The organism is Maribacter algicola (assembly GCF_003933245.1).
Classification (GTDB): Bacteria; Bacteroidota; Bacteroidia; order Flavobacteriales; family Flavobacteriaceae; genus Maribacter; species Maribacter algicola.
Window position 1 is genome coordinate 1,326,173 of sequence record NZ_QUSX01000001.1, and the last position, 230,686, is coordinate 1,556,858.

At 41.3% G+C, this 230,686-nt stretch carries 212 protein-coding genes, 2 tRNA genes and 1 pseudogene (2 of these 215 cut by a window edge); 88 read left to right on the forward strand and 127 right to left on the reverse strand.

All coding sequences use genetic code 11. The features are described from left to right. The 3 genes from mnmG to DZC72_RS05550 form a co-directional block, all read left to right on the forward strand. On the forward strand, nucleotides 1-364 hold the final stretch of the coding sequence (mnmG, locus tag DZC72_RS05540; protein ID WP_125221863.1) for a tRNA uridine-5-carboxymethylaminomethyl(34) synthesis enzyme MnmG. Its footprint begins 1,505 nt before the window's first position; 364 of the gene's 1,869 nt are visible here — the last part of the coding sequence; its start codon lies off the left edge, out of view; it ends in the stop codon at nucleotides 362-364. A 48-nt stretch (nucleotides 365-412) separates the two neighbouring features. After that, nucleotides 413-1,243 carry a class I SAM-dependent methyltransferase gene (locus DZC72_RS05545; protein WP_125221864.1) on the forward strand — a complete coding sequence of 277 codons (831 nt, stop codon included), beginning with the start codon at nucleotides 413-415 and terminating at the stop codon, nucleotides 1,241-1,243. A gap of 201 nt (nucleotides 1,244-1,444) precedes the next feature. Continuing rightward, on the forward strand, nucleotides 1,445-1,951 hold the full coding sequence (locus tag DZC72_RS05550) for an OmpH family outer membrane protein (RefSeq protein ID WP_125221865.1): 507 nt from the start codon (nucleotides 1,445-1,447) through the stop codon (nucleotides 1,949-1,951). Nucleotides 1,952-1,999: 48 nt separating this feature from the next. Here the strand turns inward: DZC72_RS05550 and DZC72_RS05555 are convergent, their stop codons facing one another. From DZC72_RS05555 to rnr, 3 genes are all read right to left on the reverse strand, one after another. Further along, a complete protein-coding gene (locus DZC72_RS05555) occupies nucleotides 2,000-2,668 on the reverse strand; it encodes a LysE family translocator (protein ID WP_125221866.1) in 669 nt (222 codons plus the stop codon). A 7-nt stretch (nucleotides 2,669-2,675) separates the two neighbouring features. Continuing rightward, on the reverse strand, nucleotides 2,676-3,353 hold the full coding sequence (locus tag DZC72_RS05560) for a head GIN domain-containing protein (protein WP_125221867.1): 678 nt from the start codon (nucleotides 3,351-3,353) through the stop codon (nucleotides 2,676-2,678). Between the two features lie 73 nt (nucleotides 3,354-3,426). Beyond that, the gene (gene rnr / locus DZC72_RS05565) at nucleotides 3,427-5,616 is read right to left on the reverse strand and encodes a ribonuclease R (RefSeq protein ID WP_125221868.1); all 2,190 of its coding nucleotides are present in this window, start codon (nucleotides 5,614-5,616) and stop codon (nucleotides 3,427-3,429) included. A 788-nt stretch (nucleotides 5,617-6,404) separates the two neighbouring features. Between rnr and DZC72_RS05570 the strand changes: the two genes are divergently transcribed. The 4 genes from DZC72_RS05570 (at nucleotide 6,405) to DZC72_RS05585 (ending at nucleotide 8,771) form a co-directional block, all read left to right on the forward strand. Further along, a complete protein-coding gene (locus DZC72_RS05570) occupies nucleotides 6,405-6,836 on the forward strand; it encodes an RpiB/LacA/LacB family sugar-phosphate isomerase (RefSeq protein WP_125221869.1) in 432 nt (143 codons plus the stop codon). 11 nt (nucleotides 6,837-6,847) lie between these two features. Then, nucleotides 6,848-7,768, forward strand: a complete 921-nt coding sequence (locus tag DZC72_RS05575; RefSeq protein WP_125221870.1) for a cation diffusion facilitator family transporter — start codon at nucleotides 6,848-6,850, stop codon at nucleotides 7,766-7,768. A gap of 140 nt (nucleotides 7,769-7,908) precedes the next feature. Continuing rightward, nucleotides 7,909-8,334 carry a PH domain-containing protein gene (locus DZC72_RS05580; RefSeq protein ID WP_125221871.1) on the forward strand — a complete coding sequence of 142 codons (426 nt, stop codon included), beginning with the start codon at nucleotides 7,909-7,911 and terminating at the stop codon, nucleotides 8,332-8,334. Further along, the gene (locus DZC72_RS05585; protein ID WP_125221872.1) at nucleotides 8,331-8,771 is read left to right on the forward strand and encodes a GNAT family N-acetyltransferase; all 441 of its coding nucleotides are present in this window, start codon (nucleotides 8,331-8,333) and stop codon (nucleotides 8,769-8,771) included. The genes DZC72_RS05580 and DZC72_RS05585 overlap by 4 nt, the downstream gene beginning before the upstream one ends. Nucleotides 8,772-8,806: 35 nt before the next feature. Here the strand turns inward: DZC72_RS05585 and DZC72_RS05590 are convergent, their stop codons facing one another. The 4 genes from DZC72_RS05590 to dcm all read right to left on the reverse strand — a co-directional run bounded on the left by DZC72_RS05590 (nucleotide 8,807) and on the right by dcm (nucleotide 11,902). After that, the gene (locus tag DZC72_RS05590; RefSeq protein WP_125221873.1) at nucleotides 8,807-9,445 is read right to left on the reverse strand and encodes an NAD(P)-dependent oxidoreductase; all 639 of its coding nucleotides are present in this window, start codon (nucleotides 9,443-9,445) and stop codon (nucleotides 8,807-8,809) included. A 168-nt stretch (nucleotides 9,446-9,613) separates the two neighbouring features. After that, the gene (locus tag DZC72_RS05595) at nucleotides 9,614-9,988 is read right to left on the reverse strand and encodes a hypothetical protein (RefSeq protein WP_125221874.1); all 375 of its coding nucleotides are present in this window, start codon (nucleotides 9,986-9,988) and stop codon (nucleotides 9,614-9,616) included. Between the two features lie 69 nt (nucleotides 9,989-10,057). Next, complete coding sequence (locus tag DZC72_RS05600) at nucleotides 10,058-10,666, reverse strand: hypothetical protein (RefSeq protein WP_125221875.1); 609 nt, start codon at nucleotides 10,664-10,666, stop codon at nucleotides 10,058-10,060. 9 nt (nucleotides 10,667-10,675) lie between these two features. After that, entirely contained in the window at nucleotides 10,676-11,902 is a 1,227-nt protein-coding gene (gene dcm / locus DZC72_RS05605) for a DNA (cytosine-5-)-methyltransferase (RefSeq protein ID WP_125221876.1), read from the reverse strand. 143 nt (nucleotides 11,903-12,045) lie between these two features. Here dcm and DZC72_RS05610 point away from each other — a divergent pair, with 143 nt between their 5' ends. Further along, entirely contained in the window at nucleotides 12,046-13,236 is a 1,191-nt protein-coding gene (locus DZC72_RS05610) for a C40 family peptidase (RefSeq protein ID WP_125221877.1), read from the forward strand. A 12-nt stretch (nucleotides 13,237-13,248) separates the two neighbouring features. On the opposite strand, the gene DZC72_RS05615 is transcribed toward DZC72_RS05610, so the two are convergent. Both DZC72_RS05615 and DZC72_RS05620 read right to left on the reverse strand, forming a co-directional pair. Continuing rightward, nucleotides 13,249-14,769, reverse strand: a complete 1,521-nt coding sequence (locus tag DZC72_RS05615) for a sodium:solute symporter family protein (RefSeq protein ID WP_125221878.1) — start codon at nucleotides 14,767-14,769, stop codon at nucleotides 13,249-13,251. 135 nt (nucleotides 14,770-14,904) lie between these two features. Further along, nucleotides 14,905-16,383: an acyl-CoA synthetase gene (locus tag DZC72_RS05620; RefSeq protein WP_125221879.1), complete on the reverse strand. Its 1,479-nt coding sequence runs from the start codon at nucleotides 16,381-16,383 to the stop codon at nucleotides 14,905-14,907. A gap of 754 nt (nucleotides 16,384-17,137) precedes the next feature. Between DZC72_RS05620 and DZC72_RS05625 the strand changes: the two genes are divergently transcribed. Further along, nucleotides 17,138-18,370: a PorT family protein gene (locus DZC72_RS05625; protein WP_243641653.1), complete on the forward strand. Its 1,233-nt coding sequence runs from the start codon at nucleotides 17,138-17,140 to the stop codon at nucleotides 18,368-18,370. A 160-nt stretch (nucleotides 18,371-18,530) separates the two neighbouring features. Here the strand turns inward: DZC72_RS05625 and DZC72_RS05630 are convergent, their stop codons facing one another. The 4 genes from DZC72_RS05630 to DZC72_RS05645 form a co-directional block, all read right to left on the reverse strand. Further along, entirely contained in the window at nucleotides 18,531-20,654 is a 2,124-nt protein-coding gene (locus DZC72_RS05630; RefSeq protein ID WP_125221880.1) for a c-type cytochrome, read from the reverse strand. Nucleotides 20,655-20,687: 33 nt separating this feature from the next. Continuing rightward, nucleotides 20,688-21,551 carry a fructosamine kinase family protein gene (locus tag DZC72_RS05635; RefSeq protein WP_125221881.1) on the reverse strand — a complete coding sequence of 288 codons (864 nt, stop codon included), beginning with the start codon at nucleotides 21,549-21,551 and terminating at the stop codon, nucleotides 20,688-20,690. A gap of 6 nt (nucleotides 21,552-21,557) precedes the next feature. Then, nucleotides 21,558-22,418, reverse strand: a complete 861-nt coding sequence (locus DZC72_RS05640; RefSeq protein ID WP_243641654.1) for an MBL fold metallo-hydrolase — start codon at nucleotides 22,416-22,418, stop codon at nucleotides 21,558-21,560. A 97-nt stretch (nucleotides 22,419-22,515) separates the two neighbouring features. Beyond that, on the reverse strand, nucleotides 22,516-24,018 hold the full coding sequence (locus DZC72_RS05645; protein ID WP_125221883.1) for a S10 family peptidase: 1,503 nt from the start codon (nucleotides 24,016-24,018) through the stop codon (nucleotides 22,516-22,518). A 91-nt stretch (nucleotides 24,019-24,109) separates the two neighbouring features. Here DZC72_RS05645 and DZC72_RS05650 point away from each other — a divergent pair, with 91 nt between their 5' ends. From DZC72_RS05650 to DZC72_RS05660, 3 genes are all read left to right on the forward strand, one after another. Continuing rightward, nucleotides 24,110-25,216 (forward strand): acyltransferase family protein, encoded by a 1,107-nt coding sequence (locus DZC72_RS05650; RefSeq protein WP_125221884.1) that lies wholly within the window; start codon nucleotides 24,110-24,112, stop codon nucleotides 25,214-25,216. Between the two features lie 29 nt (nucleotides 25,217-25,245). Next, nucleotides 25,246-26,073 carry a PIG-L deacetylase family protein gene (locus tag DZC72_RS05655; protein ID WP_125221885.1) on the forward strand — a complete coding sequence of 276 codons (828 nt, stop codon included), beginning with the start codon at nucleotides 25,246-25,248 and terminating at the stop codon, nucleotides 26,071-26,073. 84 nt (nucleotides 26,074-26,157) lie between these two features. Continuing rightward, nucleotides 26,158-26,997, forward strand: a complete 840-nt coding sequence (locus DZC72_RS05660) for a 3-keto-disaccharide hydrolase (protein WP_243641655.1) — start codon at nucleotides 26,158-26,160, stop codon at nucleotides 26,995-26,997. On the opposite strand, the gene DZC72_RS05665 is transcribed toward DZC72_RS05660, so the two are convergent. The 7 genes from DZC72_RS05665 to DZC72_RS05695 form a co-directional block, all read right to left on the reverse strand. Continuing rightward, a complete protein-coding gene (locus tag DZC72_RS05665; RefSeq protein WP_125221887.1) occupies nucleotides 26,998-28,632 on the reverse strand; it encodes a S41 family peptidase in 1,635 nt (544 codons plus the stop codon). After that, complete coding sequence (gene rnpA, locus DZC72_RS05670) at nucleotides 28,613-28,996, reverse strand: ribonuclease P protein component (protein WP_125221888.1); 384 nt, start codon at nucleotides 28,994-28,996, stop codon at nucleotides 28,613-28,615. Before rnpA ends, DZC72_RS05665 begins: the two co-directional genes overlap by 20 nt. Before the next feature lie 15 nt (nucleotides 28,997-29,011). Further along, nucleotides 29,012-30,868 (reverse strand): M1 family metallopeptidase, encoded by a 1,857-nt coding sequence (locus tag DZC72_RS05675; RefSeq protein ID WP_125221889.1) that lies wholly within the window; start codon nucleotides 30,866-30,868, stop codon nucleotides 29,012-29,014. 17 nt (nucleotides 30,869-30,885) lie between these two features. Beyond that, nucleotides 30,886-32,517 (reverse strand): S8 family peptidase, encoded by a 1,632-nt coding sequence (locus tag DZC72_RS05680; protein ID WP_125221890.1) that lies wholly within the window; start codon nucleotides 32,515-32,517, stop codon nucleotides 30,886-30,888. Between the two features lie 24 nt (nucleotides 32,518-32,541). Further along, nucleotides 32,542-33,405, reverse strand: coding sequence for an MBL fold metallo-hydrolase (locus DZC72_RS05685; protein ID WP_125221891.1), 864 nt, complete (start codon nucleotides 33,403-33,405; stop codon nucleotides 32,542-32,544). A gap of 153 nt (nucleotides 33,406-33,558) precedes the next feature. Then, a complete protein-coding gene (locus DZC72_RS05690; protein ID WP_125221892.1) occupies nucleotides 33,559-33,942 on the reverse strand; it encodes a response regulator in 384 nt (127 codons plus the stop codon). An 11-nt stretch (nucleotides 33,943-33,953) separates the two neighbouring features. Then, nucleotides 33,954-37,382, reverse strand: coding sequence for a PAS domain S-box protein (locus tag DZC72_RS05695; RefSeq protein ID WP_165869278.1), 3,429 nt, complete (start codon nucleotides 37,380-37,382; stop codon nucleotides 33,954-33,956). A gap of 363 nt (nucleotides 37,383-37,745) precedes the next feature. On the opposite strand from DZC72_RS05695, the gene DZC72_RS05700 reads away from it, so the two are divergent. Further along, nucleotides 37,746-39,614, forward strand: a complete 1,869-nt coding sequence (locus tag DZC72_RS05700) for a cation:proton antiporter (RefSeq protein WP_125221894.1) — start codon at nucleotides 37,746-37,748, stop codon at nucleotides 39,612-39,614. A gap of 8 nt (nucleotides 39,615-39,622) precedes the next feature. Here the strand turns inward: DZC72_RS05700 and lepA are convergent, their stop codons facing one another. Continuing rightward, nucleotides 39,623-41,419 (reverse strand): translation elongation factor 4, encoded by a 1,797-nt coding sequence (lepA, locus tag DZC72_RS05705; RefSeq protein WP_125221895.1) that lies wholly within the window; start codon nucleotides 41,417-41,419, stop codon nucleotides 39,623-39,625. A 293-nt stretch (nucleotides 41,420-41,712) separates the two neighbouring features. On the opposite strand from lepA, the gene DZC72_RS05710 reads away from it, so the two are divergent. Together DZC72_RS05710 and DZC72_RS05715 are read left to right on the forward strand one after the other, a co-directional pair. Further along, complete coding sequence (locus DZC72_RS05710) at nucleotides 41,713-44,118, forward strand: outer membrane beta-barrel family protein (protein ID WP_125221896.1); 2,406 nt, start codon at nucleotides 41,713-41,715, stop codon at nucleotides 44,116-44,118. A 101-nt stretch (nucleotides 44,119-44,219) separates the two neighbouring features. Continuing rightward, nucleotides 44,220-46,625, forward strand: coding sequence for a TonB-dependent receptor (locus DZC72_RS05715; RefSeq protein ID WP_125221897.1), 2,406 nt, complete (start codon nucleotides 44,220-44,222; stop codon nucleotides 46,623-46,625). A gap of 1 nt (nucleotide 46,626) precedes the next feature. Here the strand turns inward: DZC72_RS05715 and DZC72_RS05720 are convergent, their stop codons facing one another. The 4 genes from DZC72_RS05720 to DZC72_RS05735 are packed head-to-tail and all read right to left on the reverse strand — an operon-like array spanning nucleotide 46,627 to nucleotide 50,088. Next, complete coding sequence (locus tag DZC72_RS05720; protein WP_125221898.1) at nucleotides 46,627-46,839, reverse strand: hypothetical protein; 213 nt, start codon at nucleotides 46,837-46,839, stop codon at nucleotides 46,627-46,629. After that, entirely contained in the window at nucleotides 46,836-48,230 is a 1,395-nt protein-coding gene (locus DZC72_RS05725; protein WP_125221899.1) for a radical SAM protein, read from the reverse strand. Before DZC72_RS05725 ends, DZC72_RS05720 begins: the two co-directional genes overlap by 4 nt. Further along, nucleotides 48,202-48,963 (reverse strand): prolipoprotein diacylglyceryl transferase family protein, encoded by a 762-nt coding sequence (locus tag DZC72_RS05730; RefSeq protein WP_125221900.1) that lies wholly within the window; start codon nucleotides 48,961-48,963, stop codon nucleotides 48,202-48,204. Before DZC72_RS05730 ends, DZC72_RS05725 begins: the two co-directional genes overlap by 29 nt. Before the next feature lie 18 nt (nucleotides 48,964-48,981). After that, nucleotides 48,982-50,088, reverse strand: coding sequence for a TolB family protein (locus DZC72_RS05735; RefSeq protein WP_125221901.1), 1,107 nt, complete (start codon nucleotides 50,086-50,088; stop codon nucleotides 48,982-48,984). Between the two features lie 32 nt (nucleotides 50,089-50,120). Here DZC72_RS05735 and DZC72_RS05740 point away from each other — a divergent pair, with 32 nt between their 5' ends. After that, the gene (locus tag DZC72_RS05740) at nucleotides 50,121-51,347 is read left to right on the forward strand and encodes a M28 family peptidase (RefSeq protein ID WP_125221902.1); all 1,227 of its coding nucleotides are present in this window, start codon (nucleotides 50,121-50,123) and stop codon (nucleotides 51,345-51,347) included. Nucleotides 51,348-51,487: 140 nt separating this feature from the next. Further along, complete coding sequence (gene dusB / locus DZC72_RS05745) at nucleotides 51,488-52,486, forward strand: tRNA dihydrouridine synthase DusB (RefSeq protein WP_125221903.1); 999 nt, start codon at nucleotides 51,488-51,490, stop codon at nucleotides 52,484-52,486. On the opposite strand, the gene DZC72_RS05750 is transcribed toward dusB, so the two are convergent. Next, complete coding sequence (locus DZC72_RS05750) at nucleotides 52,483-53,688, reverse strand: ABC transporter permease (RefSeq protein ID WP_125221904.1); 1,206 nt, start codon at nucleotides 53,686-53,688, stop codon at nucleotides 52,483-52,485. The genes dusB and DZC72_RS05750 overlap by 4 nt on opposite strands. 3 nt (nucleotides 53,689-53,691) lie before the next feature. Continuing rightward, on the reverse strand, nucleotides 53,692-54,084 hold the full coding sequence (gene rbfA / locus DZC72_RS05755; RefSeq protein ID WP_099542923.1) for a 30S ribosome-binding factor RbfA: 393 nt from the start codon (nucleotides 54,082-54,084) through the stop codon (nucleotides 53,692-53,694). Between the two features lie 64 nt (nucleotides 54,085-54,148). Here rbfA and mce point away from each other — a divergent pair, with 64 nt between their 5' ends. Then, complete coding sequence (gene mce, locus DZC72_RS05760; RefSeq protein ID WP_125221905.1) at nucleotides 54,149-54,550, forward strand: methylmalonyl-CoA epimerase; 402 nt, start codon at nucleotides 54,149-54,151, stop codon at nucleotides 54,548-54,550. Nucleotides 54,551-54,639: 89 nt separating this feature from the next. Further along, nucleotides 54,640-54,713 (forward strand) — tRNA-Ile (locus DZC72_RS05765). Between the two features lie 204 nt (nucleotides 54,714-54,917). Here DZC72_RS05765 and DZC72_RS05770 read toward each other — a convergent pair. Next, nucleotides 54,918-56,165, reverse strand: a complete 1,248-nt coding sequence (locus tag DZC72_RS05770; RefSeq protein ID WP_125221906.1) for a mechanosensitive ion channel family protein — start codon at nucleotides 56,163-56,165, stop codon at nucleotides 54,918-54,920. A gap of 138 nt (nucleotides 56,166-56,303) precedes the next feature. Here DZC72_RS05770 and DZC72_RS05775 point away from each other — a divergent pair, with 138 nt between their 5' ends. From DZC72_RS05775 to DZC72_RS05785, 3 genes are read left to right on the forward strand one after another with little or no spacing between them, the layout of a single operon-like run. Continuing rightward, on the forward strand, nucleotides 56,304-58,643 hold the full coding sequence (locus DZC72_RS05775) for a PSD1 and planctomycete cytochrome C domain-containing protein (RefSeq protein ID WP_125221907.1): 2,340 nt from the start codon (nucleotides 56,304-56,306) through the stop codon (nucleotides 58,641-58,643). Between the two features lie 4 nt (nucleotides 58,644-58,647). Beyond that, nucleotides 58,648-60,102, forward strand: coding sequence for a DUF1501 domain-containing protein (locus DZC72_RS05780; protein ID WP_125221908.1), 1,455 nt, complete (start codon nucleotides 58,648-58,650; stop codon nucleotides 60,100-60,102). A 31-nt stretch (nucleotides 60,103-60,133) separates the two neighbouring features. After that, on the forward strand, nucleotides 60,134-61,546 hold the full coding sequence (locus DZC72_RS05785; protein ID WP_165869279.1) for a c-type cytochrome domain-containing protein: 1,413 nt from the start codon (nucleotides 60,134-60,136) through the stop codon (nucleotides 61,544-61,546). Nucleotides 61,547-61,893: 347 nt separating this feature from the next. Here the strand turns inward: DZC72_RS05785 and DZC72_RS05790 are convergent, their stop codons facing one another. Then, on the reverse strand, nucleotides 61,894-63,189 hold the full coding sequence (locus DZC72_RS05790; protein WP_125221910.1) for an alpha/beta hydrolase family protein: 1,296 nt from the start codon (nucleotides 63,187-63,189) through the stop codon (nucleotides 61,894-61,896). Between the two features lie 418 nt (nucleotides 63,190-63,607). On the opposite strand from DZC72_RS05790, the gene DZC72_RS05795 reads away from it, so the two are divergent. The 3 genes from DZC72_RS05795 to DZC72_RS05805 all read left to right on the forward strand — a co-directional run bounded on the left by DZC72_RS05795 (nucleotide 63,608) and on the right by DZC72_RS05805 (nucleotide 65,880). Then, complete coding sequence (locus DZC72_RS05795) at nucleotides 63,608-64,276, forward strand: DUF7103 family protein (protein ID WP_125221911.1); 669 nt, start codon at nucleotides 63,608-63,610, stop codon at nucleotides 64,274-64,276. A 243-nt stretch (nucleotides 64,277-64,519) separates the two neighbouring features. Continuing rightward, nucleotides 64,520-64,957 (forward strand): nucleoside deaminase, encoded by a 438-nt coding sequence (locus DZC72_RS05800; protein ID WP_243641656.1) that lies wholly within the window; start codon nucleotides 64,520-64,522, stop codon nucleotides 64,955-64,957. Nucleotides 64,958-65,580: 623 nt separating this feature from the next. Continuing rightward, complete coding sequence (locus tag DZC72_RS05805) at nucleotides 65,581-65,880, forward strand: GIY-YIG nuclease family protein (RefSeq protein ID WP_125221912.1); 300 nt, start codon at nucleotides 65,581-65,583, stop codon at nucleotides 65,878-65,880. A 236-nt stretch (nucleotides 65,881-66,116) separates the two neighbouring features. Here DZC72_RS05805 and DZC72_RS05810 read toward each other — a convergent pair whose 3' ends face one another. The 7 genes from DZC72_RS05810 to DZC72_RS05840 all read right to left on the reverse strand — a co-directional run bounded on the left by DZC72_RS05810 (nucleotide 66,117) and on the right by DZC72_RS05840 (nucleotide 73,095). After that, nucleotides 66,117-66,509 carry a hypothetical protein gene (locus tag DZC72_RS05810; RefSeq protein WP_125221913.1) on the reverse strand — a complete coding sequence of 131 codons (393 nt, stop codon included), beginning with the start codon at nucleotides 66,507-66,509 and terminating at the stop codon, nucleotides 66,117-66,119. Between the two features lie 17 nt (nucleotides 66,510-66,526). Further along, nucleotides 66,527-66,838 carry a TFIIB-type zinc ribbon-containing protein gene (locus tag DZC72_RS05815; protein ID WP_125221914.1) on the reverse strand — a complete coding sequence of 104 codons (312 nt, stop codon included), beginning with the start codon at nucleotides 66,836-66,838 and terminating at the stop codon, nucleotides 66,527-66,529. Between the two features lie 72 nt (nucleotides 66,839-66,910). After that, nucleotides 66,911-69,097, reverse strand: coding sequence for a xanthine dehydrogenase family protein molybdopterin-binding subunit (locus tag DZC72_RS05820; RefSeq protein WP_125221915.1), 2,187 nt, complete (start codon nucleotides 69,095-69,097; stop codon nucleotides 66,911-66,913). A gap of 4 nt (nucleotides 69,098-69,101) precedes the next feature. After that, nucleotides 69,102-69,575, reverse strand: coding sequence for a (2Fe-2S)-binding protein (locus DZC72_RS05825; protein WP_125221916.1), 474 nt, complete (start codon nucleotides 69,573-69,575; stop codon nucleotides 69,102-69,104). Between the two features lie 167 nt (nucleotides 69,576-69,742). Beyond that, complete coding sequence (locus tag DZC72_RS05830) at nucleotides 69,743-70,015, reverse strand: hypothetical protein (protein WP_125221917.1); 273 nt, start codon at nucleotides 70,013-70,015, stop codon at nucleotides 69,743-69,745. Nucleotides 70,016-70,485: 470 nt separating this feature from the next. Beyond that, nucleotides 70,486-71,289 (reverse strand): SH3 domain-containing protein, encoded by an 804-nt coding sequence (locus DZC72_RS05835; protein ID WP_125221918.1) that lies wholly within the window; start codon nucleotides 71,287-71,289, stop codon nucleotides 70,486-70,488. A 234-nt stretch (nucleotides 71,290-71,523) separates the two neighbouring features. After that, nucleotides 71,524-73,095 carry an arylsulfatase gene (locus DZC72_RS05840; RefSeq protein ID WP_125221919.1) on the reverse strand — a complete coding sequence of 524 codons (1,572 nt, stop codon included), beginning with the start codon at nucleotides 73,093-73,095 and terminating at the stop codon, nucleotides 71,524-71,526. A 131-nt stretch (nucleotides 73,096-73,226) separates the two neighbouring features. Between DZC72_RS05840 and DZC72_RS05845 the strand changes: the two genes are divergently transcribed. Further along, entirely contained in the window at nucleotides 73,227-73,952 is a 726-nt protein-coding gene (locus DZC72_RS05845) for a TVP38/TMEM64 family protein (RefSeq protein ID WP_125221920.1), read from the forward strand. Between the two features lie 31 nt (nucleotides 73,953-73,983). Here the strand turns inward: DZC72_RS05845 and DZC72_RS05850 are convergent, their stop codons facing one another. The 5 genes from DZC72_RS05850 to DZC72_RS05870 form a co-directional block, all read right to left on the reverse strand. Next, complete coding sequence (locus tag DZC72_RS05850) at nucleotides 73,984-74,190, reverse strand: YgaP family membrane protein (RefSeq protein ID WP_125221921.1); 207 nt, start codon at nucleotides 74,188-74,190, stop codon at nucleotides 73,984-73,986. 18 nt (nucleotides 74,191-74,208) lie between these two features. Beyond that, nucleotides 74,209-74,514 carry a hypothetical protein gene (locus tag DZC72_RS05855; protein WP_125221922.1) on the reverse strand — a complete coding sequence of 102 codons (306 nt, stop codon included), beginning with the start codon at nucleotides 74,512-74,514 and terminating at the stop codon, nucleotides 74,209-74,211. Between the two features lie 12 nt (nucleotides 74,515-74,526). Further along, nucleotides 74,527-77,748, reverse strand: a complete 3,222-nt coding sequence (locus tag DZC72_RS05860; protein ID WP_125221923.1) for an efflux RND transporter permease subunit — start codon at nucleotides 77,746-77,748, stop codon at nucleotides 74,527-74,529. A 123-nt stretch (nucleotides 77,749-77,871) separates the two neighbouring features. Next, nucleotides 77,872-78,954, reverse strand: coding sequence for an efflux RND transporter periplasmic adaptor subunit (locus DZC72_RS05865; RefSeq protein ID WP_125221924.1), 1,083 nt, complete (start codon nucleotides 78,952-78,954; stop codon nucleotides 77,872-77,874). A gap of 43 nt (nucleotides 78,955-78,997) precedes the next feature. Continuing rightward, entirely contained in the window at nucleotides 78,998-80,299 is a 1,302-nt protein-coding gene (locus DZC72_RS05870) for a TolC family protein (RefSeq protein ID WP_125221925.1), read from the reverse strand. Between the two features lie 189 nt (nucleotides 80,300-80,488). On the opposite strand from DZC72_RS05870, the gene DZC72_RS05875 reads away from it, so the two are divergent. The 3 genes from DZC72_RS05875 to DZC72_RS05885 all read left to right on the forward strand — a co-directional run bounded on the left by DZC72_RS05875 (nucleotide 80,489) and on the right by DZC72_RS05885 (nucleotide 85,559). Further along, entirely contained in the window at nucleotides 80,489-81,412 is a 924-nt protein-coding gene (locus DZC72_RS05875) for a formylglycine-generating enzyme family protein (protein WP_125221926.1), read from the forward strand. A gap of 20 nt (nucleotides 81,413-81,432) precedes the next feature. Then, nucleotides 81,433-82,746: a Gfo/Idh/MocA family protein gene (locus tag DZC72_RS05880; RefSeq protein ID WP_125221927.1), complete on the forward strand. Its 1,314-nt coding sequence runs from the start codon at nucleotides 81,433-81,435 to the stop codon at nucleotides 82,744-82,746. A 197-nt stretch (nucleotides 82,747-82,943) separates the two neighbouring features. After that, nucleotides 82,944-85,559 carry a M14 family metallopeptidase gene (locus DZC72_RS05885; protein WP_125221928.1) on the forward strand — a complete coding sequence of 872 codons (2,616 nt, stop codon included), beginning with the start codon at nucleotides 82,944-82,946 and terminating at the stop codon, nucleotides 85,557-85,559. Between the two features lie 129 nt (nucleotides 85,560-85,688). Here the strand turns inward: DZC72_RS05885 and DZC72_RS05890 are convergent, their stop codons facing one another. Further along, on the reverse strand, nucleotides 85,689-86,426 hold the full coding sequence (locus DZC72_RS05890) for a sulfite exporter TauE/SafE family protein (RefSeq protein ID WP_125221929.1): 738 nt from the start codon (nucleotides 86,424-86,426) through the stop codon (nucleotides 85,689-85,691). Between the two features lie 69 nt (nucleotides 86,427-86,495). Between DZC72_RS05890 and DZC72_RS05895 the strand changes: the two genes are divergently transcribed. From DZC72_RS05895 to DZC72_RS05910, 4 genes are read left to right on the forward strand one after another with little or no spacing between them, the layout of a single operon-like run. Beyond that, on the forward strand, nucleotides 86,496-88,307 hold the full coding sequence (locus tag DZC72_RS05895; RefSeq protein ID WP_125221930.1) for a sodium:solute symporter family protein: 1,812 nt from the start codon (nucleotides 86,496-86,498) through the stop codon (nucleotides 88,305-88,307). 9 nt (nucleotides 88,308-88,316) lie between these two features. Then, nucleotides 88,317-89,402 carry an acyltransferase family protein gene (locus DZC72_RS05900; RefSeq protein ID WP_125221931.1) on the forward strand — a complete coding sequence of 362 codons (1,086 nt, stop codon included), beginning with the start codon at nucleotides 88,317-88,319 and terminating at the stop codon, nucleotides 89,400-89,402. Continuing rightward, on the forward strand, nucleotides 89,399-89,968 hold the full coding sequence (locus tag DZC72_RS05905) for a hypothetical protein (RefSeq protein ID WP_125221932.1): 570 nt from the start codon (nucleotides 89,399-89,401) through the stop codon (nucleotides 89,966-89,968). Before DZC72_RS05900 ends, DZC72_RS05905 begins: the two co-directional genes overlap by 4 nt. Next, complete coding sequence (locus tag DZC72_RS05910; protein WP_125221933.1) at nucleotides 89,953-90,324, forward strand: DUF2237 family protein; 372 nt, start codon at nucleotides 89,953-89,955, stop codon at nucleotides 90,322-90,324. Before DZC72_RS05905 ends, DZC72_RS05910 begins: the two co-directional genes overlap by 16 nt. Nucleotides 90,325-90,365: 41 nt before the next feature. Here DZC72_RS05910 and DZC72_RS05915 read toward each other — a convergent pair whose 3' ends face one another. Beyond that, nucleotides 90,366-90,956, reverse strand: coding sequence for a riboflavin synthase (locus tag DZC72_RS05915; RefSeq protein WP_125221934.1), 591 nt, complete (start codon nucleotides 90,954-90,956; stop codon nucleotides 90,366-90,368). Between the two features lie 58 nt (nucleotides 90,957-91,014). Here DZC72_RS05915 and pdxA point away from each other — a divergent pair, with 58 nt between their 5' ends. The 15 genes from pdxA (at nucleotide 91,015) to DZC72_RS05990 (ending at nucleotide 105,030) form a co-directional block, all read left to right on the forward strand. Next, nucleotides 91,015-92,067 (forward strand): 4-hydroxythreonine-4-phosphate dehydrogenase PdxA, encoded by a 1,053-nt coding sequence (gene pdxA, locus DZC72_RS05920; protein ID WP_125222617.1) that lies wholly within the window; start codon nucleotides 91,015-91,017, stop codon nucleotides 92,065-92,067. A gap of 119 nt (nucleotides 92,068-92,186) precedes the next feature. Then, nucleotides 92,187-92,717 carry a YceD family protein gene (locus DZC72_RS05925; protein ID WP_125221935.1) on the forward strand — a complete coding sequence of 177 codons (531 nt, stop codon included), beginning with the start codon at nucleotides 92,187-92,189 and terminating at the stop codon, nucleotides 92,715-92,717. 8 nt (nucleotides 92,718-92,725) lie between these two features. Beyond that, nucleotides 92,726-92,923 (forward strand): 50S ribosomal protein L32, encoded by a 198-nt coding sequence (gene rpmF / locus DZC72_RS05930; RefSeq protein WP_125221936.1) that lies wholly within the window; start codon nucleotides 92,726-92,728, stop codon nucleotides 92,921-92,923. A gap of 239 nt (nucleotides 92,924-93,162) precedes the next feature. Next, complete coding sequence (locus DZC72_RS05935; RefSeq protein ID WP_125221937.1) at nucleotides 93,163-94,155, forward strand: beta-ketoacyl-ACP synthase III; 993 nt, start codon at nucleotides 93,163-93,165, stop codon at nucleotides 94,153-94,155. Nucleotides 94,156-94,187: 32 nt separating this feature from the next. Continuing rightward, nucleotides 94,188-94,682, forward strand: coding sequence for an acetyl-CoA carboxylase biotin carboxyl carrier protein (gene accB / locus DZC72_RS05940; RefSeq protein WP_125221938.1), 495 nt, complete (start codon nucleotides 94,188-94,190; stop codon nucleotides 94,680-94,682). A gap of 73 nt (nucleotides 94,683-94,755) precedes the next feature. Beyond that, nucleotides 94,756-96,108: an acetyl-CoA carboxylase biotin carboxylase subunit gene (accC, locus tag DZC72_RS05945; RefSeq protein WP_125221939.1), complete on the forward strand. Its 1,353-nt coding sequence runs from the start codon at nucleotides 94,756-94,758 to the stop codon at nucleotides 96,106-96,108. A gap of 328 nt (nucleotides 96,109-96,436) precedes the next feature. After that, the gene (locus DZC72_RS05950; RefSeq protein WP_125221940.1) at nucleotides 96,437-97,333 is read left to right on the forward strand and encodes a restriction endonuclease; all 897 of its coding nucleotides are present in this window, start codon (nucleotides 96,437-96,439) and stop codon (nucleotides 97,331-97,333) included. A gap of 2 nt (nucleotides 97,334-97,335) precedes the next feature. Beyond that, nucleotides 97,336-97,659, forward strand: a complete 324-nt coding sequence (locus DZC72_RS05955; RefSeq protein ID WP_125221941.1) for an HNH endonuclease — start codon at nucleotides 97,336-97,338, stop codon at nucleotides 97,657-97,659. Between the two features lie 87 nt (nucleotides 97,660-97,746). Then, the gene (locus tag DZC72_RS05960; protein ID WP_161595300.1) at nucleotides 97,747-98,151 is read left to right on the forward strand and encodes a DUF3592 domain-containing protein; all 405 of its coding nucleotides are present in this window, start codon (nucleotides 97,747-97,749) and stop codon (nucleotides 98,149-98,151) included. A gap of 63 nt (nucleotides 98,152-98,214) precedes the next feature. Continuing rightward, a complete protein-coding gene (locus tag DZC72_RS05965; RefSeq protein ID WP_125221943.1) occupies nucleotides 98,215-99,606 on the forward strand; it encodes an alpha/beta hydrolase family protein in 1,392 nt (463 codons plus the stop codon). Beyond that, nucleotides 99,603-100,715: an NAD(P)/FAD-dependent oxidoreductase gene (locus tag DZC72_RS05970; protein ID WP_125222618.1), complete on the forward strand. Its 1,113-nt coding sequence runs from the start codon at nucleotides 99,603-99,605 to the stop codon at nucleotides 100,713-100,715. The genes DZC72_RS05965 and DZC72_RS05970 overlap by 4 nt, the downstream gene beginning before the upstream one ends. Nucleotides 100,716-100,882: 167 nt before the next feature. Further along, nucleotides 100,883-101,479 (forward strand): hypothetical protein, encoded by a 597-nt coding sequence (locus tag DZC72_RS05975; protein ID WP_125221944.1) that lies wholly within the window; start codon nucleotides 100,883-100,885, stop codon nucleotides 101,477-101,479. Further along, complete coding sequence (locus tag DZC72_RS05980; RefSeq protein WP_243641657.1) at nucleotides 101,457-101,918, forward strand: GreA/GreB family elongation factor; 462 nt, start codon at nucleotides 101,457-101,459, stop codon at nucleotides 101,916-101,918. The genes DZC72_RS05975 and DZC72_RS05980 overlap by 23 nt, the downstream gene beginning before the upstream one ends. Nucleotides 101,919-101,978: 60 nt before the next feature. Next, entirely contained in the window at nucleotides 101,979-103,700 is a 1,722-nt protein-coding gene (locus DZC72_RS05985; protein WP_125221945.1) for an IlvD/Edd family dehydratase, read from the forward strand. A 1-nt stretch (nucleotide 103,701) separates the two neighbouring features. Further along, on the forward strand, nucleotides 103,702-105,030 hold the full coding sequence (locus DZC72_RS05990) for a GntP family permease (RefSeq protein WP_125221946.1): 1,329 nt from the start codon (nucleotides 103,702-103,704) through the stop codon (nucleotides 105,028-105,030). Nucleotides 105,031-105,073: 43 nt separating this feature from the next. On the opposite strand, the gene arfB is transcribed toward DZC72_RS05990, so the two are convergent. From arfB to DZC72_RS06025, 7 genes are all read right to left on the reverse strand, one after another. Further along, nucleotides 105,074-105,475 carry an alternative ribosome rescue aminoacyl-tRNA hydrolase ArfB gene (arfB, locus tag DZC72_RS05995; protein ID WP_125221947.1) on the reverse strand — a complete coding sequence of 134 codons (402 nt, stop codon included), beginning with the start codon at nucleotides 105,473-105,475 and terminating at the stop codon, nucleotides 105,074-105,076. 215 nt (nucleotides 105,476-105,690) lie between these two features. Continuing rightward, on the reverse strand, nucleotides 105,691-106,680 hold the full coding sequence (locus DZC72_RS06000; protein WP_125221948.1) for an ABC transporter ATP-binding protein: 990 nt from the start codon (nucleotides 106,678-106,680) through the stop codon (nucleotides 105,691-105,693). An 83-nt stretch (nucleotides 106,681-106,763) separates the two neighbouring features. Continuing rightward, nucleotides 106,764-108,920: a prolyl oligopeptidase family serine peptidase gene (locus DZC72_RS06005; protein WP_125221949.1), complete on the reverse strand. Its 2,157-nt coding sequence runs from the start codon at nucleotides 108,918-108,920 to the stop codon at nucleotides 106,764-106,766. 90 nt (nucleotides 108,921-109,010) lie between these two features. Continuing rightward, entirely contained in the window at nucleotides 109,011-110,000 is a 990-nt protein-coding gene (locus DZC72_RS06010) for an aspartate-semialdehyde dehydrogenase (protein ID WP_125221950.1), read from the reverse strand. Nucleotides 110,001-110,278: 278 nt separating this feature from the next. Then, on the reverse strand, nucleotides 110,279-110,686 hold the full coding sequence (mscL, locus tag DZC72_RS06015) for a large conductance mechanosensitive channel protein MscL (protein WP_125221951.1): 408 nt from the start codon (nucleotides 110,684-110,686) through the stop codon (nucleotides 110,279-110,281). 77 nt (nucleotides 110,687-110,763) lie between these two features. Beyond that, nucleotides 110,764-111,870, reverse strand: coding sequence for an alanine racemase (alr, locus tag DZC72_RS06020; RefSeq protein WP_125221952.1), 1,107 nt, complete (start codon nucleotides 111,868-111,870; stop codon nucleotides 110,764-110,766). Continuing rightward, nucleotides 111,863-112,507 (reverse strand): thymidine kinase, encoded by a 645-nt coding sequence (locus DZC72_RS06025; RefSeq protein ID WP_125221953.1) that lies wholly within the window; start codon nucleotides 112,505-112,507, stop codon nucleotides 111,863-111,865. The genes alr and DZC72_RS06025 overlap by 8 nt, the downstream gene beginning before the upstream one ends. 106 nt (nucleotides 112,508-112,613) lie before the next feature. Between DZC72_RS06025 and DZC72_RS06030 the strand changes: the two genes are divergently transcribed. From DZC72_RS06030 to DZC72_RS06040, 3 genes are all read left to right on the forward strand, one after another. Further along, the gene (locus tag DZC72_RS06030) at nucleotides 112,614-113,297 is read left to right on the forward strand and encodes a hypothetical protein (protein WP_125221954.1); all 684 of its coding nucleotides are present in this window, start codon (nucleotides 112,614-112,616) and stop codon (nucleotides 113,295-113,297) included. A gap of 61 nt (nucleotides 113,298-113,358) precedes the next feature. Continuing rightward, nucleotides 113,359-114,030 (forward strand): 16S rRNA (cytidine(1402)-2'-O)-methyltransferase, encoded by a 672-nt coding sequence (gene rsmI, locus DZC72_RS06035; RefSeq protein ID WP_125221955.1) that lies wholly within the window; start codon nucleotides 113,359-113,361, stop codon nucleotides 114,028-114,030. A 38-nt stretch (nucleotides 114,031-114,068) separates the two neighbouring features. Next, nucleotides 114,069-115,196, forward strand: a complete 1,128-nt coding sequence (locus DZC72_RS06040; protein WP_125221956.1) for a DUF819 family protein — start codon at nucleotides 114,069-114,071, stop codon at nucleotides 115,194-115,196. Nucleotides 115,197-115,341: 145 nt separating this feature from the next. Here DZC72_RS06040 and DZC72_RS06045 read toward each other — a convergent pair whose 3' ends face one another. Next, nucleotides 115,342-115,944 carry a carboxymuconolactone decarboxylase family protein gene (locus DZC72_RS06045; protein WP_125221957.1) on the reverse strand — a complete coding sequence of 201 codons (603 nt, stop codon included), beginning with the start codon at nucleotides 115,942-115,944 and terminating at the stop codon, nucleotides 115,342-115,344. A gap of 58 nt (nucleotides 115,945-116,002) precedes the next feature. Here DZC72_RS06045 and DZC72_RS06050 point away from each other — a divergent pair, with 58 nt between their 5' ends. The 4 genes from DZC72_RS06050 (at nucleotide 116,003) to DZC72_RS06065 (ending at nucleotide 119,853) form a co-directional block, all read left to right on the forward strand. Continuing rightward, nucleotides 116,003-116,434 (forward strand): OsmC family protein, encoded by a 432-nt coding sequence (locus DZC72_RS06050; RefSeq protein WP_125221958.1) that lies wholly within the window; start codon nucleotides 116,003-116,005, stop codon nucleotides 116,432-116,434. A gap of 36 nt (nucleotides 116,435-116,470) precedes the next feature. Next, entirely contained in the window at nucleotides 116,471-116,818 is a 348-nt protein-coding gene (locus DZC72_RS06055; protein ID WP_125221959.1) for a four helix bundle protein, read from the forward strand. A gap of 70 nt (nucleotides 116,819-116,888) precedes the next feature. Continuing rightward, nucleotides 116,889-118,577: a single-stranded-DNA-specific exonuclease RecJ gene (recJ, locus tag DZC72_RS06060; RefSeq protein WP_125221960.1), complete on the forward strand. Its 1,689-nt coding sequence runs from the start codon at nucleotides 116,889-116,891 to the stop codon at nucleotides 118,575-118,577. Between the two features lie 7 nt (nucleotides 118,578-118,584). Then, entirely contained in the window at nucleotides 118,585-119,853 is a 1,269-nt protein-coding gene (locus DZC72_RS06065) for an MFS transporter (RefSeq protein WP_125221961.1), read from the forward strand. Between the two features lie 19 nt (nucleotides 119,854-119,872). Here the strand turns inward: DZC72_RS06065 and DZC72_RS06070 are convergent, their stop codons facing one another. Further along, the gene (locus DZC72_RS06070; protein ID WP_125222620.1) at nucleotides 119,873-120,628 is read right to left on the reverse strand and encodes a UDP-2,3-diacylglucosamine diphosphatase; all 756 of its coding nucleotides are present in this window, start codon (nucleotides 120,626-120,628) and stop codon (nucleotides 119,873-119,875) included. Between the two features lie 38 nt (nucleotides 120,629-120,666). Continuing rightward, nucleotides 120,667-121,116 carry a 6-pyruvoyl trahydropterin synthase family protein gene (locus DZC72_RS06075; RefSeq protein ID WP_125221962.1) on the reverse strand — a complete coding sequence of 150 codons (450 nt, stop codon included), beginning with the start codon at nucleotides 121,114-121,116 and terminating at the stop codon, nucleotides 120,667-120,669. Between the two features lie 87 nt (nucleotides 121,117-121,203). Here DZC72_RS06075 and DZC72_RS06080 point away from each other — a divergent pair, with 87 nt between their 5' ends. Next, nucleotides 121,204-121,851: a 2OG-Fe(II) oxygenase gene (locus DZC72_RS06080; RefSeq protein ID WP_125221963.1), complete on the forward strand. Its 648-nt coding sequence runs from the start codon at nucleotides 121,204-121,206 to the stop codon at nucleotides 121,849-121,851. A gap of 355 nt (nucleotides 121,852-122,206) precedes the next feature. Here DZC72_RS06080 and DZC72_RS06085 read toward each other — a convergent pair whose 3' ends face one another. Genes DZC72_RS06085 through DZC72_RS06095 form a run of 3 tightly spaced genes read right to left on the reverse strand, consistent with a single transcriptional unit; the run spans nucleotide 122,207 to nucleotide 124,838 of the window. After that, on the reverse strand, nucleotides 122,207-122,974 hold the full coding sequence (locus DZC72_RS06085) for an enoyl-CoA hydratase/isomerase family protein (RefSeq protein ID WP_125221964.1): 768 nt from the start codon (nucleotides 122,972-122,974) through the stop codon (nucleotides 122,207-122,209). 22 nt (nucleotides 122,975-122,996) lie between these two features. Beyond that, complete coding sequence (locus DZC72_RS06090) at nucleotides 122,997-124,331, reverse strand: MATE family efflux transporter (RefSeq protein ID WP_125221965.1); 1,335 nt, start codon at nucleotides 124,329-124,331, stop codon at nucleotides 122,997-122,999. 6 nt (nucleotides 124,332-124,337) lie between these two features. Then, entirely contained in the window at nucleotides 124,338-124,838 is a 501-nt protein-coding gene (locus DZC72_RS06095; protein ID WP_125222621.1) for a GNAT family N-acetyltransferase, read from the reverse strand. A gap of 51 nt (nucleotides 124,839-124,889) precedes the next feature. On the opposite strand from DZC72_RS06095, the gene DZC72_RS06100 reads away from it, so the two are divergent. Then, nucleotides 124,890-125,687 carry a universal stress protein gene (locus DZC72_RS06100; protein WP_125221966.1) on the forward strand — a complete coding sequence of 266 codons (798 nt, stop codon included), beginning with the start codon at nucleotides 124,890-124,892 and terminating at the stop codon, nucleotides 125,685-125,687. Nucleotides 125,688-125,738: 51 nt separating this feature from the next. Then, a tRNA-Ala gene (locus tag DZC72_RS06105) sits at nucleotides 125,739-125,815 on the forward strand. A gap of 338 nt (nucleotides 125,816-126,153) precedes the next feature. Here the strand turns inward: DZC72_RS06105 and DZC72_RS06110 are convergent. From DZC72_RS06110 to DZC72_RS06135, 7 genes are all read right to left on the reverse strand, one after another. Further along, on the reverse strand, nucleotides 126,154-128,121 hold the full coding sequence (locus DZC72_RS06110; RefSeq protein ID WP_125221967.1) for a heavy metal translocating P-type ATPase: 1,968 nt from the start codon (nucleotides 128,119-128,121) through the stop codon (nucleotides 126,154-126,156). 43 nt (nucleotides 128,122-128,164) lie between these two features. Next, nucleotides 128,165-128,596: a Fur family transcriptional regulator gene (locus tag DZC72_RS06115; RefSeq protein ID WP_394340618.1), complete on the reverse strand. Its 432-nt coding sequence runs from the start codon at nucleotides 128,594-128,596 to the stop codon at nucleotides 128,165-128,167. Nucleotides 128,597-128,600: 4 nt separating this feature from the next. Beyond that, entirely contained in the window at nucleotides 128,601-130,778 is a 2,178-nt protein-coding gene (locus tag DZC72_RS06120) for a TonB-dependent receptor (protein ID WP_125221968.1), read from the reverse strand. Nucleotides 130,779-132,522: 1,744 nt separating this feature from the next. Next, nucleotides 132,523-132,972, reverse strand: coding sequence for a site-specific integrase (locus DZC72_RS17940; RefSeq protein ID WP_243641658.1), 450 nt, complete (start codon nucleotides 132,970-132,972; stop codon nucleotides 132,523-132,525). A 12-nt stretch (nucleotides 132,973-132,984) separates the two neighbouring features. Continuing rightward, nucleotides 132,985-133,665, reverse strand: a complete 681-nt coding sequence (locus DZC72_RS17945; RefSeq protein ID WP_243641659.1) for a phage integrase SAM-like domain and Arm DNA-binding domain-containing protein — start codon at nucleotides 133,663-133,665, stop codon at nucleotides 132,985-132,987. Between the two features lie 365 nt (nucleotides 133,666-134,030). Then, a complete protein-coding gene (locus DZC72_RS06130) occupies nucleotides 134,031-136,733 on the reverse strand; it encodes a DUF5695 domain-containing protein (RefSeq protein ID WP_243641660.1) in 2,703 nt (900 codons plus the stop codon). 93 nt (nucleotides 136,734-136,826) lie between these two features. Continuing rightward, nucleotides 136,827-139,907, reverse strand: coding sequence for a beta-L-arabinofuranosidase domain-containing protein (locus DZC72_RS06135; protein WP_125221969.1), 3,081 nt, complete (start codon nucleotides 139,905-139,907; stop codon nucleotides 136,827-136,829). Nucleotides 139,908-140,400: 493 nt separating this feature from the next. Between DZC72_RS06135 and DZC72_RS06140 the strand changes: the two genes are divergently transcribed. Further along, nucleotides 140,401-141,243, forward strand: a complete 843-nt coding sequence (locus tag DZC72_RS06140) for an AraC family transcriptional regulator (RefSeq protein ID WP_125221970.1) — start codon at nucleotides 140,401-140,403, stop codon at nucleotides 141,241-141,243. 142 nt (nucleotides 141,244-141,385) lie between these two features. Here the strand turns inward: DZC72_RS06140 and DZC72_RS06145 are convergent, their stop codons facing one another. Together DZC72_RS06145 and DZC72_RS06150 are read right to left on the reverse strand one after the other, a co-directional pair. Then, complete coding sequence (locus DZC72_RS06145; protein ID WP_125221971.1) at nucleotides 141,386-142,984, reverse strand: RagB/SusD family nutrient uptake outer membrane protein; 1,599 nt, start codon at nucleotides 142,982-142,984, stop codon at nucleotides 141,386-141,388. An 11-nt stretch (nucleotides 142,985-142,995) separates the two neighbouring features. Next, nucleotides 142,996-145,989, reverse strand: coding sequence for a SusC/RagA family TonB-linked outer membrane protein (locus DZC72_RS06150; RefSeq protein WP_125221972.1), 2,994 nt, complete (start codon nucleotides 145,987-145,989; stop codon nucleotides 142,996-142,998). A 317-nt stretch (nucleotides 145,990-146,306) separates the two neighbouring features. On the opposite strand from DZC72_RS06150, the pseudogene DZC72_RS18065 reads away from it, so the two are divergent. Together DZC72_RS18065 and DZC72_RS17955 are read left to right on the forward strand one after the other, a co-directional pair. Then, nucleotides 146,307-146,450: pseudogene (locus tag DZC72_RS18065) on the forward strand (thiolase family protein); the annotation flags it as partial. Beyond that, nucleotides 146,445-146,876 (forward strand): thiolase family protein, encoded by a 432-nt coding sequence (locus DZC72_RS17955; protein ID WP_243641699.1) that lies wholly within the window; start codon nucleotides 146,445-146,447, stop codon nucleotides 146,874-146,876. The pseudogene DZC72_RS18065 and the gene DZC72_RS17955, both read left to right, overlap by 6 nt. Before the next feature lie 46 nt (nucleotides 146,877-146,922). Here DZC72_RS17955 and DZC72_RS06160 read toward each other — a convergent pair whose 3' ends face one another. Further along, nucleotides 146,923-148,239, reverse strand: coding sequence for a sugar porter family MFS transporter (locus DZC72_RS06160; protein ID WP_125221974.1), 1,317 nt, complete (start codon nucleotides 148,237-148,239; stop codon nucleotides 146,923-146,925). A gap of 104 nt (nucleotides 148,240-148,343) precedes the next feature. Between DZC72_RS06160 and DZC72_RS06165 the strand changes: the two genes are divergently transcribed. After that, entirely contained in the window at nucleotides 148,344-149,054 is a 711-nt protein-coding gene (locus DZC72_RS06165; RefSeq protein ID WP_125221975.1) for an SDR family oxidoreductase, read from the forward strand. Nucleotide 149,055: 1 nt separating this feature from the next. Here DZC72_RS06165 and DZC72_RS06170 read toward each other — a convergent pair whose 3' ends face one another. The 4 genes from DZC72_RS06170 to DZC72_RS06185 form a co-directional block, all read right to left on the reverse strand. After that, the gene (locus DZC72_RS06170) at nucleotides 149,056-151,794 is read right to left on the reverse strand and encodes a PD-(D/E)XK nuclease family protein (protein ID WP_125221976.1); all 2,739 of its coding nucleotides are present in this window, start codon (nucleotides 151,792-151,794) and stop codon (nucleotides 149,056-149,058) included. 76 nt (nucleotides 151,795-151,870) lie between these two features. After that, complete coding sequence (locus DZC72_RS06175; RefSeq protein ID WP_125221977.1) at nucleotides 151,871-153,211, reverse strand: OmpA family protein; 1,341 nt, start codon at nucleotides 153,209-153,211, stop codon at nucleotides 151,871-151,873. 112 nt (nucleotides 153,212-153,323) lie between these two features. Next, a complete protein-coding gene (kbl, locus tag DZC72_RS06180) occupies nucleotides 153,324-154,517 on the reverse strand; it encodes a glycine C-acetyltransferase (RefSeq protein WP_125221978.1) in 1,194 nt (397 codons plus the stop codon). 1 nt (nucleotide 154,518) lies between these two features. Continuing rightward, the gene (locus DZC72_RS06185) at nucleotides 154,519-157,620 is read right to left on the reverse strand and encodes a UvrD-helicase domain-containing protein (RefSeq protein ID WP_125221979.1); all 3,102 of its coding nucleotides are present in this window, start codon (nucleotides 157,618-157,620) and stop codon (nucleotides 154,519-154,521) included. Between the two features lie 118 nt (nucleotides 157,621-157,738). Here DZC72_RS06185 and DZC72_RS06190 point away from each other — a divergent pair, with 118 nt between their 5' ends. Continuing rightward, entirely contained in the window at nucleotides 157,739-158,347 is a 609-nt protein-coding gene (locus tag DZC72_RS06190; protein WP_125221980.1) for a superoxide dismutase, read from the forward strand. 646 nt (nucleotides 158,348-158,993) lie between these two features. Here the strand turns inward: DZC72_RS06190 and DZC72_RS06195 are convergent. The 4 genes from DZC72_RS06195 to purN all read right to left on the reverse strand — a co-directional run bounded on the left by DZC72_RS06195 (nucleotide 158,994) and on the right by purN (nucleotide 163,155). After that, the gene (locus DZC72_RS06195) at nucleotides 158,994-160,892 is read right to left on the reverse strand and encodes an amidophosphoribosyltransferase (protein ID WP_125221981.1); all 1,899 of its coding nucleotides are present in this window, start codon (nucleotides 160,890-160,892) and stop codon (nucleotides 158,994-158,996) included. Nucleotides 160,893-160,933: 41 nt separating this feature from the next. After that, the gene (locus DZC72_RS06200; RefSeq protein ID WP_125221982.1) at nucleotides 160,934-161,860 is read right to left on the reverse strand and encodes a PfkB family carbohydrate kinase; all 927 of its coding nucleotides are present in this window, start codon (nucleotides 161,858-161,860) and stop codon (nucleotides 160,934-160,936) included. A 90-nt stretch (nucleotides 161,861-161,950) separates the two neighbouring features. Continuing rightward, on the reverse strand, nucleotides 161,951-162,586 hold the full coding sequence (locus DZC72_RS06205) for a ribonuclease H1 domain-containing protein (RefSeq protein WP_125221983.1): 636 nt from the start codon (nucleotides 162,584-162,586) through the stop codon (nucleotides 161,951-161,953). Further along, nucleotides 162,586-163,155 carry a phosphoribosylglycinamide formyltransferase gene (gene purN / locus DZC72_RS06210; RefSeq protein ID WP_125221984.1) on the reverse strand — a complete coding sequence of 190 codons (570 nt, stop codon included), beginning with the start codon at nucleotides 163,153-163,155 and terminating at the stop codon, nucleotides 162,586-162,588. The genes DZC72_RS06205 and purN overlap by 1 nt, the downstream gene beginning before the upstream one ends. Before the next feature lie 258 nt (nucleotides 163,156-163,413). On the opposite strand from purN, the gene DZC72_RS06215 reads away from it, so the two are divergent. The 6 genes from DZC72_RS06215 to DZC72_RS06240 all read left to right on the forward strand — a co-directional run bounded on the left by DZC72_RS06215 (nucleotide 163,414) and on the right by DZC72_RS06240 (nucleotide 168,452). Beyond that, nucleotides 163,414-163,647, forward strand: coding sequence for an acyl carrier protein (locus DZC72_RS06215; protein WP_047247024.1), 234 nt, complete (start codon nucleotides 163,414-163,416; stop codon nucleotides 163,645-163,647). Between the two features lie 107 nt (nucleotides 163,648-163,754). Beyond that, complete coding sequence (gene fabF, locus DZC72_RS06220) at nucleotides 163,755-165,005, forward strand: beta-ketoacyl-ACP synthase II (RefSeq protein WP_125221985.1); 1,251 nt, start codon at nucleotides 163,755-163,757, stop codon at nucleotides 165,003-165,005. A 7-nt stretch (nucleotides 165,006-165,012) separates the two neighbouring features. Further along, entirely contained in the window at nucleotides 165,013-165,744 is a 732-nt protein-coding gene (gene rnc / locus DZC72_RS06225) for a ribonuclease III (RefSeq protein WP_125221986.1), read from the forward strand. Nucleotides 165,745-165,861: 117 nt separating this feature from the next. Next, nucleotides 165,862-166,329: an IPExxxVDY family protein gene (locus tag DZC72_RS06230; protein WP_125221987.1), complete on the forward strand. Its 468-nt coding sequence runs from the start codon at nucleotides 165,862-165,864 to the stop codon at nucleotides 166,327-166,329. A gap of 2 nt (nucleotides 166,330-166,331) precedes the next feature. After that, nucleotides 166,332-167,774: a pyruvate kinase gene (gene pyk / locus DZC72_RS06235; RefSeq protein ID WP_125221988.1), complete on the forward strand. Its 1,443-nt coding sequence runs from the start codon at nucleotides 166,332-166,334 to the stop codon at nucleotides 167,772-167,774. A gap of 246 nt (nucleotides 167,775-168,020) precedes the next feature. Continuing rightward, entirely contained in the window at nucleotides 168,021-168,452 is a 432-nt protein-coding gene (locus DZC72_RS06240) for a COG2426 family protein (protein ID WP_207891733.1), read from the forward strand. A gap of 35 nt (nucleotides 168,453-168,487) precedes the next feature. Here DZC72_RS06240 and dinB read toward each other — a convergent pair whose 3' ends face one another. Beyond that, nucleotides 168,488-169,591, reverse strand: coding sequence for a DNA polymerase IV (dinB, locus tag DZC72_RS06245; protein ID WP_125221990.1), 1,104 nt, complete (start codon nucleotides 169,589-169,591; stop codon nucleotides 168,488-168,490). A gap of 28 nt (nucleotides 169,592-169,619) precedes the next feature. Here dinB and DZC72_RS06250 point away from each other — a divergent pair, with 28 nt between their 5' ends. From DZC72_RS06250 to DZC72_RS06260, 3 genes are read left to right on the forward strand one after another with little or no spacing between them, the layout of a single operon-like run. Then, nucleotides 169,620-170,291, forward strand: coding sequence for an NAD(P)H-binding protein (locus DZC72_RS06250; protein WP_125221991.1), 672 nt, complete (start codon nucleotides 169,620-169,622; stop codon nucleotides 170,289-170,291). Then, a complete protein-coding gene (locus DZC72_RS06255; protein ID WP_125221992.1) occupies nucleotides 170,284-170,751 on the forward strand; it encodes a CYTH domain-containing protein in 468 nt (155 codons plus the stop codon). The genes DZC72_RS06250 and DZC72_RS06255 overlap by 8 nt, the downstream gene beginning before the upstream one ends. A 1-nt stretch (nucleotide 170,752) precedes the next feature. Next, on the forward strand, nucleotides 170,753-171,238 hold the full coding sequence (locus DZC72_RS06260; RefSeq protein WP_125221993.1) for a YciI family protein: 486 nt from the start codon (nucleotides 170,753-170,755) through the stop codon (nucleotides 171,236-171,238). A gap of 40 nt (nucleotides 171,239-171,278) precedes the next feature. On the opposite strand, the gene DZC72_RS06265 is transcribed toward DZC72_RS06260, so the two are convergent. The 16 genes from DZC72_RS06265 to DZC72_RS06340 form a co-directional block, all read right to left on the reverse strand. After that, entirely contained in the window at nucleotides 171,279-172,421 is a 1,143-nt protein-coding gene (locus tag DZC72_RS06265; RefSeq protein ID WP_125221994.1) for an AEC family transporter, read from the reverse strand. 4 nt (nucleotides 172,422-172,425) lie between these two features. Then, nucleotides 172,426-173,619 carry a pyridoxal phosphate-dependent aminotransferase gene (locus DZC72_RS06270; RefSeq protein ID WP_125221995.1) on the reverse strand — a complete coding sequence of 398 codons (1,194 nt, stop codon included), beginning with the start codon at nucleotides 173,617-173,619 and terminating at the stop codon, nucleotides 172,426-172,428. 159 nt (nucleotides 173,620-173,778) lie between these two features. Further along, a complete protein-coding gene (locus DZC72_RS06275; RefSeq protein WP_125221996.1) occupies nucleotides 173,779-174,174 on the reverse strand; it encodes a hypothetical protein in 396 nt (131 codons plus the stop codon). 31 nt (nucleotides 174,175-174,205) lie between these two features. Continuing rightward, nucleotides 174,206-175,225 carry a phenylalanine--tRNA ligase subunit alpha gene (gene pheS, locus DZC72_RS06280; RefSeq protein ID WP_125221997.1) on the reverse strand — a complete coding sequence of 340 codons (1,020 nt, stop codon included), beginning with the start codon at nucleotides 175,223-175,225 and terminating at the stop codon, nucleotides 174,206-174,208. Between the two features lie 94 nt (nucleotides 175,226-175,319). Continuing rightward, a complete protein-coding gene (locus tag DZC72_RS06285) occupies nucleotides 175,320-175,955 on the reverse strand; it encodes a carbonic anhydrase (RefSeq protein WP_125221998.1) in 636 nt (211 codons plus the stop codon). A gap of 89 nt (nucleotides 175,956-176,044) precedes the next feature. Beyond that, complete coding sequence (locus tag DZC72_RS06290) at nucleotides 176,045-176,671, reverse strand: carbonic anhydrase family protein (protein ID WP_125221999.1); 627 nt, start codon at nucleotides 176,669-176,671, stop codon at nucleotides 176,045-176,047. Beyond that, nucleotides 176,668-178,251 (reverse strand): SulP family inorganic anion transporter, encoded by a 1,584-nt coding sequence (locus tag DZC72_RS06295; RefSeq protein WP_125222000.1) that lies wholly within the window; start codon nucleotides 178,249-178,251, stop codon nucleotides 176,668-176,670. The genes DZC72_RS06290 and DZC72_RS06295 overlap by 4 nt, the downstream gene beginning before the upstream one ends. A 72-nt stretch (nucleotides 178,252-178,323) precedes the next feature. Beyond that, nucleotides 178,324-178,629 carry a hypothetical protein gene (locus DZC72_RS06300; protein WP_165869280.1) on the reverse strand — a complete coding sequence of 102 codons (306 nt, stop codon included), beginning with the start codon at nucleotides 178,627-178,629 and terminating at the stop codon, nucleotides 178,324-178,326. A 70-nt stretch (nucleotides 178,630-178,699) separates the two neighbouring features. Next, nucleotides 178,700-179,461 carry a tetratricopeptide repeat protein gene (locus tag DZC72_RS06305; protein WP_125222002.1) on the reverse strand — a complete coding sequence of 254 codons (762 nt, stop codon included), beginning with the start codon at nucleotides 179,459-179,461 and terminating at the stop codon, nucleotides 178,700-178,702. A 2-nt stretch (nucleotides 179,462-179,463) separates the two neighbouring features. Beyond that, the gene (locus DZC72_RS06310) at nucleotides 179,464-181,242 is read right to left on the reverse strand and encodes a BatD family protein (protein WP_125222003.1); all 1,779 of its coding nucleotides are present in this window, start codon (nucleotides 181,240-181,242) and stop codon (nucleotides 179,464-179,466) included. Nucleotides 181,243-181,252: 10 nt separating this feature from the next. After that, complete coding sequence (locus tag DZC72_RS06315) at nucleotides 181,253-182,110, reverse strand: tetratricopeptide repeat protein (RefSeq protein ID WP_125222004.1); 858 nt, start codon at nucleotides 182,108-182,110, stop codon at nucleotides 181,253-181,255. A 1-nt stretch (nucleotide 182,111) separates the two neighbouring features. Beyond that, a complete protein-coding gene (locus DZC72_RS06320; RefSeq protein WP_125222005.1) occupies nucleotides 182,112-183,158 on the reverse strand; it encodes a VWA domain-containing protein in 1,047 nt (348 codons plus the stop codon). Between the two features lie 3 nt (nucleotides 183,159-183,161). Beyond that, entirely contained in the window at nucleotides 183,162-184,160 is a 999-nt protein-coding gene (locus tag DZC72_RS06325; RefSeq protein ID WP_125222006.1) for a vWA domain-containing protein, read from the reverse strand. Beyond that, nucleotides 184,161-185,816: a hypothetical protein gene (locus DZC72_RS06330; RefSeq protein ID WP_125222007.1), complete on the reverse strand. Its 1,656-nt coding sequence runs from the start codon at nucleotides 185,814-185,816 to the stop codon at nucleotides 184,161-184,163. It abuts the gene before it with no gap. 5 nt (nucleotides 185,817-185,821) lie between these two features. Continuing rightward, complete coding sequence (locus DZC72_RS06335; RefSeq protein ID WP_125222008.1) at nucleotides 185,822-186,688, reverse strand: DUF58 domain-containing protein; 867 nt, start codon at nucleotides 186,686-186,688, stop codon at nucleotides 185,822-185,824. Nucleotides 186,689-186,775: 87 nt separating this feature from the next. After that, nucleotides 186,776-187,777: an AAA family ATPase gene (locus DZC72_RS06340; protein ID WP_125222009.1), complete on the reverse strand. Its 1,002-nt coding sequence runs from the start codon at nucleotides 187,775-187,777 to the stop codon at nucleotides 186,776-186,778. Nucleotides 187,778-187,934: 157 nt separating this feature from the next. On the opposite strand from DZC72_RS06340, the gene DZC72_RS06345 reads away from it, so the two are divergent. From DZC72_RS06345 to DZC72_RS06355, 3 genes are read left to right on the forward strand one after another with little or no spacing between them, the layout of a single operon-like run. Next, nucleotides 187,935-188,810 (forward strand): aldo/keto reductase, encoded by an 876-nt coding sequence (locus DZC72_RS06345; RefSeq protein ID WP_125222010.1) that lies wholly within the window; start codon nucleotides 187,935-187,937, stop codon nucleotides 188,808-188,810. A gap of 14 nt (nucleotides 188,811-188,824) precedes the next feature. Continuing rightward, nucleotides 188,825-189,580 (forward strand): SDR family NAD(P)-dependent oxidoreductase, encoded by a 756-nt coding sequence (locus DZC72_RS06350; protein WP_125222011.1) that lies wholly within the window; start codon nucleotides 188,825-188,827, stop codon nucleotides 189,578-189,580. Next, nucleotides 189,577-190,713 carry an ATP-binding protein gene (locus tag DZC72_RS06355; RefSeq protein ID WP_125222012.1) on the forward strand — a complete coding sequence of 379 codons (1,137 nt, stop codon included), beginning with the start codon at nucleotides 189,577-189,579 and terminating at the stop codon, nucleotides 190,711-190,713. Before DZC72_RS06350 ends, DZC72_RS06355 begins: the two co-directional genes overlap by 4 nt. On the opposite strand, the gene DZC72_RS06360 is transcribed toward DZC72_RS06355, so the two are convergent. Next, entirely contained in the window at nucleotides 190,710-192,650 is a 1,941-nt protein-coding gene (locus tag DZC72_RS06360) for an alpha-amylase family protein (RefSeq protein WP_125222013.1), read from the reverse strand. The two genes, DZC72_RS06355 and DZC72_RS06360, sit on opposite strands and share 4 nt — an antisense overlap. 1 nt (nucleotide 192,651) lies before the next feature. Then, entirely contained in the window at nucleotides 192,652-193,596 is a 945-nt protein-coding gene (locus DZC72_RS06365; protein ID WP_125222014.1) for a carbohydrate kinase family protein, read from the reverse strand. Between the two features lie 318 nt (nucleotides 193,597-193,914). Here DZC72_RS06365 and DZC72_RS06370 point away from each other — a divergent pair, with 318 nt between their 5' ends. The 4 genes from DZC72_RS06370 (at nucleotide 193,915) to DZC72_RS06385 (ending at nucleotide 197,984) form a co-directional block, all read left to right on the forward strand. Then, on the forward strand, nucleotides 193,915-195,051 hold the full coding sequence (locus DZC72_RS06370) for an SPFH domain-containing protein (RefSeq protein ID WP_125222015.1): 1,137 nt from the start codon (nucleotides 193,915-193,917) through the stop codon (nucleotides 195,049-195,051). A gap of 56 nt (nucleotides 195,052-195,107) precedes the next feature. Next, on the forward strand, nucleotides 195,108-196,190 hold the full coding sequence (locus DZC72_RS06375; protein WP_125222016.1) for a DNA helicase PriA: 1,083 nt from the start codon (nucleotides 195,108-195,110) through the stop codon (nucleotides 196,188-196,190). After that, nucleotides 196,187-196,921, forward strand: a complete 735-nt coding sequence (locus tag DZC72_RS06380) for a metallophosphoesterase (protein WP_125222017.1) — start codon at nucleotides 196,187-196,189, stop codon at nucleotides 196,919-196,921. The genes DZC72_RS06375 and DZC72_RS06380 overlap by 4 nt, the downstream gene beginning before the upstream one ends. Nucleotides 196,922-196,985: 64 nt before the next feature. Beyond that, a complete protein-coding gene (locus DZC72_RS06385) occupies nucleotides 196,986-197,984 on the forward strand; it encodes an acyl-ACP desaturase (protein ID WP_125222018.1) in 999 nt (332 codons plus the stop codon). 75 nt (nucleotides 197,985-198,059) lie between these two features. On the opposite strand, the gene DZC72_RS06390 is transcribed toward DZC72_RS06385, so the two are convergent. Continuing rightward, nucleotides 198,060-198,614 carry a hypothetical protein gene (locus DZC72_RS06390; protein ID WP_125222019.1) on the reverse strand — a complete coding sequence of 185 codons (555 nt, stop codon included), beginning with the start codon at nucleotides 198,612-198,614 and terminating at the stop codon, nucleotides 198,060-198,062. A gap of 27 nt (nucleotides 198,615-198,641) precedes the next feature. Continuing rightward, on the reverse strand, nucleotides 198,642-199,550 hold the full coding sequence (locus tag DZC72_RS06395; protein ID WP_125222020.1) for an OmpA family protein: 909 nt from the start codon (nucleotides 199,548-199,550) through the stop codon (nucleotides 198,642-198,644). 431 nt (nucleotides 199,551-199,981) lie between these two features. On the opposite strand from DZC72_RS06395, the gene DZC72_RS18020 reads away from it, so the two are divergent. Then, on the forward strand, nucleotides 199,982-200,107 hold the full coding sequence (locus DZC72_RS18020) for a hypothetical protein (RefSeq protein WP_262707255.1): 126 nt from the start codon (nucleotides 199,982-199,984) through the stop codon (nucleotides 200,105-200,107). 40 nt (nucleotides 200,108-200,147) lie between these two features. Here DZC72_RS18020 and amaB read toward each other — a convergent pair whose 3' ends face one another. The 6 genes from amaB to DZC72_RS06425 all read right to left on the reverse strand — a co-directional run bounded on the left by amaB (nucleotide 200,148) and on the right by DZC72_RS06425 (nucleotide 204,678). Continuing rightward, nucleotides 200,148-201,701: an L-piperidine-6-carboxylate dehydrogenase gene (gene amaB, locus DZC72_RS06400; RefSeq protein ID WP_125222021.1), complete on the reverse strand. Its 1,554-nt coding sequence runs from the start codon at nucleotides 201,699-201,701 to the stop codon at nucleotides 200,148-200,150. Nucleotides 201,702-201,762: 61 nt separating this feature from the next. Next, a complete protein-coding gene (locus DZC72_RS06405) occupies nucleotides 201,763-202,137 on the reverse strand; it encodes a DUF1304 domain-containing protein (protein WP_125222022.1) in 375 nt (124 codons plus the stop codon). After that, the gene (locus DZC72_RS06410; protein ID WP_125222023.1) at nucleotides 202,137-202,679 is read right to left on the reverse strand and encodes a 3-hydroxyanthranilate 3,4-dioxygenase; all 543 of its coding nucleotides are present in this window, start codon (nucleotides 202,677-202,679) and stop codon (nucleotides 202,137-202,139) included. Before DZC72_RS06410 ends, DZC72_RS06405 begins: the two co-directional genes overlap by 1 nt. A 110-nt stretch (nucleotides 202,680-202,789) precedes the next feature. Beyond that, nucleotides 202,790-203,284: a CAP domain-containing protein gene (locus DZC72_RS06415; RefSeq protein ID WP_125222024.1), complete on the reverse strand. Its 495-nt coding sequence runs from the start codon at nucleotides 203,282-203,284 to the stop codon at nucleotides 202,790-202,792. A 204-nt stretch (nucleotides 203,285-203,488) separates the two neighbouring features. After that, nucleotides 203,489-203,968: a CAP domain-containing protein gene (locus DZC72_RS06420; RefSeq protein ID WP_125222025.1), complete on the reverse strand. Its 480-nt coding sequence runs from the start codon at nucleotides 203,966-203,968 to the stop codon at nucleotides 203,489-203,491. 203 nt (nucleotides 203,969-204,171) lie between these two features. After that, on the reverse strand, nucleotides 204,172-204,678 hold the full coding sequence (locus DZC72_RS06425; protein WP_125222026.1) for a CvpA family protein: 507 nt from the start codon (nucleotides 204,676-204,678) through the stop codon (nucleotides 204,172-204,174). Between the two features lie 83 nt (nucleotides 204,679-204,761). Here DZC72_RS06425 and DZC72_RS06430 point away from each other — a divergent pair, with 83 nt between their 5' ends. The 4 genes from DZC72_RS06430 (at nucleotide 204,762) to DZC72_RS06445 (ending at nucleotide 208,766) form a co-directional block, all read left to right on the forward strand. Further along, nucleotides 204,762-205,118: a hypothetical protein gene (locus DZC72_RS06430; protein ID WP_125222027.1), complete on the forward strand. Its 357-nt coding sequence runs from the start codon at nucleotides 204,762-204,764 to the stop codon at nucleotides 205,116-205,118. After that, on the forward strand, nucleotides 205,119-205,424 hold the full coding sequence (locus DZC72_RS06435) for an antibiotic biosynthesis monooxygenase family protein (protein ID WP_125222028.1): 306 nt from the start codon (nucleotides 205,119-205,121) through the stop codon (nucleotides 205,422-205,424). Between the two features lie 106 nt (nucleotides 205,425-205,530). After that, complete coding sequence (glpK, locus tag DZC72_RS06440) at nucleotides 205,531-207,015, forward strand: glycerol kinase GlpK (protein ID WP_125222029.1); 1,485 nt, start codon at nucleotides 205,531-205,533, stop codon at nucleotides 207,013-207,015. 83 nt (nucleotides 207,016-207,098) lie between these two features. After that, entirely contained in the window at nucleotides 207,099-208,766 is a 1,668-nt protein-coding gene (locus DZC72_RS06445; protein WP_125222030.1) for a glycerol-3-phosphate dehydrogenase/oxidase, read from the forward strand. A 173-nt stretch (nucleotides 208,767-208,939) separates the two neighbouring features. Here the strand turns inward: DZC72_RS06445 and DZC72_RS06450 are convergent, their stop codons facing one another. Beyond that, nucleotides 208,940-209,941 carry an NAD(P)H-dependent glycerol-3-phosphate dehydrogenase gene (locus tag DZC72_RS06450; protein WP_125222031.1) on the reverse strand — a complete coding sequence of 334 codons (1,002 nt, stop codon included), beginning with the start codon at nucleotides 209,939-209,941 and terminating at the stop codon, nucleotides 208,940-208,942. 123 nt (nucleotides 209,942-210,064) lie between these two features. On the opposite strand from DZC72_RS06450, the gene DZC72_RS06455 reads away from it, so the two are divergent. Then, complete coding sequence (locus DZC72_RS06455; RefSeq protein WP_125222032.1) at nucleotides 210,065-210,979, forward strand: nicotinic acid mononucleotide adenyltransferase; 915 nt, start codon at nucleotides 210,065-210,067, stop codon at nucleotides 210,977-210,979. A gap of 76 nt (nucleotides 210,980-211,055) precedes the next feature. On the opposite strand, the gene DZC72_RS06460 is transcribed toward DZC72_RS06455, so the two are convergent. From DZC72_RS06460 to DZC72_RS06490, 7 genes are all read right to left on the reverse strand, one after another. After that, nucleotides 211,056-211,523, reverse strand: coding sequence for a hemerythrin domain-containing protein (locus DZC72_RS06460; RefSeq protein ID WP_125222033.1), 468 nt, complete (start codon nucleotides 211,521-211,523; stop codon nucleotides 211,056-211,058). Between the two features lie 142 nt (nucleotides 211,524-211,665). Then, entirely contained in the window at nucleotides 211,666-212,268 is a 603-nt protein-coding gene (locus DZC72_RS06465) for a YkgJ family cysteine cluster protein (protein WP_125222034.1), read from the reverse strand. Nucleotides 212,269-212,358: 90 nt separating this feature from the next. Beyond that, nucleotides 212,359-212,715 (reverse strand): bleomycin resistance protein, encoded by a 357-nt coding sequence (locus DZC72_RS06470; RefSeq protein ID WP_125222035.1) that lies wholly within the window; start codon nucleotides 212,713-212,715, stop codon nucleotides 212,359-212,361. Nucleotides 212,716-212,760: 45 nt separating this feature from the next. Beyond that, entirely contained in the window at nucleotides 212,761-213,276 is a 516-nt protein-coding gene (locus DZC72_RS06475) for a GNAT family N-acetyltransferase (protein ID WP_243641661.1), read from the reverse strand. A gap of 7 nt (nucleotides 213,277-213,283) precedes the next feature. Then, complete coding sequence (locus DZC72_RS06480) at nucleotides 213,284-213,934, reverse strand: 3-keto-disaccharide hydrolase (protein WP_125222036.1); 651 nt, start codon at nucleotides 213,932-213,934, stop codon at nucleotides 213,284-213,286. Between the two features lie 111 nt (nucleotides 213,935-214,045). Continuing rightward, on the reverse strand, nucleotides 214,046-214,612 hold the full coding sequence (locus DZC72_RS06485) for a cupin domain-containing protein (RefSeq protein ID WP_125222037.1): 567 nt from the start codon (nucleotides 214,610-214,612) through the stop codon (nucleotides 214,046-214,048). A 502-nt stretch (nucleotides 214,613-215,114) separates the two neighbouring features. Continuing rightward, on the reverse strand, nucleotides 215,115-215,492 hold the full coding sequence (locus DZC72_RS06490; RefSeq protein WP_125222038.1) for a transposase: 378 nt from the start codon (nucleotides 215,490-215,492) through the stop codon (nucleotides 215,115-215,117). 53 nt (nucleotides 215,493-215,545) lie between these two features. Here DZC72_RS06490 and DZC72_RS06495 point away from each other — a divergent pair, with 53 nt between their 5' ends. Then, nucleotides 215,546-215,776 (forward strand): hypothetical protein, encoded by a 231-nt coding sequence (locus DZC72_RS06495; protein ID WP_165869235.1) that lies wholly within the window; start codon nucleotides 215,546-215,548, stop codon nucleotides 215,774-215,776. Between the two features lie 74 nt (nucleotides 215,777-215,850). Here DZC72_RS06495 and DZC72_RS06500 read toward each other — a convergent pair whose 3' ends face one another. From DZC72_RS06500 to DZC72_RS06520, 5 genes are all read right to left on the reverse strand, one after another. Further along, nucleotides 215,851-216,417: a class I SAM-dependent methyltransferase gene (locus DZC72_RS06500; protein ID WP_125222040.1), complete on the reverse strand. Its 567-nt coding sequence runs from the start codon at nucleotides 216,415-216,417 to the stop codon at nucleotides 215,851-215,853. Between the two features lie 178 nt (nucleotides 216,418-216,595). Then, nucleotides 216,596-217,459 carry a toxin-antitoxin system YwqK family antitoxin gene (locus tag DZC72_RS06505; protein ID WP_125222041.1) on the reverse strand — a complete coding sequence of 288 codons (864 nt, stop codon included), beginning with the start codon at nucleotides 217,457-217,459 and terminating at the stop codon, nucleotides 216,596-216,598. A 140-nt stretch (nucleotides 217,460-217,599) separates the two neighbouring features. Beyond that, nucleotides 217,600-219,090 carry an amidohydrolase family protein gene (locus DZC72_RS06510; RefSeq protein ID WP_125222042.1) on the reverse strand — a complete coding sequence of 497 codons (1,491 nt, stop codon included), beginning with the start codon at nucleotides 219,088-219,090 and terminating at the stop codon, nucleotides 217,600-217,602. 164 nt (nucleotides 219,091-219,254) lie between these two features. Beyond that, the gene (locus DZC72_RS06515) at nucleotides 219,255-219,617 is read right to left on the reverse strand and encodes a hypothetical protein (RefSeq protein ID WP_125222043.1); all 363 of its coding nucleotides are present in this window, start codon (nucleotides 219,615-219,617) and stop codon (nucleotides 219,255-219,257) included. Between the two features lie 190 nt (nucleotides 219,618-219,807). Further along, nucleotides 219,808-221,457, reverse strand: coding sequence for a CocE/NonD family hydrolase (locus DZC72_RS06520; RefSeq protein WP_243641662.1), 1,650 nt, complete (start codon nucleotides 221,455-221,457; stop codon nucleotides 219,808-219,810). 166 nt (nucleotides 221,458-221,623) lie between these two features. Here DZC72_RS06520 and DZC72_RS06525 point away from each other — a divergent pair, with 166 nt between their 5' ends. Then, on the forward strand, nucleotides 221,624-221,809 hold the full coding sequence (locus tag DZC72_RS06525; RefSeq protein WP_125222045.1) for a hypothetical protein: 186 nt from the start codon (nucleotides 221,624-221,626) through the stop codon (nucleotides 221,807-221,809). 209 nt (nucleotides 221,810-222,018) lie between these two features. Here the strand turns inward: DZC72_RS06525 and DZC72_RS06530 are convergent, their stop codons facing one another. Both DZC72_RS06530 and DZC72_RS06535 read right to left on the reverse strand, forming a co-directional pair. Continuing rightward, on the reverse strand, nucleotides 222,019-222,447 hold the full coding sequence (locus DZC72_RS06530; protein ID WP_243641663.1) for a nuclear transport factor 2 family protein: 429 nt from the start codon (nucleotides 222,445-222,447) through the stop codon (nucleotides 222,019-222,021). Nucleotides 222,448-222,582: 135 nt separating this feature from the next. Beyond that, nucleotides 222,583-223,479, reverse strand: a complete 897-nt coding sequence (locus tag DZC72_RS06535) for a CPBP family intramembrane glutamic endopeptidase (protein WP_125222046.1) — start codon at nucleotides 223,477-223,479, stop codon at nucleotides 222,583-222,585. Nucleotides 223,480-223,580: 101 nt separating this feature from the next. Between DZC72_RS06535 and DZC72_RS17715 the strand changes: the two genes are divergently transcribed. Beyond that, on the forward strand, nucleotides 223,581-223,745 hold the full coding sequence (locus DZC72_RS17715) for a hypothetical protein (protein ID WP_165869281.1): 165 nt from the start codon (nucleotides 223,581-223,583) through the stop codon (nucleotides 223,743-223,745). Nucleotides 223,746-223,945: 200 nt separating this feature from the next. On the opposite strand, the gene DZC72_RS06540 is transcribed toward DZC72_RS17715, so the two are convergent. From DZC72_RS06540 to DZC72_RS06585, 11 genes are all read right to left on the reverse strand, one after another. Further along, entirely contained in the window at nucleotides 223,946-224,659 is a 714-nt protein-coding gene (locus DZC72_RS06540; protein WP_165869236.1) for a DUF6090 family protein, read from the reverse strand. Nucleotides 224,660-224,712: 53 nt separating this feature from the next. Then, entirely contained in the window at nucleotides 224,713-224,877 is a 165-nt protein-coding gene (locus DZC72_RS17720) for a hypothetical protein (RefSeq protein WP_165869282.1), read from the reverse strand. A gap of 370 nt (nucleotides 224,878-225,247) precedes the next feature. Then, the gene (locus DZC72_RS06545; protein ID WP_125222048.1) at nucleotides 225,248-225,814 is read right to left on the reverse strand and encodes a pyridoxamine 5'-phosphate oxidase family protein; all 567 of its coding nucleotides are present in this window, start codon (nucleotides 225,812-225,814) and stop codon (nucleotides 225,248-225,250) included. Between the two features lie 13 nt (nucleotides 225,815-225,827). Further along, nucleotides 225,828-226,301, reverse strand: a complete 474-nt coding sequence (locus DZC72_RS06550) for a Dps family protein (RefSeq protein ID WP_125222049.1) — start codon at nucleotides 226,299-226,301, stop codon at nucleotides 225,828-225,830. A 198-nt stretch (nucleotides 226,302-226,499) separates the two neighbouring features. Next, nucleotides 226,500-226,781 carry a hypothetical protein gene (locus tag DZC72_RS06555; RefSeq protein ID WP_125222050.1) on the reverse strand — a complete coding sequence of 94 codons (282 nt, stop codon included), beginning with the start codon at nucleotides 226,779-226,781 and terminating at the stop codon, nucleotides 226,500-226,502. 104 nt (nucleotides 226,782-226,885) lie between these two features. Further along, a complete protein-coding gene (locus tag DZC72_RS06560) occupies nucleotides 226,886-227,305 on the reverse strand; it encodes an OsmC family protein (RefSeq protein ID WP_125222051.1) in 420 nt (139 codons plus the stop codon). A gap of 21 nt (nucleotides 227,306-227,326) precedes the next feature. Then, complete coding sequence (gap, locus tag DZC72_RS06565; RefSeq protein ID WP_125222052.1) at nucleotides 227,327-228,316, reverse strand: type I glyceraldehyde-3-phosphate dehydrogenase; 990 nt, start codon at nucleotides 228,314-228,316, stop codon at nucleotides 227,327-227,329. A gap of 12 nt (nucleotides 228,317-228,328) precedes the next feature. Next, a complete protein-coding gene (locus DZC72_RS06570) occupies nucleotides 228,329-229,309 on the reverse strand; it encodes an alpha/beta fold hydrolase (RefSeq protein ID WP_125222053.1) in 981 nt (326 codons plus the stop codon). A 16-nt stretch (nucleotides 229,310-229,325) separates the two neighbouring features. After that, the gene (locus DZC72_RS06575) at nucleotides 229,326-229,736 is read right to left on the reverse strand and encodes a nuclear transport factor 2 family protein (RefSeq protein WP_207891713.1); all 411 of its coding nucleotides are present in this window, start codon (nucleotides 229,734-229,736) and stop codon (nucleotides 229,326-229,328) included. Between the two features lie 55 nt (nucleotides 229,737-229,791). Continuing rightward, nucleotides 229,792-230,331, reverse strand: coding sequence for a carboxymuconolactone decarboxylase family protein (locus tag DZC72_RS06580; protein ID WP_125222055.1), 540 nt, complete (start codon nucleotides 230,329-230,331; stop codon nucleotides 229,792-229,794). 68 nt (nucleotides 230,332-230,399) lie between these two features. After that, nucleotides 230,400-230,686 carry the 3' portion of a TetR/AcrR family transcriptional regulator gene (locus DZC72_RS06585; RefSeq protein ID WP_125222056.1) on the reverse strand. It continues 277 nt past the right edge of the window, so the window shows 287 of its 564 coding nt (coding positions 278-564); its start codon lies off the right edge, out of view; the stop codon is at nucleotides 230,400-230,402.

The following is a 230,686-nucleotide window of genomic DNA, read 5'->3' on the forward strand; positions in this document are numbered from 1 at the left end:
ATCAGATAAAATGTTCAAATTGTTCTCAAGACCAAAAGTTACCATGGAACATATGCTTACACTGGCATCTGTATCAGAATTTGTTAGTTCCAATAGCTTGGATAATGAAGTACTCGAACAGGCAGAAATTCAAGTTAAGTACTCGGGTTATATTGAAAAGGAAAAAGTAAATGCAGATAAAATAAACCGACTTGAATCTGTAAAAATTCCTGATAATTTTGATTACAAGAAATTAAAATCCTTATCCTTTGAAGCCCGTGAAAAACTATCAGCAATAAAACCAGTCACTATATCCCAAGCATCCAGAATCAGTGGTGTTACACCGAGTGATATTAGTGTTCTACTAGTATACCTTGGTAGGTAAAGTAACATTGTTCCACGTGGAACGATCCATTAAATCCTTCAAAAATTTATGTCAAGATATCTCACTACAAAAGATTACTTTAACACCTATGAAGAATTTCATCTAGAATACGTAACCGAACTGGATATGCTACAAACATATCCAGTGCCAAAAAATCTAAATACCTATTACGACCATCCAGAATATATTTCACATACGGATTCAAAGAAAACACTTATAAATAAAATCTATCAAGTTATAAAATATTATAGTTTAAATAAGAAGGTTCGACTAATCAAAAAACTAAGAACTACAGAAAAAACAATCCTAGATATTGGAGCAGGTACAGGTGACTTTTTAAAATACGCCCAAAAAGATGGTTGGGAAATCCACGGGGTAGAACCAAACAAGCAAGCAAGACTAAAAGCACTCACAAAAGAAATAACCCTAAAAGAATCACCAGCGGATATACCAGAGGAAAAATTTGATGTTATCACATTATGGCATGTACTTGAACATCTTCCGGATTTAAAAACCGAAATAAGTAACATACAAAAAAAACTAAAACTGAACGGATACTTAGTTATAGCAGTTCCAAATTACAAATCATACGACGCTAAGCACTACAAACAATTCTGGGCAGCTTACGACACTCCAAGACATTTATGGCACTTCTCCAAGGAATCTATAAACAGACTTTTTAAACCATACAAACTACACCTAGTTCAAACGAAACCTATGCTATTTGATTCCTTTTATGTTTCCCTTCTATCTGAAAAATACAAGACCGGTAAAAACAATTATATAAAGGCATTTTTAATAGGACTAACATCAAACTTCAAAGGTTTATTCACCAAAGAATACTCATCCCACATATATATACTCCAAAAGTCGAAATAACTCCATAGAATCCTCTAAATAAACTTAAAGCAAAACAACGAGACTATTATAAACTAAAATGAAAAAGTCGCTTATAGAGCCTAAAAACAAGGTTATATTTATAAGAAAATACGATAGATATTTTTAAAATAATAAGAAACCTCTATAACGTGATTATTAGCAAAGCTTTCTTACTTTTGCGACGAATTAATAAAATCAAAAATGAAAAAAATAATCTTTGGAATAGTACTGCTAACAATAGCTTCCTGTACCCAGGAAAAAATCGGGTTTGTTGATAACGTAAAATTGATGAACGAATATCAAGAAAAAATCGACGTAGAAAATAGATTTAAGGAAAAAGCCGAAGCACTAGGAAGAAAAAGAGATAGTATATCCCAAAAGTTCCAAGCAGAAGCCACCGAGTTTCAAACAAGGGCACAGAGCATGTCCCAAACAGCCGCGCAACAAGAATACGCACAATTTCAACAAAGAGGGCAACAAATGGGGCAACAACTACAAATGGAAGACCAGCAACTACAACTCCAAGGGCAAACCGAAATGGACAGTATAGTATCCAAAGTAAAAAAAGAAATCCAAGAATATGGAAAATCAAAAGGATACAGCTATATACTTGGAGGGGGAGAAGGAGGCAGTGTTCTTTATGGAAAAGAAACCTATGACATAACATCAGAAATCATTGAACTCCTAAATAACAAATATAAAAAATAAATAATCCGTCACATACAATAGAAAAAAGGGCCAAAGTTGGGCCCTTTTTTAATAGTTAATATTTTCAATCCTTGATTCAATATTGAAACGATCATTTGGTAAAAATCCTTTCACAATTAAAACTATACCACAGACAATTAAAATAATACCAATACCTTTTTTAATAAGTCGAATCCTAGCACCCGTCAATTTTCTTTTTAATTGCTTCGCCAATAAAATTTTAAACAAATCCGTAACAAAATAAGAGAGTATCATCGTAGTAAAAAATACACGGATACGCGAAGGCTCATTATCCAGGCTTGGTCCCACAATGATTATTACACCCAACCAAAATACTAGTACACCAATATTTATAAAATTTAAAAGAAAGCCTTTCACAATGAGACCTAGATAGTCACTACGTTTTGATTTAATCGGAATTTTTGAACTATTTCTTGAACCGTGTTTAAAAAAAATAGTGATTCCATATACCAAAAGAATAACACCGCCAAAAACATAAAGACCTGGTTGATTACTTAGATTCTCAAGCAGCTGGTAACTACTAAAATAGGCTATGGTAATAAAAAGAATGTCCGCAATTATTACTCCCAAATCGAATACCAAAGCAGCACGAAAGCCCTTAAGAGCACTTGTCTCCAGCAGCACAAAGAATACAGGTCCTATCATAAAGCTTAAAATAAAGCCCAATGGAATAGCTGCCTGTATATCTTCCCACATATGAATACTACATCCTTTTTATACTTCCACCAAAAACAGTTTTCTCCTCCAATTTAGGTGGATTCCCATATACGAGTACTTCGCCGCCAGCCTTCACAGCAGCCTTCACATACTCGCTCGCATAAATTTCCGCACGGGAACCTGCATTCACATTGACCGTAGAGAATTTGGTCTTAAGTGATTTACCTTCGTAAACGCCTCCTGTATTAATTTGAACATCCTGTAAATTTGCAACACCTGTAGCTTTGACAATACCTCCTGAAACCGATTTTATCAAAAGTTGCTCCACCTCTGTTGAAACATTAACCTCTCCACCTTCTTGGGACTTCAATTCCAAAACATCCTGAACAATTATATTTTCAGAAGTAATCCTTGCATCCTCATTAACATCAATCACCATAATATCCTCTGTATAATACAAATCAACAAAGGTCTTATACCCACTAAAGAATTTGGTGATTTGCATTCTTATCTTCAAGATACCATCATTGTTCACAATAGCAACCTTATCTGTATTTTCACCTGAAATGACGGCCTTATTTTCAGAAGACCGAATGAGTTTAATAGAAATCCCGTCAAACCCCTTCACCTCGGCAAACTTACCAAGACCAACAGATACCTTGCTTTCCTGTGCGCCTAAAGCGTTACCCAGAACAATACTTAAAATTAAAATTAACTGCTTCATTTTTAAGGTTTCATACCCGATAAACGGAAATTGATTTTAAGCAATTCCATGAAACAAAATCCATTCCAAAAAGCTATTCTTTCTTCCCTAATAAAGAAAAGTCCAAGTGTCTCTTAATCAAATCGGTACTCTTTACCATAACCACGACTTCATCCCCCAATTGATACATTTTCTTGGTCCGTTCCCCAATTATGGCATACTGCTTCTCATCAAAGATATAATAATCTCCCTTTATGTCTCTGATGCGCACCATACCTTCACATTTGTTCTCGATAATCTCCACATAAATTCCCCACTCAGTAACACCACTGATGACACCCAAAAACTCTTGGTCCTTATGATCTTCCATAAACTTGATCTGCATGTACTTTATGGAATCCCTTTCTGCATTCGCGGCCAGTGCCTCCATATCGGAAGAATGTTTACACTTCTGTTCATATGTATCGGCCTTGACCGTATCCCCTCCATCCAAATAATGCTGCAATAAGCGGTGAACCATAACATCAGGATATCTTCTGATAGGTGACGTAAAATGGGTATAATAATCAAAGGCCAATCCGTAATGTCCAATATTATCGACCGTATAAACCGCCTTGCTCATGCTACGAATAGCAAGTGTATCTACTAAATTCTGCTCCTTTTGACCTTTTACATCTTCCAATAATTGGTTCAACGAAGCACTAATGGATTTCTTGTCCTTAAAATTAAGCTTATGACCAAACCTGGAGATAATTCCGTTCAACGCAATAAGCTTGTCCTCATCCGGGTCATCATGTACCCGATACACAAATGTTTTCTTGGGTTTTTGTTTTCCGATAAATTCCGCTACCTTTCTATTTGCCAATAACATAAATTCCTCAATAAGTTTATTGGCATCTTTGGCTTCCTTAAAATATACCCCAATAGGTTCATTATTTTCATTCAAATTGAAGCGAACCTCTACCTTATCAAAAGAAATGGCCCCTTGTTTCATTCGCTTCTTTCGCATAATCTTTGCCAATTTGTCCATGGTCAACGTAGCCTCGACCACATCTTCACCAATCTGATAGGCCTTACCACGAATGGACACATGTTCCGGAATGTGCCCTGTACCGCTTTCAATAATATGTTGGGCCTCCTCATAAGCAAAACGTTCGTTCGAATTGATTACGGTACGGCCAAACCACTGATTTTTGATTACAGCAGTAGTATCCAATTCAAAAATTGCAGAAAAGGTATATTTTTCCTCATTGGGACGCAACGAACAGGCATTATTGGAGAGCACCTCAGGCAACATAGGTACCACGCGATCCACCAAGTAAACCGAAGTCGCCCTATCATATGCCTCATCATCAAGAATGGTATCCACTTCCAAGTAATGGGAAACATCGGCTATATGAATACCAATTTCATAGTTTCCATTTTGCAAAACCGTAAAAGAAAGCGCGTCATCAAAATCCTTGGCATCCTTAGGATCTATCGTAAAGGTCAATACGTCTCGCATATCCCTTCGTTTGGCAATCTCCTCTTTTTTAATGGTAGTATCCAGTCCATCGGCAAAACGTTGTACCTCGACAGGAAATTCATAGGGTAGCCCATATTCGGCCAAAATGGAATGTATCTCCGTATTGTGTTCACCGGGGATCCCTAAAACTTCGGCAATCTTTCCATAGGGAGAATCTACACCATCCGGCCAATCCAAAAGTTCCACAATGACCTTCTCCCCATCCTTGGCTCCATTAAGATTTTCTTTGGTAATGAAGATATCGGTATACATTCTAAAATCGGAGGGACGCACAAAAGCAAAGGTTTTTTGCATGTCCACGACTCCTACAAAGGTGCTTTTATGACGCTCCAAAACACGAACGATCTCACCTTCCAGTTTTTTGCTTTTCTTCCTGGGATAGATATACACTTCCACCACATCTTTATGAAAAGCCTTGTTTAACTTATTAAAAGGGACAAAAACATCGTCGTCCATCCCTTCCACAACAATATAGGCGTTCCCTCGTCCGGTTACATCCACGGTACCTGTATGATAGGTTTTAACATCTTCCAATACTTGATAACTACCCCTAGAAACTTCCCGAATGCGTTTTTTTTCCTTTAATTGGGCTAATCTCTGAATCAATGTATTCCTATCATGGGCATCAGTAATTCCTATTTTTGCGGCAATTTGTTTGTAGTTGAAACTTTTGCTTGGTTCCTTCTCCAAAACAGTAAAAATCCCTTTGGTAATTTCGTTCTTCCTGTGATTTCTACTCTTCTTATTTTTTTTCGACATTAAAGTTTCTGTTTATTCGCCAAGCCTATGGCAGATAACCAAGGCTTATCCTGAAATTGTAAATTTCCTTCTAAGAATAATACGTTTAATTCCCTTAGATAGTTTACCGGAAAATTACGAATTATAATCCAGTAGCGCGTGTTCGTCTGAAATCATAGTTGTTATCAACATATATTATATATCTTTTTTTTCTTTTTGAAATTTTTAAAAAAAATGGTGATTATGATAGGGTGTTAATAACTGGTAAAACTATTTTCTATAATTCTTGATTTTGTTAAATACAAATAGTTATTGACATACTATGAGTATTTGACTATTCTAAAAATCAGTCTTTTAAAAAAGTTATTAAAATGGGTTCATAACCCATTTAAACATTCATTTTTTGATAAATTAATGTAAAGATAATGTTAACTACAAGTTCTGTTTATTTAAAAAGAGACTTACAGTTTATAATATTTTTTTTCGCTTTTTTCCTGGAAGGATTGTAATGGATATATCTAAGATGTAATGCAAATTTTAATTTGCATTTTTTTCAACAACTTATGAGTACATAAACTGTGAAATACACCTACTAATGAACGAAGATGAGCTGATATTTAAAAATCTTTGTTGTATACATATCATTTTTTGTGGTCACCATTTGTTAATTGTACCTTTATAGTCGTTCCCCAGACGCTTACAATAAAAGATTTATTAATAAACTGTATGATGGGATATACCATAATATTCTAGAGTACCTCCGGGATTAATATTGTTGAATTCCCAGTGAACTTATAAATAATTGAAAAATGAAAATAGCTATAGGAAACGACCATGCCGGTACGGATTACAAACTTGCCGTTATAGGTCTCTTACGATCTATGGACATTGAAGTGGTCAACTATGGAACTGATGGATCCGACAGTGTTGATTACCCTGATTTTGTACATCCCGTTGCCCAAGATGTGGAAGATGGCAAAGTGGATTATGGTATTATTATCTGTGGTAGCGGAAACGGGGCTTCCATGACGGCCAATAAACATCAAAAGGTTAGGGCGGCATTATGCTGGACCAAGGAAATAGTGGAATTGGCCCGTGAACACAACAATGCAAATATCTTAAGTCTTCCGGCACGGTACATAGCCTTACAGCAAGCACTTGAAATGGTAGAAGTTTTCTTAAAAACACCTTTTGCCGGTGGAAGGCACGAACGACGGATCGATAAGATTCCTTGTAGCTAGCAAATAGGTCCATGGGTCACGCGCACCATCATCATACGCACGGAAATTCCCATCCAAAGGTAACGGGCAAGAACCTTGTAATTTCAATTTTACTGAATATTCTTATTACCGCCACGCAGGTGGTTGGGGGAATCATATCTGGTAGTCTCTCTTTATTATCCGATGCATTGCACAACTTTAGCGATGTATTATCCCTGATTGTTAGTTATATAGCAATCGTTCTTTCAAAAAGAAAAGCATCGGCCACAAAAACATTTGGATATAAAAGGGCTGAAATTATTGCCGCTTTTGTAAACTCCGCTACGTTGATCGTAGTGGCCGTTTTGTTGATAAAGGAAGCCATCGAGCGATTTATACATCCGCAAGAAGTGGAATCCAACTTGGTCATTTGGCTCTCTATATTGGGTATAGCCGCCAATGGTTTCAGTGTGCTGCTCATAAAAAAAGATTCGGATAAAAACATGAACATGAAATCTGCTTATCTGCATTTACTGACGGATATGTTGGCTTCCGTGGTGGTGTTGATAGGTGGTTTGTTGATGAAGTTCTACGAAATCTATTGGGTAGACCCCGTATTGACACTCATAATTGCACTATACCTTGTGTATATGGGCTTTGACCTCTTAAAGGATTCCACGCGCGTGTTAATGTTGTTTGCGCCAAATACCATTCAGGTACAACATATCGTGGATACTATAATGCAAATAAAATCGGTTAAGAACGTACATCATGTGCATATTTGGCAATTGAATGAAAATCAAATTCATTTGGAGGCACATATTGATTTTTCAGAGGATATAAAACTTTCCGAATTCGATTCAATTCTTGAGGAAATTGAAGAACTGGTATATCACAAGCATAATATCAATCACATAAATATTCAACCGGAATATGGTAAGTGTGATATCAAACATGTGATCGTTCAGGATTAACTCTAAAATTGATTGTATTGGTGCCGCTAAAATGCTTTATAATCCTGGGCTTACTCAAATAGAATGTTTTTTAGAATTTAAAGAGTAATTTTCTGATTTTTATAGGTTTGTGCAATGCTTTACAGTAAATTTCTTATTCAATGAAAACGTATAAATCAAAAATCAGTTGGGGGCTTTTGGTCGTTCCTATGCTCCTCTTTCTAGGAATCATAGTATCTATGATATTGAAGGGTGAAGAACCGTCAGGCATACTAACTACTTCCGGTATCCTTCTAGCCGTATGCTTGTTTATTTTATATCTGCTGATGAATACGGAATATGGCATGGATGCCGATACCCTGTATGTAAAAAGCGGTTTTGTGTACAGAAAGCACCTGGATATTTCAAGAATTACTTCCGTAAAAAAGGCGAAGAATATTTTTTCAGCTCCAGCGGCATCCTTGGATAGAATACAACTTACCTATGACAAATTTGGGGTTTTGGTGTTATCTCCCAAGGATAAGGAAAATTTCGTAAAGGATTTGGTCGTAATAAACCCCAATATAAAAGACTATGTGAACCCATGAACATATCGATAAAAAGATTCAATGAATTGGAGACTTCTGAACTCTATGGAGTATTGCAACTGCGAAGTGAGGTATTTGTGGTTGAACAGGACTGCGTATATCAGGACTTGGACGGTAAGGATGAAAAGGCACTTCACGTCATTGGAAAAAAAGATGAAGAAATCGTTGCCTACACCCGTGTGTTCGCACCGGGCGATTACTTTGCCGAGGCCAGTATTGGTAGGGTAGTAGTCAAACAGAGTCAACGGAAATATGGGTATGGCAAGCTGATTATGGAAGCCTCCATAAAGGAGGTTGAGGAAAAATTGGGCACAAAAACCATTCGAATTTCCGCACAGACCTACTTGTTAAAATTTTACAGTTCCCTAGGTTTTACCCCGGAAGGAGCTGAGTATTTGGAAGATGGCATACCGCATGTTTCTATGGTGAGAAAGTAATATTATATGGGCGGATTCAATCCGCCCTTTGTTATTTACACATTGAATAAAAACGGACACTTTTGAATATAGCGCTCATCATCCAATTGGCCGATAAGGAAATCGGCCAAATCCGTAGCGCTAATCTTATGCCCATCACAGTTTTTCAAATTAACTCCAACACGAAATTTTTCATCGGTTTGAATAATCATTGGCAGCCGAACCAAGGTCCAATCTACACCCTCCTGAGAAGCCAAATATGCATATTCTTCCTGTCTATTTTTAGTTGTGTCGGGAAAGTTTTCGTACATCCATTGGGTCGCATAGCTCGTTTTTTCATCCTTTTTATCAAAGCGGGTATCCACATTTATTCCAGTGACCACTATGTATCTTTTCAGATTGTTTTTGAGCAAGGCCTTTACAATATTCTTACTGGCATCGTTAAAAATAGGAGGTTCCCCTTTAGGCTGTCCCAAGGTGCTGATTATTGTTTGGCATCCATCAATTAAATTCAAAATGGAATTATAATCCCTGGCATCGCCCTGTACCACTTCAACTAATGGGTTCGTGAAACAATGTTTTTCTGGATTTCTGACCAAGAGTTTTATAGGTATTTCCAGTTCTAAAAGCCTTTTTACCAAATAGGCACCCGATTTACCTGTACCGCCGATAACGGCAATTTTATGTTTAATCATGATTTTCTTTATAAAATGAAACAATAGAAGTTTTGACCCGGAAATGGGGTCTACTGTTTAAATCCGAAGAAGGATTTGTGCTATTTTATAAAGAGATTCTAATACCTAAATATATAAAAAAGGCACGCAAACGCGTGCCAATATTTTCTAAATACCGAATTTTTATAATTAAATCTTGATTGGTTCCTTATTACTAAGGTTGATATCCTCCAACATGGTGTCCGTAAACTTATAGTGACCCCTAGTGGTTATGATTCTAAATCGGTTGGAATTCATCCTGCTCAAGGTATCCAGGAACAGCCATTTGGTTTTTAACAAACGGGGTTTTTCGGATTTTAGGCTGATGTCGAAAAAGTACTTTCGCCCATTTTTAACAGCAACAATGTCCGGCGTTATTTTATCGTCGGCACCCTTTCTACTATAGGATTTTGGCTTTTCGTAGCCTTCCAAATCTGCCTTAATATTTTCAAAGCCCGTGGCCTCCAAATGATGTATCGATTTCTCTAAAAATTCCGTGTTTTCTGACTTGTCTAGTTGTATCATAACTAGTAATATAACAAAAAACAGGAGAAATCCAAGAATTAGACCTTGATTAACAGGTTTTTAACTGTATTATACAAGTGTTTTGGCAATTCCATGGGTTACTAGAAAATCTAATTTCAAGATCAGATTGAACGGTTGTTCCGCCTTGTTGTTTTTAGAGTGGTACAAATAACCCGCCTTTTTTGGGTTCAATTCCCTCACCTCCAACTTTCCATGAGGAAGCGAACCATGTTGATAATAATCCAATAATGAATTTCTTGTCACACCCATTGCCTCCAAAAAGGCCACCAATTTTTTTCGGTTTACAAAAGTGATTTTGCACGAAGTATACTTGGCAGGCTCATCTTCATAAATGGCGGTTACCAAAGCATAGAAATCGGTCTTTTTAGAGCTATCAAAAAGCCACCCCTCCTTTAGCGCACCTTTTTTTAGATAATGAAGCTCAAAAGCAAAGGTGGGCAGGTCCTCATTGATATAATCCAATTGGGCCTTTTCATCTACCAAAAAGGTTTCTTGGGTTGTTCTATGTTTAAAGATTACATCTACGCCCTGCAGTTGTTCCTGTATGTTATGAATCCGCTCAAAAAGGTAATGCTTCAAGTATTGTGAATAATAGGTATCCAACAATTCCGAGAGTCTTTTTTCCTTTCCAAGGTCAGATGTAAAAGCACTCTTCACAACAAGGATTTACAGATTGATTTTTTCGAAAAGGACCGCACCTATTTTTGAGACAATCCCAACCACCAGGGCATTCCCCATAAAAAAGGCCCTTTTGGTATCGCTTATGCCCTTCAATTGGGTATGATTGTCCGGGAACATGTTCAAGCGTTCCAATTCCATGGGCGTCAGACGGCGCAGGCCTTTGGAGGTTTGAACCACATGTTTAAATCGCGACGGACTTTTTCCTCCCTCCCCGGTAATGATGGTTCTGGAAGCATTGTCCAAGGCATCGGGGAACACCATGGCGCCTTCGCTATAATTGTAACTGAATCCGTTTTTAGCGGTTCGCACCTCCTTTTTGGCACCTTTTAAATACTCCCATTTTGCCACATCTTGTTCATCAATGAAATATTCCCTTGGAACAGTGTCTTTTTGAAGGATGTCACCAAGGACCATTTTTACATCATCGTAATCGGCCTTGGTCTTTAGGGTCGTGACTTTTCCTTCCACAAAGACCCCGGTATTATCAAAAGGCGACAATTTTTGGCCTTTGTTAAAGTTTTCGGACAACGAGACCAAATCCCCTTCTAAATGGAACTCCTGCGATTTGGCCGAATCTACTAGCACCGGAAAGGCATCAGCCAAAATACCCTCCTGTAGTAGCCATGTTTCGGCACCCGATTTTTTTAGTTTTTTATAGATTTCAGTGCTTTTGTGATAGCCCAGAAAAAAAATACGCCTTCTCCGCTGGGGCATCCCATAATCCGCCGCATTGATAACGCGCCATTCCACGGCATAGCCCAGTTCCTCCAAACTTTTGAGCATGATGGCAAAATCCCGCCCTCGTTGGTTGGAGGGAGATTTCAGCAAACGGTCTACGTTCTCCAAGAACAGGTATTTTGGTGGTTGTTTTTTTTCGGATAAAATCCGTTGGATGCTCCACCACAACACCCCTTTTTTTCCGATCAATCCTTTGGAGTTTTGCAAGGTGGTCGCTACGGAATAATCCTGACAAGGAAATCCTCCCACCAATATATCGGCATCTGGAATAGTATCCGTTGGTACTTCTGAAATATCGGAATTCACGTGGTTTTCAGTTCCAAATCTGGCCTCGTACACCAGGGATGCATGCTGGGTCTTGGTGCTGGGTTCCCACTGATTGCTCCAGACAACTTCAAAATTCCCGGTTTGCTCCAATCCCAGACGAAAGCCGCCCACACCAGCAAAAAGTTCAATTACTCGTAATTTGATCACACTGTTACTTTTAGCTCAACTTTTATATTTAAAAATCTTCTATCAAGGTTTCTTTGGGGCTAATGTAACCAAATTATATAATGAGATCCAAGTACTATTTGAAGTAAAAAAGACGGGATTCTTTACTTTTACAAAAAAACCACATGCATTATTTCTCCAAGATCTTAATAATTCTTTTGCTATTGGTCCTAGGGTGCAACAGCAAAGAGGGTGTAAACGAAAATTTAGAGGCTTACATTGAAGCAATAAAAAAGGAACATGCTCCCGATAAAAGGGTTGCTTTATTCAATATTGAAGGCAAGCATTCTGCGGATGGTTGGACCCTTATAGGTGAAAGCAACCTTCCCGATGCGGTTTTTGCCCTTAAAGGGAAATTGAACGAAGTCGGTCTGGCATATACCGATAGCATAAAAATCCTACCGGACGCTAGTTTGAAGGGCAAACACGTTGCCTTGGTGACAAATTCCGTCGCCAACTTACGAAGCGAGCCCAAACACTCGGCCGAGCTTTCCACACAGGCCACTTTGGGAACCCCGGTAAAAGTTTGGAAAAAGGAAGGAGGATGGTACTATATTCAAACCCCTGATAAATACCTTGCCTGGGTAAATTCTGGCGAAATCTCGTTAATGACCGATGCCGAACAGGAGGCTTGGACAAACCAGAAAAAGATTATTTACACGAATACCTATGGGCATGTTTTTTCGGGCATCGATGCACAAACACGGGTATCAGATTTGGTGGCCGGCAGCATTTTGGAAACAACCGGAGAAGGCATGGATTTTTATACGGTTCGTTTCCCCGATGGCCGGGAAGGCTTCGTAAAAAAGGAAGAGGCGTCACCTTATAATAGTTGGTTGGGCACTCTGGACCGGAGCCAGGAATCCCTTGTGGCGACTTCCAAAACGCTCATGGGCGTACCCTATCTTTGGGGCGGCACGTCTACCAAGGGCATGGATTGCAGCGGCTTTACCAAAACCATCTATTTCTTGAACGGGTTGATTATACCAAGGGATGCCTCACAGCAAGTACATGCGGGGGTTCCTATTGATTCTACCAAGAGCTTCGACCAACTTCAAAAAGGGGATTTGTTGTTTTTTGGACGGAAAGCCACGGATTCAACGGCCGAAAAAGTGGTGCATGTAGGCATGTGGATCGGCAATAATGAATTTATCCATGCATCGGACCGAGTACGCATCAGCAGTATGGACAAGGATGCCGAAAACTATGACGAATATAATTTGAACAGGTACCTAAGAAGTAAGCGGGTTTTGGGCCAAGAAGACGAGGCCTTGATCAACCTTGAACGAAACTACACATTCTATAATTCGAATTAATCACAACTTTTTCTATTTTCCAAAGACATGGTCCAAATGTGCTTTGTCTGGTTTTCGGGCCTTACTTAAACGACTTACTACCACATAGGTAAGCATCGACAACAGAAAAGCAGGTATTATTTCGTGTACGTCCTTTAAGGACTCATAATTGAACCTAAAGACAAAACGCCAAACAATATTCGTCAACATTCCCACGACCATAGAGGCCAAGGCACCCATATCCGTCCCCCATTTTAAATAGAGGCCTCCAAATATGGCCGGAAAAAAGCTTGCCGCGAATACGGCACCCGCAAAGGCGGTAAGCTCCACAATTCCTGCGATTGGGTAAAGTGTCAACAAGAAAACGAACAAACAGTAAATGGCCATGAACCATTTGGTCCTGGGAATTATCTTGGATTCTTGCATCGGCTTTGCCACATGCCAAATGTCCTTGACAAAAGCGGTTCCTATAATGATAATGACGGATGCCAAGGAGGACATTCCGGCAGCGAACAAGCCGGCTACACAAATGCCGCTTACCAGTTTATTATCAAACTTGTCCAGCATAAACCCTATGACTTCATCCGTATGGTTTATAAGATAATTGGCCTCTTCTGGAGTTGCCATACCATGTACCAAAGCGCCCAATCCCATCACGCACACTAAGGAAATCCCTAGGAAAACAGGCGTCCATATCATGGCGAACCGCATGCTTTTAGTGTTGTTGACCGAGTAAAAACGGATGAGGTTTTTGGGTTCCGAAATCTGTTTCATACCCACAGAGAGCCCAATCCCCAAGATATACAGAAACGATACCAACTCCCCAAAGGTCACCAATCCGGAATTTATTGGTACGCCCGCTTTGGACAAGTGGTCCGTGTTCGACACCACTTCGAAAAGATTATCCACGCCACCCACGTACATAAACGGAATGGCCAACATCAAAATGGCCACCCCGAACATGATGATACCCTGTATCGCATCCGTCCAAAGCACACTGTACATGCCACCCCAAATGGTATAGGCACAGGTAACCGCTATAATGGCGAACGAACCATATTCATAGGGAATATCCAACACGGACGTAAGCACGTGGGCGCATCCTTTGGCGATGCCTACCATATACCAAAGCGTTGCAAAAAGGATGATAACTGCGGAAAGCACCCTGATTGTTTGCGCCAAGGAACTCTTATATCGAAGATGAAAATAATCCGGGATGGTGAACGACTTTAACCGTGCAGTTTGGAACCGCATTTTGGGGCCCAGTAATTGCCAGGAAATAACACAAAAGAAGGTCCAAATGAAACCCATCCAAGCCCAGGAAAGGCCGAGCTCAAAGGATTTTCCAGCCTGGCCAATATACGTGTTCGTACTGGCCGATGTCGAAAAGAAGGCCAAGGAAATCACCCATCCCGGGATTTCCCTTTTGGCCACATAAAAACCTTCAACACCTTCCGATGCTTTCTTTTTAAAATACCAGCCAATGTATAGGCATCCGCCCACATAAATTGCCGTTAAGATAAGGGTTACGTAGTGCTCGTAAAAGTAATCCATCAGTGCTCTGGATTATGGTCGTTTTCCTCTACATGAATATCCCTTTTAAGGACCAACGCTGCGTTGATGATGACTAGAATTAAGATGCCGATATATGGAATCCAGGTTAAAAAATCCATGGTTTGGTTATTTGGTTTAAAACAGTTTTTTTACCTCATTTTTGGTGACCTTGCCCAGGACGTTTCTGGGCAGCTCCCGTTGCATTATGTATTTCCTCGGAATTTTATATCCGGGCATTTGGGTCTTTAGCCAAGTATTCAACACGTCCGTTTTTATGGCTTCGCCAGACGGAACCAGGCACGCTGCAATGACCTCGCCCCACTCTTCATCGGGCAGGCCAACTACGGCACAATCGGCAATTTCCTCATGCTTTCTTAGTACATCCTCAATTTCCAAGGCAGATATCTTATATCCGCCAGACTTGATAATATCCACACTGTCCCGGCCCAAGATCTTGTAAAGTCCGTCGTTGAGCATACCGATATCGCCCGTAATGAACCAACCGTCTTTAGTAAAGGCTTTTGCCGTTGCATCGGGTTTTTGCCAATATTCCTTGAACACACTTGGTCCCTTTATCTGGAACTCTCCCGGTTCGTTGGCCCCTACAGGATTGTTCTCCTGGTCAACCAAGCGCATTTCTACCGTTGGCAAGGGCAAACCAACATGGCCAGGCCTACGTTCCCCGCGATAGGAATTGGAAAGGCCCATGCCAATCTCCGTCATTCCATAACGCTCTAAAAGGGTTTGCCCCGAAATGGTACGCCATTTTTCAAGCACAGGTACAGGTAAGGCGGCAGACCCAGAGACCATCAATCGCAGTTTGGAGGCCGCTTCGGACATTTTTTTCCTTTCCCCGTCGCTCGCATGATCCCAAAAGGCAATCAGTTTGTAATAAATCGTCGGCACCGCCATAAAAAGGGTGAGTCTTCCAGAACAAATAATTTCCCAAACCTTTTCATCGTTGAACTTCGGTAAAAATTCGCAACAGGCGCCACTCCATAGCGCACAGCTCATCACATTGATAATCCCATGGACATGATGTAAGGGAAGAATATTAAGAATATAGTCGTCCTTTTCCCATTCCCAGGCCTGCACCAAGGCTGTAATCTGTGCCTCAATATTGGCATGTGTCGTTACGACTCCTTTGGGTTTGCTTGTAGTACCACTGGTATATAAAATCATGGCCCTTCTGTCTGGGGAAAGATCGGGCAGATTGGAATTGTTTTCAGCAAACATTGCTTCCATAGGAACCACGGAAATACCCAAGGCGGCTTCCAAAGGCCTTAAAAAGTTCACATAATCTTCATGGGCAATGACTATTTCCGCCTGTGTGTCCTCTAGCACATATTCAATGGAGGGCAAAGGATGTAATACGCATAGCGGAACCGCGATGCCGCCCGCTTTCCAAATTCCCCATTGAATTGCGGTATATTCAAAAGAAGGAGGCACTAAAAATGTGATTCGAGCCTCTTTAAGGTCTACGGTATCTGATAATAAATTGGCGGCTACGGCTTCTGCCGATGCTATAAGTTCGTTATAGGTATATTCCGTATTGTTTGAAACTAGGGCTTTTCTAGTGCCAAAATCCTTGGCGCGGTCAAATAGTTTTAACATTATGGGTCGGTTAGGTTACAATTGCTAAGGGTTCAAGGCAAAGGCAATTATTTTATTCCCTTTTTTTGTGCCCAGTTTTTCCCCGTCACAAGCGATGGCAATATACTGCTTTACATTAAATTCGAAAAAATGTTGAATTACCACCCACTTTAATTAGAATTTCTTCTCAGATGAATTAATTGGTTGCTAAATACAACCAATAAGCATTATATAGACCTGTCATTTTTGATCTTGATTGAAGCCATCAGTTTAGCTCAACACTTGTTTTGAAACAATATTTATAGACTTGAAAAAGGGTTTATATAAAATCAACATAACTATTTAGAAAGGATACAAAACAGAATTCTGGTTTTAGACAACATTACTGAAGTTGCACAAAAAAGGAAAACATTTAGATTTCTTATATGAAAAGACCAGACTTAACAAAAATTTAAAATCGTAGCAAAAAATTAAACAGGCCCATCTGGCTTTGAAATCTTAATCAAAAATTGTCAAATAAAAGAGCATTATTCACGTTACGTAATGGGTTGAAACAATTTACCCCAAGGAATGAAAACACTGAATGGCTTTTGATAGGATATATCGCCCCTAAAGAATGTCAATTATGAATAATTGAAAACCAAAAAATAGGTTGCTCTTAATCAAAAATCAGAAGACGCTTGTTACCCATCGAAATATTTCAAAAACACTTTGAAATCAAATTAATATAGTTTCCCTCTCAATTGTTTTGATAATTTTATTTCTAGACAAACTAATGACAAATATGAAAAAATGCCTATTACTATCCTCCTTTCTAATTATTAGTTTTAAAGGTTTTGCACAAATATCTTTTGAGAAGGGGTATTTCATAGATAATTCCGGACAAATTTTTGATTGCTTTATTAGGAATGTGGATTGGAAAGACAACCCAGTTGATTTTGAGTATAAACTTTCAAAAGAAGGCAAACCCAAAAGAACTTCTCTTATTTACATTAAAGAGTTTGGGATAGGAACTTCTGTTAAGTTTGTTCGAGCAACAGTAAATATTGACAAGTCTAGTGAGGACCTCAATAGAATGGGAAAGGATAGAAACCCTATTTTTGAAAAGGAAAATGTTTTCCTGGAAGTATTGACAAAAGGATATGCTAGTTTATACCAATATCGCAACGGAGGCTTAAAACGATTCTTTTATTCGATAGACGCAAACCAGATCGAGCCATTAGTTTTCAAGTATTACTTGATTGATAAAGACAAAAAGGGAACAAATAACCGATTTAAACAACAATTATGGAATGAATTAAGTTGTGCAGGAATAAAAAAGGAACAGTTAGAGAAATTGACCTATACAAAAAACAGCCTTACCAATTATTTTATAAAATTCAACGAGTGTAGTGGCCAACAATTTAAGGTTTTCGGCACGAAATCTAAATATGACTTCTTCAATTTTACAGTTAGGCCTCGCATAAATAGATCATCATTGGTTGTTTCGAATTTTTTTGGAGGGTCAAAATATGCAGATTTTGGGAGTAAAACTGGATTAGGTTTTGGTATTGAAACAGAGTTTGTTTTGCCTTTTCAAAAGAACAAATGGGGACTAATAATTGAGCCAACTTACCATATGGGCTTTAAAGAAACAAAAACAACCGATATAAATGATGGTTCGGGGGCTAATTCAATAGCTAGTTTATCATATAGTTCTATTGAACTACCAGTGGGGCTTCGGCATTATTTTTTTCTTAAAGAAAAATCCAAATTGTTTATAAATGCTTCCTATGTATACGACATTAATTCTGAAACTACTTTAATTATTCAAAGAACAGATAACCCTACGATAACTACATTGACAGGCAAAAGTTCAACCAATTGGGCATTTGGCATAGGCCTTAAAGTAGACAGATTCAGTTTAGAGGCTCGGTATTTTACCAATAGAGACATTATAAGTGACTTTTTTGCCTGGGACTCTCAGTATAATGCCTTTTCTATGATTTTAGGGTATACTGTCTTTTAATAGATGTTTATTAATTCCAGAGAATTTAAATCAAAACAATAGGATTCATTTTAGCTATCCGAAACAGCCAGCGCCAAACTATTCTTTTTTATTGAACCAAGACTTGTTATGGGAAAAACAAGGGATGAATGGCCAGTCTTATATTTATATAACAGACTAGCTACGGGTTCAAGGCAAAAGCAATGATTTTATTCCCTTTTTTGGCACCTAGTTTTTCCCCGCCACAGGCGATGGCAATATACTGTTTTCCATTAAACTCATACATGGCGGGAGTAGCGAAAGCGGGAGCAGGCAGCTCATGTTCCCAAATAAGGCTACCATTTTCCTTGTCAAACACCCTAAAATAACCATCCCGAGTGGCCGCAATGAACAGCAATCCGTTTTCGGTCACCACGGCACCGCCATAATTTTCCGTTCCGGTTCCTATACCCTCATCCCCCAACTCCGGAGTGTTGCCAAAGGGAATGGACCATTTAAAGTTTCCGGTATTCAAATCGATGGCATGCATCGTACCCCAAGGCGGTGAAATCCCAGGTAGCCCCTTGCTGTCCAAAAACTTGGTGTATCCGGCATGTTTGTATCGCTCCTGAACGGTATCTTGGGGCACATTTTCCGAAGCAACGGAATGTTTTATTTCCTCATCAAATAGAAAGGCGAGGAGGGCCTCCATTTCCTGTTTTGAAAGCTGGGGAAAACCCGTCATCATGCCCTTTCCGTTGGTAATGATCTGTGAAACTTCGTTTTTTTCCTTCCGTAGTTGCAGGTCAAGCAACGAGGGATAACCACTGCCCACATTTCCTTTTCTATCCGGTTGATGACAGGTTACGCAATATTTGTGATAGGTACTTTCGCCCAAGGGCCCGTCATAAGCCTCTTCATTATTTTCAATAACACCCAGCATCCAAGCCATTTCGTTGGAATTAACATAAAGAATTCCGTCTTCGGGATCCACAGAGGCCCCGCCCCATTCTGCCGCACCATCGTATCCGGGCAACAACAAAACAGGTTCCGTATTAGGAGGTGCATACTGACTTTTGTTTGCAGATTTAAATTTTGATGCCAACTCTTCCTTGTTTTTGGCAAAAGGACTGATGTCCGCTTCCGTTAGGTCTTGGGATTGACGTGCAAAGGGTTTTGGTCGTATGGGTATCGGTTGTGTGGGCCAGGCTTCTTCGCCCTCTAACAATGATTTGGGCACGGTCACTTCTTCAATGTCAAACAAGGGCTCTCCGGTCAATCGGTTAAAGACATACACATACCCTTGTTTGGTCACTTGGGCCACAGCGGGAATTTTTTTACCCTCCCGTTCCACCATCAACAGGTTGGGCGGAGCGGGCGGATCACGATCCCAAATATCGTGATGGGTGAACTGAAAGTGCCAAAGCCGCTCCCCGGTATTTGCGTTCAGTGCCAAAAGTGAATTTGAAAACAGGTTCTGTCCAAGACGGACACCTCCGTAAAAGTCGGGAGCGGCGGAGCCCGTAGGCACATAAATGATTTCAGCCTCCTCGTCTACCGCCATACCTGCCCAGTTATTGGCACCGCCCACAATGGAACCTTTATACGCCGTGGAATCTTCCCATGTTTCATAACCATACTCTCCAGGATGTGGAATGGTGTGAAAGGACCATTCAAGTTTGCCCGTAATTACATTAAAGGCCATAATATCCCCAGGAGCGGCCCCTGCCCCTTCGGAAACCCTTAGCGGCATGACGATCAAATCCTTAAAAACAGTGCCAGGGGTATTGGAAATGACGAACTTGTTTTCGGCGCTTTTTCGCATACCGGAACGTAAATCCACCTTTCCTCCCAACCCAAAAGTCGGGATGGGTTTACCGGTTAAGGCATCCAGAGCGAATAGGAAAGCTCCTCGAGTACATAGTATTCTTTTGTCCTCACCTTTGGACCAATAGGATACGCCTCTGCTTGTGGAATGCCAGACTTTAACGGAATCCCCAAACTGCCAGATTTCTTCTCCCGTTCCGGCATGGAGCGCCACTACGCGAAGTGCCGCTGTAACCCCATAGAGCATGGAATCCACAACGATAGGATTCATCTGCATTTGCCCCCAATCTTCAGATTCATAGGTCCAAGCCACTTTGAGGGATGTAACATTTTCTTTGGTAATCTGGGACAACGTAGAAAAATGAGTCCTTCCTGGATCGCCCAAATAGGAAGACCACGTAGCATACTCCTTCTGGATAGGCGCTTGCTTTTTATTTTCTTCACAGGAACCTATTCCCAATATAAGAAGCAATAGACCTATTATTTTCAGCGACTGCATAGCATGTGTATTTACTTTAAAGGTAGCCAAATCCTAAAAACAGGTAGACAAAATTCTTTTGACGGGAGCAGTATACGAAGCACCAAAAAGGTTGAGGTGGACTAACAAATAGTATAGCTGATAAATATCCTTTCTTTCTTCTTCCCCAGGTTCGGGAGGAATGATTTCGCGATACGAATTGTAAAAGGAATCCCCAAAACCGCCAAAAAGATGGGTCATGGCAATATCTACCTCATAATGGCCATAATAGATGGCCGGGTCTATCAAAAACGGAATACCATCCTTTGAAATCAAAAAATTACCGCTCCACAAATCCCCATGTAACAAAGAGGGTTTTATGTTGGGAAACAAGTTGCTGCACATCGTATCCATTTTTCCTTCCGAAGGGATATCGGTTTTCAGCAAGAGTCCCTTCTCAAATGCCAGTTTTAGTTGAGGAAGCAGTCGTTCCTGCACATAAAATGAAGTCCAATCCTGGTGCGATTTGTTCGATTGATACAAACTGCCGATGAAATTGTCCTCCTCCCACCCAAATGTACGGGTATTGGATGTTTGGTGCAACAGGGCCAGTTGGCGACCAAAAAGTGCCATTTCTTTTGAAGTTGCAGTCTTACTTTCAACATATTCCATCAGGAAAAAAGCACCTTCATTGTATGGTTCTACCTGAAAGGACCGTGGGGCGGCGATTGTATTGGTTTTCAAGAGCTCCTGGAGCCCTTTTTTCTCGGCCTGGAACATCACAAGGGCCTTGTTTCCCCCGTTGATTTTACAGAAGAATTTTTCGGTTTCGGATTCCAAAAGATAGGCCCTAGAGATGTCCCCTCCGGAAATAGGGGAAACCCGCTCTATTTTTGTGCATAGTAAGTAGTTTAGATATGCAATCAATTCTTTGTCCAAACCCGCTTATAATTTTAGGGACACGCCCTCTCTTGCTATTTGAAAACCTTCCAGCAGCACTTTTTTTGTTTGGTGAGAATCCGGATTCAACAATGGGTTTGTATGGTTGAAATGTATGAAATAGACCTTGTTTTTTTCGGATTCGGAAAAATCTTTAAACGTTTCCATACTTTCAATGACGAAGGGATGGGGAATTTCTAAGATATCCCTATAATCAATTTCTTCGGCATCAAAAAATGTGGCATCTATAAAAGCATAGTCCACAGTTTTGATTTCTTCCCGAATGTCCTTTTCCCACTTTTCCCATTTGTCTATATCCGGAATAAACAACAAGGTTTTGTTGGGACCGACAACCTTATATCCCACGGTCTCTGAATACTCGTCCCGATGCGGAACGACAAAAGGAACGATGGCCAATTGATCCGATATTTGAACCGATTTTTCATTTTCTGTTGGAACAAGTCTTATGTTGTTATTTGCGACCAACTGTCCCCAAGGCCCATTTTCTGTCAAAAACCGATGCATTTTAGGCATTGTATATACCGATATATTTTTGGTGTTTGCGGCCTCCTTCCCAAGATACATGAGACCACTATAGTGGCCAATATGGGCATGGGTCAGAAAGATACCGTCTGGGTAATCATTTTGCTTAAAATGCGCCATTTCGCGCAATGCCCTTATTTGGGTTGGTAGGTCTGGTGTGGCCTCGATAAGGATTGTTTGGTTATTTTTAAAATCGACGACGCCCAGGGAAACGACCTTTCTGGAATGGTCGCCTTTTTCAAAAAGTGGCGCACAACACTCTTTTTCGCAGCCAATGTGCGGGCTTCCCCCGTCCTGGGCCGTTCCCAAAACAAACACTCTCACTCCTTCATTTTCATTGGTGACAAGTGAAGCCTGCGCAAAGTTGAGGTGTGGCAGAAGGAAAAGAATAGCGATATTTAAGCAACCAAACCTCAACCTATTATTGGGTTAAAAATGCCCGAATATCCTCCGACAGTTTTTTTAGATCGGGCTCATGGGTGTACATCATATGGCCGGCCTCATAATACTTCATGGAGACCCTTTCGGTGACAATGCCATTTCGGGCAAATGTATATTCGGCATCAAAAAAAGGCGTTATAAGATCGTAATAGCCGTTGGCCACCAGTACCTTCATTTCTGGGTTGCGCCTCATGGTCTCACCTAGAAAAGGGGCCGTGTTCACGGGCATTGGCTCCCAATAGGCATCATCGGGCGCGGTGCGCCATCGCCATCCCTCGCCACCTCCGGAGGTAATATAAGGCCGGTCCATGTCAATTTTTAAATCGGTCGCAAAATAGTGGTTGATACCTGCTGTATAGGCCGCACCTATTTGATAGCTTGCCGGATCACCTAAATGGGGCCTTTCGGCTACATCATCGGATTCATCGCCCATAAACCTACCGTCCAAACGACCAATGGCCAACCCTTTGTCCTCCAAGAGTTTTTTCTGAAATCGTTCTACTAGAATGCGCAAGTTAGATTTAAGTATATAGTCCTTGTCCAGCCCTGTAAAATAACTGAGCTTTTGGGCGATTTCATCCTTTTCCGCATTGTCCAATAGATTTCCCTTGTACAGGGCCTTGGTGTAATCGCCATAGGTAAATTCCCTACACTCCTTTACAAAGGCTTCCAAAGTTTTGCCTTCTCCGGCTTTTTTATGGTACCAAGCGGTGGCGGCCATACTTGGCAAATAGGTAATATAGGATGTAATGTTATAATGGATAGAGGTAGAACCGGCATAATCCAAAGCCTGGGAAATGAGGATCATACCATTGAGCGCCATATTTTGACCCGAGCTTTCCAAGGCGTTACCCAAATAGGCGGCCCTTGTGGTACCGTAACTTTCACCGGCCAAATATTTGGGAGAGAACCAGCGTCCGTTATCCGTGACCCATTTCCGTATAAATTGCGCGAAGGAGGCAACATCCTCATTGAGCCCATAAAAGTCCTTTCCCTTTCCTTTTCCCACCAATTGACTATACCCTGTGCCTACTGGGTCGATAAAAACAAGATCGGTAAGGTCCAAAAGGCCGTGTTCATTGGTCACAAGATTATAAGGAGCGGCACCATCGTCCTTCTTGGCTTCTGAATCCACTTTTATGATTTTGGGCCCAAAAAGGCCCATGTGTAGCCATACAGAGGCAGAACCCGGACCACCATTAAAAATAAAGGTGACAGGTCTTGTTTTAACATCCCCTACAGGATTTTTGGTGTAGGCAACCGACCAAAAAGTAGCTATGGAGTCCCCTGCTTTGTTGGTCAAAAATGTTTCCTTGGCCTTCGCTTTATAATTGATGGTCTTTCCTCCGAACACACCCTGATGGAGGGTTTCAAACGTCCTTGCCTTGGGAATGGGTTTTTCGATTTCCTCTTTATCATCGGTCTGCGAAAGGACAAAAAGGCTTGAGGTAAACAAGAGGGCAAAAAGCGCTAATTTTTTCATAGGATATGGATATAAAAAGGGTTTTGGAAGATAATCATTTCATTTAAAATTTGTTGTACATTTCGAGCCTAAACCTAACCATCCAAATGGTATGTCGCAATTCGCCAAACCATTGACTCAACGCCTGTATTCTCTGGATGTTTTCAGAGGATTCATAATGTTCCTGCTTATAGCTGAGGCTGCAGGTTTCCATGAAAGCTTCGCGAGTTTAACGGAAGGCACTTCTTTTTATCCACTGGCACTACAATTGCATCACCATCCATGGAACGGCCTTCGTTTCTGGGACCTCATACAGCCCTTTTTTATGTTTATCGTTGGGGTGGCCATGCCTTTTTCCTTTAAAAAACGCCTGGAAATGGGGAACAGAAAGGAATTGAACAAACATATTGCCATGCGATGCTTAAAGTTGTTCCTATTTGGGGTGTTGTTACACTGTGTCTACAGCCATGGTCCGGTATGGGAACTATGGAATGTTTTGGTACAGTTGGCATTCACAATCCTGATTGCCTACGCCATTATGCGTAAAAAAGCCACCTTTCAAATAGGGTTTTCACTGTTCCTTTTATTGCTGACGGAAATATTATATAGAAGCTATAATCCAGAAGCTCCCTATGCTCAAGGACACGAAACATTTGGTTCATGGGTAGATTTTCTGGTCATGGGGAAGGTAAACAACGGATATTGGGTATTTATAAACTTTTTGCCAACTGCCGCCCATACTATCTGGGGAGTAGTCTGTGGCCAACTATTGCTGAACGCTTCTGCACAAACCAATAAGGTAAGGAACTTCCTTTTTTGGGGAGTTTTGGCAACCGTCCTAGGGTTTGCTCTGGATTTTTTTGATATTACACCGATTATAAAACGCATAGCGACCACTTCTTTTACGCTGGCCTCGGGTGGCATTTCCATCTTGGCACTTGCTTTTTTCTATTGGGTAATCGATGTGAAAGGATACAAGAAAAAATGGCTTCAATTTTTTGCGGTCGTAGGCACCAACTCCATTTTCATCTATTTGTTTGCTGAGACCTTTGGACATTTGATTTTCAGGGAATTCGAGATTCTCTGGAACACGGGTCTTTTTCATGCGCTGGATATACATAAGGATTGGATATTGGTTTTGGAATCCTTGTTAATTCTGCTATTTTTATGGTATATCACATATTATCTGGACAAACGAAAGATTTATTTTAAAGTCTAGAAGCGGACAGGGACCAAAAAACATGTATCATGCAAAAACATCAACTATACAGAAATCAAGTGCTAAGACAAGGGCTATTTACGTTGCTTGTCATTTTACTGGCGGGACCCATTTCATGTGCCCAAAAGCCCTATGAAGGAAAGGTGTTGCTGGCGGTTTTTGCACATCCAGATGATGAAAGTACGGTCTCTCCCATATTGGCCAAATATGCAAGGGAAGGAGCCAAGGTACATTTGGTCGTAGTTACGGATGGTAGGTATGGCACCAACGATTTCCATGACCACAAGGCCGGGGATGAATTGGTCGTTACCCGAAGGGAAGAAATGAAATGTGCCGCAGCATTGTTGGGGGTAGAGTTGATACATCTAAATTTTCACGATCAGCTTAGGGCGGGTGAAGGCTATGACGGACATGTTCCCCATGCCAGGGAAATGGTGAAGCAATTGAACGATATTGTTGAAAGGATAAAACCCAATGCCATCATTACTTGGGGCCCTGATGGCGGTTCCACGCACATGGACCACAGGCTTGTTGGCGCCTCTGTCACACAAGTGTACCTAAGCAAGGATTGGCAAAAGCCCATGTCCCTATACTTTTATGGCACACCAGTGGAAAACATCGATGATGCGGAAGGAAAAACCTTAAGGGGTCAAGCGAGTAAATTTTTAAGGACGAAAGTTTCCTATACCGATGAAGATTTGGAAATGGCCGCTAAATCCTACCGATGCCATTACAGCCAAATCGACCCTATGTTAACGGAAGCGGATTTTATTGAACGAAAGTCCAGGAAAGGAAAGTTTGTATACTTAAGAAAGTTTGAAGCACCAAAATCCGATTCCGATTCGGTTTTTGAATAGCATACCAAATACCAAAATGGGATGAAAATTTATAAATCACTTCTTTTTTTCAAATATTTTGGAACTAGACCAACATATTTGATTTTGCCACTTTTATTGGCTATATATTCCAGCGCCATATCCCAAAAAACAATTGATGAAGGATGGGCAACACTTTTTAACGGAAAGGATTTGAAAGGTTGGACCACCAAAATCCATCATTACGAGGTATTTGACAATTACGGGGACACTTTTAGGGCAGAGGATGGCATCATAAAGGTCAGATACGACCAGTATGAAGGTTTGTTCAACGATCGCTTTGGACATCTATATTATGACCAACCGTATTCCTATTTTCATTTATCTTTGGAATATCGATTTGTGGGTGAACTTTTCCCCGGGGCTCCTGACTATACTCTTTTAAATAGTGGAGTGATGTTTCATTCCCAAGACCCCAGAACCATTCTTAAAGAACAAGATTGGCCTATATCTGTAGAAATGCAATTCTTGGCCGGCGTTGAGAAAGGAAAAGAACGGCCTACAGGGAATATGTGCTCCCCCGGAACAGATATCTTTTATAAAGGAATTTTAGACCCCAACCATTGTGTCAATTCGATTTCAAAAACCTATTTTGGCGACCAATGGATAAAAGCGGAGCTTATCGTCTTTGGAGATTCCTTGGTTAAGCATATCATCAATGGCAAAACCGTTTTGGAATACTCAAAACCTCAAATGGGGGGAGGGGTCGTCAATGGTTATGATTCTAATATTTTTAACCCGGGGACTCCCTTGAAGGAAGGTTTTATAGCTTTACAAAGTGAAGGTCAGCCAATCGACTTTAGAAACATAAAAATAAAGAACCTAAAAGGTTGCATGGATCCAAAGGCTGTCAACTATAAGCCGTATTATATTGAGCCGGACCCAAATGGTTGTGAATTCCGTTAATTACCTATTTCCTAGGATACTGTCGTATTTTGAAGTGTTGTCCAAAAGCTCAGCTGCGGCCAGAATAGCATCGTCATGCGACAGGTAGTATTGATATAGCCCATCACGATAAAAATAGCGCTTGATAATTTCGTCCTCTAAATTTTTCTGGATTTCTTTTTGATACTTGTCTAGGGCATTAATCTTGCCCTTTTGAATATTTGCCAACAAGGTCTTGTAACTATCCTTTACTTCCTGACCTAGGAAATCGTTTTCCGGACCGGAAAGGGCTTCGGTAATTGCTTTTTCTGCCTTGGTCTCAAAGGAAAAATCACTTTCCCTTACAAAGGTCTTAAAGCTATTGAAGTCCGAATTCGTAAACTGAAAATCGCCTACATCGGCTACTTTGTTGCTAAAGTAATAATCCGTAGCATAGTCGAAAATGACATTGTTTTGCAGTAATGCCATGGTTAAATCGTTCGTTTTGACTGCGGCGATTTCAATATCGGGCAATACGCCCCCGCCGTCTTGAACCTTTCTTCCGTTCCGGGTCGTGAAATCATTGAATTGGGTATTTCTTATGGCATTGCCATTTTCGTCACGGTTCCAGTAATCCAAGGCTTGGATACAACGTCCGGATGCCGTATAATATCTGGAAATGGTCACTTTTAACTGCGTTCCGTAGGTCAGCTTTAAAGGCCTCTGAACCAACCCCTTTCCAAAACTCCGGGCGCCCATGATTACCGCGCGATCCAAATCCTGCAAGCTACCTGAAACAATTTCGCTGGCAGAAGCACTACTGCCGTTCACCAGTACTACCAGGGGAATTTCAGTATCTACAGGTTGGTTGCTTGTACGGTATTCCCTGTTGAATTTCTTTACTTTGGATTTTGTGGTAACCACTAATTCCCCTTTTGGAACGAACAAGTTGGTTATGTTGATTGCCTCGGACAGCAAACCTCCCGGATTGTCACGTAAGTCCAACACTATTTTTTCGGCTCCTTTTCCTTTGAGGTCGAGCAAGGCACTTTTTGTTTGGTCCGTGGCCTTGGCATTGAATTTTGACAAAACTATATAACCGGTTTTGTCGTCTATCATTTTGTAGAATGGTACGGCATCTACTTCAATTCCACCACGCTCTATGGTGGTGCTGTTTAATTTCCCTTGTCGTTTGTAAATGATATCTACTGTGGACCCTTCAGAACCTTTAAGAAGCTCGCTTGCGTTGTCCTCAAAATCGGCCACCTTGATATCCCCAATTTGAATAATCTGGTCCCCGGCCTTTAAACCGGCCTTATCCGCAGGATAACCTTGATGCGGCTCAACAATCAACAGTCTATCCTTGTAGGTACGTACCAGTGCACCAATACCGGAGTATTCCCCTGCATTGTTTATTCGGTACGATTCTACGTCCTGTTCGTTTAAAAATTTGGTGTAGGGATCTAGGTCCTCCAACATGTTTTTTATGGCCGTGTCCATTAGTTCCGCAGGATTGGTCTCGTCCACATAGTTCATATTGAGCTCCTTGAAAAGCGTAGTGAAAATTTCTATTTGCTTCGCTATTTCAAAAAAATCACTTTTAAAACTACTTCCAACCACTAGAAAAGCAAGGGCCAGAACGGGAAAAATAATTCTTTTACGCATTAGTTTTTTCATGGATCCGGGCATTAAATTTTTCCAAAAGCAGCTTCATTTTAGACGCTACGTCCTCAAAAGCCGGCATATCCTTTCCAAGGTATAAAAATAAAAACGCAAAGTTTCCTTGCGTATTGTTAAAAGCCAGGCCTTTGTTCAATCTATAGGACTCCCGTAACAGCCTTTTTATTTTATTTCGATGAACGGCCCTTTTAAAGTTTTTTTTGGGAACGGTCACTGCGGCCTTTATGCATACCTCTTGTTGTTCGGTTCGGAGATATATCAGCTTTAAAGGGAATATGGTGAGACTTTTTCCTTCGGTAAAAAGCTGGCCAATTGTTTTTTGGCTTTTTAATTTTTCTTTTTTACCGAAGGAAGTGTCCATTTTTTTAACCGAGTGTTATTCTTCGGGTTGCCAAACATTGTTTTCGACGTTTATATCGGCCATTAACTGGGATGGGTCTATCACGACCGCCTGAATGTCCGAAATAGGCCTGTTTATCGTAAAGTCATAGTTGGAATATGCCCAAGGCCAATCTGGCAACACGGTTCTTTCAATTTGCGGATACGGATTTTCCTTTTCACCGCGCATCATTCGCAAGGGAGCGTAGTATGTTTCACGGCTACCGTCGTTATAGACCAATAATATGTCGATAGGCATTGGCATCAAGCCAATTCTTTCCATGGTGATTTTAGTGCCTTCACCTTCTGGTTCTACGGACTTTATACCGTAATCTATCGTGTTGGTGGTCTGTGTCCAATCTGTTAAATACCAATCCAACTCCATTCCAGATATCTTCTCTGCGGTTCTTTTGATGTCATTGGGCACCGGATGCTTGAACTTGAAATCCTCATAATATTTCCGGAGTGTTTCCATTAACTTATCCTGACCCATTACGTACCCCAACTGGGCAAGAAAAACGGCCCCTTTGCTATAGGCCGATATCCCATAAGCGAAATTAAGATCATACCTATCGGCATGCGTGCTCATGGGCTGTTCCTTCCCTGAAAGGGCCAAATTATAATAGCTTTTATAGGAGTTTTCAAAGGGATTTTCCTTGTTTTGCTCCCTGATCTCATTACTACATAATGCCGATATAAAGGAAGTAAACCCTTCATCCATCCATTCATGTTTAGCCTCATTGGTGGCCAACACATGTTGAAACCAGGAATGGGCCAATTCATGGATCATGGTGCCAATGACACTTCCGGGTTTATCGCCACCAGTAATCAACGTAGCCATGGCATATTCCATACCTCCATCCCCACCTTGGATGACAGAATATTGCTCATAGGGGTATTCGCCGACATTCCTGTTAAAGAAGTTCATTGCCTTTTCGGTCATGGGCTGTACCGCTTTCCATGTTTCCATGAACTTCGGGTCGTTTTTATATAAAAAATGAAGTGTTGGGCCATTTTCCATTTGTAATGTGTCATGCACATACTCAGGATCTGCCGCCCACATAAAATCATGGACCATGGGCGCCTTAAAGTGCCATGTTAAAGTCTTTCCCTTTTGTTTCTTGACCGATGTTCCCGGAGCTTCGTAACCGTGACCAATTTCCTGCGGATTTTGCAGATAACCGGTTCCACCAACAATATAGTCCTTATCCAGGGTAAGTTTCACATCGAAATCGCCCCATACACCGTGGAACTCTCTGGCGATATAGGGATCCGCATGCCATCCTTCAAAATCATATTCGGCCATTTTTGGATACCACTGGCTCATGGAAAGGGCTACTCCATCGGCATTATTGCGTCCCGACCTTCTGATCTGAACGGGAACCTGACCTTTAAAGGTCATTTCAAAGGTTGTTTTACCTCCGGAGGGAATCGGCTTTGCCAAGTCCACGACCAGTACGGTACCTTCTTCCTGGAAGCTTACTTTTGCCCCATCTTGGGTCAGGGATTCTACGTGTAAATAGCCTATCTCACTTTCCGAGAGACCTGCAATCCTACTTTTTTTGTCCTCCGTTATCATTCTTCTATCCGGATCTTGGATGTTTTGGAGCCTTATGTCCATTTCGCTACCCGGCTGGAACGCATTGAAATACAAATGGTAATAGACACGGCTCAATGCATCTGGGGAATTGTTCGTATACACGAGTTTTTGGGTTCCCGTATATTCGAAACTTTCTACATCCATGTTTACATCCATGGTATAGTCCACATGTTGCTGCCAATAATTGGTCTGGTTCTGGGCAAACGATATACTCAAAAACCCAATCAATAAAACGGCTAAAAGTAATTTCTTCATTTTATTATTATTCAATATTATAGTTGTAGTTGACCATTACTTACCTTACTAGCCATGATCAGGGCATTATAGGCGTTGACCATTTTACCCGAGGTAGATATTTCACTTAAATTGGCATTTTTGGCATTGTCTCCTCCCAAGATGACTTTGGTCTTTACGGGTAAGCCCGAATTCAATATAATTTTCTTTACTTGTTTCGCACTCAAGTTGGGGTATTGCGACCAGATCAGGGCCGCCACACCCGAAACCGCTGGTGCAGCCATGGAGGTGCCGGGGGAAAACTCATATTCGTTGTTTGGATAGGTAGAATAAATATCCGTTCCGGGAGCGAAGACATCCACATTGATTTTTCCATAATTTGAGTAAGAGGCCAGAAGTTCTGAACCATATTTAGGGTCCAAGGCGCCTACCGTAATCACATTGTCCGCAAACTCCACCCCATTGTTTATTTGATCGTTGGGATAATTTGGATTGGCGGGATTATCAAGATCGGCACCATCGTTTCCTGCGGCATGTACGAACAATACATCGTTATCCGAGGCATATTTAATGGCGTCATAAACCCACTGCGCATTGGGGGAGAAGGATTTTCCAAAGCTTCCATTAATGATTTTGGCACCGTTATCCACTGCATAGCGAATACCGCGAGCTATGTCCTTGTCATATTCGTCCCCATTGGGAACGGCCCTGATGCTCATTATTTCCACATTATTGGCAACACCGTTCGCACCAAGCCCATTGTTTCTTTCAGCTGCAATGATTCCTGCAACATGGGTACCATGGCTTTCATCGTCTACACGATTGTTGGGATTTCCATTTCCATAATCCGTGTCATTGTAATCATAGGGGTCGTCACCCACAACTTCCCTGCCGTTAAAATCCTTGTTGAGATTATAGTTCAGTTGCTCCGTAAAATAGGTGATGCCATCTCCCAATTCTTCGATTACCTCTGGAATGGAGTCCTTAAAGCTGTACATTTGAAGAAGTATGGACTTGTTTCTTTGCATTGCCTCCGTACTTGCCTCCATACCGGATACATCCTCTTTTGTGTAGGCTTCCTTGCCCAAAAATGCCTTCACTTCCGCGTCCGCACTCTTTACTGCCTGTAGAATCTGTTCATACCGTTCCTTATTCTGTAGTGCAGAGGCATATTCCTCGTCCAGTTTTGCCTTTGCCTTTGCTAAGGTGGCTTGGTCACCAATGTTCAATCGCAACATTCGAACATACTCAAGCTGCTCATTATAGGACTCCCCTAAGAAGTTATATCCATGGATATCGTCCACATAACCATTGTTGTCGTCATCCTTGTTGTTGCCAGGTTTTTCATCGGTATTGGTCCATATGACCCCATCCAAATCTTCATGGCCCAAATCGATTCCGGAATCCAGAACTGCTACGATAATTTTTTTTCCTTTCTTGTTCTTTATGATTTCGTCATAAGCTTTGTCTACGCTCATGCCTGGAATTGTGTCCGAAGCAAGGTCCAAATGCCCCCAGTTTTTCTTTTCTGCTTCGGTAAGGTCCGAAACCTTCAAGGGAACGGCATCAATATTTTCGACAGGAGTCAATATCAGACCTCCTGTGCCACCACAACCAACTAGTGTGAAGAAAGAAAATACCAAGAACGATTTAGTGATTGTACGTATCATTTGTTATTAAATTAATTGTGAATTTTAGTTGAAAATTTCATCGAAAGTATAGGTCTGGTCCAACCGAACCCCCTTATCGGTTTTTTTGAGTGTACAGAGCTGATTGTGTGCATCGTGTTCAAAGAAAAGAAAATAGTTTTTTTCCGCAGCCTCATTTAGGAACTTTTCTTTTTCCGAAAGAGTCAACAAAGGCCTTGTATCGTAGCCCATAACATAAGGCAATGGAATATGGCCTACCGTTGGTATTAAGTCTGCAACAAAAACGAGCGTTTCTCCTTTAAAGGTAATCGTAGGCAACATTTGTTTTTCTGTATGTCCGTCTACAAAATAGATGCCAAACCCTAGTTCAGAAGTGTTCTTATATAGTGAATCATTTGAAAAATCTACAAAGTCCAATTGGCCACTTTCCTCCATAGGTAATAAATTTTCCGACAAAAAGGATGCCTTCTCCCTGGCATTGGGATTGGTAGCCCATTCCCAATGGTTTTTGTTGGTCCAAAAACTGGCATTTTTAAATGCAGGCTCATATCCTGTCCTATCCTTGTTCCATTGGATGCAACCCCCACAATGGTCAAAGTGAAGATGGGTAAGAAAGACATCTGTAATATCCTCTTTGGACATCCCTATTTTTTTTAGGGAAGTTTCCAACGAAAAATTGCCCCAACGTTGGTAATGGCCAAAAAATTTATCGGATTGTTTATTGCCAAGTCCCGCATCCACTAGAATAAGTCTGTCACCATCATGGACCAACAAACTTCTAGCTGCGATATCGATTAAATTGTTTTGGTCTGCCGGGTTTGTTCTATGCCAAAGCGTTTTTGGCACGACCCCAAACATGGCGCCACCGTCCAGCTTAAAATTTCCTGTCTCAATAGGATATAAATCCATTAATCTTTAGGGTAATGGTATAAATGCGGAAAATTAATTAAAAAGAATAGGAAAAACAGGTAGTTTATGAGAATTTAACGGCTAGACACAGCTTGGAAAAAGGATTCACACATGATTAGACGTTGCGGAACGCACTTAAGAAACACCCCATGGCTAGGGTCGTATTAATTCTTCTATCGAATGGTGCGCCAATGGTTTGGCCAAATGTTTTTCTATTTCTTCATAACTTTCTGAACGGGCAATGTCCGTTGGATTTGTGGAAGAGCTTAAAACAAAAACCCGGCATTTTCCCTTCAATGCATCTGGCAATTTTTTAAAGTGCTCTATAAATTCATATCCATCCATGCCTGGCATACGAATATCCAAAAAAATAATTCCCGGAACCAAATCAACGTTGTCCTGTAATTCTATGAGATACTCCAAGGCTTCTTTGCCTGAGGTTTTTGTGACGACTTCAGACACTAAATCGGATTTTGAAATGATAGCCTTATTGATATAATTATCAATTTCCGAATCATCTATTAAAAGTATTTTCATAATAATCGTATTTAGTCACCGGAATAAAGATTAGGAAGCCTTAAAGTAAAAACAGACCCTTTCTTCAGGGTTGAGTCCAAGGTTACAGTTCCGTTGAGTTTTTCCAATATTTCCTTTACAATGAACAGGCCAATTCCAGACCCTGTTACATTAGAAGAGGCCCTATAAAACATATTATATATTTTTTCCTGGCTTTCCATTGCTATTCCCATTCCATTGTCCTCTATCTTTATGACCGCTTCTTTTCTGTCTGTTTTTATATCAATCCAAATTGAGGGAGATGTCTTTTCCTTGTCCTGATACTTTATTGCATTGGAAATAAAATTGTTCAACAAGACCACAACCCTTCTTTTGTCCGAGTAAAAAACCGTTTTCTCCTCTATTTTTTTATGAACCTTAATGTCTTGGGCACTTTTTAAATACCATAAATCTGCAAAAGACTTCTCTATTAAGGTACTAAAATTTATTTCTTCTGGCACAACTGCTACATGATTATTTCTTGAGTATTCAATGATATCTGCAATGAATTCATCTAGACGCGTAATTGAGTTTTCCATCATCTTTAGATTGAGCAGGTCCACATCATGCCGCTCTTCCCTTTTCATGATATCCACCAAGCCAAGAAGGGATGCCAAAGGAGATCTTAGTTCATGTGATGCACTATAAACGAAGCTATCCAATACTGAATTGGTCTTTATAAGTTCGGCATTTTGTTTTTCAAGTTTTTTCTCGAATTCCTTGGCTTCGGTTATATCTACCGCAGTTCCTTGAGAAGCTATAACATTGCCACTATCATCTGTCGTCACTTCCATTTGGACCTTTACATGTTTTATGGATTTATCTCTATGGAGTATCCTGTAGGAAAAGGAGCTGTTGTCCCTTTCGGAAACTTTTTTTTCAATGATGGCATCGTGCATCTCAAGGTCATCTGGATGAACCAATGTTTTTGTAAATGCAACATCGATCTTTCTTCCGGGCGTAACATCATAAATTTCGTACATCCGATCGGACCAATCGATGATACCCGTTTCAAGGTTCCAGTTCCAATAACCAATTTTTCCTATACGTATGGCAGCGTCCATTTTGTATTGGAGATCAAGGACTTCCTTTTGGGTTTTCTTTTGTTCCGTGAGATCGAAGGCCACTGAACCAATTCCTATTGGCTTATTGTTGGTTTTGTCGTTTATTAGAAAGGCGGAAAGTGCCGCGGGAATATTTCTATTCTCTTTAAAGCTTCTTAGATAACCTTCGCCGCTCCAGGCTCCATTTTTAAAAATCATGGGCAGGTACTCCTCTTTGATGATCTGTCTTGAGTTCTCTGGAAAAAAATCTAAAATGTTATAGTCACCTATCCTGTCTTCCAAGGAGAGTCCTACAAGTTCCCTACCGGATTCATTGAGATAAATACACTGTCCATCAAGACCTGTCAATCCAATAAATCCAGGACTATTTTCAATTACAGCTAAGAGTTTTTGGTTTTCCTCCTCAGAAATTTTTCGTTCTGTAATGTCTCTAAAATAAACCGTTAGGCCTTCAGGTGATGGGTACACATGGCTTTCGGTCCAAATATTATTTCTGGAATGAAATTGTTCCAAATAGACATACTCTTGCTTTTTTAGGGCGCCTTCAAGTTTGCTCTGTATGTTAGACCCTATAAGATTGGAAAAGGTCTTCCAAAAATTTTTACCTATAAGCTCGTCTTTGTTCCTTTGTATTAATTGTTGTGCCTTTGCATTGATATAGGTTAGGTTCCAATGGTTGTCCATGGATATGAACGCATCTGATATCCGCTCCGTCAACTCGCGGTATTTTTTTTCACTATCAAAGATTTTTTTCTGGGCCTTTTTCTCTTCGGTCCTATCCAAATATGTGGCAAGTATATACTTTTTGTTTTCAATTTCGTATGTTTCCGCGGAAGCCGTAAAATAAATTTCTCCTTTCCCATTTGGTTGGGCTATAACCTCCATGGACAATATTTTTCCGCTAGCATTTAGGGACTCAAGAGCTTCCTCCCGCTTTGATTCCACATCGATTATTACATCTAATTCTTCAAACGTTTTTCCTTTTACATTGTTAAAATCAAACCCTAACAAATCCAAAAAGTACTGATTGGCATCGAAAAACCTTAGGTTTTCATCAAATATTGCCATGCCTATGGTCTGGCTATTAAAGGCTTTCTGAAATTTTCTAAGATTTTCACTTGCGTCATGTTCTAGTTTTTTTCTGACCGTCACGTCCCTAACGATGCCAAGAATGGTACCATCGTTCAATTTTTTTGCACTAACTTCTCCATAAAAGCAAGAGCCGTCCTTTTTTCTGAGTTTTCGTTCGGTAAGAACAGATTGCCCAGTATTTATTTCGGCAAACCGTAAGGGTACCTTTTTTAAATCGCCTTTTGTTGCTAAATCTTTGAGATTTTTTTGTAACAACTCATTTTTTGGATAACCAAACAATTCCACACCTTTTATGTTAGCCTCCAAAAGATTTCCCTGAAAGTCTGCCAAAAATATACCATCTGAGGCCTCTTCTATATAGGCCCTTAATTTTTGTTCATTTTCTTTTAATAAATAGGTTTTTTCATTGACCCTTTCACGTAGGATGTTTGGTCGTTTAAGTAAAAAAACGGTAAAGGAGCTAGCAACTATAGCCAGAATCAATCCTATTCCACCTAATACATAAAACCCGTACAGAGCTAGATTTTTATCTGAAATCACATACAATTTCCATTCACCATTGTAATCACTTATCGAGTGTTTCAAGACATTCTTAGGGAAGGCTTTTTCAGTAGAAAAGAACAATTTTTCAGACCCGTCCGTATTTGTTTTGTATAGTTGATATGAGAATGGATTATTTTCCTTAGAGTCCAAGGAAATTTCGGACAACAAAGATTCTAGTTTAATTACGGCCGCAGCAAAACCGGCAAATTGGTTTTTGTAATAAATGGGGGTGCGGCAAACAAAGCCAGACCCTCCTTGTTTTAACTTAATTGGTCCAGTGACATAGTACTCTCCTTTATTTTTAGTGATTAAGGCACCATCTCTTCCAATGGAATCTTTTAAAATATTAAACCCCAAAACCTCATTTCCATCTTTGGGGAATACATGTGTAATAACCCCTGTACTATCCACAAGCTCGAGGGCATCTACATTATTATGTGTGCTAAGTATCAACCTAGATATTTTTGAAAAATCTTCTGGAACGCCATAGTTCTCAACTAAGAAGCCTAAGTTTTTAGTACTTGAGAATCCTTGCTCCAATACTTTTTTCATCTGGCTTTCTACACGTGCAGCTTGCCTTCTCAACTCATTTTCTTCAGAACTTTTTAAGATTAAGTACCTTTGATACGTGATAAAAACCACAAGGCCAAAAACCAATAAAAATACCAAAACCCCAACGAACTGTGGAGTGCGAGATTTTAAGTTATAGAATGTTCTGCGCATCAACATTGTATACAACCAAGGTTTTTGGTTTATTATCCAGTTATTTCCACAAATTCAATTTATGAAGTTTAAGTAGTCAATTGTAAGATTTTGGAATGGTCTGAATGAATTGTATCAGCTTGGGAGCATCTGTGCAAAAATATAAAAGCTTTTTCAATTTTGGCATTTTCATTCAAAAAATGTAAGTAAAAAATTACATCTTTATTATATCCATTAAAAGGACACATGACTGTTATTTAAACAACTACACCAAAAAGAGGTGAATTAAGGGATTGTTTTAAAAAACAGCGCCTAAAGTGGTATTCGGCCATCATTGTGTTCACAACTCCCGTTTAATTCTTATTTTTAGCAAAAAAGTATTCCATGCTAGAGCTTGCCGGTATTATTATTCTTGGGATCATTGCGCAGTGGGTGGCATGGCGTTTTAAACTGCCCGCTATTCTTCCCTTAATTTTGATCGGTTTAATAGTTGGGCCTATATCCACATTGTATACGCAGGATGGCTCAAAGCTTATAGAACCTATTTGGAACGGAGAAAAGGGGTTGTTTCCTGGTGAGGGACTGTATTATTTTGTGTCCCTTGCCATTAGTATCATATTGTTCGAAGGAGGCTTGACGCTTAAGCGGTCTGAAATTCGAAATACAGGTCCCGTTATCACAAAGCTTATTACTTTGGGAAGTTTGGTTACCTTTTTTGTAGGGGCGCTGGCGGCGCATTTTATTTTTGACCTGAGTTGGCAAGTATCCTTTCTTTTTGCGGCTTTGATTATTGTGACAGGCCCTACCGTAATTACTCCTATTCTAAGAAATATTCCCCTAAAAAAAGATATTTCTGCCGTTCTGAAATGGGAAGGTATCTTGATAGACCCCATTGGTGCCTTGGCAGCCGTATTGGTCTTTGAATTTATAAGCGTAGGTGAGGGTCAGGCATATACATTGACCGCCTTGGTGGAGTTTGGGAAGATCTTGCTCTTTGGTTTTACTTTTGGTTTTACCTTTGCACATGGTTTGGCCTTTGCTATAAAAAAGAATTTTATTCCACATTACCTTCTGAATGTGGTTTCCCTTTCCGTGGTGCTGTTGGTTTTTGTGGAATCCGATCTATTCGCGCACGAATCCGGACTGTTGGCGGTTGTGGTCATGGGCATGGTTATGGGGAATATTGATTTGCCCAACATCAAGGAACTTCTTTACTTCAAGGAATCGCTTAGTGTCCTTTTGATTTCTATCCTTTTTATTCTTTTGGCCGCCAACATAAACATTTCGGATCTGGAACTTATCTATAATTGGAAGACCGTAATTTTGTTCGCTACCATTGTATTCCTGATTAGGCCTTTGGGAGTATTCCTGAGCGCTATGGGCTCCAATTTGAAGCTCAATGAAAAACTTTTTATCAGTTGGGTAGGCCCTAGGGGTATCGTAGCGGCCGGGATAGCATCGTTATTTGGTTCTAAACTGTTGGTCAAGGGGGAACCTGGAGCTGAATACATTACGCCATTGGTGTTCATGATTGTATTGGGAACAGTACTATTGAATGCAACTACGGCAAGGCTATTTGCCAAATTGGTTGGTGTTTTCCTAAAAAAGTCCGAAGGTATATTGATCATTGGCGCATCCAAGGTCTCTAGGCTTATCGCCGGATACCTGCAGGAGAACAACAGGCATGTTGTTTTAGTGGACAACAATGAAACCAACGTGTCAAAGGCACGTAAAGCAGGTTTAGAAGCGTTTGCGGCCAATATTTATTCTGATTCATTAGGGGATTACATTGAACTTAACGATGTGGGCTACCTTATGGCCTTGACAGGAAACTCGGACATTAACAAATATGCCATTGACAAGTTCAAGGGGGATTTTGGTGAAAATGGATCCTTCCGCTTAGTTGATTCGGAAGAAATGAATGACCCGGAAAACAACCCAAAGGAAGGATTGTTCTCCCATACGGACGATTTTATAAAGCTTACCGAAACGGCTAGAAGGAACCCAACGATCCGTGAGATTGAACTTAAGGACACCGAACATTATGAAGGCCTTATCGAAATAACCAAGGCCGATGCCGATATAATTCCTCTGTTCCTAAAAACACCGGATGGCGATATTAAAATAATTTCCTCGTTCAGTAAGGATTTTACAGATATTGAGGAAGGCTCTATGTTGGTTTACCTGGGGAAAGCGCTTCCTATAGAAGAGGAAAAACAAAACGCAGAGGCAACAATGGCACCCACTAAGTAATTTGAACCTTAATCGTTCAGTTTCAATACGGCCATGAACGCTTGTTGGGGTATCTCCACATTCCCTACTTGACGCATCCGTTTTTTACCTTTTTTCTGTTTTTCCAATAATTTTCTCTTTCTGGAAATGTCCCCGCCATAACATTTAGCGGTTACGTCCTTACGCAAGGCCTTGATTGTTTCCCTTGAAATAATCTTGGAACCAATTGCGGCTTGGATAGGAATGTCAAATTGCTGTCGTGGTATTAGTTCCTTGAGCTTTTCACACATTTTTTTTCCAATATTGGCCGCATTGTCAAAATGGATCAAAGCGGACAAGGCGTCCACAGGTTGTGCGTTCAACAAAATATCCACGCGAACCAATTTTGACGCCCGCATCCCTATAGGGGCATAATCAAAGGAGGCATATCCTTTGGAAACCGTCTTTAGCCTGTCATAGAAATCGAACACGATTTCCGCCAAGGGCATATCGAAGTTCAGCTCCACCCTCTCGGTCGTCAAATATGTCTGGTTGGTTATCTGCCCTCTTTTTTCAATACAGAGGGACATCACATTCCCCACAAAATCAGCTTTTGTGATGATGGTGGCCTTTATATAGGGCTCCTCAACCCTATCTACGGTGGAAGGGTCAGGGAGGTCACTGGGGTTGTTTACGATGATAGGGGTCTCAGGGTCCTTACGGGTATAGGCATGGTAACTAACGTTGGGCACCGTGGTGATGACAGTCATATCAAACTCGCGCTCAAGGCGTTCTTGAATGATTTCCATATGGAGCATTCCCAAGAAACCACATCTAAAACCAAAACCCAATGCAGCACTGCTTTCTGGGGTAAATACTAGGGAGGCATCGTTCAATTGTAGTTTTTCCATGGAAGACCGTAACTCCTCAAAGTCTTCCGTATCCACAGGATAAATTCCCGCAAATACCATGGGCTTTACGTCCTCAAACCCTGCAATGGCATTTTTGGTAGGTACGGCGGCATCGGTAATGGTGTCTCCCACCTTTACCTCCCGGGCATCCTTTATGCCTGTAATCAAATACCCCACATCACCCGCACTTATCATTTGTTTTGGATGTTGGGTAAGTTTTAAGGTTCCAATTTCATCGGCATCATAACTTTTGCCAGTGGCCACGAATTTTATCTTCTGATTTTTTCGTATGGTCCCATTAAGGACCCTAAAATAAGTTTCCACCCCACGAAACGGATTGTAGACCGAATCGAATACCAGGGCCTGAAGAGGCTCGTCTGGGTTTCCTTTTGGTGCGGGAATCCTTTCGATGATCGCCTTTAATATCTCGTTTATCCCAATGCCTGTTTTGGCACTGGCCGGAATCACATCTTCTGCATCGCACCCCAGTAGGTCTACGATATCGTCCGTCACCTCCTCTGGGTTGGCGCTGGGCAGGTCTACCTTGTTAAGGACCGGAATGATTTCAAGATCGTTTTCCAGGGCTAGGTATAGATTGGATATGGTTTGTGCCTGTATGCTTTGGGCGGCGTCCACAACCAAAAGCGCACCTTCACAGGCCGCTATGGAACGCGAAACTTCATAGGAAAAATCTACGTGACCAGGTGTGTCTATGAGGTTCAGGACGTACTTTTCACCGTTGTAGACATAGTCCATTTGAATGGCATGGCTCTTTATGGTAATACCCCGCTCCCGCTCCAGATCCATATTGTCCAACAACTGTTCCTTTTTCTCCCTTTCGGTAACGGAACCCGTAAAGTCCAAAAGGCGGTCTGCCAAGGTACTTTTACCGTGGTCAATATGGGCAATAATGCAGAAGTTTCGAATGTTTTTCATCTGTAGATCAATATTTTATAGGGTCAGATGCAATTCGCCAAAAGTCATCTAGGCAAGTGTCAAGATTGAACATGGCTCATTTCATAGCAAAGGTTGAAAAAATAAACCTATTTAAACTTTGGGAACCCCCCGTTTAAAAAGCAATTGCAAATATAATCTAATTTGTATGGACATTTTAAGAAGGTCCGCTTAAATAAATAGCCAATATTGGGCCAAAAACAAAGGGGAATATCCTGTTTGTAAAAAAAATACAGTAATATTTTGTTAGTTTTGGTGTTCAACCCAAACTAAACGTGAGACCACTACTGCTATTTTTCCTAGCTTTCCTAGGGTATTGCCAAATAGCGCATAGCCAATCCTATCAACTTACGGGAACGGTAAGGGACGAGCTAGGCGAAACCATCCCCTTTGCTTCGGTTTTTTTATTACAGGCTACAGATTCGGTTATGGTCAAAGGTACGTCGGCAGATGAACTGGGTATTTTTTTAATTGTGGATATCGACCCCGGGCTTTACATTGTTCAATGTTCCTATATTGGAAAAACCTCTCAAGGACTCCCCTTGGACATTCGGTCAGATATCAAAATTGGGGCTTTGATCATTCCAGAACAGGCGGAGCAACTGGACGAAGTAGTTGTATTGTCCACAAGGCCCAAGGTGGAGCGTAAAGTGGACAGACTGGTTTTTAATGTAGAAAACACGGTATTGTCACAAAGCACTTCCTGGGACATCCTAAAACAAACACCCGGTGTTATTCTAATGCAGGACGAGCTTCAAATCCGTAACCAGCCCGCTGTAGTATACATTAACGACAGAAAAGTCCAATTATCCCCGTCGGAGGTGAGAAACCTATTAGAAAATTATCAAGGCCAGAACATAAAATCCGTTGAGGTCATCAATAATCCTCCTGCCAAGTATGATGCGGAGGGCGGGGCCGTTTTGAACATCATTACAAACAAGAACATTTCCTTAGGTTACAAAGGCAACATCAGTACGAACTATACCCAGGGCATCTTTCCTAAATATAATTTTGGCACTTCCCATTTCTACAAGACAGATAAACTCAATATCAACGCTTCCTATGCCTACGCTCCTAGAAAGGACTTTAAGAACTCACGGAACAGGACCAACTTTATAGACGATACGGGTATTTTTTCACGATGGGATACAGATTTTGACAAGACCAACAGATTTGAAACGCATATTGGGGGAATAACGGTAGATTATACCATTAATGACCGAAACGAAATCAACCTAACTTCCAACATGCAGCTTTCCCCAAAAAGGGAGTACGACAACTTTCAAAACACCGTTATTACCAACGGTATTGGTATTTTGGATTCGACTTTTACGACGGCCAGTTTTTTGGACGAGAGGAAGAACAACATTTCCGGGGATATAACCTATAAGCACACGTTTGAAAACGGGAACTTAATGGTCAATGGCCATTACACTGCCTTTGACTTAAACCGAACGCAAAGTGCCAGCTCCAACTATTTCCTACCTACCGGTGATTTCATCCGAAATTACAGCTTCTTTACGGATGCCGTTCAGGATATCGAAATCATAACCGCCCAAGTAGACTACAGTAAGCTCTTTGGTAGCGTAAGTTTTGAAACAGGGGCAAAGGCTTCCTTGATAAATTCGGATAGTCGATTACAGTTTTTCACGGAGAACAACGGGCGTGTTTTCGTGCCAGGACTGTCTGACAATTATCTGTATGATGAAAATGTGTATGCTGCCTACATAAGTGCTTCCAAGGATTGGGAAAAATGGAGTATTAAAGCGGGTCTTAGGGCGGAACACACCCAAAGTTCTGGAAATTCCTTGGCACTTTCAACGGTTAATGATCTTGAGTATTTTGAGCTTTTTCCGTCTTTGTACGTATTATATACTATCAATGAAAACCATAGCTTGGCCTTTGATTATTCCAGAAAATTAAAAAGACCTAGGTACGAAGATTTAAATCCCTTTAGAACATTTATAAATGAAAATGTCTTTGCAGAGGGGAATCCAAACCTAGTTCCTCATTTCAGTAATAATTTCAACTTGAACTATACGTTGAACCAAGAGTTTTTCTTTGATTTTTATTACAGGGATAACGGTAATTTCATATCCCTATATACTTTTCAGGATAATGAAAACCAAATCCTAAGGGACGTAACGATGAATGCCTTAAAAAGCACCTCGTACGGTTTCGACTTTAATTACGGAAAATCCATCACCAACAACTGGTACCTCTACAGCTATATTTCCATTTTTCATGAGGAAGAGACCTTTTTGGCCCTGGAAAGCGACGCATTTTCCGCGACCAATTCAATTAACGGCTACTATATAGATATTACCAATTATTTGACCCTCTCAAAGGATGGTACTTTTAAGGGAGAGTTTGGTTTGGCGTATCTATCGGGGTTTTTGTTGGCATCATTTGATATGACAGAAACTACCAACCTGACCATGGGCCTCCAAAAGTCCTTATGGAATAAAAGGGCAGAGATAAGCCTCAACTTCAACGATATTTTGGGCAAAGCAAATCCCTCTTATACGTCAAGATACTTAAACCAGGACAATTCCTATAGTCCGTTTGAGGAACTACAAAACGTGAGACTTTCCTTCACCTATAATTTTGGTAATTTCAGATTGGAGGACAACAAACGTCAATTAGAAAAAGCGGAAAGGGACCGCATTGGCTCCGAATAAGTACCAATACCGACTGTTTATACAATATTCTTACAAAGAAATTTACGTTGTAAGATAATTCCGAATAACTTTTTATATTAGCGGGCGACTACCATTAGCCAATGAAGCCAGCCTTACCATTCCTTTTCTTTATTTTTTTGATTTCCATATCCATAAATGGCCAAGAATTTGAAGTATCGGGTAGCGTAAAGGACCAAAATGGGGACGCCTTGGTCTTTGCAAACGTCCTTTTAAAGAATCAGGATTCCGTATTGGTCAAAGGAACTACCACCGATGAAGAGGGACGGTACACACTTGTCAATGTAAAAGCTGGAACCTACCTAATATCCGCTAGTTATTTGGATACCTCGAGTGATATACGCCCTTTGGAAGTCGCTTCGGATATGTCCTTGACGGATTTAATCATTCTTCAAACGGAGACCCAATTGGATGAGGTGGAAGTGACCTATAAAAAGCCAACCATAGAGCAGTTGGCGGACCGACTCATTTTTAACGTAGAAAATACCTCCTTGTCCCAAGGAAACATTTGGGACATTCTAAAACAGACCCCAGGGGTCATTATCGTCAACGACAAAATCAATATTAAGGGAAGTTCCAATATTGGGGTAATGATCAACGGTAGATTGGTGAACATTCCCCAAGCCGACATCGTCAACCTGCTTTCGGGTAGTTCCGGTGACAATGTGGAATCTGTGGAGGTAATTTTAAATCCCCCGGCCAAATACAGTGCCGAGGGCGGACTTCTATTGGATATAAAAATGAAGAAGAACCTCATCGCTGGGTATAATGGGTCTATTTATAACAGATATACACAGGCGGTTTTCCCCAAGCATATGATCGGGACGGACCACTTTTTCAAGGGCAAGAAAACGGATTTTTCACTTTCCTATAGTTTTAGAAAAAGCAAGGATTTGAGAAGGTTTACGGACATCACCAATTTTTTTGATTCCGGAACGATCAATGAGGTGTGGACGACGGAACAAAGGACCATTACCAGGAGCAATCAGCATAATGTCAGCGGTTTTTTTGATTATCAGATCAATGACAAAAACAGCCTAAGTTTTTCTACAATCAATTCCTTTACAACTCCCGCCAACAGGTTTATTGATTCTGAAACCCTAATTGAAGACACATCGGGAGATGTACAGTCCAGTTTTCTAACGGCAAACGATTCCGAGTTCGATGCCCTAAATTCAGCATACTATCTGGACTGGTCCCATAAATTCGATAAGAAGGGCGAAAGTATTTCCGTGGCTACCAATTACACTTTTTATCAGTATAACAGGGGTCAAGATCTGGACACCGATTTCTTTGACAGTGATGGAATCACAACGGGAGATAATGATTTTACCACACAATCCAGCCAAAAAACGTCCATCTATAGTGCCCAGGTCGATTATACCAACCCGATAAAAAAATTATCCATATTGGAAGCAGGTCTGCGGTATTCCGGAATAAACTCCCAATCTGCCATCAGCCAAGAAGGGTTCGACAGGACCCAACCAGGAATTAGCCCTACGGAGGAAGGTATTTTTGATTATGACGAGCAAATTATGGCAGGGTACGCAAGTCTTAATAATTCTTGGGAAAATTGGCAATTGAACATGGGGCTTCGTTCCGAGTATACTGAAACCATAGGAGACCTTGATACGGCCAATGACCCGATCAAAAATTCCTATTTGGAACTTTTCCCCTCATTATCCGCCCGACATGAATTCAAGAACAAGCACAATCTGGCATTGCGTTACTACAGAAGGATTACGCGGCCTAGATATAGTGATTTAAACCCATTCCAATTTTTCCAGAGCAACAATACGGTCGTAGAGGGCAACCCAAACCTAAGACCCGCTATCAGGAATTATGTATCCCTGGAGTATGGTATTGGAAAGGATTATTCATTGGAAGTGTATTATTTTGAAGATAGCAATGACTTCTTTGAACAGGTGGTGCAGGATAATGAAAGCAATCTACTTCGTTTCTTAAGCGTCAATTTGGAGTCGAACATAACCTACGGCGCGGAATTCAGATTTAACAAAAGCTGGACTAGGTTTTGGGACACCTATCTTTTGCTTACTTGTTACAATAAACAAAATAGTTTTAGGGATATCGATAGCGGAGCAATTTTGAGTAATGGATTATGGACCGGCAACGTGCGCTTTAATAATTATTTTACCCTTTTAAAGGACCGTTCAATGTATGCGGACCTACTTTATAGATATTCCTCACCAATGGTATTGGGCAATTCCAGAAGGGCATCCACCAGTCAACTTATCATTTCCCTTAGCAAGACATTTTGGCAACGTAAGGCGGCACTGTCCTTTTCCTTTGATGATGTCTTCAACGATGGCAATTTCTTCTACACCCGTAATTACTTGAACCAGGACAACAGTACCTTTTCCAGAAGGGAGACGAGACTGTTTTACATAGGGTTTCGGTATAGGTTTGGGAACAATAGGATACGGGACAATAAAAAGCGAAAAAGTACGGACGAGGGAGACAGGATTTGAATTAGACTCCCATCATCATGGTTCCGCAAACCCCTAGGCTTATCAGCAAATAGACCCCTGCCAGAATCATAAAGATCTTACCTCCCTTCTTTTTGTTTTTCGCCATTAAAACAGCGCCAATGATGCCCAACAGTATCGCAGGACCGAACATGATGAGGAATATAAATACGAACAAGCCATCCAAATTGCCAACTTCTAGAGGAAATGAGCTCATAGTGTTTCTTTTTGTAGTTTTTGTAATCTATTTATTTTGTCATCCCTGTAAAAAAGATTCATCGTCTCAAAGGGAATGATTTTGTTGTCCTTGTTCACAATATGCACGCAGGATTTTTTTATGGCCCTTACATCAAAGTTATAGGCATCTATAAATTGCATGATAATGATACGGAAAAGGTTGTCATATCCAAGTTCAGGGGCGTCTATTTCAGGAAGACAGCACATGATACTTTTTAGGTTTTCCGATGCTTTTTCCACGGAATTTCCCGTACTAAAAAGCTCGATCATTTTGCCATGCAGTTGTTCATCCTGTTCATAGATGATGGTATTTTTTCCTTCGTTTAGCAAATCATCCGGGTTGATGTAGCGTGTTAACGGACTAACTTCATTTCCTAATTTTAAGGCATAGGCCATGACCAGGGCATCTGGGTTACAAGGGACAGGAATAAGGTCATCCGGTTCAAATATAGGGGATTGTTCCAAAATCTTTCTCCGTACCTCTGTAAGGGTGATCCTATTTTCCTCCACTTCAAAATTTTCCAAACGCCCCGCTATCTGAGTAGGTTGAAAGGTGACCCCGCGCACACATTTTTGTTGTAGGGCAAAATCTATGGTCTTTCCCATCTCGTGGTCGTTCAATCCCTTTTGTAGGGTCACGACCAAGGTAGTGGAAAGATTTAATTGGTTTAAATGTTGCAAGGCTTGTAGACGGATTTCGGCCAGGTCTGCCCCTCTTAAAGTTTGTAAAACGTGATTGTCCAAGGAATCGAACTGTAGGTAAATTTCAAAATCTGGCATATAGGTTGCCAAGCGCTCAGCAAATTCAAAATCCTTCGCGATTTTAATGCCGTTCGTGTTGATCATCAAATGACGGATAGGCAAAGTTTTGGCATAATCCAAAATTTCAAAAAACTGAGGATGTAAGGTAGGTTCGCCACCGCTAAGCTGCACCACATCCGGCTCTCCCTCGTTTTTTACGATAACATCCAGCATGGTTTTTACCTCTTCCAAGGTTCTATGCCTTCCATATGTTGGCGAAGAACCGGCATAACAGGTAGGGCAGGTAAGGTTGCAGCGGTCTGTTAATTCGACCACCGTAAGGCAGGAATGCTGTTCATGATCGGGACAAAGACCGCAATCATAGGGGCAACCATAATGGGTTTTGGTATTGAAGGTTTTTGGATATTCGGAGGCTTTATTATAGTTACGGATGTTTTTGTAGTATTCGATGTCGTCCGCAATCAAGACTTTTGAACGCCCGTGTTCCGGACAGTTCTTTAGCATATACACCTTTTCGTTTTCAAATATGATTTTGGCATCCACCCTTCTAAGACAATCCGGGCAAAGGCTTAGCGTAAAATCATAGTAGGTGTAGTTTTTTTCGGGCATAGGATATTCCTTGACGGATAAATTGGTGATAATAAAGCAAACAAAGTAAACATAAAATCTGAATGCTGCTGAGGCCTAGAATATAAAAACTATTAGGTTTAAGAAATTCGACTAAAAATCGGAATCCAAAATAACTTACCATGAACACCTTAAACAAAGATCCGTTCTCCAGGGAAACTGGACTGTGCTTTAGCTTTTTGATGCCTGCGAAAAGCAAGATCAAAAACAAGATTTCATAAAGTGCTATGGGGTGACGATCCAAACCATCGCCTAAATCCATCCCCAAGAAAAAGTGGGTAGTTTTTCCATAGGTAAACTCCTTCATACCCACTAGGAAACATCCCGTTCTACCTATAATAATGCCTAAAATAATGGGAAGGGTGAATAAATTCCCGGAAGATTGTTGCTCCCCAATAATCTTTTTTGCGAATTCTACGCCCAACAACCCACCGAACAAGCCACCCATGATAGTCTTATTGTTTAAAATGGCCAACCAACCCTGCTCCCAATGTAACATAGGGCTTTCTAAAAAGGCAATCAATCTTGAAAAAAACAGGGCGCCAAAAACAGCTCCAATAATAATGGATAGCCGGTTGTTTGAAGATATGGTGTCCGTGGAATTTTTCCGAAGAAAAAGGTAGTACCTAAACCCTACAAAGAAGGCTACATACTCCAGTATGAGGTGTATATTTAGCTTTATACCAAAAACAACGGGCTCAAATGGGATGGTCATTTTTAGGATTATCAGAAACTACTCCTGCCACTCCGCAATGAACAGGTTGGTATCCCGTGTACCTCCATTGTTGCGATTACTGGAAAAAGCCAAGTATTTGCCATCATTGGAAAAAACCGGGAAGGCGTCAAAGGTTTCACCATGCGTTACGCGTTCCAAATTTTTGCCGTCAATATCAATAAAGTACAGGTTAAAGGGAAATCCTTTTTCGGCCTCAAAGTTACTGGAGAACAATACCTTCTTTCCCGAGGGGTGAAAAAACGGACTCCAGTTGGCATTGCCCAAAAAGGTAAGTTGTTTCAAATCGCTTCCATCGGCATTACAGATAAAGAGTTCCATATCTGTGGGTTCTACCAAACCTTCTGCCAGTAGGTCCTTATATTTTTTAATGGCTTCAGGGGTTTTGGGTCTGGATGCCCTAAAAATGAGTTTTGTGCCGTCTGGGGAGAAAAAAGCGCCCCCATCGTACCCAAGTTCATTGGTAATCTGTTTTACATCGGAGCCGTCCAGGTTCATGGTATACAATTCCAAATCGCCACTTCGGGTGGAGGTAAAGACAATTTTATCTCCCTTGGGCGACACGGTGGCTTCGGCATCATAGCCAGGCTCGTCCGTTAATTGTGCGGTTATATTTCCCTCTAGGTCAGCAACGAAAATGTCGAACGAATCATACACCGGCCATACATAGGCACCGTTTCGCCGTAGGGGTACTTCCGGACACTCCTTATCCGCCAAATGCGTAGAACCGTATACAAAGTGTTCATTATCGGGCAGAAAATACGCGCATGTAGTTCGGCCATAGCCTGTACTCACCATAGGAGGAATAGAATCCTGAATGCCCTCTTGCACGTTCAACAAAAACATTTGGTCACAGTTTAATCCCCAATTGGCATTGTTGGACTGAAAGATCATTTGCTTATCGTCCCAGCTCCAATAGGCTTCGGCATTATCCCCACCAAACGTAATTTGCCGTATACTTTTAAAATACTTTTCCTCAGGATAGATGAGGGTATCAGTACCCGCCATTAGAGTGGTGGTTTCTTCTTGTGGCTTGGTGTTGTTTTTTGTTTCGTTTTTACAACTGGAAATGAGGTAGATAAGGCCCAAAACAAATAGAATTCTCATGGAGATGTGTATTTTTGTCAAAAATAAACGCTATGCTACGCAATCTAATATTTTTGTTCGGTTTTTTTATAGTGATGGGCTCATGTAAACAAGAGACCCAGAAGAATGTGACTATGCAAGAGGATGTTGCCTTTTTGGCAAACGACAGCCTACAAGGGCGTGAAACAGGTACTCCGTACGAAAAAGAGGCGGCCCGTTATTTGGAAGAACGTATGCGGAATATCGGATTGTTACCCAAAGGAAATGTGGGCACCTATTTTCAGACCTTTAGCTTCAAGCCGAAAAATGACCCACACGCCGAAGTACAATTTGTGGACGGCGATAGCACCATTACTGGTACTAATGTTATAGGCTATATTGATAACCAAGCAGAAAAGACCATAATCATTGGAGCACACTACGACCATTTGGGAATGGGGGGAGAAGGCTCATTGTACGCCGATGGAAAGGCCATTCATAACGGGGCCGACGACAATGCCAGTGGCGTGGCCATAATGTTACAACTAGCCGCTAAACTCAAGGATACGGTCACGCAAAACAATTATCTCATTATGGCTTTTTCCGGAGAGGAAATGGGACTTTTGGGGAGTAATTTCTTTTCAAAAAATCCCACGATTGATTTATCCAAAGCGAATTATATGCTTAATATGGATATGGTAGGGAGAATGCGGGAGGATAAGACCCTTTCAATTAGTGGCACAGGAACGGCTCCCATTTGGGGTCAGGTTTTGAACGCCAATAATCCCGGATTTAAATTGGTGTTGAGCGAATCCGGAGTAGGGCCTAGCGACCACACCTCCTTTTATTTACAGGATATTCCCGTGCTGCATTTCTTTACAGGGCAACACGAGGACTATCACAAACCCTCGGACGATTTTGATAAGCTGAATTATGAGGGGATGGAATGGATAGCCGATTACATTCTTTCCGTGATTTTTGATTTAGACGACGACCCTAAGCTGGTTTTTAGAAAAACAAAAAACGAGAGCGAGGAAACCCCAAGATTTAAAGTGGCACTAGGGGTAATGCCCGATTATCTTTTTGACGGCAAAGGCATGCGCATCGATGGTGTTACCGATGATAGGCCAGCGGCCGCAGCCGGACTCCAAAAGGGCGATGTTGTTATTCAGTTGGGAGACAGTACCGTAACGGATATGATGAGCTACATGCGCGCACTTTCCATTTTTGAGGAAGGAGATGATACGGAAGTCATTGTGGACCGGAATGGAGAGAAAATAAAAGCCACGATTTCGTTTTAGGCTGAAAGAATAGAGTGTATCCTTCAAATTTGCCTTCCCTTAGCAGGGAGGGGTGTTTCTCGAAAGCGGAACGGGGAGGGTCGTATTAGTATACTTTGTAAAGACCCTTTTTTACTATTTTTGTGCCTTAAAATTGAAGTATGCCCAAGATTGGCGATATAGAACTACCTGATTTTCCACTATTGCTGGCCCCCATGGAGGATGTGAGCGATCCACCCTTTCGTGCCTTATGCAAAGAACAAGGCGCCGATGTGGTTTTTACGGAATTCATTTCTTCGGAAGGTTTGATTCGGGATGCGGCAAAAAGTGTCATGAAATTAGACATCTATGAAAAGGAACGGCCTGTAGGGATACAGATTTTTGGAGCCAATTTGGATAGTATGTTGCAATCCGTGGAGATTGTAGAAAAATCCAATCCGGATATCATCGATATCAATTTTGGCTGCCCTGTCAAGAAAGTGGTCTCCAAGGGCGCCGGAGCGGGTATTCTAAAGGACATAGACTTAATGGTTTCCCTAACGGAAGCCATGGTGAAACATACTAAATTGCCCATTACAGTAAAGACCCGACTCGGTTGGGACGAGGATTCCATAAAAATAGTTGAGGTGGCCGAACGTCTCCAAGATGTAGGATGCAAGGCCATTTCCATACACGGACGAACCCGTGCCCAAATGTACAAGGGATACGCCAAATGGGAACCCATTGCCGAGGTAAAGAACAACCCTAGAATGCACATTCCTGTTTTCGGCAATGGTGATGTTGATAGTCCGGAAGCGGCGGTTAGAATGCGCGATGACTATGGTTTGGACGGCGCCATGATCGGTAGGGCCAGTATTGGTTACCCTTGGTTTTTTAGGGAAGTAAAACACTATTTTAAAACAGGAGAACACCTTGCGCCCCCAACCATTAAGGAACGTGTGGAAGCCGCAAGGAGACATTTACAAATGTCCATTGATTGGAAAGGGGAGAAATTAGGGGTTTTCGAAACTAGACGTCACTACACCAATTACTTTAAAGGCATCCCTAATTTTAAGGAATACCGAATGAAAATGGTGACGAGTGATGATGCCGTGGATGTTTTTGAAGCGTTTGATGAAGTTCTGGAAAAATTTGGGAATTATCAGTTCGAGAACGCTTAAGCAGCTATCAACTTTTTGTTGATTCTGCTACTGGCAATCTTGGAAGCGATGACGCCAAGCACCAAAATAGTGGCCAGCACAATTAGGACATTAATCAGTTGGAACTCCACCGGATAGGCCAAGGAGGGTGTAATTCTCAACCACCCGAAGAATATTTGCGACCAGACCAATAGCGACCCCAGCAACACACCAATGAGCCCCCCAAATCCGGTGACCAGAATTCCCTGTACAAAATAAATGTTGCGCAATTCCTTTATGGTAGTTCCCAAACTGTACAAGGTTTTGGAATTCTGTTGTTTGTCCAAGATCATCATGATGATGGCCCCCACTACGTTAAATAGGGCAATGATCAACACCAACGTAAAGATGAGGTAGGTCGCCATATTTTCGGTATTCAGCATTTTGTAGAGCGTGCTATTCAATTCCTGCCGATTTTTCAAAATGACTGAATCTCCCAAAACCGCCTCTATTTCGGAACGAACAGCTTGCTCATCCGCATCATTTTTCAGTTTAAAATTGATTCCTGAAATATCATTTTCTGTTTTTTCCAGCAAGGCCTGGGTTAAGGAAAGATCGGCGAATACATATTTGTTATCCAAATCGGCCTCCACCGCATAGACACCACCAATGATAACAGGTAGGCGGTTATAGAGCGAACTTACCCCTTGCTGCGAAAGAGACCCTTTCCCAGGTTTAAAGGCGTAAATCTGCATCGGGCTTCTAAATTGGTTAATGGTCACACTAAGTATATTTGCAATGCCTATGCCTGAAACCACCTGTTGATCGTTAATGGTCCAATCGCCCAAATATAAAATGGAATCGGTATTGACCACCTTGGTATAGTTAGAGTCGATGCCCTTGATATAGGCAATGTGATTTTTTCCTTTGTGTTCCAGATAAACTTTTTCCTCAATTTCCTTGGCATAGTGGGCAAGTCCATTGATTTTGGCCAAACGATTTTCTTGGTCTGGAGTAATAGAAAAGAATTTCCCAAAGGCCGGTTGTGCCTTAAGTTCTGGATCAAAGGAATTGGTAAAGGAAAGACTAAAAGTTTTAAGTCCCGCAAATCCTGAAAGAACGATAAATAGCGCTGCCGAACCGATGACAATGACTAAAAAAGTAATGAAATTGATAATGTTCACCGCATTCTGTGTGCTCTTGGAGCGCACATATCTTTTAGCGATATATAGCGGAAAGTTCAAAAATCAGGATTTTTTTCTTCTAGGCAATAAGTCCCTGTTTTCAATAGGGTTTTCTTCCCTTTTCAAGGACTTTTCTATTTTTTCTATGTAATCCAGTGAGTCGTCCAAATAGAATAATAGCTCGGGGACCCTGCGTAATTGGTTTCGGGTACGCTGGGCCAATTCATGTTTGATCAAGGGTTGATTGGATTTTATACCCTCCAACAATTCCTTGGCCTGTTCAGTAGGAAATATGCTCACATATACCTTGGCGATGGAAAGGTCTGTTGTAACGGAAACCTTGGAAACGGAAATCAAAGTGCCCCTTAGCCCACCTTCTATGGCCGCTTTTTGTAAAATGGCCACAATATCCTTTTGGATGACCCCAGCTATCTTTCGTTGTCTTTGTGTTTCCATACCGCAAAAATACGCAGAATAATGTATCTTGTTGATATCCTTCGTTCCTGTAAACCATTTTGACATGAAAAAAATTGAACATTTGGGGATTGCCGTAAAAAACCTGAAGGACTCCAATGTCTTGTTTGAAAAATTGTTGGGGGAGGGCCCCTATAAAGAGGAAGAAGTCGCTTCCGAAGGGGTAAGGACCTCCTTCTTTAAAACCGGACCTAATAAAATAGAGTTATTGGAATCGTTGAACGAAGAAGGCCCTATTGCCAAGTTCCTAACAAAAAAAGGTGAGGGCATCCACCATATCGCTTTTGAAGTCGAAGACATTATTGCTGAAATGGAGCGGTTAAAAAAGGAAGGGTTTCAGGTTTTGGGCGATGCGCCTAAAAAGGGCGCCGACAATAAATGGGTTGTCTTCGTACATCCGAAGTCTACCAACGGGGTATTGATAGAGTTGTGTCAAGAAATCAATTAGATTTTTAGGCTTTGTGAAATGGTTGAATTGACCACTTAAAATGTTGTGGCATATAAAAATAAATGGTAATATTGCATCCGCAATTTGCGGGTCCTATAGCTCAGCTGGTTAGAGCACCTGACTCATAATCAGGGGGTCCCTGGTTCGAGCCCAGGTGGGACCACGGAGTGGTCAAAAAGTCTTAGCGTAAGCTGGGACTTTTTTTGTGGAACGAACCATGGGCGAGAAGTTTATCCCGAGCGTAGTCGAGGGAAGCCAGGTAGGACCACGATAGAGGTAAAAAAGTCTTAGCGTAAGCTAGGGCTTTTTTTGTGTAACAAATCTTGTGTTACAAGTGAAGTGCCAGGACTTAAATTCGTTAAGATTCTTAAACGTCTTGTCCAAAATCTATTGGAAATTCAAAAACCTTTAGATCAAAAAAGGGAAGCGCCGCCAGCAAGTGATCGAAGATATCGGCCATGACGTATTCATAATTTTCCCAACGTTTGTCCGCACTAAAGGCATATATTTCTAATGGAATACCTTGTGGCGTAGGGGCCAATTGCCTAACCATGAGTGTCATGCCCTTGTTCACGGCGGAGTGGTTTTCCAGATAATCCGTAACGTACTTACGAAAGACACCAATGTTGGTGAGGTTTCTGCCGTTGATGGCAAGTTCCTTGTTTCGGCCATTTTCTATGTTGAACGCCTTTATTTTTTCGTTTCTGTCGGATAAATACGGTTGTATCAATTGGATTTTTTTGAGCGCCTCCACATCCTCATCGGAGAGAAAACGAATACTTTTTTGACTAATTATCAAGGCTCTTTTGATACGTCTCCCGCCCGATTCCTGCATCCCCCGCCAGTTTTTGAAAGAGTCGGATATCAAGGCATAGGTGGGTATCGTGGTAATCGTCTTGTCAAAATTCTGAACCTTGACGGTGGCTAGGTTGATTTCTATTACGTCCCCGTCTGCCCCATATTTATCAAAGGTGATCCAATCGCCTATGCGTACCATATCGTTGGCACTTACCTGGATACTTGCCACAAGACCCAAAATGGAGTCCTTGAATATCAAAAGGATTATGGCCGACCCTGCACCCAAGGCCGTAAAGAATTTCCAGACCTGTACGTTGGTCACAATGGCCAGAATGGCCAAAATACCTACGGACCAGCCAAAAATCATAAATACCTGTATGTAGCTATCCAACGGCTTGTCCCTAAAACGGGGTTTTGTTTTCAGGTAATCATTGATACTTCGAAAGACCCGTTTAATGACGGACAACGCTAGGAGCACTAACAGCACTTGTAAGGTTTTCATGGCGATTCCACGGGCGTAGTCAAAATCGATAAAAGCGACGGGCACCGTTTTGAACAGGAGAAACATAGGTGCTAGATGGGCAAAGTACCTAGGCACCCTGTTGGCAACCAAAAAATTATCGAAATTGGTCTTTGATTGCCTGGCAATTCTTATGGAAAAGGCCCTTAAAAACTTCCAAATGACCCAGTCCAGAATCCATGCCAAAACGAGTACCGCGGCCATCAGGATAATCAGGTTTAGATATGCGGCAAGCGTTTCACTGATACCGGTCTTTAACAAGTAGTTATAGAGTATTCTGGATGTTTCATTTTCCATGCAGCAAAATTATCAATTATTACTTTTGTTTTTTGGGTATCAACTCTATACGACCCTCTTTTAGACTGTCTTTATGTGATTGAAATTAAGGGTAAATTGATTACATTTAAGGGTGGACCTAATGCGAATCTATCCCAAATGAATTACAAAATTACGACTGTACTGGTTTTATTGGCTATTATAGTCGGATTATATACCTATAAAACGGGCGTTTTTGAATTTGATAATGACGAGTACGCTAGTTTGTCGTTTCCGGAAACGGTTGATTACAACTTTCATATAAAACCAATTCTTTCCGATAACTGTTACACCTGTCACGGACCCGATGCTAATAAGCGTAAGGCCGGCCTGCGTTTGGACGATCAGGAATCCGCGTTATCGGAATTACCGGAGTCCCCAGGTCACTTTGCGATTGTGCCGAAAAACCTTCGGGAGAGTAAGGCCTATCAGGCCATACTATCCGAGGACCCCACAACACAGATGCCTCCGGCCGATTCCAAATTGTCCCTATCGGCCTATGAAAAAAAACTCATCAAAAAATGGATTGAGCAAGGTGCACAATTTGAAAAGCACTGGGCGTATATCCCGCCTGAAAAATTGTCCCTTCCCCAAACCAAAAGCACTTGGGGCAATAATGAGATCGATGCCTTTATTCTCAAAAAATTGGAAGAGCACAACTTGGTTCCCTCTGACAAAGCATCCAATGAGACCTTGATACGAAGAATCAGTTTGGACCTCACGGGTCTTCCCCCAGATCCGGAATCCGTTACCCAACTTTTGGCCCCTGCTTCCCAAGATACCATAGCGCATATCATCGATACTTTTTTGGCCTCCCCGGCCTATGGCGAGCGCATGACCCAATCCTGGTTGGACGTGGCGCGTTATGCGGATTCCCACGGCTATCAGGACGATAGCTACCGTACCATGTGGCCGTGGCGCGATTGGGTCATCCATGCTTTCAACAAGAACCTTCCGTACGACACCTTTTTAACCTGGCAGTTGGCGGGCGACCTCCTGCCCAACCCAACCAAGGAACAGATCTTGGCGACGGGATTCAACAGAAATCATCCCATAACCCAGGAGGGAGGGGTCATTCAGGAGGAATACAGGGTCAATTACGTGCTGGACCGTACCAACACCTTGGGGAAAGGGATTTTAGGACTTACCCTGGAATGTGCACGTTGCCATGACCATAAATACGACGCCATTTCCCAGAAGGACTATTTTGAAATGTTCGCTTTTTTCAACCAAGTGGATGAGAAGGGACTTCAGATGGATGCCGTGCAGGCCAAGAACCAAGCTTTTTTTGCCGACCCCCCGTTTATCGAGATTTCGGCAGCGGAGACCAATGGCGTGCTTTCCTTTATCAACATGAAGGATACTCCCAAGATCAACGTAATGGTCATGAACGATTCCGCACCCAAGACCACCTATATTTTGAACCGTGGGGAATACGATCAACCTATAGATTCCGTCCTTCCAAATACACCAAAATCTATATTCGCTTTTCCCGATAATCTTCCCAAAAACCGCCTGGGACTCGCACAATGGCTCACGGACCAAAAGCATCCTTTAACCGCAAGGGTATTCGTGAACCGCATCTGGGCCATGCTTTTTGGAAAGGGTCTTGTGGAAACCGTAGAGGATTTTGGGGTTCAGGGAAGCCTACCTACGCATCCGGAATTGTTGGACTGGTTGGCAGTGGATTTCATGGAACACGGATGGGACATCAAGTATCTGCTCAAAAAAATAATGCTTTCGGCCACTTACCAACAAAAATCGGAGTTAAGGCCCGACTTGAAACAGGCGGACCCCGAAAATATATGGTGGGCGCGAGCCCCTCGGTTCAGGATGAGTGGGGAAATGATACGCGATTACATCCTTGCCACTAGCGGACTTCTTAACCAAGAAATTGGCGGCCCTAGTGTAAAGCCCTACCAACCTCCCGGTCTTTGGGAAGAAACGAACGCAGGCGGAAACAGGGGTGTCCTAACGAATTATATTCAGGACGAGGGTGCCGACCTCTATAGGCGCTCCCTGTATACCTTTTGGAAAAGGACCCTGCCACCGCCCAATATGACCATTTTTGATGCACCTACCCGTGATTTTTCGGAAGTTCGACGGCAAAAGACGAATACCCCTTTACAAGCCTTGGTGCTCCAGAACGATGTGCAGATCCTGGAAGCTGCCCGGGTACTGGCCCAAAACTTGGTCCATAAAGACCCAAAAGGAAAAGAATATGTAACCGATGTCTTCAGGCTCATCCTAGTCCGGTCGCCCAAAGCGCAGGAATTGGCGGCACTTACCAATTATTATCAGGATGCCTTAAAAGGATATAGGGAGCGACCGGCAGAGGCTGAAAAATTGATTGCGGCAGGGGAATATCGCAGGCTGGAAACTGATGCCGCAAAGACGGCCGCTCTCATGCTCACCGCACAGGTAATCTATAATTTGGACGAAACTATCACCAAAGAGTAAGCCTATGGAAGAACATAAAAACGAAAACCCTTTAAAGGTCAATAGGCGCCACTTTTTTTCACAGTTGAGCGTGGGCATAGGTTCCTTGGCCTTGGGATCTTTGTTGATTCCCGATCTGTTCAAGAACGGCTCCAAAGAGTTGGCCCAACAACCTTTGGGCATCCCCCATTTTGCTCCCAAGGCAAAACGGGTCATCTACCTGTTTCAGGCTGGGGCGCCCTCCCAATTGGAAACCTTTGATTATAAACCGATGTTGCGTAAGCGCATGGGTGAGGATTTGCCGGAATCCATCCGAAACGGACAACGTTTAACGGGCATGACGGCCAATCAGGAAAAGTTCCCGTTGATGCCGCCGGCCGTCAATTTCAAGCAACACGGGCAAAGCGGTACCTGGATCAGTGATTTTTTCCCTTACACGGCGAAAATTGCCGATGAGATAACGGTCATCCGAAGTATGCATACCGAAGCAATCAATCACGATCCCGCCATCACCTTTTTTCAGACCGGCAGTCAGATATCCGGTAGGCCCAGTATGGGTTCCTGGATGAGCTATGGCCTGGGCAGCGAAAACAAAAATTTACCATCTTTTGTCGTATTGACCTCTAGGGGAGATGGCAATAGCCAAGGACTCTATTCAAAACTTTGGTCCAGCGGGTTTTTGGATTCCAAGCACCAAGGGGTGCTGCTGCGTTCCGGAAAGGACCCTGTACTCTATCTCAATGACCCGGAGGGCATTTCCCGATCGGAAAAGCGAGACCTGTTGAACGAGGTATCTGCATTGAACAAGTTACATCATGTGGAGACGGGCGATGACGAGATAGAATCACGTATTGCCCAGTATGAGATGGCGTACCGCATGCAGATGTCGGTGCCCGATGTCATGGACATTTCCAAGGAACCCAAATCCATTATCGACCTCTATGGCGAGGATTGCCAGGTACCTGGAACGTATGCCGCCAATGCCCTACAGGCCAGAAGGCTTGCGGAAAATGGGGTGAGGTTCATACAATTGTACCATCAGGGCTGGGACCAACACGGCAATCTGCCCAATGAAATGGCAGGTCAGGCGAAGGATGTTGACCAGGCTTCGGCCGCTTTGGTTTTGGACCTGAAACAACGGGGCATGTTAGAGGATACCTTGGTGATCTGGGGAGGAGAATTCGGAAGGGGCAATTACTGTCAAGGAAAGTTCGACCCGGCCAATTACGGCAGGGACCACCACCCCAGGGCCTTTAGTATCTGGATGGCCGGTGGGGGTATAAAGCAAGGCTTGAATTACGGTCAGACCGATGAATTTGGGTACAACGTCATTGAAAATCCGGTCCATATAAACGATTTTCACGCGACCTTGATGTATGCCTTGGGACTGGACCATGAACAGCTTACGTACAAATATCAGGGACGTCGTTTTCGACTGACGGACGTGGCCGGGAACGTCATCAAAGACCTTATAGCATAACCCGATGACAAAACCTGCTAAAAATCGCTGGGTGGACTACCTTATTTTGGGGCTATCCGTCTTTTTGGTTTTCTGCCTGCTGTTTGAATCCTATATGGAATTGCCGGCGTGGGTATCATGGTTGGGACGATGGCATCCCCTGGTGCTGCATTTCCCCATTGTGCTGCTACTCATCGCCATTTTCTTGGGCCTAACAGGTAAAAATGTGCCGAAAAGGTTGCTAATAGTTGCGGTTGTATCGGCCTTGATTACGGCCATATCAGGGTTTTTTTTAGGGAAGGACACCTTGGTAAAAGGGGATCTCCTCGTTTGGCACCAATGGTTGGGTGGGGCCTTGGCCTTGCTATCGGCTTTATGGTATGCCTTCGTAAATATATTTCCATCCCAAATACGCTACCACAAAGGAATCCAGGTCGTACTCATAGGACTTATAGGTTTTACGGGCCATTATGGGGGAATGGTCACTCATGGCGCCGATTTTTTGGCCTTTCCACAAAGCAAAAAACAGGGTAAAATACCCGAAAACCCGAATATTTATTCGGATGTCGTGATGCGTATTTTGGACAATACCTGCGTATCCTGCCACAATCCCAACAAACAAAAAGGCGAACTCTTGTTGACAAGTCTTGACCAACTTTTTAAAGGGGGAGAACACGGCCCCGCCGTGGTACCCGGGGATTTGGAAAATAGTTTTTTGGTACGGCGCGTACGTCTGCCAAAAGAGGACGAGGACCATATGCCACCGGAGGGGAAGACCCCTTTGAGCGAACTTGAAATCAATATCTTGGAACGCTGGATTGCCCTGGGTGCTCCCGATTCGGTACGACTGGACCAGCTAGAACCTTCGGAACCGCTGGTTGGGCTCATACAGGAAATGAGGATGCCGGACCCTGAAGAAAAATGGCGGAGTTTTGCCACGATTGTGGATAGTACCTTGCAGAACCTGTCCTCGGACTATCTCACCATTGAAAGAATGGCGGCCAACTCCAACGCCCTTAGTGTGGACGTCTATGCGCCACCAACCTATGACCCCAAACCGATAACAGATTTAAAACGGGTAGCGAACAACCTCGTTGAATTGGATGTGAGCGGACTGCCACTGGGCAGTGCGGAGATGGCCACAATTGCCTCCTGTTCAAATCTGGAGTGGTTAGAAATTGATGGTACCCCATTGAAGGACGCAGAGTTACGCTCGCTCACGAATTTGCAGAACCTGACCCTGCTCAAGGTATACCAAACGGGAATAACGGACCGGAGCGTAGAAGTTTTCAAGCAATTGCCGAAGCTCTCCAAACTTTATGTTTGGGATACGAATATCTCCGAAGCGGCTCTGGAAGCCCTTCAAAAAGAGCGTTCCGCACTTCAGGTTTATAAGGGCATAGACCCCAAGATCAAGAGCTTTTTTGTAGCTGCCGATTCCACGGATACCAACAGTCTCCAATAAGTTTACCCTTTAATAAGAAACTGTTTATTAAAACGTTTTCCCGTTTTGTTGTTCCATCACAAAAGCCATCGGTCAATAGAAGGGTCTACCGAACAAAATGCCGACCAAGGGGAGGTTTTTTGTTGTTGCACCCAGTGAGGTGGTCTACATATCTTCAGATAGCTTCTTTTTGTTTATCAAGGTGAGTATCATTTGTCAAGGGACATCAACAACTTTAGAGATAAATACCCTCAAGAAATACTTCAGGATAACAAATGGATCCTTAAAAATACTATCTTGAATGGTCTTGGACCAAAAAGCTAAAACAAGACCTAACAATTTATATCAGATTAAATCATCGATTTTTTCTATTCCATTCCTTGGGCATGTAACAACTCCATTCCGGTGGATGAACGTGGTTTAAAACCCGGCCAATCTTTCTCATTGGAATTTTCTGGTATGTCCAAGAGTTGGGAATGGTCCTCTCCCTTTAGATGGGTACCCAAAAATGCAGTGACAAAGTGTTGATTAACATTATTTATTTTACGTTGGTCCCATGAGGAATCGGCATAGCGATAATATTCATCAATGTGGAGTGCGGGCGAAAAGGATTCGGCCGGAGGAGGATTTGGAGCCACATTATGCCTTGCATTCATATAGGTAAGAAGGTATCGGTCTGCGTTGATAGCTCCTTCATAGAGAGCCTTTATACCATTTTCGTAGCCGGATATATCATCTTGACTCCCTGCAATGAAAAAGGTAGGCTTTTTTAATCCTTTTAATCCTTCGGCATCCCAAACCCCTCGTGCCATACCCCATGGGGCAAAAGCTACTACCGCCTTTACACGCGGATCAATGGATTCTTGATAATCGGGATTGCTAGCTACAAGGGATTGGATAGCCGTGCTGCCCCCTGTCATTTGTCCGAAGAAACCAGCAGCACCATCACTATAACCCGCTCCACCCACATTTAAAACACCATAGCCACCCATGGAATAACCAATTATGCCCGTACGGTTTGCATCCGTAATTTTCCCAAGGGGGGTATTTGTCAAAGCTGCCATTTCATTTAAAACGAATTTAATGTCCTTGGCCCTATTTAACAAAGTACTGTAAAATGCATTTGCGTCCCTAAAAGTAGAATCGGTATGGTCAATGGCAACAACTACATACCCTTTGGATGCCAAATTTTCGGTGAGATAGGTCATCAAATAGCGCGAACCTACATACCCATGGGAGACTATGACCAAGGGAAACTTGCCTTCAGATGTTTTTGGTGCTGCGTCTCGAACGGCCCTGCCTTTAAAAGTAAAGGGAATCAATGGACGCAGGCTATCGCCACGCGTACCCATTACTTCTTCATAGGTAGTCAATGCGTTGGAGGCAGATTCTAATGCAGCAGGATACCAGACTTCAACGGTCAGCGGTCGGTCGTAAAATACCTCCTTCCCTGCTTTGGAATTTAGGATGTCGATTTGATTTTTATGTAAGAGCTTCATGGTTTGAACCCCTACGATGTGCTTGCCACGTGCGGCAAGTTCTGGCGCATCCGGTAAAGGATCACCATATAGAAATTCTTCCTGGGCATTAAGTGTTCTTGCCGAGCACAACGCTAGAAATAATACGACCAAAAATGGTAAGGAATATGTTTTTTTACCTTTCATGTTTGCGTTTTACGTTAGGTATTCAAGATACATAATTTTGATTATTTCCTAACGGGTAGGGCCAAATTTACAAGGCAGTTGGGACACTACGATATTCTATAAGGGTATTTCGTTAAATTGGCAGGTATGGCCAACTGCTTTTAGGATGTGCTTTTGAATGTTGGGTCTTTTACGTGCGATGCTTTCAGGAAAGCACTTTGGCACATTAAAGGACAATCGCGTATCTTGTATAGGCCCACCCTGTTCGCAATTTCAATGTTCCCCCGAAATATGTTATTGCAGCTATCCAGAAATGGGCCTGTTTTACGGGAACAAAGAAAGGGTACGGCACCAAACCAAAAAATACCTTTTAGCAGGGATATTGTTTATAAGCAAATATTGTTTTCTTAGACAAGAGCAATTTCTGAAATGTGTTTCTATGAATCTACAGGACATGAAAATCACGGCTCAAAAAGCCGGTAAAAAAGTGGTAAAGGAAGTGGACCACTTTGCTAAGTTGGAACGTTTTATTGCCGCTGTCCTCATTTTCACTCCCGCTATCTTATATTGGGCGGATTTGGGGTGCCGGGATACTTTTAGGGACAGTATTAGCAATTACCATTTTATGTGGGCAGGGCATTGGTTTGGGAGCCTATTGACCTTGGCTGCGGCCCTCTTCATCTATAACGGCGCCCAGCATATGTCCGCTCAAAAGGAAAAGCAGGCCTTGGTAAAAAAGGCCAAAAGCCGCTTTGGAAAGGGCTATAACATCATCTTTGGAGTGGCACTGTTTGGAGTGTTGTTCTTTGACCACATTACATTTAAATGGACCCACTACATTTTTGCCAGTATATTCTTTGTGGGCTGTGCCCTGGCCATGATCCTCACCCGTGAATCCAGAATAAACACTTTGGGCGATGTGTTGGGGGTATTGACCCTAGTATTCTTGGGATTCCATTTATTGCTGGAATATTTGGTTTGGAAGGACCACAACCCATTTACCCTCCTTTGGGCAGAATGGATCGGGCTCATCTTGATTGCCATTTATTTTATCGCGGAATCCCTACAACGTGACCGACAAGAAGTAGCAGCACACTTATACGATTAATATCCTTTTTTTATGTAGAACAGACTTCATTTCTTGGTTTACCTCCATTATTTTGGGATACTTAGCACAAAATATGTATAGGGGAGGTTGTTGTTCTGTTTGTTCTTCTAATATGTTTGGAGTTAAAGTTCTATAGAATATGATTTAATGCGCAACACCATTTTCCAGATTGCGCTCAATGTTCTAGTGAACAAGCACTTTACCCCGTAATCAACCAAGTATCTTTAGCGATAAAACACAAGGATGCACGAAAATTATATGCAAATGGCCATCACAAAGGCCAAGGAAGGAAAAAACGCCCCTACAGGCGGTGCTTTTGGCGCGGTCATCGTTTTAAACGATGAAATTGTATGCGCCGTTCACAACCAAGTAAAAAAGGAACAGGACATTACGCAGCATGCCGAGCTACACGCCATTCAAGTTGCCATCAAAAAACTGGGTAAGGACGGCTTAAAGGATTGTGTGTTATATACCAGTTGCGAACCCTGTATGATGTGTTTGGGAGCCTGTCATTGGGCACAGTTTAAAGCCATTTATTTTGGGGCCTCCGCCCAGGATGCCAAAGATTATGGATATGTGTATTCTAATTGTTACTACCAAATGGATAGTGACCAGCGGCACAAGGAATTTCGCATGACGCAGCTATTGGCCAAGGAGGCCATAGCGGTTTGGGAGGATTAGGGTGTTTCTCGTTAAGTGAGAAGGGAGGGGTCGGGTTTAGGTACAATAATTTTTCTCTTCATTTTCTTTGCTTCTTCAAAGAAAACGAAACAAAAGAAAGAAGACTTTCCAGTAGGAATTTTTACTTCGTAAAACCCATCTCGAAACTCGGCCGTTCCGTTGCACGGAACAGGTACCTTTCCGAGCTTTCTCGATGTATTCTTCTGGAAAGGAAAGCACAAATCCAACTTTTGGTTTTCAATTTGCTTATCCGAAGTTGTATAAGGGTTGGTTCGAAATGACATTAAGAGTGCTTCAGTCATTTCGAAGAAGCTCGCGACTTAGAAATCTTATTTCATAAGCCTAGATTTCTCATACTCGTTACACTCGACTTCGATTCCCTTCGGATACGCTCAGGGCGAGCCGCTCAGTCTGACAGATTCGAAATGACTGTTGTTTGTCCTGTAGTCATTCCGACAGAGTCTCGATAGTAATGGGGACGAGGAGAAATCCCATACTATAACTTAAGATTTCTCACGCTCCCCTACGCCAGGCTCCGGTTCGGTTCGAAATGATATTTGAGGCCCTTTTAGTCATTTCGAAGGAGCTTGCGACTGAGAAATCTAAAAAAGCTATTTTTAAAAATGCTTTTCAATTACTTTGTCTATATAGTGACCAATGAGAATAAGACGACTCTTTATATAGGGGTAACCAATGACATACAAAGAAGACTTTCCCAACATTATTTTGACAGTCAAAATACCAAAAAGTCCTTCGCCGGAAAATATAATTGTTATTATTTACTGTATTACGAAGGTTTTGAATCCATTGAAGAAGCGATTCAGAGAGAAAAAGAGTTGAAGAAGTGGCGTAGGGAGAAAAAGGACAAATTAATTACATCCTTTAATCCCGATTGGGAATTTTTGAACGACCAAGTGATTTAGATTTCTCACGCTTCCCTTCGCCAGGCTCCGGTTTGGTTCGAAATGACATTGAGAGTGCTTCAGTCATTTGAAGGAGCTTGCGACTGAGAAATCTCATTTCATAAGCCTGGATTTCTCATACTCGTTACACTCGATTCGAAATGACTGTTGTTTGTCCTGTAGTCATTTCGACAGAGTCCCGATAGTAATCGGGACGACGAGAAATCTAAATCAGTTAACCGTTCGTCAACTCCAAGCTATGGTCTACAAAAAGATGATCGTTCTGTACGTATTCTTCGCTCTAAATATAGAAACAAACACATTCCTGCGGCGTAGCAAAGTAAGTCCCAAGGGTCTTGCGTATAACGCACATTTACATGGGGCAAATATCCTTCGAAGTAGCCAGCGAACAGGGCCGTAACCACAACACATAAGATAGGAGACAATCGCAATTCATCATCCGATTTTATAAATCGCGCCCCTTCCAAACAAATTTTCAGCACAATGGGCATACATAAGAAATCGTTCAGATAATTATTTGCGAGCGATGGAAGGGACATCTCCAAACGTTGCGCCAAATAGACCAACACCGCAAGGAGTGAAAATACTGGAAAATAGTGTTTTTGAAATGTTAGAAAGGCCTGCTTCATCGGAATGCTTTTAAATCCTAAGCCGCAATATATCCGAAAACCAAGGCTAAAAATGAACCTATGGCAAGTACCACAATCCAAATGGAGTAAAAAAAGCGGGCGGTATACCGGATGACTATATTCTCATGTTGCTTTGCGTCTTCAAAAAAGAGCGTTATTTTATTTTTTTTCTTGACCTTTTGGGTTGCGCTCTTATCCTTGGCCTTTTGCTGGCGTTCGAGCTTTCTTTTTAAATTAATATTGATTATTTCCCCACAGTTTTTACAATAATCCCGATTTAAATTTTCGGTTCCACAATTTTGACAGGTTCTATAGGTGTCTACGGACATTTATTTAAAGTTGTTTTCGAGGTTATAGGTATTGGCTTAGGAATTCTTTTATTGATATTATAGAACATTGCTCTAACTATTCAACACCTCCAAAACCCGGTCTGGGGTAAAGGGCAGGTGCCGCAAGCGTTTGCCCGTCAATTTTAAAAAGGCATTGGCAATGGCCCCGGCCACCATAGGGGTAGCGGTCTCGCCAACGCCTTCCGGATGTTCTGCCGAGGGGATAATCACCGTTTCAATGCTATCGGGTACTTCCTGCATGCGCAAGAGGGGATAATTGTCGTAGTTGCTTTGTTGTACTTGGCCATCTACTATGGTAATCTGTTCCTTGAGTACGGAGCTGATGCCCATAATAATGCCCCCTTCCATCTGGGCCTTTACGTTGTCCGGTTGTACCACGACCCCGGCATCCAAGGCAATCCAAAAATGGTGCACGTTGATTTTCCCCGTATTCCGGTCCACGGATATTTCGCATACACCTGTTCCTAAGGAACCATGCTCCACAAAGGCAACACCCTTGGCACGTCCTTCGGGCGAAGGAGCATCCCAATTGGAGATTTCAGCTACTTTGTTCAGCGTGGCCAAGGCACGAGGGGAATCGGCCATGAGTTTTCTGCGTAAGGCCACCGGGTCCGTTCCTTGGTCATGGGCCACCTCGTCCAACATCGCCTCGATGGCAAATTTATTGGGCCCGTGCCCTACGGAACGCCAGTGTTTTAAGCGTACCCCATGGGAGGCTTCCCGCCATTCCACCCATTGGTTGGGGATGGCATAATGGTCGTTACGTGCCCCGCTGGCCACCAAATTGCCACCATCGCCAACCACGCAATGTGAGAATCCGGTGATATCGCCCTGTGCATTGGCACTTACTTTGAGTCGTTGTAAGGTCAGGGGCCGATAGCAACCGTAGGTCACATCGTCCTCCCGGGTCCACAGTAATTTTACGGGCTTGGGGGCCATTTCCTGGGCCAAGCGGCCGCATTCCAACACAAAATCGTTCATACTGCGCCGACCAAAGCCACCACCCAAATACTGTAGGTGTACATTGACGGCTTCGTGTGGAATGCCCAACAGGTCTGGGATACCCAATTTGGTATCCGCCCCTTGTTGACTGCCTACCCAAACTTCGGCACTTTGCCCGTCCGCCGCCACTTGGATGACCGCATTGAGGGGTTCCATTTGGGCGTGGTAGACATAGTCGTTCTTGAAGTCGGCCTCATAGGTTTTGGCCGCGGTCCGAAAAGCTTGGTCCACGTTGCCCACTTCATTCACCGTGGAACCTTTTTCAGGTGCACTCGCCATTTGGGCATATATAGGATACATATCCTGGGAATTAAATCCGGTGGCCTGGGCATCGCTCCATTGGATGTCCAAAGCCTTTTTTGCTTTCAAGGCAGCCTCCAAAGTCATGGCCACGACGCCTATGGCATGGTCAAAGGGCACTATTTTCAAAACGCCCTCCATGGCGAGGATATTTGCCTCATTGGTCAGGGTGGGTTTGGCGCCGTGCAGGGCACCGCGTTCCAACACCCCGTATACCATATCAGGCAAGCGCAGGTCGATGGCAAATTGGGCACTACCGTCCACTTTTTCCGGGATTTCGGTCCTGGGTATTTGGCTCCCGATCAGTTTAAAATCCTTAGGGTCTTTCAACGCTCCTTCTGTGAGATCGGGCAGGGTTTCAGGCATGGTCAAGTAGGGGACTAGTGCCCCGTACCTTATTTTTTTACCGCTCTTTTCATGCATAATTTCACTGGAACCCGTGGTCAATTCCTCCAAGGGCACCCCCCAGTGATTGGCTGCCGAATGTAACAATACATGGCGTGCCTGAGCTCCTGCGTTTCGCATGACGGTGTAGTAACTATTGGTAGTACGGCTTCCTACCGTAAACATCAGCTTGGTACCGGGTTGCCAACCGGGAGAACCATAGATGTCCGATTCTTGAGGTGAGAATTCTACATTCACTTTGGACCAATCGGCATCCATTTCCTCGGCAAAAATGACCGGCAAGGCCGTCATGGAACCCTGGCCCATTTCGGCAGCGGGATTATAGATGGTTATCTGTCCGTCTTCGGTAATCCGTACCCAAGAGGTAATATCGTGTTTCTTTGCATTGCCTTGCATACCCTTGGCATCCGTACAAGAAAGGAAATTGGGCAATAGGCCCGAAGCCCCAATAAAAAGCACGGCACCCCCAGAGGATTTTAGGAACTTTCTTCGGCCCAAGGTGTCTGTAATTTTTGTGTCATTCTTTTTCATGGCCTTAGGAAGTTGTAGTGGTTTGTTCCTTTGCCATTTCTATGGCCTCTAGGATTCGTAAATAGGTGCCACAGCGGCAAAGCACCCCGTTCATATGGCTTTTGATTTCTTCTCGTGACGGATTCGGATTTTTTTCCAAAAGTGCGGCGGCCTGCATGATCTGACCGGATTGGCAGTAACCACATTGTGGAACTTGGGCTTCTACCCATGCCTGTTGTAGGGGATGGTCACCACTATCGGAAAGACCCTCAATGGTCTTAATCTGTTGTTCTTCGGTAATGTTGTCTACCTGAAGCACGCAGGCCCTAACCGGATTCCCATCCAAATGGATGGTGCAGCTGCCGCATTGTGCAATGCCGCACCCGTATTTGGTACCCGTTAGTCCCAAATGTTCCCGTAATACCCAGAGCAAAGAGGTGCCGGGGGCTACATCCACCTCCTGTGCGATTCCGTTTATTAGTAATGTGTAGGAAGCCATAATCGTCTAGTTTCCGTTAAGTTACCAAAAAAAGGGGAGTGTTTTAGTTAGGGATGGAGTCTTTAACGTACTGTTAATGTAAAAGGACCTACTAATCCAGATTTAAAGCTGCTTGATTTACAACGCATCCCAAAATAGGCCGATTTACCTCCTAACATCAATTTGTTTTAGATGACACTCTTTAACAACCAAAAAAGCTCCCCTCCCGGAGTAGGGAGGGGTGTTTCGCAACAGCGGAACTTGAGGGTCGGGATCTTTGTTCCGATACTTTTTCCATCGCCGAAAAAGTATCCAAAAAGGCTAGGCTGATTTTGGGATACTTGAAATCCAAGCAGTCCTTGGTCCGCATCGCCCAGGCCGTTTCCGATTACATCGGAATACTCATTGGACGATTTCCTTTGCCCAATCCCAAGGACTTCCGGATTTACTACGCATCCCAAAAATAGGCCGTTTTAACCCTAAGCATATATTTATGTTACCTCACCTTTTTTAACATGAAAAAACAGCTCCACTCCCTGGTTAGGGAGGGGTGTTCCGCCATAGCGGAACGGGGAGGGTCGGGATCTTTGTTCCGATACTTTTTCCATCGCCGAAAAAGGTTTCAAAAAGGCTAGGCTGGAATTTTGGATTTCTCACATTCATTACATTCAGTTCGAAATGACATTGGAATTGCTTCAGTTATTTCGACAGAGTCCCGATAGTAATCGGGACGACGAGAAATCTCTTTCTATTATTAAAGATTTCTCATACTCGTTACCTCGACTTTTTTAACATGAAAAAAAAAGCTACCCTCCCTGAGTAGGGAGGGGTGTTTCGTGACAGCGGAATGGGGAGGGTCGAATGTATAACCAATTGATTCACAAAAAAACCTGCCACTTTTGATGACAGGTTTAGCCTAAATTCAATTATTTTATCGCTGTGCAAGCTCTAAGCTTCCATTGTTCCAAACCAGTATTTTGGTCTCTTTGCTCATCTTTTCCCAATCGGCGGCTTCATTATAGTTTTCCCCGATTTCTTTTTTATAGCGAATCTTTCCAGGGACCCCATGCATATCCTCAGGGAAAATGAATTCCTCCCAGAAATAATAGACCCCTGCATCGGATACCTGTGAAAGTCGGGCTACTTGGTACAGGGAACCTTCTTGTTGAAAAAGGTAAATACCACCACCTTCAACTCCACAGGCTTCTGCCAGATAATCCACAAACAGCATTCCCTCAATATTCGGGACACCTTTATTTCCCAGAGCACTCAAATAGAACTGGCTATTGGCCAATCGAGTAGATTTTTCAGTAAAACTGCCATCATCTTTTAAGGAACGGATCAAGAGATAGTCTTCATCGCCCGTTTTGCTCCGTCCGAAGAGATGTACCACATCTTGAATGGTTTTCTTTTCCAAGGCAATCAATCCGCCAAGTATATAGCCTTCTTTACCTTTGTAAGACACTTTATAGAAAGGATGATCAATCCCTTTGTAGCGCCAAGAGTTTTCGTGCTTTTCTTGTATCACCAAGGGTGAACCAATGGAAAGTGTTTTTAGTACTTTCGAATTCGTAGTTGGCGCTTCCCGTAGTTGTACCTGGTCGCCAAAAAGGTACACGGTTTGCCCGGGTTCAAAACCACAATCATCATAGATGCAGTGCGTTTTTTCTTGGGCATTGGTAAACAAACAGATGGTTAGTATGGTAAGGATGGACAATATCTGTTTTGCTTTCATCGTAAAGAAATTATGAATTAAATAAAGAACGTTGACCTAGCTAATGGTCTGTGCGAACCCGGTTCTTAATACCTACGTGCTGGTTGTACACTGTAGCTACTCCAATCGATGAAAAGTGAAGTTTTTAGGTTGAATTACTGGATTTATAAAATCATTAACAGTGATTTTAGGGTATGTTCTATCTATTTCAGAATAAAAGTGCCATCAAATCTAGAGTTCTACTCCAAGTTACGTTTAGGAACCCAACAATCCCGATTCTATTAGAGGAATCCGAAACCGTTCTGTTTCTGCATTGGTGTGTTCGGTCGCAAAAATGGCTGCGGCTTGTTCCAAAATATCTGGATGCTGGGCGGCAACATTTTGGGTTTCGGCAGGGTCTGTTTGTAGATTATACAGTTCTAAAGTAGGTGATTCATCATCCTTTAAATGTTGGCGAACGACCTTCCAATCGCCCATCCGAATGGCGACCTGCCCTCCATATTCCGGGAATTCCCAAAAAAGAAAATCGTGCTCTTGTTGTCCTCCTCCTTCTAACAAGGTGGGTAAAAAACTAATACCATCTGTATCAGCGGGTTTTTCAAAACCAATTAAGTCGGATAGTGTGGCCATCACATCATATTGAGCGGATACATGGTCGGTTCGCGTACCAGGTTGTATATGACCCGGCCAACTGGCAACCATAGGCACTCGGATACCTCCTTCATACACAAAGCCTTTTCCCTTTCCACGTTCCTCACCAAAAGGACCTGAGCTATTAAAGAAAGCACCATCGGTACCTCCGGTAAAGGTCACTCCATTGTCTGAGCTAAAAATAATAAGTGTATTCTCGTAGAGACCTTCTTTTTTAAGGTGGTCGATAAGTTTGCCCACATTTTCGTCCAAGTATGAAATCATGGCCGCGTAGCCTGCGTGCGGATTTTGATGTGGATAATATCCTTTATCGCCCAAATAGGGTTCTTCCGGTCCAAACTTTTCCTTGTAGTAGTCCACCCAGCGTTGCGGGGCCTGAATCGGGTTATGGGGAATGGGGGTGGCCCAATAAAAAAAGAAAGGGTCATTTTTCTTTTCAGAAATGAATTGTGTCATCTGTTCGAACATCAAATCCGGAGTATACTCGGTAAGATTATATGGCGCGTAACTTTCAGGATTGTTTGGGTCTGTTCCTTCAGGGAATTTGGTGGATGGGGGTACAGTATCGTTCTGAAGATGTACCCTATTTTCATTGTGATACAGATGAAGGGGATAATACGTATGTGCCTGTCGTTGGCAGTTGTAGCCAAAGAAAAAGTCGAATCCCATTTTTGTGGGAATGGACTCAGTATGTGGTGCTCCTAAGCCCCATTTGCCTACCATTCCGGTAGCATAGCCTTGTTCTTTCAGTTTTTTCGGTAGTAGCACCGTGTTGGAGGGTATGGGCCGCTGTCCCTCCAGGGTAGAATCTTTGGCCATAGCTCGATAGTCCCACACATCGCCCCGTACGCCCCATTCATCATTACCTCGAATGTAAGCATGCCCTGAATGCTTACCGGTCAACAGCATGTAACGGGCCGGGGCACAAACGGGTGCACTGGTATAATGTTGTGTGAAAAGCATACCGCTTTGAGCAAGGGCGTCGATGTTAGGTGTCTCTATCTTTTCCTGTCCATAAACCCCTAGTTCTCCGTACCCTAAATCATCGGCAAGAATGTAAATGATGTTTGGTTTGGTAACAGGTACCGACTTTTCCTGCGGTTCTTTACAGGAGATACTAAAAATAAGTAGCGCGGTTAAGGGATAAAATGCGACAAGTCTTCTGGAATAGTTCATTATTGACTATTAATGTTGGTTTCGAGTTTAATTTATTGATTTTAGAGTCTATATGAAAGATTTTAATCCCTTATATTTTTTGGATATAAAATAGCCTTTCATCATTTCAGTATGAAATAATAGGTAAAAAAATGTCTAAAAAAACCTCCACGAAAAATAATAAGAGTAGACTACCGCTATATCTTTCCATGGCGCTAGTAGCCGGGCTGATTATATCGTATTTGGTATTTCCAGAGGTGGCCTCTTTTTTTGATAATGCCTGGAATGTTTTGACAAGCGATGACAAAGCTCAGATAAAGGAATGGGTTTCCGGTTTTGGTTGGATGGGTCCCTTGGTGTTGGTCCTAGCCATGATTGCACAGATGTTCTTGCTCATTGTACCCTCAGTATTGTTGATGGTGGTGGCTATATTGGCCTATGGACCCATCTGGGGAAGTGTCATTGTTTTTGTAGCGGTATTTGCCGCATCTTCTGTGGGGTATGTTATTGGGGATTATTTTGGTGATTCCATCGTAAAGAAAATCATCGGGGGAAAGTCTGAAAAGAAAGTGGAGGACTTTTTGGACGATTATGGCTTTTGGGCGGTCATCGTAACCCGTCTCAACCCTTTTTTGTCCAATGATGCCATTAGTTTTGTGGGTGGATTGCTGCAAATGGGCTATTGGAAGTTCATTGGGGCCACCTTGGTAGGAATTGCCCCCTTGACCCTGTTTATAGCCTATTTTGGCAAAAGCACGGACGGACTCAAAACAGGCTTGTTGTGGGGTTCCTTAGCCAGTCTATTGGCATTTGGTATTTATGTGTGGTGGGACAAGAAAATCCGGAACAAGGGTGGCTCGCCAAACAATTCTGAATAGACATCCAAACCACCCCTATCATTTCACCACACTATGCTTCGCATCCTTTATCGGCATCCTTTACCCCTAGTTTTCGAAGGATATCCTCCATCAAACACCATTTGGTAAAAGAGGATTGCAATAAGTTGGCTCCAACGAATACGTTGAACCATAGCCAGTTGATGTTTACATAGAGGGCCAATAGTACGCTAATGATGATAAAAGTACCGGCAATGGCACGAATATATCTGTTAATCATATTTTTTGGATTTAGTTTTTAAATTGATTTTTCAATGGGTACCACAACCGCTTTGATAGGGTTATTGGTTTCCATTTTGCTGTTGAATTCCTCAATGAGGCCGAAAAGCTGGTCGATATTTTCATCCTCCGTAAAGGAGAAGAAAAGACTGGACTCCACCCCGCCTTTTTCACTGGGGAACCAACTAGCGGCGCGTACCATGGGCGCAACATTTTTATAGCCATCAATATCGGAGCCGCTATAGCTATCGATATTTGCTTTTTTAAACATTTGAAGGATTTCGGTATCGAACTCCTCCACAACGGTGACGATTAAAAGCTTCATCTTTCTAAAATTTTATTCTAGTTCAGTTTCCGAAGGTTGCTCCGGATGATTTTTTCTTTCGATCATATAATATACCAAGGGAACTACCAGTAATGTCAACACGGTAGAGACAATGGTTCCTCCCATGAGGGAGATGGCCAGACCTTGGAAAATAGGGTCAAAAAGGATGACAAATGCCCCGATAACCACGGTTCCTGCTGTCAATAGGATGGGCGTAGTACGAACGGCCCCAGCTTCAATGGCCGCCTGCTTCAGGGGCACTCCTTCGGCCAAACGTAGGTTGATAAAATCGATCAGCAAGACCGAGTTTCTAACCATGATACCTGCCAAGGCAATCATCCCAATAAAGGAGGTGGCCGTAAAGAAAGCGCCCATCAGCCAGTGTCCTAAAATAATTCCGATCAAGGACAATGGAATGGCCACCATCATGACCACGGGTGCTTTAAAGTTCTGGAACCATCCCACGATCAATATATAGATGAGGATAATGGCGCCAATAAAGGCTATGCCCAAATCACGGAAAACTTCCAAGGTAATCTGCCATTCGCCGTCCCACTTCACCGAATAATCGTCTTCATACTCTGGTTGGCCCAAGTACATTTCATTCATAGTATATCCCATTGGCAACGGTATTTCCTTCAACTTCTCTTCCATCCCCAAAATGGCGTAGGCCGGACTCTCCAACTCCCCTGCCATATCCGCCATGACGTATACCACGCGTTTTTGGTTCTTTCTGTAAATACTCTTGGCGCTGGTGACCGGTTGTATGTCCACTAAATCTGAAATGGACACCATATTTCCTTGATTTGATTTTACCTTTAATTGGGCAATGTCCGTCACGGTGGATTTCTCTTTTTCATCCAAGGCCAAAACCAATCCCACTTGCTGTATGGCATTTTCATCGTATAGATTGGCAATGGGCCTATTGCTCAACGCCATGTTCATGGTGTAAGCGATCTGCTGGGGAGCTACGCCGTATAACATGGCCTTTTCCCTATCAATGGTGAACTGATATTCCGTTTGATCCACTTCTACCATCCAATCGATATCCACCACATCCTGGGTGTTTTTAAGGATATCCTGAACATTGTCCGCAATTTCCATTTGCGTATCGTAATCAGGGCCATATACTTCGGCTACAATGGTTGAAAGTACCGGGGGTCCAGGCGGCACCTCTACCACTTTTACATTGGCCTTGTATTTTGAGGCGATGCGCTGAATTTCAGACCTAAGTAATTTTGCTATATCATGACTTTGTGCACTACGTTCGCCCTTGTCGATAAGGTTTACCTGTATATCCGCCATATTGCTACCGCCACGAAGATCGTAGTGCCGTACCAAACCGTTGAAAGTAATGGGAGCGGAAGTGCCCACATAATTTTGATAGTTGACCACTTCCGGCCTGGTGGCCAGGTATTGGGAAATTTCCTGGGCTACCACTCCGGTACGTTCCAAGGTAGTACCTTCTGGCATATCGATGACCACCTGAAATTCGTTCTTGTTGTCAAAAGGCAACATTTTTACCGCTACCGATTTTGTAAAGAACAGCAACATAGAACCAATGAGCAAGAAGAAGGTCAAACCAAGGAATATCCAACGTTTTCCCTTGTGCTCGATCAAGGGGCGCTCAAACTTGTCATAGAATTTATAGATTAAGGTATCCTCCAACGGTTTTTCCTCTTTCTTCACAGTTTCCTTTTTGTCCTTTTCCCGCAGGAAAATATATCCCAAATACGGGGTGATGGTCAGGGCCACAAAGAGCGACAAGATCATGGCGATGGATGCGCCAATGGGCATTGGGGCCATGTAGGGCCCCATCAAACCGGATACAAAGGCCATGGGCAATACGGATGCGATTACTGTGAAGGTTGCCAAAATGGTTGGGTTACCAACTTCATTAATGGCATATAGGGCGGCCTGTTTAAAGGGTAGCCGTTTCATCTTAAAATGTCGGTGCATATTCTCCGCTATGATGATGGAGTCGTCCACCACGATACCTGTTACGAACACCAAGGCGAAAAGGGTGATTCGGTTCAAGGTATAATCCAGCATGTAGTAGCTCAACAAGGTCAAGGCGAACGTAATGGGCACCGAAAGGAACACGACCAGGCCTCCGCGCCATCCCATGGCCAGCATCACCACAAAGGTAACAGCAATAATGGACCCTATGAGGTGCAACAGGAGTTCAGACACCTTATGGGAAGCCGTTTCCCCGTAGTTTCGGGTGATTTCCACATGTACATCATCGGGGATCAAGGTAGTTCTTAAATGGTCCACTTTATCTATGATTACCTCTGCTATTTTCATGGCATCCGCGCCCTTTCTCTTTGCTACGGAAACCGTAACGGCAGGATATTCGGAGGTATATTCCGAAGCTTTTTCACTGGCCTGGCCAAATCCAAGGCTCACGTAATTTTGGGGTATCTCGGGACCATCGATGATTTCTGCCACCTGTTTGAGGTAGACCGGTCTATTTTGTTGTACGCCCACGACCAAATTTTCCACATCGGTAGTGGATTCCAAGAACTTTCCGGTACTCACTAAAAATTCGGTATCGTTTCGGTCAAAACTACCCGAATTTAGTTGGGCGTTGTTGCCTTTTATCATTTCGGAAACACTTAGAAAATCCAGCCCACTGGCGGCCAATTTGTCCTTGTCCAGAACCACGCGTAATTGTCGGTTTTGCCCCCCAATTTTATGGGTAACCGCCACATCGTTGACTTTTTTGATTTCCGCTTCCAGCTCCTGGGCCATTTGCCCCAATTGATAGCCGCTATAGTTTTCGCTCCAGAGGGTCAATCCCAACATGGGGACATCGTCTATGGCACGGGTCTTTACCAAGGGAAAGGTCACCCCCTGTGGCATCTGGTCCATGTGCTTGTTGATCTCGTTGTATAATTTTACGAAAGAGCGCTCAATATCTTCGCCCACGTAGAATTGTACGATGACCATCCCCTGTTCCTTCATGGATGTGGAATACACATATTCCACCCCCTTAATGTTACTGATGAGTTGCTCCAAGGGTTTTATGACCCTGGACTCAACTTCGGTCGGGCTCGCACCCGGGTATCCCACAAAAATATCGGCCATGGGCACATCGATCTGTGGTTCTTCCTCCCGTGGGATCAAAAACGAGCTATAGACCCCAATGACCATGAATACGATCATCAGGAGCACCGTTAACTTACTACCTATGAACATTTTGGCAATCTTGCCAGCTAAACCTTCCTTCATTTTATTTTTTATTAGTGGGGCGTTTTCACCTGCCAATGGGGCAGGTGGGCGGGCTTTCCGTTCATACTCCTCCCTGCCAAGGCAGGTGCGGGGTAACCACTGCAATCCCTAACGCGTTTCCTTTTACTGTATATCCAATGTTGCTCCGTTGTACAGTTTTCCTTCCGCGGAAACTATGTATTTTTCATCCTGCGTAAGACCGGACAACACCTCTACCTGATCGCCAAAAGTGCGTCCCAATCGCAACCATCGCAAGAGGGCCGTATTACTTTCACTAACGGTATACACACCGGTGAGACTTCCGTTCGTCACCAAGACATCCGTAGGTATCATAATCGCGGCATTGTTTGTTTTTTTGGCAACAGGGAACTGTACGGTGGCATACATTCCGGATAGTATAGGAATGTCGGTTTTTCCCAAAACCACCTTTACCAAATATTGACCTCCAGTATTTTTAGAGGAGGAACTTACTTCGGTCACTTTACCCTTTACATTTTGCTCCAGGGATTTGATAAGGACGTTTACAGGGGTATCATTTTTTATTTCAGTGATTTCGGATTCCGGAACCATGGCTAACACTTGATAGGTGCCTGGGGCTTCTACTTCCAATAAGGGCATCCCAGGGTTTGTCATATCCCCGGCATTGATAAATTTATTGGTCACCACGCCGCTAAATGGGGCACGTATATTTGCATAGCCCATTTGTGCATTGACCTCGTTCTTCATTTGTATGACCGACTCCAACCGGGCCTTCGCCATAGTATAATGTGCAGTAACGTCATCCAGTTCCTTTTGGGAAGCACTGTTCTCTTTAAAAAGGGCGGTAAACCGGTTATAGTCTTTTTCGGCATTGTTGAAGGCGGCGTCTGCCTCTGCAATACCGGCATTCACTTGGGCCAATTTGGCCGATACATCCGCATTGTTCACGCTCAATAGGAGCTGTCCGTTTGATACTTTTTCACCTACCTGCACATATATTTTGTCCACATACCCCATCATTCGGGTACTGATGTTCGCACTCTTGGAAGCTTCTACCTTACCACTTACGGTAAGAAAAGGATCATTACTGTTTTGTGTTACGGTACTTGTGGTAACCGAAATGGCAGCACCTTTGGTTGCCGCAGTTGTTTTTTGGTCGTTTCCGCAACTGGCAAATATGGTGAGGGCCGCCAAAGCCATTACTGATATATAAAGTTTATTTTTCATGTTTCTTATTGTATTTGGTCTTACGTTGAACCTGTATTGATTATTAAATTTTTGTAAGGAACTGTATATATGCCAAGGCATAGTTGTGTTCAAAAATGGTCATATAGTACTCCAGTGTTTTTTGGGAATATTGGGTTTCGGCCATTAACAGGTCGGTCGTTTTTTCCAAGCCCTGTTCAAATCGGTTCGTACGGATTCGTAACGATTCTTGGGACTGTTCCAAGGCCAATTTGGTAAGCCTTAACTTATTCTGGGCATTCTCCAAATTTCGTTTTGCCCTGTTCAGTTCCAGCGCACTTTCAGATTTGTACTGTTCCAATTGTAGTTTGGCCTTGTCGTATTCGGCCTTGCTTTTCTGTGATTTTCCAAAGCGTTTGCTTCCTTCAAAAAGGTTCCATTTAAGTTCCGCCCCGAACAAATATCCATCGGCATCGCCCTGAAAGACTTCATCGTCATGCATTTCGTAGGTACCAAAGGCATTCAATCTGGGCAGAAAGGACATTTGATCCGCCTTGTGCATTTGTTTGTAGGCCTCCGTAGCGGAACCTAGGGCCAAAATATCCTTTCGGTTTTCGGAAAGCGATACCGCATCGATGTCCGAATAGGATACGGAGAGCGAGTCCGTCGGTTTCAGCACAGCAGTACCGGTCTCGTTCATAAGAACCGACAAATAGTTGCTGGCATTGAGAATATTGCTCTGGGCATAGTGCAATTGGTTGTCTATTTCCGTGACCCGTACTTGAACGGCCAATACGTCCGACTTTTGCAGGTATCCCTGGGCAAAGCTGTTTTCCGCAATACGCTGGTTTTCCATAGCGGTTTCCTTCGCTTTTTCCAACACGTCCACTGTTTTATAGGCAAGTTGCAGTTGCATATAGGCTTTTTCTACCTCTAGTAGGATATAGTCCTGGGTTCGTTCGGATTGTAATTCGGTAGCCGTCCACTTCGCCTTGGCAGCCTTTCGTTGAAACATACCGTCCAGGTTGATCAAGGGCTGTTGTACTTCTACCCTAGTGGCATAGTCCTCTATTTGCCTGGGGTCGTTCAATAAGGTTGGATCGAAGTCGGCCGCCGTAAGGATCTGCTGGTTCAATTTGGAACCAAAGGCCATCAGGGGATTTGTAGTGGCAATTCCTGTATGGGAAACGCTTATGTTCGGCAATAAAACTGCATTGGTCTGCAAGTAATCCCCTTTGGCGGCAAGGGCCTCCTGCATGGCTATTTTAAGGGTGTTATTGCCATCTTTTACTTTTGTCATCACTTCTTCCTTCGTAATGGGTGTGGTATTTTGACCCATCCCAAAATAGCAGGAGAAAAGAATAATATATCCTAGTAGGTATTTCATTGTTGTAATATATTTTGGACAAAATTAGATTGGGGAAACAAGCTGTGCAGTAACATTTGTTACCGAACCCCTATGGCAGGAAAATGGATGACGAATGTTGGTTTTATAAATGGGACATTTCTTTGGTGATTAAGAATTAGTATGATTTCATATATTTACTAGGTACCAACTTCGGAAGGAGCTTCAAATATGAAAATCACAACCCTTATGATGGTCATGATACTATGGGTGTCTTTGGACCAAGAGCCAAAAGCCTATACGCAGAGGCTGCCTGGAAGTGAATTGGAAATTGAAATGGTAGCGATACCTTCCGGTTCGTTCCAAATGGGAAGTAAGAATCCCGAAGACAAAGATGCGTATCCACAAAGGAAGGTTTCTGTCGATGGTTTTTGGATGTCTTCCAAGGAGGTTACCTGGGAGCTCTACCGCGAGTTCTTAAAACGGGAATTGGATATAAATGCCATAAAACATGAAAATATACAAATAGATGCCGTTACCGGAGCAACGATTCCCTATGTGGATATGGGATTGGGCATGGGTTCCGAAGGTTCCTTGCCAGTGGCAAATGTAACCGTGCTAGGCGCATCACAGTTCTGTAAATGGCTTACTGCTTTGACCGGGGTATATTACCGATTGCCTACAGAGGCCGAATGGGAATATGCCGCAAGGGCCGGAAGTGCTGGACCCTATTTTTTTGAGGATGACGGAAATCTAGAGGAGTACGCATGGTTCGATGAAAATAGTGGGGAGAGCTACCACGAAGTGGGACAAAAGAAACCCAACCCATGGGGCCTCTATGACATGTATGGCAATGTGGCCGAGTGGACCTTGGACCAATATGTTGAGGATGCCTATCAAAAGGAACAGGTATTTCACCCTATTACAAAACCCTATCCAACCGTGGTTCGTGGAGGATCTTATAAGGATACGGCCAAAGAATTAGGCTCAACGGTCCGTATGGGGTCCGATTTGGTCTGGAAGGTACGGGATCCCCAATTTCCCCAAAGTAAATGGTGGAATACGGATGCGGCCTTTGTAGGGTTTAGAATCGTCCGACCGGTGGAAACCCCTGAAATAAAGGAAGACAATACTTTTTGGATAGCAATTGATTAACAACACATAAAATTATACATATGAAAAATACACGCAGGGATTTTGTAAAAAGGAGTACCATGGCTTCGGCAGGATTGGTATTGACCCCTTCACTTGAATCAAAGGGAATGTTCAATATTTTCAATGAAAAGAAATTAAAAGTAGCCTTGGTAGGATGCGGCGGAAGAGGTTCCGGTGCAGCGAACCAAGCACTTCAGGCAGATGAAAATATTGAGCTAGTGGCCATGGCCGATGCTTTTGAGGACAGGCTCACCGAAAGTTACAACAACCTTTATGAGAAGTACAAGGATACCGGTAAGTTCAGTGTACAGGAGAAAAACAAATTTGTAGGATTCGATGGCTATAAAAAGGCCATTGACCTCGCTGATGTTGTCATTCTGGCAACCCCTCCAGGCTTTCGTCCCGCCCATTTTGCCTATGCTATAGAAAATGGGAAGCATGTATTTATGGAAAAACCGGTAGCTACTGATGTTCCCGGCATTCAAAAAGTACTAAAGTATGCTCGGGAAGCCAAGGACAAAAACCTAAAAGTGGTAGTAGGGCTGCAGCGCAGGTACCAGGAAAACTATTTGGCCGCATTGGAGGAAATTAAAAAAGGCGCGGTTGGTAAGTTAGTGGGAGGACAGGTGTATTGGAACAGTGCCGGGGTATGGGTACGGCCAAGAAAACCGGAATATACGGAGCTGGAGTACCAAATGCGCAACTGGTACTATTTTAATTGGCTCTGTGGGGATCATATTTTGGAGCAGCACATTCACAATATCGATGTGGCCAACTGGTTTTTGGATGAATTCCCTGTTTCGGCGCAGGGTATGGGCGGTAGGCAAGTCCGCACGGGGAAGGACCATGGGGAAATCTTTGACCATCACTTCGTAGAATTTACCTATCCCAGCGGTGCTGTCATTTCAAGTCAGTGCAGGCATCAGCCCGGCACCTACAATAGGGTAGCGGAACAATTTCAGGGCACCAAGGGCTTTGTAAGCACCAACGATGCTGCTGCTGCCTTTTTATATGATCTGGAAGGGAACGAAATAGGGAGGTTTGAAAACACATCTGGGCATAATCCCTATCAGGAAGAACATAATAGATTGTTCAAGGCGATTCGTGAAAATACCGAACTTAATAATGCCGAATATGGTGCAAAAAGTACCCTAACGGCCATTATGGGCCGTATGGCCACCTACAGTGGAGAGGTTATCAAGTGGGAGGATGCCATGCAATCCACGCTCCAACTGGTGCCCGATGACATGACCTGGGATACCCCACCACCGGTACTACCAAAAGCGGATGGATTCTACGAAATCCCGACACCAGGCAAGACAAAGGTTTTGTAATCATTTAAAAAGCTTTTTGCCAAACCCAGATTCTTATGAAACTTGGGTTTTTCTTTATATATAAATCGATAAAAACCGCAATGTTCAATTGCCAATTTGGAAAAAGTGGGGAGAACAAGGGCAAACCAAGCGTTTCGGTTTTAATACTTCCAAAGGAATGCTTAAATTCCTGACTCAAAATCAAACTAATTCAAAAAATGAGTTCAAAATCAACAGGGTACAAGGTCATGATTATGACCGCAGTAGTGATACTGTCATGTCTTTTTCAGACCATGGCACAAAATGTTCCTTCCCCCAAGGATGTTTATGGTTTTAGGGTCGGTGACGATTATAAATTGGCAGATTATGCCCAAATAGAGGATTATCTGGGGAAATTGGCGGCTGCCTCCAATAGGGTAAAAATGCAGGAAATAGGTACCACCGTCTTAGGTAGAAAAATGTACATCCTATTTATTTCGAGCGAAGAGAACCTGGCTTCCCTGGACAAGTGGAAGGATATCAGTGCAAAACTGGCCCGAGTAAGCGTTTCTGATGAAGAAGCCTTGCAGTTGTCGGAATCAGGCAAAGCGGTTGTTTGGGTCGATGGAGGTATGCATTCCACGGAACTGGCCCATGGTCAAATGACCTCAGAGCTGGCTTATACCTTGGCTACCTCAGAAACTACGGAAATGAAAAAAATCAGGGAGAACGTCGTCACCATTTTAATGCCCGTAATGAATCCTGATGGATTGGATATTGTCGTTGATTGGTATAGAAAGAATATGGGCACACCGTATGAAACCTCACGTCCTCCCATTCTATACCATTATTATATGGGTCATGACAACAATAGGGATTGGTTCATGAACACCATGCCGGAAACCTATAATGTGACCAAAATCCTTTACAATGAATGGTATCCACAGATTGTGTACAACCACCACCAATCTTCCCCTTCATGGACGAAGATTTCCATTCCGCCCTATGCGGACCCGGTAAACCCAAAGATCCATCCTGCCGTAACCGCAGGGGTAAGTGAAGTGGGTTCGGCCATGTCCAAACGTTTCTCCTTGGAAAACATGCCAGGTGCCATCGCAGATAATTTCTACACGATGTTCTGGAACGGAGGAGGTAGAACCGTTCCATATTATCACAATATGATCGGTATTTTAACCGAAACCGGCCATACCACCCCTACGCCTAGGTTTTACGACCCAGAAAAATTACCCAAAACCGTTGCGGGAACAACCCCTACCGATGGCACGGACATCATGTATCCAGACCCTTGGAAGGGTGGGGAGTCCCACTTTAGGGATGCCGTAGATTATATGTTGACGGCTACTTGGGCCACGCTGGACTTAGCTGCGGACAGAAAAAGCAATTATCTATACAACATCTATAAAATGGGTGCTTCGGCCATTGAAAAGGCCAAGACAGAAGGCCCTTATGCCTATGTCATTGGAACCGACCAATGGGATCATTTTGAAGCGGTCAACTTGGTGAACGTCCTACTTAAGGGTGGGATTGAAATCCAAAAGGCTACCAAAAATTTTACCATCGGCGATAAGAAATATGAAAAGGGCTCGTATATTATTTACGGGGGACAGGCCTTTAGGCCTTATTTGTTGGACTTGATGGAAAAACAAAACTACCCTACCCGCTTCCAATATCCAGGTGGACCACCGGACACCCCATACGATTTGGCAGGTTGGACTTTGCCCATGCAAATGGGTGTGACCGTGGACAAAATCAAGGATTCTTTTGAAGCTTCCACGGAAAAAGTAGCCGATAGGGCAACTTATAAGGAGGGCGATGTGGATGGTAAGGGTTCCTTTGGTTTTGCGTTCAGTGCAAACAGTAATGCCTCTGTTGTGGCCACCAACAAAATATTAAAAGCCGGGGGCACGGCCTATAAGACCAAGGAGGAATTAAAGATTGGTAAAGCGACCTTGCCGGCAGGATCGTATATTGTCTCGGGAGGAACTGCATCGGTTGAGGAAATGGCTGCAAAGTATGGTCTGGAAGTTATCGGGATTTCTGAAAAACCGGAAATCGGATTGACAAAAATCCACCTACCTAAAATCGGACTTTACAAATCATGGGTAGCCAACATGGATGAGGGTTGGACACGATTTGTTATGGATGAATATGAATTTGAAATGGATACCTTACACGATAGGGATATCCAAACAGCCGACCTATCCCAATATGACGCGCTGATCATTCCTTCTCAAAGACCTGGTTCTATTTTACACGGACATTCCAATTTGGAAATGCCGGAAAAGTTTACGGGCGGTATCGGTTTGGAAGGCACGGTCGCTCTTAGTAAATATGTAAAGAACGGGGGCACCTTGTTGGCCTTTGACGAAGCGAGCAATTATGTCATCGAACAGTTTGGATTACCGCTTAAGGACGCTACAGCAGGTGCGGACAGTAAGGATTTCTTTATTCCCGGATCTTTGATTAAAACAAGCATAGACACCAAACACCCCTTGGCATTCGGCATGCAGGATACGGTGTCCGTTTCCTTTAATAAAAGCAGGGCGTTTACCATAGACAAGCAAAGTAAAAAAGGAGAAGGTGGCGAGGAAAAAATTGCCGATGCCCCAGCCCCAAATGTTGAGGTAATAGCGACCTATGCATCCAAGAACCTGTTGATGAGCGGTTGGGCCATGGGCGAGGAAAAATACATCGCTAAAAAACCGGCCATGGTGAAAGTAGGCTATGGTGACGGCAATGTAATTTTGTTCGCATTCAGGCCCCAATTCCGTGCGCAACCCAGGGGCACCTATAAGCTTATTTTCAATGCCTTGTACGAGGGAGCATCAGAATAGGCAACACTATAAAAATTAACTTTAAAGGCCTGTCGATATTTCGACAGGCTTTTTTATAGCTGAATTCCGATTTGATTTATGTAATCTTGAATTTGGGGTTTGGAATTTTATAATTGGATTTTCTATATTCTATCCCACCATAATTAAGAGCGCCCCTAGTGCGGTAAGCACCAAAATCATTTTACGGAAAAACTCCTCATTGATCAATTTAATAATGCGAATCCCAACAAAGAAACCCAGGAATATGCCGGGCAAAAGTTTTACATTGAGTATCAGGGATTCCCACGTAATGGTTTTCCAGACAAAAAAGTGAAAGGGCAACTTTAAAACATTAACGATCAAAAACAACCAAGCTGCCGTCCCTATAAAATGATTTTTGGGCAGGCGCATCGCCAAAAAATAAATATTGGAAAAGGCTCCCGCCAAATTCCCTACCATGGTGGTGATACCGGCCAGGGTGCCAATAGTGCCTGAAAAGGTCCAATGGGTGGGAACCGTCTTCACTTTTTTCCGATCCCACCAATACATCATAATTACGGTGATGATGATAATGATCGCCATGCCAATCCTAAACAGGTTTTCGGGAAGGTCCTTACCTAATATAACCCCAATAAGCAGTCCAAATACCATCCATGGCAATACCTTGAAGACATAACTCCATTGGGTATGCCGGTTGTAGTAGATGACCGCGAAAATATCGGCCAAAATAAGGAGCGGTACTACCATACCCGTGGATTCCTTGGCCCCAAAAGCCAAGGCCATAAAGGTAACATTGATGACCGCGATTCCCTTAATCCCTGCCTTGGACATGCCTATTACAAAGGCGGCAAGCGTGGCCAAAATCCAAGACGTTAAAGAGATTTCCATGGTTTATCGGGCAAATCACAAAAGTATCTTAAATTATTTTATCTTTAGTAGCTAACTAACAACCAAACTATGGAATTAAGCACCCTCGACTACAGTTTTATAGTGGTCTTCTTCTCTATCGTTTTAGGAATAGGAATTTATGTTTCAAAGAAATCAGGAAAGGATTCCTCGGAGTTTTTTCTTTCTGGGCGGACCATGCCTTGGTGGTTACTTGGTTTGTCCATGGTAGCCACGACCTTTTCAACAGATACCCCAAACCTGGTTACGGACATCGTCCGTACCAACGGTGTTTCGGGAAACTGGGTCTGGTGGTGTTTCCTGATTACGGGAATGCTTACGGTTTTTGTGTATGCCAAATTATGGCGTAAATCCAATGTAAATACTGATTTGGAATTTTATGAAATGCGGTATGGAGGGAAACCTGCAAGCTTTTTACGAAAGTTCAGGGCCATCTATCTTGGCGCGCTGTTCAATATCATCACTATGGCCTCCGTGACCTTGGCGGCCATTAAGATCGGCGGTATCATGCTAGGACTGGAACCTTGGGAAACCGTTGTGGGCGCAGGCTTGATTACCGTAATATTCAGTGCCCTTGGAGGATTTAAGGGTGTGGTTTATACCGATTTTCTCCTATTTTTCGTTGCCATGTCCGGTGCTATTGGAGCAGCCTATTATTTGGTGAACATACCAGAAGTTGGAGGGGTGGCTGCTTTGATGCAGAACGAAAACGTAGTGGACAAGCTGAATATCCTACCGGATTTTGATAATACCCAAGTCCTGATTACCCTGTTCATAATACCCATTGCCGTGCAGTGGTGGAGTTCTTGGTATCCTGGTGCTGAACCCGGTGGTGGTGGGTACATTGCCCAAAGAATGTTGGCGGCCAAGGATGAAAACCATGCCATAGGAGCAACTTTCTTTTTTAATATCATGCATTATGCCTTACGCCCTTGGCCCTGGATTTTGGTGGCCCTGGCATCCTTGGTGGTATATCCCGATATTGCGAGTATTGCGGAGGCATTTCCCAACATGGACGAAAGCAAACTGGGCCATGACCTGGCCTATTCCGCTATGCTGACCAAACTACCAAGTGGTCTTTTGGGCGTGGTTTTGGCATCGTTGATCGCGGCCTATATGAGTACCATTTCCACACAGTTGAATTGGGGTTCCTCCTATATCGTTTTTGACTTTTACAAACGACAGATAAATCCCGATGCTACCGAAAAGCAAATGGTGGCCGTTGGAAGAATTTCTACGGTAGTCTTAATGGTAGTAAGTGCCCTTTTTGCATTGACCCTTCAAAACGCTTTTGAAGTGTTTGATCTTTTGATTCAGTTTGGTGCAGGAACGGGGCTCGTTTTTATCCTTCGATGGTTTTGGTGGCGTATCAATGCATGGAGTGAGATTACGGCCATGTTCGCCTCTGGAATTTTGGTCATTTTGTTGGCGAAAACCAGTTTGGGCGATATGTTTTTCGCACCCGAAACAGGTATATTCCCAGAATGGGCCAACTACCCTTTTATAGTAGTGGTCACCACAGCTATCTGGCTTTTGGTCACCTTTTTGACACCCCCTGAATCCGATGCTACCTTACGGTCTTTTTACAAGAAAATACAACCGGGTGGACCAGGTTGGAAGAAAGTGGTTTCCAAATCCAAAGCTGAAAACGTGGAAATAGTGAAAGCTGGTGAAAAATGGAGCGTTCCGCAAGGTATTACCGCTATGCTGTTGGGCATCGCCTTAATCTATTCTATTATGTTCGCCACCGGATATTGGATCTATGGTAGGACTCCTAGTGCCCTCATCTTAACGGGAGTTGCCTTGGTTACGGGTTTCCTTTTGATAAAGGCATGGAATAGGATGAAAGACAATATCCTTTAAACCGGGGAAATGAAAAATAGAATTCTTTCGGTCGATATTTTTAGGGGAGCGACTATCTTATTGATGGTCCTGGTGAATACCCCGGGAACGTGGTCCAATGTATATGCTCCATTTTTGCATGCTCAATGGCACGGCTATACCCCAACTGATTTGGTATTTCCTTTCTTTCTGTTTATCGTTGGGACCTCTATCGTTTTTTCCTATAAAAACAAGGAAGTGAATTCCAACACGTACAAGAAGATCATCGTCCGGACCTTAAAACTAATTGGACTGGGATTATTTCTTGGTGCCTTCTTGATTAAATTTCCATTTTTCAAGGCATGGGAGAACATCCGTTTTCCCGGCGTACTACAGCGAATTGGCGTAGTCTTCTTTTTTACTTCCATTCTGTTCATCAACTTTAAATGGAAAACTTTAATGGGCATTGCCATTGCACTATTGATCGGTTATTGGCTGATGATGACCTTGATACCCGTTGAAGGTCTTGCCTCTACTTTGGAGCGTGCGCCCAACAATTTTGCAAATTGGCTGGATGTACAGGTTTTTGGTTCACATAATTACAAACCGGATTATGACCCAGAAGGACTATTAAGTACAATCCCATCAATTGTAAGTTCCTTATTGGGAATTTTTACAGGGATGATCCTGATTTCGAAACAGGAAAGAAAAGCCACTATTTTAATGGGTATTGGCGGAAGTTTGTTGATTATTGGTCATTTATGGGATTTGGTTTTCCCAATAAACAAAGCCTTATGGACCAGTAGTTTTGTGCTGGTCACCGCAGGTTGGGCCAATTTGATTTTGGCATTGATCTATTATTTGACCGATGTTAAACAAATCAAGTTTGGCAGTATTTTTAGATATGCCGGGGCCAATGCCATTATCATCTATTTTCTTTCCAGTTTCATTGCGAAAGTGATGGGTCAAATTCAGGTAGACGAAACTTCCCTCCATGGATGGTTGTTTCAAAAGATTTACGTCCACGATGCCATTTCCCTTGAAATGTCCTCCTTATTATACGGACTTACCGTACTGGCGTTTTATGCTCTTTTAGGATATATCCTCTACCAAAGGAAGATTTTTATAAAGGTATGATCATAAAACTCCTTGGGCACTTTAAATACTCCGTGGTATTGCTATGCCTTGTTTTTGTTAATGTCCATCAGATAAAGGCACAGGAAAATTATCGCCCGGGCTATGTCATTATTAAGGTAGGAGATACCTTGTACGGTAAAATAAGTGATCGAAGAACAGGCCCCTTTGGTGGCATACATGATAAAATTAAATTCAGCGGTAAGGGGCGTAAGAAACGTTTTTCCCCAAATAAAATACTATCCTATCGAAAAGGCGATTCTGTTTACAGGTCTTTTCTTCTGGATGGGGAAGCCACATTTTTACGTGTGGTATCAGAAGGGCCGGTTTCACTTTACAAGTATGAATTGCAAGAGCAAGGGGAAGAAATGGTGTTGGATATTGCCTACCTTAAGAAAGAAAGCAATCATGAACTTGTACGTGCAGACCAAGGCATATTTGGCTTAAAACGGCAACGATTGATACAATTTTTTCAGGATTGCCCTCCCTTGGCCGAAAAAATCCGCCGTAAGGAGTTTAAATACCCTCACCAATTGGTGGATTATTATAACGAATGGATAAAAAAGTAAAGAATGTTTTGGGAACCGAGCTATGTTCCTGTTGCTTTGATCCTATGACCGGTTTTTATAGGGACGGATTTTGTAAAACAGGTGGCGAAGACGTTGGAACCCACGTGGTATGTGCTGTAATGAGTGAGGAATTCCTGGAATTTACCAAATCAAAAGGAAACGATCTGTCAACTCCAATACCCCAATGGAATTTCCCAGGACTTCAAGTTGGAGACAAGTGGTGTTTGTGCATTTCACGCTGGTTACAGGCGGAAAAGGCCGGGGTAGCACCTAAAGTTATATTGGAGGCGACCCATATGAATGCGCTCAAATTTACCACATTGGAGGTGCTGAGCAAGTATGAGGTAAAAATCTAATGTGTGAAACAGGGATTTCCAGGCTTCCTTAACAAATCCTACTACTTCGGTTGGTGCATCAATTTCGCCACGTACTTCCCAATTACGTCGAACTCAAGATTTACCACTGTACCCACTTTGTAAGTATTGAATCGGGTATGCTCGTAGGTGTAGGGAATAATCGCAACATCAAAGGTGTTTTTTCCTGAATTCACTACGGTGAGACTCGTACCATCAACGGTAATGGAACCCTTTTCAATAGTAGGATTTCCGGTAGCGGTATCGTATTCAAAGGAGAATATCCAACTCCCGTTTTCTTCTTGGATGTTTGTGCAAACGCCAGTTTGGTCCACATGTCCTTGGACGATATGGCCGTCCAACCGAGACCCCATGATCATGGCGCGTTCCAGGTTTACGGAATCCCCAACTTGCAAATCACCTAAATTGGTTTTTTTTAAGGTCTCTGCAATAGCGGTCACCGTATAGGTTTCCCCGGAGATTTTCACCACGGTCAAACATACCCCATTATGGGCTACACTTTGATCTATTTTTAATTCAGAGGTAATGCTGGAAGAGACCCTAATATCCAAGTTGCCGCCCTTGGATTCCAATTGGGCAACGGTACCCAATGTTTCGATGATTCCGGTAAACATGTGTCGTTTTATTTAAGTAATTTTGAATCCTAAAATAGCTTACAAAGATACAGATATAATGGAGGAAAACGGGAACATAAAGTTAGGGATATCCATCGGTGATTTAAACGGAATAGGGTGTGAAGTGGTCCTAAAGACTTTTGAGGACAGCCGCATGCTCGATTTTTGTACTCCCGTCATTTTTGCTTCCAACAAAACCATTTCTGGCCAGCAAAAGGCTTTGGGAATTTCCATTCCGTTCAATGGCGTGCAGGAGGCTTCCAAGGCGGTGGACGGAAAACTGAATATTGTCAACGTTTGGAAACAAGTACCTGAAATACAGTTTGGACAGGCCACTAAGGAAGCGGGCGATTTTGCCCTACAATCTTTAAAAGCTGCGGTTGCTGCGCTGAAAAATGGCGAGATAGATGTTTTGGTTACCGCCCCGATCAATAAAAATAACATTCAGGCCGAAGATTTTAAGTTTCCCGGGCATACGGATTATCTGGCCCAGGAACTGGAAGGTGAAAGTCTTATGTTCATGGTAACGGACGACCTTAAAATAGGATTGTTGACAGACCATGTAGCGGTCAAGGACGTATCATCTGCCATCATACCCAGATTGATTCGCGATAAGGTGAATACGATCGAGAAATCCCTAAAAATGGATTTTGGCATCCGGAAACCTAAAATCGCACTGTTGGGCATCAATCCGCATAGTGGTGATAATGGGGTCATTGGAAAGGAAGACGATGAGGTATTGAGACCCGTCATAAATGAAATGACAAATAACGGGCATTTGGTCTTTGGGCCCTATTCAGCCGATAGCTTTTTTGGGTCGGACAACTACAAAAACTTTGATGCTGTTTTGGCCGCTTATCACGACCAAGGCCTCATTCCTTTTAAGACGCTCTCCTTTGGAAGGGGGGTCAATTTTACGGCGGGACTTAGCAAGGTTCGCACTTCCCCCGATCATGGTACGGCCTATGAAATCGCCGGTCAGGGCAAAGCGGACCACAGCTCTTTTAAGGAAGCCGTGTTCATGGCCATCAAGATTTTTAGGAACAGAACGGAGTACTTGGAACTTACCGAAAATGTTTTGAAAAAGCAGCGCATTAAGCGCGAACGTTAGTTTTTGGCCTCCAAAAAGTTATAAAGATAAATAGTTGATAACTATTGCCCGTTATCAAAATAATAGTATCTTTGCACCCGCCTTTTAAGGTAAGGATTTAATATTAAGAGTTGTACGTGATGAAGCAAAAGGAGTTCAATATTCCTTTTTCAGGGTTGAAACAGGGAAAGCACGACTTTAAGTATGAAATCGACAAAAAGTTCTTTGAATCTTTTGGTTACGACGAATTTAATGAAGTGGCTGTTGACCTCACCGTTGTTTTGAACAAAACAAGTACCATGTTGGAACTTGATTTTGAAGCGGACGGAACGGTCAATGTAGACTGCGATATTACCAGCGAACCTTATGACCAGCCCATTGAGGGACATTTGGAGTTGGTGGTAAAGTTTGGTGAGGAATATGACGATAATGATGATGAAATCCTCATTTTGCCCCACGGGGAGCATCAGGTCAACGTGGCACAGTACATTTACGAGCTGATAATCTTGGCCGTGCCCCAGAAGAGGGTACACCCGGGTATCGCGGACGGTACATTAAAATCGGAAGCCTTGGAGCGACTTCAGGAACTTCAGCCAAAGGATAAGAATAACGACAACGAAAAAAACGATCCCCGTTGGGACGAATTAAAAAAACTATTAACGGATAAATAAGGTTACAAATGGCACATCCTAAAAGAAAAACATCCAAAACTAGGAGAGACAAGAGAAGAACACATTACAAAGCGGTTGCACCTACATTGGCTACAGATTCTACAACTGGAGAGATGCATTTGTACCACAGGGCCCACTGGCACGAAGGTAAACTGTACTACAGAGGCCAGGTTTTGATAGACAAAGCAGAGGAAGTAGAGGCATAATGCACCTTTTATAAACGGATTATCGACTCCCACTTCGTATGAAGCGGGAGTTTTTTTTAGCCATAATCCTACAGTTTACTAGGATAATCGGTTTACAGGTATTTAAGAATCGAACTGGGATTAAACCCATGATTTTTTTCAAAAACAGGTTGTTTTGCCACAAAAAGTCGGCGAAAATCACTAATTTTCACAACTTTTGACGTGTTTTTGAAAGTTTTTCACACGAAAGCAATTGAAATATGACCAAAATTACAGCAGCCATAACCGCTGTGGGAGGCTATGTTCCCCAATTTATCCTCACCAATAAAATGTTGGAAGAAATGGTAGAGACCAATGACGAGTGGATTACTACCAGAACCGGAATAAAGGAACGACGCATATTAAAGAAAGAGGAAGGGGAAGGCTCTTCGTATTTGGCCATTCAAGCGGCCAAACAAATCCTTGAAAAGAAAAACTTGGACCCGGCTGAAATAGATTTGGTCATTGTAGCAACGGCCACACCGGATAGTATGGTCGCCTCCACGGCTGCCTTTGTAGCTTCGGAAATTGGTGCCAAAAACGCTTTTGCCTACGATCTTTTGGCGGCATGTTCAAGCTTTTTGTTCGGGATGTCCACCGCGGCCCGTTATATTGAATCCGGCAGGTATAAAAAAGTATTGTTGATAGGGGCCGATAAGATGTCCTCCATTATCGATTACACGGATCGTACCACCTGTATCATCTTTGGGGACGGCGCCGGTGCCGTATTGTTCGAACCCAATACCGAGGGCTTGGGACTAAAGGACGAATATCTTAGGGCCGATGGCTCTGGCCGTCAGTTTTTGGGCATGGAAGGGGGTGGTTCCCTAATGCCGGCAACGGAACAGACCGTAAAGGATAGAAAACATTTTATATTTCAAGACGGGAAGACCGTATTTAAATTTGCGGTCTCCAACATGGCGGATGTAGCGGAACGTATCATGAAACGCAACGACCTTGCCGATACCGATGTATCTTGGTTGGTACCGCATCAGGCCAATAAACGCATCATCGATGCCACGGCCAACCGCATGGGATTGGACCAATCCAAGGTATTGATGAACATTCAGCGGTATGGCAACACCACATCGGCTACCTTGCCCTTGCTGTTAAGCGATTACGAGGACAAATTAAAAAAAGGAGATAATTTAGTTTTTGCCGCCTTTGGGGGCGGATTTACATGGGGATCCATTTATTTGAAGTGGGCCTATTAATTGGAAGACCAAACTAACATATATTTACAACTATGGATATTAAAGAAATTCAAAGCCTTATCAAGTTCGTAGCAAAATCTGGAGCTAGTGAAGTAAAATTGGAAACGGATGACATCAAAATCACCATCCGTACAGGTGGCCCCGGTAGTGGCGAGACCACATTTGTACAATCCATACCTATGGCCCAAGCGCCCGTAGCGCCTGCCGCCGCTCCGGTACAACAAGAGGTACCTGCTTCCCCGGCAACACCCGCCAAGGAAGCTGACACCAAAAAGGACGATTCCAAATACATTACGATCAAGTCGCCCATTATTGGAACCTTCTACAGAAAGCCATCACCGGACAAACCGGCCTTTGTAGAGGTAGGTGACAAGATTTCCGCCGGTGACGTACTTTGTGTGATCGAAGCCATGAAGTTGTTCAACGACATAGAGTCTGAAGTATCAGGTACCATTGTTAAGGTATTGGTAGATGACTCCTCACCAGTGGAGTTTGATCAACCATTGTTCTTGGTAGATCCAGCATAAATCGGTATTGGACCGGTACATTGGGCACTTGCCCAATGGATATGATGTAAGACGTTCACTAAAAGATCAAGACATGTTTAAAAAAATATTGATTGCAAATAGGGGAGAAATTGCGCTGCGCGTTATCCGTACCTGTAAGGAAATGGGTATAAAAACGGTAGCGGTGTACAGTAAGGCCGATGAAGAAAGCCTTCACGTACGTTTTGCGGACGAGGCCGTTTGTATTGGACCAGCACCCAGTAGCGAATCCTATTTGAAAATACCGAATATCATTGCGGCGGCCGAAATCACCAATGCGGACGCGATTCATCCCGGTTATGGTTTCCTTTCGGAAAACTCCAAGTTCTCCAAGATATGTGCAGAGCACGATATCAAGTTCATTGGGGCCTCCGCGGAGCAGATAGACCGTATGGGCGACAAGGCCACGGCCAAGGCGACCATGAAGGCCGCTGGGGTTCCCTGTGTACCCGGATCGGACGGATTATTGAAAGATTTGGCCGATGCCAAGAAGACCGCCAAGAAAATGGGCTATCCCGTCATGATCAAAGCCACTGCTGGAGGTGGTGGAAAAGGAATGCGTGCCGTTTGGAGCGAGGAAGAAATGGAGGCCCACTTTGAAAGTGCGGTAAAAGAGGCCACGGCAGCTTTTGGGAACGGAGGGATGTATATGGAAAAGCTGATCGAGGAGCCTAGACATATTGAAATCCAAGTGGTGGGCGACCAATATGGCAAGGCCTGTCACTTGTCCGAACGTGATTGTTCCGTACAGCGTCGCCATCAAAAATTGACGGAGGAAACCCCATCCCCTTTTATGACGGACAAACTCCGTGACGAAATGGGAAAAGCGGCCGTAAAGGCAGCGGAATATATCAAATACGAAGGGGCAGGTACGGTAGAGTTTTTGGTGGACAAACACCGTAAATTCTACTTTATGGAGATGAACACCCGTATACAGGTGGAGCACCCCATTACGGAGCAGGTAATCGATTACGATTTGATTCGTGAGCAGATTTTGGTAGCGGCCGGGGTACCTATTTCCGGAAAGAACTATTTCCCAAAATTGCACTCCATAGAATGCAGGATCAATGCAGAGGACCCGTACAACAATTTTAGGCCGTCACCGGGCAAGATTACCACTCTGCATATCCCTGGAGGCCATGGCGTACGGATGGATACTCACGTATACAGTGGCTATAGCATACCGCCCAATTACGATTCCATGATCGCCAAGTTGATTACCACGGCACAGACGCGGGAAGAAGCGATCAACAAGATGAAAAGGGCCTTGGACGAGTTTGTGATCGAGGGGATAAAGACCACGATACCCTTCCATAGGCAATTAATGGACCATCCGGATTATTTGGCGGGCAACTATACCACAGCCTTTATGAACGACTTTAAGATGGACCCCCCCAAGGAAAATTAAAGTGTAAAACTCCAACAGCGATGTTGGAGTTTTTTTTTGAACCTTTTGGACGTTGAGCGGAGTCGAAACGACAAAAAAGGTCTAATAGAAGCTTGTCCCGAGAAGCTTGCCCTGAGCGTAGCCGAAGGGAGTCGAGAGATAGCCGAAGGGAGGCGAAATGCCAACCTCTTAAAGAATCATCGATAATCGATTTGTGTCAAACCATCGTCAAAAACCGCTACCCATAAACCTGTAATCCTATTTCTAATAATGATTTGGTTATCTTAGGTGCAAGTATATAAAATCGATTATTACTTAGAGTTGTAATCCACTTTGATAAGTTTTGAATATGGAACTACCAAAATATCATGAAACCTTTATTCCTATACTAGAAATTCTAAACTCCGTCGATTCACTAAAAAGCCGTGAATTAGCATCAAGGGTACGTGATACTTATTATTCTTATTTACCAGTAGAACTACTTAATCAAAAGACTAGTTCTGGCGCTAATGTTCTACTTGATAGAATCCTATGGGGCAAATCATATTTGAAGATGGCCAAATTTGTTTCCTATCCTCAACGGGGATTTGTTCAAATAACCGAAAAAGGTAAGTCTAGACTAGCAAAAGGTAATTTACCATTGCATGACCTTCAAAATGATAAAGATTTTATAAATCACCGAGAGTCTGTAATAAGCGAAAAAGAAAACGAAATTGAACTGGACGCTGTCAACGTAGAAAATGCCTCACCTCAAGATTTAATTGATTCGGGATTTTCTTCAATTGAAACAGAAGTAAAAACCAATCTTCTGGAAAGACTTAAAGAAATTGATCCTTATTATTTTGAGAAGGTCATACTTATATTACTGAAGAAAATGGGTTATGGAGATTTCGTTGAAACTACTAAATCAAATGATGGGGGTATTGACGGAATAATAAATGAAGACAAATTAGGGCTTGAAAAAATTTACACCCAAGCAAAACGCTATAATGAAAATAAGGTAAGAGAAAAGGACATAAGAAATTTTATAGGTGCCATGAGTGGTGACACTAGTAAAGGAGTTTTTATTACAACTTCCACATTTGACGATTCGGCAATTAAAAAAGCAAGAGAAGCTCACCATTCTATAATTTTAATTGATGGAGCAAAGTTGGTTGACTTAATGCATCAATATAATGTTGGAGTTCAAGTCAAAACAGTTTATGAAGTTAAAGAAATTGATAACGATTTTTTTGAAGAGAATTAGTCATGGCAAATCGTTGGGGAATACCGAAAGACGTTGAGGATTTCGTTAAGCAAAGAGATAAAAATTGTGTTTATTGTGGCCAGGAATTTTTAGAGCAACCTGAATCAAGGAAACATAAACCATCTTGGGAACATATTGTAAATGATGTCAGAATTACTGGAACAGATAATATTTCCCTTTGTTGCTTGTCCTGTAATGCAAGTAAGGGAGCCAAGTCTTTGGAAGAATGGTTTCAAAGTGATTACTGCAATCGAAATAATATTAACGTGAATTCAGTAGCATTAGTGGTAAAGGAGGCTGTCAAGAAACGATCAGAATTAAAATAAACATATATAATTAATCTTATAGCCGATGAAAGTTATCGGAAAGGCACCTCTAACCATTGTTTTAACTTTTGTTAAACTAACATGAAAATGATAGAATATTTATATGCAAGTCTGTTATTGATTTCAGTTGTACTCATCTATTTTGCCTTTAAACAATACAGTGTTTCTAAAGAATTGATGGCCGATGGAATTAAAACCAATGCCACCGTTATTGATCTACTAAGGGTCAGCAGTGATGACGGTTATACCTATAAACCTGTTTTTGAATATATAGATAGAACTAATAAGAGAATTACCTTTGAAAGTGAAGTAAGTTCCAATCCAGCCCCGTACAAGGTTGGGGATAAGGTTAAAATAGTTTACTCCAAGACCAGTGATCACAGAAGAATCATATCATTTTGGGGATTGTATCGATGGACTATAATACTTCTATCTTTCGCTTCACCTCTATTAATTATTGGAGGTGGATATTTACTATATTCAAGAGGATAGATAACAGTGTTCACTTTTAAACTATTTCAATCATTTATCTTTAAATAAGAAGGCCATCAATTAATGAAAACCCTCCCTTTACTTTTACTTTCATTCCTTTCGGCACTCACGATAACCGCCCAAGACATCACTGGCGATTGGCATGGGGCGTTAAAAGTACAGGGCATACAATTGCGGTTGGTCTTTCATATTCAAGAGGAGGGCGAGGGCTATACCGCTACCATGGACAGCCCAGACCAGGGGGCGAAGGATATTCCGGTGACTTCCACGTCTTTTGAAAATCAAGTATTTAAAATAAACATGCCCAACTTGGGTATTGTCTACGAAGGCACTTTAAACGAGGAAGGCACTATTACGGGTGATTTTAACCAATTTGGGCAAGTGATGCCCTTGGAACTGAGTCGGGAGGCTGCTAAAAAAGAAACGGTGATGCGCCCCCAAGAACCTGTAAAGCCTTATCCCTACTATACTGAAGAAATCAGCTTTAGAAACGAAAAGGCAGATATAGAGCTGGCTGGGACCTTAAGCCTGCCAAAACAAGAGGGTTTTTTTCCCGTGGTGGTCCTGATCAGTGGGAGCGGGCCCCAAAATCGGGACGAGGAATTGTTTGGGCATCGGCCTTTTTTGGTCTTGGCAGATCACCTCACCCGCAACGGTATTGCCGTCCTCCGCTATGACGATCGTGGCACGGCCCTGTCCACTGGGAATTTTGAATCGGCCACCAGCGAGGATTTTTCAGAAGACGTGGAAGCCGCTGTGGCCTATTTACGGACCCGGAAAGAAATCGATAAAAATAATATAGGGCTTGTCGGCCACAGCGAAGGGGGCATGATCGCGCCCATGGTGGCGAGTCGGGATAATGACATTGCCTTTATTGTACTCATGGCGGGCGTAGGGATTCCCGGTGACGAGCTGCTGTTGTTGCAGCAACGGGCCGTTGGAAAAGTGTCCGGCCTCAGCGAAACTATGTTGATGGATATTGAAACGGGCAATCGCACCGTTTTTTCCATGATCAAGGAATCCACAGACCTGACGCAGTTAAGTTCGGACCTTACCCAATACCTTAAGGAACATCCGGACAGCACCAAACCCCCTGGCGTGGATACCGACACCTATGCGCAAATGAAAGTAGACCAATTATTGAATCCCTGGTGGTTGCATTTTATCCGTTATGACCCGGCCAATGTTTTGGAAGAGGTTACCTGTCCCGTATTGGCCATCAATGGGGAAAAGGACTTACAAGTACCTCCCCAAGAGAATTTACCGGCCATACAAACGGCCTTAGAGAGGGGCGGAAATACGCAGGTGACCGTCAAGGAACTGCCTAGGCTCAACCACTTGTTTCAGGAAAGTGCTACGGGCTCCCCAACCGAATACGGACAGATTTCCCAAACCCTGGCCCCGGAAGCACTTGATACAATACTGTCATGGATACAAAATCAAGTCCAACTATGAACCTGAGCTATTGGGAGTACAAATCCTGGTTTTCCGAGGTGGATTTTACCATCATCGGGAGCGGTATCGTGGGGCTGACCTGTGCATTGCGACTCCGGGAAAAACATCCCAAAGCGACTATCCTAGTGCTGGAACGAGGTGTGTTGCCCCAGGGGGCCAGTACCAAAAATGCGGGCTTTGCCTGTTTCGGTAGTATCTCAGAAATTTTGTCCGACCTAAAATCCCATTCTGAGGAGGAACTTTTGTCCTTGGTGGAACAGCGCTATTTGGGCATCCTATCCCTTCGGGAACTTTTGGGCGACGACAATATTGGGTATTACAAGTATGGGGGGCATGAAGTGTTTTTGGAGAAGGATACGGCCCTGTACGAGACTTGTCTAGATCAATTGGCAAACGTAAACAAACTCCTAAATCCTGTTTTCAAGGAAGCGCCTTTTCGGCGGACTGAGAATAGGTTTGGATTTAAGGGGGTGCAAAAAAACTTTATCACACATTCCTTTGAAGGGCAAATCGATACGGGGAAGATGATGCGTTCTTTGTTGCAAAAAGCACAAAAATCCGGAATCCAAATCCTGAATGCCACAGAGGTCACAGACATAGAAGATTTAGGCACTTCGGTTATTGTAAAGTGCAACGATTTTGAAATCAAAACCAAGAAGCTGTTGGTCGCCACGAATGGCTTTGCCCAACAATTAATAAAAGAGGAAGTGCAACCTGCCCGTGCCCAAGTGATCATCACAAAGCCTATTCCCGGTTTGGCTATTAAGGGTACCTTCCATTTTGATGAGGGCTATTACTACTTCCGAAATATCGATGACCGAATCCTGTTCGGTGGGGGTAGAAACCTCAATTTTAAGAGCGAGGAGACCACTAAATTCGGTTCCACACAAGTCGTTCATGACAAACTGGAAGAGCTGCTACGGACCGTCATTGTACCCAACCAAAAGGTTGAAATCGATTATGGATGGAGCGGAATCATGGGCGTAGGTTCCCAAAAACGGCCCATTATCAAACAGCTTTCTGAAAACATGGCCTGCGGAGTGCGTTTAGGCGGTATGGGCATCGCTATTGGTACATCGGTAGGTAGGCAATTGGCCGGCATTTTCTAGTCTAAAACACCGTTTAACTATTTTTAATCCATCTTATCCTTCGGCCTATTGCAGATTCTTTTTTCTTCCTATATTGCAGGTCCCCGTTTCCGGGGATAAAGTGCCCCAAGCCTTTAGAACATCTTCCTATTCTTTTGCTTTTTTAACAAAAAAGAGAACTCCAGTATATGGGAAGAAGTTTCCTTGTCGCATGTATTTTATTGGGAATGTTGTCCTCGTGTGCCGTCAATCAGACAAAATACCAAAAACGCTACAATGAAATTTGGCGGGAGATGATACAATCACAGGCGTGGAAGGAGTCCCTGAAACAGAACAATGATGCAGAAACTACCGGAATGTATGTGAGCACGGACGATGATATCGTTTTGGAATCCAATTCTGATTTTGAGGAGAATCTGGCTTTTGAGGAACGCTACCAATCCCTGGTTTCCCGTGCCTATTTTAAGATCATTACAGAAGCGGAAAAGCTGGATGCCCAAATAGCCGCCCAATATACCCTTGCCAAGAACGACCCCAACGTTTCCAAAAGGGACCTAGATGAAGCGGAACGCAAGTTTTCCGCCCATAGGGCTATGCTCAGCGGTTTGCGTTCCTGGAATATCTTTAGCGAAGATCGGTCCGGGGATTTGGACTATTTTAAACGCGAGAATCGTGAGGCCGTTCAAAATATGATGAAGCAAGATCAGGGAACCAATCAAATGATTAACTTTCTCATTTATAAACTAGCCGACCTATATCACGTTGAAGAAGAAGCTGGAAATTAAGAAAGTAGCCTATCAACACTGTTTGGATTTTGTATCTGGCCGACTATCCCGTCTAAAAAAGCAGATACAAGAAGTGCAGGAATCCCTGACTTCGGAAACCAAAAGCACGGCAGGTGACAAGCACGAAACTGGTAGGGCCATGGTGCAATTGGAACGGGAAAAACTGGGAACACAACTCGCCGAGACCGAAAAAATGCAGCTGGTCATGAACCGGGTCAAACCCGGTTCCCAAAACAGACTCGCAGGAATGGGAGCGTTGATTGAAACCAACGGACCGTATTACTATATCGCCATTTCTTCGGGCGAAGTGAAGTTTGAAAACAACGCTATTTACTGCATTTCCCCTGCAACACCCATTGGAAAACTCTTGTTAGGCAAATCGGCTGGAGAGATTATTTCCTTCAACGGAAAGGACTTTTCCCTTTTATCAATCTCCTAAAAAATCCGTGATTTTTTTACCTATCTTGAAGGCAAATTAAAATTTGTTGCCAAGCTGACTATGGGTAAAGACAAAAAATTGCGAAGTTCCGAATGGTTCGGGGATGATGGTAAAATGGGATTTGTACACCGTTCTTGGTTACGCAACCAAGGCTATCCCGATGATTATTTTGAGGGTAGGCCCATCATCGGCATCTGTAATACCTGGTCAGAATTAACTCCTTGTAATGGACACCTTCGTGATTTTGCCGAGGTTGTAAAAAAGGGAATTTTGGAAGCTGGTGGCGTGCCCATGGAATTCCCCGTCATGTCCTTGGGCGAAACAATCATGAAGCCTACCACCATGCTTTTTCGAAATCTCGCTAGTATGGATACCGAGGAATCCATCCGGGCAAACCCTTTGGATGGTATTGTGCTCTTGACAGGTTGTGACAAAACCACGCCTTCCACCATCATGGGAGCCTGTAGTGTGGACCTTCCCACGCTTGTAGTGCCCGGCGGACCTATGTTAAGCGGACGCTTTCGTGGTGAAAAGGTAGGTTCCGGTTCCATGAACTGGATGATTAAGGAGCGGCAGGAAAATCAAGGATATTCCGCAGCGGATATACGGGAGGCCGAAGTCTGTGTGGCTCGAAGTATCGGCCACTGTAATACGATGGGAACAGCGTCTACCATGGCCACCATGACCGAAGCCTTGGGATTGACCTTACCGGGATATTCGTCCATTCCAGCAGCGGATTCCAGAAAGAAAATGTATGCACAACTTTCAGGGCGTAGGATCGTGGAGATGGTGAAAGAGGACTTGACCCTATCCAAAGTCTTGACGCGCAATGCCTTTGAAAACGCCATCATTGTAAACGCCGCCGTGGGTGGCTCCACGAACCTGATCATTCACCTCACCGCCATTGCCCGCAGGATCGGGGTCGATTTAAAATTGGAGGATTTTGACACCATAGGAAGTAAGATTCCATTATTAGTGAATATGAAGCCTTCGGGAAAATACCTGATGGAGGATTTCTACTATGCCGGAGGTCTTCCAGTGGTAATGAAGGAATTGATGCCACTTTTACACCAAGAAACCATAACCGTCAACGGAAAGGCCTTGACCGCCAATTATACCGATGCGGTCTGTTATGATTCCGATGTCATTGCGAAGCTTGAAAAGCCATTTCAGGACAAATCGGGTATCGCCGTACTTAAAGGTAATTTATGCGAAAACGGGGCGGTGATCAAACCTTCAGCGGCTTCGCCCAAACTCATGAAACATCGGGGTAAGGCCGTAGTCTTTGAAACGATGGAGGATTACCACGAACGGATAGACGACCCTAATTTGGATATCGACGAGAACAGTGTCATTGTTTTGAAGGGTGTAGGTCCCAAAGGTTATCCCGGAATGCCGGAAGTGGGGAATGTGGATTTACCCAAAAAATTGTTGGCCAAGGGCATTACGGATATGGTACGTATTTCCGATGGCCGTATGAGCGGTACCGCAGCGGGAACGGTCGTATTACATGTTTCTCCGGAATCTACGGTAGGCGGAACCTTGGCCGTGGTACAGAACGGGGATTGGATTGCCTTGGATGTGGAAAAAAGGACCTTACATTTGGATATTGACGATGACGAATTGGCAAAACGAAAGAAAGAATGGATCCCACCCAAACCTGTGGCCGATCGGGGCTATGTAAAAATGTATATTGACCACGTTGAGCAGGCCGATTTGGGTGCCGATTTGGACTTTTTGGTAGGTGGCTCAGGATCCAAGGTAGAACGGGATTTACACTGATATGGTACTGATTTACTTACTTCTGGCCATTGTGGCCATCATTTTCCTAACGACCCGATTGAAGGTCCATGCCTTTATGGCCCTGCTAATTGTATCCTTGGCATATGGACTTTTCGCTAGAATGTCCTACTCCGATATCATTGTATCCATTAATGAGGGTTTTGGGGGGACGCTGGGAAAAATCGGGTTGATTATCGTATTGGGGGTCATTATTGGGGCCTTTTTGGAAAATACCGGAGGCGCTTTTGCCATTGCAGAAAAGGTCTTGAACTTTATTGGCAAGAAACGCATCATTACCGCCATGGGGGTTTTGGGCTATATCGTTTCCATTCCCGTTTTTGCGGATAGTGGATTTTTATTGTTGCACCCCCTTTCCAAAAGTCTTTCCAAAAAAGCTAAAATATCCATTGCTGGTCCTGCCATTGCCTTGGGATTGGGATTGATGGCCTCACACACCATGGTGCCCCCAACCCCGGGACCCATAGCAGCGGCAGGTATTTTGGGGGCCGATTTGGGTTTGGTCATTGCCTTTGGCTTTCCGGTAAGTATTATTGCCTTGATTGCAGGGCTCGTTTTTGCGTCGAAGTATGCCTCCAAAACCTATATTGAACCCGAGTTGATCGGGGGTGCGGATTCTGAAAGGATATACAATGAACAGCCTAATGCCTTAAAATCTTCCATTCCCATCATTATACCCATTTTACTGATTGTTTTACGATCGATTTTGAACCCGGAACGAACAGGAATCGATAATGGTTTTGTCGACTTCCTAAATTTTGTCGGGGAGCCGGTCATTGCATTGCTCATAGGTGTTTTTCTTTGTTTGCTTTTGCCGAAAAAACTGGAGTATGATATGGTTTCTTCTTCAGGATGGATCGGCAAGGCCATCATGGATGCAGCATCGATAATCTTGATTACGGGTGCTGGTGGTATTTTTGGAAAAATCCTTCAAAACTCCGGTATTGCGGAAACCTTAGGAGATTTGCTCAGTGGATATAACTTGGGTATTTTTCTTCCTTTTGTTATTGCCGCTGCCATAAAATCGGCACAGGGTTCATCTACCGTGGCATTGGTAACATCGGCATCGATTATTTTTCCCATGATGACGTCCCTAGGTTTTGAAACGGAAATACAAAAAGCGTTGGTGGTGATTGTTATAGGCGCTGGATCGGCCGTGGTCTCCCATGCGAACGACAGTTTCTTCTGGGTCGTAACTCAAATGAGCGGTATGAACGTAAAGAACGGATATCGGTTGTTCAGTTTGGGAAGCGGAATACTCGGCTTTACCGGGGCGTTGGCCGTTTTTGTTTTATATACGCTATTTGCTTAAAATCAATTAAGTGAACGTATTTGGTAGGAGCTTAAATGTATAGCTATAATTCCGGTTTCCCCCGATTGGCTTTTTTAAGCGAGGCGATTTTCTTCGATTTTAATCGTTTTTCAATGGCCGATTTGGAAGGTTTACTTGCCTTTCTTTTCTTTCGTACGGTCAAGGCAGCTTCCAGGATTCCAAAAAATCGTTGGATGACCAAATCCTTGTTCTTGTGTTGACTTCTGGATTCATCACATTGCAAGAGAATGTTTCCATCCTTGTTAAGTTTGGTGTCCAACCTTTTCAATAGCCGTTCTTTTTCGGGAACGGAAAGTCCTTCGGATGTAGCCAAATCAAAAGTTAGTTCCACCTTGGAAGAAACTTTGTTGGCATGCTGTCCACCGGGGCCACTACTCCTAATGGCCTTAAATTGAAGCTCCCTTAAAATTACCTCTTTGTCCAAAACTGCTTTTGAACAAAGGTAAGATATCCTCGGCTATTGGATTACTTGATAAAAATAGGAATCAACAATAGGGAAAAAACGACAATGGTCAGGATAAAGTGAAATCTTTTCATGGTTGTAAAAATTAAAATTTACCCGATAACGCAGGGAACTTGAGTTTAGTTTATCAAACACAACATTTTTCTGAATATTAGATGAACAGAACCAATTTTCGGCTATAAGGAAGGAGTATGTTGTAACCGTTGATTGATGGTCTCTAGCGAGACGTTAAGAAAGATTTTCTTTCCAGATTGTAATTCCTTTGGGGCATGGAAGAACAAGGTTTCGCCCTCATCCGTATCACCCATAGCTAAATAATAGGCCCCCATGGGATAACTCTTTTTCACGTTCACAGGAATCCCCGAGTTTTCTGAAACCCGGAACTCATGGGCGTATACGATGATTTTCCGTTTGGTATTGGCATAGGATTTTAGAATGTCTATAGAGATGGAATTGGCCTCCCCAAATAGCGAAGCAATATATAGACTTTGGGGATTGTTATAGATTTCCATAGGATTGCCCCGGGCCAAAACGTTTTTGTCCTTAAGCACAATGACCCTATCCGTAAAGGGCAGCACGTCTTGATAATCATGGGTGGCAACGATACAGGTGATGCCATTTTCCTTTAAATATTTAAAAATATTTCTTCGAAGGCCGTTTTTTAGAAAATTGTCAATATGGCTAAAGGGTTCGTCCAGAAGGAGTATTTCCGGTTTTTGGGCCAATACGCGTGCCAGTGCGACCCGTTGCTGCTGCCCCCCGCTCAGGTTTTTCACTTTGGTATCGGCAAAATCGGTAAGCTCGATCATCTCCAAAAGTTCTTGGGTACGCTCCTTTAATTCCTTCGGATAGAAAACGGAAAGATATTGACTGATGTTTTCCGATACGGTTGTAAAAGGCATCAGGTCAAAATCCTGGGACAAGTATTTCATAAACGGGACGCCCGGTACCAAATTGTAGGCCGGTCCCAAAACAGGTTCGTCTTCCCAAAAGATCTGACCCTGTTCCAAATCCATCAGGCCATAGATGATTTTCAAAAGCGTACTCTTTCCACAGCCGCTCTCCCCAATGAGGGCCACATGTTCCCTGCGCTGGATTCTAAGGTCTATGTTTTCCAGTACGGTATCGGCATTATAACCAAAAGAAACATTTTCTATTCGTAGCATAACCAGTGTGCTGTTCAGTTGGACACAAAAAATCCGTTCCAAAAATAAGAACGGATTTTCTATTTAATTATTGATTTGATCCCTTACTCCTTGAATTCCTTTAAAACGGATTGGTTGGGCAATTCCTCAAAGCCCATATTGAAAAGGGTAAATCCAAAGATATCGGCATATTGTTCTATGGTCTTACTTACCGGAGTTCCCGCACCGTGGCCGGCATTGGTCTCGATTCGAATAAGGGTTGGGTTGTCCCCGGCCTGTTTTTCCTGCAGCTCCGCTGCAAACTTAAAGCTATGGGCAGGTACCACACGGTCATCATGATCGCCCGTAGTGACCAAGGTTGCAGGATACGCCGTTCCTTCCTTTACATTATGAACGGGGGAGTAGCCCTTGAGATAGTTGAACATTTCCTCACTTTCCTCCGAGGTACCATAGTCATAGGCCCAACCGGCTCCAGCGGTAAACGTATGATAGCGAAGCATATCCATGACACCTACGGCAGGCAGGGCCACTTGCATCAAATCAGGGCGCTGGGTCATGGTGGCGCCTACTAAAAGTCCGCCATTGGAACCTCCACGGATGGCCAGATATTCCTTAGAGGTGTATTGGTTGTCGATGAGATATTCCGCCGCGGCTATGAAGTCGTCAAACACATTTTGTTTTTTGGTCTTGATACCGGCATTGTGCCATTTCTTTCCATATTCCCCACCACCTCGTAGATTGGGAACAGCATAGACTCCGCCTTGTTCCATCCAAACGGCATTTACTATACTGAACGACGGGGTAAGGCTTACATTAAAACCTCCATAACCGTAAAGGATAGTAGGGTTTTTTCCGTTCAATTCGATTCCTTTTTTATGGGTGATGATCATGGGGATTTTCGTCCCGTCCTTGGAAGCATAGAATACTTGTTTGGATTTATAATCATTTGGATTGAAATCGATTTCCGGTTTCCAATATTGCTCGTACTCCCCGGTGTCTACATTGTATTTATAGGACGAACTAGGGGTATTATAATTGGTAAACGAAAAATAGAATTCCTTTTCGTCTTTTTTCCCGCCAAAACCACTGGCGCTTCCCACGCCCGGAAGCTGTACCTCACGCACCAAATTCCCTTCATAATCGTACTGAAATACTTTGGAAATGGCATCCACCATGTATTCCGTGAAAAAGTAACCTCCTCCCATATTTGGACTTAGGACATTTTCTGTTTCAGGGATAAAATCCTCCCAATTTTCCGTGGAGGGGTTTTTGGCATCCACAGTAACGATTTTTTGATTGGGTGCATTTCTATTGGTAACAATGTAGAGTTTGGAACCTACATTCTCAATGATGTAATTGTCCGATTCCGTATCATCTACAACGGGAATTAGGAGTCCGTTGGGGTCTTCTAGATCACGAATGAACAATTTGTTCCCCGAAGTAGAAATGGACGCGGATATAACAAGGTATTTTTCATCCTCGGTTACACTTGCCCCAACATAGCGATGTTTCTCTGTTGGTATGCCGCCATAAATCAATTCATCCTGCGATTGTGGCGTTCCCAATTTATGGTAGTATACTTTGTGCTGATCCGTCTTAGCGGAAAGCTCACTGCCTTTGGGCTTATCGTAACTGGAATAATAAAATCCGTCGTTCCCTTTCCAAGAAATACTACTGAACTTAATATCTATCAAGGTGTCTTCCACAATTTCCTTGGTTTCCGCATTCATTACGATGGCTTTTCGCCAATCGCTGCCCCCTTCCGAGATGAGATAGGCCGCAAGGGAACCGTCCTTGGTAAACTCCAATCCGGCCAAGGAAGTAGTGCCATCCTCAGAAAAGGTATTTGGGTCCAAGAACACCTCAGCCTCTGCGTCGCCCTTTTTTCTGTAAACCACATATTGGTTCTGCAGCCCGTTATTTTTGTAGAAGTATGTATAGTCGCCCTCTTTAAAAGGGGCACTTAGCTTTTCGTAGTTCCAAAGTTTTTCCAACCGTTTTTTTAGGTCGTTTCTGTAAGGGATGTTTTCCAAATAACCGAACGTGGTCTCGTTCTGTTTTTTTACCCAAGCTTCGGTTTCTGGGCTTCTGTCATCTTCCAACCAACGGAAGGGATCCTGTACCTCTGTTCCAAAATAGGTGTCTATAGTATCTACTTTTGCAGTTTCTGGATAGTTCACAACAATCGGTTCTTTTTTTGTTTCTGTCTTGCAGGCCAGCAAAGCTAGGGCAGTGAAGCAAAAGAAAATGGTTTTTTGCATGGTATTTTTGAATTAGTCGGACTAAAAATACCACAAAAAAACCTCCAAAACAGGGCTGTTTTGAAGGTTTTAACATTCTTTGTTAAAGGTTTAGACCAAGCTTTTTTCCACTAAATATTCCGCAATTTGGACCGCATTCGTGGCGGCTCCTTTTCTAAGGTTGTCCGCAACGATCCACATATTTAAGGTATTGCGATTGGTTTCGTCCCTACGGATCCTTCCAACAAAAACCTCGTCCTTGTCGTGGGCGTAGATGGGCATGGGGTAGGTATTGGTATCCGGATTGTCCTGTACCGTAACCCCGGGCGTATCGTTTAGAATTTGTCTGACTTCGTTAAGGTCAAAATCATTGTGGAATTCCACATTGACGGATTCCGAATGACCGCCGGAAGTTGGAATCCGTACGGCCGTGGCCGTTACCGAAAATGTCCTGTCGTCCAATATTTTTTGTGGCTCACGCGCCAGTTTCATCTCTTCTTTGGTATAACCGTTTTCAAGGAAAACATCGCAATGTGGCAATGCATTTCTGCCGATGGGATACGGGTAGGCCATTTCACCAGGTACTCCGGCAATTTCATTTTCCAATTGTTTGACGGCCTTGAGCCCAGTTCCGGAAACCGATTGATAGGTAGAAACGATTACCCGTCTCATTTTATATTTTTTATGAAGCGGGGCAAGGGCCATTACCAATTGTATGGTAGAGCAATTGGGGTTGGCAATGATCTTGTCCTTCGCAGTTAAAACATCTGCATTGATTTCTGGAACCACCAATTTCTTATCTGGGTCCATACGCCAAGCGGATGAATTGTCCACAACGGTAGTTCCGGCCTCTGCAAATTTTGGTGCCCATTCCAAGGAGGTATCCCCACCTGCGGAGAAAATGGCTATTTGCGGTTTGGCCGCAACGGCATCCGCCAATCCAATAATGGTGTATTCCTCACCTTTGTAAGACATTTTTTTGCCAATAGATCGTTCCGAGGCGACCAACAAAAGTTCGCTAATGGGAAAATTACGTTCCGCCAATACTTTCAACATCACCTCACCTACCATTCCAGTGGCACCTACAACAGCTACCTTCATATTTTTATGTTTTTAATTTCTCGCGCAAAAATAGATAATACCCAAATGTGGACAAGGGAATTCGGCATTAATAAATAATATATAACAAAAAGTTATAAAATAAACAAATTGTGTAAAATCTGAAATTCAAGAAATTCAATTTGCAATGGCTCTTAAACCTTGGAGCATTTTTAATCCTGAATATTGGATAAAAAAATACCGCCAAACTGCTAGCGAAGCAATGTTGGCGGTTTTTAAAGTTAAACTGCGGTGCAGCGGTATCTCCTGAAAACGGATAATTACTTTTTTAAGGCATCCCTAATTTCCATAAGCAACTCCTCTGCAGTTGGGCCTTTTGGTGCTTCTGGAGCAGGTTCTTCCTTCTTTTTGGTTTTGTTGTATGCCTTAACGATCATAAACAATACAAAGCCTACGGTAATCAAATTGATGATGGCGTTGACCCATTTACCGTACATGATGGCATTTTCCGGTTTGGTAACTTCACCATCGGCACCCACAACGGCTTCGTCCAATACTATTTTCATATCCGCAAAGTCAAGTCCACCGGCAAAATGGCCTACGATGGGCATCATTATATCGGAGACAAATCCATTGACAACAAGACCAACGGCCCCGGCAAGAATAACCGCAACTGCCAAGTCGATGACATTTCCGGTCATAATAAAATTCTTAAATTCTTTTAGCATGATTTAGTGTTTTATTGGTTAATAGTCCTGCAATGTATGAAAAAATTGTTCTTAAAAAAATGTGAAGGAAATCAATTTTATGGGGTATAAATTCTTTTGACCCGTTGTGAAATACCTGTAATCAACTCATAGGAGATGGTGTTTGCGGTTTTTGCCACGTCATGGGCCGATAGCTGAGGTCCAAATATCACTACCTCATCCCCTTCCTTACTGGGTATATCCGTAATATCGATCATGATCATATCCATACAGACATTTCCTATAATGGGTGCCATTTGACCGTTGACCAACACAAAGGTTTTACCTTTTCCATATTGCCTTCCAATACCATCTGCATGGCCAATGGGCAAGGTAGCCGAAACACGGGGAGACTTTGAAACATAGGCCCTGTTATAGCCTACGGTATCGTTTGGGCTCAAATGGTGTATTTGTGAAATGATGGTTTTTAAGGTGGCAATGGGCTTTAGTTCCGCATCAAATTTCGCTTCGTTCCCGTAACCGTATAAGCCTATTCCGCTTCGGACCATATCATATTGGGCTTCCGAATAATTCAGAATGCCAGAAGTATTGAGAATATGCCTTATAGGTTGAATTTTCAACCGATTAGCTACTTCCACACTTATTTTTTCAAAGAGAGCAATTTGGTTTTTGGTAAATACTTCTTCCTGGGGGTCTTCGGTAGCGGCTAAATGGGAAAATAGGGAAACTATTTCCAGATTATCCTGATTTTGCAATAATTGAAAAAGGGATTCCAAATCCTTTTCCCCAAACCCCAATCGGTTCAATCCGGTATTGAACTTGATATGTACGGGATATCGGTTGATTTTTTTCTGTATCAACAATGCCATGAATTGGTTCAGTATGCCAAAGGCATAAAGACTTGGTTCCAACTGGAACTCTATCAGCCTTTCAAAATTAACGGCTTGTGGGTGGAGCACCAAAATTGGTTTCGTAATACCCGCTTTTCTCAGGGCAACCCCTTCCTTAACATAGGCCACCGCAAAATAATCCGTGCCTAGCTCCTGTAATTTCAATGCGATTTGGTCCGCATCGCTACCGTAGGCAAAAGCCTTGACCACAGAAAGAAATTTGGTACTCGGATTCAATTTGGTGCGCAAAAAACGATAATTATGTTCCAGAGACTTCAAGTCTATTTCCAGAACGGTCTCCTGGGCCTTAGGCATTTGATTTATTATTAGGATTTTTAATTTCCTCTGAATCTACCTTCATATGCTTCACTTTCTCCTTTAGCATGGCCTTGAAAAATGCTCCGCGGCTCAAGGGCTCGTATTCATTTGTTTCACCTAGCATTACAAGCTTATCGTTATTGGATTTACGAAAACTGTAATTGGCCAAATTGCCCGTTCTCGTGCAAATGGCATGTACTTTGGTCACATATTCCGCAGTGGCCATGAGCGCGGGCATAGGGCCAAAAGGGTTTCCCTTAAAATCCATGTCCAACCCCGCTACGATTACCCGGATACCCTTGTTGGCAAGGTCGTTGCAAACGGTTATGATCTCATCGTCAAAAAACTGTGCCTCATCAATACCTATCACATCGCAGGTATCGGCCAAAATACGAATGTTGGCGGCGGCGGGCACCGGGGTAGAACGAATTTCGTTGGCATCGTGGGAAACCACCATATCGTCATCATATCGCGTATCTACCATGGGCTTAAAAATCTCTACTTTAAGCTTGGCGAACTGGGCCCTTTTTAGCCTGCGTATCAATTCCTCGGTCTTACCCGAAAACATGGAGCCTGCAATGACCTCGATCCAGCCGAATTGTTCTTGGTGATTAACGGTGTTTTCGAGAAACATTTTGTATTTTTAAACGAAAATAAGAGGTTTTTCCGTTCTATTCATAGAATCTTAAAGTTATTAAAAAAAGGTGCGGGATTAGCGTGGAATAACCTAATTTGTAGTTATGAAGGAAAAATTAAGGGAAGATCTTATCAAAATGTCCACGGACATTATTACTTCCAGGGAGGTTAAGGACATCACGGATTTGTATGAGGCCGCCAAAAAGCTTTACGAGAAAATTGCGGTACTCAAGTTTATCGAGGAGGAACTGAATGATATTCAAGTAGACGTTTCAAAAAACGTTATTGCGGAAAAGTTTGAAAAAATGGCCAAGGCCGTGATGAGTGCCAATACCTCCGTTCCTGAAAGTAATCCACATGAGGAAGACATCATGACTCCAGGGATGGATACCATAAAAGATATGGTTTCAGAAATGCCCAATTCAGATAGCTTGGAAGAGGTGTTAACGGAGTTCATGGCCAGACCTGACCTGATGAAGAACGATAAAGAGCTGTTTATGCCCCCCGCAAGCCCCAAGAAACAGGATATTCCTAAATCCTTGAACGATAGTTTAGTAACCAAGGAGCTCAAAGTAGACCTGAACAGCAAGCTTGGGTTTATAAAGCATCTTTTTCATGGAAGTACGGAGGACTACAATAGGGTATTGTCCCAATTGAGTACCATAGACAGCCATGAGCGATCGATTTCCTTCATTAAAAATATGGTTAAGCCAGATTATGATAATTGGGAAGGAAAGGAAGAATATGAAATACGTTTTATGGAATTGATAGAACGTAGATTTTTATAAAAGCGGAAATTATAGACTGATAAGGCCCAACACTTGGTGTTGGGCCTTTAATTTTGGAACTATGGGAAAACTATATATTGTGCCAACGCCCATTGGCAACTTGGAGGATATTACCCTAAGGGCCATTCGGGTTTTAAAAGAAGCTGACTTGATTTTGGCCGAAGACACCCGTACCAGTGGAAAGCTTTTACAACATTTGGCGGTGACTACGCCCATGCAAAGCCACCATATGCACAATGAACACAAAACGGTTTCCGGACTTGTGGAACGGATTCAAGGAGGTAAAACGGTTGCCTTGATTTCTGATGCGGGAACGCCCGCCATTTCCGACCCCGGGTTTTTATTGACCCGCGCTTGTGTGGAAGCCGGTGTGGAAGTGGAATGCCTGCCCGGGGCCACGGCCTTTGTACCCGCCTTGGTCAATAGTGGTCTCCCCAACGATAAATTTGTTTTTGAGGGTTTTTTGCCCGTGAAAAAAGGAAGACAGACAAGACTGACCCTTTTGTCCGAAGAAACCAGAACGATGATTTTTTACGAATCCCCCCATAAATTGCTCAAGACATTGACCAATTTTGTAGCGTATTTTGGTGCGGATCGTCCCGTTTCCGTATCCAGGGAACTTACCAAAATGTACGAGGAAATCGTTAGGGGAACAGCGGAAGAAGTTCTAAAACACTATACTGAAAAGCCCCCAAAAGGTGAAATAGTGATTGTCGTGGGGGGTAAAAAATAATCCCAAAACAGAATTAAATTTTAGTTTATATTGTTCCTATGTATGCGCCATGGGTCATTTCCGCTTTTACCGTAATTGCTGTCTATTATTTGGACCGATGGGAAAATAGGCACATTAAGTCACTGTTCGATTGGGTTCCGGCCATACTGCTGGCCTATATTATTCCTGCCCTTATTTCATATAGCTTCAACGTAGACTATTCACAGGCCGAAATCCATAATTTTAGTCGGGATTATTTTATTCCCTTGGCCATTATTGCCGTCATGAGCAGTTTGTCCTTGGGACAGTTGAAGTCCATAGGCTATAAGCCGATACTTGTTTTTGTTGCCGGCTCCTTTTTTATAGCGGTTTTCCCCATACTCCTTGTGTTTGTATTTTCTGACACCGAATTGATTTCGGAGACCATGGTAAATCAAGATTACTGGATGGGCATACCGCCCATTGTGGGCAGTTGGATTGGGGGAAGTACGAGTCAGCTCGTATTGAAGGAATTGGTGGAATGTCCGGAGAATATCTTTTTGACCGTGTTGGTGATGGATAATATTTTGGTGAACGTATGGACGATCTTGATGTTCCAGACCATAAAAAAGAGCGATTTATTAAATAAGAGGTTTCGGGTAACCGATGTTGCCATTCCAGAGGATATCCGTTTGGAAAAGGGAAGCAAATGGAAGCCATGGATATGTGCCTTGGTGCTACTAATCATTGTGGTTGTAAGCAATTACCTTATTGATAGCTTCATTGTAAAAGTGGTGCTGCTTTCATTTGTTGGGTTGGCGTTGAGTAATTTTCTTCCTAAATGGAATTATAGTTTCGCCCTGAAAGCAGGAGGAATCTTAATTATCGTGGTGATGGCGGTATTGGGCCTGAAATTACAGCTGGCCACGTTGGGCTTCAATCTACCTTTTTTTGGTTTTTTATGTATTTGGCTGTTGGGACATTTTGTTTTTATGATGCTGGTGGCCAAAGCACTGAACGTGAATATGGCCTGGGTACCCATTGCCAGTATGGCCAATGTGGGCGGTATAGCTACGGCTCCCGCCGTTACGGCCGCCTATAACCTTAAATGGATGCCCCATGCCATTGTACTGGCCATTTTAAGTATGGCCACAGGTACCTTTTGGGGAATGTTGACGATTTGGCTGTTCAGGAGTTTTTTGTTGTGAGTATAAATTTTAATTCATTATAATATTTTGCTTCTCGCTTTCTGTTAGACTGAAGGCAGGAAGCTTGAAGTGACAGAAAAATCATTTCTTTAAACAACGACCAACAACCCTTGCCCAGAGCGCAGTCGAAGGGAACAACCAACAACTAATACCTTGACCCATCATGCTTCCCTTTCTCCCAACCGTGTTTTCCCAAATATTGGTCGGCACTTTGTACCGCTCCATCCTCAATGGAGGTTCCCATGGAGTCGTTCCAGCGGTTTAGGTATCCAAAAAGTGAAATCACGCCCAGCATTTCCACAATCTCACCTTCGTTCCAGTATGTATAAAGTCGCTCCTTAATTTCGGCATCCACGGCGTTTGGTACTTGCGAAGCCTGCACTGAAAAATCCAGAGCGGCCCGTTCCGCTTCGGAAAAGGCAGGATGGGTACGATATTCCCAAATATTGTCCAATTGTTCCTGCTCCGCCCCGTATCGCTCTGCCGCTCGAATGGCATGTGCCTGGCAGTAGCGACAGCCCGTGGCATTACTACTGACCCAGGCAATCAACCTTTTTAATGCCGAAGTGACCCTACCTTCATTGGCCATTACGGCTTTGTTGAGATTGATGAATGCCTTTGAAATAGCAGGCCGGTGCTGCATGGTCAATACGGAATTAGGGCAAAATCCTAAGGTTTCATTGAAGAATTCGGCTAAATTTTTTGTTTCGGGGTCGTGATTGGGTTCTAATGGATTTACAAGTGCCATAGGCTATTTTTTGGAGGTTAATTATGGTATTTTTGTATTCCACAAGAAACAAAAAATTATGGGCACAACAAATCACATTACCACCAAATGGTTGGGAAACATGGCCTTTGAGAGCAATAATCCCTCAGGGCAAACGATACGGATAGACATCGCCAAGGAAGACGGTGGCGACGGTAGTGGGGTAAGACCCAAGGCTCTTATGCTATCCGGATTGGCAGGATGTTCTGGCCTGGACGTTGCCGCGCTTATCAAAAAAATGAAACTGGAGGTAACCGATTTTCACATCGAAACCATTGCAAATCTTACGGATGAGCATCCTAAATATTATGATAGGGTGGTCATAGAGTACCATTTTCATGGACCTAACCTTGATGAAAAAAAATTACAACGGGCAGTAGATCTTTCCGTTGAGAAATATTGTGGGGTGATGGAGATGTTCCGGAGGTTTGCTGTATTGGATATCAGGACTATATTTCACTCCGTGAAATAAAATACAAACACAAATACAAAAATCAAATTCAAGGAGATGTCCAAAGTATATGACCTGGAAGATAGGCTGGTGACATTTGCCTCTAATGTCGCTATCTTTTGTAAGGATATACCAAATGACTTTACCGGTCAATATTATGGCAACCAACTTTTACGTTCGTCAGGGAGTGCAGCCTTAAATTTCGGGGAAATGCAAGGCGACCAAACGTCAAACGATTTTAAAAATAAAGCTACTATTTCTTTAAAAGAGTTGAAGGAATCAAGAATTAATATCAAGATATTATCTAAAATTGAATATGGGAATATTGATAGGCGTAATGAACTTCTGGACGAAACGGAGCAGTTGATAAAGATTGTAGCAACCATAATCAAGAATAAAGGATAAATGGTTTTTCTTTAACTAAACCATTTAACTTTTTGTTTTTGTATTTTAATTTGACATTTGAGTTTTAACAATGCGCTGGACGATAAAACCTAGACCGGAACAAGTTGAGATTGAGCGATTGGCCAATGCCTTGGGTGTGGAAAAAATCGTGGCCCATTTACTCCTTCAGCGGGGTATTTCGACTTTTGAGGAGGCCAAAGAATTCTTTCGGCCACAATTGGAGGAATTGCACGATCCTTTTTTGATGAAGGACATGGATTTGGCGGTAGCCCGAATCGAAATGGCCATAGCCAAAAATGAAAATATCTTGATTTATGGCGATTACGATGTGGATGGAACCACGGCCGTAGCCCTAGTATCTTCCTATTTACTTTCGTATTATCCCAATGTGGCCACCTATATCCCAGATAGATATGACGAGGGTTATGGGGTGTCCTACAAGGGAATCGACTTCGCCGAGGACAATGGGTTTAGCCTCATCATCGCCTTGGATTGTGGTATCAAGGCAGTGGAGAAAGTTGGGTACGCCAAGGAAAAGGGAATTGATTTTATCATTTGCGACCACCACAGACCGGATTCGGTTCTACCTCCTGCGGTTGCGGTATTGGACCCCAAAAGGGAGGATTGTAACTACCCCTATGATGAACTCTGCGGTTGTGGTGTGGGGTTCAAGCTGGTTCAGGCTATAGGTTTTCGACGAGGGGAGGAGATTAATGACTTGTTGTATTACCTTGATTTAGTGGCCACTGCCATTGGAGCCGATATCGTACCGATAACCGGTGAGAATCGAATCTTGGCATTTTATGGCCTACAGGTTATCAACCAGAATCCTAGGGCCGGGTTCAGGGCCATCATACAACAACTTAAAAAATCGACCCTGACCATTACCGATGTCGTGTTTATCATCGCGCCCCGTATAAACGCCGCCGGAAGAATAGAGCACGGCCAACATGCCGTAAACCTACTCACCGAAACGGATATTTCAAAAGCTATAAAGTTTGCATCGGAAATAGAAAAATATAATTCCGATAGAAAAGGATTGGACCAGGAAATCACCCAGGAAGCCCTTTTGCAGATTCAGAACAACAAGGAGGAGGACCGATTCACATCGGTAGTATTTCAAGAGCATTGGCATAAAGGAGTTATTGGTATCGTGGCCTCCAGATTGACAGAAACCTATTACAGACCTACTTTGGTTTTTACCAAAAGCGGGGATAAATTGGCCGCCTCCGCCCGATCGGTTAAAGGTTTCGATGTGTATAATGCTTTGGAAAGTTGTTCCGATTGTATCGAACAATTTGGCGGGCATAAATATGCCGCTGGCCTTACCTTATTGGAGGAACAGTACGAAGTCTTTAAGGAACAATTTGAAAAAGTAGTTAAGGAGTCAATAGATCCTTCCTTGTTAACTCCTGAAATCTTGGTCGACTGCATAATTGAACTTAAAGACATTACCCCAAAATTATGGCGGATTTTAAAGCAATTCGCACCTTTTGGACCAGGTAATATGGCTCCTGTTTTTATGGCCCAAAATCTAGTGGATACAGGCTATGCCAGAACTGTGGGGCAGGAAGATGCTCATTTAAAGGTATCCGTTACACAGGAGGATAGCTATAGGATTGACGGTATAGGTTTCAATCTTGGGGATAAACTTGCCAAGGTTACCAGTAGGAAACTATTTGATGCCGTATTCTCCATAGATGAAAACGAATGGCAGGGAAACACTACTCTTCAGCTAAAAATTAGGGATATAAAATAGCCACAGCATGACCCAAAAGATTGACCCGTATGCGGCCTTACGGTTTAGGGAATTCAATATTTTTTTACTGGTGCGCTTTGCCATGGTCTTTGCTTGGTCCATGCAGTTCATCGTAATCGAATGGCAAGTGTATACCTTGACAAAGGACCCGTTGTCCTTGGGAATCATTGGTTTGATGGAGGTAATCCCGGCCGTGGGAATGGCACTTTTTGCAGGCCATATCGTGGACCAAAAGGAAAAACGGAACCTTTTGGTGAAATGTATTTTGGGCTTTTCGGTGATTAGTTTCGGTCTATTTTTGTTGAGTTGGCCCGGTTTGGAAGACACTTGGGAAACAAAGACCATTTTGTATGGAATCTACGCTCTTGTTTTTATGGGTGGCCTGGTGCGGGCTTTTTTGGGCCCCACGATTTTTTCCTTGATTGCGCTCATCGTGCCCAAGAAAATTTATCCGAATGCGGCTACGTGGAGCAGCTCTACCTGGCAATTGGCTTCGGTTTTAGGACCGGCATTGGCTGGGTTTTCCATTAGTTTTATTGGGGTACATTGGTCCATGTGCGTCATTTTTGGATTTTCGGTATTGGCATTGATTACCTTGTTCCAAATACCACGAAAACCGATCATGAACCCCAAAATTGGGGAACCGGTCTTTCAAAGTTTGCGGGAAGGTTTGAGGTTTGTGTTCAATACCAAGGCCATCTTAGGGGCTCTTACCTTGGATATGATCGCGGTACTCTTTGGAGGTGCGGTGGCCCTGTTGCCTGTTTTTGCCCAGGATATTCTACATGTAGGTTCTGAAGGCTTTGGGATTCTCAGGGCCGCTCCAGCCGTTGGCGCGTCCATTACCATGTTGGGTTCTACCCGCTTTCCTTTGCATAAAAACGCGGGAATAAAACTGCTTTGGGCCGTTTTTGGGTTTGGGGTCTGTATCATCGTTTTTGGGATGTCCACGTATTTTTGGCTATCGGTCATAGCACTATTTGTGAGCGGTGCCGTTGACGGAGTGTCCATGATCATTCGCCAGACCATCCTACAATTAAAGACACCGGACAACATGCGGGGTAGGGTTGCATCGGTAAACTCCATGTTCGTGGGCTCTTCCAACGAATTGGGCGCTTTTGAAAGTGGGGTAACTGCGAAACTTATGGGAACGGTTACGGCCGTAATTTTTGGCGGAAGTATGACTATTCTAACCGTTGGGCTAACAGCTCTGGCGTGGCCATCCTTTAGAAGATTGGACCTTTCCAAGGATATCGAGGACCATGAAAAGGAATGAGGCTCATCCTTTTAAAAGGTTAATCATATTTTTTTAATTCCAGTTTCTTCCCATCAAAAACGGCATAAGTAAAGTAATTGACCCAATCCCCAATATTGGTATATCTTGATTTTTCGTTGAGGTCGATTTCCAAGGGTAGATGTCGATGTCCGAATATAAAATGGTCGTAGTGCTGATTCTGCAATTTACGTTTGGCATACTGTACCAGCCATTCCGTATTCTCCCCTAAAAATTTGGCATCATCATCGCCGGAAATCAATTTGTTTTTTACCGAGAAGTACTGGGCTACCTTTACCCCCAAATCTGGATGTAGCCACCTAAAGAACCATTTGGCCACTGGATTGGTAAACACCTTTTTCATTCGTTTATACCCTTTGTCATGAGGGCCTAGGCCATCACCATGTCCTATAAAAAATGAAACCTCGTTTATCTGGTATTGTTTGGGTGCATGATACACTGGAATATTCAGTTCTTCCTCAAAATAGCCGTTCATCCAAAGGTCATGATTGCCCACAAAATAATAAATGGGAATTCCAGCATCCGATAGTTCTGCAAGTTTCCCTAAAGTTCTGGTAAAACCTTTTGGCACAACGGTTTTATACTCGAACCAAAAATCAAAGAGGTCGCCCAAAAGAAAAATGGCACCGGCATCGGTCTTAATCCCATCCAGCCATTTCACGAATTTTTGCTCCCTTGGAAAGCTCGTTTCGGTATTGGGGGCACCCAAATGATTATCGCTCGCAAAGTATACCTTTTTGCCAATGGGAAGATGTATAGTGGTCATGATGGATAAAGATAGGAAATGTTTGCGCCTTAATTGTCACTGGCATGCCATTCCGCAAAGGAGGTTTCCGTTTCCTGAAGTTTCAAAGAGAATAGTTCGATGTTTTTGGGAAGTCTGGCCTTAATTTTTTTTGCAAAGTCTATGACCATATTTTCACTGGTAGGCTGGTAATCAGCCAAAATCACGTTATGACCTCTTTCCGTAAGTTCTTTGGCCAGTTCCACATGGGGCGTGTTTTTATTGAATACCGTGGCGTGATCAAATTTGTCCACAATTTCTTCCTTGACGATTTTTTTTAGGTCGCCAAAATCAATGACCATTCCCAGTTTTACATGGGAGGTATCCGTAATGGGTCTTCCTATTACGGTAACCGAAAGTTTATAACTATGGCCATGCACGTTTCGGCATTTGCCATCGTAGCCATATAGTGCGTGGCCGGTCTCAAAATTGAACTGTTTGGTAATCCTAATAGTACCCATAAGAATTCATTGGTTGTACAAAGGTATTCAATTTGTAAAACCGATCTGTTTTAGATTTACATTTGTCGGCTTTTTAAAAAAATCGAAATGGCAGGATTGGTAGAACAACTTGACTTTGAGGAGAATCCGCTTTTTGAGCGATTGATCGAGGATATCCTCAGGGACGGTTACAGTATCCTGGATACATTTTTTCCCGAGGAAACCATTAACGGCCTACGTGCCGACCTGCTCTACAAATATGAAGAGGACTATTTTAAAAAAGCGGCTATTGGGAACCGGACCAATGAAATCATTAAAACGGAAATACGGGGCGATTTCATTCTATGGATGGACGAGACCAAACTAAACACCGTCCAATCGTCATTTTTTAATAGGATCAACGAACTTTCAGATTATCTCAACAAGACCTGTTTTCTGGGTATCTTAAAAAAGGAATTTCATTATGCGGTCTATCCGGCGGGCAAGTTTTACAAACGGCACTTGGATACCTTTCAAAATGACGATGGGCGCAGACTTTCCGTCGTGTATTATTTGAACGAAAACGATTGGTTGCCCGAACATGGGGGAGAGCTGGTGCTCTACCTAAACGATGAAAATGGAAAGGAATATGCCAAGCAGGTATTTCCAATGCCCGGCAGGACGGTCATATTTGAAAGCCAAAAAATTGAACACGAGGTAAAACCGGCCAACCGACAGCGATTGAGTATCACGGGCTGGCTGAAGACCCGTTCCTAAAATCAATTTCAAGCTCAAGAATCAAATTCGAGCTCAAACTAAAATATCAAGTACAAATACAAGTTTAAGAACAAATATCAAACTCAAGTTCAAAATTGAGTATATCTGTCCACTGTGTGGTGAAAGAATGCGGGCCTGTTCCTGGTCAGTAAGGAATTTCTTCTGATTTCAGGAAGTTGAGGTATCACTGGCACTAACGTTTGAACTTGCGTCTTGTGCGTATTCTGTTCACAAAATATACAACTACGACAAAAAGGGCGAGTATGGGAAAGATAAGGTCCCCGTTTAAAAACTGAAATATTTCCATGGAGTTAACTTATTATGGACAACAACGGAGTATACCATGGGATATTGCCTATTGTTTGAATTTTGATAATGCGTTTCGGGTAAAATCAGAAAGCACTAAAGTACCGGTAATGGCAGCACGCTCAAGCAATAAGTGATTCCAATGATCGGTTCCTTTCCAAAGCACCTTTTTCCATTCGGTCAGCGCATCAGGGTTATAGGATGCCAATGTATTGGCAAAAAAGTCGAGTTCCCTGTCCATTTCGGAAAACGAATCGAATACCCTGGAGAACAATCCTTTTTCCTGGGCCCAGTAGGCCGATTTCCACTCTGTTGTTGCAAGTGACAACTCTGATAGTCCGCCCGATCCAATTTTACGTTCCACAGCCGGTTCAATGACCAAGGGCGCTATGCCTATACTCAATTCAGATAGTTTTATGGCGGCATTTTCATGGGCAAACACATAATCACAGGCAGCGGCCAACCCAACGCCCCCGCCAACGGTTTTTCCCTGTACCCGTCCTACGATCATTTTTTTACAGGTTCGCATGGCGTTGATGACATGGGCAAACCCACTAAAAAACGCCTTGCCTTCTTCCAAGTTGGATACGGCCATTAACTCGGTAAAGGAGGCCCCGGCACAGAAGGCCTTTTCACCTTCGGACTTTAAAATGATTACATGGACATCCTTTTTATTGGAAAGCTTATCAAACTCATTGGCCAACCGTTCCAACAAAACCGCCACGAAGGAATTACTGGCGGGATGCCCAAACTCTATGGTCGCAACATTGCCGTTCATACTGGTGTAAAGACTGCCGTTTTCCCTATCGGTTCCCATAATCAAAAGGTTTTCATCAAAATTAATGGTTTTGTAACAGGGGTCGAAACTTTCTTCGGAATTTAAGGACCAAGGCTCCACCCCGTATCAACATCCACAGCGTAAACGCTACCCAAATGCCCATAAGACCCCATTCTAGAAACCTTCCCAAGAAAAGCATCGGTATAAATCCTAAAAACGTAGCGATTAGCAATGTGTTTCGCAGGTATTTCATTTCGCCAAGACCCTTAAAGACTCCGTCCAGTACAAAGGCTACGGTATTAATGGGCAGTCCAAGAATGATGATATAAAATACGCCATAGAAAGCGTTCAAAACCAGCTCCTCGTTGGAGAAGAGTCGGCCTATCGGTTTATAAAACAGAAAGGATACCGTTATAAGGACCAAGCTCACATAGATTCCATATTTCACAATTTTCTTTGCCAAAAGCCATAAGTCGGCATAGTTCTTTTCACCCAAAAGCCTTCCCCCCATAATGTTTCCAGCGGCTCCATAGCCATCGATAAAAAATGCCGAAAAAAGCCAAAGATTAATGGCAATGGTATGTGCGCCGATAAATTTATCGCCCAAGGCGGTCGCCTCCCGTACCGCCAAAATAAGTGCAGTGTTCAATGCCAAGGCCCTTACAAAAAGGTTGAGGCTCATAACCACCAAGCGTCCCAATTCTGGATGTATTGGAAATTTTAGTACGAGACTTATTTCGGTCTTTTTCCAAAGAAGCCATAGGGCCATTATGGCCATAACGGTTTGTGCTATGAGGCTCGCCCATGCCGCTCCGTCTAAATACATGGGGGCAATAATTCCTTCTACCCCGTATACCAAAAGAAAATCCAGCCCAACATTTAGGACGGCTCCCGTAATTGCAATGACCATGGGCCAATAGGTATTCTGCAGTCCTCTAAAAATTCCCATCACGGCAAATGTGAAAAGGGTAAGGGGAAAGCCCCAAACCCTAATGGAGTAGTAGCTGATACAATATTCTAGTATTTTTCCGGAGGCGTTCAAAAGCTCAAAAATCTCTCGGATTACGAATACGGTGGACAATAAAATGATGAGGCTTAAAGCAATATTCAAATAGATGGCCTGTGCGGGCAAGGTCTTTACCTCCTCGAGTTTTCCCGCTCCCAGGTATTGGGAAATGATGGCGGAAATGGCGCTTCTAGTTTGCCCCAAAACCCAAATAAGCATGGATAAAAAGGACCCTACGATTCCGGCCGCTGCAAGTGATTCCAGTCCGTCTACGGGAATATTGCCCACGATGGCCGTATCGGTTATTGAAAGTAAAGGTTCCGCAATTCCGGCAACGGTGGCAGGTATGGCCAAACTATTGATTCGTTTTAAGGTGACGGTAGATTTCAAAATGGTTTATACTACAAGTTCATAACAATGAAAGGGGTAGCTGCTCTGATTTGGAAAGTAAATATCCTCCAATTTTTTATAGCCTCTTGCCTCATAAAATCTTTGGTTTCTTTTATTTTGACTAAAGGTATCCAACCTGATCGATATAAAATTGTTTTGTCTTGCAAAGTCCTCGGCAAAATCCATGAGTTGTAGGGCATAACCCTTTCCCTGATGCTCTGGATGTACCGCCAATCTATGAACGTACAGGTTTTTGGAATTTGGCGATAACCAGGCGACGTGCCGGTACTCCTCATCCATAAGGCTGGAAATGACAATGCATCCAATGATTTCATCTTCCTTTTTTAATACGTATAATTCCTTTCTTTTTATATCTGTCAGGAATTTTTCTTCGGAAGGATATTCCGTTGTCCATTGAAAAATATTTTTGGATTCCATGTGCAGTCGACAGGCGTTTGTCATGGAAAGAATATCGGGAATTTCAGATATCTTTGCTGGCTGAATCATCATTCAAAATATTAAAATTGTAAATTTAGAGGAATAAACAACAAAACAACCATGAAGAATATCCTTGTTCCCATAGGCACATCCCCTGACGCCAGCGAAACCTTACAATATGCCGTAGACTTTGCCACTGATTTTGGAGCGGAGGTCTATGTGATGGAAGTGTTTAATGTGACCTCAAAGGCCGGCACCTTGGCCAATGTATCTGAAATTGTTGCGGAGAGCGGTAAGGAGCGACTGAAAGGGGTCATTGCCCAGATAGATACCAAACAAATAGATTTAAAAATAGCCTCGTTTAAAGGAGATTTGGTAGACGGGCTTTTGGAAATTGATAATGAACTGGGCATAGATTTAATTATTCTAGCTCCTAGAAGTAACGATATTCAGGAGGAGGTTTATCTTGGACCTACTTCCGGAAAAATCATTAAACAAACCAATATCCCAACTTTGGTAGTCCCAAAAGGCACAAAATACAAGCCTTTTGAAAGTATTTTGGTGGCTTTCAGGTCTGGTATACTAAAGCGTAAGAGAATATTGAATTCCCTGATCACTATTTCTGAAAAGCATAGGTCGAAAGTCAATTTGTTATTAGTAAAGACACCGGGCTATACTGATGACGACCTCAAAATCAATACTGCTCTGATGGATATTAGTTCCCACTTGACTATAACCGAAAACGCAACTACATACTTGGGAGTTCTGGAGCATTTTCAGTCCAAACATCCCGATTTGCTCTGTGTTTTTAGAAGAAAGCGTGGCTTTTTTAAGAAATTATGGGAAAAAAGCACCATTTTAAAATCGGAATTTTCCGTACCCATTCCAGTATTGATCTTGAGTACCAAGAAAGATTAAGATGTATTTTGATACGTTGCGAAAAAGTATTTCCTTTGCGACGCCTAAAAAGGGGGATTAGCTCAGTTGGCTAGAGCGCTTGCCTGGCAGGCAAGAGGTCACCGGTTCGAATCCGGTATTCTCCACCAGTAAACATAAGGCTTCAAGAGTTTTTGACTTTTGAAGCTTTTTTCATTTGCACGCAAAACCGTTTTTAAATTAAGCTCGGTATTTTTTGATTCAAATTGGTCTATTTTAACACTTCTTCACCGTTTAAAGATATATTTTGGAAAAGGTATTGCCATTGAAAGGGTGCTTTAACTTCAATATTAGATTAAGGAATCTGAGTCCCATAAAATGTCAATTGACGAAACAACTAAAAAAGACCAAGAATGGGACTTTTAAACTAATAGCAATTGGCCCATTTGAAACTGTCTCATTATAAAGCCGTTTTATGGGAATGGATTGTATATAAACACATTCGGATTTACTTCCACTTCATCCGTTGAAGCCTTACGGCGTTTAAGACAGCTAAAAGGGCAACGCCTACATCGGCGAAAACGGCTTCCCACATGGTGGCCAAACCACCTGCACCTAGTATAAGAACGATTGCTTTCACACCAAAAGCCAAACCGATATTTTGCCAAACTATTCGGCGGGTCGAACGCCCGATGTTTACCGCTGTTGCTATTTTGCTAGGGTGGTCTGTCTGAATGATGACATCCGCGGTCTCGATGGCCACATCGCTTCCCAAACCACCCATGGCTATACCCACATCACTTGCGGCGAGTACGGGCGCATCGTTGATGCCGTCGCCCATAAAGACCACCCTCGTATTGGGTTGTTTTTTGAGTTCTTCAACTTCATTGAGTTTATCTTCCGGTAGAAGACCGCCTTTGGCCCAATCGATATTCAATTCTTGGGAAACTTTTTGGGTAATGGAATCCTTGTCACCTGAAAGCATAATTATTTTGGAAATTCCTGCGTCTCGAATTTGTCTTATAGCTTGGTGCGCGTCTTCTTTTAGCTCATCGGCGATGGTCACGTATCCCGCAAACTTTCCATTGATGGCCACCATAACTATGGATTCGACTATGGTATCGGTTTCTAAGGGAACCTCGATTCCGTTGGAAGTCATCAATATTTTATTTCCGACCAATACCTGCTTTCCATTTACCGTACCATTCAATCCCTTTCCTGCAACTTCCGAAACCTCGGTCGCTTGAAAATCCGCACCATCGGCTTTGTATTCAAGAATGGCCTTGGCTATGGGATGGGTGGATTGCTCTTCCATTGCCATCACGTACTGCATAAATTCTTTTCCGCCGAAAGTGGATTTATTTACTACTTCCTTGATTTTAAAAACCCCTTTGGTAACAGTCCCGGTTTTATCCATTACCAGGGTATCTACCTTGGTCATGGTATCCAAAAAGGATGCGCCCTTAAACAGAATACCGTTGCGAGATGCCGCACCCAACCCACCGAAATATCCTAAGGGAATGGAAATCACTAGCGCACAGGGACACGAAATCACCAGAAATATCAAGGCCTTATAAAGCCAGTCCCGAAAGATATAATTGTCGATAAAAAAATAGGGTAAGAAGGTTAGACCAATAGCCAGGAATACGACGATTGGGGTATAGATCCGGGCAAATTTCCGAATAAACAATTCGGTCTTTGACTTTCGTGCGGTTGCGTTCTGTACCATATCTAAGATATGGGCAATGGAACTGTCCTTGAATTCTTTGGTCGTCCGTACTTCAATTACCCCATCGAGGTTAATGCTACCTGCGAATACTTTTTCGGTCCTTACTTTGGTATCAGGTGTGCTTTCACCGGTAATGGCAGCGGTATTCAGCGATGCTTTTTCGGAAAGCAAAATACCGTCAAGCGGTATCTTTTCCCCCACGCGTACATGAATCCTTTCATCAATTGCAACGGTTTCAGGGGCGACGGAAACCAGTTTGTTGTCACGAATTACCGTTGCTTCTTTGGGCCTTGCATCCAGAAGAGCCTTGATATTTCCCTTGGCCCTCTTGACCGCGGCACTCTGAAATAGTTCTCCAACAGAATAAAAGAGCATAACGGCAACTCCTTCAGGATATTCGCCAATGGCAAAAGCGCCTATAGTGGCTATGGACATCAATAAAAATTCGGTAAAAAAATTACCTTCAAGGATACTGTTCCAGCCCAATTTTAAAACTGGAAATCCGACAGGTAGGTAAGCGACTACATACCATATAATCCTGGTCCAACCTTCAAAAATTGCATAGTTTCCGAAATTATCAAGGACCAAACCTGTGACCAAAACCAAAAAACTAAAAATAGCGGGTATATAGCTTCGAAAATTTGATTTGGTCTTCGAGCTTCCATGATGATGTACATCCTCATAGCCATGTTCGCCTCCATGTTTGTCAGTACCTATATCACGCAAGTTTATTTTTTTCTTTTTCATGACCACAATATCATAATTCAACCAATGCAATGGAAGTGCATACTTATAGACTACACTTCTTACATATACCTGTTACCACCAGGTTTATGTTCTCCGCAAAATATCCTTGGGGCAAATTGATATGTGGTAACTTATGGTTTGTCAGACATACGGTTTGGTTACAATTGCTGCAATGGAAGTGCAAATGTAAGTCTCGAGCTATATCGCAATTACATCCTTTTTCACAAAGTGCATATTTTTGAATTCCCGTGCCGTCGTCTATTTGGTGAGCTATCCCTTTTTCCTCGAAAGTTTTTATAGTTCTGTATATGGTAGTCCTATCCACTTTTGCGAAAGCGCTCTCTATATCGGTCAGGGCGACCGCCGTGTCCTTCTGTAGCATAAATTTGGAAATCAGTATTCGCATAGCGGTGGGGCGAACCCCACCTTCAAGAAGCCTTGTTTCCATATCCTCCATAACTTGTTTCCCTTTCATAGTGCTATAATTTTACCTTGAAGCCTCCATTGATAACAAAACCGTCTACAGGAGCATAGATATCCAAGAACTGGGGATTTCCAATGTTGCCGGTAAAAATTGTCCCGAATCTTGTCTGTCGGGTATCCAAGAAGTTCTCAAAGTTTAGAAAAATAGAAAAATTTTCGCCTAGTTTCTTTTCACTCATAAGTCCCATGATCCAGTACGAATCTCCAATTTCCCCATTGCTCAATTTTTGTGGACTATAATAATATGCCTCTAGACCAACCCATAGGTTTTCTTCTTTTTCGTACATCAAAACATTGTTCAAGCGATGTTTTGCTACCAAGGGAAAATCTGAAACTATCCCATTTATATTTTGTATTACGTTGGCATGGGTATATCCGGTAAACAGTTTAAAATCAACATATTTGACCTTAAGGTTGACCTCCACACCTCGGGTGTCCACATAACCGTTGGGCTGGTCAAAACTGTAAATTCCATTCCCGTCAGCAACCAAAAGCAATGGGTCGTCAATTTTAGTATAAAAGAGCAGGGTATTGATTGACATGGTCATACCTGCTAGTGGAACCCACTTGTAATTGATATCAAAATTTCCTCCCGAGGAGCGTTCCAAATCGGACTCGCTCGTATTTACAGGCAACACATTTCTGAACTGCAACCGTTCAGCATCTTCAATGAAAACCGTGGGGGTCTTGTATCCCATACCGCCACCAAGCCTAAAGGTCAATGAATTGGCCGGTTCATAGAGAACGGATATCCGAGGCAATGCCAAGGCACCATAATCGGAATGAAAATCGAACCTTAGACCGGTCTCTACGGATAGCTTGTCGTCTATGGGCCATACGTTTTGTGCAAACAACCCATAAATCTGATATGATTGATCCAAGGCCAAACTTTGATCTTCTCTGGTATCATTGAAATATTCCGTCCAAAGATTGCCCCCAAAGACCCATTCCAAGCCCTCCTCTGAATCCGTGGAAAAATTAAGTTCACTGAACGAGGATCTCTGATATCCCGAAAAAGTGAAATCTGGAATTTGAATAGTTCGGTCGTAAAAATTGAAACTGTTCTTTACTTCGTACCGGTTTCTTTCATCAATGGAGTGGTTCAAGCTAAATTGAGTAGAAAATCGCTCCGTTTCATTGGATTCAAAGTATGGGTCTACCACACTTTTCCCTTTTATAAAATCCAGATTTCCACCTAGACGGTTTTCCCAGATGGCATTAAGACCAAGCATCATTTCCGTATTTGTACCGAGATATGCATAAATTTTCGGATTTAATGTAAAACGATCGAACTCTGGTATGGCGGTTAAGCCAATACCGGATGGATCGTATGGAGTACCAAGGTTATAAGAAGCAAAAATCGTTGTTCCTACCTTATTGAATTTTTCAGAATAGAACCCGCTTAAGTCTAAACCTAAAGCGGAAGTCCCATTGGCCATAAAACTAAGTTCCGCTTCCTCACTTGGGGTCTTGGATATAAGGTTTACCAATCCGGCTATGGCGCCACCACCATATAATGTGGAACTGGAACCTTTTATGACTTCGACTTGCTTTAGGTCTAATGGGGCAATCTGCATTAAACTCAATCCGCTGGCGAATCCCGAGTAAAGGGGAAGCCCATCCCTTAGAAGCTGGGTATATTTACCGTCAAGACCTTGAATGCGTATACTGGAATTGTAACTTGTTGCCGAAGTCTGCTGGGTCCTGATACCTGTACTTTCATTCAGCAACATTCGAATGTCCCCTGGTTTCATGTTTCCCTTTTCGGAAAGTTCCTCTCCGGCAATTACTTCAACGCGAGTGGGTATATCATCGATTGTACGGGTACTTCTGGTGGATACCAATGTAATCTCCTCCATTTCCTCCGTTTGAGGTATCAGGTATATCGTCTTACCCTGAATATTCGAAGTGAGTGGAAAGGATAGATTTAGTTCTTTTTTGGAATAACCTATGTAACTCAATCTAAGTATATAATTGCCATCAGGAATTTCTTCCATATATATCTTACCGTTATAGTCGGATATAGTGCCTTTTTCAATCGATTTAATTTGAGCAGTGACCCCCAATAAAGGTTCTCTCGTCAGGGAGTCCATAACCGTAAGTTCAAGTTTGTTCTGTGCAAACGTTGATACCATCCCGAAAAGGGTTAGTACCAAAAATAATCGTGGATTCATTTTTTGGATTTTTTTGAAATATGTAAAAGGATTTTGGTCGGGGGTTCGACCATTTAGTTTTAGTTATATTTCAAAATATCTCGGAGGCTTAAGGGCTATGAAAAGTTCTTCCTTGGGCTGAAATCGAAGATAAGGAACAAAACCCTTTTTCAGCTTATGTTCAATAGGAACCAAAATCATCTCATGGAAAGTTAAGGTAAAACCCACGCAACGGCCACAATTATAGAATGGGGAGCAGGGCCCTTTACTTTCATGGGGTTCTTCGTTTTGGGAACTTCCCCCACTGTTATCCTCTATCGTTATTATTTCCTCACATGAGTCTTCATCCTGGCAACATGGGTATGTAGACAGGAAAATTGTAAACAAGGACAAAATGACGGCAAGCATTTTCATGCTTCAAAAGTAAAGAATATCGATAAGAAAATTATGCTACCGGAAATATCAAAATGAACGGTATCAAAAGAACTAACTTTTACAGACGTGTTCTTGTGGGTAATTTATATAGATCTTTAGATGTCTAATTTCCAAATTCCTTTACTCTTACCCACTTCTGGGTTTCATGAAACGAACCATTTTAGGGACCACTTTTTCTAAGTCGCATAAAAATCCTAAAACTATTCTTTGGGTTACTATTGAAGAAAAAACAGTTTTATTTTATTTCAGGCAGATATTTTGATGAAAAGATGACGGAATACGTCGAATTAAATGTTTATGGTAGCTGAAGCGGTCATCAAACTGTCATTATTTTGTCATCAGAAAAAATAATGATGACGGAACAGCCTTTGAAATATTATAAAATGATGCCGTGATGACAAATCGATGATGTTTAAAGTCCAATGATTATGGGCTGTTCCCGACATTGTCATCATATCATCAAAAATTTAGTTAAACTGTCTGGCTAATGAAAGAAAAAAATAATTGTTCTATGGTTCTGAAGGTTTAAGGGTTCACCGTCCAACAGTATTGACCGGTTCATTCAGGCAGCCTTTAATGATTGCATTAGACACCAGTTTTGTAAAGCAATTTTTTCCTGAATTTTCTCAGTGAAATTTTATAAAAAAATGGAATTGCACCTACCTATTTACCTAAGAATGAACTAGGCCAGCGGCACTAGCAGATGGAACTGGGTAACTTCTATAATACTAATCCTACTTAAAGGTTACCTTTCCTTCCTAAATGGTAATATAGGTTACTCGAATTTAAGAACTGACCTAAGCTATAGGCCCTTTCATTATTAAGTTAGGTAAGAAGGTAGGTGAAATAGGAAATAAAAAGCTGGTGAAGAAAAAAATTTAAAATTTCAGATTTTCAAAATCCGTCTTGGAAAATGGATGAGTCAGAAACTGACCAGGAACTTATCTAGATCAGCAATAAAGATGATGCTATTTTTTTCTTTCATCAGCAGTCTTTAAAGAATATAAAAGTTTTGGAATTTAGCAGGGAGACATAAAAGTACCCCTTGAAAATTTCACCATTTAAGACTAAAAGTAATAGTGGCAATTTGTCGCCAAAAATGGATTTGATCAGGAAGCGCGAGATGTGTTTTTGTGGCCACAAAAACAAACTCGCTTTACTCCCGATGGTCGCAAAGTCAGAAAATAGAAGAAAAGTGTTTCAAATCAAAAGTAGGGTGCGCCCTATTTCGATTTTACCTTACGCTTATTGCCGGAACACTATAAAATCGAAACAGGATCCAGGCGCAGTTAAATTATGGTAAGATTTGGGGGTTATCTAAAATCCAATTTTACAATTCAACCAATTTCTTGTTGTAACCATCTAATATCTCACTAGGCAAAGACTTAAGATATATTTGAGTAGTTGATAAGCGATTATGCCCTGGCATGGCTGAAATTGCTTGCAGAGGCACATCCTGCAACATGGCCTGCGTCGCAAAACTATGACGAGACACATAGGAGGTCAACCGCTGTTCAATATTACATTGATTGGCAATCTCTTTCAATCCTTTATTATATCTTTTATGAGCCCATAATACATCCTTATGGTGAAGTTCAACCGTTTCTCTCTTAACTACTGGGAATATAAAATCTGATTTGTGTTTGTTTTTGAGGTAAAATGAAAGTATCTCCTTTAATTGGGGTGTTATATTAATATCATAGGGTTTGTATGTCTTTTTTCTTTGGAACTTAATACGGTTGTCAATGATATTTTGAACTTTTAAAAAAGCTAAATCCATTAAAGAAATACCCTAGAGCATATAAGATGCTAAGAAGAAGTTTCTGTAATGGAACAAGCTATCCGTTTCTTCCAGTTTCAATAGCAATATAGATTTGATGCTCCCGATATCAAGTGCTCTTTTTTCTGTTGGAGTTGTTTTAATTGTATAATGACTAAAGGGGTAAGCATCCCTTGAAACAACATCAGATTTAACAGCCTTATTAAAGATAGCCTTTATTGTTCTCATGTATGCTGAAAGACCGTTTATGGAATTACCTCTTGAAAAGTGCCAACTTTCAAACCTTTTAAGAAAGTCGTAATTAACTTCATTGAATTTGTTATCAGTCCCACCGGTAAATTTTTCCAATACTTTAATTACGGCATAATACGTATTTGCGTTGCCGAATTGCTCCGCAGTTCGTAGTTCTTTCACAATACCCTTGCTATATTCGAAAAATGAATCAAAAGAGGTAGTTTGCACGATTTTACTTTTGAGTTGTAGAATGGATAAAAAATTGAGCTCGTCCTTTTCATTTACTTCATTAATTATGTCAACCGCTCTAGTCTTTTCCTTCAAAAGCTGATTATTCAATATACTAACTGATGAAGTGCCTTTGAAAGCTTTTTTTACCTTTTCATTTTTATTATCCCAAAATTCTTTATGAACAGACTGACCTAAACTTACTGATGTGGTTTTGTGAAAATGAATCAATCGTAAAATTATAGGCAAGGAGGCGTCTTTTTCTTCCTACGTGTATCCAATGATAGTTTTATATTCGTATTCAAGAAACTAAAGGTAAAAAAAATTTGCACACAGTTTGCACGCAAATACTTGGTTTCATTTGAATTCAAAAGAGATTAAAATACTGATGTTCAATTAAATATACATTATTTTATATCGCTTTGATATCCTAATCCTATTTCTGGCAGACAAGAGTTCACCGGTTCGAATCCGGTATTCTCCACAGAAAAGGCTTCCAAATATGGAAGCCTTTTTTTATGCGTAGAGGTTTGGACCTTAACCTTATGGTTCAATAATAGATGATTTTATCTTGGGCAAAAGTGCACAATTGCTTTTTACAACGTAATTTCTTTTACAGTATCATCCAATTCAATTTCATAGGCTCCTCTAACCTTTTTATAGGGTAGAACTATACTGTCATCTATCCGCAAATAAGCCTTTGGCGTATGTTCGGTTTTTGGGTCCAAAACCAGAGTGACTTTTTCAGTTGAAGTATCATATGTTATTTTATTGATGCTTCCCGCATCCAGAGTCATCCATAGTTTTTTGGGAGTAAGATATATTTTGGATTTAGCCGCTGTAGTAGGTATCACTTCAATGGCAGTTCCTTTTTGTGAAACATTGCCCCCAAAGGCCAACCAGCCCAATTCGTCGTTATTGGTTATGTAGGTTGCCGAGTTAACCGCATATCCATAGAAGCCGGAACCATAATCACCGGATATTCCATCTATTTTTAATGATGAAGGATATGAATGGAATGCGGCCGGTCCAAATCCGTCTTGGGTAATATTTGAAATACTTCCCATAAGCCCTCCATACCCCACTTTGAGCAAATAAAAATCTGGAGTTTTTCGGTATTGCTTAAGCACCGGTATGGCATTAATACCAGAGCCATAATGATGTATTTGGCGTTCTACCCTTGAGGTTTCCCCGGCCTTGCCACCATAAAGAAAATCCCAATATCTCCTGGCATTACCGTTATAGGCCCAATGTGGCATGGTAGGCATATAGGCCAGTATGGCATTTAAGGTAATATTGGCCTTATGTTCATAACCAAAATAGTCTGTCCAGGTATAGACTTCCTCCTGCCCTGTGGAATCCCATGGCATTTCACTGCCAAAAGGATAGTCAAGCGCTTTCCAATGGTCTGCGCGTTCTTTCATTCTTGCTTCTAGGTCAGTAGCCATTTCATCATAGTTTTCATTCTGCAGATCTTTAAGGATCGATAGGAACACGGAACCTTCCATTTGTCCAAATTGGGCATAGTAGGGGGCCTGTTCCATCATAGCTATGGTGGTATGGTACGCATTTTTCAGATACCAATCCCAATTTTTATTATCTACCAGTCCGTTATGATATCGTGCCAAGCGGTACATGACCCAATACGATGCGGCTACATGCGGATAATTAAAAGATCTACCACGATCATTGGCGTGCTTATGGTCCCAAGCTGCCCAGGTGGTATAATCAATATTTTTGTCATAAGTACCTTTTGGCAATGAATCCGGTTCATAATAAAAAAGGCTTTTTTTGACCCCATATTTGTACGGTCCTTCGCTATATTGAATGTTTCCCCATAGCACATGGTCTATAAATTCCTGAAGTTTTTGAATTTCTGTTCTGTTAGGTTGTACCAATTGTTTCATAATTGCCGCAAGCCAACTTCCCGCACCACCTTCATCACTAAGACCACTGATCCACACCCTGCCGTCTTGGGTAACCTGTTCCTTTTTTTCATAGTCATAGGAGATGGGTGATGGACTTCTGCCAAAAGGATCGTTGGGGTTATCATACCATTGCTCTGTGGTCAAAAAATTTCCAAAATCCTTAATGACTTCCGCTTCAGGCTTAATGACCTTATAGTTAACGGTCTGTTCAACACCGTTGTTATAGCTAATGGTCAACCTTGCCCTTCCCCATTTTTTACCGGAGACGAGGTACTTTTTTAAGCCGGTTGTAGTAGTACCGTCTTCCTTAATTTTCAATGCATTTTTTGGATAAACATCAAAAGACTTAATCTCACTTTTATAATTCACGTAAAGATGTGCCTTTACATCCATTGGGATTACATAACCAGGTACGCCTACAACAACGGGTCTTTCTTCCTTGATCAACGTTTCCTGAATATGCTTAACACCTTTGGACAGGACAAACTTTAAGGAATAATTTTTAGTGGTATTGGGTTGTAGTACTACAGATGTTGGTTTGTTCCATTGTTCTACGCCTTGCCATTCATTTTCCGCATAGGCCTTGCTATGTGCCATCCATTCATGAAAACCTTCAAATACAATGCTTTTTCTTGTGGGATCGTCCAATAGAGGACGGTATGCCTCAAAGGCCATGTGTTCTTTTGGTATGACCAATAAGGCAGGCCCTTTTCCACTTAGCCTTTTTACCTCTAAATATCCTGCATCCTTGCCAATATATGGATCAAAAAAAACATTTTGCTTATGGGCCTCAGTCAATGATTTACCTTCTAGAATATTGTTAAAAATCATGGGTACACCCAAAGCACCTATCTCTATTGGCGTATCCTGCATATTTGTAATTTCAAAACGCATGACCAATTGCCCTTTATCCAATTCATAGAAACGTTTTATGGAAACGGGTATATCCTTAGGTAGGGTATTGGCCAAATCTGCAGCTGCCAGCACACTATCCTTTATTGCCAGTGGGGTGACCGGAGCTCTATTGCTGGCCGTTGAATATGTTTTCCAATGGCCAGATGAAGTCTTGATCCTTAGATTGATATCCCCTAAATGGTAAAGGCTGTCCTTGTCCCTTACTTCCAACCTTTCGCCTGGGGTGTAGTCAAATGATAACTCGTCCATTGGTCTCAATGCCGCTACGGTTTGCGAAGCTTTTACCAATTTCAGCTGAAATTCTGGTGTGTTATGTTTTTGGAACACCTCCGCAACCCCTAATGTAGGCTCCCTATGCTCTACGTTGCTCCAATAGCTTTTTTGAGCGGATAGTTTACATGAGACAATTAAAACTAGTCCTGTTAATAGCCAAAATTTTGTGTGCATCTTATTCATGGTAATTGTCTTTCATTATTGCCCTAAGGCATGGATATATTGTTTAATAGGAAAAATTGATTTATGTAATTGGGCCTCATCTTACAATAGGTTTTATTTTAGCGAAACATCCAGATAAACGGAATGTCGGCCATAAGTTTCATAAAAGGGTTTAAAGACCGTACCGTTAATGGTAAATTCCAATTTTTTTGGGTCTCCTTTTATGGTCTTGCCTAAATCTTTCAAATCCAAGGTCACTTTTCTCCATTCTTTACTGGGCTCGGATTCCTGTGCGGCCAAAAGGATAGGTCCATAAAATAGACTTGCAATATTCTGTTGATCCATAATGGGCGATAAGTGAAATTGAAAAGGCATCTGTAATTCTATGATATCACCGTTTTTCCATTTGCGGTTAAGGGTAAGATAGCTGCCAGGGGTAGCCTCTACTTTTAGGGGTTTACCGTTTATATGAACAAAGAAACCCTTGGTTGCCCAATATGGCACCCTTACATTCAGGTCAAAATTACCCTTGCCGGTTACGGTCAACCGTGTTCTGTCCTCATGTGGAAAATTGGTAGCTTGTTGTATACTGATATTTTTTTCGGTCCAGTCTAGTGTTGAAGGCACATAAAGATTTACATACAGCGCTTGGTTGTCCACGCTTCTAAAGTAAATGGAGTTTTGAAGTTTGGTATTGCTTTCCAATGCTGTGCCGTTGCAACAGGTAAAGCCCTTCATGTGGGGGTTTCCAAAGTGCTTTACGGAACTTGGCCTTAAGGGTACATGATATGTATTTGCAGGACTGTCCTCTGCCACAGAAGCCAAAATATGATTGTAAAGTCCGCGTTCATAATAATCCATTAGTTCTGCCCTATGGTCAAAAAGAAATAGGTTTCGGGATAACTTTAACATGTTATAGGTTGCACAGGTTTCATTTTGTCCACCGGAGGACAATCCATTTTCATATAAGGTGGCCGGTTCTCCTATGAAGCATTCGGCGTTGGTGGGGTTTCGTGCTCCTGCGACCCCACCAATACTATACATATAATCATTGGTTGTTTTATACCAAAAATTATCTGCCACTTGGTAGTATTTATGATCGTTGGATGCTTGGTAAGTGGTCAATGCACCCATTATTTGGGGAATATGTTGGTTGGCGTGCAAACCGCGGAAAGTGTCTACATTTTTAGTGATTCCGTGGGTGTGTTCGGCATCGCCATAGAACATTTTTATATTATCGAACAATTGGGCAGTTTCTAAATAGCGGCTGTCGTTCGTAAGCTTGTATAGCCTGGCCATTGCTTCGTTCATACCACCATACTCACCGGCTATATAGGTGTTCCACATTTTAATAAGGGTTGCTTTCGGCAATTTACTTAGACGGGTATGAATCCAATTTCCCATTCCCTTGGTAATTTCAAGTGCTTTTTGGTTACCACTTATCTCATATACATCCATTAAACCGGCAAGTATCTTATGCAAGGTGTAATATGGGGCCCATATTTGTGTGTCGTTGGTACCATAGGTAGCACCTTTTTCCAACATGATAAATTGATCTGGTGGATAAGCGCTAATAAAGCCTCTTCCCCAATTCCAATAATCGGTACGTATACTGGTTTCGCGTATATCGGAATCGTACGCCGTCTTTCCGGGACCAAAGGGCACTTCGTTGGGATCCGCTACAAATGCTCCTCCGTTTTCCTTGGGTTGACCGGACATTTGGGAAAGTTTAAACAGCGTATTCACCATATATTCCATTTTACGGCCAAAATTGTTTTGTAATTCCTTATCGTAACCGGTGCTTGCATAGGCTTGGGCAATTGCCGTAAGGTAATGCCCGGTGGCATGCCCCCTCAATTTAGTTTCTTGACTGTCCCAAACACCAAGAGGTTCGGCACCACTAGGTTGGGCTATTCCAAATGCGTTTCTAAACATATAGAGAAAGGCATCTGGATCGGTCTGTGCCAATGTGGATATAAATTTGTCCCTGTTTTCTATGAACTTGGTATCGTTACCCGCCAAGTCTTTGGTCAGGGAAACCTGTTCCAAGGTAAAGGAGGCCAACCGTTGATCAGGGCGTTTAATTTCCATGTTTTCTTTTACGGTTACCGTGGCCTTTGCTTTTAGCGGTGATCCCGGTATATTTCCTAGTATTTGATAGGTGCCAGGGCTTAGCACTTGTGCATTATCTTTAGGGGCTGGCCAGAGAATGCGTACTGCCGGCCCCTGTATATTATTGGTATATGTGCCCTTAACAAAACGGGGCAATCGTGGTAAGTGTCCCACCTGGGTGGTTACCTGAACATCTTCTATATTTTGTAAATAGGCGTTGTATAACTGCGGAACAGTATCGGGAAATTTTTGAAGGTCATCTTCGCTATCTTTTTTAGGTTTATTATTGGATGTTTCTGAGTTACCGGCACTCTCATAAATTCTTGAAACTTGTTTATGGCTTAAGGGAATGCGGTAGATTCTAAAATCATGTAACAGGCCAAAAAGGTAAGAATCATTGCCCGTTATTGATTTACCGATATATAATTTATTTTTTTGGTTGGATGCTTGAGCAAATAACTGTTCCAAGGCCACTGTTACATCATTGGCCGTATCCACAAGCTCACCATTTAGGTAGGTGCTAATTGCTTTTGATGGGGTGTTGATAACCATCGCTATATGGTACCATTGACCCGTTTCAAAAGCTTTTGACCCTATTCTGTACGAATGGCCGTTGCTTGTGTTGAGCACATTTTGTAACCCTTCCGTATCCATAGTGCCCATTGGTGCCAGATACATACGGGATGCATTGTTCTTACCAAAATCAAAGAAAAATTGACCTAATTTGTTCGTATGTAGCTTTACCCATCCGGTAATACTAAGGGATTCTTCTTGCAAAATGGCGTCGTGGGGCAGGGAAATAAAGTTTTTACCACTTTTGTTCAATGATAGTACCTTGCCAAATGTTTCGTCATGAACAAAAGAAGCGCCCGATCCTTCTATGGAGGCATGTAAATTGTTCCTGGACCAATCTTTTGCATCGCCATTAAAGAGATAACGTGCTATGAGTCCGGTTTCACCTATTCCGTCCAAAATTTGGTTGCCGTCCTGTGCAGAAGTTAAAAAAGAGGACAGGAATGAGACTACACTTAAAAAATAAATGATTGTACGGGTATATATCATTTTGTCAATTTCAATTTTCATGATAGCCTTGCCTAAAGGTTTTTTTTATATCTAATAGCTTGTAAAATTGACCTGAACGGGATTCATACAAGCGGTAAATTAGGTTTTATATACAGCTAGATTATTTCTTTGGCGTAGCCATATCAAGTACTAATTGTATGAAGCATAATAAATAAATGTATAAAATGCACTTATTTGTTTTTTATAAAGCCACAAAGAATAATCTAGAATAAAACTATTGATATTCTTACGCCTTTTAATAATCCATATTAACAGATACTGATACTATATTATCCTTAAACTGGAAATGTCAAATAAAAAAGTGAATTTTGAATAGAATTCAATTTTATGGTCCATATTTGATCCGTATAGGGAACCTTATGGATTATGAGGATATTGGTATGATAACATATCTAAAATATATCTGTAGCGTATACCATTGGTAGTGTTTACTTGATGATGTTGACGATAAGATCGGAATCTATCTAGAGTTGATTAACTTAATATTTAAATATTGAAAGTTTTACCGTTTAAAATTCCTAAACCTAGAAATGAAGCCCTTGTTTACCAAGTGGATAGGGAAGAGGCATTTTATGACCAACTGCATCAACATGGAGAAATACAGATAAGTTATATTCCCCAAGGCGAAGGTACTTTGATAGTCGGAGATTCAATAAATGAATACAAAGCGCACGATATTCTAGTCATTGGGGGCTTTGTGCCCCACGTTTTTAAGAGCGATACGGTTGCTTCTCCCAGATCGGAAATGCATACGCTCTTTTTTGACTTACATTCCTTTGGGAAGGATTTTTTTGAAATTGCGGACCTTTCGCTGACCAAAGAATTTTTTAAAAAATCTGAGTTGGGCATGAGGGTGCTTAGCAATACACAACAGATTATAGGAGAATTCCATAAACTAGCTTCCCAGAACAAAGTGGAACAGATAGCTACGTTGCTAACGATTATCAGTCTTGTAACAAAATCGAAAACGGCTTCCTTATCTTCTTTTGTCTATAAAAAATCTTTTTCCGATGATGAGGGAAAACGAATGAACAATGTGTACAAATATGCAATGGAACAGTATAGCGAGCCTATTAGTCTGGAAGAAATTTCAACTGTGGCCAACATGAGCCGCAATGCATTTTGTCGCTATTTTAAGAAGCGAACCAATAAAACATTTTTTCAATTTTTAATTGAAATAAGGATAGAGAATGCTTGTAAGCTAATTGTAAACAAACCAGAACTATCCATCTCATTGGTTTCCGAAGAATGTGGGTTCAATAACATTGCTAACTTCAACAGAAAGTTCAAGGAACTAAAGGGGTGTTCCCCAACGCAGTATCGCACACGGTTCTAAGAGGACAACCCAGGCATGAATTGTATTTTTTGTCTCAAGGGTGCAAAGTTCCTTTTCAAGGATGCCAAAAAAAAGCGAACGGTATACCGTTCGCTTTCCTGACTTAAACTAACCAACTCAAACAAATAAATTATTATATTTTTTAATATCCAGGGTTTTGGCTTAGGTTAGAATTGGTATTCAATTCTTCCAAACCAATTGGGAATATGGTGGTATAGTCTCCTTTTGGAGTATGGTTATACCAACTTTTGGTTTGGTATACCCCAAATCTTATCAAGTCTGTTCTCCTTCTGGCCTCACCGGCAAATTCCCATCCCAGTTCATCCAAAAAACGTCCGTAAGGTACGGTTGCTTGGTCTCCGGCATCGGCTATAGTGCCGTCCTCTGCCAAGGTTCCATATTGTACCGTTGTGTCCCCTTCCAGTTCTGCACCCGTTACGGTTGCATCGGCAAGGTCGTCAAATGAACGTGCACGTACTTGGGTGACAATTGATGCAGCCTCATCACTACTGCCCGTCCTAAGCAATGCCTCTGCTTTCATCATCAACACATCGGTATACCTTAAAAACGGAAAATCTACGCTAAGGCCCCCGGTAGCACCAGGTTCTATCTCATACTTGCCACATCTAAAACCATCTGTAAAATCACAATCGTAAATACTGGGCATTTCCTTTACCAATGTCATGACCACGCTACCATCAGAGGCACTTAACTGATCGCCCATTAACCAAGTATCGGACAAACGTTTATCGGTCGGGGAATAGCTATCAATGAATTGTGGGTTACAGCTAGAACCGCCCCAAGGTTGTGCTTGCATACCAAAGACCAGTCTGTGGTCCGGAAGTAACATCTTCATATGGGCGTTCCATTGTCCCGCAAATATTTGATCGTAGGGAATGGCAAAGACCAATTCGCTATTGCTCTCATTATCGGTACTAAAAATATCGGAATAACTTTCGGACAATTGGAAAGCGCCACTGTCTATTATTTCGTTGCATGCATCTATGACCTTGTCCCAATTAGTAGTACCTGCATATACTTCCGAGTTTAGGTAAACCCTTGCCAGTACATGATAAGCGGCCCATTTGGTCATACGGCCATAGGTACTGGTATCCACTGTTTCGGTAAGGCTAGGGATAACTTCCGTCAGCTCACTTACAATAAAGTTGTATACTTCTTCACGTGAGCTTTGAACGGGCAGGTCGTCCCCATAACTGGCTATGATGGGCACGTTGCCGTGAGAATCTACCAACATAGAATAGTATAGTGCCCTTAGGGCCCTCATTTCAGAAATAATGGAAGTAGCCTGCTCTGCACTAACCGGCAGTTGTTCTGATTCTATTTGTAAAATTACCCTGTTGGCGCTATTGATACCGTTAAAACAGTTGATCCATGTATTTCTAGGCTGCCATTGTGTTGAACTCCATTCATGAAAATGCATTCTTTTATAGGTGCCGCCATCGTCCCAACCGTTAGGTCGTGTAGGGGTAATGAACATATCGGCTGGTTCTTCCTGTAGGTCAAACCAACCTTGCCAGCCCATTACATAGCGCATTGGGGTATAGGCCGATGCCATGACCGATACTATATCAGATTCCGAGGGAACAAATGATGATTCCGTCACTTCTGAGAATACTTCCTCCTCCAAATCGGTACACCCTATGGGTACAAACAATGCACAAACCGCTAGGATCGATATTTTAGTTTTAAGTGTAGCCACTTTGTTTCTTATATTTTTCATAGTCGTTTAGTTTAGAATGTAAAATTGATACCTAGGGAAAAAGTTGTAATAGATGGGTATTTGTCCCGTTCATCATTACCGGGAGCCAATCCTTCCCTATTCACTTCGGGGTCAATACCCTTGTAGTCCGTAATGGTGGCCAAGTTCAGGCCAGAAGCATAGATCCGGAAGGTTTCTGCAAATTTAATGGCATCTTTCGGTAAGGTGTACCCGAGGGTAACGTTATCTATTTTAAGAAAATCGCCATCCTCTACATAGTAGCTTACAAAACGCTGCACATCTTGTAGTTCTGTCTTACCATAGACAAGATCATAGGCAGAATCCAAGGTATTGTAACTAACGGTTGGGTTTTCATAGAACATACGCGAAAAGTTGAGTATTTGATAATCCAGGGCACCCCTTAAGTTTAACATCAAATCCCAATTTTTGTAGCTAAGGGTATTGTTCCAGCTATAGTAGGCTTTTGGTAATCCGTTCCCTAAAACTTGTCGGTCGTCCGTAGTAGCTTCGGTAGCAGGTACCAGTGACCCGTCCGGTCGTTCAATGATCCAAATGCCGTCATCTGTTATGTCCACACTTTTAAGGCCAAAGAAATTACCTATAGGTTGCCCTTCCTGAACCCTATGGGTGCTTATTTGTATAGGCTCACCGGTATATCCTTGATCAAAGAAATCGTTGGTCAATTGAAAGGCGTCATTGGAAAGTGAAACAATTTCGTTGGTATTGGTTGAATAGGTCAGGTTTGCCGTCCAATTAAAATTTTCCGTTTGTACCGGAGTAACGTTCAACAAGAATTCAAGCCCCGTATTTTTTATCTCTGCAACGTTGGCCGCAATGGTTCCAAAAAAGTATGGAGGTGTTGGCACGCTATAATTGAACAAGGCATCTTTAGTGGTTCTATTATAATAATCGATAGATCCGTTTATACGACCGTCAAGAATGCCAAAATCAAGACCAACGTTGAACTCTTCCTTCTTTTCCCATCTCAAATCTGGGTTTGCGTTTCGTGATGGCACCAACTCCCTTACCCATTGCCCATTGTTCAAAAAGTAAGATCCATAGGTTAGGCCACTCAATGCTTGATAATTGGCACCGGCATTAATACCCGTTACCCCAAAACCGGTTCTTAATTTAAGATTTGATAACCAGTCCCAATCTTCTGCAAAGGATTCTTGATCTATACGCCAACCCAATGAAATACCCGGAAAATTACCCCATTTGTTATCCTCGCCAAAGCGAGACGAACCTTCACGCCGTATACTTGCCATTAGAAGATAACGGTCATCATAGTTATAGGTTACCCTAGAAAAGAATGCAATCAACTTATCCGAGTTTTTGTAGCTCCCCATGCCAGCTTCTCCCAATTGCAAACCTTGTCCACTTCCTAAATTGTTATACGTAAACCCATCTGTAGGGAAACGACGATTGGTGGCATAGAAACCTTCATTGGTATTATCCTCATAATTATAACCCACCAAACCGGTCACTTTATGTTTTCCAAAGGTATTGTCATAATCTAAGGTAAATTGGCCGTAGTTGCCCACATAGTCATCCGTACCTCTAGACGCATATCCTTCTTGTCCGTTCTTTGTAGTGGAAACATGGTTTTTGGTTTGATAAAAGCCGCGAATGTTAGACTCACCTTTACGGGTATATAGCCCTTTAAGGGTAACATGATCGCCAAAATCATAGCTTAATGAAAAATCAAACCTAGTATTCCTTAGTTTGTTTTCCCCAATTGTTTCTTCAATGTAACCTACAGGGTTATCATAGAAATATACATCCCTTTCGTACCAATTGCCGTCCACGTCCCGTACCGGTTCCGTAGGGTTTCTAATAACGGCCTGTCTATAGATGTAAGGGTTAAAGCTAGTGCCGTCTCCTAAGGCATTGTACATTTGTTCACTTAATATAATACCCACATTGGCCTTTAATCGGTTATCGAACATGGCATGGTTGCCACTTACCCTTGCCGTATATTTTTCGCTATTGGATTTTAGAAAAATACCTTCTAGGTCACGATAGTTCAAGGATGCGGTCATATTAGAAGTAGCGTTACCACCCCTAAAGATGAGATTGTGTACTTGACTATAGGCATCTCGTGTTATTTCATCCACCCAATCTGTATTGGAGCCAAAATCCTCCAAATTTGCCCCGTTGAATGTGTAACCTTCGTCAAATTTCTGCCTTAGTTCGTCCGCATTTAAAAAGTTCAACCTATTTGCTATGCTCGAGATAGACATGTAACCATTGTATTCTATGGTAGACTTCATGTCATTGTTTCCTTTTTTCGTTGTAATTATAATTACCCCATTGGTACCACGGGTTCCGTAAATGGCCGTTGCGGAACCATCTTTCAACACATCTATAGAAGCAATATCTTCCGGTGCCACTGTATTCAGGCTTCCGGGAACGCCGTCAACCAATACTAAAGGATTTGTGCCCCCTAGAATAGAGGAAGTACCCCTTAAGCTAATCTGTGTTCCTTCGGTTGGATCTCCAGAAGGAGCAGATACGGATAAGCCGGCTACCTTACCCTGTATAAGTTGTGCGGCATCCTTAACATTGCCCTGTACAAAATCTTCTGATTTGACCGTAGCGACGGAGCTGGTTACATCTGCACGTTTTTGTGTTCCATAGCCTATTACTACAACCTCAGAAAGTTGTTCCAAATCTTCTTGTAGTACTACGTTTACGGTAGATGAATTTGCAGGGATTTCGGTAGTTTTAAAACCCAAATACGAAAAAACCAATATGGCATCTGCTTTAGTAGTGGTCATCGTATAATCTCCATCAAAATCAGATACCACACCGTTTGTGGTGTTTTTTTCCATAACGGTAGCCCCGGAGATCGGTATACCTTGCTGATCTGTGATAGTTCCGGAAACTTCCTGCTGGGCAAGGGCCACCTGAACAATCAAAAAGCAAAGGCTGGATAACAGTGGTCTTTTTGTGAGACAATTTGGTCCCCAAAGAATTTTTGGTAGTAATTTGATCATCTTCATAATACGTTGTTGTTTGGATTGTTTGTTGTAAAATGCGTTATATTCTAACGTAAGAATTACGAAAAATTTATTAAACGTATATTTTACACTTGTAAACTTAATTATTATATCAACTGTACTTTTTTATATAATTATCCTGTTCTTATACTATATTATCCATATGGGGATTTAATAGAATTGGAAAGGATAAAATGAACCATTTTATTAATAAAATATATGAGAAGTGGATTTATAAAGAAAACTCAGAATTAGGGGGGCAAAATGAATTTCTAGGGGAAGCGATTTGTCTGGTTAAAATTCCATAACGAAAAGGAGACCCCATTATCGTAAGTCAAGATGAATTCATAAGACCGAGTATAACGGTAGAAAAATTAGCCACTTTAAGAACCGTTTTCAAAAAAGATGGAACGGTAACTACAGGTAATGCATCAGGATTAAATGATAGTGTGGCAGCAATGTTAGTTGTTTCAGATGATGCCTTGATAAATTACAATCTCACGCCAAAAGCTAGAATAGTAGCTTCAGCTGTATTGGGTGTAGAACCAAAAATAATGGATATTGGTCCTGTGTACGCCACAAGAAAAGTCTTTGCAAAAGCAGGCTTGGAATTAAAGGACATGGATGTACTGGAATTTAACGAGGCCTTTTCCGCTAAAGCACTAGCCTGTATACGAGAGTTAGGTTTAGCAGATGATGACCCAAGAATAAACCCTAACGGCGGAGCAATCGCTATCGGTCATCCTTTAGGAATGTCCGGCACAAGAATACTTCAAGAGGCATCTAACGAATTAATTCGCTCCGGAGGAAAATACGATTTGGCTACCATGTGTGTTGGTGTAGGCATGGGGTATGCCACTCTTATTCAACGTATATTATACAGCATATAAAGTGCATATTCATTACTTTTATAATTGAGTATGCGCTTTTTTTGAATTATTTTCCGCTAAGTTTTTTACTTAATTCTTCTAAAGAAACCCCTTTTGTCTCCGGCATCATGAAATGTACCCAAACCAATTGTAAAACCATCATAAACGCAAAGAAAAGGAATACGGTACCTGCGCCAATGGTTGAGAACAGGAACGGTACTGCCGCCGGAATGGCCGCAGCCAATATCCAGTGTACGGAACTACCAAACGCTTGACCGCTACCCCTTAAATGATTGGGGAATATTTCCGAAATAAAGACCCAAATGACACTGCCCTGGCCAATAGCGTGCGAGGCTATGAACACGAACAAAAATATAGGAACGGCCATACCCTGCCATTCAAAGAAAAATGCACAGGCTACAAGGGATAACGATACAATATAGCCAAGAGAACCAATATACATTAATTGCTTACGTCCTAACCTATCTATTAAATTGATGCCCAATAAGGTAAATAGCATGTTGGTTACCCCAATACCCACACTACTCAATAAAGCTGTACTTTCACCAAGACCGGCCTCCTCAAATATTCTTGGGGCGTAGTATAAAAACGCGTTGATACCAGAAACCTGGTTAAAAAATGCAATAAGAAAAGCCAATATCAACGGAAAACGATATTTCTTCATAAAAATGGATTCTCCAACTTCCGTTTCATTGTCATCTTGCTGTATAAGTCTGATCGCTTCATCAACATCTTGATCAGGATTGACCATTTTCAATACCTTACGTGCCTCATCGGTTCGTCCTTGGGTTATCAACCAACGGGGACTTTTGGGTACGGTCAAAACAAACAACGTATAGATTATGGCCGGAATGCCTTCTACACCAACCATCCATCTCCAAGAGTTTTCGCCCAATCCGCTAAGCATATAGTTAGAAAGAAATGCGATAAGAATACCGAATACCAAACTGAATTGATAAAACCCAACTAATTTTCCACGGCTATTGGCAGGAGAAATTTCAGAAATGTAGGCAGGTGCTGCAATGGTTGAAACCCCAACACCAATACCTCCAATAAACCTAAAAATGGCAAAGGTTATTGGGTCATTAGCCAAGGCAGAGCCAATGGCGGAAACACTGAATAGGATACCGATCCAAATTAATGTATTTTTTCTTCCAAATTTATTGGTGGGTATTCCTGCAAACAATGCACCAAGAACAGTACCCCAAAGGGCACTCGAAATAACCACCCAACCATGAAAGGAGTCAGAGCTATCCCAAAGCACCTGTAATTTTTTATCGGCACCAGAAATAACGACCGTATCGAAACCAAATAGAAACCCTGCCAACGCAGCGGTTATGGACCATAGTACAATTTTGTTCATTTCTCCAAAATTTAAAACTTTTAAATATAGTAAATCAAAACCGTTAAATGTTTACCCATATCCGCTACTTTAAAGCAAATAGATTTATAATTTTGTAAAAAAAAATGAAAGACTTAAAAAGCAAGGTGGTTTATATCACCGGAGGTACAAAAGGAATTGGATTGGGAGTTGCCAAAACACTATTGGACGCAGGGATGAGAGTGGCCATTAGCGGTAGGTCAAATACCAGTGTAGAAGAGGGCATCAAAAGCCTTGACAGTAATCGAGCATTTGGCATTGTTTCCGATGTTTGCACTATTGAGGATGAAGTGAATGCCGTAAAAAAAGTTGTTGAGAAATGGGGGCAATTGGATATTGTACTCGCAAATGCTGGTGTTGGCAATTTTGCCCCTATTGATGAAATGACTGATGAACAGTGGCATCAAATGATCGACACCAATCTTAATGGGGTATTTCACACCTTAAAGGCCTCTGTCGAGGAACTTAAAAAGACCAAGGGATATTACATGACATTGGCCAGTTTGGCAGGAACCAATTTTTTTGCATCCGGGGCAGGATATAATGCTTCCAAGTTTGGGGTGGTTGGTTTTACACAGGCGGCTATGTTAGATTTGAGGAAATATGATATAAAGGTTACAACTATAATGCCAGGTTCCGTGGCAACACATTTCAACAACCATGTCCCTGATGATTCCGATGCTTGGAAGATACAACCGGAGGACATAGGGCAACTTGTGTTGGATCTATTAAAAATGCATCCAAGGACGTTGCCCAGTAAAATTGAGGTACGGCCTACGAGACCCGATAAAAAGTAAGCTATATTTCCTTTTCCAGGAAAGGAATAGTTGGATTTAGGATTTCTTCCATTAAACCATACAGTAATTTTTCAAACTCCAGCATAACTTCCCTGTCTATGACAGGGTTCTTTTTTGTGTCACGGGGAGACGTTTTTTTGTAAAAAAGCATCAATCCCTCTTTCAAATTCTTTATACTGAATATTCCCGCATTTATTGCCTCCGTAGGCATTTGGTTAAGGAACATATAGGAATAGCAGAGTAATTGAAAGGCCTTGCTGTAGTCATAGGATTCGGTGAGATTTTGCCAATCGATTATTTCAAGGTGTCGTTTTTCTACTTTTCCGGTTTTATAGTCGATAATTCGGGTCACACCGTCACAAATATCTATCCGGTCAAGTTTTCCCTTAAGTATTACTGGTTTGTTTGAATTGGGCAGGACTATTTCAATATTAAGTTTCTTTTCCAAACCGATAATTTTTGTGCTGTGCGTCTTAAGCTCTTCAATTTCATTATTTAAAAAATTCTCGATGTAGCGTACCACAACATTATAGGCAATTAGGTTTTTGCCACTAACGTAGGCACCGTCCAGGTAGGTTTTCTGAAAATTTTTATGCACGATTGCTTTTATGGATTCCTTTGATTGGATAAGTTGTTCACGCTCTATTTCTTTATTTAAAAAAGGGATGTAAAGTTCCTCAAGCGTATCATGAATTACGGTACCCATCGTATTGGCAGCAATATTCTCTTCAACATCTTCCGTTTCATTGATGCCTAATAGATTCTGTTTGTAAAAATCGATAGGATTTCGAATGTAATTACTTAGTGAGCTGGGGGAAAAGCCCTTACTGGCATATTGGTCCAAAAGGTCAATAAGCTTTTGACTCTTATGTATTGTTTTTGGACGATTGTCTAGTTCCTGAATTTTTGGTGTCGCTATTTTTTCAGTGATGTCCGTTCTGTTTTCATCCGTAAGCAATTGGGTAATCAGTCTACTTTTTTCCCCACCTTCTAGAACATCCGGTTCCGTATTATAGATCAAATAAATATTCTTTGCCCTTTGTAAAAGGCGATAAAAGTGATATGTATATACGGCATCCTTTTCCTTAAAGGTGGGTAGCCCGAATTCATTTTTTAAATCGAATGGTATGAAGGAGTTGTTCGATTTCCCTGATGGTAGTATTCCTTCATTGACCGAGGTGAGGATTACCGTTTCAAAATCCAGGTTCCTGCTTTCCAACATTCCCATGATTTGAAGTCCATCCATTGGGTCACCTTGAAAATCTAGCGTTTCGGACGAAATTAATTGACGAAAAAGGTTCTTTAAGCTTTTTAGGGAATTCATATATTTATATTCCACCATCAATTCTTTTATTTGGTTCAGAATTGTATGAATCTTAAAAAGTTGTTCAAGTGCTAAATAATCTTCTTTTTTTTCGAAAATCAATTTAAGATGTAGTATCAATGACGAACATTGTTCAACAAATAAGAGCGGTGATTCGTATTTAAAAAATAACTTTCCTAATGTTGGCTGAGAGTAATCAGGAAATTTTAAAAGTTCCTTATCCGAAATATAGATCCAATTTTTTTCATTAAGAAGTGATGTCAGTTCTCCCACCTCTAGTGTATCTTCTTGAAATAGAATTACCGTAAACGGATTGTTTAAAAGTGCCCTAAAGTCCTTATAGAACCATCCCTTGTTTGATTTTGTAAGATGAAGGTCAATTAGGTTCAAGAAATAAGAGGATAAGCCCGATAACTCCAATTTTTGTCCCATGGTAATATTAACGGAGTTGATTGTTCCCGGAATACTGTTCAAAAGGGGATTTAGTAGGGATTCGTCCCCTAGGACTACGGCTGTTTTTTGTAAGTGTTTGGGGTTTTCATTCTCTAATTCATGTAGAATTTTACCCACATATTTTGTTTGGGCTATGTTTTTTGGGGTACCAATAATATGTATACTTTTTAATTGGGTGTAATAATTACTTGTACCTCTTACTGGGTTTGACCTAAAATACTTCCAATTGGTTATGTGCTTTCTTAGAAATAGTCCGGCATCATGTAATTTGTCCTTAAGGAAGTAATCGTCGAGGTCCCAAAAGATTTTAGATTTAGGGTCGGTGAGAATTTCCTGAATTATGTTACTTTCTGCCGTATTCAGTGCGTTAAACCCTATAAAAACATGGGCTCTACCTTCTTTCTGTAAATAATTTGGCATCATCTCAGAGGCTTTTCTATATACAAGCCCCTGATGCCCCAATTGCCTTTCTAATAGATTTGAATTGAATGTTTGGTAAATATCATGTAACTGATTCCAAAAGTGGAGGTAATTTTTCATTAGTGAAGTCTTATCTTCTCGAAGTGACCAATGATTCAAGTTTTGAATTGCGGACAATCCAGAAAATAATTTTTTAGGATCAATAAGATACCTATCTATCTCATTAATATCCTGTAGTAAAGTTTGACCCCAGTTTAAATAGGATTCAAATGCTTCCTTTTCATAAGTTCCAACGTGGAGATAGGCTTTATATAATTCGAATAGTTGTTGTGTTTGTGAAGCATAGGTCAAACCAGCTATCTTTTCAATGAACCTTTCAATACTGTATATTTCTGGAGAAATTATGGTTTTACCTGCTTTCCTAGAAAGTATCTTTTTTAAAAATGTACCTGCTCTTTTACTTGGAAGTACATAGATACATTTTTCTATCTCAACTTTTTCGTTGTATAGTTCTTCAATAACCTCTTCGAGAAAGCTCAACATATTCATAAAATTAAAAAAGCTCCGCAATTGCGGAGCTTTTTATTTATTAAAACACTTAATGTTTTTATGGGCTAACTTATTTTACTAAGTTAATTTCTACCCTTCTATTTTGAGCTCTACCGGCAGCTGTATTATTAGTTGCTATTGGCTTGTCTTCACCATATCCTACAGCTGATAATCTGAACTCTTCAATTCCTTTGTCTACTAAAAATTCTTTTACAGAAAGAGCTCTTGACTCAGAAAGACTTTGGTTCAATTTAGCACTACCAACACTGTCAGTGTGTCCTTCTACAGTAAATTTGGCATTAGGATATTCGTTCAAAATTTGGATGATATCTACCATTACGGAAGTGGACTCAGCTTTGATGGAAGACTTACCAGTGTCGAACAAAATAGTTCTAGCGTAGTCGTTCAATTGCTTCTGAACTTCTTCTGTTACTTCTGGACATCCAGCGTTTGCGACAGTACCAGCAACTTCTGGACACTGATCATCTTTATCAAGAACGCTATCTCCATCAGAATCTGGCCATGGGCATCCTTTGTTTTCAGATGGACCTGCTTCATTTGGACATTCATCATCTTTATCGGCAACACCGTCACCATCAGCATCTGGACAACCAGCCAACGCTGCTAAGCCAGCCTCATTAGGACAAGCATCATCTTTATCGGCAACACCGTCACCATCAGCATCTGGACAACCATTCATTTCTTTGGAACCAGCTTCATTAGGACAGCTGTCTTTGCTATCTTCTATACCGTCACCATCAGAATCTGGGCATCCGTTGAACGCCTCTAGACCAGCAACTTCTGGACAAGCATCGTCTTTATCATATATTCCATCACCGTCAGTATCAGTACCTCCAAATTTAACAGAGATACCAGCTAAGTGTTGAAAATGTTTTACTCCGTAATCCTCGAATGCATGTTTGTACGTTGATTGCAAAGTTAGGCCAAGGTTTTCTGTAAACCAGAAATTAAGTCCCAAACCACCATTAACGGTACCGGCACCAATCTCATCAACCCAAGTATAACCACCACCTACTTCAATAAAAGGCTGGATTACGGTTTCTTTGGTCAGGTTATATTTTATTGTACCATCTATAGCATAGTGAGATAGATCATCAACGCTAACATCACCTAGTTTGCTGATTTTGTTTAAGGAACCTCTAGCTCCAATTGAAAAACCATCACCAATACTTTTAGATACTCCTATATAAGAAATAGAAGGAAGGATGTTCCAATGATCGTTAACGTTAAAGAATTCATTACCAAAAGAGCTTACGTCACCAGTTGGATATACATCGATGGCGTTTGCCCCGAACTGCACTTGCCAAGGATTATTCTCGTCTTGCGCTTGTATGTTGTTAAATCCTACTACAAGTAGGGCAACAACCAATAATTTGCTAAGATGTTTCATGTTCAAATTTTTAAGTTTAAGTGTTTATTAGCTGCAAATGTAAGTTGTTAAATATTATTAACAAAATCAATTTCTTGTTTTTTTGACTCATTTAATAGTATAAAACGCGCATTTAAACGACATTCAGCTCCTTGCCCACTTTAATAAATGCATTGATTGCCGTATCTAGATGTTCCTTCTCATGTGCCGCTGATAACTGAACCCTGATCCTGGCCTTCCCTTTTGGAACTACGGGATAGAAGAAGCCAATTACGTAAATGCCTTCCTTCAACAGTTTTTCCGCCATTTGTTGCGAAAGTTTTGCGTCATATAACATGACGGGAACAATTGCTGAATCCCCGTCTATAATGTCAAAGCCCGCTTTTTTCATGCCTAGTTTAAAATAATCGGTATTGGATTGAAGCTTATCCCTCAAAGAGGTGTCATTGGCCAACATGTCGAATACCTTAATGGATGCACCTACAATGGCTGGTGCAAGGGAATTCGAAAAAAGATAGGGTCTGGAGCGCTGCCTTAAAATCTCAATGATTTCCTTTTTGCCGGTTGTGTATCCACCCATTGCCCCTCCCAAGGCCTTTCCTAGAGTGCCCGTTATGATGTCGATTCTTCCCATTACATCTTTTTCCTCTAAGGTTCCAATCCCTTTGGGACCTATAAAGCCGGCAGCGTGGCATTCATCTATCATGACCATGGCATCGTATGCATCAGCCAAATCACAGATTTTATCCAATGGTGCTACCAAACCGTCCATGGAAAATACACCATCGGTAACAATAATTTTAAAACGAGATCCTTCTTGGTTGGCTTTTTTTAACTGCGATTCAAGGTCATCCATATCACTGTTGGCATATCTATATCTTTGCGCCTTGCACAATCTTACCCCGTCAATAATGGAGGCATGGTTTAAAGAATCTGATATGATGGCATCCTCCGGACCCAAAAGAGGTTCAAAGACTCCCCCATTCGCATCGAAAGCCGCTGCGTACAAAATTGTGTCCTCGGTACCATAGAATTCAGCTATTTTCCTTTCCAGCTCTTTATGGATATCCTGTGTTCCGCAGATAAACCTCACGGAAGACATCCCGAATCCATGGGAGTCCAAAGTGTCTTTGGCCGCCTTTATAACTTCTGGATGGGATGAAAGCCCCAAATAATTATTGGCGCAAAAATTAATGACCTCCTCGCCAGTGGAAATTTTGATTACCGCGTCCTGCGGGGAAACTATAATTCGTTCCTTTTTATAAAGTCCGTCTTCTTTTATTTGTTTTAGTTCCTCCTCTAAGTGTGCTTTTATTTTTCCGTACATGTTAAATAAATTCTACAATTATATTCTCGTTAATATAAGCAATGATTTTATTTTTTACCGTGTATCCCATGTCTTGATATGCATTTGCATAGGATTCCAATTGTTCTTTGTATTTAGGACTTTTTTGCCCTGTTTTATAGTCAATGATACTGATACTATTTCCCATGAGGACAACGCGGTCCGGTATTAAGATGGACCCGTTTGATAGTAGTAGTTCCTTTTCATTATAGGCGATGATATCCTCCCCATAAAACTTGTTCAGATCGGGATGACCTATTAGTTTAATCAGCGTTTCACGCACGTATTCAAAGGAAGACCCACTTATAACCCCTTTCTGTAAGGCCTTTTCCAAAGCAGGTCCCAAATCCTTTTTGGAGTAAACATGCTCTAGAATATGATGGTATATATTTCCTTGTTGCAAGGCGAGTTCCCTATCCGTATCCCAAAGCATTCCTGCCCTGGTGTTTATTTTGAAGGAATCACGTTCTTTGTAGGAATAAAGATAGGGAACCGTATTGGTAATACCATCACTAATTTGATGCCTTTTTGGCGGGTTCATTTTTCCAAATTCATACTCCAGTACACCTTGGTTCCAAAGACTTTTATCCATCAGATATTTTATAAAGAGTCCGGAATAGTTCTCGGGTTTATAATCCCCATCTTTCTTTAAGTCTTGACAACTGATGATGTACAGGGCGTTTACCCCTCTTGTTAGTGCAACATATAATAGGTTCAAAGCATCCAACTGAAGCCTTTGTTGCTCTTGCTCAAAAAGTCTGGTCCCAATTTCCCCGTAATTTTTGACCTCCTGCTTTTTGCTGATCAACAATTCATCAAACCCTAAAAATAGTTCAGGATCAACCGGTATCCAAAGCTTTGGGTCTATTTCCTCATATATGTTGGTGTTTGCATAGGGAAAAATGACCACTGGAAATTCCAACCCCTTGGATTTATGAATGGTCATGACCTGCACTGCCTTGGAATCCTCAGGTGCGCCAATACTCAAGGTTTTTGATTTAAGTTCCCAATTGTTCAATAAGGTTTGGGCATCCGTGCCGTACTGTTGTTCCATATCGAAGACGAAATCCATGAAAGACATAAGATGTGCATCAGATTCTTTCTCCAAATCAAAAACCTTAATGGCATGTTCCATGCAATCCAACAGTGACTGACCTTTGATCTTTTCGATATCAAACGTATACTCGGTACTTAAAAACTGTGGTAGCTCATTCAAGTGAAAATGGATAAAGTCATGCTTGTTCTCTTCTGAACCGGACAAATAATCCAGAATCCCATAATTGGTTGCCGGGTCATCTGATATTAAAATAAACCTGACCAATGAAATCAAAAACTGAACTTTAGGGCTGGTGGAGAGTAATAAGGAATCCGAAGATATGACCGGAACCTCTTTGTTCATTAAAAAATTGGTAAGGGAGACCCCATGTTTCTTTTTCCGAACCAAGATGCAAATATCCCCATATTGGAATCCGGCTTTTAATGAGTTTTCGATGGCTTGCAGAACATTTTCACCATAGGCTGTGTCCATCTCCTCCTGTAAAAAACTTAGTTTGATGTATCCACCTGGTTTATTGTTCGTTTCCTGTTGATTCCCTACCTTAAAAAACTCTTGATACGTTGGATTATCCAAAAGGCCGCCAACATTCTGGAAAAATTCATTGTTGAACCTGATGATTTCGTCTTGACTCCGATAATTTTTAGGCAATTGGTGAGTTTCCCCTTTAATTGTAAAGGGATGGCTTTTTTTTGTTGCGAGGTCCAAAAATTGCTCGGCGTGACCACCACGCCAACGATATATGGCCTGCTTGGCGTCCCCTACCAAGAACAAGGAGCCTGACCTTCCCTGGTCATCCGTACCTTCCAGGGCATTTGCTATTAAGGGAATTAAATTGTTCCACTGCATTTCAGACGTGTCCTGAAATTCGTCAATAAAATAGTGTTTGTATTTCTCGCCCAATCGCTCATAAATGAACGGGGCAGGTTGATTCTTAATTTCCTTTGAAATGATTTGGTTAAATTCTGAAATGGAAAGTTGGTCCTTCTCGGTTTGAATTTGCTTTAACTCCTGTTCAATAGTGTTTAAAATGGTCAGGGGAACAAGATTGCCGTAGATATTCTGAAGGAAATTAAGTTGATTAAGCTCATTTTTAATTCGCTCCATTTGGGAGTTAAATTCGGGATGAAGTTTGTCAATTATTAATTTTGCACATTCTCTAGTAGACTTATTATATGGCTTTTCATGTTTAAAGTTTTGCTTCCAACTCGCTTCAAAATTAACTTTAAAATTCCCAGCTGATAGTTGAAGCATGAATTTTGGGAAGTAGCTCGCTTTGAAATCTTTAAATTCTAATTTGTTTGATTTAATGAGTAGAAGGGCCGAATTTGATTCATTAGTAATAATTTTTTTAGAGCAATTGATTAAATCCAAAATCTTTTTTTGAAGTTGTACGAAGTCCGATGCTTTTTTACTGGATAAATTTTCTAGGTGAGTAAAATTATTTTCATCATTCAATAATTTGCCAATTTTAAAGAGATCATACTCAATGTCCCAACTTTTATCCTCATCTATTTTTTCCATGGCAAAATCCATTAGGATTTTGGTAAGTTCCGGGTCTTCACCAGCTTTTGACAAAACGCGGGCAACTGCTTCGGAAAGTAACAGGTCCATATCAAGGACCACTTCAAAATTCTGAGATATTTTTAAGTCTTTGGCAAAAGTCCTAATAACCCTGTGCGTAAACTTATCAATGGTTGAAACATCAAAAAAAGCATAATTGTGAAGTATTTCCTTTAAACGGAGCTTAGATAAATCCCGCAAAGCTTCCATACTTAAATCCAGATCATCCTTAAGTTCAAGAAAGAGCGGGGGGGCGCTATCCAAGGAACTGACCCTGGAGAATGAATCAAGGCTATCTAGAATTCTAAATTTCATTTCGTTCACCGCCTTATTGGTAAACGTAATGGCCAAAATTCTTTTAAAACTATATGGGCTGGAAAGAACAATTTTAAGATAGGCCTTTGAGAGCGCATAGGTCTTACCAGAACCCGCAGAGGCATTGTATATCCTAAACGTACTTTTTTGCACCTATTTTTATCCGCAAAATAAGGATAATGGAACAGTTCTTAACAAATAATTGGGTTAATATAAATGTTAAAATCCTTAAATTTGGGATATTAATATTAATCTTAAAAACAAATAAATTATGGCTTTTCAATTACCGAATTTGCCCTATGCATATGATGCCCTGGAACCTCATATAGATGCGAGGACAATGGAAATACATCATACTAAACATCATAATGGGTATACTTCAAAGCTAAATGCAGCAATTGAAGGAACAGACCTGGATGGCAAATCAATTGAGGATATTTTATCCAATCTGGATATGAACAATATGGGAGTCCGTAATAATGGAGGAGGTTTTTTTAACCACTCTTTATTTTGGACGATACTTTCCCCAAATGGAGGAGGAAAACCTTCTGGAGATTTAGCAAAAGCAATTGATGGTGCTTTTGGTTCCTTTGAAGGTTTTAAAGATAAATTCAGTGATGCAGCGGGATCTAGATTTGGATCTGGTTGGGCCTGGCTATGTGTCCATAAAGGAGGTAAAGTGGATATTTGTTCCACACCTAATCAGGATACACCCATAATGCCCGGTGTAGGTTGTGGGGGATATCCTATTTTGGGATTGGATGTGTGGGAACATGCATATTACCTAAACTACCAAAACAAGCGTCCGGATTATATCAATGCATTTTTCAATATCATAAATTGGGACGAGGTTTCAAAATTGTACGAAGCCAATAAATAGTCCCAAAGGAATACAGAAGTAAAATTAAGAACCATTTATAGAGAAATCTGTAAGTGGTTTTTTTGTTGATATAATAGAAAAGGGCGGAGAAAACTCCACCCTTTTCGTCCCAAATCTTACCATAAACTTAACCTACTTATGCTATGGCAAGACTAAATTACTGGTATTGTGGGAAATAAAAAAAGAAATGTTAAAAAATTTTCTTTTCTCCTTACTAGAGACCTGATTTCTTGAACGGTATGTAATTGATATGTGGTCAAAATAAAAAAGGCGGAGCATAGCTCCACCTTTTTTCCCCAAATCTTACCATGAACTTAACCTACTTATGCTATGGTCCTCCAAAGATATATCTAAAGAAGGTCCAAATAAAAAGGAATTAGTTGAACGGCCCAAACCTTAGTTGAAATGCCAAAGTTGTATTATTATCCTACAGCAAGGGAAAGTCGGATAATTTGGAAATGACAGGAAATAAAAAAGGTGGAGAATTCTCCACCTTTTTTGCCCCAAATCTTACCATGAACTTAACCTACTTATGCTATGGCAAGCTTAAAAGTAAGGTTAGTGCTACCTGAACAACCATTACATCGATGAAATGCATTTTTCGTCGATGAAACGCACAGTTATTAGGTTGAAAGAATCTTTTCCATCAATAAGCCCTTTCGTTCTTTCCCTCGTAAAAATTAATAAAAGCTCTATTAACGACCCTATTTCCTCCCGGTGTTGGATAGTTGCCGGTAAAATACCAATCACCCAAATTTTTAGGACAGGCTTGGTGAAGACTGCCAATACCTTGATAGATTATTTGAACTTCTGCTTTAATATCACTGGGGCTTAACAGTTCACCAATCTTCTTGGAAATCTGGTCCGCACTATAGGGAGCATAAATTTCCTTTACATAATTGATAATATCCTTGTCCCTTGTTGTAACCTGTTCGACACATTTTTTATATACTGCCTCTATAATATGCCATGTGTTATTTTCCTCATGAAGTGCCAAAGCCGCCCTAAAGGCTATAAAGTCCTCAAGTTTGGCCATATCGATCCCATAGCAGTCCGGGTATCTAATCTGTGGTGCCGAAGAAACCACAATTATTTTTTTAGGTAAAAGCCTATCAAGTATTTTGAGGATACTTTTCTTTAAAGTTGTACCTCTAACGATACTATCGTCTATAATCACTAAATTATCACCCTGTTTGACGGACCCATAGGAAATATCATATACATGGGCCACTAAATCATCCCTACTATCATCCTGTGTAATAAAGGTTCTAAGTTTGGCATCCTTAATGGCAACTTTTTCTATTCTGGGCCTTACCTCTAGAATTTCATGTAACTCTTCACTTGTAATATTGGCACCTATGGAAAGAATCTGTTCTTCTTTTTTCTTGTTAAGATAATTTTGAGCCTCTTTGACCATTCCAAAGAAAGATGTTTCCGCTGTGTTAGGGATATAAGAGAAAACTGTATTTTTAAGATCATGGTCTATGGCCTTGAGGATTTGTGGAAACACCAATTTTCCTAGCATTTTTCGCTCTTGGTAAATTTCTTTGTCACTTCCCCTGGAGAAATAAATACGTTCAAAGGAACAAGCCTTTCGCTCCCTAGGCTCCAAAATTTGCTTAATTCTAGTAGTACCGTTCTTTTTTACAATAATGGCATTTCCAGGTTCCAATTCCATTACTTCCTCAAAAGGAACATTAAAAACCGTTTGAATGGCCGGTCTTTCCGAAGCCACCACAACTATTTCATCATCCTTATAGTAATAAGCGGGTCTTATACCGGCGGGATCTCTTAGTACAAATGCATCTCCATGTCCCAGTAGTCCGGCCATGGCAAAGCCGCCATCAAAATTCTTGGCCGCCCGTTTCAATATTTTTGAGACTTTTAATCTTTCAGCTATAATAGGCGACGCCTCCTGCTTACTGAAGCCTTCCTTTTTGATCTGCTTATAAAGTTTGGCAACGGCGTCGTCCAAGAAGTGACCTATTTTTTCCATAACGGTCACTGTATCGGCCATTTCCTTTGGGTGCTGTCCCAATTGAACCAAATTATCGAATAGCTCGTGAACATTGGTAAGGTTAAAATTACCAGCCACGATGAGGTTCCTGTGCATCCAGTTATTTTGCCTTAAGAATGGATGGACACTTTCTATACTATTTTTCCCAAATGTTCCATAACGGACATGGCCCAACAACAACTCCCCTATATATGGAATGTTCTTTTTTTGAAGCCTTACGTCATTCTCATACTCCGGATGGTCCTTAAGCTCCTTATTGATTCTTTCATTGATTTGGGCAAAAATATCCTGTATAGGCTGTTGCTGGCAGGAACGAACTCTGCTCATATACCGTTGCCCTGCCTCTACATCCAACTTAATGCTCGCAAAACCGGCACCATCCTGTCCTCGGTTATGTTGCTTTTCCATCATGAGGTACATTTTGTTTACCCCATAAAAGGCCGAGCCATATTTTTCCTTATAATATTCAAGAGGCTTGAGTAGTCTGATTACCGAGATGCCACACTCGTGTTTTATTGCGTCACTCATTGGTGTACATATTAAAAAAACCCCAAGAGTGGGGCAGAGGATTATTGTAATTCAATTTCAAACTGTGTAAGTGCTTTAAACTGATGTAACCTACTATTGATCTCTTCCCTACTGAGGTCCAACATCCGTTCTGTTCCAAATTTTTCTACGGAGAACGACGCGAGGTTGGAGCCATGTATGACGGCTTTTTTCAAATTATCAAAGGAAACATCCTCCGAAGCTGCCAAATAGCCAGAAAAGCCTCCGGCAAAGGTGTCGCCGGCTCCTGTGGGGTCAAAAACATCCTCCAAGGGAAGGGCCGGGGCAAAAAACACTTGTTCCTCATGAAAAAGCAACGCTCCATGTTCGCCCTTTTTAATGACAACGTAGTCGGGACCCATTTGAAATATCTTCTGGGCTGCCTTTACCAAGGAATATTCACCGGTTAATTGCCTAGCTTCCTCATCGTTAATGGTTAGAACGTCTATTTTTTTAATAACCTCTGTCAACTCGGGTAAAGTATGGTTCATCCAAAAATTCATCGTATCCAATATGATGAGCTTTGGTCGTTTTTCCATTTGATCAATTACACTCATCTGGATATTTGGGTGCAAATTTCCCAACATAACAACATCTGAGTCCTTATAATCATTTGGAACCAAAGGCTTGAAATCGGCCAACACATTTAGCTCGGTTACCAAAGTATCCCTAGAATTAAGGTCGTTGTGATATTTGCCTTTCCAAAAAAAAGTTTTACCTCCCTTTACTTTCTCAAGTGCGGAAATGTCTATGTTCCTATCCTCTAACAGATCTAGGTATGCTTTGGGAAAGTCTTCACCTACTACTGAAACGATGGCGGCATCAACGTTAAACTGTGAAGCTGCCAAACCTATAAAAGTAGCGGCCCCCCCCAAAATTTTGTCCGTTTTGCCAAAAGGGGTTTCAATGGCATCGAATGCTACCGTTCCTACTATCAAAAGCTTGCCCATACCGTAGTTGAAAATGAAGTTGCAAATATAATGATTTGCCGAGGGAATTGTAGTTGCTAGGCCGGTACAATTTTGAATAGTTATCAAAAATTACTTTCTACCAAAATCAGCGGGAATTTCTCCCCAAGCCTTGGTTTCCCATTTTACAATGGGGGTATTGTACGAATTTGTTTCAAGCCATTTTTCTGCCCTACGGATAAGGTCGAACAATGCTTTGTTCTTTGGGTTTTCGGGTAAATTGGTGTTGCATTTTTTCTTTCGCACCCAACTTATCGCTGTGCGGGAATCCGTATAAATTATTCGATCACTATTTCGGTCTTTAAGAAATGCAAGTCCATGAACAATGGCCAAAAACTCTCCAATATTATTCGTTCCTTGCTCAAAGGGGCCTTGTTTGAAGAATTTTTTCTTGGTTTTAGTATCAACACCTTGGTACTCCATGATACCTGGGTTGCCGCTGGAAGCTGCATCCACAGAGATGGAATGAAAGTTGGGTTGGCCTATTTTTAAAAGCGCTTCAGGCGAAAGTTGGGATTCGCCCTTTTTCTTGCCTTTATATTCTTCATAGTTTCCGTTATAGGCTTTTTTCGCAAGCTGGAACGTAGCAAATGATTTGTACTCCGCTCCTTTTACTCCGTCTATAGCGGCCTTACAATCTTCCCATGTCTCATAAATGCCAGGTCTTTTACCCTTCCAAACCACATAGAATTTTTTCCTTTTTCCCATTAGGACAATAGGTCTTCAATTACTTTTGGAAAATGTTCATACTCCAATTGGTGCACTTTTCTTGCGATATCTTCTGCCGAATCGCTTTCAGAAACGTTGGTCCTAAATTGTTTTATAACCGCACCTTCATCATAATTGGCATTTACATAATGAATTGTAATGCCCGTTTCCGTTTCCTTATTTTCCTTGACCTCATTATGTACGTTCATACCATACATTCCTTTCCCCCCGTATTTTGGCAATAGGGCCGGGTGGATGTTGACAACCTTATTGGGAAATGCATCGATGATGTTTTCTGGAATTTTCAATAGAAACCCCGCCAAAACAATCAAGTCCGGATCAAAACTCGTAAGGATGTTCAAAACACAATCACTTTTTACAAAGGCATGTTTATTGAAATAAAGCGCGTCAATATCCAGGCGATTACATCGATCCAGAACATGGGCATCGCGTTTATTGGTCAGAACGGCCTTTATGCCAATAGTAGGGTGCTCCCCAAAGTAATTGGCAATGTTTTCGACATTGGTACCGGATCCTGATGCAAAAAGGACAATTTGTTTAGTTTTCAAAGGACAATATGGTTTGGTTTATATAAAGGTCGTGCCTAATAACTCAGGCAAAAGAAATCAGAAATTAAATAAACGGCAAAGATTTGTTTTAAAACAACGTTGAAAAATAGGTATAACAAGATGAAATTTTCTATTATGAAATCCCCGCGCATGAATTTTATTTTCTTAAATTACCTTACATTTTAACGACAATTAGTGTTATTAAACCAAAGTTTTTTATTTTTGCCTTCAATTTAAATTTTTAAAACCAATATTATTATGTCAGACATTGCATCAAGAGTTAAAGCTATCATTGTTGATAAATTAGGAGTTGACGAAAACGAAGTGGTATCAGAGGCTAGCTTTACCAACGATTTAGGGGCAGATTCATTGGATACCGTTGAGTTGATTATGGAGTTCGAAAAAGAATTCGATATTCAAATCCCTGATGACCAAGCTGAGAATATCGCAACAGTTGGCCAAGCCATAAGCTATATAGAAGAAGCAAAGTAATTTGATGATTTCTTAAACAGAATTTAAATTATCCATGTGGTAAACGCTCCGCATGGATAATTTTTTTTAATTTACCTTCGGTTTATTCTAAACTAAAAATAAGTTCAATGCAATTAAAGCGAGTTGTAGTTACCGGATTGGGTGCACTTACCCCAATAGGTAACAATATTGAGGAGTATTGGAACGGTCTTGTAAATGGTAAAAGTGGATCCGCCCCCATAACATATTATGATACTGAAAAATTTAAGGTAAAATTCGCCTGCGAACTAAAAAATTACAATACAGAGGATTATTTTGACCGAAAGGAAGGTCGCAAGCTCGATAGGTTTGCACAATATGCGTTAATATCCTCGGATGAGGCCATTAGAGATTCCAAGCTGGACCTGGATAAACTGGATAAGTTTAGGGTAGGAGTTATTTGGGGTGCAGGTATTGGTGGTCTTGAAACGTTCCAAAATGAAGTAATGAATTTTGCCCTAGGAGATGGAACTCCAAGGTTCAATCCGTTCTTTATTCCAAAAATGATTGCAGACATTGCACCTGGTCATATTTCCATCAAACATGGTTTCATGGGGCCGAATTATACCACGGTTTCTGCATGTGCATCTTCTGCGAACGCCTTGATAGACGCACTTAACTATATTCGTTTGGGCCATTGCGATGTAATCGTATCAGGTGGCAGTGAGGCGGCGGTCACCATTGCCGGCATGGGTGGGTTCGGTGCCATGCACGCATTGTCTACCCGTAATGAAAGTCCGGAAACAGCCTCCAGACCGTTTGATGCAACTAGGGATGGTTTTGTTCTTGGTGAAGGGGCGGGTGCTTTGATTCTTGAGGAGTATGAACATGCGAAAGCAAGAGGAGCTAAAATATACGCTGAGGTAGCTGGCGGTGGTCTTTCCAGTGATGCCTACCACATGACCGCACCGCATCCTGATGGCATTGGTGTTGTAAGGGTGATGGAAAATTGCTTGCGAGATGCAGGAATGGGTATAGAAGAGGTAGATGCCATCAATACCCATGGTACTTCTACACCTTTGGGTGACGTTGCTGAATTAAAGGCTATTTCAGAGGTGTTTGGAGAACATGCCAAGAATATAAACATCAACTCTACCAAATCCATGACAGGACATCTTTTGGGTGCAGCGGGGGCGATAGAGGCCATTGCCTCAATTTTGGCCATGGAGCATGGAATAGTACCACCTACCATAAATCATACAACGGTAGATGAAAACATAGACCCAAGTTTAAACTTGACTCTCAACAAGGCCCAAAAAAGGGATGTAAGGGTGGCCATGAGCAACACCTTTGGTTTTGGCGGTCATAACGCTTGTGTGGTCTTTAAAAAAATAGATTAAAAACTATATGACCTTTCCTAAAAATATATTCAATTCCCATTCTAAACAGGATGGGGATTTTTTTTTAGGTTTAAAAAGGATATTGGGTTTTGCGCCCAAGCGTTTGGATTACTATAAAAAGGCCTTTCTGCACAGGTCCATGAACCAAAAGGACGGGAATGGAAACCCAATGAATTACGAACGATTGGAGTTCTTGGGCGATTCTATGTTGGGAACAATTATTTCCAAACATTTGTATAACGAAGTTCCCGAAGGTGATGAAGGATATCTTACAAAAATGAGGTCCAAAATAGTAAGTAGGGAGCACCTAAATGAACTGGGTAAGGACTTGGAATTGATTAGTTATGTAGAAAGCAGGATTCCAAAATCCCACTTTGGCGAAAATATCCACGGGAACGTTTTTGAGGCACTGGTAGGGGCTATTTATCTGGATAGGGGTTATAAATATTGTGAAAAATTCATAAAGAAAAGAGTCATTGAGCCATATGTGGATATAGAACAGTTGGAAGGTAAAGTCATTAGCTATAAAAGTCTAATTATTGAATGGTGCCAAAAGCAAAAGAAATCCTTTAATTTTAATGTGTACGATGACACTGGAAACGATTCGTTAAAGCACTTTGCAGTAAAACTTTCCATAGACAATAATGTAGTGGCAAAAGCTAGGGCCACCTCCAAAAAAAAGGCCGAGGAAAGAGCTTCCAAAAGGGCTTTTTTTGCCCTTCAGGATAAAATGAAGTAGAAACGTTATAATTGCAACAAAACGCTAACGTTTTCGTAACCATTACCCCATCTTAAAACTTATTTGCCTGTTAGGCTTTATACTTTAATAGTTCTATATTTACCGTTTTGAGCGCATATGTCGGCAGTATATAAAATAAAAGATGATTATTTTGATGATTCCTTTCTTTTAGTCGCATTGCATAGCAGCTTAGAGGATTATGCCATTGCCTATGGCTTAAATAGTGTCTTAAGGGCAAAGTTTAAAAGGAGCCGAGCCGATTTTGATTTATCGGATAGCAGATGCTTTCCCTACTACGAGTGGGAAGACGAATATAATTATAGGTATTGGGTTTTGGTTTCCAACCATAGCTCAAAACAGGAATTGGTGAACAATAATGATTTATTTCAATATGAAACAACCTATTCCAGACCTCGTTTAATTCCAGAACTTAAGGAGGTGGATTATTTCCTAAAAATCGAAGAGGATGAGGAGACGATGGACGCAGATACGATAATTAAAACCCTTTTGGGCAACCCTAAAATTATGGCGGCCTACGAGGTGGATGTGAACAAACTAAAATCTAGAAACAATTTAATTTTTTAATAATGTCAAGCAACAAAAAGACAAAGATCGTAGCAACTTTAGGTCCCGCTACAAGTAAGAAAGATGTGCTAAGGAGCATGATGCTGGCAGGAGTGGATGTCTTTAGGATAAATTTTTCGCACGCAGATTATAATGATGTAAAGGAACGTGTTGATCTTATACGCGAATTAAACGAGGAGTTGGAAACCAATACGGCCATTTTGGCCGATTTGCAGGGTCCCAAACTTAGGGTTGGGGTTATGTCCGGTGAAGTTGTAGTGAGCCCGGGGGACGAACTTACCTTTGTGACCGGAGAGCCTTTTGAGGGTACCGCTGAAAGGGTATTTATGAATTACAAGGAATTCCCAAGAGACGTAAAGGCGGGTGAGAGAATCCTATTGGATGACGGTAAATTAATTTTTGAAGTCGTTTCCACGAACGGGGAATCTGAGGTCAAGGCCAAGGTAATCCAAGGAGGACCTTTAAAGTCCAAAAAGGGCGTAAACCTTCCTAATACCAATATTTCCTTGCCGGCACTTACCAAAAAGGATATTAAGGATGCTGAATTTGCCATATCGCTTGAGGTGGATTGGATTGCCTTATCCTTCGTAAGGTTTAGCCAGGATTTGATTGACCTACAAAATATTATAAAGCAGCATTCCCAACATAAGATTCCAATTATCGCCAAAATAGAAAAGCCGGAAGCCGTTGAGAATATTGATAAAATTGTTGCCTACTGTGATGGCCTTATGGTAGCTAGGGGAGACTTGGGGGTTGAAGTTCCTGCCCAAGAGGTTCCCTTGATTCAAAAGAAATTGGTTCTTAGAGCCAAAAAAGCACGGATTCCGGTTATTATCGCTACCCAGATGATGGAAACCATGATTACGAGCCTTACCCCTACCAGAGCGGAAGTTAACGACGTTGCCAACTCGGTAATGGACGGTGCGGATGCCGTAATGTTATCGGGTGAGACTTCCGTTGGAAACTATCCGGTGCAGGTCATCGAAAAAATGGCAAGCATTCTTAGAAGCGTTGAATCATCGGAACTGATAAAAGTACCACACGAACCACCGCACGTAAGGACCAATCGGTACATCACAAAGTCTATATGCTATCATGCCGCCTTAATGGCCAATGAAATCAAGGCCAAGGCCATATCGACATTGACCAATAGCGGTTACACCGCATTTCAAATTTCGGCATGGAGGCCTAGTGCCCATATTTTAGTGTTCACTTCCAATAAACGGATCCTTACTCAATTGAATTTATTATGGGGCGTAAAGGCGTTTTATTATGATAAATTTGTCTCCACGGACCAAACGATCGAGGATGTGAACGGTATCGCTTGCAAAAAAGGTTATTTGGAGGTGGGCGACATGTTGGTGAGTTTGGCGGCCATGCCTATCAAGGCAAAGGGTATGGTAAACACGTTGAGGGTTACGGAAATTGAAACCTGTAATTTTTAAGGAACAATAAAATAATACCGTTTCAAAGACCTGATGAATTCATCAGGTCTTTTTTTACTTTATAGGTATTTCATTTACAGATAGAATAATTATCCTCTTGACACAATCTTAGGAGGATCGTTGAATTTGTATCGACCCTTAACTTTAGTTCTTTTTTATGAATTGGAATAGGTGCCTTAATCACAAGGATGACTAGCTTCGTAGACCTAAAGTAAACTGTTTGTGATACTTGATTTTCTTTTGGCAATGTTGTGGAGTTTTTCCCCTTTTGGAGAAGCCAAGGTAGGGATACCTTACGGTGTGCTTAAAGGGTTGGACATCTACGCCGTATTTATTTTTTGCTTTTTGGCGAATGTCCTTGTTTTTCCCATGATGATGTTTTTTTTAGATAAAGTCAATGTTTATTTTACACGTTGGCGCTTCTATAAAAAATCCGCTTTATTCGTTGCAAGAAGGGCAAAAATGGGTTCTGGCGATAAAATCAAAAAATTTGGTTTTTTTGGGTTGATGTTCTTCGTAATGATACCACTCCCGGGTACTGGTGTTTATGCAGGTAGCATAGCTGCTTATCTATTCAAAATTGAAAGGCAAAAGGCTTTTTGGGCCAATACTATCGGTATTTTTTTCTCCTCTGTCATTGTATGGTTGGCTACCCTTGCCTCCATGCAGGTAATTTAGCTTGACCCTTATAATAAAGAACCTTTAAAGGAAAACTAAAAATCAAACTTAAGCTGATAGGAAACGGTCTCATTCTCTTTTTTGGGCCGCTCCTTTTTTTCCGTATTTAAATTGGCTAAAGAAATACCCAAAAGCCTTACAGAGTTCTGTAACTTTTCTTGGTACAACAATTCTTTTGCCGTTTCCAAGATCAGTTTTTGGTCCGAAATAAAATAGGAGAGGGTCTTGCTTCGCGTGTTCAAGGTGAAGTCACTGTACTTTATCTTTAAGGTTACCGTTTTACCCGCTATTTTGGTTTTTTTAAGACGTTTCTCCAATTCGTTGGCAATATGTTCCAAACGTTCCAACATAAAAATTTCACTGCTTAAATTTTCGTTGAACGTACGTTCCGCCCCAACGGATTTGGGTATTCTTTGGGGTTTAACCGGACTGTTATGTACGCCCCTGACCACATTATAGTAATAACTTCCGCTCTTTCCAAAATACTCTTCCAAAAACGCCTCGGATTTGGTTTTTAGATCTTTTCCCGTAAAAATTCCTAAACGGTACATCTTATCTGCCGTAACCTTCCCAACCCCGTAAAATTTGCGTATTTCCAGATCCTCCAAAAACGTTTGTACTTCTTCTGGGTTAACCGTCTTCTGACCATTTGGCTTGTTTACGTCACTTGCCACTTTGGCGATGAATTTGTTTATGGAAATACCTGCAGAGGCATTAAGACCGGTTTCTTGTAAAATTCTGTGCCTGATTTCTTTTGCAATGAGCGTTGCCGAAGGATTTCCTTTCTTGTTTATGGTAACGTCCAAATAGGCCTCGTCCAACGATAATGGCTCCACTAAATCTGTATAGTCATAAAAAATAGAACGGATCTGTTTGGAAATTTCCTTATAACGATCAAAACGGGCTTTTACAAAAATAAGTTCAGGGCAGTTCCGTTTGGCCAAAATGCTGCTCATGGCACTCCTAACCCCAAATTTCCTTGCTTCATAACTAGCTGCGGATACGACCCCCCTTTCAGAACTACCGCCTACGGCGATCGGTTTGCCCCTAAGTTCTGGGTTGTCCAATTGTTCAACGGATGCATAGAAAGCATCCATATCCACATGGATAATTTTTCGTAATGGAAATTCATTGGACATCCTGTAAAATTAAGGTATATTTAATTTGATGGAGCGACACAAAAAATCGGCTATTATACTTGGGGCCACAGGGCTCACCGGCAGTACTCTTTTACAATTACTTTTAGAAGATTCCCGGTATGAAACAATAAAATTGTTTTCAAGAAAACCTGTAAATATATCCTCGGATAAAATAGAGGAGCATCTTGGGGATGTGCTGGATTTGGGGCATTTTAAACCTGTATTTAAGGCCGATGAGGTTTTCTGCTGTATTGGTACCACCAAATCAAAAACGCCCGATAGGGAACTATACCGAAAAATAGATTTTGGAATCCCTGTAGAGGCAGCTCGAATGTGCAAAGCCAATGGCATTGATACCTTTATGGTTATTTCAGCAATGGGGGCAGACCCAAATAGTACTATTTTTTACAATAGGGTAAAGGGGGAAATGGAAGATGCGGTATTAAAAATGGGCATATCGAAGACCTATATTTTACAGCCTTCCTTAATTTCCGGACCACGGGAAGAACGACGTCCCGGCGAGTGGCTGGCAAAGCAATTATTCAAGGTTTTGAATGTATTTATGGTGGGGCCATTGAAAAAGTATCGGTCCATTCATCCCAAGGAAATAGCGATATGTATGCTGAAATTGGCCAATGGTGAAGAAGCAAGCGGAAGAATTACTTCGGATGAAATAAAAATAATCGCAAGTCATGATTGAGATTGAACGTAAATTTTTGGTCAAGTCCATGCATTTTGTGGACAATGCGGTTTCAAGTACCAAAATCATTCAAGGATTTTTGAACACACACCCTGAAAGGACCGTGAGGATACGCATAAAAGGGGAGAAGGGTTTTTTAACGGTTAAGGGAAAATCGAACGAAACCGGGACCACCCGTTTTGAATGGGAGACCGAAATAGCGCATATCGATGCCCAAAAGTTGCTCCAACTATGTGAGAAGGGCGTTTTGGATAAGACAAGGTATTTAGTGCCTTTTGAGGGTCACAATTTTGAAGTCGACGTATTCCAAGGGGAGAACAAGGGCCTTATTTTGGCAGAAATCGAACTCACCACTGAAAGTGAACTATTCCAAAAGCCCCAATGGTTGGGGGAGGAAGTCACCGGAGATATTAAATATTACAATTCACAATTAAGTAAACAACCCTTTAATACCTGGTAATATGAAAATGATTTTACCTTTATTTCTTACCGTGCTTGTCTCTTGCGGGAATCCAAAATTGGATAGGGAAATACACTCCAAAAATAATGAACCGAGCAAAACCAGGGCAGAAATTAAGAAAGAACTGATCGATAAGGGCTATGAAGTCTTTGATTATATCGATGAGGAAACCAAAGATACGGTGTTGATGCAGCAATACTTCATTGCATTTTTAAAATCAGGGCCAAATAGAAGTCAGTCCAAGAAGGAGGCTGATAGTCTCCAATCCCTTCATTTAGGGCATTTAGGGCGTATGTATGAATTGGGCTATGCAGATATTTCAGGACCATTTGGGGATAATGGGGACATTAGGGGCATTACCATCTATAACACACCAACCTATGAAATAGCAGATAGCCTTGCCCACATGGACCCTATGGTCAAGGCGGGTAGATTGGTGATAGAAATACACCCATGGTGGGCGGCCAAGGGATTTCACTTAAGATAGCATCCTATATCTACCTTAAAAATTCCATTGATTACAATAATCAAGTTGTTTCCGTTCTGGTGGTTTTGTAAATGACCCAACCAGCTTTCTGCCTACCTTCCTTTTCCCGTGATTTAAATACAACTTTGAATAAATATGGTATGGTGCCCACAAAAGATAAAATCATACCTAAGACCAATACGGAATATCCATTGGAAAAAAGATTTCCGCTGGATAAAATACCCAATATGAGTATCGTTGATAAAGGAAACGACAAGGCAAGGATATTCACTCCAAAAGTAGCATTGAAGGTCTTCTGTTTCTTCTTAATGTCCACTTCTTGAGATCCTACTACTGCAATATGCGAAAATGGCCAGAAACTACAAGCACTTAACCCAAATGAAAGCAGTAAAAGTATATCCTGTTGTAAAGTAATGTTTGCAACTAGGATAAATGCTCCTGAAAGGACACTTACAAATCCAGCTCTCAAAAAAAGCAATGAGGAAATTTTATAAATCTGCTGTTTCTTTATTTTCACGGCCAAGCCGATAAACAAAAGAACAAGGGGCGTCATTATGACGCTGAGTCGCGTAAGCGTATCACTAATGATAAATGGCAACGACTCCATTTTAAAACCAAAAAATACCAAAATCAAGGCAATGACTATAAAGATATTTACGGGTTCGGAGATCATTGCCATTGTCAAGGACTTTAATTTCGATGCCCTGGATTGGTCTGTTATAGCCCGTTTGCTATAGTACCAATTCATGGCTACGAGGTAAAGGATTATTAAAACAAAAACTTTATTGCCCAAGTCTGCCATGGCCGCCTTTGCCAAGTACGCTTCGCCCAAAAACTCCAAAACAAAAGGGAAACAGGAAAGACCTGGTGCCAAAGAAGGCACCAACAATCTTGCCGTACGATATTCTGGGGAATTCTTTTTAATTCCGGTTAAGGGCATTACATAGGGAAACAAAACAAATAGGAGTATGTTCAGTCCTAGTGCCAAAAATGGTAGTGAAAGCAATTCCGCATCCAATTGTACACCCAACAAGGCTATAAATATAGTGGCGGGCAAAGCAAGGTTTAAAATTATTTTCTTGATACCTGTCAACTCCTCCTTTGATCCAAATTTGAATTTAAGGAGTAGACCTATACCTATAAATAATAAAAAGGTAAATGTTTTTTGTAATGTATAATCCATAATATTATGCCAAAACGTCTGTAAGCGCAGCCGTGAATATTTTCATTTCATCCATGGTGCCCATACTCACCCTGCACCAATTTTTTCCCATAAATTCAAAGGCCCGGACGCCCACTTGTTTTTCAAGCATCTTATCCAAGAACAATTTTCCGTCCATTTCTATTGGAAAAATGATGAAGCTTGTTGAGGATGGAACGTAGTCGTACCCTAAATTGGAAAGGCTTTTGTAAACGTATTCCCTAGCGGCCGCATTTTTTTCCCTTGATGTATCCTGAAATTCCTTGTCATCCATACTAGCGAGAGCGGCGTAAATTGACGTATAGGAAATACCCATACCCCCTCGGGTAATTTTTTGAATTTTTTCCAACGTGGATTCCTGGGCCACAATATATCCTACGCGTAGGCCTGCCATGCCATGAATCTTGGAAAAGGTCCTTGCGATGATTACGTCCTTTCCTTTGTTGATAAGGCTTACCATGCTTTGTTTTGCACCATCTTCTAGGAAGGCCAAGTACGCCTCATCTACAAAAACGGGTACTTTTTCTGAGACCCTTGAACAGAAATCCAACAACTCCTTGCTATCCGTTATACTACCAGTAGGATTATTGGGGTTACAGATATATACAAGTTTCGTTTCTGAATCAATGGCCGCTTCCATAGCCTTAAGGTCGTGTGACCAATCCTCCTTGAGGGGAACGGGTTTCCAACTGGCTCCTGTGGCTTGGGCTACCTGCATGAGCGACATATAGGACGGATCTGCAGAAACTACATTTCCACCATTAAGGAAAAGGACCATACCTGTTTTTTCCAAAAGATCGGAAGAACCTGGCCCCATCATGATGTTTTTTGGACTCACACCTTCCTCGGCAGCGATTTTATCGATAAGATCGAATAATTCTCGCCACGCATATCGGTTACCTTTTATGGCTACCTTTTTCAATGCCTCAACCGCTTTTGGTGAAGGACCGTAAGGGTTTTCATTAGCATTCAATTTTGCCAATAGCTTTGATTCCTCCGGGAATTCCTTGGGTACAAACTCCTTGAAGAATGGGCTGTACAAGGCGTTTCCTTGTGTGTCCAAAGGAATATAATTTTTAGGTACCTCAGAAATACCCAGGTGGGGAAATAAAGTGATACCTCCTGCTGTGAGCAATCCTGTCTTTAACCAGTTTCTACGATTTAATTTTCCTGTTTCCATTAGTTCTATATGGTTTAATTAGCTATAGAGACCAATTTAGAAATAGGGAAGTGTAAATCCTATCCTAATAAGATAAAAATCAACTAGTTAAATTTTATAATAAATAATAATAAGGAGTTAAAATTATTAATTTGACAATGAAATCGTCAAAAAATCAGATTATTTTGCGAATATTCCATCCTTTTCTATTAAAGGAATATGGATAAGATACTGTTCGTTTACGGTTCCTTTTTCAAAAAGGAACCTTTTTTCATAAAGTTTGTTGTCTGCATAATAGGTGACAAAAAACTCATTGTTCAGTCTAAGTACTTCTTCTTGGACCATTTCTACTTTTTCAAAAGATTTTGCGGCCACAACGCCAATGGCATGTCGCATGGTCGAGGTCTTTATTTGGTCGTCGTATCCTTTGGATACGATAAGAGCCATCTCTATAGGGGATTTCCTGTTGTTGATGATGTAGGCGTTCCAATCCTTGGACAAAAATTCCTCATTCCATTCATAGACCAAGGCAATGTAAACGTCTTTGGCAATGGGTATTTCTATATCTTTTTTCAAAAAATGATTTTGAGGTTTTAAATAGCTAAGGTTATAAGGCACTTTTAAATTGCTCTAAAAATCGGATATCGTTTTCGCTCAGCAAACGAATATCGCTTATCTGATGTAACAATAGGGCAATCCGGTCTATTCCCATTCCAAAGGCAAAGCCAGAATAAATATCTGGGTCTATGCCACAATTTTTGAGAACGTTAGGGTCTACCATACCGCATCCCATAATTTCCAACCAACCTGTGCCTTTGGTCATTTTATAATCGGTTTCGGTTTCCAGTCCCCAGTAGACATCTACTTCTGCACTGGGCTCGGTAAAGGGAAAATAGGATGGACGGAGCCTAATTTTTGATTTGCCGAAGAGTTCCGTGGTAAAGTATTGTAGCGTCTGTTTTAAATCCGCAAATGATACGTCCTTATCGATATACAGTCCTTCCACTTGGTGAAAGAAGCAATGGGACCTTGCCGAAATAGCTTCGTTTCTATAGACCCTCCCCGGAGAAATGGTCCTAATGGGCGGTTTATTGTTTTCCATATACCTTACCTGCACGGAAGAGGTATGTGTCCTTAATAGGATATCGGGGTTAGTCTGGACAAAAAAGGTGTCCTGCATATCCCTGGCAGGATGATATTCCGGTAGGTTGAGCGCGGTAAAATTATGCCAATCATCCTCAATTTCAGGTCCTTCCGAAACATTGAACCCTATTCTCGAAAAAATATCTATAATCTTGTTCTTGACGATGGATATGGGATGTCTGGCACCCAATTCCGTAGGGTTACCGGGTCGGGTAAGGTCACCAAAAAGTTTTTCTTCGGATGTATTGCTCTCCAAAGAGCGTTTTAGTAACTCTACTTTTTCCGTAGCCGCCTGCTTAAGCTGATTTATAGTTTGACCAAACTCCTTTTTCTGTTCGTTGGGTACATTCTTGAACTCGGCAAAGAAGTCGTTCAATATCCCTTTCTTCCCCAAATACTTTATTCTAAATGCTTCTACGGCATCCATATGGTCTGCGGTAAAGGAGGATACTTCGGCAATTTGTTCCTTTATTTTATCAATCATAATGCTTGATTAAAGCAGCAAATTTAAAACTTTTAAAAAACGTGGGATATGTTTTTGGGGATTAAGATATACAATGGGAGGTATTCAAAGTGTGTCAATCCAAATGATATATTTCCATAATCTCCTTTAGGATTCCCTCAAAATCGATATTCAAATCGATGAGCTTTCCAGAATGTACATCAAAAACCCATCCATGGACCGTAAGCTCCCGTTGCCTGTATGCTTTCTGGACCACTGCGGTTTTAATTAGGTTGACACATTGCTCTTGGACATTTAGTTCCACCAAACGGTCATATTTCTTTTCTTCGTTCTCAATATCATTTAACTCATCTTTGTGCAGCCTATATACATCCCTAATACAGCGTAACCATGGATTTAGAATGCCCAAGTCTGCAGACTGCATGGCGGCCATAACACCACCACAGGCATAATGGCCACAGACTACGAGGTGGTTCACCTTTAAATGTTCCACAGCATACTCTACTACGGACATCGTATTCAGGTCAATGTTAATGACCATATTGGCAATGTTCCTGTGTACGAAAACCTCACCAGGATTTAACCCCATAAGTTCTTCGGCCGTAACCCGGCTATCGGAACATCCTATATATAAAAATTCCGGTTTTTGGCCTTTACCAAGATCGTTGAAGTAATTTGGCTGCAAAGACAATTTATCCTCGATCCAATTTTTATTGTTATCAAAAATCTTATCTAAATAGTGGGATGCCATGGGAATCGATTATTTGTTTGAAATATAATCTTTTCTTAAATATGGAAGGGGCATATAGCTAAATATGCCTTTCCAGTTTAATGTATATTTTAATAAAATTCGACCGCTCCAGAAGATATATCGTACATGGCACCTACTATCATAATTTCCCCGTTTTCCTCCATCTCCGCCAGTACCCTACTTCTTGCCCTGATATTTTCTATGGTAATTTCTACATTTTTTTTTGCAACCTTGTCCACAAACTCCAAGTTGCCGGAATTCCTAAGACTTTCGTCCACAGGCTCTTTTACAGCAGCCACTGCAGGTTCTATTTTATTTATCAAAGCCGTAAGATTCCCTAATCTGGCATGGTCACAGGCACCTTTGATGGCACCACAACTGGTGTGGCCCAAGACTACAATGAGTTTGGTTCCTGCCAATTTAGAAGCAAACTCCATACTGCCTAGAATATCTTCGTTCACAAAATTGCCTGCAATACGAATACTGAAAATATCCCCTAAACCCTGATCAAAAACCAACTCTGCCGATACTCTGGAGTCAATACAACTCAAAATCGTCGCAAACGGAAATTGTCCCTCACTCGTATCGTTGACCTGCTCTAGTAAATTCCGGTTCGCCTTTAAGTTGTTTTGAAAACGCTGGTTTCCTTCTTTTAAAAATTGCAATGACTTTTGTGGGGTCATTGTGGCTTGTGTTTCTTTAGTATGGGCTTTCATGCTGATTTCTTCTTTTTAAGATTAAAAAATTCTATAAAACTGGCCGGATTCTCTACGATTCCTCTTTCTGAAATTAGTTTAATGTGTATGTTACGATCCTTTGCCCTTGTCTTAAAGTCTTCCAGAATTTCTATAATATCGTTATCCAAATATTTGGTTTTGACGACATCAATTTCCAATGAGGTGTTTTCGGGAAGATTGTCCAGTTCTTTTAATATGGCCCCTTTATTGAAAAAGGTAACTTCCTCGGCGAGCGTCATTTTCACTTTGTCCTGTCCTCCTTTGTTTTCCTCGATATGTAAAAAATGGGAATTTTGATAACTTTTCAACAGGATGACAATAATGCCAACACCTAGCCCTAGACCAATTCCTATCAATAAATCCGTAAACACGATTCCTATCACGGTCACGAAAAAGGGAATTGACTGTTTCCATCCCAGATCATACATTTTTTTAAATAGGGCCGGTTTGGCCAATTTGTAGCCTACAATGAATAAAATGGCCGCTAGTACAGAGAGGGGAATCATGTTCAACAACGTGGGAATCAATATTATTGAAAATAATAGGAAGAAACCGTGGATGATGGCAGAGAGCTTGGTTCTTCCCCCGGATTGTATATTGGCCGAACTCCTTACGATAACCTGTGTTATAGGTAACCCACCGATCATACCCGATATAATATTGCCAGTACCCTGAGCCAATAATTCCCTATTGGTTGGTGTTACGTTCTTATGTGGGTCCAATTTATCTGTAGCTTCTACACAGAGTAAGGTTTCCAAACTGGCGACTAGTGCAATGGTAAAACCTGTTACCCAAACCTGTGGATTTGAAATGGCGGAAAAGTTAGGAAAACTGAACTGTCCAAAAAATGAAGCCGCATCCTCCGGTACGGGAACGCTTACTAAATGCTCTTTTGATATACCAAGTACTTCATGATCTGCAGTTAGCACAGAGTAAATTATTCCAATGGCAACAGCAACTACAGGTCCCTGAATCAGTTGGAAAATTTTGGCTTTTTTTGTTAATACCCTGTCCCATAGTATTAAAATGGCCAATCCGACAATTGCTATAAGGGATGCACCGGGGCTAATATTATTTACGGTGTTCAAGATTTCCGAGAAAGTATTCTCGCCATCTACTTGAAAAAAAGCCCAATCTCCCTCAGGGTCTGGGTCATACCCAAAGAAATGGGGTATTTGCTTTAAAATGATAATGATACCAATACCGGTCAACATTCCTTTAATCACGGATGATGGAAAATAGTAACCAATGACTCCAGCTTTTAGAATACCAAAGACTAACTGTATAACTCCGCCAATAACCACGGCAACAAGAAAATTTTGGTATCCGCCCAAGGCGCCAATTGCTGTTAAAACAATGGCCGCCAAACCAGCTGCTGGACCACTAACACCTATATTGGAACCGCTTAACCCACCAACAACAATACCACCAACGATACCTGCTATTAGGCCTGAAAATAATGGAGCCCCACTAGCTAAAGCAATACCCAAGCACAGCGGAAGGGCTACAAAGAATACAACGACACTTGCTGGAAGATCGCTCTTTAAATGTTTAAACATGTTTTTGAATTATTTATGTCAATCCATTTGGAAGGACAGGTTAGGTTATAGGGTTGTTGTTTTTGCGAAAGATTAACCTAGAATTTTTGGGGGAGGCAGAGATACCTCTAGGTTATTTGATGGTATGGATTCGCTCCTTTTGGAAAAAAAAACTAGCGCATTATTTTGACTAAAGACTATGGAATCCCTGTGGTCAGTGTTTTCAAAAAAATCGGTTTCTGATATTTTACTTGTCTTTTCCTCGCTTTTTTCCTCTTCTTCATTTAAATCCATTACCCATTGTCTGTCTTTGTTTAGCTCTAACATTGTATTAATAGTAGGAGCAAGAACAGCAACGAGCAATGAAAAAGAAAAAAAATGGATAAGAATCGTTTTCAAATTTCAAAATTTGCTAATCACTAATATAAGCAATATAAAGCTAAGGCGGCATTTACCTGAATAAATGAAACTAAAAATCTTTTAGAATTTTGAGGTCGTTCGCAAGCATCCAGCCTGTTTTGCCATCCGTTAGCCTTATTTTTCTGTAGTTGTTCAGACTGTCAAGTACATTTACTTTTGTACCCGAATGCAAGGTAAATATATCTTCACTCGATTCATTGGGCTCGGAACTAACGTTTACTTCGTCGGCGAAAATTATGGCAGGATTATCCAATTGAAATGAGCTGAATTCTACCGAAGCGAAGACAATGAAAACGATGCAAAGAAAAAGAGCCAACAAACTTCCAATAAAGGCAAACCTCTTTTTTGTGGAATATCGATTGTAATAAAAGGCAATGTACAAAAGAACGAATAGGACCATACAAATTATACTGGCGTAGGCCCATTGGTCGAAAGTCAATTTGGATGTGATACTTTTATAAATTCTTGAAAGTCCTGTTTGTGGTAGGGTATCAATAGCGTCCAAGGTCATATTTTGGGCATAGGCCAAGTTGGTCCTCACCTCTTTGTCTTCCGGATTTAACAAAAGCGATTTCTCATAAAAATAGATACTCTCGGGTATTTCGTTTAACTTATAATAGGCGTTTCCAAGATTATAATACAAAGCGGCAGAGTGCTGGCCGTTGTTCAATATACTTTCATAGTCTTCAATGGCTTTTTTATAGTCACCGTTATTATAGGCTTGGGTAGCCTGATCGAACAAAGCTTCATTTTGGGCATTTCCAAAGAACCCCAAGAGAAGACCAATCAGTATGGAAACTTTCTTTGGCATATCTACAATTGTTTATCCATTAATGATATTACTTCACTTGCTTTGTCATAGTCCCTTTGCATTTCTACATCCGAAAAAGGGCTATATCTTGCCACTTCACAATTTTGCAGTAATCCAATAAACTCTGTTATCGTAGTTTGTTCTATTCCCTTTTTGGACAATAATTCAGAAATTTTGTCCTTGCTGAATTCAGAGGTCTCTATTTTTAATCTTGCTTTGAGGTAATTGTGCAGGGCCCTTTCCAATGCAATATAGAAAGCATCCTTGTTTCCAAGTTCCTTTCTTGCGGCAGAGAGATATTTTCGTGCCAATTTATTGGCACGTTTTACCTTGTTGCCAACGATGTCCTGGGCAATCGCATCCCTTTTCTTTCTAAAAATGATTGCTAACGGAATTAATAGTAATGGACCTAGAAGCCATAAATAATAATTGGTAGATCCAAAAAAATGGGAAGTGCCTATCTTGGAGAGATTGGGAGTTAGTTTTATGAAATTAAATTGATTACCGGTTGTAACCACCTGTTGTTTATTGGGTTGTCCTATTGCCGTATTTGATAAGTTTCCACCACTATTGGGGCCTTCAAGGACATTGATTATGATTTCGTCTGAATTGAGGGTCTCATATCTTTCAGTTTTTGGATTAAAAAAGCTAAAAGCGATTGCGGGAATTGGATATTTGCCCCTAAACGAGGGAACAATCGTGTAGCTATTGCTCACTTTTCCCTGCATTCCGCTTAGGTTGGTTCGTACGTCCTCAGTAAACTCAGGCTCGTAGACCTCCAATGAGCTGGGAAGTTCCGGTTCTGGAAGCTTGAACAATTTTAAATTTCCCTTGCCATTAACTTCCACGGTGGCCTGTAGTGATTCTGTGGCATTAAGGTCCGTTTTGGAGGTACTTACAGAAAAATCGAATTCACCAACGGCACCGGTAAAATTTGCAGGTTGATTGGCAGCCGGAAGACTTTTTACATTAATGACCCTGTTTCCTGCAGATACCGTTTTATTGGTTTGGGAATAGATCCTACCCCCAAAAAAGTCCCTTCTACTTGTGGGAACATCCACAGTTACATCCAGTGACAATGGTTCAATTTCCAGTTTCCCTACTTTTTGGGGATATAGTACGACCCTTTTCAAAACAACATACCTGTAAGGTTTGCCTTGATAGGTACCGTTTTGTGCCGTTAACCTTGAGACTTTAATGTCCTGGCTCCAAAAGTTATTGTAGGTTGGATTGTCAAGTGGCTGGTAATTGGAAACACTTATATTGGGACTAACATAGAGTTTATATACAACACTGATGGCTTCATTTAGATATGGATTTGTTTTGGAAACCTCGGCCACTAGATGTAGATTTTCGTCGGCAACGTCATCTGCGGTCATTTGATCACTGGGTTTATCAACCGCAGCGGTGACTTCTACTTCCTTTGGCAACGATTTATAGGTTTTTCCCCCTATAACGATTGTCGCCTGTGCTATGGTAAACTTACCCTTTGCCGTTGGGGCCAAGGTGTAGGAATAGGTCTTGGAATAGCTCCTAACGCCATTGATCCAGGATGAACTGATGGACTGTGAGGGCCCCATTAAGACTCGAAACCCGTTGAAGTCGGGGGGATTGAAATTATCCCCGTCCTTGTTCATCGTAAAGTCGACCCGAAGACGTTCGTTTAGGCCAAGTTTTGGTTTGCTCAACTGTATTTCAAAGGTAATGGCATCTTCTTCCTGCCCCCAAATTAAAAGGGAGAAAAAGTATAAGGGAACCCATAAAATTAACTTTTTGATCATCGTTTTCTGCCTACCAATCCTTTTCGTTTTTCACTTTTGCCCCTTTTACCTTTTTGGCATCTATTTTCTCCTGAACCTGCTTTTCAGCGTTCTGCATGGCCCTGAGTAGATTTTCTACTTGTTGTTTGGAGAGCTGATTAGGTTTTCGTTGCGGTTGGTCCTGGGGTTGGTCGCCTTGTTCAGGTTTCTTGTTCTGCTCCTCTTTTTGGTCTCCATCTCCTTCTTTGTTCTCATCCTTCTGTTCGTCGCCCTTGTCACCTTCGTTACCATTTTCGCCCTGATCTTTGTTATCCTGGTTTTGGTCCTCTTTATTGTCCCCGTCCTTATTTTGGTCCTGGTCCTTTTTATCCTCTTGGTCCTGTTGATCTTTATTGTCGTCGTTCTTGTCCTTGTTTTCCTCCTCTTCCTTTTTTTGCATTTCCTTTGCTAGGGCTAGGTTGTATCGGGTCTCATCATCAGTGGGGTCGTTTCTAAGTGCTTCTTTGTAGGCTTCCACTGCTTTTGGGTAGTCCTTTCGTTTCATGAATACATTGCCCATATTATGATAGGCTTTGTGCTTATCCTTTTTGGACGTAGCGACTTCTCCCGCCTCCTTAAATCTTCCAAATGCCTCACTATAGGTCTCATTATTATAATAGGCGGTTCCAAGATTGTAGGGTGCCGCTGCATTTTCAGGACTTTTTGAAATGGCCTTCCTGTAGTCTACTTCCGCTTGTAAAAAATTATTTTCGGATAAATTCTTATTTCCATCCCATGTGAGGTTGGTAGAGGTCCTCAAGGCCCTCTCCTTTTCCTTTGCATCCTCTTCCTGTGAAAAAACGGAAACGGAAATGAAAAGGAGCAAAAATGTATAGATTAATTTTCTCATTTTATTCCGGATGTTTTTCGTTAAACAAATTGAGTTTCTTCAACCATTTTGTCTTGCGGTCCAAGATAAAAATTTCCAAAAACAGGAACAATAATCCGGCCCCTAGAAACCATTGGAATTGATCTTTGTATTCCGCGAATTGTTTGGCTTCGAACTCTTTTTTATCCATTTGCAATAGTTCTTCCTTGATGAAATCCACGGCAGCATCCGTATTGGAACCATCAATATAATCTCCGTTGCCCTCTTTGGATATATCTGTCAATACTTCCTCATTCAGTTTGGTGATGACCACAAGACCTTGTGCATCCTTCTTTAAGGATTCCATAATACCATTTCTTTTGATGGGGATTACGGATCCCTTTGCAGACCCTACACCAATGGTATAAATGGTAATCCCTTCCTCAACGGCTTTCTCTACGGCACTCATTGTTGAATCTTCAGAATGGTCCTCCCCATCAGAAATTATAAACAATACCCTATTGGTCTGTTCCTCGTCATCGTAGAAGGTGGTGGCCAGCTCTATCGCCTCATTGATAGCCGTTCCTTGCGATGTGAGCATGTCCGTGTTCATATTTTGAAGGAACATTTTGGCGGCTCCATAATCCGTTGTGATCGGCAGTTGGGGAAAGGCCTGGCCCGCATATGCGATAATGCCAATTCTGTCACTTGCCAATTGATTGATGATTTCTGAAACCAATCGTTTTGCCTTCTCCAAACGGTTGGGAGCAATGTCCTCTGCCAACATACTCTTGGAAACGTCCACGGCAAAAACGATATCCACACCCTCCCTTTTTACAGTTTCCAATTTAGTGCCTACTTTGGGATTTACAAGTCCGATAATCAAGGCAGACAGCCCCAAAAGAAAGAAAATGAGTTTGAGGCTACCTTTATAATATGACCTTGTTGGTGTCAATCGCTTGAGCAAAACCGAATCAGCAAACTTTTTTTGAGTCCTTTTTTTCCAAATCAAGAGCAACATGAATAAGACAATGATCACCGGTATGATGAACAATAGATAAAAGTATATTTTCTCGTCTAACTGAATCATTTGCTATATAAAACTTCTAAATAGTGTATTTCTCAAAATCCATTCCAAAAGGAGTAGGGCTCCTGCAAGTAGCACCCAAGGTCTAAACTTCTCCTCATATCGGTAATATTTGAATTCCTCGATATCCGTTTTTTCCAGTTTATTGATCTCATCGTAGATTTCCTCGAGGGTCTCATTATCCGTCGCCCTAAAGTATTTTCCACCGGTCACATTGGCAATGTTTTTCAAAAGCTCTTCGTCAATTTCCACTTGGCGCATGCCATATCTGTAAGACCCATCAGCATTATATGCGACTGGTGATAGGGCATTACCATTGGTTCCCAATCCTATTGTATAGGTTTTAATATCGTATTCCACGGCCAGGTCCGCTGCGGTCTGTGGTTCAATGAAACCAGAGTTGTTTACCCCATCGGTGAGTAGAATGATGATTTTACTTTTGGCCTTGCTTTCCTTTAGTCTATTCACTGATATGGAAAGTCCCATACCAATGGCGGTTCCATCCTCAAGTTGACCATAAGTTATTTCCTGCAAGGAGTTTAGAACGATGTTTTTATCTGTAGTTATTGGAGTTTTTGTATAACCTTCACCTGCATAGGCCACCAAACCAATACGGTCATTGGGTCTTTTCTTTATAAAATCAGCGGCTACTTCCTTAAGGGCCGCTAGGCGATTTGGTTTTAAATCCCTTGCCAACATACTTGAGGAAACATCGATGGCCATTACGATATCGATACCCCTTGTGGTTTTGGTGCGGGTAGAGATATCCTCTGTTTGGGGCCTGGCCATGGCGACAATTATGGCACTTAATGCCAAAAGCCTTAGGAGAAAAAGCCCTGGTTTTAACTTTGGAAGGAAACTTTTATGTTTGAAGCTTTTTACCGTCGCTATTTTCAGTGCTGCCGTTTCCTCCTTGCGTTTAAAGATATACCATGCTATCGCTAAGGGCAGTAATAAAAACAGCCAAAAGAAATCTGGATTTGCGAATGATATATTATTTAACATTTAAACGTCCGTTTTTACCTCCACACTGGAAAGAATCCTATCAACAATGTCTTGCGCATAGGTATCGTCGTCCAACCAAGTGAGGATTACGTTTTGTTGAAAACCCTTACCCCCAAAGAGAAGCACGGCGTACTTACCTTTAACCAGTTCTTTGGAATTTGGAACTGGAAAATTCCCAGAACCATATACTTTAATGCCTTTTACACCACTAACGGTAGTGAATTCCTCTTGCTTTGTAATGATATTCTTTGTTCCCTGTCCCTCAAACCCCTTTATTATCTGTTCAATGGTCTGTTCAAAGGGAGCTTCCATTTCTGGGTTCATGGTCAAGGAAGTCGTCCCAACCGTAAAAAGTCCTATGGGGCTATGGTACGCAAAGGCCTGAATGTCTTGAATATTGGCCTTTGCCTCCGGTGGTAGTTTCACTTCTTGCCGTACCAATACTTTTGGGGTTTCCAGAAGGATGGGAGGAAATCCATATGAACTTGAAATCCATTCTCCTTCCAACAATTCCTTTGTGGGGTGGCCAAGGACCGTATCCTTCAAGTAGGTAAACCCAAATTTAAACCCTGCAATTAACACTCCAAGAACAATGACTCCGGCCAATGTAGATAGTCCAATGATCAATTTCCTTTTTTGTTTTCTTCGGCTCAACTCTTCCAGATACTCCGCTTGTTGCATCAACTCTTCTTCCGTGGGTTCCGGGATTGCTTCATGGGTCTTGACCACAATTTGTTCCACCAATTTACGGTCCTGTTCCGCCACGGACAACGAAGGTTTTGTTCTGGCGAATTTCACCAAATCTGCGGTCTGTAGTATGTTCTTAAATTGTTGGATCGTATCCTTGTCCAATTGTAACTCCCCGGAATCGCTCAGGAGCTCCAATCGTTCTATCAATTGTCCCGTAGTACTTTCCAAGGCGGCTACGTTTGCTTCCTCTTCCAAATAGGCACGTACGATCGTGGTCAATTCCGAATAATATTCCTTGAATTCGTCCTGAATCAAATACTTGGAGTTCTCAAGTCTTTTCAATTCTAATAGCGCTCTATCGTAGGGGGGCAACAAGGCTTCTTTTTCTTCTTGGGTAAGGGGCTTTTTTCGGATAAAGAACCAATAAAAAAGGCCTCCAAGAATCAATAAAGCCAATAGCCCGATTACCAAATATTTCCACCAATCTATGTAGCTTTTCTCTACATTGATCAGGGGTTTTATGTCGTACATTTTTTGGGCTATGGTATCCACTGGAACAGTTTCCACATTGACCAACATGCTATCCGTAAAATACCCTATGCCATTGATTTCAATGCGTTGGGCGGGTAGTTTATAGGACCCTGAATCAAATTGGGTAAGGGCATATATTTTTTCGAGTGTTAGCCTGTCTTTTTTACGGGTGGTATCCGTGGCGAACGCCTCAACGGTCTCCAAAGGTGAAAAGGTCTGACCTTCCGGAAATATGACCTGATCCGTAGAATCCACCTCCACGGATACTTTCCATTGCACCTGTTCCCCAATTTTAATGTACGTAGTGTCTACGGACGTTCTGATATTTGGATTTTCTTGGGCAATTACGGTCGAAATGGTAAAAAGAAGACACGGCAATATCACGAATCTTGCTATTCGCGATATCGAACAATATTTGGTCCTAATCTTTCGCATTTTTATCAACCCCTTCTTTTAAAGTAACCTAACAGCTTTTTTACATAGCTTTCATCCACCCTGCAATCCAAAACCCCACAGCCCGCCTTGGTAAAGGTCTCCTTGAAATAATTCACACGCTCTGTATAGTACTCGGCATAAGCATTACGGACTTTTTTAGACTGGGTATTGATCAGCTGTACCGCACCTGTCTCCGCATCCATCATCTGGACCACGCCTAGGTTTGGGATTTCTACTTCCCGCTCGTCATATACTCGTATTCCGGTGACATCATGTTTGTTTCCCGTAATTTTTAGGGTCTTTTCGTAGTCTTCCGCTATGAAATCTGATAGTACGAAAACGATGGCCTTTTTCTTCATCACATTGGTGAGGTACTTCAGGGCTTCTCCGATATCCGTTTTATTGCTTTTGGGTGTAAACTCTAATAATTCACGAATAATCCTCAGAACATGGGTCTTTCCCTTTTTTGGCGGGATGAAAAGTTCCACCTCGTCCGAAAACAAAAGGACCCCCACCTTATCGTTATTTTGTAAGGCACTAAAGGCCAACGTGGCCGATATTTCCGTAACAATTTCGTTCTTGAACTGATTTTTTGTGCCGAAAAATTCCGAACCGCTCACATCCACCATGAGCATCATGGTCAGTTCCCTTTCCTCCTCAAAAACCTTTACGTACGGCTCGTTGTAGCGTGCGGTTACGTTCCAATCAATACTTCGTACATCGTCCCCAAATTGATACTGCCTTACCTCACTGAAGGTCATACCCCTTCCCTTGAACGTAGAATGGTACTCCCCACCAAAAATATGGTCGGAGAGACGACGTGTCTTAATTTCAATCTTACGGACTTTTTTGAGTAGTTCTTTGGTATCCATTTGGTTTAGTAAACAGTTTTCAGCAAGCAGTATTCAGTAGGGAACACAAGAGGTGTACTGCCAACTGCATCCGCCAACCGCCCACTTTTAGGGTACTTCTATCTCGTTTACGATTTTGTTGATGATTTCCTCAGAAGTAATGTTTTCGGCTTCCGCCTCATAGGTGATCCCTATTCTATGTCTTAGAACATCATGGACAACGGCCCTAACATCCTCTGGAACAACATAGCCCCTTCTTTTGATAAATGCATAGCATTTTGCCGCTATCCCTAAATTGATACTGCCCCTTGGTGAGGCTCCAAAGCTGATAAGGGGCTTCAGTTTTTCAAGATTGTATTTTTCAGGATATCGGGTGGCAAAAATGATGTCAAGGATATATTTTTCAATTTTTTCGTCCATGTAGACTTCCCTAACCGCCTTTTGGGCACTCAAAATCTGATTTACGGAAATTACGGGCTTCACGTTCTCGAATCCTCCCAAAAGGTTTTGGCGCATAATCAACTGTTCCTCGTTCATTTTGGGATAGTCGATCACCGTTTTTAACATAAAACGGTCTACCTGTGCTTCTGGCAAAGGATAGGTACCTTCTTGTTCTACAGGGTTTTGGGTGGCCATTACCAAAAAGGGCTTATCAAGTACAAAGGTTTCGTCCCCAATGGTAACCTGTTTTTCCTGCATGGCCTCCAGTAGGGCAGACTGAACTTTCGCCGGAGCCCTATTGATTTCGTCAGCAAGGACAAAATTTGCAAAAATGGGTCCCTTCTTTATGGAAAAATCGTTCTCTTTTATATTGTAAATGAGCGTTCCCACAACATCGGCTGGAAGTAGGTCCGGGGTGAACTGTATTCGGCTAAAACTTCCTTTTACGGCCTTTGCCAACGTGTTGATGGCCAAAGTCTTTGCCAAACCGGGAACACCTTCCAAAAGGATATGCCCCTGGCCCAGAAGTCCTATCAACAATCGCTCCACCATGTGTTTCTGTCCTACAATGACTTTATTCATTTCCAGAACAAGTAAATCTATAAATGCGCTTTCCTGTGCTATTTTCTCATTGACCGCACTTATGTCTACAGTTGTATTTTCTTCCATGTATCAGATACTATTTCGCGAAATTTAGCTAAAAATTTAACAGTTGTGCAAATTGAAAATTAATTGGTTGAGTAGCTGTTAACGATTGGTTAAAAAATACCAGAAGGCCTTATTTTTGTGAAGTATTTATGGTATTTCTTTTTAATTTAACTTCTTTATGAAAAACGCTTCGGAATATTCTAAAATTATTGCTGGTACCATGACCTGGGGAAAATGGGGGAAAAAACTTTCAACAGATGAAATGGTGCGCTTGATGAAGCATTGCATGGACCTTGGAATTACTACTTTTGACCATGCGGATATCTATGGGGATTATACCACCGAAACCGAATTTGGCACCGCTTTTCAAAAAAGTGCCATCAAAAGGGAAAAAGTTCAATTTATAAGTAAATGTGGTATACAGTTTAAGGTAGCGTCCAGGGAAAATACAGTAAAGCATTACGACTATAATAGCAGATATATTATTTGGTCCGTGGAACAATCATTGCAAAAATTAAGGACGGATTATTTAGATCTTCTATTGTTGCATAGACCTAGCCCTTTGATGGATGCTGGTGAAATTTATGAAGCTATTTCAAAATTGAAACAAGAAGGAAAAATCAAGCAATTTGGCGTCTCAAACTTTACTCCTTCACAGATTAAATTGTTGGAAACTACCATAAAGGTCGAAGGAAACCAAGTAGAATGTTCCCTGACCAATAACGAGGTTATGGAAAACGGAACCCTTGATGATTGTGTCATTAATGGACGGATGGCCATGGCATGGAGTCCTTTGGGAACCTATTTTAGAAAATCTTCTGACCAGACCAAGCGTATCCAAAGAATACTTGATCAATTGGTGCCAAAGTATGGTGCCACGGCAGACCAGTTATTGCTTGCCTGGGTTTTAAGGCATCCTGCAAAAATATTTCCGGTAGTGGGTACCGTCACGCCAGAAAGGATCGCCTTGGCCAAAGCAGCATTGAAGATTCACATGGAATTGGAAGATTGGTTTCTTTTATTGGAGGCTAGTTATGGTAACGAAGTTGCATAATTAAAGATTTTAAAATGGGAAAAACTGCATTTATTACTGGAGCGACCAGTGGCATTGGAAAGGCAACGGCAGAGCATTTCGCAAATAATGGTATTGATCTTATCCTATGCGGAAGGCGGGAAAGTCGATTGAAAGCACTTAAGGAAACATTTGGGAAAAAGGTGGGTGTACATACCCTTTGTTTTGATGTTAGGGATAAGGAAGCCGTTCAGAAAGCTATACAGTCCTTACCAAATGCTTTTTCAAAAATAGACATCCTTATAAACAATGCGGGTAACGCCCATGGTTTTGACCCAATAAATGAAGGCTCTATGGATGATTGGGACGCTATGATAGATATCAATGTTAAAGGTCTATTGTACGTTTCCAAAACCATTTTACCACAAATGATAGAAAGAAAAAACGGTCATATTATCAATATTGGTTCTACGGCAGGTAAGGAAGTCTATCCCAAGGGAAATGTCTATTGCGCGAGTAAATATGCCGTAGATGCCATAAACCAAGGTATGCGTATCGATTTGAACCAATACGGAATACGGGTAGGGGCCATAAATCCAGGTCTGGTGGAAACTGAATTCAGTAATGTAAGGTTCAAAGGTGATGAAGAGCGTGCGGACAATGTATACAAAGGATACCAACCTTTAAAACCAGAGGATATTGCAGATATTATTTACTTTGTAGTAACAAGGCCCTATCACGTCAATATTGCGGACCTTATAGTAATGCCCACCGCCCAGGCATCCTCCACCATAGTCAACAAAAGAGTATGATCAATAAACGCCTACTTGTTAAAAACTTGCTTGCCCATAACGATGAAAATAGTTTTTACGACAAAAAGCGTTTTATAGCCATTGGAGAAAAGGAAGGTAAGGCCAAATTCCTAAAACATGTTTGTGCCTTGGCCAATAGCAACCCCAAAAATAATTCCTTCATTGTGGTGGGCGTTGAGGACGAGGACAACACGATTGTGGGCGTGGATTTTTTCGATGACAGCAAAATCCAGAATCTCGTAAACGCCTATCTAGATAATCCACCCATTATTTCCTATGAGAATATCCCCTTTCCCCATTTAAAGGAGGGAAAGGTAGTTGGTTTGGTCACCATTAGATCCATTGGTAAGGTATGCGCCCTGCGTAAGAATATATGGAAGTATTATGGGGGTTCGGTTTTTTTTAGAGAAGGTAGCATTAGCTTGCCAAAGGCCTATGGGGTAGAGCTGAAGGATATAAATTCCAGTACGGTCGCCACTATAGAACAACATGCCAGGAACAACATTGAACTGACCTTGGACGGAGTAATCGACTTTTTGAACAACAGGCATAAAGACCTTGAAAGTAATTATAAGGTTTTCAAGGAACAGTTTGTTGTTTGTTGGGCTGGAAATATAAAAGTTGTTAAAGGGCAGACCTACTACTACCGGGTAGATATAGAATTGATCAACGAGCAGGTAAAACTATTTTATTCCGATTTGGATGAGGTCACCATTGAATATGATGACAATTCATTCTCCACCATGGAATATGTGCACCTTGGTTTGGGATCTAAGCAAAAATATTATCCCTTGGAAAAAGTGGTGATCCGCTTCAATGATAATGGAACGTATAAAATGGAGTCAAAATTACTGTTTGAACCGCCCCAATACGATAAAAAGACATTGTTCCACGTATATAACAGCAGTAAGTCCTTGGTTTCCAAAATCAAAAATGATATGGTACTGAGTCCTGTGGAAATGGATGATTTGAATTATTTGGCCGATACCTTCCTAATATGTTATTTGAACGGTTTTGAGGAGGCCCGTGACCAAATGGACTTGGCCAAAAACTTGGTGAAAAACAAATACCCTATAACCTATACCTCCTTAAAGGAAGCATTAAGAATTATTAGAAAGGTGAAATACAGTTAAATGTTCGTTATCCAGTGGTGGCCAAAAGGTTTAATATAAAAGTCCTTATTTCCGTTTAATTCCAAGGTTTTTTTTGAAAGAAGGTCTACGGAAGCCTCACCTGGCAGTATGCCTTTGGACAGCAACCAGGAAACATCCAAGGATTGTGAAACCTCATCAAAATTAGAAAAGACCCAAAGTGATTTTTCACCCATTTTACGTTCAAAAACAAAAATATGGGGGTTAGGGCTTTCATGGATGAACGTATTGTTTTGGTCTGCAAAGACTTCCTGTTCCTTACGTATGGCAATCATTTTTTTCAAAGCCTGGAATATAATGCTGGCCGGCCCTTTGGAAGAATCAAGATTTTTCACGACCTCCCAATTTTGTTTGGGCCTGTTCACCCAACGGCTATCATTTTTATGTTTTTCGTCTTCCAAAAATGAATAATCGTTCAATGTGGCTATTTCATCTCCTGCATAAATAAGGGGAATCCCTCCAAAAGATAGAATGATGCCGTGCATCATAATAATTTTGTCCAAGGCATAGGAAATACTAATCTTATTCCCTTGTTCAATAGCGGATTCCAGACCTAATAACGAGGCGGCACTTCCCGTAATTCGCCCATCACCATTTTTTGGATTGTACATGAACATCAGTCCTTTTGCCGGGGACCATTCCAAGCGGCCACAGTAATAATTTAGAATGAACTGTTTATGAGGAAACGGTTCCCAACCCATTTCTCTAACAAAATCATCGTCATACCCCAATCCTATGTCATCATGGCAACGGATATAATTGATCCAAGTACTATCAATGGGCTTGTTAGGCACTCCTTTTAGGCTTCGGATCATCAGGGAACTTTTCTTGGTGGCGATGGAGTTCCAAAGGAGCGCCATTAAGGATGCGTTATAGGCTATTTCGCACTCGTTTCCCTCAAACTGGTTTTCCCCAAAATATTTTAAGATATTTCGAGGTGCCACAATGGCCTCGGCCAAGAGAACAACGCCGGGAGCTATAACCTGTAGGCACATCCGAAACAGGGAAATCAACGTGTGTGCTTCGGGCAGGTTTTGGGAGATGGTCCCTAGTTTTTTCCACAAAAAAGCGAGCGCATCAAATCGAATGACATCAACTCCCATGTTTGCCAGGGCCATTAGATTCCCCAACATTTCCAAGAAAACCTCAGGGTTTCTGTAGTTAAGGTCCCACTGGTAATTATTGAAAACGGTCATGACCCATTTCTCCATCTCTGGTATATAGGTAAAGTTGCCGGGTGCCGATTCAGGGAAAATTTCGGGCAGGGTCTTTTCATATTCGTCCGGAATGGTACGGTCGTCAAAGGTGTAATAGTAGTCCTGATATTTTTTATCCCCCTTTTTTGCTTTTTTTGCCCATTCGAACTCATCCGAAGTATGGTTGACCACAAAATCCAACATTAGGATGATGTTATTTTCACGTGCTTTTTTTGAGAGTTCCGTAAAGTCGTCCCTGGAGCCATACCTGGGGTCTATTTCGTGATAGCTATTAACGGCATACCCCCCGTCGTTCTCTCCCTTGGGCCTTGTGGTTATGGGCATTAAATGAAGAAAGTTGACCCCTAAATCCTCAAAGTAGGACAGTTTCTTCTGTAAACCTTTTAAATCTTGGCTAAACCGATCAACATATAACTGCATGCCTACCAGTTTCTCGCTTTGGTACCAGTTACCTTCCTGTAACCTATCCAAGTCCTGTTTTTTTAATTCAGAGGGACGTTCCTTAAAAAGCAACTCCAATTTTGCAGGAAGTTTCTTTGAAAAGTAAACGGTATCCACCTCTGGGTACAGCATAAAAAACAAATCTTTGATGTACGTAAGATTTGTATGAAATCTTTGTTGAAATAACTCTGTGGGTGTTTTTTTGGCCTTTCCAAGTATGTTTTTGGAGGCCAGTAATTGGTGTAAGGCAGCTTGGTTCATGCTAGAAATCTAATTGTTTTCGGGTGGGTAACGACTCTATGGCTCCAAAATTTGTAGTGGTAATGGCACCCGCCTTATTGGCCTTGGAAACTATTTGGGAAAGTTCAGTTTCACTTTCCAATAAAGTTTCCAGATTGTCATGCTCCGCAATCTGTTTTAACATACACCCAATAAATGCGTCTCCCGCACCCGTAGTATCCACTGGTGATACCTCAATACTTGGTATGGTTTTTCTGAACTGTTTTGTACTCAACAGGGTACCTTCCTTACCCAATGTTACCACGATGATGACAACCCCGGTTTCATGGAGAAAGGAGCAAGCTTCGTCCATATCTTTTTTTCCGGATAATAGCTGGGCCTCTTCAAGGCTGAATTTACCCAGATGGGATTTTTGAATAAAGGGCATGCATTTCTTGATAAAGGCTTCCTCTTTGTGTTTCCAGAGGTCCTCCCTGTAATTAGGATCAAAACTTATGAAGGAGTCCTGGGTGAGGGCATCAAAAAAGTACCTATTGTAGGCTTCCTCCAAATTACCCCCAAGCATGGCTGTTGCCGCCCCAAAATGAACCATGTTGTTCTTAAAATCCTTTTTAAGGGATGAGTCATATTTTAATTCCTTGTCCGCACCTCGGCTAAAAACAAAATCCCGTTCCCCATCGTCGTCAATGGAAACAAACGCCAAGGTGGTAAATACTTCGGATTTCTGGGCCATTGAAGTATCCACATTGTTCTCTTCAAGAATATTCAGTAAAAAATTCCCGAAAGGATCGTCGCCTACGCAGCCCACAAATATACTTTTGCCTTCCAATTTACTTATGGCACAGGCAACGTTGGCAGGGGCACCCCCGGCCTTTTTGGTAAACTCTTTGGCAACGGATAAGTTTTTACCCTGGTTTTCGGCCACGAAATCTATAAGCAGTTCACCTATGCAGAATACTTTCTTCATCTATTAATTGTATTGATGTGCCTCATTGGACATAACATTGTTTTTTTCAATCCGAGGACCTTTTTTAATGATCGGCCTTGCAAGTGTTTGCGACTTCTATGGCATCATTTGGTCATACTGGTTAGAAAATTCGGATTTCTAAGGTAATCAGAAAAAATAGCTTCAAGTAAATTTTGTTGAGAATAATTGATTATTGGAGGTTTGAGCTTTGGGCCAACCAGACTATTTTTAGGATTGTGGCCTCCTTTGTGGCCTACTATTTTTTTGTGGGTATTCCATTAAATCCCTACCTTTTTAGAGCAATTAAAAACAAAGGAAATGGGACTATTCGATGAGATAAAAAAGAAACTGAGCCATGAGTTCATAGATATTGTAGAATGGTTGGACACCAGTAATGATACTATTGTCCACAGATTTGAAAGGTATCAAAACGAAATAAAGAACAATGCGCAGTTGATCGTTCGTGAGGGGCAGCACGCTGTGTTTGTAAATGAAGGCCAATTGGCCGATGTATTTACCCCCGGCACGTATACATTGAATACCAAAAACCTGCCCATATTAACCACGCTTAAAGGATGGAAATATGGCTTTGACAGCCCGTTCAAGGCCGAGGTATATTTTGTAAATACCCGTTTGTTCACCGATGAAAAATGGGGCACCAAAAATCCTTTTATGCTCAGTGACGATCGATTTGGCCTAGTGGAAATAAGGGCCTTTGGAACGTACAGCTTTAGGATAAACGATCCCGGGAAATTTGTGGTGGACGTAGTGGGTACAGACGGTAACTTTACCAATTATGAGGTGAACGAACACTTAAAAAGTTTGATAGTAACCAGATTTACCGATACGGTAGGGGAGGCCAATCTTCCCATAGAATTATATGCGGCCAATACAAGTGAATTATCTGAAACCTGTCAGGAGGTGATGCAACCTGAATTCAATAGGGTTGGAATCGAATTGGAGCGATTTTATATTGAGAACGTCTCCATGCCGGAAGACTTGAAAAAGGAAATTTTCGAATACAGCCGTTTGGATAAATTGGACATGACCAAACTTTCCCAATTTAAGGCCGCCAAAGCCATGGAAGCCGCCGCTAAAAATGAAGGTGGGACCGCAGGTGCCGGAATGGGCATGGGAATGGGCTTTGTGTTGGCGCAACAAATGGGCAGTATGATGGGTCAGCCCATGGGACAGCCCTTTGGAAATCAGCCGCAACAAGCCCCATCAGGTCCTCCGCCAATTCCTGCCCAGACAACCTATTTTTACGCAGTGAACGGGCAACAGGCAGGGCCTGTCAATTACGATAGGTTGAAGGAGTTATTTGCCAGTAGGACCATCAATAGGGACACCTTGATTTGGAAGCAGGGTATGGAAAATTGGACATCGCTTAAGGAAATCGATGAACTTAAGTCATTTTTAGGTGGTAACACACCACCTCCATTGCCATCGGCCTAATTCCCCAATAAAAACAGCTGCCAATTTCACTTACATGAATAAGGGATACGATTGCTATGGAAGACATTCAACAGTCAGAACTCAAAAAGGCATGTGCCAATTGTGGTGCGGAACTAAAATTTAAGCCAGGATCACATCAGCTTATCTGTGAATATTGTGGCTACGAGGAATTCATAGAACAATCCAAAAGCAGTTTTGAGGAGCTGGAATTGGCCCATTATCTAACCGTTGTTGGGGAGAACGCCTATACAGAGACCATTGAACTGCTACACTGCAAGAACTGCGGGGCCAACCAACATGTAGAAGAAAACTACAAATCGTTGGATTGCGTCTATTGCGGTGAGCCCTTGATCCGGGAAGATGCAGAAGTAGAGGGATGGATAACGCCCGGCGCACTTGTACCGTTTCAATTGGATTCGAAAAAGGCAAGAAGCATTTTTAAGTCCTGGGTGGGAAACCTTTGGTTTGCCCCCAACAAACTTAAAAGGGCGGCCTTAGACCCGGAAGGTTTACATGGATTATATGTCCCTTACTGGACCTTTGATGCAAACCTCTATGCCTCCTACCAAGGACAAAGAGGCGATTATTATTATGAAACCCAGACCTACAATAGTGATAAGGGGAAAAGAACCCGCCAAGTTAGAAAAACCCGGTGGACATATGCTTCAGGTGCCGTAAATGGTTTTGTGGACGATATATTGATTAATGCCTCAAAGCGAAAAAGCAAGGATATTCCCTCCAAAGTGGCTTTTTGGAACTTGAAGGACCTGGTCGTTTTCAATACCAAATATTTGTCTGGATTTGTGACCGAAAAATATACGGTCTCCTTAAAGGAAGGACACCACAGATCTTTTCAGGAAGCCAAAAACATCGCCTATAATTGGATTAGAAGGGATATTGGCGGGGATACACAGCGTATAGCACATGCAGATATTAAACTTTCCAACGAAACCTTTAAACACGTTTTATTGCCCGTATACATTAGTTCTTACCGGTATTCCGGGAAGGAATATAGTTTTTATATCAACGGGCAATCGGGTACGGTAAGTGGAAGAAGGCCCTACTCTTTCTGGAAAATATTTTTTTTAGTACTCTTTATCCTTGTGTTAATTGGACTATTTGCGATTTTTGCAAAATGACATCACAAAGAACCCTTGTTATAGGGGATATCCATTCGGGATTAAGGGCGTTAAAGGATTTAATGATAAGGGCAAAGATCACACCGGACGACACCTTGATTTTTTTAGGGGATTATATCGATGCATGGAGCGATGCGGTGGAGACCATAGATTATCTAATACGGTTAAGGGATTCGCACAACTGTATTTTTTTAAGGGGCAATCACGATGAACTCTGTTATGAATGGCTTACGCAAGGAAGGGACAACCCTACTTGGTTCCAGCACGGCGGCAAGGCAACGGCGGAATCTTATGCCAAGTCCGATGCCCAGACCAAACAATTACATATTTCGTTTTACGAAAGTTTGGAAAATTATCACCTGGATGACAATAATAAGCTCTTCCTTCATGCCGGTTTCACCCATTTAAAGGGGATTGAACATGAATATTTTACAAAGTCCTTTTATTGGGACCGTACGCTTTGGGAGCTCGCCCTTTCACTGAATCCCAACTTGAGCCAAAACCATGAGCACTATCCCCAAAGGTTGGTTCACTATGAGGAAATTTTCATTGGTCATACGCCTGTCACCAGAATGGGTAAGACCACACCGCAGAAGGCCGCGAACGTCTGGAATATAGATACTGGGGCAGCTTTCAAGGGACCCTTGACCGCATTGGATGTCCATACAAAGGAATTTTGGCAAAGTGATCCAGTGCATAGTTATTATCCAGGCGAAAAGGGTAGAAATTAAAAAATGAATTTGATTTTAATACTAAAACATTATATTAATACCGAACTTTGATAAAAAACAGGACATGGTTGAAAAAAATATAAGACTGGAAGTAATGCAGGCATTGGAGCCCAAAGTCGCTGGATTTATGGATTCTTTTCTTGTACCCATTGAAAAGATTTGGCAGCCCAGTGATTTTTTGCCCGACTCTGAGGATGATGGTTTTTTGGAAAAAGTGAGGGAGATTAGGGAGGAGTCCAAGGAATTGGGATATGATTTTTGGGTGACCATGGTTGCCGATACTATTACGGAAGAGGCATTGCCCACCTATGAATCTTGGTTAATGGATGTAGTAGGTATAGACCAACATGGCGATTTTAAGACCAACGGATGGGCCAAATGGGTACGTGCATGGACCGGTGAGGAGAACAGGCATGGCGATGTGCTTAACAAATACTTGTACTTGTCCGGCAGGGTAAATATGAGGGAAATTGAAATAACTACCCAGCACCTGATTTCAGATGGTTTTGACATTGGAACGGATAGAGATCCCTACAAAAACTTTGTCTACACCTCTTTTCAGGAATTGGCGACCAATATTTCGCACAAACGAGTTGGGCAAATGGCCAAGAAAAAGGGTAATGCCCTATTAGGTAAAATGTGCACTATAATAGCAGGTGACGAGATGAGACACCACCTTGCGTATAGGGAATTCGTAAAAACGATTTTTGGTGAAGATCCTTCCGGAATGATGTTGGCCTTTGCTGATATGATGAAGAAGAAAATAGTCATGCCAGCACATTTCCTACGCGAGTCTGGTGGTACGATCGGTTCTGCTTTTGAGAATTTTTCCAATTGTGCGCAACGACTTGGCGTATATACGGCCATGGATTATATAGATATCCTAAAAAAATTAAATGCCTTTTGGGATTTGGAATCCATAAGGTCCCTTAACGAAGATGCTGAAAAAGCGCGGGACTATTTATTAAATTTACCTGCGAGACTAGAGCGTATCGCTGAGCGTATGAAGTTCCCTGAGGATCAGTATCACTTTAAATGGGTGGAGGCCAATGGTGCCTTGTAATACTATGGCGCTGATGTAATAGTAAAAAACCCCAACCGATTTCGGTTGGGGTTTTTCGTTAGGTTGGATTGATTATTACAATTTGCCATGTTTATGCTCTTCTTGCCACTTAAGCAATTCCTTCCACTTCCCTTCATAGCACATTTTGGCTTGCATGGGCCAGGAAGCCGGGTCATGTACTTGATAACGTTTTCCGCCACCGTCCAATACTTTTTGACAATCCGCCACCGAAGCTTCAGAGAGGGCTTTCCAGGTTTTTATCCCTGCGTCCTTGAACATTCCTTCAATTTTGGGACCTATTCCCTCCACAACTTTAAGGTCGTCCTGTTTTATGGCCTTTCCAAAAACCGCCTTGGCCCCATCCGCATCAAAAGGAATGGAAGCCACAGCAGCACCAGCGGCAAAGGAAGCGGCAGATGCCCCAAGGTTGACGGAGGCAGTGGCTTTTTTATTACAAGCCTCAAGTTCGGCTTTCAGTTTGGCGTTTTTGTCCTCCAGGACTTTAATCTCGGCAGAATTGTCAATGGTTTTATTCCCAGATTTACCTATTAGGTATCCCAATATTCCACAGATTGCACCTACTAATAAGGGTATCAACCAGCACCAGATATTCATTGTTTCAAAATTCATTTTTTATATGTTTAATAGTTAGTTGGTTTATTTGTTTAGGGTTACGACCGTTCTTCGATTCTTGGACTTTCCTTCCTCAGTGGCATTGTCTGCAATGGGTTCCGTTTGTCCTTTGGAGGAGGTCGTTATCTTTTCTGCCGATATGCCATTGCCCATTAAATAGTCCTTGGCAAAATTGGCCCTGTCCAGTCCAAGCTTCAAGTTGGTCTGGGCCAATCCGGTATTGTCTGTATGTCCGGTTATGCTCACGGTAGCCTCGGCCACTTTATCCAAATACCTGGAAATATCCGCTACTTTTTGACGTTGCTCCGCAGACAAATTGATAGAAGCTTCTGCAGTATTGAAATAAAGAATCAACGGATCCGCATTTATTTTATCGAACAATGCCGAAAGCTCCTCATCCGCCGTTTCAGATCTGGTATCAATATTATAGGCAATGGGCCCGTAATAGATGCCGTCCTTGGCAACCATTTCATTTTTAAGTTCACTTAGGACGTTGATATGGACAGAAGGAATACCTTGGGCCGCTAAATGGTTTTTGACCGCATTGGCCCTTGCAAGTCCCAGATCTGGATAGGCCGTGTTGTTCTGCTCTTCACTTGTATAATAGCCTATTACATTGATTACTTTCTCAGGATTTCCGGAAAAGTAATTCTGTAATTGGCCGATACCGGTTCCAATGCCTGTTGCAAGTGGCATCAAAATCGATGATGAAGCGACATTAAAATTATAGTTATCATTGATTTCATAGGAAAAATTACCGTCTTTAAAGGCAAAAGGGTAGGATGTTGAGATCACTTCTATTGGAATATCCGCTTCCTTGGGCGGTTCCTCTACTGCCATTGTTCCACATTCGCTACAATAATTAATGTAGAAATAAGTGCCGGCAATAATGGTAATCAACATCAACAATAGATTGGTTGTTGTTTTGCTCATTGTTCATAATAGTTTAGTGTTTGGCACCGAATGTATTAAAAATTTCTTAATTTTTTCCGATTTTTTACGCCTTAATCACTAGTAATCAGCAAAAAACAAATTTCCAATTACACAGATATTTTTTCCATTCGTACATCTAGGTTGATCATCGGTATAAATCGGTTTTTAATTAAAATCAATTTTTAAGAACTTACTGGAACAAATAATAGGATCTCTATTACTCCCCACCAAGTTGCGGCATTGTAATAGTTAATAGTAATATTTGAGTTAGTTGGTTTAAGTAAAGGGCTCCATCTTTGTAGTAAGCATGGAGCTTTTTTATTTGGATGTAGAAATGAATAATCAAGGTGTAAAGGGATTGGCTCCAAATATACAATGATGTAGAACGCATCTACTTCAATGCGCTACTTTAAGATGTGAAAATGAATACTATGAAAAAGCTAAAAAAAGGAATTGTTGAAGTTCTCAAATTCGTGTGTATGTTCGTGGTATTGGGAGTCCAGACCATACTTCAAGGCAGTTGGACATCAAATGGCCCCAATCAAAAAGCGGCCTAAAGTTCAGAACTATAGGCCGCTGTGTTAGTTGTTGAATTTTCTATAAATCAAACTTTATGCCTTGGGCCAGCGGTAATTCGGTGGTATAGTTAATGGTATTGGTTTGTCTTCTCATGTAGATTTTCCAGGCATCGGAACCACTTTCACGGCCACCGCCCGTTTCTTTTTCACCACCAAAGGCACCACCAATTTCGGCACCGGAGGTTCCAATATTTACATTCGCAATACCACAATCACTTCCTGCTACGGAAAGGAATTTTTCCGCTTCACGCAAATTGTTCGTCATAATAGCGGATGAAAGTCCTTGAACCACTCCATTCTGCATTTCTATGGCATTTTCTACATCGCCGGAATATTTTAGCAAATACAGGACGGGAGCAAAAGTCTCGTGTTGAACGATTTCGTAATCATTGTTGGCTTCTGCGATGGCGGGCTTTACATAACAACCACTTTCATAGCCCTTACCTTCAAGCACGCCACCTTCAACGATTAGGTTTCCGCCTTCTTCAACAACCCGTTGGAGAGCTTTTTTGTAAAGGGTGACGGCGTGCGTGTCAATAAGTGGACCTACATGGTTGTTCTGATCCAAGGGATTACCAATTCGCAATTGTTGGTATGCGGATACCAAGGCATCTTTTACCGTATCGTATATGGATTCGTGGATAATTAACCTTCTCGTGGAGGTGCATCGCTGTCCTGCGGTACCTACCGCGCCAAAAACGGCTCCAATGACCGTCATTTTGATATCCGCATCGGGTGTTACGATAATGGCATTGTTGCCACCCAACTCCAATAAGGATTTTCCCAGCCTAGCGGCCACTGCTTGGGCCACTATTTTTCCCATGCGGATAGATCCAGTTGCGGATACCAACGGAACCCTTTTGTCCTGTGTCATAAACTCACCTACTTGGTAATCGCCATTGATAAGGCATGAAATACCCTCGGGGAGATTGTTTTCCTTGAAAACGGCCGCCGCAATGTTCTGGCAGGCAATCCCGCATAAGGGCGTTTTTTCCGACGGTTTCCAAATACATACGTCCCCACATACCCAAGCCAAGGCCGTATTCCAGGCCCAAACGGCCACGGGAAAGTTAAAGGCAGAAATTATCCCTACGACTCCCAAGGAATGGTATTGCTCGTACATTCTGTGTCCGGGGCGTTCGGAGTGCATGGTAAGTCCGTGGAGTTGTCGTGATAGGCCCACCGCAAAATCACAAATGTCTATCATTTCCTGAACTTCTCCCAAGCCCTCTTGATAACTTTTACCCATTTCAAAGGAAACCAGCTTACCCAGGGGCTCCTTTAGCTCCCGAAGCTTATTGCCAAATTGACGTACGATTTCCCCACGTTGGGGAGCGGGCATTTTTCTCCAAATTTTAAAGGCATTGGTGGCCTTCTCCATCACTTTTTCGTAGTCCTCTCTGGAGGTTGATTTTACCTTGCCTATTAAAGAACCGTCAACAGGCGAATAGGATTCGATAGTATTTCCCGTTGCAAAATTTTCTATGCCCGTTGAAGAGCCGTTGTTGTTTTCTTTTAGGCCTAAGGCCGATAAGGCATCCACTATTCCAAATTCTTTAGCAATTTCTGACATTTGTAACTTTTTTATCCTCTGATGTTATATTTAAACAAAAATACGAAGAATAGTTTGCTCTTTACAAACCAAACTTAAGGGTGGACCAAACGATGATTCCCAACAATGCAGGGAGCCCCTGTAGGTAAAATATTTTTTTTGAGACGGAAATTGCCCCATATACACCAGCAATAAAGACGCAGGCCAAAAAGAAAAGGGCAATATTTACGGTCCATTCCGGCGAGGATATGGTCAAGGACCACAATAGACCTGCGGCCAAAAATCCATTGTACAATCCCTGGTTGGCCGCCATACTTTTTGTGGGTTCGAATAAATCCGAAGGAAAATTCCTGAAGACTTTTTTGGCCTTGGTCGTCCAAGCGAACATTTCCAACCACAGGAAATAACAATGCAGCATGGCCACGAGTAGGGTAATTATCTTGGCAACTACTAACATTACGCTTCTTTAGCCATATAACGTTCGTCTACGGGCATGACCGTTCCACAGGTGTCACAGGTCCTCAATGCCTCGGAACTATAAAAATGATTAAAATGTCGCAAAAAATCCTTTTCAATATCGTGAAGGGTGAAATAGGCTTCGTAGAGTTTATGGTTGCAATTGTCACAAAACCATAGTAAACCGTCATCCACGTTCATGTCTGCTCGCTTTCTCTCTATGACAAGTCCTATGGAGTTTTCATGTCTTACGGGCGAATGGGGAACCTTGGCAGGATGCAGGTACATGTCTCCAGGGCCCAATTTCATGGTTTTCTTTTTGCCATCCTCCTGAATGTGAACTTCAATAGTACCCTCCAACTGATAAAAAAGCTCCTCAGTTTCATTATAGTGGTAATCTTTTCTAGCATTGGGGCCCGCCACGACCATAACAATGTAATCACCAGCGTCCTTATACAGGTTTTTGTTGCCTACTGGGGGTTTTAACGTTTGTCTGTTTTCCTCAATCCATTGATTGAGGTTGAATGGAGGTTTTATTCCCATAATCTTAGTTTTTCTAAAGGTAAAAAAAGTGAAGAACTAATTGGGAAATGGTCATAAAAAAACCCTTGCTCTCACAAGGGTTCCATGGCAAAATCAAATCAGTAATAACCTTATCTAACAAAAATTTGTGTGAAGTACAACTCTCCCTCTTCGTCAGGGAGGATACTCAAAGCGGAATGGGTGTAATCCCCTTCCAAGTTTTTTCTATGGTTTGGGCTGTCCAACCAAGCTTCAAAGGCTTCGGCAACCGTATCATAATCCTTGGCTACATTTTCAGAAACATCGCTTGCCCCTGTTTTGTCTGATATGCTCTTGGCCCTTTGTTCAAAGTTGGCATGACTGGTCTGTCCTTTATCGATCATGTACCTTGTATGCTCTTTGGCATAATGATAGGAAACACTTTCAAATTGAAGTTCGTTGAGTCCTATAGATAATCTATGTTCGTTCACCAAATCAAACAGCTCGTTTTCCCGTGCTGTTTGAATATTGGAGGCAACGGTTATGCTCAAATTGCTTTGCTCTTCCATTTCTATATATGCGTCCTTTGAACAGGATTGAACTGCTATAAGGACCAATACATAGAACATTTTTTCAATTGTTCTCATTCCGGGGGATTTCTATTCTATGGGGCAAAGGTATCCCCAAATGAAATCTGAAACGATATTTTATCTTTATGGTGGACAACAAATTCGGTGATAAGACAAACACCGTAAAATAGACGATAATCGACTAACTACGTGTTCTTTTTACCGACTTTTTATAGCCATTCCCAGTAAGTGTATTGAGAATACGGGCATTGAAAGCTACACCTATTCCTGATAGAAAAGCTGTGTATAGTAAAATTCGCCTTGGGCATTCTTTTTTACGCTAACCGCTGTATGTGAAAATTCGCCTTCCATGGTCTTCTTATGGCTGCTACTTTGATACCATCCCTCAAAGGCTTCCATGGCCGTATCGTAATCCTTGGCCACATTTTCCGCTACCATTTTTACGGTAACCTCAGAATTAATGCTGGACGCCCTAGCGCTAAAATTGTCATGGCTTAAACTGCCTTTGGCTATCATGTAGTCCGTATGTTTGTTCGCATACTTGTAGGCGATTTCGCTGAACTCAAGTTTGTTCAGGCCTAAAGAAACTCTGTGATCGTTGACTATGCTCAGTACTTCCTGTTCCAGAAATGCGTTATTTTGAGCTTCCTCAATAATTGTATCGTCCTGCAATGGTTCGGCCGTACAAGAATGGAGCAATACAAACAACACTGGGATAGCGAATAGCAATCTCATTTTCATATAGTGTTCTATTTGTAAGCAGGCCGTTCAGGATAGCTTCGTAGGAAAGTAAGATAGGGTTTCTGTTCTCGTGTTGATCGGGGATACCAACATGGTAATATTAGCTAAAAAAGAAGTGACCAAGGGTTATTTCACCCAATTATTCGACCAACTGTCTAAATTTTGGGAATAAATGTTTTGGCAGGAACAACTTAGACCGAATTCTAAACATCGGAAGATTCCGTTAATTCTCCTTGTAATACGGTATCGAATAAAAACCCCCCAATATCTATCAAGGGTGCATAAAGCACGGATGTTGCTTTCATTTCCTGTGAGGGAAGTTCAAAATTTGCGTCAAGCCGCTTAATAAATACCAATAGGGCACCCAAAATGACGGTAACTTTAAGTATGCCAAATATAGCTCCTGCCAGTTTGTTTAGAATGCCCAACATGGCTATATCGATTATTTTGGTCAATATCTTTCCCAGAAGATGTACGGCCATCACGATTAAAATAAAAGTAATGACCAAAGCGGCAATATTGATGAACTTTTCATCCCAGTCCATTCTTTCGGATAAATAATCACCCGCGATGTACGAAAAATGAATCGCTCCATAAATACCTGCAATAATGGCAATGATAGAGGCTATCTCCACCAAAAGACCATTGCTAAGTCCTTTCCAAAGACCCCATAAAAGAAGCAATCCCAGTACAATGTCCAAAAAATTCATTTCACCAGTTTCAACAAATATAAAACTTTAGATTAGTACCTTTATACCTTTCAAATACTATCAATACATTCTAACGAATTTCTATGGCCAGGGATATTTTATTGAAAGAAAGATGGGAAGTATTGGTGCAAAAATTGTCCAGTAGATTTTCTGATGGAGATCCCTTAGAGCTGGATGCCATTATATACTTGGTAGGTGTGCAGGAGCTTGGTCAATACCACAGAAAGTACAAGAAAGACGACAAATTGGATTTGATGCATATTGCTATTTGCCGATTGTTGGAACCGTATGGGTATTATGAATTTGATTTTTTCGATGATGATGGTTGGCCACATTATAAAATCAAGGAAAATCTTCCACCCTTAAAGGCAGGTGAGCAGGCCGTTTTAATGAAAGAGGCCATTGTAGATTATTTTTTAGAAAAGGAGTTTATCGACTAGATGAAAACCAAACCCTATTATGCCGTAATATTCACTTCCGTTCGTACGGATGGTGATAAAGGTTATTCGAAAATGGCAGAGGCCATGGATGAATTGGCCAAAACCCAACCCGGCTATCTGGGCATTGAAAGTGCTAGGGAAGATATTGGGATTACTGTCAGTTACTGGGAAAGTCTGGAGGCCATTGCCCATTGGAAAAGCAATTCTGAACATATGTTTGCCCAGTCCAAGGGAATTAGTGACTGGTATCAAAATTATACCGTTAGAATTTGCAAGGTGGAACGGGAGTACTCTTGGGAAAAGTAAAATCACGTACCCATTAGGGAATGCACCATTTCTTTTGAAAACTAATTAAATCCTATTATCTTTCAACGAAATGCGGTTTGGTCCGTATTTAAATTCAAATGATTTTATGGGAGCATATATTATATCGTTAGATCAGGGAACGACAAGTTCGCGTGCGTTGTTGGTAGATGAAGAAGGTAGGATTCAGGGAATGACGCAGAAAGAGTTCAAACAGATTTTCCCCAAGTCAGGTTGGGTAGAGCACGATGCCATTGAAATTCTGGAAACACAATTGGGTGTTTTAAAAGAATTAATTTCCGATAATAATGTCGATTTAAAGGACGTAAAAGGAATAGGCATAACCAACCAGCGTGAAACCGCCGTGGTATGGGACAAGGACACGGGTAAACCCGTGTACAATGCCATCGTGTGGCAAGACAAACGTACGGCAAATATTTGTGAACATCTTAAAAAGGAAGGTCTTACCGAGCATGTACGAAAAACAACGGGCTTGGTCATTGATTCATATTTTTCCGGAACCAAGGTCCAATGGATTTTGGATAACGTGGAAGGTGCTAGGAAGAAAGCCAATAAGGGCGAATTGCTGTTTGGAACCATAGATACTTGGTTGGTATGGAATATGACCACGACCAAAAACCATTTCACGGACTATACCAATGCCTCAAGAACCCTTTTGTATGATATTGTAAATTTAAAATGGGACGATCGGCTCTTAAGTGCCATGAATATTCCAAAGAGCATGTTGCCCGAAGTAAAACCCTCGGCATTCCATTTTGGGGATTTTGAAATCGACGGAGTTAAAATTCCTATAGCGGGGATTGCCGGGGACCAACAGGCAGCCTTGTTCGGACAGGGATGTTTCAAAAAAGGAACCGCAAAAAACACCTATGGTACAGGCTGTTTTATGCTAATGAACACCGGCGAAGAACCCCAATTTTCAAAGAATGGGTTATTGACCACTATTGCCTATGGCTTGGATGGCAAGGTGAATTATGCTCTTGAAGGCAGTATTTTCATTGCAGGAGCGGCTATACAGTGGCTACGCGATGGCCTGGAACTTATAAAAGATGCTAAGGAAACCGAAGCCCTTGCAGATTCGGTAGAGGGAGAAAGTTCCGTATATGTTGTGCCGGCCTTTGCCGGGCTAGGTGCACCTTATTGGGATATGTATGCCCGTGGAGCCATTTTTGGGTTGACTAGGGACACGGGCAAGGCACATTTGGTCAAAGCGACCTTGGAGTCACTTGCCTATCAGACGAAGGATATCCTAAAGGCCATGGAGGATGACTCCGGATTACAGTTAAAAAACCTAAGGGTAGATGGCGGTGCCTGTGCAAACAATCACCTTATGCAGTTTCAGGCCGATATCTTGGATAGTGAAGTGCATCGGCCCGAAGTGATAGAGTCCACCGCCATGGGAGCGGCCTTTCTGGCAGGTATTCAAGTGGGGCTTTGGACACAAGCTGATATTGATGAGAACCGACCCATGAACAGAATCTTTAAACCAAAATTTGATCGGGCAAAAAGAAGACGTTTATATGCCCAATGGAAAAAGGCCGTGGAACGATCAAAAGCTTGGGAAGAGGAATAAGCCCGTTATTTTATCATTAAATTAAGGATTAAGGAGGTTCATGAGGCTGAGCTACATCGTACCTTTATGGAAGAAAGAAAGTTATGCAGCATATAGAGTTTACCAATTTAAACCGCGAGAAATATATTGAACGATTAAAAACCGAATCTTTTGATCTGGTGATTATCGGAGGAGGGATTACCGGGGCAGGTATTGCGTTGGATGCAGCATCCAGGGGCTTGAAAGTAGCTTTGCTGGAAAAAAATGATTTCGCATCCGGTACCAGTAGCAAGTCCACCAAATTGATACACGGGGGCTTACGCTATTTAAAACAATTCGATTTTTGGCTGGTCAAGGAAGTGGGTTCTGAAAGGGCCATTGTACATAAATTGGCTCCGCATCTTGTTCTCCCTGAAAAAATGTTGTTGCCATTGATTGAAAACGGCTCTTACGGGAAATGGCTGACTTCTATCGGACTAAAGGTATACGATATTTTGGCCCAGGTTTCGGGTGATGATAAACGGCAAATGTTGGAGAAGAAGGAAGCCTTAAAATTGGAACCCCTTTTGCCCAAAAAGATATTGAACGGAGCGGGTTATTATGCCGAATATAGAACGGACGATGCCCGGCTCACCATTGAAAATATAAAGACAAGCTTACTTTTCGGTGCGCAGGCCTTGAACTACGCCTTGGTAACCGATTTTTTGTATAAAAATGAAAAGGTTGCGGGTGTAAAAGTAAAGGATGAGGTTACAGGGACGGATTTCGAAATCAAGTCCAAATACGTCATTAGTGCTGCAGGACCTTGGGTAGACGACCTTAGGGTGCTCAACAATTCCAAAAAGGGTAAGCAACTGCATCTGACCAAAGGGGTACATTTGGTTTTTCCATATGAAAAGCTTCCTGTAAAACAATCCGTTTATTTTGATATTCCCGATGGCCGAATGATGTTCGCCATACCAAGGGGGAAGATAACCTATGTAGGTACTACGGATACCAATTATAATGACAACAAGGACAAAGTGCGTACGGATATTGCCGATGCTATCTATCTTATTTCGGCGGTGAACAATATGTTCCCGGACATCAATCTGGAACTGGATGATATTGTTTCTTCCTGGGCAGGTCTACGTCCCTTGATTCATGAGGAAGGGAAATCGGCCTCCGAACTTTCTAGAAAAGATGAAATATTTGTGTCGGATACGGGGCTGATCAGTATCGCTGGGGGAAAACTTACGGGATACCGAAAAATGGCGGAACGTGTGGTAGACCGTGTAGTGGAAAAACTAAAGCTGGAATACGAAACCGAGACCAAGAAATGCTATACGGACAAGATTTCGCTCTGCGGAAACGACAACTTCAAAAAATACAAACATGTAAAAAAGTATATCGATTCGGTCTATGAACGAATCAAACCCCACGGCTTCACCAAACACGACGCTTGGTTTTTAGTGACGAATTATGGGGAACAAACGGAATCCATTTTGGAACGGTACGAAAAACGCACGGAAAAGGACAACCCCACCAAGCTTATTTTGGCCGAACTAGAGTATGGCATCCATAACGAAATGGTACAGAACCCCATGGACTTCTTCATCAGACGTACGGGCCGACTCTATTTTGATATTGAGAGTATTACCCTTTATATGGATCCTGTGCTAAAGGAATTCAAAAAGATTTTCAAAACTGATGATGTTCAACTAACGGCTTGGCAGGAAACCTTGGAGAATGAAATCAAGGAACATTCAGATTTTTCTTTGAACAGGGGGTGATTTTTTGTTCATTTTTCTTTAGGAAGTTATTTTTTATCCGAGCATACCAGCAATTGTACTGCTGGTATGGTTATACAATGTTAAGAATCCTATTTTAATGTATAACCGCAGTTTACTCAAAAAAGGTATTTGAAAATGGTAGCAAAAATTTCCCCTTCGGGGCTAGGGGGTTTTTAATCCAACTTTTCGGTTAAGGCAGCAAAGACTTTTTTAGCGTTTTTGTTTTCGTAGAGGACCTCATAAACTGCGTCTATGATTGGGGTCTTTACCTTCTTTTTGAAATCGTTCTTTATTTTATAGGCACTTTTGGTGGCGTAATAGCCCTCTGCGACCATGCTCATTTCCATTTTGGCGCTCTTTACGGTATAACCTTTACCGATCATGTTCCCAAACATTCTATTTCTACTAAATGTGGAATATCCAGTAACTAAGAGGTCTCCCAAATAGGCAGATTGGTTAATGTTTCGGTCTATGTTGTGGATGCGTTTGGTATAGCGTTTCATTTCCCTAATGGCATTGCTCATCAATACACTTTGAAAGTTATCACCATAGCCCAATCCATGGGCAATTCCGGCCGCAATGGCATAAATGTTCTTGAGCATGGCGGCATACTCCGTACCAATAATATCCTTGGTAATCTTTGTCTTGATGTAGTTACTGGACAGGTTTTTGGCCACCAATTTGGCCTTTTTGGCATCGGCGCAGGCAATGGTCAAATAGGAAAGTCGTTCCATAGCTACTTCCTCGGCGTGGCAAGGACCGGTAATTACCCCTATGTTTTCAAAGGGAATGTTATAGGAATCATGAAAATGTTCCCCAACGATTTTGCCGGTCTCAGGTACAATACCTTTTATAGCCGAAAAAATGATTTTGTCCTTAAACGATACAGTAAGCTTGTCCAATTCCTGCATTAAAAATGCAGAAGGAATGGCAAAAATGAGCACATCTGCATAAGCCACAATTTCGTCGATATTGTCGGTCAAAAACAACTGCTCCATCTTAAACTCCACAGAGGTAAGGTAGTTGGGATTGTGCTTTTGGATTTTAAGGTAGCCAATGGCATCGGTATTACGCATATACCAGCCCACCGTATCCTGATTGGCGGTTAACATTTTAACTATCGCGGTGGCCCAACTCCCTCCTCCCAATACTGCAAATTTCATTTCTTCCTTCATACAATTAAAATATCAATACAAAATTACCAAATAATAAATTGCATATGAAGTAATGATTATCAGCTCGTTATGATTTTTGGCACGGTGCTTGTTTTCTTTTAATCGGAATTAAAACTATAGGTTATGAAACATGTAAAACTACTTTTGGGATATGCATTATTGGCCAACATGTTGGTTTCCTGCTATGCAGATGTTATTATCGAGGATGCCTATATTGAAGAATCCGCTTTTAATAGCGATCAGGTTTTGCAGGCCTATGACCTATGGTATGTAGATATCAATGAAACCCGGGGAAATGGCGAAGTACCTTTTTTGCAAAGGGCCTTTACCGTAACTTTTGATAGAGGTACTTTTTATGCCAACAACAATATTGTGGGTATCGGGAAGACCGGAAACGGGTTTGGAATCGAAGTTGGTTTTTACGATACATACCGAGGCGTGGTTGAAATAGACCATGATGTAGACGGACTTTGGTTATTGGAGGTGTATGCCGTAAACGGAAGTACAATAGAGCTTTACGACCCTAGCACGGATACATCATATATACTTCAAGGTTATCAAAGAAACAATTTTGATTACGACCACGTATTTTACGACAACATCAATTACTTTATCCAGGAGTATGATGCTTGGGAAAAGACTTATACCAGTAACGAAGGGGAATTGAACGATTTTGATGACGAGAACTACCTACAGTTTTTGCCCAATTTCTTCCGTTCTTCGGTGGATGCACCTGGAACGTCCTTGGGAAGCCTGCAATGGGATTATGAAGGGAATTATCAGGTCTATGATGTTGCCAACGATGCTTCCTTAAAGACCTTGACCTTGGATTATGATTTTTTTGGCAACGATTATTTTGAGCTTTATGTGATCAATGATGGCACCATAGAATTATATCATCCGGATAGCGGAACTATTTACGAATTTAAGGGTAGGGGCTATCAGCAATATTTAAAAACGGGCAAAGGTGCCGTAGCTAAGAAAAGAATAAAGACTTCCAATCCTACCATGGATGTGGTAAGGAAGCGAGCAAAATAGTTTTTAGGTTGGTTAGTTGTTCAAACCGCCAGGGAGTATAAATCCTCCCGGCGGTTTTTGTTGAAATAGCAACTATCTATTCTTTACCTGGAATAGCTTCTGGCCATCCCTTCCTATATTCTGAAACCGTTTCCCCATAGCTTTTGGCTAGGGATTCCGCTTCTTCACTGGAATAGATTTTCTTTGCTTTTATAAAGAAGTCCTCTTCCTCATCCTTTAAATGGTGTTCCACTTTTTCGGCAAGTTTTTGCATAGTGGCCAGCCAATGGGGTGAACTCATATCGGTATCGTCCAGTTCTTCTATGAGTTCGTCCATTTCATGGTGTTCTGCCATGCCGTGTCTGGCATCTTCCTGCATCTTATCGGAATCTATCAAAGGGGAATAAAAAAATCGTTCTTCCGCAACTTCATGTACTTCCAATTCCTTCTTCAATTCCTCCCAGATATTTCTTCTTTCCTCAGAATCTCCTGAAGTTTTGAGTATTTTGGAGCATAATTCCCGTTGGATATCATGATCATCCTTGATGGCTTTATAAATGTTCATTTTTAAATCTTTTTGGGGACTCTAACTTGGCCAGCTTATTAAAAAAAGCAGCAATTAGCATCCGGATTAATAGTGAAACAAGGTAAGCCATGGGCACTACTATGCTTGCCTCCATTAAATCAAAGATTAGTTCTAATGCGTTTTAAACGCACTCCTTGTCCGAAAGTGGCAAGGGTCTATAGGCATAGTATTGCAACACTTCTTCCAGGGCCAATCGTAATGCCTGGTTCACGGGCACAATGATATTTCCCATACGAAAATCAATCTGGTTGAGCTGCATGTAATATTCCGTGAAAATGGGTACGGAAAGGCCTTGATTTATTTTGTCCGAAGCCGAAGCAAAATTTACCGCTTGACCTTCCTTAATGACCTTACAAGTTGTCAATCTAAGCTTGCCATATTTGTCCGTGTTGGCCGCATAACCAAACAACAGGCATATAAGCCCTCGATACTTATAGGTCTTGCAATGACCTTGATCTACAATGGTAAGTGGCTGGTAGTTTATACAGGTAGCGGTTTGAATCTCCCTAAGAACCTGTAACATTTTTTCGGCCTCGCCATTTAAAAACAAGTGAAAGGCCCATGGTAAAAACTCCAATGGGGACGCTTCTATATCTGGATGGGTACAGCACCTTCCACAGCCGGAAAGACAACTTAAACCTGTATTATTTTGAAAAGCTGCGGTTTCCTTTTCCAGTTGATGGAACAACTGTTCTATCAACGTTACTTTTTGCGGTAAGGTCATTGATTTTTCGCGCGAAGGTAGATTTAAAATCGATCCGTTTGGATTTTTTATTTTTATTTTAAAATACTGATAAACAATAATTTAAAACAATCAAAGGTTTTGCCCAAAAGTCAACAAGTTGTTGTCAGGATCAAGGAGGGAGAATTCCTTTTGCCCCCAAGCTTTTACCGTCAATTTCCCATTGGGGTGTATGGCCACATTTTGCTCTAGAAGTGATGTATAAAAATGGTCAATATCATTACAGCGAATATAGACCTGGCCGTAATTTTCTTTAGGGTCCAAACCTTTAAAAAGGAAGAAATGGATTTGGATATTGTCCTTTTGAAGCATTAAGTAATCCGGATAATCTACAGCGCCTATATTGAGGAAGCCCAACGCATCCATATAATAGTTCATGGTTTTGTTCTTATCGCGCATTGGTAATTTGGGATGGATTTCGGTCAACATATTTTTAAATATAAGTTACGCAACAGTAGCAATGTATACTTTTTTCTAAGTAATATTCTTCTCAAGAACATAATCGTCCATAACATATCCATTTCCAATATCCTGCACGATGGATTCAACATTGGCAAACCCCATTTTTTCATAAGCCGATATGGATTTTGAATTATACTTGTTAACGGTGAGCCTTATTTTAGGCAGATGGAGTTCCTTAGCTTTATTTTCAATGAAGGAAAGGGCCAATGTACCCAACCCACTTCCCCGCATGTTTTTAAGCACATAGAACTTGCTCAAAAAAAGATAATTATTGTGAAGGCTAAAGGCAAAATAACCGGCATGACCAACATCGGTTTTTATGAAATAATACTGATACCCATCCTTAATTTGATTACTGATGGCCGTTTCCGACTGATATTTCTCCAACATATAATCTACCTGTAACGCACCAATAATGGGCGTGTAATGGTCGGTCCAGATGGTTTGAGCCAAATGGGCGACTGTTGCTATGTGCGCTGTTGTGGTTACGGCGATGATAGAGGCCAAAGCGAACTGGAATTTGGTCAATTTTATTTTAAGGCAAGGGTTTTACCATGATGTCCTTAAAAAACACGATGCTGTTGGGGTCATGGGCCTGTAGTGCAAAAGTCCCTCCCTTCAATAGGCGCATGGAGCCTTCATTTCTTTTGGGCTGGGAAGGTTCTGTATAGTCCACAACAACGATGTCATTAATTTTCACAATGACCCTATTACCTTCTAGCTTTATGTACTCGGTATACCATTCGTCGTCATGTACATAGTTTTCCTTTACATCCACGATGTCATAGAGACTTCCGGTACGTTTCCAATCGGTGTGGGAGTTGTTCACCTGAACTTCGTAGCCTTGTGAGGGCCAACCTTCTTCTTGATATTTCGAGTGGATGTAAATTCCGGAATTTGCCCCAGGTTTGGTCATAACGGTAGCCTTGAACTCAAAATTTTGGAACTGATGGTCTTCTACTTCACCGTTGTAAAAAAGATGCCCTACATCTCCTTGAACCTTAATGGCACCGTCCACAATGGAAAAACTGGAGGCATTTTCCCCAACTTTCCAACCATCCAGATTTTCTCCGTTAAATAAGGAAATCCATCCATCGTTTTTGGAATTGTCTTTTTGCTGTGCAGAAGCTGAACCGACTAAAAAGAGTTTGGCGATAAACAGACATAGGATAAGTCTAGGTTTCATTCTCAATTACTATTTTGGTTGATATTACAATGTATTGAAAAAAATTAAGACCATCTACTCTTTCATGATTTTGAAAATCAAATACAAAAAGTGGTTTTAGAACAATAATAATTACTCCAGAAGCAAAGGAGGACCAACTACTCTCATCTCATTATCTTCAAAAATGCCCTCAATTTCTTTTAGAGTCGGTTCATGATTCAATCCTGCCATGGTCACAAAAAAATCCTCAAGTTTTCCTGCGGGTTGCAAAATGACCGTCATTTTTCCTGTTTTGGATTTTTGAGTCCAAGCATGGGGAACATTTCTGGGTAAAAATATACTATCGCCTACGGCCATTTGATATTTTTTATCATCCACCTGAAAATAATATGCACCTTCCAATATGTAAAATATTTCATCTTGTGAAGTATGCACGTGAAGTGGGGTGCCTCTTCCTTGGGACAGAGATGTCTGCTCAAAAACGGCCAGCTCGCCGTTCGTGTCTTTGCCTGATATTTTAACATCCAAAATATTGGAATTCACCCCCTTTAGTTTTAGATGCCCGTGAATTCGACCTTCCCCTGCATTGACTTTAAATCCCTTATCCTTTCTTTTAGTAGTTTTTTGGGTAGTTATAGATGCAAAAATGGGAATGGTGGTCAAAGCTATAAGCGCTGTATAAAACCTTTTTCTTTTCATAGTATGAAGTATTAATTTGACCTTAAGGTGATAGTCTGGAAAGTACTGCGGTAAAATCCAATGTACGCATTTAAAGTATAGGTAATACGAACAACCAAAAATAAATAAACCCTTAATGGTGAGATGGATTGACTCTTTAAATGGTTGGATTTAAGGTTGTATAGTCAAAATTAAAATCACCTATTGCAAAGTGATATTTGCTACCGTTTTTAATAAAGCCGAATCTTAGAAAAATACACTGTAAAGCACCAATAAGACAACAACAATAAAAATAGAAGTAAAAATCTGCAAATTGTACTTTGCTGGCCAGTTAGGCAAAAAATATCAAAATCGTCTTTGTTGGAATCCGATTTTTTTCGGGCAATCAATGTTAATGGATAAGACATTCTAAAAATAATAAGGGTAATACCTTCTGCTACATTCAAAGCGATTCCAATCCAAGTGTAGTGATTAATTCTATGGGTAACCCATCGCTGCCGCAAGAATCCTTTCGTGTGGCTATTTACCTCCATAATTGATGATGGTTAACGATAGAGGAATTTTTAGCTGCATTTTTAAAATGCCCCAACATGAATTCCTTTCTGTTTTTCCTTCGGTTTTCTTTAATCGCCTTTACGATTTGGTTACTGGTATATCTCTTCAAGTCGCCCAATACCTGCTCGGGCCTTTCAGGACAAATACATCTAAAGACTAAATTGATATGGTTTGTCATAATACACCAAGCCATGATTTCCTTTCCTTTCTTGTTTTGGCAGTTGGAAAGACTCTCGATAAGGATATCCTTATATTCGTTACGTGAGAAAACATCAAGCCATTTCGCTACTGCAAAACTTACAAAATACAGACCTTCATGATTGTGAAATTTATAATTTCCGCTCACTTTGCAAAGCTATGCCAAGCTATTTTGAGAAACGGAAGTCCTTATTTAATCAAATGATGTGCCACACGAAAGGATTCTTGCCGCAGTTTTGGATGCACCTTTCGGCCATTGCCCATAATTTGAAGAAGTACCTGAAATTCGATCAAAAACGGGTAGAAAGCGGAGTGGGAACACTTGCTTTTGCAACACTTGCCAAAAGCGCACATGAGGTACTGTTAGGACCTTTCGAAAAGCGTTCAAAATTGGCTTTCCCTTTCCGGACGGACCTAAAAAAAGCCCTGTAAAGAGGCTTGTACGGATCCATTTATTCAGGAATCAATGTCTTATGTAACGGTTACCGTTAATGTACTTAGTATTTTTATTTTTCAACCACTACCATTCGGTAATCCGTTTTTAATTTATGTCCGTTTTCCTTGTCTTCAAAAATATACTCAAATTTTTTATCACTTAATCTGTTCAGCTGTTTTTCAAAGTCAATTGTTTCATTAAGAATCTCAATTTTTTTTCCGGTGTCTTGAACACAAAAAACAACCAAACAACCTTTTTTAATATTCAATAATATTTTTTTAATAAAATCGATTTCTTTCTTTCGGTCATTCTTTGCGAAATGAAACATACTGTCAAGCAATTTAAAATCAAACTCTCCAAAACTGTCAAATTCAAAAATGTCAGTTACTTTTCCAATAAACTTTAGACTTTCATTTTCTGCAATTCGGTTCATTTGTTCAATTCCGACTTTTGAGTTGTCAATTCCGGTCACATTATATCCAAGCCGCGCTAATGGAATGGCATCTCTTCCTTGTCCACAACCTAAATCCAAAATTTTTCCTCTTTCTGAGTAGTCGGAGAAAAATTCAATTAGTTCTGGATATGGGTTTCCAAACAAGTTTTCAGTCTCATAATATTTGTCGTAAGCTACTTTCATTTCAGTTTTTCCACATTAAGCACAAGGCCACAGGCGTATTTGACCGGTCTGGAATATGAAAAGTAGTCGATTTTGAAACACGAAACTTTCGGTTAATTACAAAGTTCGATACGAACCTAAAGTCATGAATTTATTGCTATTTCGCCTATTTTTTATATACATTGTACTAAGCAGTTATTTAAGATATTCTTTCTCCGTTTGAGTATTCTTGTGTACTTTCTAAATTCCCATTCTCATCATAAAGAAATCGTTCACCCTCAAGTTCTCCATTTTTATAATTCTCTTTAATAGATTTAGTTCCATTCATGTTGTACCATATTCGTTCCCCGTTTTCTTTACCATTTACAACTGTTCCTTCTCTCATTTTATTTCCGTTTGGATAGAAAACTGTTTCTTTTCCATTTGGATTATCTCCTAGGTATTCTGTTTCGCTATAAATTCCGCCATCAACTACTTTCCCCTTAAAGTCCCATAATTCGTAGACAAGCCCTTCAATTTTTCCATTTTTGTAGAACTTCTTTCTCTTTAGTTTTCCATTTTCTAAGTATTTTACACTTTCTCCAACTTGAAGCCCATTTATAAACTTTTCTTTAAGTTTCAACTGTCCATTCTCATACCATTCATATTGTTCTCCACTTAAATTTCCGTTGACATAATTCTTTTCTTTCTTTTTCTGCCCATTGCCAAACCATTCTTCCCACTTATCATTGAGTTGGTCATTTTTCCATTCCTGTCGAATTTTAGAGCCATCATTATAGAACATCTCAGAAACACCTTCCCGTAAACCTTCTTTATAGCTTTCTATTAGATAGATTTTACTTTCATAATTTGGATAGTGAAGAAAAGGCTTTTTCATTCTGCCAATCACACTGCCATTTAGTTTTTCACCCTTATAGTTTTCTTCTAAAGTGTAGTTATCAAAAATCTGTATTTTTTTATTAATTCCATCTTTTTGATAAATGCTGAATGAGGAAGTTTCTTCTTTCACTGTCCAACCCTCAAGATTTAGTTCTTCTATTTCTGATATGTATGTTGGTTTCATTTAATTGCTTAGAATACAGCGCTATGTACGACAGCTGCGAAAGCAGTGTGCGCGTTGGGGCGTTGGCGGCTATTTTTTGGAAATATAGTGAAAACCATTAATGATGATACGGTTATCTGTCCGTTGTTGGCATGTCGTTGTTATTTTACCGATAAATTTTCTCTAACTATTACTTCACCTCCTAGAACTATTTTTTCAATAGTATTGTAGGCCTCTATTTCTTTAAGAGGATTCTTTGTCATCAATATTAAATTTGCTTTTTTTCCAACTTTTATTGAACCAACATCAGAGTCCAATTTAAATGCCTTTGCGTTGTTAATTGTCGCTGAAGCTAAAATTTGATTTAACGGAACATTAGCTTCATTCATTAATTTTAATTCCCAAAATCCATTATGACCGGGTTGATTTCCATATGTTGGTGCCGAAGGAGTGTCCGTACCAAATAAAATTAACCCTCCATTATTCGACAGGTATTTTAAGACAAGTTTTGCATGCTCTTGAATATTGCCATAAATGCTATGGACTTCCTCAGCAGTATAGTCCGCAAAAAGCTCATTGGCAAACCATTGTCCTTCCTCTGTCCCATACCACTCCATCAATTTTTTTGGGACAATTTTGCTTAATTCAGGATTGCTTAGAAAACTATTGTCTGCTAAAGCTTCTTCTCCAGCTAAAACCGTCAAAGTAGGAGTATAACCAATCTGTTTTTTAATTTGCAAGTCTAGGACGCTCCTTATCTCTTTTGGCAAAGAATCATTTGGTAAATCTTTGTATTTTCCCCAGTTCCATAAACCATGGGCGATAACATCCACTCCAATATCGGCCAGGAATGAATGCGCTTCCAGTGAATTACCATGAACAGTAAGAACAAGTCCGTTTGATTGGGCTTCATTTAACAGGTCAGTCATAATACTTTTTGTGGGTACGGGCAATTTTGGCATCCCTCTAAAACCAGATTCATAATATGCTTTGACGGCAATGGCTCCAGAATTTTTTATCCGACTTACAACAGCTTTTGGGGTGTGATCTACTGGGTCGAATCGATCAGGGATATTGTCGGCCTCACTTTCCAGATATATGAAATTTGGAGTTCCCTCGAATCGGAATTGTTCAGGAGCAAAATTCATAGGATAGCCATTTGCGACTGATGCTCCTGACCTTCCAGTATGAAATAAATCTGGTTTAATGGGGTGCCTATTAAAAGAAGCAATCTGTTCTTCTGATATGCCTCCCAGGTTGATCAAAGTTGTAAAGCCATAGTACAAATAGCTTCGAGGCATCTGATTATTAAATTCTTCCGTCAATTCAGGGTATTTTTCCATATGATAAGGAAGCATTCCTTGTACTTCTGTGATATGAACATGGCTATCAATTAGTCCCGGAATTACAAATTTCCCGGTTCCATCAATTTCTTCAAATTTCCCGTTAACACTTGGCTCACTTTTATCAATGTAAACGATTTTATCTTTTTCTATTACCAGATGGCCTATATATGGGCTGTAGTTTCCATCTTCAGAAGATATAATGGTTATATTCGATATGTAAACACCTTGCTTAAGGTTCAATCGATCCTGTTTGTCTTTACAAGAAATTAATTGTAAAATAAGTGTTAGTAAAATGATTTTTTTCATTCTTAAAGTCTTAATGCATGCAAACGATTTAGCTAAGGTTCGTTTCTGTGATTCGTCCGAAGGACAATCCAGCCGAATCCAAAGATAGCTTTTAGCCCGTGATTTCCGTTTGGGAAATCCGCAAGCAATGAAATATAGGTTTTGTTAGCAACAGTTTTATTAATTCAATTCCTTTGGAATATCATAATGTCATTTGATTCAGCAGGAAAGAATCCTCCAATTTCAAATTTATTTTTGTCAAAAATCCGGTATGAAACTATTTGATATGACTCAACATCACATTCATTACAATCCAATATCAATTCATTTTTGTTTAACTGCTTAATTGTGAATGTAGTGTTTGTTTTAACATCGGAAATTACCCGTCGTAATTGAGTTTTAGAAATGAATTCGAGTTGAACTCTTTCATTGATAGGAGATACTTCTGTGAAAGATCCGATTAAGATTTCATACTCTTCTTCAGATTCAGACTTTGTACATGAGTTAAGTCCAATTATTAGTGCGAGTATCAAATATATCTTCTTCATATGGTAAATTCCTATAAAGATGCCAGTAGTATAAAAAGGGTGCTTTCAATATTATTGCCAACGCCGGGCTATGTGAAGCCAGGTTCTGGATTTTGAATATATCGAATTTATTCGGGTAATTTCAAATTACAGTTGGAAGGTGGACAGGTTCCATATTTCCATTGTTGGTAGCTGGTGTTTATCAGTCCGCTTAATTTTTCCATATCGGAATTTCGATATAACTTTCATTATGCCATTTAATTTGTAATGGTTCATCCGCATCTTTTATAGATTCATCAGAAACAGGTTTTCCTGAACCATAGTTGATTATCTCAAACGGATGTTTGTTGATGTTGAGCAAAATTACTAGTCGGCTACCCTTACTTATTTTTCTGCTTACAAATCTAGTATTGACAAATGGAATACTCTCTTCTTTATCGGGTTGCAATAGCTGTCGTTTGGAATTGTTTTGAGCATAGCTAGCCCTACCAACATATCGGGTAAGGAAAAAATATTTTCCGTTTGGCATCTGCTCATACAATGCTAATGAAACATCCATATCTTTTTTGTTGATGGTTGCAAACAGCTCTCCAGTAAATGACCCGTTTATAGAAAAATCTTTTTCAAAAGGTTTCGATGTGAAGACTGAACCATTGCTTTGGTCTAATGTATCAAAAACAATTTCAGGGGTGTAATAATTGTTTTGACTTTCTCTGTCTTTAAAATTAACTGATTGCTCTTCAAACCTTCTCTTTTTCGGTTTATGAATTGTAAGTGTTTTATTGTCTAAATACAATCTAATCGTGTCGTTATTCATTGTTTGCAAAGAAGGGGAATGTCGCCACTCATTTGTTCCCATTACCTGATAGTTTACTTTGTCCTTCAGCAATTCAGGCTTGGGTTTACCTTTTAATATGTAGTCGAGCCAGTCATAAGCCAACTGCCGCATACTCATGTTTGCAACACTGTCAATATCATAAGCCATTAGGTTTTTTGCTGCTTTGGCTTGTCCGCCCCAATGGTCATAAGGTCCAATTACGAAATAGTGGTTTGCGTTTTTATTGTATTTATTATGCAATTTGAAATATTGTATCGCTCCGATTTGAGATCCGTCATAATAGCCTGTGGTCGTCAAGACAGGAATATCGATTTTTGCATACTCTTCTGGAGTCGGAACCAATGATTGCCAATACTTATCGTAACTGGGATGTTGCAGCCAATTTTGAAATATCTTGTTTTTATATCCCGCCAAACTATCGAGATTTTTCCAAGCTATACCATTGGTAAACCATTCAAAAGGCAAACTTCTTCTAATAGGTTCTTCTTTATAAATATTGTCATTAGACCAATATAAACCCAAATACATTTGGACGTTATTTTCCATAGGAGTGTCATAACCAGGCATAACTGCTACTTGTGGAACAATGGTTTTAAGTGCAGGATGAATATTTTTTACCGTTGCCCATTGCGAAAATCCTGTGTAACTGCCACCATACATCCCAACATTTCCATTGCACCAGTCTTGTTTACTTATCCAATCAATAATATCGTAAATGTCCGTTTGTTCATTTTCGTAAGGGGAGTAATGGTTTATATCTGTTCTAATTCCCCGAGCGTAGGCTACAATTCCAACATAATCTCTGTCAGCTGATAGTTTTGCGAAAAAGCTATCTCCCTCTCCCTGATAGTATGTTGTGTAAAAAAGAACAGCCGGTAATGGTTGGGTATGGGTTTGTTTTCGGACTATGGTTGCCGAAATGTCAATTCCACTTTTTGTTGGTATTAGTATGCTATCTTGAATGTTGTAGAAACTGTCGGACAATTTGGTTTCTTGGGCATAGGAAGAAACTACGTTTGTCAATAGAAGACAAAAGGTTGCAAAAATGCATATCACTTTATTTGTTCGTTTTTTTATTGTAGTAGTAGGGTTTCTCATCACTTGCCACCAACGCAGGGCTATGTGAAGCCACGTTCTGGATTTTGAATATAGCGAATTTATTCGCGTTATTTTAAAATACAGTTGGAACATGAACAGGTTGCATATAGCCATTGATATGTACTTTTTTCCTCGATGGCACCTAAAGGTGATAGGTTGGCCAGTCCCTTATCCTACGGATTATGCAAACTGGCATGGCCCTGCGATGATGTACAAATCCCAAGGGGCGGGAATTGGAGCCTTTGGCGACAATGTAGCGACTTGGGTTCACCTTTAGGTGACCGAGCGTAGCGACCGATGAATACCTTTGAAAAACAATAAAAATTAGATGAATAATTGTACATCATCGGCTTCGGCTATGATTTGTGGCAGCGTTGGAAATCGTTAGATTTCCAGCTGTTGCAAATCCAGCCGTTGATGGTTTCTAAGTTTGAAGTTAAAGAATTACAGCTATAAATTATAGCCATTGTTAGGCACTGTTATTTATTAGTCTCCTCTACCTAAATACGCTCGGATTGATTTTATTTTTCCGTTAGAATTAATTGTGATAACATCAACTACATAAAGTTCCTCCGTAGAGTCAACTGTTATTTTCAGTTCAGCTGCAACTGTGTCTTTGTTTTCATATGTAGAAAGCACTTCGATTTCTATAGAATTTGCATTCTCAAAATTTTTCCTTGTTTCATTTATTGCATTATCCTTTCCCTCAACGCGAATTTTCCAGTCTCGCAACACAATATCCTCGGAAAACATTTCTTCGATACTATTTAAGTCCTTTTCCTCATATTTTTTTAGATACAAAAGACATATTTCTTTATTGGTTTTTTCAGTAAAAGTTTTACTTCTTTTTTCCATCGGTTGAAATTCATTGGTAATTAGAAATATTGCTGATATTAAAACTGTTTTTATATACATTCGATTTTTTTTAATTGTGCCTAGCGGTCTCGTATAACTGTCAGTTACGGGTTAATATGCGTTAATATTTGGTTTGGAACTGATGTAAGCAATTCCGAGTGGATTCGGACGTAGTCGAATCCGCCGTAATTGCGGTTATACATTGTTGTGGTGTCGTTTCTCTTTTTTCCACCAAAAGTAAACAACAATACTAAATATTAAAGCCATTAATACCCAAGGTAATTGTAGACATACAAGAGAAAAATTCTCCAATTCAACATTTGATTGAAAAATCCCTGATGGGATTGCCTGATTCTCTTGTTCAGGTCTCAAGTCAAAAATACTAATCGTGATGAAATTAGCTCCTGTATGAATTCCTAATGCAGCACCCAATCTGTTTGTTTTGAAATATATTATACTAAAAAATATAGTGTGTAAAACCGGAATTAGAATAGTATATAAAAGTAATTCACCTTCAACTTGATTAGAATAACTTTTAAGACCAACGAAAAACATCATTATAATAATTGCTGCATTGGCCCCAAAACTTTTTTCAAATGATTTTAAAGGGTAACCTCTTGTAAATAGTTCTGTTCCTAAATCTGCAATAAAAATGAATAAGAGTCCATAAAGAATATTATATAGAGAAACATTTTGCCTTAACTCCCAAGAAAAACCTGTGATGTAAGATTGTAATATAGAAACGATTGCCCATAAAACGATTCCAATTAGTAATCCGTAATAGAATTCTAAACGATTCTTGGATTTTAATGAAATACCTAAATCGTAAAGCGTAATCTTATCTGTTTTACAAAACCATTTTGTAATTAGCCAACTAGACAGTGTAAACAGTGTAAACAGGATTAACATTGTTAAATTATGGGGCAGCTGAAACGGTATGTAAAAAGCTATTAATCCCTTTCGAAGAAGAAAATCGAGTATAGTCAAGATTATCAAGAATAAAATAGCTTTTAAAAATGGTTTCATAAGTATTATTGAATTTGTAAATGGCTTTTTTTTTATGCACCACAACGCAGGGCTATGTGAAGCCACGTTACGGATTTTAAATTTACGCAACTTGTTGGGATAAATTTAAAATACGTGTTGAACGTGGACAGGTTGCATATAGCCGTTGATATGTACTTTTTTCCTCGATGGCACCTAAAGGTGATAGGTTGGTTGGTCCCTTATCCTACGGATTATGCAAACTGGCATGGCCCGGAGCCTGTGCAGAGTTTACCGAAGTAATGATGTACAAATCCCAAGGGGCGGGAATTGGAGCCTTTGGCGAGAATGTAGCGACTTGGGTTCACCTTTAGGTGACCGAGCGAAGCGACCGATGAATACCTTTGAAAAACAATAAAAATTAGATGAATAATTGTACATCATCGGTCTCGGCTATGAGTAGTTGCGTGGTTTAGCACTTAACTTTGCAAGTACACACCAGGCTGAAAATCCGCTAGGATTTTCAGAAGTAGGCGAGAACAAGCAATTACTTATAGCCAATGTTGTGCTTTCGTTATTTATTTTGTAACTCAATTGTAATCTTATCTATCAGTTCAAGAATACTATTTTCAACTCTTTTTCCACGGGATTGAATTGTGCTATTTTCGAAAGCAATAGCATTTAGTAACTTAATGAATTTTGAATCTTTTTTTAATTTTTGATAATCCTCCTTACTAATGTCAAAATAAAATCCATAGTAAGCTGAGGGGTTATTTATATCATAATTCATTGAAAAGTATTCTAATAGTTGTGTTTCGCTATGTAAGGCGTGAAATCTTCCGCGTTCATCCTCATAAGTTTTATAATAAGGGTATAATATATCATATTGATATGAAATAGAATTTCTCAGACTGTCATTTTTGATTATTCCCACACTTCGAGATTGCAATAAATTATATCCACTATTTATGGGGTTAAAATGTGGTGTAACTCTTAGAATAGCTGAACTTACCGATAAAGAATCGGTTGGTTCGTCAAGAGTAAGTAAATGATTTTTAACACTTAAACAGGCCTTATTAATGTCAACCATTAACTCTAAATCTTCTCTAATTTCTGTTAGGTCTGTTTGGAGGTTATTTCGAATTTCTTTTAGAATTTTGACTTCAAAATCATTTGCTTTCCTTTGCTCATTCAGGTTGTTCACCTGAAGTGCAATTAAAATTCCAATAACCACAAGAACAATTTCTCCAATTGCATATTTCAAATACTTTCCAGTTTTATTTTCCATAAGCAAGTTTTGGCGAATTTTTCTAAAGAATTTTATCATCGGTTATTGGTTGGTCATAATGAAGCACAACGCCGCGCTATGTGAAGTCCGGCGAATTTTATGGAAATATAGTGAAAACCATCAACGATGGTTCGGTTATCTGGCAGGTTTTTGGTATTGTGAACCGTATCATCGTTCATCGATAAGGCTACGTAGTGGCCGTCTATCGTGGTTTTCACGGTATTGGGAATAAAATTTGTCGACCAGATTACATATAGCGTCCTGATATGTCGAGTAGATAAGCCGTAGCGGCGGTCTTTGCAAAGAGGTCCCTTATCCTACGGCCAATGTAATCTGGCATAGCGCGGCGATGATGTCGACTGGCTTTTGGTGCGGTAATTGCGCTAGCAATGCGACAAAAGTACGCCGCAGGCGTATTCGACATCATCGTTATTGTATAAGATTAGTGGCGTGTTTAAGCACCTAATTTAGCAAATAAAACTGAATAGGAAATCCGCGAGGATTTTGGTAAGTAAGCGAGAACTAGCCATTAATTTTATACGGTGTTAGCAACTGGCTTTTTTCTCCATAATAAGTTGTTATGGCAAACTATTCATTTTTTAATTTATCTATATACGGTTTTATTTCCTCTAAAGTATATCGTTGCTGGATATGCTGTGGGCAATTTATATCCCAAGCTGTTATTTTTATTTTAATGATTCGTTCTATAGGGACGTCATAGTCTTTATCTATAAACTGTTCCATAAGATTTGATTCATTTGTGATGATGGAAGCTTCTCCCCAAATTTTTATTCTTTTCCTATTTGGGTAATCTATTAAAAAGAGGTGTACTTTATTATTTTCATCAAAATTACCTACTGAAATATATTGCCTATTTCCTGAAAAGTCTGCAAAGGCCAAATGTTGGTCATCCATCACTTTTAAAAAGCCTTTAGGACCACCTCTATGTTGTATGTAAGGTTGCCCATCTGCATTTGCCGAAGCCATATAAAAAGAATCTCTTTCACTAATAAAAAAACGGAGTTGTTCAGTGATTTTAGTTTGCCAATCCCTTTTTTCTGCCATATTTTGATAGGCTACTCTTGAGCCCATTTCTTCTTGTCTATTTTTTACTGACGGAGTGAATGCAATATCACTTATATATCTTGAATCCATACGTGTGTGTTTTTTAATTTATATAGGCAGAATACATCCAAACTGATTTTTCCTGCTCTCTAATATAATCGCTCATTAAAGCATTTGTTCCTTCATCATTTGAATCTGATGCAAGGTCTAATAATTCCCTTTCGAGCGGTAGTAGTGTTTCATATCCTTTCAATATTAATTGAATAGCATCTTCTCCGTTGCTTATGTCTTTTGCTTCTTGGATTGATGCTGAATTCAGATAATCAGAATAGTTATGCAATGGTGTGTAGCCCAATGTCAATATTCGCTCTGCTATCTCATCAATTTTTATTAAGGAGTCATTATATAACTCTTCAAATTTCAAGTGCAGCTCAAAAAAATTATTGCCTTTGATATTCCAATGAAAACCTCGTGTATTCATGTAGAATATTTGATAGTTCGCAAGTAGAACATTTAATCTTTCCGCAAGTACTTTAGACTCTTTAACATTGAGTCCGATTCTGTTTAAATTCTTCATTTTTCAATTATTTAAGTTAATAAGTTTTTTAAATACCCCTTTGGTATACCTAACATACTTCTTGTTTTCTAAATCATATCCAACCCATTGGTAAGTATTGCCAAACGGACAACTTGGTGCATCCTCATACTCTTTACCCGACCGTAGCTCATACCGCTTTGGATCTTTAGAAAAGACTTGCATGTCTATCCTTTTCATTTAAGTTTGTTTATATGCGACTTTACATTTGTTGCAGACCAACTCATGATTTTTGGGGCGAAGTACGATTTCTGTTAGGTTTTTGTTGACATAATCCTGTATCCAACCAATATTAGAGTCCTTTGTATTTAGGCTTGGGGCGTTCACCTTTATAGCTTCAAAGAATTGTCCCCCATATTCTTGCCTTCCCCAACAATTGGGACAGAAACCTTCTGGTGACTGGGATGGGGTAAGATGTTTATCTGATTCTAAAAACTTTAAGAGCTTATCTATTAGGTTCATTATGTTATTTTTTAGTATTAAAAATATTTATTCTTCCTCTCTGGATTGTATTTACAGGATATGCACACAGAAATTTCCTATCCTCACATGCTGCTTGGTGCTGCTTACACAGCAGAGGTTTTGATTTTGATTTCGTTGAGCAGGGTCTTATTTACTGGGCATTTATCTGCAATTTCCATAAGCCTTGCTCGCTGTTTGTCATCAAGTTTGCCTGTTAATTTAACTTCCTTCTCAATTAGATGGACGTAACCTTCAGTTGATTTACAATCTTCACAATCATTATGGTGTAACCGTTCTTGCGATAACTTTACTTCAACACCTTCCAAGTCCCAATTTTTCCTGTCCGCATACATACGGATTGTCATAGCTACACAACCACCTAAAGCCATTAGCAATAAACTGTAAGGGTCGGTGCCTTGATCTGTGCCAAAAGGAGCTGGTTCATCTCCAATTACTTGATGCGTTCCATCAGAAAAGATGGTTTTATAATTAGACCGGTCGATTTTTGCAGTTACGTGTTTCATTGTTTATTTTTTTTAGTTGGATTATACATTTTCTAATATTTGTCTAATCATTTGATTAGCAAAGCCCCATTCATTGTCATACCACGCCAATACTTTTACCAAATCTCCATCCACAACCTTTGTCATTTCTAAATCAATAACTGCGGCGTGTGGGTCTTTAACTATGTCACTTGAAACAATAGGGTCATTAGTCACTCTTATTACATTTTTATAGCGAGCAGTTGAAGCCTCTTCTGTAAATATTTGATTGAGTTCTTCTTTAGAGGTCTTTCTAGTTGTTACTAGTGTAATATCTGAAACCGACCCAATTGCTACTGGAACTCTAATTGCCATACCGTCAAATTTACCTGCATACTCTGGTAACGACTTAGTGGTTGCTGTGGCTGCACCTGTTGAGGTGGGAATTAAATTATTCATTCCAGACCTTCCCATTCTTGTTTTTTTAGAGGGTGCATCTACTGTGCTATTAGAAGATGTGTTTGCGTGTACTGTGGTCATTATCGCTTTTGCGATACCTATTCTTCTGCCCAAAATCTCAATAACAGGACTTATATTGTTTGTGGTACAGCTTGCACAAGAAAATATTGTGTTCTTTCCATCTTTAGTATTTACACCGTGTATAACCGTTGGAACGCCGCCACTTGCGGTAGGTCCCGAAATTACAACGACTTTAGCTCCTGCATCTACGTGTTTTTGAGCGTCTTCTTCTTTAGTAAAAAAGCCTGTACTTTCTATTACGACATCTACATCAAGTTCTTTCCAAGGAAGGTCTTCTGGATTTCTTTGAGAATAGAAAGGAATTTTTTTTCCGTTTACTAGTAAACTATCATTCTCTACATTTACGTCTTTTTCAAAAATTCCGTGAACACTATCATATTTTAGGAGGTAGGCAATGTTCTCGATGGAAGCAATATCATTAACTGCTACCAAGTCTAATGCTGGATTATCTAAAATTATTTTCAAAGAGGCTCTTCCTATGCGCCCCATTCCGTTTATGGCTATTTTTTTCATTTTTGTTCTATTCTATTGGTTAATTGTTTTCATAAATGCCCTCATTTTTGAAATGATTTCGGCGCCATCTTCCTCTAGTGCAAAGTGTCCTGTGTTAAAGATGTTGTAATCAATATTTTTTACGTCCTTTTTAAATGCCGCAGCACCACTCTCAGGAAAAAACTCATCATTTTTACCCCAAACCACTAAAAGCGGTGGTTGATTATCTCTTAAATATTGTTGCCACGTCGGGTATAGTGTTAAATTATTCTGGTAATCATACAATAAATCTAAAGCGGCATTATGAGCATTAGGTCGTGATAATCTTAAATAGTCAAGTTGCCAGTTATCTGGATTCACATTTTCAATATTTCTAGTCCCGTGTGTATATTGCCACTTTAATCCCTCTAATGAGAATGCAGGTAGTATAGCTTTTTCAGTCTCGAGAGTTCTATTTGCCCATAGTACTCTTATATCTTTCCAAGCTTTTCCAAGCCCTTCTTCATACGCATTTCCATTTTGATTAATGATTGCCGTAATGCGTTCTGGGTGGGCAGTTGCAATCCTAAAACCTACAGGAGCGCCAAAGTCTTGAATCATTAAGGCATAAGAGTTAAGTGCTTTCTTTTCAAGAAAGGCGTCTATGGTCTTTGCTAAATTGTCAAAGGTGTATTGATACTCATCTGGAGAAGGGAAATCACTATTCCCGAATCCTGGGTAATCTGGTGCTATGAGATAAAATTCATCAGATAACTCGTTTAAAACCTTGCGATATTGTTGTGAAGATGAAGGAAAACCGTGTAGTAAAACGATAGTTGGGTTATCTGGGTTTCCAGCTTCTCGATAAGCGATATTCACTCCATTAATATCGATGCTTTTAAATTTAGTAGTCTGCTCTTTTAATGCAGTCTGTGTTGTCGTTACGGTAGTGGTATCGCTTTTTTCTTCTACGTTCTGTTGACACGCTACGATGAATAGGACCAGCAGTAATTTAAGTGTTATAAATTTTTTCATTGTGTTTGTTTTAAGGCTATAGTTTCCTATCAGTTTCTTTTATTTGTAGATCATTAATGCTCGCATAACGTTTTTGCATCAAACCGTTTTCATCAAACTCCCAATTCTCATTGCCGTAAGCACGGAACCACTGACCATCTTTGTTTCTGTACTCGTACTCAAACCTTACAGCAATTCTATTGTCAAGAAAAGCCCATAGTTCTTTTTTGAGTTTATATTCTAATTCATTTTGCCATTTGTCTTTTAGAAATTCTTGTACTTCTTGACGCCCATTAATAAATTGATTTCTATTGCGCCATTCCGTATCGATGGAATAAGCCATTGAAATTTTTACCGGGTCTTTACTGTTCCAAGCGTCTTCTGCCAGTTGTACCTTCTGTTTTGCTGTTTCAGTATTAAATGGCGGTAAAGGATGTTTTGTTTCCATAATTTTAAAGTTTATTAGGACAATGCGTATTCTTGCATTGTCCTTTAGATGAGTTTTATATTTTAGCTACTACAGGAAAATCTATTACTGTGTTGGCTGTATTATTAAAATAGTTAGTAAATACGTTTAAGGCTACGTGAGCTATAATTTCTCCAATTTCTCCTTCTGTGTAACCTGCATCTTTTACCATTTGTACATCTTCATCAGATACTCTTCCTCCTGTAGTTACCAGTTTTTTTGCAAACACCAAACCTGTTTGGACCTTCTCATTAGAACTCTCAGCTGTTCTTGCCGATTGTAAAGAAGTTGAATCTATTTTTACTAAATTTTCTCCAATAAAAGTGTGTGCAGATAGGCAATAATCACAATTATTCTCTTGCGATACTGTTAGGGCTATTAATTCGCCCATTTTTGCACCAATACTTGCTTTAGCTAATGCACCACTTAAGTTTAAGTAACCTTCTAATACAGCAGGTGAATTACCCATAGTTCTCATCATATTTGGCACCATACCCAACTTTGATTGAACTCCGTTAAATAATTCTTTTGATTTACCAGTTGTTGTTTCTGGATTTAAAGCTTGTAATCGTTTCATTTTTTTAATTTTAATGTTAATAATTTATATTTACCGAACGTTCGGTATATTTTTGACGTAAAAAAAAGTTATTCCTTACTATATCGATTTTTAATTATGCGTAATGTGTTTTCAAAAATACTCAAATCTTTAAGTCCTTCAGAGACGATTAGACTTCCTTGAATATCAATCAAATTTTGTACGGCATTGCTTTTTGCCTCTTCTTTAGATTGTCCAAAAGCTAATCCAAGTTCCATGAAATGATGAATCCATTGTTCCATACCATTTTTAATGCGACTTCCAAATAATTCAAGACCTACTTTCATAGATAATGTTCTAAAAATACAGGATTCTTCACCGTCATTATATAACTCTT

Coding starts and splice junctions, on each gene's coding strand:
- DZC72_RS05770 (WP_125221906.1), bottom strand. CDS start 56,165: ATGGAAAATGAAACATCCAGAATACTCTATAACTACTTGTTAAAGACC.
- DZC72_RS05560 (WP_125221867.1), bottom strand. CDS start 3,353: ATGAAGCAGTTAATTTTAATTTTAAGTATTGTTCTGGGTAACGCTTTA.
- DZC72_RS06390 (WP_125222019.1), bottom strand. CDS start 198,614: ATGAATTTTGAAACAATGAATATCTGGTGCTGGTTGATACCCTTATTA.
- DZC72_RS06470 (WP_125222035.1), bottom strand. CDS start 212,715: ATGTTGACCGAAATCCATCCCAAATTACCAATGCGCGATAAGAACAAA.
- DZC72_RS06200 (WP_125221982.1), bottom strand. CDS start 161,860: ATGGGCAAGCTTTTGATAGTAGGAACGGTAGCATTCGATGCCATTGAA.
- DZC72_RS05625 (WP_243641653.1), top strand. CDS start 17,138: ATGACAAATATGAAAAAATGCCTATTACTATCCTCCTTTCTAATTATT.
- DZC72_RS06485 (WP_125222037.1), bottom strand. CDS start 214,612: ATGAAAAGAAAAAGGTTTTATACAGCGCTTATAGCTTTGACCACCATT.
- DZC72_RS05845 (WP_125221920.1), top strand. CDS start 73,227: ATGTCTAAAAAAACCTCCACGAAAAATAATAAGAGTAGACTACCGCTA.
- DZC72_RS05950 (WP_125221940.1), top strand. CDS start 96,437: ATGGAACTACCAAAATATCATGAAACCTTTATTCCTATACTAGAAATT.
- DZC72_RS06460 (WP_125222033.1), bottom strand. CDS start 211,523: ATGAACATTTATAAAGCCATCAAGGATGATCATGATATCCAACGGGAA.
- lepA (WP_125221895.1), bottom strand. CDS start 41,419: ATGAAAAACATTCGAAACTTCTGCATTATTGCCCATATTGACCACGGT.
- DZC72_RS06410 (WP_125222023.1), bottom strand. CDS start 202,679: ATGGGAATAAAACCTCCATTCAACCTCAATCAATGGATTGAGGAAAAC.
- DZC72_RS05735 (WP_125221901.1), bottom strand. CDS start 50,088: ATGAGAATTCTATTTGTTTTGGGCCTTATCTACCTCATTTCCAGTTGT.
- DZC72_RS05960 (WP_161595300.1), top strand. CDS start 97,747: ATGATAGAATATTTATATGCAAGTCTGTTATTGATTTCAGTTGTACTC.
- DZC72_RS06325 (WP_125222006.1), bottom strand. CDS start 184,160: ATGTTAAATAATATATCATTCGCAAATCCAGATTTCTTTTGGCTGTTT.
- DZC72_RS06350 (WP_125222011.1), top strand. CDS start 188,825: ATGGGAAAAACTGCATTTATTACTGGAGCGACCAGTGGCATTGGAAAG.
- DZC72_RS06305 (WP_125222002.1), bottom strand. CDS start 179,461: ATGCCAAAGAAAGTTTCCATACTGATTGGTCTTCTCTTGGGGTTCTTT.
- DZC72_RS06130 (WP_243641660.1), bottom strand. CDS start 136,733: ATGAATAAGATGCACACAAAATTTTGGCTATTAACAGGACTAGTTTTA.
- pyk (WP_125221988.1), top strand. CDS start 166,332: ATGTCAAGCAACAAAAAGACAAAGATCGTAGCAACTTTAGGTCCCGCT.
- alr (WP_125221952.1), bottom strand. CDS start 111,870: ATGCCTAAGGCCCAGGAGACCGTTCTGGAAATAGACTTGAAGTCTCTG.
- DZC72_RS06435 (WP_125222028.1), top strand. CDS start 205,119: ATGAAAACCAAACCCTATTATGCCGTAATATTCACTTCCGTTCGTACG.
- DZC72_RS05925 (WP_125221935.1), top strand. CDS start 92,187: ATGAAGCAAAAGGAGTTCAATATTCCTTTTTCAGGGTTGAAACAGGGA.
- DZC72_RS06340 (WP_125222009.1), bottom strand. CDS start 187,777: ATGGAAGAAAATACAACTGTAGACATAAGTGCGGTCAATGAGAAAATA.
- DZC72_RS05650 (WP_125221884.1), top strand. CDS start 24,110: ATGTCGCAATTCGCCAAACCATTGACTCAACGCCTGTATTCTCTGGAT.
- DZC72_RS06010 (WP_125221950.1), bottom strand. CDS start 110,000: ATGAAGGTAGCTGTTGTAGGTGCCACTGGAATGGTAGGTGAGGTGATG.
- DZC72_RS05810 (WP_125221913.1), bottom strand. CDS start 66,509: ATGAAGCAGGCCTTTCTAACATTTCAAAAACACTATTTTCCAGTATTT.
- DZC72_RS05715 (WP_125221897.1), top strand. CDS start 44,220: ATGAAGCCAGCCTTACCATTCCTTTTCTTTATTTTTTTGATTTCCATA.
- DZC72_RS17955 (WP_243641699.1), top strand. CDS start 146,445: ATGTTAGTTGTTTCAGATGATGCCTTGATAAATTACAATCTCACGCCA.
- dusB (WP_125221903.1), top strand. CDS start 51,488: ATGCCCAAGATTGGCGATATAGAACTACCTGATTTTCCACTATTGCTG.
- DZC72_RS06255 (WP_125221992.1), top strand. CDS start 170,284: ATGATTGAGATTGAACGTAAATTTTTGGTCAAGTCCATGCATTTTGTG.
- DZC72_RS17940 (WP_243641658.1), bottom strand. CDS start 132,972: ATGGATTTAGCTTTTTTAAAAGTTCAAAATATCATTGACAACCGTATT.
- DZC72_RS05860 (WP_125221923.1), bottom strand. CDS start 77,748: ATGAAGGAAGGTTTAGCTGGCAAGATTGCCAAAATGTTCATAGGTAGT.
- DZC72_RS05720 (WP_125221898.1), bottom strand. CDS start 46,839: ATGAGCTCATTTCCTCTAGAAGTTGGCAATTTGGATGGCTTGTTCGTA.
- DZC72_RS05575 (WP_125221870.1), top strand. CDS start 6,848: ATGGGTCACGCGCACCATCATCATACGCACGGAAATTCCCATCCAAAG.
- DZC72_RS06425 (WP_125222026.1), bottom strand. CDS start 204,678: ATGAATTTTTTGGACATTGTACTGGGATTGCTTCTTTTATGGGGTCTT.
- DZC72_RS05655 (WP_125221885.1), top strand. CDS start 25,246: ATGCAAAAACATCAACTATACAGAAATCAAGTGCTAAGACAAGGGCTA.
- DZC72_RS05855 (WP_125221922.1), bottom strand. CDS start 74,514: ATGAAGCTTTTAATCGTCACCGTTGTGGAGGAGTTCGATACCGAAATC.
- DZC72_RS06450 (WP_125222031.1), bottom strand. CDS start 209,941: ATGAAGGAAGAAATGAAATTTGCAGTATTGGGAGGAGGGAGTTGGGCC.
- DZC72_RS06265 (WP_125221994.1), bottom strand. CDS start 172,421: ATGGATTATACATTACAAAAAACATTTACCTTTTTATTATTTATAGGT.
- DZC72_RS06000 (WP_125221948.1), bottom strand. CDS start 106,680: ATGCTACGAATAGAAAATGTTTCTTTTGGTTATAATGCCGATACCGTA.
- DZC72_RS05880 (WP_125221927.1), top strand. CDS start 81,433: ATGAAAAATACACGCAGGGATTTTGTAAAAAGGAGTACCATGGCTTCG.
- DZC72_RS05885 (WP_125221928.1), top strand. CDS start 82,944: ATGAGTTCAAAATCAACAGGGTACAAGGTCATGATTATGACCGCAGTA.
- DZC72_RS06045 (WP_125221957.1), bottom strand. CDS start 115,944: ATGGCACTTGTAAATCCATTAGAACCCAATCACGACCCCGAAACAAAA.
- DZC72_RS06495 (WP_165869235.1), top strand. CDS start 215,546: ATGATGTGCCACACGAAAGGATTCTTGCCGCAGTTTTGGATGCACCTT.
- rsmI (WP_125221955.1), top strand. CDS start 113,359: ATGGGAAAACTATATATTGTGCCAACGCCCATTGGCAACTTGGAGGAT.
- DZC72_RS06120 (WP_125221968.1), bottom strand. CDS start 130,778: ATGAATCCACGATTATTTTTGGTACTAACCCTTTTCGGGATGGTATCA.
- DZC72_RS06065 (WP_125221961.1), top strand. CDS start 118,585: ATGACCCAAAAGATTGACCCGTATGCGGCCTTACGGTTTAGGGAATTC.
- DZC72_RS06190 (WP_125221980.1), top strand. CDS start 157,739: ATGGCTTTTCAATTACCGAATTTGCCCTATGCATATGATGCCCTGGAA.
- DZC72_RS05800 (WP_243641656.1), top strand. CDS start 64,520: ATGCACGAAAATTATATGCAAATGGCCATCACAAAGGCCAAGGAAGGA.
- DZC72_RS06250 (WP_125221991.1), top strand. CDS start 169,620: ATGGAGCGACACAAAAAATCGGCTATTATACTTGGGGCCACAGGGCTC.
- DZC72_RS06345 (WP_125222010.1), top strand. CDS start 187,935: ATGAAAAACGCTTCGGAATATTCTAAAATTATTGCTGGTACCATGACC.
- DZC72_RS06330 (WP_125222007.1), bottom strand. CDS start 185,816: ATGCGAAAGATTAGGACCAAATATTGTTCGATATCGCGAATAGCAAGA.
- DZC72_RS06085 (WP_125221964.1), bottom strand. CDS start 122,974: ATGGGAACCGATAGGGAAAACGGCAGTCTTTACACCAGTATGAACGGC.
- pheS (WP_125221997.1), bottom strand. CDS start 175,225: ATGATTGATAAAATAAAGGAACAAATTGCCGAAGTATCCTCCTTTACC.
- DZC72_RS06385 (WP_125222018.1), top strand. CDS start 196,986: ATGGTTGAAAAAAATATAAGACTGGAAGTAATGCAGGCATTGGAGCCC.
- DZC72_RS05935 (WP_125221937.1), top strand. CDS start 93,163: ATGACCAAAATTACAGCAGCCATAACCGCTGTGGGAGGCTATGTTCCC.
- rnr (WP_125221868.1), bottom strand. CDS start 5,616: ATGTCGAAAAAAAATAAGAAGAGTAGAAATCACAGGAAGAACGAAATT.
- DZC72_RS06360 (WP_125222013.1), bottom strand. CDS start 192,650: ATGAACCAAGCTGCCTTACACCAATTACTGGCCTCCAAAAACATACTT.
- DZC72_RS05775 (WP_125221907.1), top strand. CDS start 56,304: ATGAATTACAAAATTACGACTGTACTGGTTTTATTGGCTATTATAGTC.
- DZC72_RS06100 (WP_125221966.1), top strand. CDS start 124,890: ATGAAGAATATCCTTGTTCCCATAGGCACATCCCCTGACGCCAGCGAA.
- DZC72_RS06540 (WP_165869236.1), bottom strand. CDS start 224,659: ATGGAAAATAAAACTGGAAAGTATTTGAAATATGCAATTGGAGAAATT.
- DZC72_RS06075 (WP_125221962.1), bottom strand. CDS start 121,116: ATGGGTACTATTAGGATTACCAAACAGTTCAATTTTGAGACCGGCCAC.
- DZC72_RS06415 (WP_125222024.1), bottom strand. CDS start 203,284: ATGAGAACAATTGAAAAAATGTTCTATGTATTGGTCCTTATAGCAGTT.
- DZC72_RS05685 (WP_125221891.1), bottom strand. CDS start 33,405: ATGGATTTATATCCTATTGAGACAGGAAATTTTAAGCTGGACGGTGGC.
- accB (WP_125221938.1), top strand. CDS start 94,188: ATGGATATTAAAGAAATTCAAAGCCTTATCAAGTTCGTAGCAAAATCT.
- DZC72_RS06170 (WP_125221976.1), bottom strand. CDS start 151,794: ATGTTGAGCTTTCTCGAAGAGGTTATTGAAGAACTATACAACGAAAAA.
- glpK (WP_125222029.1), top strand. CDS start 205,531: ATGGGAGCATATATTATATCGTTAGATCAGGGAACGACAAGTTCGCGT.
- DZC72_RS05875 (WP_125221926.1), top strand. CDS start 80,489: ATGAAAATCACAACCCTTATGATGGTCATGATACTATGGGTGTCTTTG.
- DZC72_RS06115 (WP_394340618.1), bottom strand. CDS start 128,596: ATGAAAGGGAAACAAGTTATGGAGGATATGGAAACAAGGCTTCTTGAA.
- DZC72_RS05730 (WP_125221900.1), bottom strand. CDS start 48,963: ATGACCATCCCATTTGAGCCCGTTGTTTTTGGTATAAAGCTAAATATA.
- DZC72_RS06480 (WP_125222036.1), bottom strand. CDS start 213,934: ATGAAACCTAGACTTATCCTATGTCTGTTTATCGCCAAACTCTTTTTA.
- DZC72_RS06395 (WP_125222020.1), bottom strand. CDS start 199,550: ATGAGCAAAACAACAACCAATCTATTGTTGATGTTGATTACCATTATT.
- rpmF (WP_125221936.1), top strand. CDS start 92,726: ATGGCACATCCTAAAAGAAAAACATCCAAAACTAGGAGAGACAAGAGA.
- DZC72_RS06530 (WP_243641663.1), bottom strand. CDS start 222,447: ATGTATATAAAAACAGTTTTAATATCAGCAATATTTCTAATTACCAAT.
- DZC72_RS06420 (WP_125222025.1), bottom strand. CDS start 203,968: ATGAAAATGAGATTGCTATTCGCTATCCCAGTGTTGTTTGTATTGCTC.
- DZC72_RS06355 (WP_125222012.1), top strand. CDS start 189,577: ATGATCAATAAACGCCTACTTGTTAAAAACTTGCTTGCCCATAACGAT.
- DZC72_RS06405 (WP_125222022.1), bottom strand. CDS start 202,137: ATGTTAGTAGTTGCCAAGATAATTACCCTACTCGTGGCCATGCTGCAT.
- DZC72_RS06545 (WP_125222048.1), bottom strand. CDS start 225,814: ATGGATTCAAGATATATAAGTGATATTGCATTCACTCCGTCAGTAAAA.
- kbl (WP_125221978.1), bottom strand. CDS start 154,517: ATGTACGGAAAAATAAAAGCACACTTAGAGGAGGAACTAAAACAAATA.
- DZC72_RS18020 (WP_262707255.1), top strand. CDS start 199,982: ATGAAAAAGCTAAAAAAAGGAATTGTTGAAGTTCTCAAATTCGTGTGT.
- DZC72_RS06380 (WP_125222017.1), top strand. CDS start 196,187: ATGACATCACAAAGAACCCTTGTTATAGGGGATATCCATTCGGGATTA.
- DZC72_RS06055 (WP_125221959.1), top strand. CDS start 116,471: ATGTCCAAAGTATATGACCTGGAAGATAGGCTGGTGACATTTGCCTCT.
- DZC72_RS05835 (WP_125221918.1), bottom strand. CDS start 71,289: ATGAAAGCAAAACAGATATTGTCCATCCTTACCATACTAACCATCTGT.
- DZC72_RS05820 (WP_125221915.1), bottom strand. CDS start 69,097: ATGAAAAAGAATGACACAAAAATTACAGACACCTTGGGCCGAAGAAAG.
- DZC72_RS06205 (WP_125221983.1), bottom strand. CDS start 162,586: ATGGGAAAAAGGAAAAAATTCTATGTGGTTTGGAAGGGTAAAAGACCT.
- DZC72_RS06505 (WP_125222041.1), bottom strand. CDS start 217,459: ATGAAACCAACATACATATCAGAAATAGAAGAACTAAATCTTGAGGGT.
- DZC72_RS05990 (WP_125221946.1), top strand. CDS start 103,702: ATGGTACTGATTTACTTACTTCTGGCCATTGTGGCCATCATTTTCCTA.
- DZC72_RS06230 (WP_125221987.1), top strand. CDS start 165,862: ATGTCGGCAGTATATAAAATAAAAGATGATTATTTTGATGATTCCTTT.
- DZC72_RS05825 (WP_125221916.1), bottom strand. CDS start 69,575: ATGGCTTCCTACACATTACTAATAAACGGAATCGCACAGGAGGTGGAT.
- DZC72_RS17715 (WP_165869281.1), top strand. CDS start 223,581: ATGGCACCTAAAGGTGATAGGTTGGTTGGTCCCTTATCCTACGGATTA.
- DZC72_RS05700 (WP_125221894.1), top strand. CDS start 37,746: ATGCTAGAGCTTGCCGGTATTATTATTCTTGGGATCATTGCGCAGTGG.
- DZC72_RS05585 (WP_125221872.1), top strand. CDS start 8,331: ATGAACATATCGATAAAAAGATTCAATGAATTGGAGACTTCTGAACTC.
- DZC72_RS05790 (WP_125221910.1), bottom strand. CDS start 63,189: ATGAAAGGTAAAAAAACATATTCCTTACCATTTTTGGTCGTATTATTT.
- DZC72_RS05740 (WP_125221902.1), top strand. CDS start 50,121: ATGCTACGCAATCTAATATTTTTGTTCGGTTTTTTTATAGTGATGGGC.
- DZC72_RS05815 (WP_125221914.1), bottom strand. CDS start 66,838: ATGTCCGTAGACACCTATAGAACCTGTCAAAATTGTGGAACCGAAAAT.
- DZC72_RS05555 (WP_125221866.1), bottom strand. CDS start 2,668: ATGTGGGAAGATATACAGGCAGCTATTCCATTGGGCTTTATTTTAAGC.
- gap (WP_125222052.1), bottom strand. CDS start 228,316: ATGAAAAAAATAGCCATAAACGGAATGGGGCGCATAGGAAGAGCCTCT.
- DZC72_RS06005 (WP_125221949.1), bottom strand. CDS start 108,920: ATGCAAAAAACCATTTTCTTTTGCTTCACTGCCCTAGCTTTGCTGGCC.
- DZC72_RS05620 (WP_125221879.1), bottom strand. CDS start 16,383: ATGTTAAAACTATTTGACCGCGCCAAGGATTTTGGCACTAGAAAAGCC.
- DZC72_RS06290 (WP_125221999.1), bottom strand. CDS start 176,671: ATGAAAGCCCATACTAAAGAAACACAAGCCACAATGACCCCACAAAAG.
- DZC72_RS06080 (WP_125221963.1), top strand. CDS start 121,204: ATGGCAGGATTGGTAGAACAACTTGACTTTGAGGAGAATCCGCTTTTT.
- DZC72_RS06455 (WP_125222032.1), top strand. CDS start 210,065: ATGAAACATGTAAAACTACTTTTGGGATATGCATTATTGGCCAACATG.
- DZC72_RS05545 (WP_125221864.1), top strand. CDS start 413: ATGTCAAGATATCTCACTACAAAAGATTACTTTAACACCTATGAAGAA.
- DZC72_RS05695 (WP_165869278.1), bottom strand. CDS start 37,382: ATGCGCAGAACATTCTATAACTTAAAATCTCGCACTCCACAGTTCGTT.
- DZC72_RS05690 (WP_125221892.1), bottom strand. CDS start 33,942: ATGAAAATACTTTTAATAGATGATTCGGAAATTGATAATTATATCAAT.
- DZC72_RS05795 (WP_125221911.1), top strand. CDS start 63,608: ATGAATCTACAGGACATGAAAATCACGGCTCAAAAAGCCGGTAAAAAA.
- DZC72_RS06175 (WP_125221977.1), bottom strand. CDS start 153,211: ATGAAACATCTTAGCAAATTATTGGTTGTTGCCCTACTTGTAGTAGGA.
- DZC72_RS06570 (WP_125222053.1), bottom strand. CDS start 229,309: ATGAAAAAATTTATAACACTTAAATTACTGCTGGTCCTATTCATCGTA.
- DZC72_RS06150 (WP_125221972.1), bottom strand. CDS start 145,989: ATGAAGATGATCAAATTACTACCAAAAATTCTTTGGGGACCAAATTGT.
- DZC72_RS06575 (WP_207891713.1), bottom strand. CDS start 229,736: ATGGAAACAAAACATCCTTTACCGCCATTTAATACTGAAACAGCAAAA.
- DZC72_RS05865 (WP_125221924.1), bottom strand. CDS start 78,954: ATGAAAAATAAACTTTATATATCAGTAATGGCTTTGGCGGCCCTCACC.
- fabF (WP_125221985.1), top strand. CDS start 163,755: ATGCAATTAAAGCGAGTTGTAGTTACCGGATTGGGTGCACTTACCCCA.
- DZC72_RS06555 (WP_125222050.1), bottom strand. CDS start 226,781: ATGAACCTAATAGATAAGCTCTTAAAGTTTTTAGAATCAGATAAACAT.
- DZC72_RS06500 (WP_125222040.1), bottom strand. CDS start 216,417: ATGAAAGTAGCTTACGACAAATATTATGAGACTGAAAACTTGTTTGGA.
- DZC72_RS05910 (WP_125221933.1), top strand. CDS start 89,953: ATGGATAAAAAAGTAAAGAATGTTTTGGGAACCGAGCTATGTTCCTGT.
- DZC72_RS06165 (WP_125221975.1), top strand. CDS start 148,344: ATGAAAGACTTAAAAAGCAAGGTGGTTTATATCACCGGAGGTACAAAA.
- DZC72_RS06315 (WP_125222004.1), bottom strand. CDS start 182,110: ATGAGAAAATTAATCTATACATTTTTGCTCCTTTTCATTTCCGTTTCC.
- DZC72_RS05900 (WP_125221931.1), top strand. CDS start 88,317: ATGAAAAATAGAATTCTTTCGGTCGATATTTTTAGGGGAGCGACTATC.
- DZC72_RS06270 (WP_125221995.1), bottom strand. CDS start 173,619: ATGGAAACAGGAAAATTAAATCGTAGAAACTGGTTAAAGACAGGATTG.
- DZC72_RS05675 (WP_125221889.1), bottom strand. CDS start 30,868: ATGAAGAAATTACTTTTAGCCGTTTTATTGATTGGGTTTTTGAGTATA.
- DZC72_RS06365 (WP_125222014.1), bottom strand. CDS start 193,596: ATGAAGAAAGTATTCTGCATAGGTGAACTGCTTATAGATTTCGTGGCC.
- dinB (WP_125221990.1), bottom strand. CDS start 169,591: ATGTCCAATGAATTTCCATTACGAAAAATTATCCATGTGGATATGGAT.
- DZC72_RS06295 (WP_125222000.1), bottom strand. CDS start 178,251: ATGTTTAAACATTTAAAGAGCGATCTTCCAGCAAGTGTCGTTGTATTC.
- DZC72_RS05915 (WP_125221934.1), bottom strand. CDS start 90,956: ATGTTTACCGGAATCATCGAAACATTGGGTACCGTTGCCCAATTGGAA.
- mscL (WP_125221951.1), bottom strand. CDS start 110,686: ATGCTAAAAGAATTTAAGAATTTTATTATGACCGGAAATGTCATCGAC.
- DZC72_RS06110 (WP_125221967.1), bottom strand. CDS start 128,121: ATGAAAAAGAAAAAAATAAACTTGCGTGATATAGGTACTGACAAACAT.
- accC (WP_125221939.1), top strand. CDS start 94,756: ATGTTTAAAAAAATATTGATTGCAAATAGGGGAGAAATTGCGCTGCGC.
- DZC72_RS05850 (WP_125221921.1), bottom strand. CDS start 74,190: ATGATTAACAGATATATTCGTGCCATTGCCGGTACTTTTATCATCATT.
- DZC72_RS06095 (WP_125222621.1), bottom strand. CDS start 124,838: ATGATTCAGCCAGCAAAGATATCTGAAATTCCCGATATTCTTTCCATG.
- DZC72_RS06050 (WP_125221958.1), top strand. CDS start 116,003: ATGGGCACAACAAATCACATTACCACCAAATGGTTGGGAAACATGGCC.
- DZC72_RS06240 (WP_207891733.1), top strand. CDS start 168,021: ATGTTGTGGAGTTTTTCCCCTTTTGGAGAAGCCAAGGTAGGGATACCT.
- DZC72_RS05630 (WP_125221880.1), bottom strand. CDS start 20,654: ATGCAGTCGCTGAAAATAATAGGTCTATTGCTTCTTATATTGGGAATA.
- DZC72_RS06135 (WP_125221969.1), bottom strand. CDS start 139,907: ATGAAAATTGAAATTGACAAAATGATATATACCCGTACAATCATTTAT.
- DZC72_RS06030 (WP_125221954.1), top strand. CDS start 112,614: ATGAAGGAAAAATTAAGGGAAGATCTTATCAAAATGTCCACGGACATT.
- DZC72_RS05610 (WP_125221877.1), top strand. CDS start 12,046: ATGCATTATTTCTCCAAGATCTTAATAATTCTTTTGCTATTGGTCCTA.
- DZC72_RS05975 (WP_125221944.1), top strand. CDS start 100,883: ATGGGAAGAAGTTTCCTTGTCGCATGTATTTTATTGGGAATGTTGTCC.
- DZC72_RS05955 (WP_125221941.1), top strand. CDS start 97,336: ATGGCAAATCGTTGGGGAATACCGAAAGACGTTGAGGATTTCGTTAAG.
- DZC72_RS05870 (WP_125221925.1), bottom strand. CDS start 80,299: ATGAAATACCTACTAGGATATATTATTCTTTTCTCCTGCTATTTTGGG.
- DZC72_RS06040 (WP_125221956.1), top strand. CDS start 114,069: ATGTATGCGCCATGGGTCATTTCCGCTTTTACCGTAATTGCTGTCTAT.
- DZC72_RS06285 (WP_125221998.1), bottom strand. CDS start 175,955: ATGGCATCCCACTATTTAGATAAGATTTTTGATAACAATAAAAATTGG.
- DZC72_RS05570 (WP_125221869.1), top strand. CDS start 6,405: ATGAAAATAGCTATAGGAAACGACCATGCCGGTACGGATTACAAACTT.
- DZC72_RS05895 (WP_125221930.1), top strand. CDS start 86,496: ATGGAATTAAGCACCCTCGACTACAGTTTTATAGTGGTCTTCTTCTCT.
- DZC72_RS06025 (WP_125221953.1), bottom strand. CDS start 112,507: ATGTTTCTCGAAAACACCGTTAATCACCAAGAACAATTCGGCTGGATC.
- DZC72_RS05645 (WP_125221883.1), bottom strand. CDS start 24,018: ATGAAAAAATTAGCGCTTTTTGCCCTCTTGTTTACCTCAAGCCTTTTT.
- DZC72_RS05665 (WP_125221887.1), bottom strand. CDS start 28,632: ATGAAAAAACTAATGCGTAAAAGAATTATTTTTCCCGTTCTGGCCCTT.
- DZC72_RS06375 (WP_125222016.1), top strand. CDS start 195,108: ATGGAAGACATTCAACAGTCAGAACTCAAAAAGGCATGTGCCAATTGT.
- DZC72_RS05970 (WP_125222618.1), top strand. CDS start 99,603: ATGAACCTGAGCTATTGGGAGTACAAATCCTGGTTTTCCGAGGTGGAT.
- DZC72_RS05905 (WP_125221932.1), top strand. CDS start 89,399: ATGATCATAAAACTCCTTGGGCACTTTAAATACTCCGTGGTATTGCTA.
- DZC72_RS05680 (WP_125221890.1), bottom strand. CDS start 32,517: ATGATACGTACAATCACTAAATCGTTCTTGGTATTTTCTTTCTTCACA.
- recJ (WP_125221960.1), top strand. CDS start 116,889: ATGCGCTGGACGATAAAACCTAGACCGGAACAAGTTGAGATTGAGCGA.
- DZC72_RS05840 (WP_125221919.1), bottom strand. CDS start 73,095: ATGAACTATTCCAGAAGACTTGTCGCATTTTATCCCTTAACCGCGCTA.
- DZC72_RS06580 (WP_125222055.1), bottom strand. CDS start 230,331: ATGAAACGATTACAAGCTTTAAATCCAGAAACAACAACTGGTAAATCA.
- rnc (WP_125221986.1), top strand. CDS start 165,013: ATGACCTTTCCTAAAAATATATTCAATTCCCATTCTAAACAGGATGGG.
- DZC72_RS05580 (WP_125221871.1), top strand. CDS start 7,909: ATGAAAACGTATAAATCAAAAATCAGTTGGGGGCTTTTGGTCGTTCCT.
- DZC72_RS06145 (WP_125221971.1), bottom strand. CDS start 142,984: ATGAAAAATATAAGAAACAAAGTGGCTACACTTAAAACTAAAATATCG.
- DZC72_RS05985 (WP_125221945.1), top strand. CDS start 101,979: ATGGGTAAAGACAAAAAATTGCGAAGTTCCGAATGGTTCGGGGATGAT.
- DZC72_RS06320 (WP_125222005.1), bottom strand. CDS start 183,158: ATGATTCAGTTAGACGAGAAAATATACTTTTATCTATTGTTCATCATA.
- DZC72_RS05780 (WP_125221908.1), top strand. CDS start 58,648: ATGGAAGAACATAAAAACGAAAACCCTTTAAAGGTCAATAGGCGCCAC.
- DZC72_RS06430 (WP_125222027.1), top strand. CDS start 204,762: ATGGCCAGGGATATTTTATTGAAAGAAAGATGGGAAGTATTGGTGCAA.
- pdxA (WP_125222617.1), top strand. CDS start 91,015: ATGGAGGAAAACGGGAACATAAAGTTAGGGATATCCATCGGTGATTTA.
- amaB (WP_125222021.1), bottom strand. CDS start 201,701: ATGTCAGAAATTGCTAAAGAATTTGGAATAGTGGATGCCTTATCGGCC.
- DZC72_RS05805 (WP_125221912.1), top strand. CDS start 65,581: ATGCTTTTCAATTACTTTGTCTATATAGTGACCAATGAGAATAAGACG.
- DZC72_RS06525 (WP_125222045.1), top strand. CDS start 221,624: ATGAACAGGTTGCATATAGCCATTGATATGTACTTTTTTCCTCGATGG.
- DZC72_RS06515 (WP_125222043.1), bottom strand. CDS start 219,617: ATGAAGAAGATATATTTGATACTCGCACTAATAATTGGACTTAACTCA.
- DZC72_RS06560 (WP_125222051.1), bottom strand. CDS start 227,305: ATGAAACACGTAACTGCAAAAATCGACCGGTCTAATTATAAAACCATC.
- DZC72_RS06215 (WP_047247024.1), top strand. CDS start 163,414: ATGTCAGACATTGCATCAAGAGTTAAAGCTATCATTGTTGATAAATTA.
- DZC72_RS06550 (WP_125222049.1), bottom strand. CDS start 226,301: ATGAAGAATTTAAACAGAATCGGACTCAATGTTAAAGAGTCTAAAGTA.
- DZC72_RS06465 (WP_125222034.1), bottom strand. CDS start 212,268: ATGACCTTACCGCAAAAAGTAACGTTGATAGAACAGTTGTTCCATCAA.
- DZC72_RS05595 (WP_125221874.1), bottom strand. CDS start 9,988: ATGATACAACTAGACAAGTCAGAAAACACGGAATTTTTAGAGAAATCG.
- DZC72_RS05590 (WP_125221873.1), bottom strand. CDS start 9,445: ATGATTAAACATAAAATTGCCGTTATCGGCGGTACAGGTAAATCGGGT.
- DZC72_RS06310 (WP_125222003.1), bottom strand. CDS start 181,242: ATGATCAAAAAGTTAATTTTATGGGTTCCCTTATACTTTTTCTCCCTT.
- DZC72_RS05615 (WP_125221878.1), bottom strand. CDS start 14,769: ATGGATTACTTTTACGAGCACTACGTAACCCTTATCTTAACGGCAATT.
- DZC72_RS05890 (WP_125221929.1), bottom strand. CDS start 86,426: ATGGAAATCTCTTTAACGTCTTGGATTTTGGCCACGCTTGCCGCCTTT.
- DZC72_RS06260 (WP_125221993.1), top strand. CDS start 170,753: ATGAAAATGATTTTACCTTTATTTCTTACCGTGCTTGTCTCTTGCGGG.
- rbfA (WP_099542923.1), bottom strand. CDS start 54,084: ATGGAAACACAAAGACAACGAAAGATAGCTGGGGTCATCCAAAAGGAT.
- rnpA (WP_125221888.1), bottom strand. CDS start 28,996: ATGGACACTTCCTTCGGTAAAAAAGAAAAATTAAAAAGCCAAAAAACA.
- DZC72_RS06510 (WP_125222042.1), bottom strand. CDS start 219,090: ATGAAAAAAATCATTTTACTAACACTTATTTTACAATTAATTTCTTGT.
- DZC72_RS05965 (WP_125221943.1), top strand. CDS start 98,215: ATGAAAACCCTCCCTTTACTTTTACTTTCATTCCTTTCGGCACTCACG.
- DZC72_RS06445 (WP_125222030.1), top strand. CDS start 207,099: ATGCAGCATATAGAGTTTACCAATTTAAACCGCGAGAAATATATTGAA.
- DZC72_RS06370 (WP_125222015.1), top strand. CDS start 193,915: ATGGGACTATTCGATGAGATAAAAAAGAAACTGAGCCATGAGTTCATA.
- DZC72_RS06160 (WP_125221974.1), bottom strand. CDS start 148,239: ATGAACAAAATTGTACTATGGTCCATAACCGCTGCGTTGGCAGGGTTT.
- mce (WP_125221905.1), top strand. CDS start 54,149: ATGAAAAAAATTGAACATTTGGGGATTGCCGTAAAAAACCTGAAGGAC.
- DZC72_RS05550 (WP_125221865.1), top strand. CDS start 1,445: ATGAAAAAAATAATCTTTGGAATAGTACTGCTAACAATAGCTTCCTGT.
- DZC72_RS06335 (WP_125222008.1), bottom strand. CDS start 186,688: ATGGATACCAAAGAACTACTCAAAAAAGTCCGTAAGATTGAAATTAAG.
- DZC72_RS06195 (WP_125221981.1), bottom strand. CDS start 160,892: ATGAGTGACGCAATAAAACACGAGTGTGGCATCTCGGTAATCAGACTA.
- DZC72_RS05725 (WP_125221899.1), bottom strand. CDS start 48,230: ATGCCCGAAAAAAACTACACCTACTATGATTTTACGCTAAGCCTTTGC.